Genomic DNA, 173,445 nt, shown 5'->3' on the forward strand with positions numbered 1-173,445 from the left:
ACCCGCTCCAGAGTTGGTCCGCCCCGGTTCCGCCCTGGACGGTGTCCATCCCGCTGTCGCCCATGACGCTGTCCGCGCCGTCGCCGCCGGCGACGGAGTCGTTGCCCCCGCCGCCGATGACCCAGTCGTTGCCTCCCTCGCCGAGGACGCGGTCCTCGCCCTCGCTGCCGTAGACGCTGTCGTTCCCGGTGCCCCCGAACAGGGTGTCGTTCCCGGCGCCCCCGACCATGTCGTCATTGCCCACGCCGCCGAGCAGCGAGTCGTTCCCGCCATTGCCGGTCAGCGTGTCATGGCCTGAGCCACCGCTCAGCGTGTCCGCCCCACCGGCGCCGGCGAGGCCGTTGGCGGCGGCGTTGCCGGTGCCCGCGAAGCTGCCGGGCCCGGTGTAGACAAGCTTCTCGACATTGGCGCCCAGCGTGTAGCTCGACAGCGCCGTCCGCACGGTGTCGATGCCGGCGTTGCTGCCCTCCACCACCACGTCGGCGTTGCTGTCCACGACATAGGTGTCGTGGCCGTTGCCGCCAACCAGGCTGTCCGCGCCGATGCCGCCATCCAGCATGTCGCTGCCCTCGCCGCCGACCAGCGTGTCGTAGGCCGAGCCGCCGAACAGGCTGTCGTTCCCGGCATCGCCCGAGATCCTGTCCTTCGCCTCGCTGCCCGTGACGGTGTCGTTGCCCTCGCCGCCATTGATCGAGATCACGCCGCCCGGGCCCCAGATGTCATTGGCCGAGATTTCGTTGTCGAACTTGTTGCCGTTGAGCGTGATGCCGAGCAGCGCGCCGCCGCTGACCGGCGCCGTGTAGGCGCCGAGCTGCAGGTGCTCGATATGGCCGACATCGCCGATGGTGAGGCTGTAGCTCGCGCCGTCCTCGACGTAGACGCGGACGGTGTCGTTGCCTTCGCCCGCGTTCTCCCAGGCCTGGCCGGTCGCGCCGCCGTCGCGCCAGGAGTAGATGATGTGGGTGTCGTCGCCGGTGCCGCCGAGCAGGTAGGCGCTGCCGGACTGGCTGCTGGCGTAGAGCTTGTCGTTGCCGGCTCCGCCATAGAGCATGTCGCCGGCGGAGGAGCCGGGGTCGAGCGTGTCGTTGCCGCCCCCGCCCTTCAGCGTATCGCTGCCCGCGCCGCCATTGATGTAGTCGCCGAAGACGCTGCCGTAGATCTCGTCGTTGCCGCCGAGGGCGTCCACGCTGATCGCGGTGGCGCTGTTGGTGGCGTTCCAGAAGTCGCTGTACTCCGTCAGCTTCTTAATGATGCCGCTCATGTCAGCCTGTTCCCTTGCACGGGGCGCCGCGGGAGGCGGCGCGATGGCGTCAGGGTGACGGGGCCGGGCGGCGCCGGGCAGTTGACCCGGGATGCCGCGGGTTGCGCCGCCATGCGCCGGGGTTGCGACATGAATGAAACAATCCGCGGCGTTGCGCCGGCGAGGCGCGGGATGCCAAGGTCGGAAACCCGCCGCCCGCATGGACCCGCAGCCGCACATCGCCGTCGTGGAGGACGACCCGGATTTCCGGGACGCCGTCGCGGCCTATCTCGCCGGCCGCGGCTTCCGGGTCACGGCGCTGGCGGATGGGCGCGCGCTCGACGCGACGCTCGCCGCGGGGCTGGACGCGGCGGTGCTCGACCTCAACCTGCCCGGCGAGAGCGGGCTGCAGATCGCGACCAGGCTGCGCGCCGCGCCCTCGCGCCCGGCGATCCTGATGCTGACCGGGGATGGCGGGCTGGCGGATCGCGTGGTCGGGCTCGAGATGGCGGCCGACGACTACATCGCGAAGCCCGTCGAGCTGCGCGAGCTGCTGGCGCGGCTGCGCGCGCAGCTGCGCCGCCGCGGCGAGACCCTGGCGGTGCCCGAGGCACCACGGGACGCCGCGCCGGAGGGGCCGCATGCCGGCCTCGCCGGCCGGCTGCGCCGCGCCGCGCTGCGCGCCAGCCTCAGCCGCGGCCGCATCGCCCAGGCCGTGCAGGCCGACAAGTCGGCGGTCTCCCGCTGGTTCAGCGGCGCCGCGCGGCCGCAGGAGACGAGCCTGGTCGCGCTGACCGGGCTGATCGCGGCGCGCCTTCCCGGCTTCACGCTGGCGGTCTGGGACGCGCCGGAGGCCGAATTCGCCCGGGCGATCGGCGAGGCCGAGCCGGCCGCACCGCCCGCCGACGGGCTGCCGGCGCGCCTGGCCGGGCTCTGGCTCGGCTTCTTCTCCCAGGGCGGGCGCGGCCCCTGGGTCACCTTGCTGCTGGAGCTCGCAAAGGGTACCGGCGCCGCCCGGGTCGGCAGCTCGGTCGATTGGGAGGCGGAGGGCGAGGCGCAGCTGAGCGGGCCGCAGCTCTGGGTGTCGCTGCGCCAGACCCGGCCAAGGCCGGGGCTTGGCCTGTTCGGCGTCTGGGCCGGGGGCGGCGCGACGGCGCTTCTCGATGGGCTGGCGCTGGTGCGGGTGGCCTCGGCGTCGGAAGCGCCGGTGGCGTCCCGGCTGGTCCTCTTTCGCCTGGGAAACGCGCCCGGTCCGGCCTTCGCCGGCTTCGAGGCCGCCCTCGTCCGGCTGCGCGAACGGCCGCTGGATGCATGGCATGGGATGGCGGCCGCGGTGCTGGCGGGCCTGGATGCGGACGACGCCGCGATGACGGGGCGCCTGGCGGTGCCCTCGGAGCGCTCGGTCGCTGTGGACGAGGGCTCGCTCGCGGTAATCGAGCCGCCGGACGGGCCGCGTCGCGCGGCGCTGATCACCCTGCGGGAAGCGTTCGGCGACCTGATCGGCCGGTGACGCGCGGTTGCCCCGCCCTCAGCCGAGATCGCCGAGCGAGGAGAGCACCTCGCCCGCCACGGACACCGCACCTTCCCCCACCACCTTCGCGACCTCGAGCGCGCCGGAGGCGACCACCTCAGACCCAGCTGCGCCGGCCTTGGCACCCTCGAGGCAGGCGCCGAGCACCTGGCTGCCGAGATCGAAGACCGCGCCCGCTACATCGGCAAGATCCAGCGCCCCGTCCACGACATCCGATGGCGGGCCGGATTCCGCGGCCCTGCGCTTCTCCTCCTCACGCGCGGTGGCAAGGGCGGCCTGGTCGAGGGCCTGGTCCGGGGGGATGTCGCTCATGCAACGAAGGCTAGGGGAAGCGGCGTGCCGGCTTCAAGCATCGCGATGTTTCAGCCGATCGTCGCCTCCTTGATCCCCAGCCGCTCGCGCAGGCCGAGCCAGCCCGCCGGCGTGATCTCCAGGGCGCGGCCCGTCGCCTTGCGCCGCACCCAGCCCAGTTCGAAGCAGCGCGCGCAGAGCGCCGCGCCCAGCCTTCCCGCGAGATGCGGCCGCCTCTCCGACCAGTCGAGGCAGGGCCGGCACCAGACCCGGCCGCGCGCCGGCGCGGGGTCGAGCGCGATCCCGAAGCCCGCAAGCCAGGCGGCGCCGGCCTCCGTTACCGCCCCGCCTTCCTCGCCTAGCTCAATCCTGCCCCCCGCCACCAGCGCATCGGCGATGGCCACGCCAAGCCGCCCGGCCAAGTGGTCGTAGCAGGTCCGGGCGCGGCGCAGCGCGGCGTCGCGCGGGCCGGTCGCCACCGGGCGCGGCGCGGCGGAAAGCTCGAGCAGCCCCTCGATCAGCCCCGCCACGACGGGCGAGGCCAGGCGGTGGTAGCGATGGCGCCCCTGCCTCGCGACCGAGACCAGGCCGGCCGCGGACAGGCGGGCGAGATGCGCGCTCGCGGTCTGCGGCGTGATGCCGGCGGCCGCGGCGAGTTCGCCAGCCGACAGCGCACGCCCGTCGAGCAGCGCGGCAAGCATCGCGGCCCGGGCGGGATCGCCGATCAGGGCGGCGGTGGCGGCAAGCGCGTTCGTCGTCATGGCGCGATCCTGCCACGCCCAGGGCGGCGATGCTTCGGCCCTTGCCGAAGCGCATCATGCGTTGAGGCGCGCGCGGCGCGGCGGCTACACTCCGCCCGGCGGCGGCGCCTGGCCGGAGGCTGCGCCCGGGGGAGGGACGCGCCATGGATGCCCGCTATGGCTGGGTCGTCGTCGGCGCGGTGGCGCTGACGCTGGCCGTCGCGATGGGGCAGCTCGTCAACGGGCTGTCCGTCTTCTTCATCCCGCTCGAGCAGGAATTCGGCTGGGCACGGGGCTCGGTCGCGCTGATCAACTCGGCGGGCCTTGTCGGGCTCGCGATCGGCGGGGTCGCGATGGGCGGCCTGGCCGACCGCTTCGGCGCGCCGACGGTGGCGCTGGCGGCGGCGGCGGTGGTCGGCGCCTGCGTGGCGGCGGCGGCCGGGCTCGACCAGCTCTGGCAGTTCTATCTCGTCTTCTTCCTCGCGGGGCTCGCCGGCGCGGGGCTCTTCGCGCCGCCGCTCGCGCTCGTCGGCGCCTGGTTCCCCGCGGGCGCGGGGCTTGCGATCGGCATCGCCTCGGCTGGCCAGGCGGTCGGGCAAGGCGGCGTGCCCTTCGCCACCGCCTTCCTGATCGAGGCGGTGGGCTGGCGCGGCGCCCTGCTGTCGCAGGGCGTGCTCTCCCTGCTGCTGATGGTGCCGGCGACGCTGCTGATGCAGGCCCCGCCGCGGCCCGCGCCCGGTGTCGCCGCGGTGGTGGAGCCGCCGCCGCCGCTGCCGCCGCTGCTCGTCACGGCATGGCTCAGCGCGGCGGTGCTGATGTGCTGCACCTGCATGGCGGTGCCGCTGATGCACCTCGTCCCGCTGATCCAGGGGCACGACATCGCGGCGCCCGACGCGTCGGGCGTGCTGTTCGCGATGCTCATCGCCGCGATCGCCGGGCGCATCGCCTTCGGGAAGCTCGCCGACGTCGTCGGCCCGATGCCGGCCTGGATGATCGCCTCGCTCTGGCAGACGCTCGGCGTGCTTGCCTTCACCGGCATCCACGAGCTCTCGCATTTCTACGTCTTCGCCCCGGTCTACGGCTTCGGCTATGCGGGGGTGATGACGAGCGTCCTGGTGACTGCGCGCGCGCTGACGCCGGCGAGGCGGCGCGCGACGCTGATGGGGGTGATCCTGGGCTGGGCCTGGCTCGGCCACGGGCTCGGCGGCTTCCAGGGCGGCTGGTTCTACGACGTGACCGGCGACTACCTCGTCAGCTTCGCCAATGCCGCCGGCGCGGGGCTGCTCAACCTGCTGCTGGTCGGCACGCTGTTCCTGACGGTGAGGCGGCGCGGCCGCGCGCTGGCCGCCTGACTTCGGCGGCGGCCGAAGCACGGGCTGCGCGATCCGCGCCAGGCTGCGAGGATCGCCACCCGGAAATTGCCAGGGATCGCATGGCCGTCTTCTTCGGCTGGCGCGTCGTCGCCGCCGCCTTCGTCGTCGCGCTGTTCGGCTGGGGCTTCGGCTTCTACGGCCCGCCCGTCTTCCTCCATGCGCTGGAGGGGCGGATGCCACGCTGGCTCGTCTCGCTGGCCGTGACCTGCCATTTCCTCGCGGGCGCCATCGTGGTGGCGCGGATGCCGGCGCTGCAGGCGCGCTTCGGCATCGCGCGGGTGGTGACGGCGGGCGCGGTGGCCACCGCGCTCGGCGTGTTGGGCTGGGCACTGGCGGCGGCGCCGTGGCAGCTCTTCGCGGCGACGCTGCTGTCGGGGGCGGGCTGGGCCTGCACCGGCGGGGCGGCGATCAACGCGATCGTGGCGCCCTGGTTCGCGCGCAAGCGGCCGATGGCGCTGGGGATGGCCTTCAACGGCGCGAGCATGGGCGGCGTCGTGCTCGGCCCGCTCTGGGTCGCGCTGATCGCCTGGCTCGGCTTCCCCGCGGCCGCGGCGCTGCTGGGGTCTGCGATGGTGCTGGCGCTGGCGGCGATCGGCGCGCGCTATCTCGGGCGGACGCCGGCGCAGATGGGGCTCGCGCCGGATGGCGAGGCGCCGCGCGCCGCGCCGCCGCGCCCGCCGGCCGCGCTCGGCCCGCCCTGGCGCGACCGCCGCTTCGCGACGCTGGCGGGGGCGAATGCGCTCTGCCTCTTCGCGCAGCTCGGGCTGGTCGCGCATCTCGTGTCCGTGCTGGCGCCGGCGCTGGGCGGGCAGGGGGCGGGGCTCGCGATGGGGCTGGCGACGGGCTGCGCGGTGGCGGGGCGCGTGCTGGCGGGTTGGCTGCTGCGGCCGGGGCTGTCGCGGCGGCGCGTCTTCGCGGGGAACGCGGCGATGCAGGCGGCGGGCGTCGCGCTGCTCGCCGTCTCCTCGGACCCCGCGCTGCTGCTGGCGGCGGTCGCGGTGTTCGGCTTCGGCATCGGCAACGCCACAACGCTGCCGCCGCTGATCGCGCAGCAGGATTTTCCGGAAGCCGATGTGGGCCGCGTCGTCGCGCTGCTGGTCGCGACGGGGCAGGCGACCTACGCCTTCGCGCCGGCCGCCTTCGGCCTGCTGCGCGAGGTCGGCGAGGCGCCGTTCTTCGCGGGGCTGGTCGCCTGCCAGCTCGCCGCGGCCGCGGTGGCGCTCGCGCGCGTCAGAACCTGACGGCCAGGCTCAGCGAGCCGAACTGCGCAGCCTCGCGTTGCGTCGTGAATTTCTTGGAGCGGATGGTGTAGCTCGCGGCCAGCCGGCCCCAGGGCCGTCGAGCGGGATGTCGCGCAGCACGGCGCGGCCCTCGACGCCGACGAAGCCGTACCAGCCCCAGCGGTCCGATGGCTCGTAGAACACCGATCTGGCCGAGGCCGGGCGGACCCGCGGCGGGCCGAAATCGGCGTCCAGCTCGCTGCCGAGCCGCAGCATGATCCCCGCCCCGGCATAGGTGCTGACATTGCCGAGGCTCGCCGCGAGGGAGGGCACGACGCCGACCGAGATCCCGTCCCCCCCCCGTCGGCGCGTTGAAGCGCCACTGGCGGTTGGCGACGAGGTTCGCGCCGGGCTCGTCCTTGATCTGGTACGCCCAGCCATAGGCCCGGTCGATGTTGAATACGTCCTGGGTGTTGTTCTGCACCTGCTCGCCGAGCGCGGCGGGACCGACGACGCCGAGCTGCAGCTTGAGGCTGCCGAAGGCGGTCGCGGAATAGGAGATCAGCGTGTGAAGGCCAGGACGAGGCAGCTGGGCAGGATCGCGCGCATGCGCCCTTCCACGCCGCGCCGCCGCGGCAGGTCAAGCGCGGCGCCCGGCGCTGCGACGCGGGGCGCGGCGCCGGGACGCCGCGTCAAGCCGCGCCGATCTGCGCCAGCACCGCTTCCGCCGCGGCCTCGCTCGGCGTCATGCCCGGCGGGTGCAGCTGGTCCAGCACGGACCGCATGCCCGCGCGCTGCGCCGCCGCCGCCGCGGGGTCGGTCAGCAGCCCCGCCAGCGCCTCCGCCATTTGCTCCGGCACGGCGAAGCGCTGGAGGAATTCGGGCGCGATGGCGCGGTCAGCGAGCAGGTTCACCAGCGAGGCGAAGCGCACCGTCGCGATCGCCTCGACGATGGCGGCGGTGACCGGGTTCACCCTGTAGGCCACGATGTGCGGCACGCCCGCGACCGCCATCTCGAGGCTCGACGTGCCGGACTTGATGAGCCCTGCCTCGGCGGCGGCGAAGGCGTCGTGCTTGGCCTGCGGCCCTTCGACCAGGATGGGGGCACCGGGCCAGCCGCGCGTGCCGTCCCGCACGGCGGGCGCGACGAGCGGCGAGACGGCGACGACGGGGCGGAGGGCGGGGATGCGGGCGCCGAGCTGCCGCAGCGTCTCGCCGAAAAGCGGCAGCAGGCGCCGGACCTCCGCGCGGCGGCTTCCCGGCATGACGAGCAGGACGCGCTCCGCCGGCGCCAGGCCGTGCGCCGCGCGGAAGCGGGCGGCGTCGCCGGTGTCGGCGCCGGATTCCAGCACGGGATGGCCGACGAAGGTGGCGGGGATGCCGGCGCGGTCGAAGAGCACGGGCTCGAAGGGCAGCAGGCAGAGCACGCGGTCCACGCATCCGCGGATCTTCCTCACGCGGCCCGGCCGCCAGGCCCAGATCTGCGGCGCGACGTAGTGTACGACGGGGATGCCCATCGGCTTCACGCGCGCGGCCACGCGGAGCGCGAAGCCCGGGCTGTCGATGGTGACGAGCACGGCGGGCCTCCGCGCCGCGATGTCGGCGACCGTCTCGTCCAGGCGGCGGGCGAGGTTGCGGATGTTGGGCAGCACCTCGACCAGGCCCATCAGGGCGAGTTCGTGGAAGGGGAAGAGGCTCGGCACACCCTGCGCGGCGAGGCGGTCGCCGCCGATGCCGGCGAAGGTGAGCACGGGATCTCGCGCGCGCAGCGCCGCGACGAGCCGCGCGCCGAGCGCGTCGCCCGAGGCTTCGCCGGCGACGATGTACACCAGGGTCACGTGAACGCCGCGGGCGTCGGCACCGGGAAGGGCGCGCGCGGCCAGTCCCGGAAGTTGCGCACCGCACCGTCCTGCCGCACCGCCTCGATCAGCGCGGGATCGAGGGCCGCGAAGACCCATTCGGCGGCGTCCGGCGTGCCGGCGGCGATGACGCCATCCCAGGGGAAGCCGCGGTCGGCGGGGCCGAAGACCGCGGCCTGCCCGCAATTGACATCGAGCGCGGCGGACCAGGGCGCGAGGCCCACCGTCGGCGTGGTCGCGACGTAGCACTGGTTCTCGATCGCGCGGGCGGCGGCGCAGGCGCGTACCCGCGTCGCGCCATGCGCGCTGTCGGTGCAGGAGGGCGCGAGGATTAGCCAGGCGCCGGCCTCGGCCTGGGCGCGGACGTGCTTCGGGAACTCCACGTCGTAGCAGATCGAGACGCCGATCCGGCCCCAGGGCGTGTCGAAGACGCGCGGCGGCGCGCCGGGGTAGATGCCCCAGCGCTCGGCCTCGAAGCGGGTCATGGTGCGCTTGTCCTGGAAGGCGCAGCGCCCGTCGGGGGCGATCAGCGGCGCGCGGGCGATCACGCGCCCGCTTTCCTGCATCGGCAGCGTGCCCGCGAGCAGCCAGGTGGCGTTGCGGCGTGCGGTCGCTCGCATCTCGGCCAGGATCGCCTCGGCGTTCGCGACCATGGCGGCGAGCTCGGTCGCCTCGTCCGTCCCGTCGCGTCCGACGAGCGCGGCGCCGAGCTCGACGCAGGCATATTCCGGCAGCACCAGCAGATCGGCGCGGTCCTTCGCGCGTGCGATCCAGCGGTCGAGCTTCGCACCCCAGGCCGCGATGCCGGCGGGCTTCTCGACGGGATACTGCAGGAGCCCGACGCGCAGCGTCGTCGCGGGCGGGATCACGCGAGGTCCTTCAGCCAGAAGGACAGGAGATGCGGCGTCTCCTCCGTCGCCCCGACCTCCTTCCAGGAGAAGCCGACGGTCAGGTCCGGCCGCGGCGCGTAGCCGCGCCTGCGCCAGAACCCGTCGAGCGGGACATGGCCCGCCGGCCGGCGGGGATCGGCGGGGTCGCGCAGCACGGCGCAGAAGGCGGTGCGCCGCAGGCCAAGGGAGCGGGCATGCGCCTCCCGCGCTTCGAAGAAGCGCACCCCCGCGCCGCGGCCACGATACGGCCGCAGCAGCACGGATTCCCCAAAGTAGCAGAACCCGGCGGGGTCGAGCCCCGCGGCCCGAAAGGCCGCCTGCACCGGGGCGTGGCCCTGGACCATGGGCTCGCAGGTCGCCGCCCCCACCACCTCCCCGCGGGCGCGGCAGACCACGACGGCCGCCCCCGGCGCGTCGGCATAGGCGCGGAGATAGCCGCGCTCATAGGCCTCGTCGCCCTCGTAGAGGTAGGGCCAGTCTCGGAAGACTACGATGCGCAGCCGCGCGAGGTCCGGCAGCAGCGGGTGCAGCGCGGCGCCGGCCAGCGTCTCGAAGGTCAGGGGCGCGTCGGACATCGCGGGAGATGCATAGGGATCGCGCCGCGACGGGGGAAGGGGCGCCGGTACTGGCCGTCGCGGGCGGTGCGCCGCCCAGGCTGGCCCTCTCTAGCCCGCGGCCTTCACCGCGGCCTCCACGGTGGCGTGGATCGGCAGGATCTTGTCGAAGCCGCTGACCTCCAGGACTTCCTTGACCGAGACCTGCGGCGCGGCCAGGGCGAAGCCGAGGCCGGCGGCCTTCGCCTCCTTCGCGGCCTTCAGCAGCACGCGCAGCCCGGCGGAGGAGACGTAGTGCACGCCGGCGAGGTCGGCGACCACGGGCTGCCCCGCCCCGATCGCGGCCACGATGCGGGCCTCGGCGTCCTGCGCCGTTGCGGTGTCGAGCCGGCCCTTCATCGCGATGACCCGCGCCGCGCCGAGGGCGGTCTCGGTGATCTCCATGGCATCCCTGTCCTTCTAGATCGGCGCGTAGCGGCTGATCCGGGCATAAATCTCCCGGATCGCATCGGTCAACGAGCGGTTCAGCTCCTCGAGGTTCGAGACCTGCTCGATGCGCGGCTGCACGCGCTCGAGCTCGGCCGGCGCGAGGATCAGGGCGAACAGGCCCGCGGCGCGGCAGAGCCCGATCAGCAGGCTGTCGCGGGGATCGGGGATCTCGTCGTCGAAGAGCACGCCGAGGACGCGGGCCTTCACCTCCCGCTCCTCCTTCCCCGACACCGCGGGGTAGCGGCGTTCCGCGAAGACCCAGAGGAAGCGGCCGCTTTCCGCCCGCAGCACGCCCTTGGCGACCAGGCCCTTCAGCAGCGTGTCGCGGAAGCCGTCGGCGTCGGTGCCGAGCGTCTCGATCCAGTAGCGCGTGTCGTGCTCGAAGGCGTCGGCGGCGATGCGCGCCAGCACCTCGTCCTGCAACTCGTCACCCGTCGGGGCGGGGTTGGCGACCCAGACCTTCGCGGGGTCGCTGTCGATCCGCCCGGCGAGCGCGAGTTCCGCCAGCAGGGCGCCGGAGAGGGCATAGTCGCCGGCCAGGCCCGCGCCTTCGCGGAGCACGCCGCGCTCGTCGTCGAGCATGAGCAGCAGAAGCTCCTCCGACATCGAGAGCTTCATGGACGATCGCCTCCGGTCCGGGCAGGGACCGGAGCGTCGCGCGGGGGTGTCGGGGTGTCAACGAAAGGGAGCGCGGCCGCGACCGTGTTTCCCCCACCCCATCCCTTCCCCGTACACGGGGGAGGGGGTTGCCGGTCAGCTCCCGTAGAGCGTCGCCGGATCGACCTCGGGGGCCGCCAGCTCCGCGAGCTCGCCGTCGCGCAGCGCGCGAAAGAAGCAGTTGCGCCGGCCGGTGTGGCAGGCGACGCCCTTCTGGTCCACCAGCGCCAGCAGCGTGTCGCCGTCGCAATCCAGGCGCAGATCCACCAGGCGCTGCACCTGGCCCGAGGTCTCCCCCTTGCGCCAGAGCGCATGGCGGGAGCGCGACCAGTAGCAGACGCGGCCCGTGGCCAGCGTCTCCGCGACCGCGGCGCGGTTCATCCACGCCATCATCAGCACCTCGCCGCTGTCGTGCTGCTGGGCGATGCAGGCGACGAGCCCGTCGCGGTCGAAGCGGACCGCGTCCAGGAACAAGGCGCGGCCAGCGGGGGGCTGGATGGGGTCGGCGGTGGTGTCGGTGGTCATCTCTGGACTTCCGCTGCGGCGCGGCACCATATCGGCGGGACGGCCCCGCGACGGAAGGGGGCCGGCGGGACGGCGGTCCGGGACAGCACCATGGCGACGGCGGATCAGGGGGTCGAGGCGGCGCTCGACCGGGCGGCGGAGGCGTGCGGGGCGCGCGGGGCGCAGCTGACGGCGCTGCGCCGTCAGGTGCTGCGCCTGGTGCTCGCCGCCCGCGCGCCGATCGGGGCCTATGCGCTGCTGGACCGCCTGCGGGCCGACCGGCCCGGCGCGGCGCCGCCCACGGTCTACCGGGCGCTCGACTTCCTGCTCGACCAGGGGCTGATCCACCGGGTGGAGCGGCTGAACGCCTTCGTCCCCTGCGCCGGGCCCGACCCGCACGCGCATTGCGGGCATGGCCATGATCACCCCCATCAGTTCCTGATTTGCGGGGGATGCGGGGCGACGGCGGAGATCTGCGACGAGTCGGTATCCGCCGCAGTGGCAGCCGCTGCCGGCGGCGCCGGGTTCCAGCTGCTGCGCAGCACCGTGGAGGTGGAGGGACTCTGCGCGGAGTGCCGTGCGGAAGGCCGGCAGATTCCGGCACATCGTCACGGCTGACGGGCCGCGTCGCACCGCGCGCGACCAATCGCGATCACGAACGCGCGAGAAGCCGTGAATCTACAACCGCGACGTTATTGTCGGCCAACGTATTCGTGCGATGACGCCGACATGATCGAGAAGTCAGGCGCGCCGGGACGACGGGCGGCCGCCATCGCCGTGCTGCGCGACCTCCGACGCCTGGACGATGCAATCGGCATCCGGCACAGCGGCATCGCCCGCGACGTCGCCCTGCTGCTCTTTGAGGCCGGCGAGGACGGGATGTCGGTCAACCAGATCTCGTCGCGCACGGGCTACAGCGGCCCGACCGTCCGCCTGGTGCTCGACCGGCTGACCGAAGCCTCCGCCATCGCCGCGGCCCAGCGCATCGGCAAGACGCAACTCTACCGCCTGACCCCGCGCGGCATGGCCGGCTGCGACGCCTATGTGGACGCGCTCTTCGCCTTCGCCGAGGCCCAGGCGACGCGACAGCCCGAAGGCCCGCCGCCGCGCGTCCTCAGCCGAGCCGCGCCAGGCCCTGGTCCAGATCGGCCAGAAGGTCGGCTACGTCCTCCAGCCCCACATGCAGCCGCACCGCGGCTTCCGGAAGCCGCGGACTGACGCTGCGCGTGCCCGCCATGGGCAGGGCCAGGCTCTCGTATCCGCCCCAGGATGCACCGATGCCGAACAGCTTCAGGCCGTCCACGAAGCGGACCGCGTCCTCGCGCGTGTAGCGCGGCTGGAAGACCACGCCGAACAGGCTGCACGCCCCGCTGAAGTCGCGCTTCCAGATGGCGTGGCCGGGATCGCCGGGCAGGGCGGGATGCAGCACCCGCGCGACCTGAGGGCGCCCCTGCAGCCAGCGCGCGACCTCGAGCGCCGCTGCTTCCTGCTGCTTCAGCCGCAAGGCCAGGGTGCGCGCACCGCGGATCGCCAGCCAGCAATCATCGGGCGCGGCGTAGTGGCCGAGCGCGCCGTACATCGCGCGGATGGTGCGGTGATGCGCCATGTCGGCGACGGTCACCGAGCCCAGCAGCACGTCGGAATGCCCGCCGAGATACTTGGTCAGGGCCTGGATCGAGACGTCGCAGCCTTTCTCGAATGGCTGGAAATTCGCCAGCCCCCAGGTGTTGTCGATCATGCTGACCGCGCCGCGCGCGCGCGCCAGCGCGGCCAGCGCGGGGACGTCCTGCATCTCGAAGCCGTAGCTGCCGGGGCTCTCGAGGTAGAGCACGCGCGTGTTCGGACGGAACAGCGGGGCCAGCGCCTCGGGCGTGGTGCAGGGATCGTAGAAGCTGGTCTCGACGCCGAAGCCCGGCAGGACCTCCGCGGCGAGGCGCCGTGCCGGGCCGTAGACGCTGTCCGCCATCAGCAGGTGGTCTCCCGCGCGCAGGAAGGCCATCAGGGGCACGGAGATCGCGGCCAGGCCGGTGCCGACCACGGTGCAGGCGACGCCGCCCTCGATGTCGGCGACGATCCTCTCCAGCGCGTGCTGCGTCGGGCCGCCCTGGGTGCCATAGCTCATGGCGCCGGGCTCGAGCCGGCGCTCGTTCGCGGCATCGCGCGCCGCCACGTCGGGCTGCAGGACGGTGGAGCCGCGATGGACGGGCGGATTGACGAAGCCATGCCCGCCGGCGGGCGTGCGCTCCAGTTGGGTCAGGCGCGTCGCCAGCGACGGCGTGCGCGATACGTGATCCATCAAGCCGTCACCTTCGGCGTCTCCGGCCTGCCCGCCCATTCGGTCCAGGACCCGTCATAGACCGCGGGCTCCGGCAGCCCCGCCAGCACGGCGCCGAGCGCGAGGACGGTCGCGGTCACGCCCGACCCGCAGGAGGTCACGACCGGCTTCGACCCGTCGGCGCCGCGCGCGGCGAAGATCGCGCGCAGCGTGGCCGCGTCCTTCATCGTGCCGTCGGCGTTCAGCAATTCGTTGAAGGGCAGCGAGGCCGCGCCCGGCATATGGCCCGAGGGCAGGCCGGCGCGGGGCTCCGGCGCGGTGCCGTCGAAGCGGCCCTTGCTGCGCGCATCGAGAATGAGCGCGCCGCCCTCTGCGACGACGGCCTTCACGTCGCCGATGCCGGCGAGCCGCCGCGCGATCAGGTCGGGCACGAAGGTCGCCGGTACCGCGGGCTTCGGATCGCCGGTCTCGACCGGGCGCCCCTCCGCCTTCCATTTGGGGATGCCGCCATCCAGCACGGCGGCGTCGCCATGGCCGAAGAGGCGCATCATCCACCAGCCCCGCGGCGACGCCCGCAGCCCGTGCTGGTCGTAGAACACGACGCGCGAGGCATTGGATACGCCGAGCGCGCCGATCAGCTTTGCGAAGCGCGCCGGCGTCGGAACCATGTGCGGCAGGTCGGTGTCGGCATCCGCGACCGCGTTGATGTCGAACAGCCGCGCGCCCGGGATGTGCGCGGTCCGAAAGCCCGTGTGGATGTCGCCGGGCTCATTCGGCAGGTAGGTCGTGCAGTCCAGCACGACGAGGTCGGGCTTGCCGAGCTCGGCCGCGAGCCACTCGGTGGAGACGAGGTCGGGGATGCGGGTCATGCGATGGCGGCTCCTGGGGTCCCTGTCCGCCCGCTCTTCTCAAACCCTCTCCCCCCACAGGGGGGAGAGGGCAGGGTGAGGGGGGCGTGGGACGTGTGTTTCAAGCGACGTCCGGGTGTTGCGCGTCAGGCATCGCGGTTCTCGGCGCCGGCGCCCCCCTCACCCATCCCTCTCCCCCCTCTGGGGGGAGAGGGCATGCGCGGGGCGGGGCAGCCAAGCCCTGTGGTCACACGCTCAATCCACCAGCACGAAGTGGATGCGCCGGTTCTGCCGGCCCTTGCTCTCGAGCTTCGTCACCTCGACGCGCCCGATCTCCGACGTCCGCGCGACATGCGTGCCGCCGCAGGGCTGGAGGTCCACCGGCGCGTCCTCCGGCCCGATGCGCACGAGCCGGATGCGCCCCGCGCCGCGCGGCGGCTGCACCGAGAGCGTGCGCACCATCGCGGGGTTGGCGTCGAGCTCCTCCTCCGCGATCCAGCGCGTGCCCGTGGGATGGCCGGCGGCGATCAGCGCGTTGAGCTTCTCCGTCAGCCATTCCTTCGCCGGCGGCTCCGCCAGGTCGAAGTCGAGCCGCGACTTCTCAGCGCCGATCTGGTTGCCGGTGGCGTAGATGCCGGGCAGCACGGCGCAGAGCAGGTGCATGGTGGTGTGCATGCGCATGTGGCGGTGCCGGCGCGTCCAGTCGATGGCGACGGTGACCTCCGCGCCGACCGGCGGCGGCGCGGCGCCGGGGGCGAGCGCGTGGACGATGGCGCCGGCCTCGCCCTTGACGGCCTCCGTGACCACGGCCTCGCCGCCGGCCCAGGTCAGCGTACCCGCGTCGCCGGGCTGGCCGCCGGACCGCGCATACATCACGGTGCGATCCAGGATGACGCCTTTCTCATCCAGCGCGACGACAACGGCGGTGCAGTCGCGGAGATAGGCGTCGTCGGTGAAGAGCGGCGTCGTCGCTGTCATGCCCTCGTCCATTCCTCCCTCAGCCGCGCGCGGTGGCATTGCAGCCAGAGCAGCGCGAGCGCCGTTGGCGCGCCCTGCACGCGGTTCTTCGCGACCATCCCGAAGGCCTCCTCGGCATCCAGCACGACGACGCGGGTGTCCTCGCCCTCATGCGCCAGGCCATGGGTGCCGGCGCGCCGCGCCACGAGGTCCACCTCGGCGCAGAAGTGATGCACGACCTCGTCGCAGCCGCCCGGCATCAGCAGGAAGCCGCCGATCGGGGCCATGCGCTTCGCCTCGAGCCCGGCTTCCTCCAGCAATTCGCGCGCGCCGGCGGCGGCGGGATCCTCGTCGGGTTCCAGCAGGCCGGCCGGCGCCTCGGTCTGGATCGGCGCGCGGCCGGCGGCGACCGCGGGCAGGCGGAACTGCTCGACCAGCGCGACGCGGTCGGCGACGGGATCGTAGGGCAGCACCAGCACGCCGTTGCCCCGGCGCCAGAGCTCCCAGGTCAGCAGGCCGGATTGCCTGCCGTCGAAGCGGGTGTAGCGGAAGCGCACGCGCTGCATCGCGAAGCGGCCGGCCTGCACGACCTCGTCGCTCTCGACGGAGAGGCCTGGCGAAGGCGGGATCGGCGGCGCCTTGGGATGGCGGGGCGGGCTGGCGTCCATGGGTCCTCCTGACTAGCCTTGGGGAAACGCCAGGTCCATGTCCCCGCCCGATCCCGACACCGTCTCGGCCCGTCGCCGCGCCATCCTGCTTGCGCTCGGGGGGGCCGGGGTCTTCACCCTCGCCGCGGCGGGTGTGAAGGGGCTGGAGGGCGGCGTGCCGATGGCGCAGCTGATCCTGTTTCGCAACCTCTTCGCCCTGCCGATCCTGCTGGCGATGCTCTGGCAGGCCGGCGGGATCGCCGCCCTGAAGCCGCGTGCGCCGGCGATGCATGCGCTGCGCGTGATGTTCGGCATGTGCGGGATGGTCGGCGCCTTCGCGGGCTACACCTTTCTGCCGCTGGCGACCGCGACGGTGCTGGGCTTCACGATGCCGCTGTTCCTCACGGCGCTGTCGGTGCTGCTGCTGAAGGAGAGGGTGGGCTGGCGGCGCTGGACGGCGGTGACGGGCGGCTTCGCCGGCGTGGTCATCGTCGCCCGCCCCGGCGCCGGCGAGGCGCTGCCGATCATCCCCGTGCTGCTGGTGCTGCTCGGCGCGCTGGGCTGGGCGCTGGCGATGATGACGATCCGCGCCATGGGGCAGCGCGGCGAGCGCGGCGTGACGATCGTGCTGTGGTTCGCCATCGGATCCTCGCTCCTGGCGGCGGTCGCGACGGTCCCGGTCTGGGTGGACCCGACGCCGCGGCAATGGCTGCTGCTGGCGGGGATCGGCGTCGTCTCGGCGGTCGCGCAACTGCTGATGACGGAGGCCTATCGCCGCGGCGACACCACGCTGCTCGCGCCCTTCGAGTATTCGGCGCTGCTCTGGACCATGCTGATGGGCGGGCTCTTTTGGGGCGAATGGCCGGGGCCGCTCGATCTGCTGGGCTTCGCGGTGCTGGTCGGCGCGGGGCTGTTCATCTGGTGGCGGGAGGCGACGCTGGCCCGGCGCTGATGACCGTCTGGCTCGCAGGACGCGCCAGCATCCGGGTCAGCCGCGCGACGAGTGCATGGCCGGGGTGGAGCTGACGGAGGCGCCCGAGATGGTCCAGCGCCTCCTGCTCGCGGCCCGACCGGTGCGCGGCTTCCGCCATGCGCGCGATCGCCACGGGATGGGTGGGGTCGTTGCGCAGCACGGCGCGCCAAGCGTTGAGCGCGTTCTCCGGCTCGTCCAGCCGCTCGCGCAGCCGGGCGATCTGCGCGTGGAGATGCGCCTCCGACGCCATGCGGGACGCGGTCTCGCGAGCGATCAGCGCGCAGGCCGCCTCCAGCGCGGCGGCGGGATCGGGGGGAGGGGGCGTCGCCGGCGGCAGCATGCCGGGCTCGGCACGAGGCGGGTCGGAGAACAGGCTCGGCCGATCGGGGAACCAGCGCCGGCGCACCGCCTCGTTCACCGCCTCGAAGCGGGCGAGGAAGGCGGCGGCCTCCGCCGGCGGGGGCTTCCAGCCGCGGCCGGGCAGCGCCTCGTCCACCGCCTGGATCATCCGGCACCACAGCGGCGAATCCCCGTCCAGCGCGCCCTGCTCCTGCTCGATCCGGGCGCCGAGGATGCGCACGAGGTCGATCGCCTCCGGCGCGAGCGAGGGGTTGCTGCGGCGGTGCGGGTCGTCGGCCGGCACCTCGAGCGGGATGCCGTACTGGACCAGGAAATCCTCGACGATGTCGCCGCCGCGCAGGCTCTGCGGCTCGTAGAGGCGGGGCTCGACCGCGGCCTCGCCGAATACCGCGGCCCAGAGGCCGAGCGTGCGGGCATAGTCGTACTCCACCAGCACCTCCGGGCCGCCATCGGGAAACCGCGGCGGTCGGAGGTCGCCGACGCGCAGGCGCTGCGCGTAGCTCGATTCGTAGTGCTGATCCTGCCGCCGCAGATACATCGCGACCCGGATCCGCCCGAAGAACGGCGCGACGAGGCTGCGCAGCGCGGCGATCTCCGCCTCCTCCACCAGCATGCCGGCGAGCTGCTCGGCGGAGATGACGACAAGCCGCGTGCCGGTGGGCAGGCCGGCCATCTCCTCGGCGAACTCGGCGCGGAAGCGGGCCAGGCGGGCGGCGGGCTCCATCCCCTCCCAGGTCGCGGGGTGGATGTTCTGCAGCCGCTCCGCCGGCACCAGCGAGGCCGGCAGCAGCTGATGGTTCGCGTGCCCCGGCGAGCGGGGATAGCGCACGCCGAGCGCGGCCAGCTCCTCGCGCCGCGCCCCGAGGATGCGCTGGATCGAGGTCGTCCCGGTCTTCCACTGGCCGATATGCAGGACGAGGTCCGGCCGCGCCGATCCGTCGCCCCCCGTCATGGCGCCTGCCGCGGCGACTTCTGTTCGGCCATCGCCTGCGCCCAGAGATAGCCCGCGATGCGCACGGCCTCGGCCACCGTCAGCCCGGTCCAGGGCGTCCCGGCGGCCTGCGGCTCCCTGGCGGGGAAGAGCTGGCCGTCCTCGCGGCCGAGGTAGCGGCGGGCGACCTCGGCGTTGACCGGCGCGTAGAGCGCCATGATCCGCTCCTGCTCCTCGGCCGGGGCGACGGGCGGGTGGCTGCTGCCGGGCAGCTGCTCGAGCAGCGCGACCAGCCGGTTGCGTGCCGGCAGCGGCTCCTGCCCCGGCGGCGTCGCGACGGCAAGGTTGAGCAGGCGGAGGAACTCGGCGGCGTCGGGCGACAGGCGCGGGTTGCGGTCGGTGACCGGCTTCAGCTGCTCCGCCGGGATGGTGACGCCCGGAAGGACAATCGTCATGAGGTCGTCCACGATGCTGCCGCCGGCCAGCAGGCGGCGGTCGAAGACGCGGCAGACCACGTTCTCCGCGCCGAAGACGCCGGACCAGAGGTTCAGCGGCAGCAGCGGGTTCAGCGTCCAGTGATGCGTGTTGGCCGGCGCCGTGAAGGGGGCGGCGGCGCCGGCCTTGACGTGCATGGAATGCAGGCTCGGCAGCAGCTCGTCCTGGCGGCGGACGTAATGGACGATGGTGTAGCGCGTGCCGGGCCCGCAGGCCTCGTCCAGCAGCGCCTTGATCGCCGCCACCTCCGCCGGCCGGCGCATCCGGCTCGACAGGTGCTCGTTGGAGAGGAGCACGCGGTCGAGGCCGCTGGCGCGGATCTCCTCGGCGAAATCGGCCGGGGCGCTGGCGCGGAAGGCCTCCAGGGCGCCAGGCGCGTGCAGCTTCGCGGGCCGCAGGATGTCGCCGATGCCGGCGGTCCGCGCGGCGTAGCAGGCGAGCCTGGTGTGGTTGAAGCTGCCGAAGAGGCGGGGGTAGAGCAGTCCGGCCCCGGCCAGCGCGGCCCGGTTCGTGCCGCACCAGTGCTGGAGAGTGGTCGTGCCCGTCTTCTGCGCGCCAATGTGAAGGAAGACGTGCATACCCCTGTCCTGCCCGGCCCCGCCGGCGAGGTTACGCCACTATGGTCGAACCGTGGAGGTTTGGTATACCCCGGGCCGGTCAGAGGGCCTTCCTGAACCATAGCCGGGCATGGCCTTCCGGCATGCCGTCGAGCCGGCCGAACTCGGCATAGCCGTTGCGGATCCAGAACTCGGGCGCCTGGAAGCTGAAGGTGTCGGTGTAGGCCCTGGCGCAGCCGCGGTCGCGGGCGATGGCCTCGGCGCGGAGCAGCAGTTCCGATCCCAGCCCCTGGCCGCGCATCTCCCGCGACAGCCAGAGCCAGTCGATGAAGAGCCAGCCCCAGAAGGTCAGCCCGAGCAGGCCGCCGCGCACCGCGCCGTCGGGCGCGCGGGCCAGCAGGGTCACGGGCTCGCGGTCATAGGCGCCGCCCATTTCCTGGTTGTAGGCGTGCAGGCCGCGCTGGATGGCGGCGACGGCGTCGAGTTCGGGATAGGCGTCCTCGACGATCTCGATGTCGCCGGGCTTCTCGGTCATGGGCACTCGCATCCGGGGCCGCGGAGAAGGCCACGGCTTTCAGCGCCGCGCCAGACCCCTGACCGCCGCGGCCAGCGCACGGACCTCGTCGGCCGCCACCGATCGCGGCGCGGCTTCCGTGACGCCAAGGCCGGAGGCGAAGGCGGTCGCATAGCCCGTGCGGTTGCCGAGCGAGGCATCGAGCAGGGTCAGCCCCTGGGCGCGCAGCGCCTCCGCGACCTCCTGCGCGACGCGACCCTGGGCGGGGACACGGTTCAGCGCCAGCGCGACGCGCTTCTTCTCGGCCTTGGCGAGATCGAGCGTCGCCCCCATCGCCCAGAGATCGGCGGCCGAGGGCTGCAGAGGCACCAGCACCAGGTCGGCGGCGCGGATCGCGATGCGCGCATCGGTGTCGTCATGCGGCGGCGTGTCGAGCAGGATCACGTCGTGGCTGCGGCGGTACCTGTCGGCGGCGCCGGGCACGCGCCAGCCCGACGGCGCCTCGAAATCCAGCACGGAAGCGCGCGGCGACCTGCCCCGCGCGGCGTGCCAGTGGCCGAGCGTCTTCTGGGGATCGGTGTCGAGCAGCGCCACGCGCTCCCCCTGACCGGCGAAGGCGGCGGCCAGGTTGGCGGCAAGGGTGGACTTGCCGGCGCCCCCTTTGCGCTGGGCGACGGCGACGACGAAGGCCATGGTCGCGACTCCGCACCGTTTTGTGCGGTGCGGAATCTATCACGGTTCAGCGGCCGGTGGTTGAGGCGTTCGGCCGGACCTGGCGGCCGATGTCCGGCGGCACGCGGTCGCGGGCGCCGCCGAAGCCCTCGGACCGTTCGGGCTGGCGCGCGCCGGGCACGGCGGGCGCCGGCATCACGACATGGCCGGGCGGCGGCGCGGTGCGGGCGTCGTCCGCGCCGGTGCGCGCGTCCCGGTCGCCCGGCGCGGCGTCGGGCGTTCTGCCGCGGTCCGGCGCGGGGGCGGAGGGCGGCACCTGCGCGTTGGCCGCCGGTGGGCCGGAGCCGGACCGCTGATCCTGCGCGGCGGCCAGGCCCGGGATCAGCAGGAGAAGCAGGAGGAGACGTGTCATGTGGCCCAAGCGCGCCGCGCGGGACTAGGTTCGGCGTGATGGAGGAACTGCTCACCCCCGCCGAGATGGCGCGCGCCGACGCCGCGGCGATCGCGGGCGGCATCCCCGGCATCGTGCTGATGGAGGCCGCCGGCCGCGCCGTGGCGCGCGCCGCGATGCGGCGCTTCCGGCCAGTCCGCACGCTGGTGCTGGCCGGGCCCGGCAACAATGGCGGCGACGGCTGGGTGGCGGCGCGGCTGCTCGAGCAGGCGGGCTGGCCGGTCTCGGTCGCGCCGCTTGCGCGCCCAAGGCCAGGCACCGATGCCGCACTCGCGGCCGCGCGCTGGCGCGGGCCTGTGGTGGATTTCTCGCCCGCCGAGGCGGCCCGCGCCGGCCTCGTCATTGACGCCGTCTTCGGCGCGGGGCTGTCGAAGCCGGTCGAGGGGCTGGCGGCCGAGGTGCTGGCAGGGCTGGCGGCGCCGGTGCTGGCGGTGGATGTCCCGTCCGGCCTGGACGGCGCAACGGGGCAGGTGCTGGGCGCCGCACCGCAGGCCGTGCTGACCGTCACCTTCTTCCGCCGCAAGCCAGGCCACCTGCTGCGGCCAGGGCGGGACCTCTGCGGCGAGACGATCCTGGCCGATATCGGCCTGCCGGGCGGGGTGCTGCCGGGGATCGCGCCGCGCGCCTGGCGCAACGGGCCCTGGCTGTTCCGCGTCCCGCGCCCGGGGGCGGCCAGCCACAAATACAGCCGCGGCCATGTCGGCGTCGCGGCGGGGCCGGGGATGACCGGCGCGGCGCGGCTGGTCGCGGCCGGAGCGCGGCGGGCCGGCGCGGGGCTGCTCAGCATCGCCGCACCCGATGCCGCGACGGCGGCCGTGCTCCGCGCCGGCGATCCCGGCGTGATCGTGCGCGAGGACCTCGGCGGGATGCTCGCGGATGGGCGCATCGGCGCCTGGGTGATCGGGCCCGGCCTGCCGCCCGGCGGGGGCACTCGTGACCTGGTCCGGCGCTGCGTCGCGCTCGGCCGCCAGGTCGTCGCCGATGCCGGGGCGCTGCGCGCGGGCGGGCCGGAGGCGCTGGCGGGCTGCGCCATCCTCACCCCGCACGAAGGCGAGTTCGCCGCGCTGTTCGGGCCGCCCGGCGCGGACCGGCTCTCCTCCGTGCGCGCCGCGGCGGCGCGGGTGCGGTCCGTGGTGGTGCTGAAGGGGGCGGATACCGTGATCGCCGCTCCGGACGGCCGCGCCGCGATCAACGACAACGCGCCGCCCTGGCTCGCCACCGGCGGCACCGGCGACGTGCTGGCCGGCATCGCCGGCGCGATGCTCGCCCAGGGGCTGCCTCCCTTCGAGGCCGCCTGCGCCGCGATCCATCTGCACGGCGCCGCCGCCGCGCTGCACGGCCCGGGGCTGCTCGCGGAAGACCTGGCGGCCGCGGTGGCGCGCGTCCTCCCGACGGTTTGGTTCGATTGATCGCGGCGCTTCCGGCACCATCTGCCTGAAACACGCAGAAAGGTTCCGTGATGTCGGACCTCGCCACCGTGATGTCGGACTTCGCCCTTCCGCGCGGGGTGCTGGACCGGGCGCTTCGCCGGGTCACCGCGCTCTGGCGGGCCGCGCCGGAGCCCGAGAACGGCGTCGAGGCCTTCTCCGCCGCGATGCGCGGCTGCCTTGAAGCGCGCGGCGGGGAGGTCTCGGCCCGCGCCCGCGCGGCAGGGCTGGCGCAGGCCTATCTCGAGGCGAACGAGGCCGGGCGGCTCGATTTCCTGCGCGCGCTGGCCGGGTTCGATTCCGACCCCGAGGCGGTGCGCGCGGCCTATGAGCGCGTCGCGGCGGCCACCGGCATCGCCGAGCGCGCCGCGGCGAAGGCCCGGCTGCGCCGCGCGCTGGAGCCGCCGCGGACGCGCCTGCTGACCCAGTTCGCGGCGATCCCCGATGGCGTGAAGTTCGCCGTCGACCTCCGCGCCGACCTGCTCGCCCGCATGGCGGGCGAGCCGATGCTGGAGGCGCTGGAGGCCGACCTGAAGGCGCTGCTCGCGGCCTGGTTCGACGTTGGCTTCCTGGAGCTCAGGCGGATCGACTGGTCGTCCCCGGCTGCGCTGCTGGAGAAGCTCGTGGAATACGAGGCGGTGCACCGCATCCGCACCTGGCGCGACCTGAAGAACCGGCTCGATTCCGACCGCCGCTGCTACGCCTTCTTCCACCCCCGCATGCCGGCCGAGCCGCTGATCTTCGTCGAGGTCGCGCTGACCCAGGGCATGGCGGACAAGGTGCAGCCGCTGCTGGACGAGAAGGCGCCGGTGCTCGACCCCGCCGCCGCCGACACCGCGATCTTCTATTCCATCAACAACTGCCAGCGCGGCCTCGACGGCATCAGCTTCGGCAACTTCCTGATCAAGCGCGTGGTGACGGAGCTCTCGGTGGCGTTCCCGGGGCTAAAGGCCTTCGCCACGCTGTCGCCCATCCCGGGCTTCCGGCGCTGGCTGGACGACCGGATCGCGGCCGAGGACGCGACGCTGCTGACGGATGACGAGGCGCTGGCGCTGCGCGAGGCCGCGCCCGCCGACCCCGCCCTGCCGGCCCCCGGCTCCAACGGCACGGCGAGGGAGGAGACGCCCGCCCAGACCCTCGCGCGGCTGATCGCGCGGCGGTCGCTGGCGCGGCAGGAGGCAGTGGCGCGGCTGCTCGATCCCGTGCTGGCACGGCTCTGCGCGCGCTACCTCCTGGCCGAGAGCAGCCGCAACGGGCGCCGAGCGCGCGACCCCGTCGCGCACTTCCACCTGTCCAACGGCGCGCGGGTGGAGCGGATCAACCCCGGCGGCGACCGCAGCGAGAAGGGCTGGCGGGAGAGCGCGGGGCTGATGGTGAACTACCGCTACGACCCCGCTCGGATCGAGGATTACCACGAGGAGTATGCCGGCGAGGGACGGCGCGCGGCGTCGTCCGGCGTGCGCAGGCTCGCCCGGGGCTTCGTGTAGCGGCCGGTCAGGGCAACCCGCGCGCGGGGTCGCCACGCACGAACCGGTGATCGCGCCGGGTTTCGCGCGGCTTTCGTGACTTCTTCGGTACTTCGCGCCGGGGGTTGGCGCAGCTTCCTCTCGCCGGTGCCGGCCGGCCCGACACGAGGAGGTTGCGATGTCTTGGCTGGTCCGCGCGCGCGCCCTGCTTCCGGCGGCGGCGCTGCTGGTGGGAATGGCGCACGGCGGAGGAGCCGCCCGCGCCGATCTCTTCGAGCGGACGCCGACCGTCCAGGTCTTCTGGCTCCCCGACGAGCAGGGGCGGTACGGCTTCGGGCCGGTCGCGCGAATGGAATTGCCGGTACGCTGGGCCATCGGCGACGCCGCGGCCGTCATCGCGCCGGGCGATTGGCCGGACGGCCTGCGGGAGGCGCTGGCCGAGGCGCTGCTGGCGGCCGGCGCCGCCGTGGTCGAGCTGCCGCGCGGCAACGACAGGGCGGCGCTGCGGCGCGACCTGCGCAACGCCCTGGTCACCCTGCGGGAGATCGAGGGGGCGGGGCTGGTCGTCGCGATCGGGATGGGCGAGGGCGGCGACGCCGCCCTCGCGGTCGCGGCCGATCCGCCGGGTGCCGTCCACGCCTATGCCGCGGCGGTGCGGCTCGGGCCCGGGCAGCCGGTCTTCCAGGGCGGGCCGGTGGATCCCGCGGAGGGATGGGCCATGCGCGGGCCGTTGTTCTGCGCGCTGCTGGCCGGCGTGCAGCCTGCGGCCGCGCCGGGCTTCGCCGGCGACTGCTCGACCGGGCTGGCCGTGCGATGAGCGCGCGAAGGCTGGCCCTGCTCCTGATGCCGTTCCTGTCAGCGACGCCGGCGCTGGGCTGCGGCGTGCCGGCGCTGGCGCCGGTGCCGGTCACGCTCGGCCAGGCGCCGGACGCCGTCGGCACGCTGGTCGCGCCGGTGGGGTGGGAGGCGGGCGATCCCGCGGCGGTGCTGCTCTCCGCGGCATCCTTCCGCGATGGCTGCGCCGAGCCCCGGACGGCGGCATTGCTGGAGGCCGGTGCGATGGTGCTGGCGCTCGATCCCGCGGTGGCGGCGAGGAACCTGCGCGCGCTGGCGGCGGCGACGATCCTGCGGGAGGGCTTCGCGGCGGGCGAGGTTGCGCTGATGTGGCCCGCCGCCGCGTCCTGCGCGGCGCCGGCGGTCCAGGTGACCTGGCCCCCCACGCGGATCTGCGCGCGACGATCGCGTCTGGTGTCGGCGGTTCAGGCCGGCGGTGAGGCCGGCCTGGGTTCCGGCTGAGGTGCCCCCTGGGGCGGGCGCTGGTTCATCATCGCGCCGGTCATCGGGATGAAGTAGACGCCGACGTCCTTGCGGCTGCGCACGCGGCCATCGGCGTCCTTGGAGTAGATGTAGAGGAACTGGCCGCGGCGGAAGGGCTGTCCGATCGGGATCACCAGCTGCCCGCCGGGCTTGAGCTGGTCCAGCAGCGCAGGCGGCACCCATTGCGCGGCGCAGGTCACGATGATTGTGTCGAAGCCGCCTGAGACCTCCGGCCAGCCGAAGAAGCCATCGCCGACGCGCGTCTCGACATTGGTGTAGCCGAGCGGCGCGTAGATCGGCGCGACGGAGCGGCCGAGCGGGGCGATGATCTCGATGGAGTACTGCTTCGCCACGATCCGCGACAGCAGCGCGGACTGGAAGCCCGAGCCCGTGCCGATCTCGAGCACGGTGTGGTCGGGCTTCGGCGCGCAGACCTGCGTCATGTAGGCCTGGCCGAGATAGTCCGACAGCGCGGAGCCGTAGCCGACCGCCCAGGGCTTGGCCTCGGTCTCGTAGGCGTCCGTCGCGGTGGAGCGGCGGCCTTCATGCATGTAGTGAAAGTATTCGCGCGGGACTTCCGCGAAGGCGCGCAGCACCGTGGGATCGGCGGCGCCGAAGCGGGCGGCGAGGTAGCGCTCGATCCGCTGCAACGCGGCGGGGCGGCGGGCCTGTATGGCGTCGAAGCTGGCCTGGCTGATCTCGGTCGGCCGGTTGCCCGCGCGCATCGCATTCAGGAAGGCGTCGCGGTTCCACCCCGGGCGGGCTGGCAGCGAGGCGACGATGGAAGGCGCCGGCGCGGCGCGCGGCGCGGTCGAAGGCGTGTCGCCGACCGGTCCCTCGGCCGGGGGCGCGGCATCCTGCGCGCGGGCGATGGCGGGGGCGGCGAGGAAGGCGGCCGCGCCGAGAAGCGCGCGGCGGCTGAAGGGGGTCAAGATCGGCTCCATGCGGACAGGCGCGGCCAGGAAATCGCAGCGGCAAGGTAACAAGCGAACCCTGCGAGAAACAATGCGGTGATTCCCGCGGCGTGGCCCATGAGGTTCGCAAGTGGCGTGGCGACCACACTGAAGGCGCCGTTCAGCGCCCAGGCCCAGGGCAGCAGCCCCGCACCCTGGCTCTGGAAGCGGTCGAGCCCGAGCGGGAAGGGCAGGCCGAGCGCGAGCGAGAGTGGTGCCACCGCGGCGACCAGCAGCCCGATTCGCGCCGCCATCGGCCAGTCCAGCGCGGCGAGCACCATCGGCCGCGCCAGCAGCGCCGCGGCCAGGCAGCCCACCATCGCGACCGCCGCCGCGACCGCCAGCGCGCGGCCGGGGATGGCGGCGCGTCCGGCAAGCATCGCGCCGAGGCCCGAGAAGACGAGCATCGTCGTCAGCACCAGGGCGAAGGCCGAGGTGCGGTCGCCCAGCAGGAAGGAGGCCTGCTCGATGATCGCGATCTCGATGAGCAGGAAGCCCAGGCCGAGGGCCGGGAAATAGACCAGCGCGCGGCCGAGCACGGCGGGACGGACCGAGAGCGACCGGCGCGCCAGCAGCGGCAGGCCCGCCACGACGAGAGCCAGGAGCGCGGCCTGCGCCAGCACCGCGGCGTTCACTAGCAGCCCGATCTCGGGCTGCGGCAGCAACTCCACGCGGGCGAGCGCGGCGGGCAGCGCCTCGGCACGGACGACCGGCGTCAGCCAGGGGCGGTCGGCGGTGACCGGCGATCGGTCGAAGGCGTCGCGCCGGGGCGTGCCGGCGAGCAGCAGCGCGATCTCCTCGGCGACCGCGTCCGCCGCGCCGCCCGAGGTGTCGAGCGTATCGTCCTCCAGCGCGACGCGGGGCAGGTCGTTCCAGATCTCGCGGCCCGGCGGCAGGCCCGGCGCGTAGGGGAGGTCGAAGGACCGCGCCTCGGCGAAGGCGACGAGTTTCTGGACGCGCGCCGGATCGAGCGCGTCCCGACCGATGATCACGCGCAGGTTCCAGGCGCTGCGGATCACCGCGAGATGCGAAGCGGGGTCGGCGACGCCGGCGATGCGGAGCGCCTCGACCGCGGTGGCGATGACGCGGACCGCATAGGCCGGTAGCTCTCGGATCCCGATCGGGACCGAGACCAGGCCGCCGGGCTCGAGGCGGGCAAGAAGGGCGGCGAGCGCCTCGGCGGCATAGAGCTGGCGGTTCTGGTCGTCGGCGGCAAGGAAGTCGCCGGCGATGTCCACGAGGTCGAAGCGGCCGGCGACGGTCAGCGGATGCGAGGCGGACAGCGTCACGCGGGGATCGCGCGCCAGCGCGGGGGAGGGGCCGAGGCCCTGCTCCATCGCGCGGAACAGCATGGGCTCGGGCTCGACGATGGTGACAGCGCGCGCGCCGAGCGCCAGGGCTTCCGCCGCCCGGAAGCCGCCGGCCCCGCCGAGCGCGAGGACGCGTGGCGCGTCGAGCAGCGCATAGGCGCCGGCATCGAGCGCGGAGGGCGCGTGGGCGGCGGAGATCGCCTCCGGCCGCGGCAGGGCGGCGATGCGCGCGCCGTCGCGATAGAGCCCGAAGCTGCGCGGCGGCGGCGGCGTGTGCAGGCCGCCCGCATTGTTCGAGACGTCGGTGTCCAGCCGCTCGGTGAAGTTGTCGAGCAGGACATAGAGGCCGCGCGGGCTGCGCCATTCGCCGACGACGCGGCTTTCCGGTACGTTGAGCGGCGCGTAGATCGGCTTGTATTCGCTGATCCGCGGCGCGGCGAGGAACAGCACGGCGGCGAGGCCCGCGCCGAGCGCGCCGAGCGCGCCGAGGCGGAAGGCGCCGCCGGCCGCGGATTCCCGCGCCGCAATCCAGGCGGCGATCGCCAGCAGCGGCAGCAGCGCGGGCACCAGGTCGAAGGGGTGCAGCACGAACATCAGGCCGAGCGCGGCGACCGCGCCGAAGCCCGCGCCGAGCAGGTCGTAGCCATAGACGCGCCCGACCTCGGTGGCATGCACCACGAAGTTCAGCGACACCGCGAGGCCCGCGAGGAAGAAGAAGGGGAACAGCGCGGCGTAGTAGCCCGCGATCAGCCAGAGCTGGTCGCCGGCGGTGGCGGGGTTCTGGAGTTCCAGCGGGTTGAAGGGATTGGCCGCGACCGCGATCCAGCCCACCGCCCCGGCCAGCAGCATCGCCACCGGCAGCGCCGGCAGCAGGGCGGAGGCACGCGCGAGGAAGCGCGCACGGCCGAGCACCATGACGACGCCGGAGACGGCGAAGCCGCTCATCGCGATGGAAATGACCCAGTAGCCATACTCCGACCAGCCCGCGAGCGCGAAGAAGCGGGTCAGCGCGATCTCCACCCCGACCGCCGCGGCGGCGATCAGGAAAAGCGGGAGAAGCGCCGAGCGGGGCGCGCCGCGCGACGTGGTCATGCGAAGCGCGCCTTGGTCAGGACGAAGCGCTGCAGGCTCGCGTTGAAGCGCTCGGCCTCGTCGACGAAGAGCGCGTGGCCGGCGTTGTCGTAGACCTCCATCTCCGCGCCCGGGTGCTTCTGCACGAGAAGCTCGCCCTGCTCGCGCCAGCGAGGGCGGACGGCGTAGAGCACGGGGCGCTGGGTCGCGTAGATGGTGTCGCGCCAGAACTCCCGCGGGCGCGGGTAGGAGAGCAGCTTGATGCTGTCCTCGACGGGCATGCGCTGCGCCTCGCGCGCCAGGCGATCGAGATAGTCGGGGCCCGGCGACCGCACAAACATGGAAGCACAGAAGCCGCGCACGGTGCGGTCACGTTGCGTGCGGAGGTTGCGGAAGAACTGGCCGCTGCCGGCCGGCGGCGGCGCGCCCTCGCCGATCGAGTTGTCGATCAGCACCAGGCCCGCGATGCGCCCGTCGCCGGTCGCGTTCACGCAGGACAGCGCGTCGAGCACGCCAAGAGACCAGCCCGCCAGCACCACGCGCGGCGCGCCGATCGTCGCGATCATCTCCGCGACATCGCGGCCGCGCCTGGCGGGGTCGTAGCCCGTGCGGGCGACCTCCGACCGTCCCTGGCCGCGGGGGTCCATGACGACCACGCGCAGGCGCGCGGCCAGCGCCTCGACCTGGCGGTCGAAGATCCAGCCCGGCATGCACCAGCCCGGGACGAAGAGGATGGTGGGCCCGGCGCCCGCGGCGACATAATTCAACCGGACGCCGTCGGAGGTGCGGAAGCTGCGGTTCTCTCCGGCCGCCAGCGCCGGGCGCGCCAGCAGGGCGGCCGCCGCGATCAGCCCACGCCGCGTGATATGACTGCGAATCGGAGAACCCCCAGGAACCGGTACCCGCCGGCGGGGCGCAACCTAGCGCCCGGGGCGGGCGGCTGTGAACACCGGCGCAACGCCCCTATGTTGGCCGTTCGAGGGAGCCGGGGCGGAGGACGCGATGACGGCACAGCAGCCGATCCGGAAGCAGGTGGACCCCGCAGAGCGCGTGCGCCTGCTGCACCAGCTCGAGCGCAAGCTGCTCTGGCTGTCGGCCTGGATGATCCACCACGCCAACCACCTCCGCCCCAACCGCGACGGGCTGAAGGTCGGCGGCCACCAGGCGAGCTGCGCCTCGGCCGTCTCCATCATGGCCGCGCTCTATTTCGAGATCCTCCGCCCGCAGGACCGGGTGGCGGTCAAGCCGCATGCGGGCCCCGTGTTCCACGCCATCAACTACCTCCTCGGCCGGCAGGACCGGGAGAAGCTCTCCACCCTGCGGGCATTCCGCGGCATCCAGCCCTATCCCAGCCGGGTGAAGGACGGGGCGGAGGTGGATTTCTCCACGGGCTCCGTCGGCCTCGGCGTCGCGCTGACGACCTTCGGGGCGCTGGTGCAGGACTATGTCCACCTGCATGGGCTCGGGCGCGCCGACATTCCGCCGGGGCGGCATGTCGCGATCGTCGGCGATGCCGAGCTCGACGAGGGCAACATTTACGAGGCCCTGCTCGAGGGCTGGAAGCACGACATCCGCAACGTCTGGTGGGTGGTGGACTACAACCGCCAGAGCCTCGACAGCGTCGTCCCCGACCGCCTCTTCGGCCGGATCGAAGGGCTGTTCCGCGACATGGGCTGGAACGTCGTCACCCTGAAATACGGCCGCAGGCTGCAGGCCGCCTTCGCCCGCCCCGATGGCGACGCGCTGCGCCGCTGGATCGACGACTGCCCTAACAGCCTCTACGCCGCGCTGACCTTCCAGGGGGGCGCGGCCTGGCGCAACGCGGTGCTGGCCGATCTCGGCCGCGTGGACGGAGTGCGCGCGATCATCGACCCGCTGACCGATGACGAGCTCGCGGAGCTCATGACCAATCTCGGCGGCCACGACATCGAGACGCTGACCGAGGCCTTCCGCGCCCAGGACGCCGCCGGCGACCAGCCGACCTGCTTCATTGCCTACACCATCAAGGGCATGGGCCTGCCTTTCGCCGGGCACAAGGACAACCATGCCGGGCTGATGACGAAGGAGCAGATGGCCGATTTCCGGCGCGCCATGCGCATCCGCGACGGCCATGAATGGGACCCCTTCGAGGGGCTGGATGCGACAGAGGCCGAGCTGCGCGCCTTCCTCGACGCCTGCCCTTTCGCGACGCCGCTGGCGCCGGAAGGCCGGCGGCTGAAGGGGCCGAGCGTGCATGTCCCCGCGACCTTCCCGGCGCCGCGCGTGCCGGCGGGCCGGAAGTTCTCCACCCAGGCCGCCTTCGGCGAGATCCTGGCCGAGATCGGCCGTGGCCATGGCGACGCCGCAGAGCTCGCGAGGCGTATCGTCACCACCAGCCCCGACGTCACGGTCAGCACCAATCTCGGGCCCTGGGTGAACCGGCGCGGCATCTTCGACCGGCACAAGAAGAACGACGTCTTCCGCGACGCGAAACTCGCGAGTGCGCAGCGCTGGGGCATGTCGCCGGAGGGCCAGCATGTCGAGCTCGGCATCGCCGAGCAGAACCTGTTCCTGGTGATGGCCGGGCTCGGGCTGGCGCATGACCTCCATGGCGCGCGGCTGTTGCCGGTGGGGACGGTCTACGATCCCTTCGTCAACCGCGGCCTCGATGCGCTGATCTATGCCTGCTACCAGGATGCGCGCTTCCTGCTGGTCAGCACGCCTTCCGGGCTGACGCTGGCGCCGGAAGGCGGGCAGCACCAATCCGTCAACACTCCCCTCATCGGCATCGCGCAGGATCGCCTCGCCAGCTTCGAGCCCGCCCATGCCGACGAACTCGCGATCCTGATGCGCTACGCCTTCGACCACATGCAGAAGCCCGACGGCTCCGCCGTCTGGCTGCGGCTGTCCACCCGCGGGCTGGCGCAGCCCGAGCGGACGCTCGATCCCGCCGATGTCATTGCCGGCGGCTACTGGGTGACGCCGCCGGCGCCGGGGGCGCGGATTGCCATCGCCTATCAGGGGCCGGTGGCGCCGGAAGCCATGGAGGCCTTCGCGACGCTGAGGGAGGAGGAGCCGGCGGCCGGGCTGCTAGCCATCACCTCGCCCGATCGGCTGCACGCGGAGTGGCTGGCCGCGCGGCGTGCACGGCGCACGGGCCAGGGCAGGGCGGCTTCGACCATCGAGACGCTGCTTTCCCCGCTCGCGCCCGACGCGGCGCTGGTGACGGTTCTGGACGGGCACCCCGCGGCCCATGCCTGGATCGGCGCGGTGCGCGGGCAGCGCGTGGTCCCGCTCGGCGTCGACCGCTTCGGCCAGGCTGGCGACATCCCCGACCTATTCCGCGAATACGGCCTGGACGCCGAGGCCATCCTCGACGCCTGCGCCGAGGCGCTGCTGCCGGCATGAGCCACCCCGGCGAGGCCAGCGGCGGGGCCGGGCCCGGCCCGGCGCCGGCGCGGCCGGCCGACCCGATGGCGGCCCCGGCGAGGCCGCCGGCGGCCCGCGCCTTCTTCCGCCTGCTCTTCGGCCGCGAGCCCGAGGAGCCCGCGGAGATGCGGGCCCTGCTGGCGAAGCGCCCGACGCTGCGCCGGCTGCGCCAGGACCTGCTGCGCGACCCGCGCTTCCACAAGGAGGTCCGGCCCTGGCTGCGCTGGGTGCCGCTGGCGCCCGAGCCGCTGCCGATCGAGACCGAGGCCTCGCCCGCCGACCTCGCCGCCATGATGGGCCATATCGGCGCCTTCTGGGAGCGCATCGGCCAGGAACGGCCGCATCACTCCGTGCTGACGCAGGACCGCTTCCTCCCCGAGAAGATCGGCGGGAACAAGGACGCCTTCCACCAGACCGGCCGGCACGAGGCGGAGATGGTCGCAACCATGCTGCGCCGGCATGGGATCGGGCCGGCGTCGCTGCGCCATGCCGTGGACTATGGCTGCGGCGTCGGCCGGACGACGCTGGCGCTCGCCGCGATGTTCGACCGCGTGACGGGCTGCGACATCTCGGCTTCCCACATGGCGATCGCCGAGGCGGAAGCGGCGGCACGGGGCCTCGAGAACCTGGCCTGGCACCGCGCCACGCCCGCGGCGCCGATGCCGCCTGGGGCGTGGGATCTCTGGCACAGCCGGATCGTGCTGCAGCACAACCCGCCGCCCGTCATGGTCCATCTGCTGCGCCTGGCCTTCGCGGGGCTTGCGCCGGGGGGCGTGGCGATCTTCCAGCTGCCGACCCATGGCGAGGGCTACGGCTTCTCGGTGGCAGCGCATCTGGCCCGGGGGGATGAGAGCCGGATGCAGATGCATGTGCTGCCCCAGGCCAGGGTCTTCGCGCTGGCCGCTGAGGCGGGGCTCGACCTGCTCGAGGTGCGGGAGGACCGGGCGACCGGCCGACCCGACGAATGGCTGTCCAACCTGTTCGTGATGCGGCGGCCCCGGTGACGCCGCCCGCCCCGAAGCCGCCCGCGGCGAAACCGCCCGGCGCGAAGCGGCGCGCCGTTGTCATCGAGGCGCGGCGCCAGGCCGGCCGGGCTGTCGCTGCGCCGTCCCTGACGCGGGACGAGGTGCTCGAGGCCTATCGCTGGATCCTCGGCCGCGCGCCGGAGAACGAGGCCGTGGTCGCGAAGCGCATCGCCTCGGGCGAGACGCCCGCGATGCTGCGGGCGGCGATGCTTTCCTGCACGGAGTTCCGCAACCTCGCGCTGCGGGCGCGGCCCGCGCCCATGCCGCTCGACGCGGCGCCGCCGGCGATCGGGCTGGAGGCCGATGGCGATCAGATCGCGGCCATGCTGGCCCAGGTGAAGCGGGTCTGGACCCGGCTCGCCGAGGTCTCGCCCTTCGCGCTGCCGGACGGGGCGGGCGCGCTGGCGGCGGCGCCGCGCGCGGCCTTCCTGGCCTCGGGGCTCGAGGACCGGGCGATGGTCGAGGCGGCGCTGGCGCGTTGCGGGGTGGACCGGGGCCGGCTGCTGCGCGCGGTGGATCAGGGCTGCGGGGCGGGACGGGCGACGCTGCACCTCGCCGCGATCTGCCCGGAGGTGACTGGGGTGGATGTTTCCGCGCCGCATCTCGCCGCGGCGGCGGCGCTGGCGCGGGAGAAGGGGCTCGCGCATCTGCGCTGGCAGCGCGTCGGGGCGGAGCGCCTGGCGCCGGGCGGCCCCTGCGACCTGTGGTTCAGCCGCGGGGCGCTGCAGCACAGCCCGCCGCCGCTGGCCCGCGCGGTGCTGGCGGAGGGCTTCGCATCGGTCGCGCCGGGCGGGGTGGCGGTGGTGCAGCTGCTGACCTGGGGGGCGGACTACGCCTTCTCGGCCGAGGCCTACCTGGCCTCGCCGCGGCCGCCGCGGCCGGAATGGCACGTGGTGCCGATGGCGGAGGTGCTGGCGCTTGCGGCCACCGCGGGGCTGGTGGCGGCGGAGGTGCTGGAGGACCCGGTGCCGGCGCTGGACCGGGCGCGCTGGCTGTCGCATCTGTTCGTGCTGCGGCGGCCGGGGTAGGGATCGGCCTGCGCGGGCGTGGTGGAACGGTAGACACGCTGGATTTAGGTTCCAGTGGCGCAAGCCATGGGGGTTCAAGTCCCTCCGCCCGCATGCCGGCCCGCCCGATGCGCTGGCCTGACCATGTGGCGCCATCGCCAGGCCTTGGGGCTCGCAAAGCCGACTTCCGGCGGGGCTCGCGCTGCAATCCCCGGTGATTGCCTAGTGGACGTCGGCGGGACGTCGTATTGGGGAACCGCACCGCTGCGCGAGGAGCTTCGCCACGTGCCACAGTATCAATGACGGTAGGCGCGGGTTCAGAACAGGAACGGTTGCGGCGTACGAAGAGCCTTTCCGCCCACCTTGCCGGGCTGGCGCTCGCAATACTTGTCCCGTCGCTTGGTCTCGGCGCCTCGGCTGCATGGCGCATGGCACAGAACTACCGGGAAGCCTTCGAGCTTCGCCTCAGCGACACGGCGCGTGCACTCGCGCTCGCGCTGGACGCCGAGCTTGGATCGGCCTTCGCTGCCGTCGAAACCCTGGCCGCGTCTCCGCTGCTCGACGACAGCTCCGCATACGAGGCGTTCAATGCCCAGGCCAGCCGCGTGGCGGCCAGGTTCGGGACCTATATCGTGGTCTCGAGCCCGGATCCGCCCCGGCAGATCCTGAACACCCGCTTCCCGCCAGGTGCCCCGCTGCCGGCCATGGTCGCGCCCGACACCGTGCGCGAAATGCTGCGCTCCGGCCGGGCGGCCGTGAGCGACCTGCGTTTTCCGCCGGCGCTTGCCGAGCCGGTCGTTGCCGCGATGGCTCCGGTGCTCCGTGACGGCGCCGAGGCGACGCTGGCCGTCGTCCTGCCGTTCCGGCCAACCAGGCTGAGCGATCTGCTGCAGGCGCAGGGCCTGTCGGGCGGTGCCTTCGCGACGCTCGTCGACAGTTCAGGCGCGGTGGTGGCGCGCTCCGCGGAGCAGGAGCGCTTCGTCGGCCGGCGCGTCCCGGCGTGGTACGAGCCGCAGGTGCGCGGGCGCAGCGGGGGCCAGCTCGAAGGCGCCGCCATCGACGGCCAGCCGATGATCTTCAGCTTCCAGCGTCTGCGGACCGCCCCGGGCTGGACGGTGGTCGTTGCCGAGCCTGTCGCGAATTTCCGCATGGCGTGGCTGCCGCCGCTTCTCGGTCTTCTTGGCGGCGCCGCGGCGGCACTCGCCCTCGGCATCGGCCTTTCCGTCCTGGTGGCCCGACGGATCCTTCGCCCGGTCTCGGCGCTTGCGAACCGGGCCGAGGCGACTGCGGCCGGCGGCCTTTCGGTCCCCCTTGCGCCGCTTCCGCCGGCGGGGGTGACCGAGTTCCAGGTGCTGCAGACCGCCGTGGATCGGGCCGAGGTGTCGCTCCGCGAGGCATCGGCGCGCCTCGAGGCAGCCTTGCGCGCCGCACGGCTCGGCGTGTTCGAGCGCCACCTGCCGAGCGATACCGCCCGATGGGATGAACGAGCGACGGAGATGTATGGCGGCCTCTCGCCGCAGGATTGCGCGCCGGGGCTGGAGGCGTGGCGCGCGCGGGTGCACCCGGCGGACCGGGCGGCGCGCGACGCGGCGATCGCGGCCGTGGTCCTGCCGGGCGGGCGCGATATCTACGAAGTCGAGTTCCGCTTCCGCCGCGACGATGGAGGCTGGAACTGGATCGCTGCCCACGGCGCCGTCACGGAACGCGATCCGCTGACCGGCCGCGCGGTGCGCATCGCCGGCGTCGTGCAGGATGTGACCGAGCGCAAGGCGGCCGACGACCGGCAGCAGCTCCTGATGCGGGAGGTGGATCATCGCGCCAAGAATGCGCTCGCCGTGGTGCAGGCGGCGCTGCGGCTGACGCCGAAGGACGACATGCCGAGCTATGCGCGCGCGGTGGAGGGGCGGGTGAACGCCCTGGCCAGGGCGCACGGCTTGCTGGCGGAGAACCGCTGGTCGAGTGCCGATCTCCGCTCCCTGGCCCGCGGCGAGCTGGAGGCTTTCCTGCTCGCCGGCACCGCGCGACCGGGCGCGCGCGGCCCTGCGGTGGAGCTTGACGGTCCGGATCTCCGGCTGCGACCCGAAGCGGCCCAGGCGTTCTCCATGGTGCTGCACGAGCTTGCCACCAACGCGACCAAGCACGGCGCGCTCTCCGTCCGGGATGGGCGGGTGCGCCTGGCCTGGCGGGTCGACGCGGAGGCGGGCGTCGTCAGGCTGGACTGGACGGAGCGCGGTGGGCCGCCCATCGCCGGGCCGCCGGTCCGCCGCGGCTTCGGCACGCGCGTCCTGGAGCGGACGGTGCGGGACCAGCTCCGCGGCCGGGTGGCGGTGTCCTGGGAGGTCGCCGGCCTGGTGTGCCGGGTCGAACTGCCGCTGCACTTCATGCTGGACGGGGATGCTGTTCCGCAGGACAGCACACGCGGCAACGGGGCGGCGCCCGACTGGGCGGCTATGCAGGGCGCCGGGAGCGGCGGAGGGGCGATCACCCCCTGAGGATTGCCCCGGACTGCGGCTGGCGCTAACGGGAGGCACCGTATGTATGGGCGGTGCCCCCGACCGGGGCGCCGCGACAGGGATTCCAGAGGGTATCATGCAGGTCACCGAGCTGCCGGCCGAGGGGCTGAAGAGGGCGTTCCAGGTCGTCGTGCCTGCTGCGAGCCTGGCCGAGCGCCGCGATGCGCGCCTGAAGAAGCTCGGGACCGAGCTCCGCCTGCCTGGTTTCCGCCCGGGCAAGGTGCCGCCCGCCGTCGTCAAGGCGCGCTACGGTGCCGCCGTCCAGGGCGAGGTGCTGGAGGAGAGCGTGAACGAGGCGACGCGCCAGGTCATCACCGACCGCGGCCTGCGCCCGGCCATGCAGCCCAAGATCGAGCTGGTGAACTACAGCGACGGCGCCGACCTCGAATACAAGATCGACCTCGAACTGCTGCCCGAGATCCCGATGCCCGACTTCGCGACCATCGAGCTGGAGCGCGAGAAGGCCACGCCGGGCGACGAGCAGGTCGAGGAGTTCCTCGGCACGATGCGCGAACGCCTGGCCCAGACCGAGGACGCCGAGCCGCGCGCCGCGGCCAAGGGCGAGATCCTGGTCTGCGACTTCGAGGGGCGGCTGAAGAACGAGGACGGCAGCCTCGCCGATCCCTTCCAGGGCGGCACGGCGTCCGACATGCCGATCGAGGTGGGGGGGACGGGCTTCATCCCGGGCTTCACCGAGCAGCTCGAGGGCATGGCGCCGGGCGAGGAGAAATCCATCGAGGTGACCTTCCCCGAGGGCTACGGCTCGGCCGATCTCTCGGGCAAGCCGGCGGTCTTCAAGATCAACGCCAAGGCTCTGAAGGTGAAGCAGCTGCCCGAGCTCGACGACGAGTTCGCGAAGAAGCTCGGCATGGACGATCTGGCCACGCTGAAGGCGCGCGTGAGCGAGAACCTGCAGCGCGAATACGACAGCCTCGCCCGGATGAAGGTGAAGCGCGCGCTGCTGGATGCGCTGGCCGAGAAGGCGAGCTTCACCGTGCCGGAGGGCATGGTGGATAACGAGTTCGCCCAGATCTGGCAGCGCGTGGAGGCCGACCTCAAGGCCGGGCGCCTCGACGAGGACGACAAGGGCAAGGACGAGGACACGCTGAAGTCCGAGTACCGCGCGATCGCCGAGCGCCGCATCCGGCTCGGCCTGCTGCTGTCCGAGATCGGCCGCACGAACAACATCCAGGTCAGCAACGACGAGCTGGCCAACGCGATGCGGACGGAGGCGAGCCGCTACCAGGGCCAGGAAAAGCAGGTTCTCGACTACTTCCGGAACAACCCCCAGGCCGTCGAAGGGCTGCGCGCCCCGATCTTCGAGGAGAAGGTCGTGGACTTCGTGCTCGAGCTCGCGAAGGTGGCCGAGAAGCCGGTGGAGCCGAAGGCGCTGACCGAGGCGGCGGGCTGAATTCGCATCCCCCTCTCCCGCAAGCGGGGGAGAGGGGCGGCAGCGGCAGCGGCGGCGACAACGCCGGCTAGCTCGGTACCTTCGTGACCGGCGGGATCACCCAGCTGCCGTCGATGATCGAGGGATCGGCCTCGCTCGGCCAGTAGAGCCGCATCATCAGGATGAACTTGCCGGTGGGCGCCGGCAGCCAGTTGGATTCGCGGTCCGCGCCGGGCGAGGCATTCTGGATCACGATGTCCACCGACCCGTCCGGGTTGCGCTTGAGGTCCTGCCGCGCGCTGATGGAATAGCGGTTGATCGGGTTCGCCACGAAGAAGTAGCCGGCGTCGTACATGGTGAGGGACCAGAAGCCCTCGGCCGGCGGCAGCTGGCCCGGTGCGAAGCGAATGACGTAGCGGTTGGCGCCGGAATAGTCGTTGCCGTCGGCGTCCTTCAGCGAGGTCGGGTAGACCGCGTCCTGCGGCCGGTTGGCGCCGAGGCCGATCGCGGTGACCAGCGCGCGCATCAGGTAGTCCGTGCCGTAGATCCCGGTGCGCGTGGTGTAGGCCCAGCCGTTGATGTTCTTGACCGCCGAGTTGATGCGGAACTGCAGCATGATGCGATCGAAGCTGACGGACGGGATGCGGCTGGCGAAGTCCGCACGCAGCTTGGACGCGTCGAAATCCTGGCCTGGGACCAGGCCGATGCTGGCGAAGCGGGCGATGTGCGGCGCGTCGGCCCGAGCGGGCGGGTTGCGCTTCATCAGGTCCGCCAGCACCGTGAAATACTGCGCGGCGGTCATCCCGTTCACCTGGTCGCGGACGGCGGCCCGCATGTCGATGGACGGGTTCACCTGCCCCGGCGGCGGCGTGTAGGGCCGGCCGTAGGAACTCAGCGGCACGACGCTGATCTGGTCCTGCAGCGCGTGCACCTCCGCATAGTCTTGCGGCGTGCCGGTGCAGTAGATGCGGCCCAGCAGCCAGACGATGCTGGTGCGCGACTTGTACTCCGTGACGCCGGCCGGCAGCGTGCCGGTCCAGCCGGGGCCGGTGATGGCGTAGGTCTGCGGGCCGGTGCCGGTGGTGCGCTTGCCCGGCACCTGGAACACGGTCGTCCAGCCGTCGAGCATCGGGAACAGGGCGTAACGGCCCTTCATGTCGGGCAGGCTGACGATCCAAGGCTCGTTGCCGACATCCACCCAGGCCGTCGTGTAGAGCGTGTCGGCGTTGGGCGCGGTGACGTCGCGGAAGCTGGCGTCCGGGTAGCTCCGCGCCTTGATGAGCTGGCCCATCGGCGCGCGCAGACCGCCGGCAGAAGCCACATTGGTCATGACGCGCCGCGTCATCTCCATCGTCACCAGGGGGTAGCCGTAGATGTAGGCCTCGGACGCCAGCCAGAAATCCTCGACGCCTTCGAAGAACTGGAGTCCCTGGGCGAGCGCCTGGCCAGGCGGCACGGCGGCGCCAATGCCAAGGCCGAGGCTGGCGAGCGTGGCGGCGCGGCGGGTTATGGTCATCGGGGTCCTTCCTCTCGTGATCTTGGATGGGCTGCGCGGCTAGGCGGCGCATCAGGCGGGCAGGTCATTTCGGAAACGGCGGCGCGACCGCCGAAGACCGGAAGTCTACGGCGAGGCCGAGCGGGACCATCCGTAGCTGGCTGCTCTGCGCCTCCGTGTTCGCCGTAAGATGGGCGAGACGCAGACGTAGGTGCCCGGCGAATCCGGAATGTTGTAGTTGATGATTGGCGGCCCGTCAGCGGGTTGCAGCGCGCCCGGTCGTGGTCGGCGCCTGCACGACCGCGCCGGGGACAGGAAAGAAAGAGCCAGGACGCGTAGGGCAGCGAGGCGGGGCAGGACGGGGGGCTCCGGTTCAGCGGCGTGTGCGCCCAGTATACGCCGGCCCGCGCTGCTTCCAGCGCTGGAACGTTATCCGATTCCGGAGCATGGTCGAGCCGCGCTTCAGCCTGGTTGTGACGGAAGGTCGGTGGTGAAGGCAGAGACGCGCCAGGCCTGGGCGGCGGAGATCACCGACCTCGACGAGCTTGCCGCGGCGCAGGGCGACGCGCGGATGGAGCATAGCCGGACCGCATCCGGGCCGTTCCGTCTGCGCATGCGGGTTGCCGATTTCGGCACGCTCCGGCTCCAGTCGAACGAGGCGAGCAACGGCTACATCGCGCAAGGCGTCCTTCGTGCGGACCGCTTCGGCCTGCTGCTGCCGACCGGCGGTCCGGCCGGCGAATCGCGGTTCAACGGCAGCCTGCTCGGGGCCGACGACATCGTGCTAGCCCGGCCGGGGGCCGAGATCCTGGCTCATGCCCGGGCCGGAGCGGCCTGGGCTGCCCTTCTGCTAGGCGACGGAGAGTTCGGCACGCCGATCGAGGACGCCTGGCCGTCCGGGGCGGGGACCTTTCTCTGTGTCGGCCGGCTGCGCGCCGCGCCGGGCCTTCGGCGCCTGACGGTCGAGGTCGGCGACATGGCCGCCACCAACCCCGCGGCGCTGCGCGCCCCGGCTGTCGCCGGCGCGATCGTCGAGGCCGTCTCGGCCCGTCTGGCGGCCGCGCTCGCCACGGCGCCGGAGCGGCCGGCCAGGGCCAGCGGGCAGCATCTGCGGGTCGTGAGGAGGGCGATGGACTACCTCGACGCCGTCCTCGCGCAGCCCGTCTACAGCGAGGAGGTCGGCCGGGCGCTCGGCGTCAGCCCGCGCGCGCTGAACGAGTCCTTCGGCGTCGCCCTCGGGGTCAGCCTGCAACAGTACCTGCGCATCCGGCGGCTGAACCTGGCCCGCCGGCTGCTGCGGCAGGCGGTCGAGGGGACGCTGGTGAAGACGATCGCCCTCGACCTCGGCTTCTGGCATCTCGGGCGCTTCTCCCTGGCCTATCGGGACCTGTTCGGGGAGACCCCGTCGGAAACGCTGGCCGGCCGCCCCGGCTGAGGCAAGGCGCACACGCGGGAACCGGAACGCCCCCGCCGCGCCGTGACAATTCGCTGACCGGCCGGGGGGTTTGCGCGGGGCGCCGGCTGTCCCACATTGATGCCAGAATTCACGCGCCGGCCCCGCTCCCCCGGGCCGGGGCTGCCCGGCCCGCCGGGCCTGAAAGGACGACCGATGCAGCGCGAGCGCGACCCCGTCGAGATCTACGACAATACCCTCGTCCCCATGGTCGTCGAGCAGACGGCGCGCGGCGAGCGGGCCTTCGATATCTATTCCCGCCTGCTCAAGGAGAGGATCATCTTCCTGACCGGCCCGGTCTACGACCAGGTCGCCAGCCTGCTCTGCGCGCAGCTGCTGTTTCTGGAGAGCGAGAATCCGAACAAGGACATCGCTTTCTACATCAATTCCCCGGGCGGTGTGGTGACGGCGGGCCTCGCGATCTACGACACCATGCAGTACATCCGCTCCCCCGTCTCGACGGTGTGCATGGGCATGGCGGCATCCATGGGCAGCCTGCTGCTGACGGCGGGCGAGAAGGGCAAGCGCTTCTCGCTCCCCAACGGGCGGATCATGGTCCACCAGCCCTCCGGCGGCGCGCAGGGCCAGGCGACCGACATCGAGATCCAGGCGCGCGAGATCCTGAAGACCCGCCAGCGCCTCAACGAGATCTATGTGAAGCACACGGGCCAGCCCATCGAGCAGATCCAGGCCAAGCTCGAGCGCGACACCTATATGTCGGCCGAGGAGGCCCGGGATTTCGGCCTCGTGGACCAGGTGGTCGAGCAGCGGCCACTCACGGTCGCCGAGGCGACGAAAGGCTGAGCTCGGCGCGGCCCCCGGCGGGACCCTTGGGGGTAGCCAAGGGCCCCGCCACAGCTGTTAACCGCACGGCCATCCCGGCCATGCGTCAATCGGGTTATGCTTTCCCCCCGCCCCAGCGGCGACTATGGTGGCCGTTGGCCGACCTTCCTCCCAGGGGGCGGGCGAGAGCTGAGGCCGGGACCCCGTCCGCGGGGCGACGGCTTTTGGAGCAGGCATGAGCAAGTCCGCGGACTCGAAGAACACCCTGTACTGCTCGTTCTGCGGCAAGTCGCAGCACGAGGTCCGCAAGTTGATTGCGGGCCCGACCGTGTTCATCTGCGACGAATGCGTCGAACTCTGCATGGACATCATCCGCGAGGAGCACAAGACGCACCTCGTGAAGTCCCGCGACGGCGTCCCGACGCCGAAGGAGATCTGCAAGGTCCTCGATGATTACGTCATCGGCCAGGACCACGCCAAGCGGGTCCTCTCGGTCGCGGTCCACAACCACTACAAGCGGCTCGCCCATAGCGGGAAGTCGGGCGACATCGAGATCGCGAAGTCGAACATCATGCTGATCGGGCCGACGGGCTCGGGCAAGACGCTGCTCGCGCAGACGCTCGCCCGCATCCTCGACGTCCCCTTCACCATGGCCGATGCGACGACGTTGACCGAGGCCGGCTATGTCGGCGAGGACGTCGAGAACATTATCCTGAAGCTGCTGCAGGCCGCCGACTACAACGTCGAGCGCGCGCAGCGCGGCATCGTCTACATCGACGAGGTCGACAAGATCAGCCGCAAGTCGGACAACCCCTCCATCACCCGCGACGTGTCGGGCGAGGGCGTCCAGCAGGCGCTGCTCAAGATCATGGAGGGCACGGTCGCCTCCGTCCCGCCGCAGGGCGGGCGGAAGCATCCCCAGCAGGAATTCCTGCAGGTGGACACGACCAACATCCTATTCATCTGCGGCGGCGCCTTCGCGGGGCTCGAGCGCATCATCGGCGCCCGCGGCAAGGGTTCCGGCATCGGCTTCGGCGCCGAGGTGAAGTCGCCCGACGATCGCCGCACCGGCGCCATCCTGCGAGAGGTCGAGCCCGAGGACTTGCTGAAGTTTGGCCTGATCCCCGAGTTCATCGGCCGCCTGCCGGTGGTCGCCACCCTCGAGGACCTCGACGAGAAGGCGCTGATCGAGATCCTGACCAAGCCGAAGAACGCCCTGGTCAAGCAGTACCAGCGCCTGTTCGAGATGGAAGGCGCCAAGCTCTCCTTCACCGAGGACGCCCTGCGCTCGGTCGCGACGCGGGCGATCCAGCGCAAGACCGGCGCGCGGGGGCTCCGCTCCATCATGGAGAGCATCCTGCTCGGCACCATGTTCGACCTGCCCGGCCTCGAGGACGTCGAGGAGGTGGTGGTGAACGGCGAGGTGGCCGAGGGCCGCGCGAGCCCGCTCTTCATCTACGGCGAGCGCAAGGCGGAGCAGGCCGCCGGCTGAGCATCCGCTTGGACCCCCACCCCACACCTGCGCACCACGCGCCCCGGCCATGGGCCAGGGCCACGCTTGCAGTGGGGGGGCGGGGGACCCATCTTCCAACAATCCCGTGGTGCCGGGCCGTGCCGAAAAGCGAGGGGACCGAGGATCGGTCCTGTCGTGGGCGGCCCCGCGCCGATCGTCCCGAGCGAGGTCCCGATGGCGGCTGAAGAGAAAGTAGTTGGCCGCGCCGAGCAGCTTCCCGTGCTGCCCCTGCGCGACATCGTCGTATTTCCCCACATGATCGTGCCCCTCTTCGTCGGGCGCGAGAAATCCGTCCGCGCCCTTGAAGCCGTGATGCGCGACGACAAACAGATCCTGCTCGTCGCGCAGAAGAACGCGTCCCAGGACGATCCCGGCGTGGACGACCTGTACAATGTCGGCACGGTCTCCACCGTGCTGCAGCTGCTGAAGCTGCCGGACGGCACGGTCAAGGTGCTGGTCGAGGGCGGCAGGCGCGCGAAGATCGACGCCTACAAGGCTACCGACCCGTATTTCGAGGCCTTCGCCGGCCCGATGGCGGAGGAGAAGCCGGCCGAGGGTCGCGAGACCGAGGCGCTGGCGCGGTCCGTCGTCACGCAGTTCGAGAGCTACATCAAGCTCAACAAGAAGATCGCGCCGGAGGTGCTGGTCTCGATCAACCAGATCGACGACCCGTCCAAGCTGGCGGACACCGTCGCGTCGCACCTGAACCTCAAGATCGCCGAGAAGCAGGAGCTGCTGGAGACCGCGGGCGTCGCCCCGCGTCTCGAGCGCGTCTTCGCCCATATGGAAGGCGAGATCGGCGTCCTGCAGGTGGAAAAGCGCATCCGGAACCGCGTGAAGCGGCAGATGGAGAAGACGCAGCGCGAGTACTACCTGAACGAGCAGCTGAAGGCGATCCAGAAGGAACTGGGCGAGGGCGAGGACGGCAAGGACGAGGCCGCCGAGCTCGAGGCCAAGATCAAGGCCACCAAGTTCACGAAGGAAGCGCGCGAGAAGGCGATCGCGGAGCTGAAGAAGCTCAAGACGATGTCGCCGATGTCGGCCGAGGCGACCGTCGTGCGAAACTACCTCGACTGGATGCTCTCGATTCCCTGGAAGAAGCGCACCCGCATCCGCAACGACATCGTCGCAGCGGAAAAGGTGCTCGAGCACGACCACTATGGCCTCGACAAGGTCAAGGAGCGGATCATCGAGTACCTGGCGGTGCAGTCGCGCAGCCAGAAGATCCGCGGGCCCATCCTGTGCCTGGTCGGGCCGCCCGGCGTCGGCAAGACCTCGCTCGGCAAGTCCATCGCCAAGGCGACGGGGCGCAACTTCGTGCGCATGTCGCTCGGCGGCGTGCGGGACGAGGCCGAGGTGCGCGGCCATCGCCGGACCTATATCGGCTCCATGCCCGGCAAGGTGATCCAGGGCATGAAGAAGGCGAAGTCGTCCAACCCGCTCTTCCTGCTCGATGAGATCGACAAGCTGGGCGCGGATTGGCGGGGCGATCCCTCGGCCGCGTTGCTGGAGGTGCTGGACCCCGAGCAGAACTCGACCTTCAACGACCACTACCTCGAGGTCGACTACGACCTGTCGGACGTGATGTTCATCACCACGGCGAACAGCCTGCGCATGCCGCAGCCGCTGCTCGACCGCATGGAGATCATCCGCATCCCCGGCTACACCGAGGACGAGAAGGTCGAGATCGCCAAGCGCCACCTGCTGCCCAAGGTCGCCGAGGCCAACGGGCTGAAGGCCGGCGAGTGGACGATTAGCGACGAGGCGATCCGCGACATGGTGCGCTACCACACGCGGGAAGCGGGCGTGCGCAACCTCGAGCGCGAGCTCGCGGGCATCGCGCGCAAGGCGGTGCGCGAGATCGTCGCGAAGAAGTCGAAGAAGGTCGCGGTCACCGTCAAGAACCTCGAGAAGTTCGCAGGCGTGCGGAAATTCCGCTACGGGGAGGCCGAGGCCGAGGACATGGTGGGCGTGGTCACCGGCCTGGCCTGGACCGAGGTCGGCGGCGAGATCCTGACGATCGAAGGCGTCATGGTGCCGGGCAAGGGCAACGTGAAGACGACCGGCAAGCTCGGCGACGTCATGCAGGAAAGCGTCAGCGCGGCGATGAGTTATGTCCGCTCGCGTGCGACGAATTTCGGCGTGAAGCCCACGCTGTTCGAGAAGCGCGACATCCATGTGCACGTGCCGGAAGGCGCGACGCCCAAGGATGGACCTTCCGCGGGTGTCGCGATGGCGACCTCCATCGTCTCCGTGCTGACCGGCATCCCGGTCCGCAAGGACATCGCGATGACGGGCGAGGTCACGCTGCGCGGCCGCGTGCTGCCGATTGGCGGCCTGAAGGAGAAGCTTCTCGCCGCGCTCCGCGCGGGCGTCACCACGGTCTTCATCCCGAAGGACAATGAGAAGGATCTCGCGGAGATCCCGGACAACGTGAAGAAGAACCTGAAGATCATCGCCGTCAGCCATGTGGACGAGGTGATCGGCAAGGCTCTCGCGCGTCAGCCCGAGCCGATCACCTGGGAGGAGCCGGCGGAGACGCCGCCGGCGCCGGCCGCGGGAGACGGTGCGGGTGTGCGGCCGCACTGAGCGCGTTCTTCAGACGATGTGAAAGGGCGTCTGCCGAAAGGCAGGCGCCCTTTTCATTTCTGCCCGGCGCGCGCGATGCCGCGGCGCGTGGCGGCATCCCGAGCATCCCTCGCGGAGGCGCGGATTCCTGCGGATATCCGGGGTTGTGCACGTTGACGTGTGCGAAAGGCCGCGCCTAGTGTCCGCCCGCGCCGCGCCGGGGACCGGCGCAGGCCATTCGGTACATGTGTTGGAACCTCCAGGGGGGGCATGATGAACAAGCAGGATCTGGTCGCGATCGTCGCCGATGCCGGCGATCTGCCGAAGTCGAAGGCCGGCGACGTGCTGGATGCGGTGTTCGAGGCGATCACCAAGGCGCTGAAGAAGAAGCAGGACGTGCGCCTGGTCGGCTTCGGCACCTTCTCGACGTCGAAGCGCAAGGCCGGCAAGGGCCGCAACCCCCGCACCGGAGAGGAGATCAAGATCCCGGCGAGCACGACCGTGCGCTTCAAGGCCGGCAAGGGCCTGAAGGACGCCGTGAACTGAGTTCAAGCCGGCAGGGGATTTTGCCGAGGGCCGGTCCGCAAGGACCGGCCCTTCGTGTTTGCGAGGCGTGCAGATGCGACCATCCGCGGGCTACTGGCCGCGCCGCGACTCAGTGCGTCGCGGGTCGCTTCGTGCTCCCTCCGGCGGATTATTCCCTGCCGCTTGCGGCAGGGAAGAATGGGCGCTGACGGGTTCGAACCGCCGACCACCTGTGTGTAAGACAGGCGCTCTACCGCTGAGCTAAGCGCCCCCGCGCTGCCCTACGCCGGGACGCGCCGGCCGCCAAGCCTCCGGTGCATGGCGCGGGCCGCGGGACTGCTCCCCCATGCCGATTTGCCGCACCCGCGCAAAAACTTTGGGGTTGCGCTTCACGCTGTTGCGGCAACCGCTAGAGTTCGGCCGTGCGACCCGTCCTGCTCCTCCTCGCCGCCCTGGCCTGGCCTCTCGCGGCGCGCGCGCAGGCGTCGGTCGAGATGCACGGCGTCACGCTCTACGACCAGGCCGCGCTGCTCTCCTACGCCGACGCCGTCGCGCGGCAGGAAGCCGCGCCCGACCTCGCCGCCACCGCCCGCGTCATCGAGCAGCTCTACCACGAGGATGGCTGGTTCCTGGCCCGCGCCTGGGCCTTCCGCGATCCCGTCTCCGGCCGGCAGGGAATCGCGGTGAACGAGGGCGGCGTGCGCCGGATCGAGGTCACCGGCGTCGAGGAGCGCGCGGGCAACCGCATCGCCGCCTATCTCGCGCCGGTGATGGACGGCACGCCGCTCCGCCTCGATGCCTATGAGCGCGCGCTGATGCTGGCCGGCGACCTCGCGGGGATCTCGCTGCGGTCGGAATTCGTGCCGGATCCCGCGACGGGCGAATACCGCTCCGTCATCCATGCGCAGCAGCGCCGCTACGCCGTCTCTGCGCTGGTGGACAACGTCCCGCGCGCGAGCGCCGTGGACGCGTTCGTCAGCGGCGAGGCCTATTCGCTGCTGACCACCGGCGACCTCGCTCGTGTCGTGGTCGGCGGCACCAGCGCCACCGACGCGACGAAGCCGGGCTTCAACGGCGCGGCCTTCTACCGCGTGCCGATCGGTAATGACGGTCTGTATGCCGAGGCCTTTGCGTCGAACCTCGTCTACACCCGCGACTTCGATGGCACCCAGACCGAACGGCGCAACCAGCGCGGCGAGTTCTACGGCGCGGTGCTCGGCTATCCCGTGCTGCGGCGGATCGACCAGTCGCTCTACCTGATGCTGGAGGCCGACCACCGGGCGATCGACGTGGACGGCGCGGAGTTCACGACGGACCGGTCGAGCGCGCTGCGCGTCTCCGCCTACTACACCTCCAACGATGTGCAGGCGCCGGCCTTCCGGCTGGGGCTGACGCTATCCTTCGGCGACGCCTATTCCGCGTCCAACACCAATGTCAGCCCGACATTCTGGCATCTGCGCGCCGTGGCCGGCGCGGTGTTCCGGCTCGGCGAGCCCGGGCAGGGCTGGGCGCTCCGGCTGGAAGGCTACGCGAAGTATTCGCCGGACACGCTGACGGAGACGGAGCGGATGTATCTCGGCGACCGCGAGCGGATGCGCGGCTACGCGCTCGGTACCGCGACGGGCGACACCGGCGCAATCGGAACGATCGAGCTCAGCCGCTACATCCCGGTGGAGCGCGGCATCCTGCAATCCGTGACACCCTCGGTGTTCCTGGATGCGGGCACGGTGCGGAAGAACAGCCCCTATCCCGCTGCGCCGGGGACGGTGCTGCCGGGGACGCTCGGGGAGAGGACGGTGTCGCTGGCCTCCGTCGGTGTCGCCTGGCGGGCGATCTTGGATCGCGGGTTCGCCCTCTCCGGCTGGGTCGGGCTGCCGCTGAGCGACGACGGGACGGGCGTGCAGTACAGCCCGGCCGCCTATGTCCGGCTGACGAAGGCCTGGTGAGGGAGTCGGCGATGCGGCGGATCCTGCTCGGCACCATCGCTCCCGTGGCGCTGCTTCTGGTGGCAGGCGAGGCGGCGGCGCAGTCGCGCAGCGCCGGCGGCGGGGCCAACGGCAACCGCTTCGGCTGGTGCCAGGGCACGCACAACCCGCACGCCGCGGATTCCTGCGGGTTGGTGGTGCCAGTGAACCCCTTGTCTGTCACGGGGACGCACCAGGACCCGCCGCAGGCCACCCAGTTGCCGCCGCGGCAGCAGCCCGTCGTGGTGACGGCCACGCCGCCCGGGACGCTGGTGATGCCGGGCGGGGCGGTGACGCCCCAGGTCGCGCCGGGCGGGGTGACCATGGTGCCGCAGTCGGTCCCGCCGCGCGTCATCGCGGTGCCGCCGCTGCCAGGGACCGTGGTGCAGGGTCCGGTGGCCGCGCCGCAGGGCGTGCCGGTGGTGGTGACGCCGGTGCCGCAGGTGCCGGTCACGACGCCGGGCGGGCCGGGGCCGATGCAGGCGCCGCCGGGGCTCGGGTCGGTGGTGCTCCAGCAGAGGCCGCCCGACCCGCTGGTCGCGCCGTCGCGGCCGGTCGTCGTGCAGCGGCCGCAGGGGCCGCCGCCGGGGGTGGTGCTGCCGCCGGCGCAGGTGCCGTTGGTTCCGCCGCCCGGCAGGCCGCTGCCGCAGGCCGTGCCGATCGCGGTCCCGCCGGATCCGGCGCGCCTGCCGCTGGTTGACGTGCCGGTTGCCCGGCCGCCGCCGCAGCAGGGACCGGGACAGCAGCCGCCGCTGGTTGCGCAGCCGCAGCCGAGACCGCCACAGGGGCAGGGGCCGATCGCGAGTCCGCCCGACGCGATCAGGCCTCCGCCGCAGCAGATCCCGATCGCGCAGCCGCCCTTGCCGCAGGGGCCGGGGCAGATGCCGGTCATGGTCGCCCGCCCCCAGCCTTTGCCGGTCGGCCAGCGCGTGCCCGTCGCGATCCCGCGGGACCCGACGCGTGGGCCGGCGCAACAGGTGCCGATCGCGCAGCCGCCGCTGCCGCAGGGTTCGACCCAGCAGCCGGCGCTGGTGGTCCAGCCGCAGCCGCGGCCGCCCGTCCAGCAGCGACCGATCGCGGTGCCGCCTGACCCGACGCGCGGCTCGCCGCAGCAGGTGCCGATCGCGGTGCCACCCGAACCGACGCGCCTGCCGCCGCAGCAGGGCCCGATCGCGCAGCCACCACTGCCGCAGGGACCGAACCAGCAGCCGCCCTTGGTGGCGCAGCCTCAGCCGCGGCCGCCGGTCCAGCAGGGGCCGATCGCCGTGCCGCCCAACCCGACGCGCGGCCCGCCGCAGCAGGTGCCGATCGCGGTGCCACCCGAACCGACGCGCTTGCCGCCGCAGCAGGGCCCGATCGCGCAGCCACCACTGCCGCAGGGACCGAACCAGCAGCCGCCCTTGGTGGCGCAGCCTCAGCCGCGGCCGCGCGTCCAGCAGGGGCCGATCGCTGTGCCGCCCGACCCGACGCGCGTGCCGCCGCAGCAGGGGCCGATCGCGCAGCCGGCTTTGCCGCAGGGACCAAACCAGCAGCCGCCCTTGGTGGCGCAGCCTCAGCCGCGGCCGCCCGTCCAGCAGGGGCCGATCGCTGTGCCGCCCGACCCGACGCGCCTGCCGCCGCAGCAAGGCCCGATCGCCCAGCCGCTGCTGCCGCAGGGACCGAACCAGCAGCCGCCCTTGGTGGCGCAGCCTCAGCCGCGGCCACCGATCCAGCAGGGCCCGATCGCGGTGCCGCCGGACCCGACGCGCTTGCCGCCGCAACAGGGGCCCATCGCACAGCCGCTGCTGCCCCAGCAGCCGCCGCTCATCGTGATACCGCCGGCCAGGCCGCCGGCGCAGACAGTTGCCCTCGATATGCCGCCGCTGCCGCCCGGCACGGTCGCGGGACAGTTGGTCAACGGCACGACCCTCGTCACCATCAGCCCGACGCCGACTGCGTCGCCGCTCGCGCCGCAGATGATCACCCGCGCGCCGGGCCGCCAGGCGCTGTTCGACCAGCCGCATTTCGACCCCGGCCCGTCCGGCGGGGCGCTGAACTGCATCGCCAGCGGCCATGCGCTGCGGACCTATATCGACGAGAACGGCGTCCGCCGCGTCGCCGGCGACCTGCCGACCCTTGTCGTGATGTCCATGGCCTTCCGGGACATCCCCGCCACCCACCCCGAGCACGCGGAATGCCTGATCGCCGTCCGCCGGCGCGACTGGCGCGAGATCCCGGTTTTCGTCCCGGCCGACGCACGATAGACGTCTCGCCTCGGGGCGCGCGCTTGACACCACCCCGCGCCCCTCCTATTCCCCGCGGCCTGTCGCACGCGGGTGTAGCTCAGTCGGTTAGAGCGCCGGCCTGTCACGCCGGAGGTCGCGGGTTCGAGCCCCGTCACTCGCGCCAGCGACGGAACATCATGTAAATCGATGCGACTGCGTGCCCTGGACGTTCCGGGGCCGCGCCCGCATCTTAGCTGCCTATCCACATTAACTCGGTCCCTATGGCGGAGCGCGGCGGGCGCGGGTAATGTCCGTTTCGCTGCAATGCGGCATTTCGGGGACCCGGCCCTTGCGGGACGCCCCCGATGGGCGCATCCGGCATCCCAGGGACACAAGATCCCGGGCAAGGTTGCAAGGCTAAGGACGGCACAGGCATGACCCAGCCGCTGCTGGCGGAATACTTCCCGATCCTCGTCTTTCTCGGGATCGCCGCGGGCATCGCCTGCGCGATGGTCGGCGGCGCGCTGCTCGCAGCGAAGCAGAAGCCGGACCCCGAGAAGCTGTCGACCTACGAATGCGGCTTCGAGCCCTTCGACGACACGCGGCGGCGCTTCGACGTGCGGTTCTACCTCGTCGCCATCCTCTTCATCATCTTCGACCTGGAAGTCGCCTTCCTCTTCCCCTGGGCGGTCGCGCTCAACGAGATCGGGTGGTTCGGCTTCCTGTCCATGATGGGTTTCCTCGGCGTGCTCACCGTCGGCTTCGTCTATGAGTGGCGGAAGGGCGCGCTGGACTGGGAATGAACCCGGGCGAGGTGCCCTGACGGGCACCCCCGGAGCTCGGGCGCGGCGGGCGCCAGGGAGATCGGAATGAGTGGTTCAACTGCTGCGTCGCAGGACGGCGCACTCGCATGGAACAAGGAGGCGCTGCCTCCCGGTCCTGCGCAGGATGCGGTGATCAAGGGCATCACCGGAGAGGTCGAGGAAAAGGGCTTCGTCGTCGCCAACCTCGACAAGGTCGTGAACTGGGCCCGCACGGGCAGCCTCTGGCCGATGACCTTCGGCCTGGCCTGCTGCGCGGTCCCGATGATCCACGCCTACATGGCGCGCTACGACCTCGATCGCTTCGGCGTCATCCCGCGGGGATCGCCGCGCCAGTCCGACGTGATGATCGTGGCCGGCACGCTGACCAACAAGATGGCTCCCGCGCTGCGCAAGGTCTACGACCAGATGAGCGAGCCGCGCTGGGTGATCAGCATGGGCAGCTGCGCCAACGGCGGCGGCTACTACCACTACTCCTACAGCGTCGTGCGCGGCTGCGACCGCATCGTGCCGGTGGACGTCTACGTCCCGGGCTGCCCGCCGACGGCAGAGGCGCTGGTCTACGGGATCATGCAGCTTCAGAAGAAGATCCGCCGCACGGGGACGATCCTTCGTGGCTGAGCAGCAGATGAGCCTTGCCGAGCTCGGCGCCGCGATCGCCGAGGCCGCCGGCCCCGCGGTGCAGGAAGCCTATGTCGAGCGCGGGCAGGAGTTGGTGGTCCGCGCGACGCGCCAGGGCCTTCTCCCGCTGCTGCTGCTGCTGCGCGACGACCCGCGGCTCGCCTTCGAGCAGCTGATGGACCTCTGCGGGCTGGATTGGCCGGAGCGGCCTGAGCGCTTCGAGGTCGCCTACAATTTGCTCTCGCTGCAGTACAACCGGCGCATCCGCGTCCTGGTTTCGACCGACGAGGCGACGCCGGTGCCGAGCTGCGTCGGCCTCTGGCCCGCCGCGACCTGGTACGAGCGCGAGGCCTGGGACATGTACGGCATCGTCTTCGAGGGTCAGCCCGACCTGCGGCGCCTGCTGACGGATTACGGCTTTGAAGGCCACCCCCTGCGCAAGGACTTTCCGCTGACCGGCTTCGTCGAGGTCCGCTACGACGAGACCCGCAAGGCCGTGGTCTATGAGCCCGTCGCGCTGACCCAGGACTTCCGGAATTTCGACTTCCTCAGCCCGTGGGAGGGCATGACGACGCTCCCGGGCGACGAGAAGGTGCATCTCACGCGCGAGGAACGCGGCCAGATCGAAGGCCCGATGACATGAGCAGCGACGTGTCCATCCAGGTGGTCCCTCCCGCCGTCGAGGAACCCGCGACCCGCACCATCGAGGTCGACAGCCACCACATCAATTTCGGCCCGCAGCACCCCGCAGCGCATGGCGTGCTGCGCCTGATCTTGGAGATGAAGGGCGAGGTGGTGGAGCGTGCCGATCCGCATATCGGCCTGCTGCATCGCGGCACCGAGAAGTTGATGGAATACAAGACGTATCTTCAGGCGATGCCCTACATGGATCGCCTGGACTACGTCTCGCCGATGTGCATGGAGCACACCTGGGTGCTCGCGGTGGAGAAGCTGCTCGGCGTCGAGAAGGACGTGCCGGAGCGCGCGCGCTGGATCCGCACGATGTTCGCGGAGCTGACCCGCATCGCGAACCACCTGCTGAACATCACGACCTATGCGCTCGACGTCGGCGCCATCACGCCGAGCCTCTGGGGCTTCGAGCAGCGGGAGTATCTGCTGGAGTTCTACGAGGCCGTGGGCGGCAGCCACTACCACGTCAACTACTTCCGCGCGGGCGGCGTGAGCCGCGACCTGCCGGCGGGTCTCGAGGACAAGATCAGGCTCTGGGCGGCGCAGTTCCCGGCCTTCCTCGATGAGCTCGAGGGGCTGCTGTCGGGCAACCGCATCTTCAAGCAGCGTACCGTCGATATCGGCGTCATGACGGCCGAGCAGGCGATGTCCTGGGGCTTCAGCGGGCCCTGCCTTCGGGCTTCCGGCTGCGCGTGGGATCTGCGCAAGTCGCAGCCCTACGACATGTATGGCGAGCTCGACTTCGACGTGCCGGTCGGCGTGCATGGCGACTGCTACGACCGCTACCTCGTCCGCATGCTGGAGATGCGGGAGAGCCTTCGCATCGTCCACCAGTGCCTGGAGCGGATGAAGCCCGGCCCGGTGAAGATTGCGGACAACAAGATCACGCCGCCGATGCGCGGCGAGATGAAGCGTTCGATGGAGAGCCTGATCCACCACTTCAAGCTCTACACCGAGGGGTACCACGTGCCCGCCGGCGCGACCTACACCGCGACCGAGGCGCCGAAGGGCGAGTTCGGCGTCTACATGGTGGCCGACGGCACCAACCGCCCGTATCGCGTGAAGATCCGCGCGCCTGGCTTCGCGCATCTCCAGGCGATGGAGGCGCTCTCCAAGGGGCACATGCTGGCGGATGCGGTGTCCGTCATCGGCAGCCTCGACATCGTCTTCGGGGAGATCGACCGGTGAGTCCCGTCGAGCCGACGAGCTTCGCATTCGACGAACAGAGCGAGGCGCAGATCGGGAAGATCCTCGCGCGCTATCCCCAGGGCAAGCAGGCGAGTGCCACCATCCCGCTGCTCTATGTCGTGCAGCGCCAGATGGGGCGGCTGACCGGCAGCGCCTGGGTGCCGCGCGTGGCGATGGATGTCATCGCCGACCGTCTCGGCATCGCGCCGATCCGCGTCTACGAGGTCGCAACCTTCTACTTCATGTTCAACATGAAGCCGATCGGCCGCTTCCACCTGCAGCTCTGCGGCACGACGCCCTGCATGCTGCGTGGGTCGGACGACGTGATGCGCGCGTGCCATGACGCAGCCCACGTGAAGGTCGGCGAGACCAGCGGTGACGGGCTGTTCACGCTGACCGAGGTCGAGTGCCTCGGCGCCTGCGTGAACGCGCCGGTGCTGCAGGTCGACGACGACTACTACGAGGACCTGGATTACGACCGCACGGTCCAGCTGATCGAGGCGCTGAAGCGCGGCGAGCGGCCGAAGCCGGGCAGCACCATCGGGCGCCAGACCAGCGCGCCCGAAGGCGGCCCGCTGACGCTGACCGACGTGGCGGGGGAATAGGCAATGGCGCTCTCCGACAAGGATCGCATCTTCACCAACCTATACGGCGTGCAGGACTGGCGCCTGCCGGCGGCGCAGAAGCGAGGCAACTGGGACGGCACCAAGGCCATCCTGGAGAAGGGCCGCGACGCCATCATCGAGGAGGTGAAGAACTCGGGGCTCCGCGGCCGCGGCGGCGCGGGCTTCCCGACCGGCATGAAGTGGTCCTTCATGCCGAAGCAGGCGAGCGAACGGCCGCACTACCTCGTCGTCAACGCCGACGAATCCGAGCCCGGCACCTGCAAGGACCGCGACATCATCCGCCACGATCCGCATACGCTGATCGAGGGCTGCCTGATCGCGGGCTTCGCGATGGGCGCGCATTCCGGCTACATCTACATCCGCGGCGAGTACTACAACGAGAGCGTCGTGCTCGAGGCCGCGATCGCCGAAGCCTATGACGCGGGCCTGCTGGGCAAGGATGCCTGCGGGTCGGGCTGGGACTTCGACCTGTATGTCCATCGCGGGGCAGGGGCCTATATCTGCGGCGAAGAGACCGCGCTGATCGAGAGCCTCGAGGGCAAGAAGGGCATGCCGCGGCTGAAGCCGCCATTCCCGGCCGCCGTCGGTCTCTATGGCGCGCCGACGACGGTCAACAACGTCGAAACCATCGCCGTGGTGCCGGAGATCATGCGCCGCGGCGGCGCCTGGTTCTCGCAGTTCGGGCGGCCGAAGAACTCCGGCACGAAGATCTTCTGCATCCAGGGCCATGTGAACAAGCCCTGCAACGTGGAGGAGGAGATGAGCATCCCGATGCGGGAGCTCATCGACCGCCACGCTGGCGGCGTGCGCGGGGGCTGGGACAATCTGCTCTGCGTGATCCCGGGCGGGTCGTCCACGCCGCTGCTGCCGAAGCACATCTGCGACGACGTGCTGATGGATTTCGACGCGCTGCGCGAGCACAAATCGGGCCTCGGCACCGCGGGCGTGATCGTGATGGACAAGTCCACCGACATCATCCGCGCGATCTCGCGGCTGTCGCGCTTCTACAAGCATGAGAGCTGCGGCCAGTGCACGCCCTGCCGCGAAGGCATGGGCTGGGTGAGCCGCATGATGGACCGCATGGTCGAAGGCCGGGCAGAAGTCGAGGAAATCGACCTGCTGGAAGAGGTCACGCGCAAGATCGAGGGCCACACGATCTGCGCGCTGGCCGATGGCGGCGTCTGGCCGGTGCAGGGGCTGATCCGGCACTACCGGCCGCTGATGGAAGAGCGCATCGCCGCCTACAAGGCCGCGCATGCCAGGCCCGCGGCGCTGCCGCTGGCGGCGGAGTAGGGCTGATGGCGAAAGTCACCGTTGACGGGATCGAGGTGGAGGTCCCGAACGGGGCCACCGTGCTGCAGGCCTGCGAGGCCGCGGGGAAGGAGATCCCGCGCTTCTGCTACCACGAACGACTTTCCATCGCCGGCAATTGCCGGATGTGCTTGGTGGAGGTCGAGAAGGCGCCGAAGCCCGTGGCGTCCTGCGCCTATCCCGTGGCCGATGGGATGGTGGTGAAGACCGACAGCCCCATGGTGCGCAACGCGCGTCGCGGCGTGATGGAATTCCTGCTGATCAACCACCCGCTGGACTGCCCGATCTGCGACCAGGGCGGCGAGTGCGACCTGCAGGACCAGGCGGTCGCGTACGGCATGGACCACTCTCGCTACCGCGAAGCCAAGCGCGTGGTGAAGGACAAGTACATGGGGCCGCTGGTCAAGACGATCATGACCCGCTGCATCCAGTGCACGCGCTGCGTCCGCTTCTCCGCCGAGGTGGCGGGGACGTCGGACCTCGGCGGCACAAACCGCGGCGAGAACCTCGAGATCGGCACCTATGTCGAGAAGGCGCTGACGAGCGAGCTCAGCGGCAACCTGATCGACATCTGCCCGGTCGGCGCGCTCACCAGCCGCCCCTATGCCTTCGTGTCGCGGCCGTGGGAGCTGCGGAAGACCGACAGCATCGACGTGCAGGACGCGACCGGCACCAACATCCGCATCGACAACCGCGGGCCGGAAGTCCTGCGTATCCTGCCGCGCGTGAATGACGACGTGAACGAGGAGTGGATGGCCGACCGCGGCCGCTTCTCCTTCGACGGTCTCAAGCGCAGGCGGCTGGACCGGCCCTGGGTGAAGGTGGACGGCAAGCTGAAGCCGGCGAGCTGGGCGGAGGCGCTGGGCGCGGTCGCGGCAAAGCTGAAGGCGACGGCGCCTGACCGCATCGGCGCGGTGGCGGGCGAGTTGGTGGATGTCGAATCCGCCTTCGCGCTGCGGTCGCTGATGGTCTCGCTCGGCGTGCAGAACCTGGATTGCCGCACAGACGGCGCCGCGATCGACGCAACGCGGCGTGACTTCTACCTGTTCAACACGACGATCGCCGGCATCGACCAGGCGGATGCGCTGTTGATCGTCGGCAGCGATCCCCGCAAGGAAGCGCCGGTGATCAACGCGCGCATCCGCAAGCGGACGCTGGCGGCGCGCTTCCCGATCGGCCGCATCGGGCCGAAGGGCGTGGATTTGACCTACCGCCACGAGCATCTCGGCGGGGGCCCGGCCGCGCTACGCGCGCTGCTGGATGGCTCGCATCCCTTCATGGAGGTGCTGAAGGCCGCGAAGAATCCGATGGTGATCGTCGGGCGTGGCGCGTTGGCGCGGGCGGACGGGCTTCATGTGCTGGCGGCGGCCTGGCAGGTCGCTCGGGAGGCGAATGCGCTGCGGCCGGACTGGCACGGCTTCAATGTCCTCCATCTCTTCGGCGGCCAGGTCGGCGCGCTGGAGGCGAACTTCCTGCCGGGCCCGAGCGGCAAGTCGCTGGGGCAGATGCTGGCCGGCGGCGTCGATGTGCTGTGGCTGCTTGGCGCGGACGGCTTCGATCCCGCAGGGATCGCGCCGGGCACCTTCGTGATCTACCAGGGCCATCACGGCGACCGCGCGGCCGCGCGGGCCGACGTGATCCTGCCCGGCGCGGCCTACACCGAGAAGGACGCGACCTACGTCAACACCGAGGGCCGCTGGCAGCGGGCCTGGCTTTCGGTGCACGCACCGGGCGAGGCACGCGAAGATTGGCGCATCGCGCGCGCGCTGTCGGAAGGGATCGGCCAGAAGCTGCCATTCGATACTCTCGACCAGCTTCGCCTCGCCATCGCGGGCGCGCTGCCGGCGCTCGCCGAGCCGTTCGCGAAGCGCGGCTGCGACGACACCAGCGGCCCCGCCGGCAATCCCGCTGAGATGTCCGACGCGCCCTTCGCGCCGGCAATCACGCAGTACCACCTGGCCGATGCGATTGCGCGGGCGTCCGACGTGATGGCGGAATGCGCGGAGATCTACGGCGAGCAGCCGGCCTTGCAGGCTGCGGAGTGACGTGACGATGGAAGGCTTCCTCGCCACCCCGGTCGGGCATCTCGCGCTGACCGTTGCGCAGGCGCTGGCGCTGCTGGTGCCGCTGCTGCTCGGCGTCGCCTACCTCACCTGGGCGGAGCGCAAGGTCCTGGCCGCGATGCAGCTGCGCAAGGGGCCGAACGTCGTTGGCCCCTTCGGCCTGCTGCAGCCCTTCGCCGACGCCATCAAGATGCTGATGAAGGAGACGATCATCCCCGCCGGGGCCAGCCGCGTGCTGTTCATCCTGGCGCCGATGATCACCTTCATGCTGGCGATGATCGCCTGGGCCGTGATCCCCGTGAACGACGGCTGGGCGATCGCCGACATCAATGTCGGCATCCTTTATCTGTTCGCGATCAGCTCGCTCGGCGTCTACGGCATCATCATCGCGGGCTGGGCGTCCAATTCGAAATACGCCTTCCTCGGCGCGCTGCGCAGCGCGGCACAGATGGTCAGCTACGAGGTCAGCATGGGCTTCGTCATCGTGACCGTGCTGCTCTGCGTGGGGTCGCTGAACCTGACGGAGATCGTCCGCGCGCAGTCCACCGTGTGGTTCGCCATCCCGCTCTTCCCGATGTTCGTGATCTTCTTCATCTCGACCCTGGCCGAGACGAACCGAGCGCCTTTCGACCTGCCGGAAGGCGAGTCCGAGCTCGTGGCCGGCTTCTTCGTGGAATACAGCTCGATGTCCTTCGCGCTGTTCTTCCTCGGGGAATACGCGAACATGATCCTGATGTCGGCGCTGACGACGATCCTGTTCCTCGGGGGATGGCTGCCGCCGGTGGACGTCGCGCCCTTCAACTGGATCCCCGGGCCGCTCTGGTTCGTGTTCAAGATCTGCTTCTGCCTCTTCGTCTTCATCTGGGTGCGCGCGACCTTTCCGCGCTACCGCTACGACCAGCTCATGCGACTGGGCTGGAAGGTGTTTCTTCCGTTCAGCCTCGTCTGGCTCGTGCTGACCGCAGCAGCGCTAAAGCTGTTCGGCTGGCTGCCCGCGGCCTGAGGAACCGACAATGGCCATGACCCTTGACCGCGTCGCACGCAGCTTCCTCCTGGCGGAACTCGCCGGGGGGATGTGGCTGACGCTCAAGACCTTCTTCAAGCCGAAGGCGACGATCTCCTACCCCTACGAGAAAACGCCGCTGAGCCCGCGCTTCAAGGGCGAGCACGCACTGCGCCGATACCCGAACGGGGAGGAACGCTGCATCGCCTGCAAGCTGTGCGAGGCGATCTGTCCTGCCCAGGCCATCACCATCGAGGCCGAGCCGCGCGAGGACGGCTCCCGCCGCACCACGCGCTACGACATCGACATGGTGAAGTGCATCTACTGCGGCATGTGCGAGGAAGCCTGCCCGGTGGACGCAATCGTCGAGGGGCCGAACATGGAGTTCGCGACCGAGACGCGCGAGGAACTGCTCTACAACAAGGAGCGCCTGCTGGATAACGGCGACCGCTGGGAAGCGGTGCTGGCCAAGCGGCTCGAGCTGGACGCACCCTACCGATGATCGCGGCTCTCGCCTTCTACCTCTTCGCCGCGGTGCTGATCGCCTCGGCGGTGATGGTGGTGACAAGCCGGAATCCCGTGCATTCCGTGCTGTTCCTGATCCTCTGCTTCTTCAACGCCGCCGCGCTGTTCCTGATCGCGGGTGCCGAGTTCCTGGCGATGACCCTGGTCATCGTCTATGTCGGCGCAGTCGCGGTGCTCTTCCTCTTTGTCGTGATGATGCTCGACGTCGACTTCTCGGCATTGCGGGAGGGCTTCCAGCGCTATGCGCCGGTCGGCGCGGTGGTCGGCGCGATCCTGTTCCTGGAACTGGTGCTGGCCTTCGGGACCTGGAGCTTTGCGACGGATGCGGCGGCGCTGCGGCTGAACCCGATGCCGGGCGACGCGGACAACACGCGCGCGCTGGGCCGGATCCTCTACACGGACTACGTCTTCCTCTTCCAGGCGGCGGGGCTGATCCTGCTGGTCGCAATGATCGGCGCGATCGTGCTGACGCTTCGCGGGAAGACCACGACGAAGCGGCAGGACATCGGCAAGCAGGTTGCGCGTGCCGGCAGCGTCAATCTGCGCCAGCCGCCGCTCGGCGCGGGCCTCGGCACCATTGGGATCGAGCGGCCGCCAGTGGAGCCGCCGCCGGAGGCGGAGCCGAAGCAAGTCGAACACGCCGGGGGGCACCACTGATGATGGCCGTCGGCCTGGCGCACTATCTCACGGTGGGCGCGATCCTGTTCACGCTCGGTGTCCTCGGCATCTTCCTCAACCGGAAGAACGTCATCGTTATCCTGATGTCGGTCGAACTCATCCTGCTCTCGGTCAGCCTCAACCTCGTCGCCTTCAGCGCCAGGCTGATGGACCTAACGGGGCAGGTCTTCGCGATGCTGATCCTGACCGTCGCCGCGGCGGAAGCCGCGATCGGGCTCGCCATCGTCGTCATCTACTTCCGCAACCGCGGAACGATCGAGGTGGAGGACATCTCCACCCTGAAGGGCTAGCGCCATGTATGTCGGGGCCATCTTCTTCCCGCTGCTCGGCGCCTGCCTCGCCGGGTTCTTCGGTCGCTGGCTGGGCGACAAGGCGTCGCAATGGGTGACCGTCGCCTTCATGGCGCTCGCCGCGGCCTGCGGGATCGGCGCCTTCGTCGAGGTCGCGCTGGGCGGTGCCGCGGGCGTGGTGCCGATCGCCTCCTTCCTCGATGTCGGCGGCTTCGAGGCGGAATGGGCGCTGCGCTACGACACGCTGAGCGTCGTGATGGTGATGATGGTCACCTTCATCTCGACGCTGATCCACCTCTATTCCGTGGGCTACATGTCGCACGACGCGACGATCCCGCGCTTCTTCGCCTATCTCAGCCTTTTCACCTTCATGATGCTGATGCTTGTGACGGCGGACAACCTGGTTCAGCTCTTCTTCGGCTGGGAAGGCGTGGGTCTCGCGAGCTACCTGCTGATCGGCTACTGGTACGAGCGCGAGAGCGCGAACCGCGCGGCGATGAAAGCCTTCATCGTCAACCGCGTCGGCGACCTCTTCTTCATGCTCGGCCTGGCGCTCACCTTCTGGACCTTCCAGTCCGTCGAGTTCGAGACGATCTTCTCCGGCGTCGCGCAGGCCCAGCAGAGGACGTTCCTCGGGATGCCGTCACTCGAGGTGATCAGCGTGCTGCTGTTCCTCGGCGCCTGCGGCAAGTCGGCGCAGCTTGGCCTGCACACCTGGCTGCCGGACGCGATGGAAGGCCCGACGCCGGTCTCCGCGCTGATCCATGCCGCGACGATGGTGACCGCCGGCGTCTTCATGATGGCGCGGATGTCGCCGGTGGTGGAATACGCCCCGACGGCGCTGGCCATCGTGACGATCGTCGGCGCCTCGACCGCGATCTTTGCCGCGACGATCGGCTGCGTGCAGAACGACATCAAGCGGATCATCGCGTATTCGACGTGTTCGCAGCTCGGCTACATGTTCTTCGCGATCGGCGTCGGCGTGTACCAGGCCGCGATCTTCCATCTGTTCACGCATGCCTTCTTCAAGGCGCTGCTCTTCCTCGGCGCGGGCTCCGTGATCCACGCCATGTCGGACGAGCAGGACATCCGGAAGATGGGGGGGATTTGGAAGAAGATCCCGGTCACCTACGCCGTCATGTGGATCGGCAGCCTAGCGCTGGCCGGCGTGCCTTTCTTCGCGGGCTACTACTCGAAGGACGCGCTGGTGGAGGTGGCCTGGGCCGCGCATAGCGGCACCGGCACCTATGCCTTCCTCATAGCGCTGGCGGCGGCCTTCCTGACCGCCTTCTACTCGTGGCGGCTGATCATCCTGACCTTCCACGGCACGCCGCGCGCCGACCATCACACGATGGAGCATGTGCACGAGAGCCCGATGGTGATGCTGGTGCCGCTGCTGGTGCTGGCGACCGGCGCCGTGCTGACCGGCTACCTGTTCGCCGACCTCTTCATCGGGGAGCACCAGGAAGCCTTCTGGCGCGAGTCCATCCACAACGCCGCCCACAACCAGGTGCTGGAGCATGCGCACCACGCGCCGGCCTGGGTGAAGCTGGCGCCGACCGTGGTCGGCCTGGCGGGCATCGCGCTGGCCTATGTGATGTACATGCTGCGGCCGGAGCTGCCCGGCATGCTCGCCGCGCGTTTCCAGGGGCTGTACCGGTTCCTGCTGAACAAGTGGTACTTCGACGAGCTCTATGACGCGATCTTCGTCCGGCCCGCGCAGTTCCTGGCGCGCGCCTTCTGGAAGACCGGCGATGCCAGGCTGATCGACGGCGTCCCGAACGGTGCCGCTGACCTCGCGGTCCAGGCGGCGCGCGGGGCGGTGCGCATCCAGACCGGACGGGTCGCGAACTACGCCTTCGCGATGATCATTGGCCTTGTCCTCTTCGTCACCCTGCTGCTCTACGGTGCCCGATGAACGCCGCCGGCTTCCCCATCCTCAGCCTGGTGACCTTCCTGCCGCTGGCAGGTGCGTTCATCATCCTCATGGTGCGTGGCGACGAGGAGACCGTCGCCTCCAACGCCCGCTGGACCGCGCTCTGGACCAGCCTGATCACGCTGGCGCTGTCGCTGATCCTCTGGGCGCGTTTCGACACGTCCACCGCCGAGTTCCAGTTCGTGGAGCGGTTGGAGTGGCTGCCGGATTACGGCGTCGCCTACCACATGGGCGTGGACGGCATCTCCGTGCTTTTCGTGCTGCTGTCCACGCTGCTGACACCAATCTGCATCCTGGCGTCGTGGGACACCGTGAAGGTCCGCGTGCGGGACTACATGGTCGCCTTCCTTGTGCTCGAGACGATGATGGTCGGCATGTTCTGCGCGCTCGACTTCATCGTCTTCTACATCTTCTTCGAAGCCGTCCTGATCCCGATGTTCCTGATCATCGGCGTCTGGGGCGGGGCGCGGCGCGTCTATGCCGCCTTCAAGTTCTTCCTCTACACGCTCGCGGGCAGCCTGCTGATGCTGCTGGCTCTGCTGGCCATGTGGTACCAGGCCGGCACCACCGACATCCCGACGCTGATGCAGACCGCCTTCCCGCGGGGGATGCAGATGTGGCTGTTTGCCGCCTTCATGGTGTCCTTCGCGGTCAAGGTGCCGATGTGGCCGGTGCACACCTGGCTGCCTGACGCCCACGTCGAGGCACCGACCGCGGGCTCCGTCATCCTGGCCGGCGTGCTGCTGAAGATGGGCGCCTATGGCTTCATCCGCTTCAGCGTGCCGATGCTGCCCGAGGCGTCGCAGGCCTTCGCGCCCTTCGTCTTCAGCCTCTCCGTCATCGCGGTGGTCTACACCTCCCTCGTCGCGCTCGCGCAGGAGGACATGAAGAAGCTGATCGCCTATTCCTCGGTCGCGCATATGGGCATCGTGACGCTCGGCATCTTCACCTTCACGGTGCAGGGCCTCTCGGGCGCGCTGTTCACGATGCTGGCGCACGGCATCGTCTCCGGCGCGCTCTTCCTCTGCGTGGGCGTGCTCTACGACCGGGTGCACTCCCGCGAGATCGCGCGCTATGGCGGGGTCGCGAAGATCATGCCCTCCTACGCGCTGGTCTTCATGCTGTTCACCATGGCCTCCGTGGCGCTTCCCGGCACCGCTAACTTCCCGGGCGAGCTGCTGGTCATCGTCGGCGCCTTCAGGGTCAACCCCTGGGTCGCATTCGGCGCGGCAACCGGCATGATCCTGGGCGCGGCCTACATGCTTTATCTCTACCGCCGCGTGATCTTCGGGAAGATCACCCGCGACGACCTGAAGCTGCTGCTGGATCTCAGCCCGCGCGAATACGCGGTCTTCGCGCCACTGGTCCTGCTGACGCTGTGGATGGGGGTCTATCCCTCCTCCTTCCTGACCTTCTTCGAGGCCAGCGTGACGGCGCTCGTCGAGCGGCATGAAGCCGCGCTCGGCGCGGCGCGCCTGGCCGGGATGTGACGCCGATGAACTGGACCCTCGCCCTGCCGGAGATCGTGCTCGCGGTTTCCGGCCTGATGATCCTGCTGATCGGCGTCGTCCCCAGGCGGGACATGTTCTTCCCGGTCTCCATGGCGGTGATCGGCGCCTTCGTCGTGACCGCGGCGCTGGTGCTGGGGCAGGGCGAGGGCACGGCCTTCGCCGGCCAGTATGTCGGCGACGGCTTCGCGCGCTTCGCCAAGGTGCTGATCCTGCTCGGCGCGGCTCTCGCGCTTGTCCTTGCGCTCGACTTCGACGAGCGGAGCAACCTGCGCCGCTTCGAGTTTCCCGTGCTGATGCTCTTCGCGACCGTCGGCATGATGATCATGGTCTCGGCCAACGACCTGATGGCGCTCTACATCGGGCTCGAACTGCTCTCGCTCCCGCTCTACGTCCTTGCCGCCTTCGACCGCGACAATGCGCGCAGCGCCGAGGCGGGCCTCAAGTACTTCGTGCTCGGCGCGCTGGCCTCGGGCCTGCTGCTGTACGGGTCGTCGCTGGTCTATGGCTTCGCGGGCACGACGAACTTCGACCGGCTGGCGGATGCGCTGTCGTCGCAGGCCTCGACCGGCGTGGTGGTGGGGCTGGTCTTCGTCCTCGCCGGGCTCTGCTTCAAGGTCTCGGCGGTGCCCTTCCACATGTGGACGCCCGACGTCTACGAAGGCGCGCCGACACCGGTGACCGCTTTCTTCGCGACCGCGCCCAAGGTCGCCGCGATCTGCCTGATGATGCATGTGCTGATCGGTCCCTTCGGGGACATGGCGGCGCAGTGGAAGCAGGTGATCTGGGTGGTCTCGGCGGCGTCGATGATCCTCGGCGGCTTCGCCGCGATCGGGCAGCGCAACATCAAGCGGCTGATGGCCTATTCCTCCATCGGCCATGTCGGGTACGCGCTGATGGGCCTGGCCGTCGCGAGCGACACGGGCTACCGCGGCGTGCTGGTCTACCTCGCGATCTACGTCGTGATGAACCTCGGCACCTTCGCGGTGATCGTGTCCATGCGTCGCAACGGCCGCGCAATCGAGGAGATCGACCAGCTCGCCGGCCTCGGCCGCAGCGATCCCGCCATGGCGCTGTGGATGGCGGTCTTCATGTTCTCCATGGCGGGCATCCCGCCGCTCGCCGGCTTCTTCGGCAAGCTCTACGTCTTCCTCGCCGCCGTGCAGGCGGGGTTCTGGACGCTGGCCATCATCGGCATCCTGACCTCCGTGGTCGCCAGCTACTATTACCTGCGCATCGTGAAGGTCATGTATTTCGACGCGCCGGCCGAGGGGTTCGACGCGCGGCAGGCCGGCATCTCGGTCGTGATGGCGGGGACGGGTCTGCTGACGCTGTTCTTCTTCCTCTTTCCCGCGGCGCTGATCGGCGCGGCTCAGGTCGCCATCGCGGCGCTGGCGGGCTGAGATGGAGGCGCTGCCGCCGGGCTGGCGGCTGCGCTTCGAGGAGACGCTGCCCTCCACCAGCGATCTCCTGCTGCGGCTTGCCGCGGCGGGAGAGCCGGAGGGCCTCGCGGTCATGGCGCGCCGCCAGACTGGCGGGCGAGGGCGTGACGGGCGCGTCTGGGAAAGCCCGGCCGGCAATCTCTACATCTCGCTGCTGCTGCGGCCCGGGACGCCGGCGCGCGACGCCGCGCGCTGGTCGCTGGCCGGCGCCATCGCGATGGCGGAGGCGGTGGAGCCGGACCTGCCCGACCCCGCGGCGCTTCGGGTGAAGTGGCCGAACGATCTGCTTCTGGACGGGGCGAAACTCGCCGGCGTGCTCTGCGAATCCGGCGCGACGCCCGGCGGCCGGCTCGACTGGGTGATCCTGGGCTGCGGGATCAACCTCGCCGTCGCGCCCGAGGTGCCGGGCCGCGCGACGACGCGCCTGCCGGGCGACGCGCCACCGGAGCAGGTGGCGGTCCGGCTGATCCGCTCTGTCGTGTCCTGGCGGGACCGGCCGATGCCGGACCTGATCGCGGCATGGCTTCGGCGCGGGCCGGCCCTGGGCGAGAGGTTGACGCTGCGCACCGGGACGGGCGAAACGACCGGCAGCTTCGCGGGGCTGGCCGAGGACGGGGCCCTGCTGCTCGACACCGGCGCCGGCCCGCGGCGTTTCGGCTCGGGCGAAGTGGACGGAGCCTGACGCGCCATGCTGCTGGCCGTGGATGCGGGCAACACGAACATCGTCTTCGCCGTGCATGACGGCACGGAATGGCGCGGCACCTGGCGCGTGCGGACGGACGCCGAGCGGACGTCCGACGAATACGCGGTCTGGCTGCTGGCGTTGCTGGGCCATGCCGGGCTGAAGCCGACCGACATCACGCGCTGCGCGATCGGCACGGTGGTGCCGGCCGCGCTCTACAACCTGCGCCGGCTCTGCCGTGACTGGTTCGACTGCGAACCGCTGATCGCCCGCGCCTCGCTCGACTGGGGCTTCGAGATCCGGGTGGACGCTCCGCATGAGGTCGGCGCCGACCGCCTGCTGAATGCGCTCGCCGCCCACCAGCGCTACCGCGGGCCGCTGGTCGTGATCGACTTCGGCACGGCGACCACGTTCGACGTGGTGCATGGCGACGGCGCTTATCTCGGCGGCGTGATCGCGCCGGGCATCAACCTCTCGATCGAGGCGCTGCACCGCGCCGCGGCGCGACTGCCGCGGATCGGCATCGGCCGCCCGCAGGCCGCCATCGGGCGGAACACCGTCGCCGCCATGCAGTCCGGCATCTACTGGGGCTATGTCGGCCTGATCGAGGGCATCGTCGCCCGCATCCGGGCCGAATTCGACGAGGCCGAGAACGGCCGGCTCAAGGTCATCGCGACGGGCGGCCTGGCGCCGCTCTTCGCGGAAGGCACGACGATCATCGAGACGACCGACCCGGATACGACGCTCGACGGGCTGCGCCTGTTGGCGGAGCGCAATCCCGCCCCCACATTGGTCAGGCATTCCCGACGCGACGAAACCCTGCCCTGACGGGAAGGGGGCCGGCGCGAGACCCACCTGATTCGAAACGCGACACTGGAAGAACAATGACCGGAGACCTGGCCTTCATCCCGCTCGGCGGGACGGGGGAGATCGGACTCAACCTCAATGTCTACCGATGCGACGGGCAGCTCCTCGCGGTGGATTGCGGCCTGGGCTTCGGCGGGCCCGAACACCCGGAGGTGGACGTCATGGTCCCCGACGCGACCTGGCTCGCGGCCCGGAAGGACCGGCTGGCAGCGCTGGTGATCACGCATGCGCATGAGGACCATGTGGGCGCGGTGGCGCACCTGTGGCCGTCCCTGCGCTGCCCGATCCATGCAGGGCCCTTCGTCTCCGCCGTGCTGCGGCGGAAGCTGGGGGAGGCCGGGCTGCTCGGCCAGGTGGAGATCATCACCCAGGCGCCTGGCAGCCGCTGGACGATCGGGAATTTCGACCTGGAATTCCTGCGCGTCGCCCATTCCGTGCCTGAGGCCCAGGCGCTGGCGATCCGCACGAAACACGGCACGGTGCTGCACACCGGCGACTGGAAGCTCGACCCCAACCCGCTGATCGGGCCCCCGACAGATGAGGCCGCCTTCCAGCGCCTGGGCGAGGAAGGCGTGCTCGCCATGGTCTGCGACAGCACCAACGCGCTGGTCGAGGGTCATTCGGGCAGCGAGGCCGAGGTCCGCCGCAACCTGACCGCGCTGATCAAGCGCCTGAAGGGCCGCGTCGCGGTAACCTGCTTCGCGACCAATATCGCGCGCGTCGAATCCATCGTGCTCGCCGCCCGCGCCGCGGGCCGGGAGGTCGCTCTGTTCGGGCGAAGCCTGCGCAACGCCGACGCCGCGGCGCGGGAATGCGGATATCTCCGCGACCTCCCGCCTTTCCTGTCCGAGGACGAATCGGGCGACGTGCCGGACGACCGGCTGGTCGTGATCTGCACCGGCAGCCAGGGCGAGCCGCGCAGCGCCATGGCCAAGATCGCCAACGACCAGCACCCCCATATCTCGCTCGGCGAGGGCGACACCGTCATCTTCTCCTCCCGCATGATTCCGGGGAACGAACGGGCGATCCTTCGCATCCAGGACGAGCTGTCGCGCGCCGGCGTTGAGGTCATGACCGCCGATGACCACATGGTGCATGTCTCGGGCCACCCGGCGCGGGACGAGCTGAAGCGGCTCTATCAGCTCGTGAAGCCGAAGTATTCGGTGCCCGTGCACGGCGAATGGCGCCACATGAACGAGCACGCGAACCTAGCGGAGAGCCTGGGCGCCGAGGCCTATGTCATCGAGGACGGGGACGTTCTGAAGCTCGCCCCGGGCAAGCCGGACATCGTGGAATCCGTCCCCGTCGGGCGGCTCGCGGTGGATGGCGACCGGCTGCTGCCGCTGGACGGCGACGTGCTCGCCGCGCGGAAGAAGATGCTCTTCAACGGCGTGGTGATCGCGTCCATCGCGGTGGACGGGGCAGGGCGGGTGCTGGGGAAGCCGCAGATCTCCGCGCCGGGCCTCTTCGACGGGACCGAGGACGAGACGCAGCAGATTGCTGCCGACCTGGCCCGTGCCGTGGTCGAGCTGCCCGCGCCGGTGAAGCGCGAGGACGGCCCGCTGCGGGAGGCTGCGCGGACCGCGGTCCGTCGTGCCGTCGGCCGGCGGCTGCGCAAGCGGCCGAGCGTCGAGGTCCATCTCCTCCGGGTCTGACGGGCATGGACTGGTTCACCGGTGTCATCGTCTACCTGCTGATCTGGTGGCTCGCGCTGTTCGCGGTGCTGCCGATCGGCACGAAGCCGGTGGAGGATGCCGATCCGGATGCGGGGGGCTGGCGCGGCGCGCCGGCCGCGCCGCAGCTTCTCCGCAAGGCGATCCTGACGACGGTGGTCGCGGGCGTGCTGTGGCTCGGCGCCTATGCGCTGATCACCTCGGAATGGCTGAGTTTCAGGGACGGGTGGCTCAGCTATCAGGGACCCGGCGCTGCACAAAATTGAGGCGGCAATCCCGCCTCCCCAGCGAGTGCCGCCCTTGCATTGCGCAGTTCGGTTCTGGAAGCCCGTTTTTTGGCTTTCCGCGGCGGCGTTTCTTGTTGTGCCGCCTTAGCTCCCCACGCCACTATCGGTCCCAGGGAGAGGTTGGTCCTCTCTCTGCCGTGTGACTGGCGTTTCCTCCCTAAACTCGGGTCGCGCTCTGAGGCGCGACCCGTTTTTTTTGTAGCGACCTCCTTAGGAAAAGCAAGGTAATTTTCGGCGCGAGTGCTTCATTTCACGGGGGTTTTCGCCTTACAGCCAGTGCCGAGACGTGATTTTATTGCGTCGCAGCAGCTTGACACTTGGGTCGGTCTGGTTGTTTCCGACGCGCACGATGGCTTCGAAGTGCCTGGAATCGCAGGCTTCCGACTGGCGTCCCCGGCTTGGTTCCGCTCCGCCCTCGGTTGGGCTAGGTTCCGCGGCCTTCCACTCCCTCCGGAGCCCCGCCTTGCGCCTCTCCCGCGCCTTCCTGCCGACGCTGAAGGAAACGCCTGCCGAGGCGCAGATCGTCTCCCATCGCTTGATGCTGCGCGCCGGCATGATCCGCCAGACCGCGGCGGGCATCTATGCCTGGCTGCCGCTGGGCTGGCGCGCGCTGCAGAAGGTCGAGCAGATCGTGCGCGAGGAGCAGGACCGCGCCGGCGCGCAGGAGATCCTGATGCCGACCATCCAGTCGGCCGATCTCTGGCGCCAGTCCGGCCGCTACGACGCCTATGGGCCGGAGATGCTGCGCATCAGGGACCGGCATGACCGCGAGATGCTGTTCGGCCCGACCAACGAGGAAGTGGTCACCGAGATCTTCCGGCAATTCGCCAAGTCCTACCGCGACCTGCCGCGCAACCTGTACCACATCCAGTGGAAGTTCCGGGACGAGGTGCGGCCGCGCTTCGGCGTGATGCGCGGGCGCGAGTTCCTGATGAAGGACGCCTATTCCTTCGATCTGACGAAGGAAGGGGCGGAGCATTCCTACCGCCAGATGTTCCTGGCCTATCTCCGCACCTTCGCGCGGATGGGGCTGAAGGCGATCCCGATGCGCGCCGACACCGGGCCGATCGGTGGCGACCTCTCGCACGAGTTCATCATTCTGGCCGAGACCGGCGAATCGCAGGTCTTCGTCAGCCAGGACCTGCTGGACATGGACCCGCTGGCCGAGGCGCCGGACTACGATGCCGACCTCGCAGCGGCGGTGGGGCGCTGGACCAGCCACTACGCCGCGACCGACGAGATGCACGACCCCGTCGCCTGGGAGAAGCTGGAGGCGTCCAAGCGCGTCTCCGCGCGCGGGATTGAGGTCGGGCACATCTTCTACTTCGGCACCAAGTACTCGAAGCCGATGGAACTGACGGTGCAGGCAGCGGACGGATCCACCGTGCACCCGGAGATGGGTAGCTACGGCATCGGCGTCTCCCGCCTGGTCGGCGCGATCATCGAGGCCAACCACGACGAGGCCGGGATCAAGTGGCCGGACGCGGTCGCGCCCTTTCGGGCGGCGGTGCTGAACCTGAAGAACGGCGACGCGGCATGCGATGCTTTGTGCGACACTATCTACCGTGCGTTGGGCGACGAGGCAGTCTATGACGACCGGGCCGATCGTGCCGGCGTGAAGTTCGCAGACGCCGACCTGATGGGGCATCCCTGGCAGGTCATCGTCGGCCCCCGCGGCGCGGCGGCGAACAGGGTCGAGCTCAAGCGCCGCATGACCGGCGAGCGGCACGAGGTCTCGCCCGAGGACGCGCTGGCGAAGATCAAGGGCTGACATGCGGAACATGGTGTTTGCGATGCTGCTGCTGGCCGTCGCGCTGGCCGGCGCGACCGCGCTCGAGCGGCTGGGCGTGGAGCATTCGCTCGCGCTGCTCGCGCTGGTCGGCGGGGCAGGGGGCCTGGCGGGCGGGATCGCCATGGAATTGCTGCGTGAGGGCTCGCGCGGCTGATGTTCGACGCATCCGATCGCGGAGCGACGAAGCGCAACGAGGCGCGGAGCGTGAATCGGATGCGCTCGCATGTTTAACGCCTTCGAGCGCGCCGTCGCCTTCCGCTACCTGCGCGCCCGCAAGGGGGAGCGATTCGTCTCGGTCATCGCGATCTTCTCGCTGGTCGGCATCGCGCTCGGCGTGGCGACGCTGATCATCGTGATGTCGGTGATGGGCGGTTTCCGGCAGGAACTGCTGGGCCGGATCCTCGGGCTGAACGGGCACATGGCGGTCTACGGGATGGACCGCACGATCGCCGACTATGGCGCGGTGACGGACCGCATCCGCGCCGTGCCCGGCGTTGTCGGCGCGACCCCGATCGTCGAGGGCCAGGTGCTGCTGACGAGCGAGCAGGGCGGCGCCTCCGGCGGCCTCGCGCGCGGCGTGCGGCCGGAAGACATGCGCGCGCGCGGCATCGTCGCGAACAACATCGTCTCGGGATCGCTCGACGGCTTCCAGGGCGACGACGCCATCCTGATCGGATCGCGGCTCGCGCAGCGCCTGCGCATCGGGGTCGGCGACAAGATCACGCTGGTCTCTCCGCAGGGACGCACCACGGTCTTCGGCACGGTGCCGCGGGTGCGCGCCTATACCGTCGTCGCGCTGTTCCAGATCGGGATGAACGAATACGACAGCAGCTTCGTCTTCCTGCCGATGGGCGCCGCGCAGACCTTCTTCCAGACCGGCGACAACGCGACCCAGATCGAGGTCTTCGTCCGCGACCCCACCGAGGTCCGCGCCGTCAACCGCGCGATCCGCGCAGCGATGGGCTCGACGCCGATCCGCATCCTGGACTGGCAGGACGCCAATTCCAGCTTCTTCGCTGCCGTGCAGGTCGAGCGGAACGTGATGTTCCTCATCCTGACCCTGATCATCCTGGTCGCCGCCTTTAACATCGTCTCCTCCCTCATCATGCTCGTGAAGGACAAGGGGCGCGACATTGCGATCCTGCGGACGATGGGTGCCACGAGCGGGTCGATCCTGCGGATCTTCCTGCTGTGCGGCGCCTCGGTCGGCGTGGTCGGCACGCTGACGGGCTTCGTCATCGGCATCGCCTTCTGCGCCAACATCGAGAGCATCCGCCAGGCGATCCAGGCGCTGTCCGGGACGGAACTGTTCAGCCCCGAGGTCTATTTCCTCTCGCGCCTGCCGGCGGTGGTGGATTGGAAGGAAGTCTCCCAGGTCGTCGGCATGGGGCTCGGCCTGTCGCTGCTGGCCACGGTCTACCCGTCCTGGCGTGCGGCGAAGACCGATCCTGTTGAGGCGCTTCGCAATGAGTGACGCGGCACCGCTACAGCTGCGGTCGGTCGAGCGCCGCTTCCGCACGGAAGCCGGCGAGCTTCCCGTGCTGACCGGCGCCGACCTCTCGCTGCATCCCGGGGAGATCGTGGCGCTGGTGGCGCCGTCGGGCACCGGCAAGTCCACCCTGCTGCACCTCGCGGGCCTGCTGGAGAAGCCCGATGCTGGCGAGGTGCTGGTGGACGGCAAGGAAGCGGGGTCGCTGTCCGACGACGCGCGCACGGCGATCCGGCGAACTACCATCGGCTTCGTCTACCAGTTCCATCACCTGCTGCCCGAATTCACTGCAATCGAGAACATCGCCCTCCCGCAGATGTCTGCGGGCATCGCCCGCGCTGCGGCCAACGCCCGCGCGACGGACCTGCTGCACGCCTTCGGGCTGCAGGGGCGGGAGCAGCACCGGCCGGGCAAGCTTTCGGGCGGGGAGCAGCAGCGGGTCGCGATCGCGCGTGCGCTGGCGAACAAGCCCCGCGTCCTGCTGGCGGACGAGCCTACCGGCAATCTCGACCTCGGCACGGCCGACCGTGTCTTCAACGAATTGCTGCACGCCGTGCGCGGGCAGGGCGTGGCGGCGCTGATCGCGACTCACAACCCCGACCTGGCCGCGCGGATGGACCGCGTCGTCACGCTGCGCGACGGCAAGGTCGTTGCGGCGTGAATCTTGCTGATCGGCGCCCCATGATGCGCGCAGGATCGGCCCCATGACTGACAACCCGCATCGCATTGTGGTGGTGGGCGGCGGCGCCGGTGGGCTTGAGCTCGCGACGCGGCTTGGCGACAGCCTCGGCCGGCGCGGCCAGGCGCGCGTGACGCTGGTCGACCGCTCCCGCAGCCATCTCTGGAAGCCGCTGCTGCACGAGGTCGCGGCCGGCAGCCTTGATGTGGACGACCACGAGCTGGACTACCTGGCCCAGGCGCACTGGCACCACTTCACCTACCGCTATGGCGAGCTGATCGGGCTGGATCGCGCCGCGAGGATCGTGAAGCTCGGCCCGACCTTCGACGAGGACGGCCGCCAGGTCACGCCGGGGCGGGAGGAGCCCTATGACACGCTGGTCGTCGCTATCGGCAGCACGACCAATGATTTCGGCACGCCTGGGGTGCGGGAACACGCCATCCCGCTCGAGACCACGGACCAGGCCAGGCGATTCAACCGCCGCCTGCTGAACGCCTGCATCCGCGCCCAGACCCAGAACGGGCCGATCGGCCCGGGCCAGCTGCATGTCGCCATCATCGGCGCCGGCGCGACGGGGACGGAACTCGCGGCGGAACTGCACAACGCCGCACGCCAGCTCGTCGCCTATGGGATGGACCGGATCGACGCGGAGCGCGACATCCGCATCAGCCTGATCGAGGCCGCGCCGCGCATCCTCCCCGCCCTGCCGGAGCGCCTGTCGGACGCCGCGAAGGGGCTGCTGGAAGGCCTCGGCGTGACCGTGCTGGCGGGCACGCGAGTCAGTGCGGTCACGGCGGAAGGCGTTCAGCTCGCCGACGGCCGCTTCCTGGAATCGGAGCTCGTGGTCTGGTCGGCGGGCGTGAAGGGCCCGCCGGTGCTGGCGGAGCTCGACGGGCTCGAGCTTGCGCGGATGCAGCAGCTCGCGGTCCTGCCGACGCTGCAGACGACGCGCGATCCCGACATCTTCGCGATCGGCGATTGCGCGGCCTGCCCGGGCCCCGGTCCCGGCGGCTACCTGCCGCCGCGCGCCCAGGCCGCGCATCAGCAGGCGTCGCATGTCCTCGCGCAGATCCGCCGCAAGCTGCGCGGCGAGGAATTGCGCGACTTCAAATATCGCGACTTCGGCAGCCTGGTCTCGCTCGGCCACTACTCCACCGTCGGCAGCCTGATGGGCGTGCTGGTCGGCAAGAGCCTGATGGTCGAGGGGTATTTCGCGCGGCTGATGTACCGCTCGCTCTACAAGATGCACCAGCGCGCGCTGCATGGGGTGGGGAAGACGGCGTTGGCCTCAATGGGGCGGCTGATCGCGCGGCGGACGGAGCCGCGCGTCAAGCTGCACTGACGGGACGCGGGATCACCAGAAGCCGAGGTGCGGGACCGCGGCCTCCTCCTCAAGCAGCGGGCCTGCCACGGCAATCGCGCGCTGGCCGGCGGCGAAGACGTCCCGGCAGGGCAGGGCCATGGTCAGGTTCTCGGGGTGCGGGCCGATCATGGCCTTCAGCCGCGACTCGGACAGGCTGTAGACCACGCGGCCGATCCCCGCCCAGTAGATCGCGCCCGAGCACATCGCGCAGGGCTCGGCGCTGGAATAGAGCGTAGCGGTCGCGCGGTCCTCGGGCGGCAGTTCGATGCAGGCGCGGGTCGCCAGCAGCCTTTCCGCATGCGCGGTGCCGTCGCCATGAGGGTGGAAGCCGTTGGTCGCCTCCAGCAGCACGCGGCCCTGGCCGTCGGCCAGCAACGCGCCTAAGGGGCGCTGGCCGGCGGCGCGGCTCTCGGCGGAGAGGGCGATGGCCCGGCGCAGCAGCTTCAGGTCGTCGGGCATCGCGAATCCCCCGGGGCTTCGTGGTAGGAAGGGGGCGATGACTGCCCCCTCCTTCGTGCATCTGCATGTCCATTCCGCCTACTCGCTCTCGGAAGGGGCGATCAAGGCGGAGAAGCTGCCGGCGCTGGCCAAGGCGGACGGTATGCCGGCCGTCGCGCTGACCGACAGCGCGAACCTCTTCGGCGCGCTGGAATTCTCCCAGGCCTGCGGCGGCAAGGGCATCCAGCCCATCATGGGCTGCCAGCTCTTTCTCGGCCGCGGCGCGACGGAGGAAGGCGGGCGCGCCACCGACCCGTCGCGCAACCGGCCCGACCCGATCGTCGCGCTGGCGAAGGACAAGGCGGGGCTCGAGAACCTGCAGCGGCTGTCCTCCGCCAGCTATCTCGGCAGCGATCCCTCGGGCGAGCCCTGCGTCTCGCTCGACACGCTGGGCGCGCACAGCCAGGGGCTGATCCTGCTGACGGGCGGCACGACGGGGCCGCTCGGGCGGCTGCTGGGGGAAGGGCGGCGCGCGGCGGCGCAGGCGCTGCTCGCGAAGCTGAAGGAGATCTTCGGGCCAGACGACCTCGTCGTGGAACTGCAGCGCCACGGCCTGGCGATCGAGCGCGCGGTCGTGCCGGGCCTGCTGCGCCTGGCCGACGAGGCCGGCCTGCCGATTGTTGCCGCCAACGACGTCTATTTCGCCGAGGCCTCGATGCACGAGGCGCATGACGCGCTGCTCTGCATCGCCGAGGGCCGCGTGCTGGCCGAGCAGGATCGCCGCCGCGTGACGCGGGAGCACTGGTTCAAGCCGGCGGCGGCGATGCGGGAGCTTTTCGCCGACCTGCCGGAGGCCTGCGACAACACGCTGGCGATCGCCAGGCGCTGCGCGGTGATGGCGGAAAGCCGCAAGCCAGAGCTGCCGATCTGCCCGAAGGTCCGCCCCGGCATGACGGAGGCCGAGACCGTCGCCGCCATGGCGAAGGAAGGGCTCGAGCAGCGGTTGGAGGCGCAGGCGACGCCCGCGGACCAGCGGGACACCTACCGCAAGCGGCTGGCCTACGAGCTCTCCGTCATCGAGAAGATGGGCTTCTCCGGCTACTTCCTGATCGTCGCTGACTTCATCCAATGGGCGAAGCAGCAGGGCATTCCCGTGGGACCGGGGCGCGGTTCGGGCGCGGGGTCGGTCGCGGCCTGGGCGCTGCTGATCACCGACCTCGACCCCCTGCGCTTCGGGCTGCTCTTCGAGCGCTTCCTCAACCCGGAACGCGTATCCATGCCGGACTTCGACATCGATTTCTGCCAGGACCGGCGCGACGAGGTGATCCGCTACGTCGTGAACGAATACGGCGCCGACCGCGTCGCGCAGATCATCACCTTCGGCAAGCTGCAGGCGAAGGCCGCGGTTCGCGACGTCGGGCGCGTGATGGGCATGCCCTATGGCCAGGTGGACAAGATCGCGGCGTTGATCCCGTTCAACCCCGCGAAGCCCGTGACGCTGGCCCAGGCGATCGAGGGCGAGCCCAGGCTGCAGGAGATGCGCGACAACGACGAGCAGGTCGCGCGGCTACTGGAGGTCGCGCTGCAGCTGGAAGGGCTGTACCGCAACGCCTCGACCCACGCGGCCGGCGTCGTCATCGGGCGCAAGCCGCTGGTCGAGATCGTGCCGCTCTACAAGGACCCGCGGTCCGAGATGCTCATCACGCAGTATTCGATGAAGCATGTGGAGCAGGCGTCGCTGGTGAAGTTCGACTTCCTCGGCCTGAAGACGCTGACCGTGCTGGAGCGCGCGGTCGAATTGCTGAAGACACAAGGGATCGAGCTCGACCTCGCCACGCTGCCGCTGGACGACGCCAGGACCTACGCGATGCTGGCGAAGGGCGACGCGGCCGGGGTGTTCCAGTTCGAAGGCCAGGGCATGCGGGACTGCCTGCGCATGATGCGGCCCGACCGGTTCGAGGATCTGATCGCGGCGGTCTCGCTCTACCGCCCGGGTCCGATGGCGAACATCCCGGCCTATTGCCAGCGCAAGCATGGCGAGCCCTGGGAACCCCCGCACCCCGCCATCATGAACATCGTCGGCGAGACCTATGGCATCCTGGTCTACCAGGAACAGGTCATGCAGATCAGCCAGGATCTCGCGGGCTATTCGCTGGGCGGCGCGGACCTGCTGCGGCGCGCCATGGGCAAGAAGATCCGCTCGGAGATGGAGGCGCAGCGCAGGATCTTCGTCGAAGGCGCGGTCAAGAACGGCGTGCCGGAAGCGAAGGCCGGCGAGATCTTCGACCTCATGGAGAAGTTCGCGGAATACGGCTTCAACAAGTCGCACGCCGCGGCCTATGCGCTCGTCGCCTATCACACGGCCTATCTCAAGGCGAACCACCCGACGGCGTTCCTGGCGGCGTCCATGTCGCTCGACCTCGACAAGACGGAGAAGCTGGCGGGGCACATGCAGGAGGCGTCACGGCTCGGCATCGCGGTGCTGCCGCCGGACCTCAACCGGTCGGGCGCGGAGTTCACGCTGGAGACGCAGGCCGACGGCAAGGTCGCGATACGCTTCGCGCTGGGCGCGATCAAGCGGGTCGGCGTCGCCGCGATGCAGGACCTGGTCAAGGCGCGCGATGCCGGCGGGCCCTTCGCCTCGCTGTCGGAATTCGCGGGGCGCGTCGATCCCAGGCTCCTGAACAAGATGCAGCTGGAGAACCTGGCCAAGGCCGGCGCCTTCGACGCGCTGGAGAAGAACCGCGCGAAGGTCGTGCAGGGCGCGGAGTTCATCCTGCGCGCCGCGCAGGAGGCCGCGGAGCGCCGCGCCAACCCCACGCGCGACATGTTCGGCGCGGAAAGCGCGCCGCCGCCGCTGCGCCTGCCGGAGGCAGGGGATTGGCCGATGCTGGAGAGGCTGTCCTTCGAGGCGGAGGCCGTGGGCTTCCATCTCTCCGCGCATCCGTTGGACACCTACAGGAAGGCCTTGCAGAAACTCGGCGTCGTGCCGTCTTCGCAGATCGCCGAACGCGCGCGCGGTGGCAACGCGCGGCTCAAGCTCGCGGGCACGGTCGTCGCGGTGAAGAACGGACGGACCAAGACGGGCAACCGCATGGCCTGGATCCGCTTCTCCGACCAGGCCGGCAGCTACGAGGCGACCTTCTTCAGCGAAAGCCTGGTCCGCGCCGGCGAGAACCTGGCCGAGGGCAACGCCGTCCTGCTGACCGCCGAGGTGCGGATGGATGGCGAGGCGCTGCGCATCACCGCGCAGGACGCCGAGCCGCTGGAGAAGGCCGCGCAGGGCATCGCCGGCGGGATGAAGCTCTGGCTGGAGCAGACCGCCGCCGTCGCGCCGATCCGCACGCTGCTCGACCGCGAAGGCAAGGGACGCGGCCGCGTCGTGCTGGTCTCCGTCACCGGGCCGGGGCAGGAAGTCGAGATCGCGCTGCCCGGCGGCTTCAACGTCTCGCCGCGGCTGATGCAGGCGATGAAGGTCGTGGCCGGCGTCGCCGAGGTGCAGGAATTGTGAACGAGGTTCCGCTCGACCGGCCGGCGGATGTCGCGGCGCTGCGGTGCCGCGCGGCGGAGATGCCGCCGCATCCCGCGCCCCCGACGCGCGAGGAGCGGATGCGCCGCGACCCGCTGCCCTTCATCCCCGAGGCGCGTCGCGCGGCGGCGCGTGCCCCGGCGCGGGAGCCCGAGGCCGGGGCCTTCGAGCTATCCGCCGACGATCCGGCCTGGCGCGGGCAGGGCTGGTGGCCGCTGGAGCGGACGCAATCGGGCCCGCTGCGCTGGACCGGGCCGGCATCCTGCGCGGCGGTGCTGCTCCCGGCGCTCGGCGGCGGGGCGCTGCGGGTCACGCTGAATGTCCGCGCGCCCTTCGGCATCCCGCTGGATATCGCGCGCTACGAACTCGAACTGGACGGCGCGCCGCTGTCCTTCGGAACGCTGGCCAATGACGGCGTGACCGGCCGCTTCTCGGCTCTCGTGACGATTGCGCCGATGCCGCCGCTGACGCGCGTCGCGCTGCTGATCGCGGGCGCTTGGCACGAGGATCCCGACACCGGGCCAAGGCGCGAGTTGCGCAAGCTGGGACTGGGCCTCATGCGGGTGCGGCTGGAACGCGCGTGATGCGGCGAATCGTCCTGACCGGCGACCTGCTGCGCCCGCAGGACGAGGCGTTCAAGCCCGCCCAGACCGGCAACATCCTCTGGCTGCACCGCCTGCTGCGACGCCCGATCGCGGCGGCGACAGCGCTGGAGGTACAGGTCCTGGCCTGGGCGCCGAACCCGGGCTCCGGCGCCATTCCCTTCGACACGCCGCGCTTCTACGGCGCCGCGGGCGCGACGGCCGACATACCGGGCTGGATCGCGCTGTTCGACGCGGCGGTCCTGCCCACGGATGCTGCCGCGCTGCTGGCGCAGGCGCTGGACGGCGCCGCGCTCGTCATCGGCTTCGAACTGCCGAACCTGCTGAAGCGCGCGCTGACGGCCTTCGGCATCCCCTGGGTCGACCTCAACATCCATCCGTACCGGTTCTGCGCCGACCTTCTCTTCGCCGTGCAGACCACCCATCCCGACATCGTCGCGGCGCTGCGCGCGCATCACGCGGAGGACGCGGCCTTCGCGCCGCAGGCCGACCTGCTGGCCGCGATGACGGTCAAGGTGCCGATAGACCCGCCCATCGAGGAGGAGACGCTGGTCGTCGGCCAGACCCGCGTGGACCGCTCGCTCATCGCGGAAGGGCGGCTGCTCGACCTTCGCGACTTCGCGGCGCCCTTCCACGCCGCGATCGGCGAGGGCCGCATCCTCTTCAAGTCGCATCCCTACAACCCCGACGGCTTCGGCCTGCACGACATTGGCCTGCCGCTGCGCCGCATCCGTGAAAGCGGCGAGAACGCCTACGTCCTGATGGCGCAGGACAGCGTCCGGCGCGTCGTCGGCGTCTCCTCCTCCCTGGTCGCGGAGGCCGCCTTCTTCGGCAAGGAGGGCATCTTCCTCGGCCACCCGCCCTTCCGCATCCCGGCCTCCCGCGCGGGGTTCGAGCCGGGGATGCACGCCTCGGTCGTGGATGCCTGGCTGTCGGCCGATTTCTGGCGCGACCTGCTCGCGCCCGTCGTCGCGGTCACGCCGCGCGACGGCGTGCGTCCCGCCCTGCCGCCGAACTCGCTGCGCAACGCGCTGCGCCAGTTCTGGGGCTGGGAGGAGATGGTGCTACAGCTGCCGGTGGAGCTTGCGGTGACGCGGGCCGCCGAGCGCCGCGCGCTACAGGGCCCGTAGCATCGCGGCCAGGCGTTGCGCGGCCTCGGCGATCGCGGCCTCGCCGTGGTGGCGTTCGACATGGCGGCGCGCCGCCGCGCCCATCACGCGCCGCAGCGTCTCGTCCTCCAGCAGCAGGCGCACGGCATGCGGCAGGCCGGCCTCGCCCACCAGCAGGCCCGCCTCGGGCGGGATCCCGCCGGGCAGGGTGTCGCGGAAGGCGATGACGGGCAGGCCGCAGGCCATTGCCTCGATGGCAGCGCGCGGCAGCCCGTCGCCGCGGGAGGTGTGCACCATCAGCCGCGACCGGCGCAGCACCTCGAAGACGCGGGCATGCTCGACATGGCCGAAGAAGCGGACCTGGCCGGCATGGCGCGCGGCGCGCACGGCCTCGCGCAGCGCCGGCAGCCGCTTGCCTCCGCCGACAAGGGCGATGCGGCGCTTCGCGGCGAAGGGCAGCAGCGCGGCCTGGTTCTTCCGCTCGTCCGCGAAGGTGCCGACATTTACGATGTCGAAATCAGGCGCCTCGGCTGGCGTGCCGTCGCCGGCCAGCGTCCAGTCTACCCATTTCGGCAGCACCATCGCGCCGCCTTCGGCGAGATGGCGCGGGAAGTGGCGCGCCAGCTGTTCCTCATACTCGGCGAGTACGAGTGCGGCGCTGTCCAGGATCGCGTCGCGCACGCTGCCGCCGACGATGAAGCCGTGGCGCGTCTCGCCGAGGGCGGCCTGGGTATCCGCCGCGACGCGGTAGCCCAGCCCCTTGTAGAGCACGAAATCAGGCCGCCAGGCCGCCAGCGACCGGCGCAGCGCCGCCGAGACCATCGCGGGGCGCTTCAGGGCGGGATCGTCGGCAGGGCAATAGGTCACGGGCACGCCCGTCTCCGGCTCCTCCTCGACCTGCTCGCCGGCATGCATGCGCCAGATCCGCGCCTCGATCCCGGCCTCGGCCAATGCGCGGCACAGTGCGATCTCGCGCGTGCCGCCGCGCATGGAGCGGTTCGCGCTGCACATCACCAGCGCCAGGCGCATCGGGCTACTCCGCCGCGCGGGCGTCGGGCTGCGGCGGGGCGAAGGCCCGGTCCAGGGCGCGGAGAAACGTCTCGCGCCCCGTCGTGTCGCGCAGGCTGGTCGCCAGCGCGGCGCGGCGCGCGGGATCGGCGGCCTCGGCCATGGCGCGCGCCAGATCCACCGGCGACGCCCTCCGGAAATGCAGCCCGTCCACGCCGTTCTCGACCTTCTCCGCCATGCCGCCGATGTCGGCGACGATCAGCGGCGTGCCGGCCCGCTTCGCCTCCTGGATCACGACGGGCGAGTTCTCCCACCAGATCGAGGGCACGACGACCCAGCCGACGTCGCGCATCAGGGCGATCGCGTCCGCAGAATCGTAGCGGCCGGCGAAAGTCAGGGACGGCCCGGCCTCGGCGATCAGGGGCTCGAGCTCGGGAAACATCTTGATCGTGTCGGAAGCCTCGGCGCCGAAGACGGTGACGGTGATGGCGGGGTTCGCGCGGCGCGCCAGCGGCAGGGCGCGTAGCAGGATGTCGAGCCCCTTGTAGGGCGTGGCCGTGCCGAAATAGCCGAAGCGCTGCGCCAGCACCGCGGCATCACCGGCGGCGCGCGGCTCGGCCATCGCGGCCTCGCCGAGGTAGTTCTCGATCACGCTGGCGGGGCGCCCGGCAAGTCCCCAGGCCTCGTAGCGTCCACGGATGAAGGCGCTGGGATAGACCAGGTGATCGAAGCGCCGCAGGACGGACAGCATCGCGGCCTTGCGGAAGGCCAGCCGTTCCAGCGTCTCCTGCGGGAAGCAGGCCAGGCATTCCAGCGGGCTTTCCTGCCGGCAGAGCTCACGCCCCCGCGTCTTCAGCATCTGGCCGTCGCGGATGCAGATCGCGAGCATCTCGTGCAGCGACATCACGAAGCGCGCGTCCGGCCGCGCCTCCATGAGGTCGGCGATCAGATCGAGACCGACGCGCCAGTAGTGATGCAGGTGATAGACCCCGACATCGAGCCCGGCGAGAAAGTCCACGACCTGCCGGCGCTGCCAGGCGTCGTCCCAGCCCAGCAGGTCCTTCGCCATGCCGGCGAAGCTGTAGACCCATTCGTCGGTGGCGAACCGCATCACCGTCTCGATCGGGCGCTGCGCGGCATAGGCCGTCCCGACCTCGTTCGCGGCGACGAAGATCGCGCGGCGGCCGGTGCTCCGCAGCGCCTCGGTCTGGCGGTGCGCGGCGAGTTCGCCGCCGCCCTTGGAGAAGGCGGGATGCGAGTGCGAGAGGATGCAGATGGCGGGCTCAGCCATGCGCGGCCTCCCTCGGCGCCGATGTCGCGGTCCAGAGCCGCTCGAGATGCGCGTTCACCATCTCCCCGGCATGGCGGTTCGCCCAGTCGCGCTGGATCGGCGCGAAGCGGCCGCCCCGCCGCGCGATCAGCAGGCGGTGCAGGCTGTCCGTGAGTTCCGGCGCGCAGCCCGCCGCGGCGTGCAGGGCGAGCAGCCGCGCCGTCTCGCCGGCCTGCAGCGGGCGGGCGAAGGCCGTGCCGGGATCGCCGGCGATGACCGCGGCGGCATAGGCGGCGGCGTCGATGGCGTGCACGCCGGCGCGCCCCGCGGCATCCCGCAGGGCCGCGGCGGCCTCCACGCCGACCAGGACCTCGACGCGGCCGCGGCGGGCGAAGACCTGGGCGGTGTCGTCGGCGGCGGCGCCGATCACGACGACGCGGTCGCAGCGCTGCTCGATGGCCTCGGCCGTGACGTGGAACAGGCGGGCCGCAGCGGAGTCGTCGGCGCCGAGTATTAACGCCAGGCGCGGCAGCGCCGCGCTGTCGCCCGCCGGCCCGGCCAGCGCGTCCAGCACCGGCAGGAAGGCGGCCTCGCGACGCGCAACGAGGCGGCGCAGCCACTCCAGCCCGGCCGAGGCGATCGCCTCCACCGGGACGACGACCGAGGCCGCCGTGGTCCGGCAGGCGAGGTCGAGGACGACCGGCACCGTGGCCTCGGCGGGCTGGCAGCGTATGCAGACCGCCTGGCCCGGCGCGGTCTCGGCCCGCAGCACGATCTCCAGCACATGCAGCCGGTCCACCGCGGCCGGGTCGATCCGGCCGTAGAAGCCGAGCGCGGCGGGCAGGCGCGCGGCCTCGGCGTCGGCGAAGGGCAGGGGGACAGGCTCGGCGATGCCGTTCGCGGCGCGGAGCCAGCCGATCGCGACCGCTTCCACCGTGGCGTCGGCCGGCAGCACGCCGGGGAAGCGCAGCATGGCCACGACCTCGCCGGCGGCGGTGGCGAGCGCCTCGGCCTCCGCGACGGGGCCGAGCGCCTCGGCGCGGCCGCGCAGCGCGGGCAGGCCGGCCAGCCAGTCCGCGAAGGCGCCGAAGGGCCGGCCGAGATGGCTCAGCAGCGAGTGCAGGGCGGGCACGTCGCGCGCGGTCCGCAGCAGGCCGAAGCCGATGCCGGCGCGTTCGTCCGCGATGGGGGCGAGGAGATCGGTCCCGACCCGCTCGTCCAGCAGGTCGGCCGCGACCTGGAGCGGCCCGGCGGCGAGCGTCAGCGCCAGCGCCGCGGGGTTCGGCGGCACCTCCGCGAGCAGCGCGAAGCCGCGCGCGCCCGCAAGGCGGGGTTCGGAGGGGCGCACATCGGGGCGGTCGTGGTGGCTGCAGTGAAGCAGCCTGCATTCGCCGGCGGCGCCGGCGACCGAAAGCTCGGTCTCCACCCCGCGCGGCGTGACCATCCAGCCGAGGACGATCATCCGCCCGGGCGAGAGCATCGCGACGGCGTCCAGGCCGAGTTGCAGCGTGTCATCGAGATGGACGTGCACCGGCTTCCCCGACATGGCCTCCGAATTGGCGCGCGACGCCGCCGACAGGATGCGCCGGGGCCGGCCTTGTCAACCGCGGCGTGGGCCGCAGCTCTTCATTCCGCTCCCCAGGCGATGAAGGGACCGTTGCGGAAGGTCGGCGCCTTGCCATAGGCGAAGGGCGCGCCCTCCGGCGTCTCGACCTTGCCGCCGGCGGCTTCCAGCACGGCCTGGCCGGCGGCGGTGTCCCATTCGAAGGTCTCGCCGAAGCGTGGATAGACGTCCGCCAGCCCCTCTGCGACGAGGCAGAACTTGATGGAGGAGCCCATCGAGCGCCGCTCCGACACGCCGAGGCGCATCAGGAACGTCTCCGTGGTGGCGTCGGAATGCGACCGGCTGGCGACGGCGACGAGGCCCTGGCTCGGGCGCGGCCGCGCGCGAATCGGCCGCCAGGCGATGGCGGCGGGATCCTGGCCCGGCGTCAGCTCGCCCGTCGCGGCGCCGGTGCCCTTCACGCCCGTCCAGATCCGCCCGATCGCCGGGGCATACACCACGCCGCAGGCCGGGCGGTTGCCGATGAGCAGGGCGATGTTGACGGTGAACTCGCCCGTTGCGCCCAGGAACTCCCGCGTCCCGTCCAGCGGATCCACCAGCACGAAGGGCACGCCCGGCGGCGGCGGTGGCTTCGACAGGTCTTCCTCGGACACCACCGCGACGTCGGGAGCGACCCGGGCGAGGCCGGCGGCGATCACCTGCTCCGAGGCGATGTCCGCCTCGGTGAGCGGGCTGCCGTCGTCCTTCGTCCCCGTTACATGCGGGCGGGAGCGGACCTCCATCACGCGCGCCCCGGCCGCGGCGGCGATCTCCACCAGGCGGGGCAGCAGGGCGGCGGGGTCGGGCATCGCGGTCCTTGGCAGGGCGGGCAGCCGCCGGACGGGCCGTATCTTGCGGCCCGCGGCTCGGCCGTGGGATAGCCGAACTCGGCTGCGCTTGCACCCGGCCGCGCCGAATTTTCCGGACCCGGGCAGCGATTCCTCAAGGGATCGCGTGCCCCGATCGCGACGGCCGACAGAGGATGGCGACGACGATGGACATGCATCCGCCCGGCGCGGTGTCGCAGGGGCTGCTACGCTTTCTCACATGCGGGTCGGTGGATGACGGCAAGTCCACCCTGATCGGCCGGCTTCTCTTCGAGTCGCGGCAGATCATGGAAGACACGCTGGCCACCATCGAGAAGGACAGCCGAAAGCACGGCACGCTGGGCGAGGAGGTCGACCTCGCCCTGCTGGTGGACGGGCTGGAGGCCGAGCGGCAGCAGGGCATCACCATCGACGTCGCCTACCGCTTCTTCGCGACCCCGAGGCGCAGCTTCATCGTTGCCGACACGCCGGGGCACGAGCAGTACACCCGCAACATGGCGACCGGTGCGTCGAATTCCGACCTCGCCATCATCCTCTGCGACGCGCGCAAGGGCGTGCTGACGCAGACGCGCCGCCACACCTTCATCTGCTCGCTGCTCGGCATCCGCCATGTCGTGCTGGCCGTGAACAAGATGGACCTGGTGAACTGGGACGAGGCGACTTTCGACCGGATCGTCGGCGACTGGGCGACCTTCGCGGCCGGCCTCGGCTTCCAGACGCTGACGCCCATTCCGGTCTCCGCCCGCTTCGGCGACAACGTGACGGAGCGCAGCGGCAACGCGCCGTGGTATCGCGGCCCGACGCTGCTGCAGCACCTGGAAGCCGTGGATGTCGAGCACGAGGCCGCCGGCAAGCCCTTCCGCTTTCCCGTGCAATGGGTGAACCGGCCGGACCTGGATTTCCGCGGCGTCGCAGGCACCGTCGCCTCCGGGCGGATCGCGGTGGGCGACGGCGTGGTTGTCGCGGCGTCGGGCCGGCAGAGCCGTGTCGCGCGCATCCTTGGCCCGGATGGCGACCAGCAGGCCGCCGGCGCCGGCGAGGCGGTGACGATCTGCCTCGCCGACGAGGTGGATGTCGCGCGCGGCGACGTCCTCGCTCCGCTCGCCGACCGGCCTGAGGTCGCGGACCAGCTTGCCGCGCATGTCCTCTGGATGGACGAAGAGGCGATGCTGCCGGGCCGGCAGTACCTCGCGCGCTTCGGGACGACGTGGACCCAGGCCTCGGTCACCGCGATCAAGCACCGCGTGGACGTCAACACGCTGGAGCAGCAACCGGCCAAGCGCCTCGAGCTGAACGAAATCGCGGTGTGCAACCTCTCGCTGGCCGGCCGCGTGCCGCTCGACGCCTATGCCGACAACCGCGCGACGGGCGGCTTCATCCTGGTGGACCGCTACACCAACCGCACGGCCGCGGCGGGGATGGTGCAGTTCGCGCTGCGACGCGCGACAAACATCCATGCCGAGCACTTCCTGGTGGACAAGGCTGCGCGCGCGGCGCTGGACCACCAGAAGCCGCTGGTGCTGTGGTTCACGGGCCTGTCGGGCTCCGGCAAGTCAACCATCGCCAAGCTGGTGGAGCAGGCGCTGCATGCGGATGGGCGGCACACCTATTCGCTCGACGGCGACAATCTGCGCGGCGGGCTGAACCGCGACCTCGGCTTCACCGACCAGGACCGCGTGGAGAACATCCGCCGGGTGGGCGAGGTTGCGAAGCTCTTCGTGGATGCCGGGCTCATCGTGCTCTGCAGCTTCATCTCGCCCTTCCGCGCGGAGCGGCGGATGGTGCGCGAGCTCATGCAGCAGGGCGAGTTCATCGAGGTCTTCGTGGATACGCCGATCGAGGAATGCATCAGGCGCGATCCCAAGGGGCTCTACGCGAAGGCGATGCGCGGCGCGATCCAGAACTTCACCGGCGTGTCCTCGTCCTACGAGCCGCCGGAGGCGCCGGAGCTGCGCCTCGACACCGTCGGCCGCACGCCGGAACAGGCGGCCGAGCTCGTGCTGGCGCATGTCCGCGGGCTGATCGAGGGCTGAACGATGGACGCCGCGCGCCGCCCCATGGAACTGCTGCTGGCCGGCCGCTTCGACGCGTACTTCAGCGCCGCGGCGCTCGGCGACGGTGCGCTGATCTTCGTCCATGTCCCGAAGACCGCGGGATCGTCGCTGCGGGGCGAGCTGGTGCGGCGCCTAGCGCCGGCCGTGGACATCGTCGTGGACTACACAGACATGACGCGTCTGTTCCGCGACAAGATGGACGACGCCGTCAAGGCCTTCCTTGCAGGGCCCGCCGCGGCCGCGCGCTTCGCGACCGGGCACCTGATGGGCCGACACGTCGCCGAGATGCGCACCATGCTGCCGCAGGCGCGCTTCTTCACCTTCCTGCGCGACCCCGTGGAGCGCGTGCTGTCGGACTACCGCTACCAGCGCTCGCCCAAGCATCCGCCGCATGAGCAGTTCAAGGCGAAGTACCCGGACCTGCCAGCCTATCTCGACTTCAAGGGGGACCGGAACAAGGCGGCGCAGCACCTGATCGCGCCCGCGGTTCTCGCGGGCCGGGACCCCGAGGAATGCGCGGACTACCTGCTGCGCACCTACGCCTTCGTCGGCCTGCAGGAGATGTACGCGCTGTCCTTCCGCGCGCTGACCGCGCTGATCGGCGAGGCGTCGGATCCCACGCTGCGGGAGAACGTCAATCGCGATGCGCCGGACGAGGCGCTGACACCGGAGATCGTCACCCGCATTCGCGCGGACAACGCGATCGACGCCGCGCTGTACGATGCCGTCGCGCCGGGCTGGCGGGCGATCGGGAGGGATCTCGCGGCCTTCCTGGCCTGAGCGCGGTGGTCCCGGCGCATGCCCGGATCGTTGCTGCGGTGCAGAAACCCGCCTCCCCGTGGCGGCGTTGGCGCGCCATGCCGAGCAGCGTCGAACCCATTGTTTCCGTCGTCATCCCCGCCCGCGACGCCGCCGGTTTCCTGCCGGCGGCGCTGCGCTCGGCGCAGGACCAGACGCTGCAGGATCTCGAGATCCTGGTCGTGGACGACGGCTCCCGGGATTCCACCTGGCCGCTGCTGACCGGCTTCGCGGCGGAGGACCGGCGCATCCGGCCGCTGCGGCGTGCCGTCGCGGGCGGGCCGGCGGCGGCGCGCAACCTCGCCTTCCGCCAGGCGCGCGGGCGCTGGATTGCGCTGCTCGACGCCGACGACCTCTTCCTGCCGGACCGGCTGGGGCGGCTGGTGCCGCTGGCGGAACGGCTCAACGCCGACCTGCTGGCGGACGACCTCTTGCGCGTTGATTTCGACACGGGCCTGCCGCTCGGCCGGCACTTCGGCGCGGCCGCCGCCTCCATGAAGCCGATCGGCTTGGCCGAAATCCTGCGCCGCGACCGGCCGGGTGCGCCGGACGCACCGCCGCGCGCGATCGGCTATGCACAGCCGCTGATCAGGCGCGACCTGCTGCGCCGCCACGCCATTGGCTACGACGAGAACCTTCCGGCGAGCGAGGATCTCGCCTTCCTGTTCGACTGCGTGGCGGCCGGGGCGCGCTTCATGCTCGCGGCCGAGGCCTACTACGTCTATCGGCTGCGCACCGGCAGCGTGTCCCGCAGGCCGGGCCTCGCGGCCGCCCAGGCCGCCGCCAACCGGCGGATCGCCCATGTCGCAATCTCCCTCGGCGACCGGGAGGCCGCGTCGCTGGCGGCCGAGCGGCAGGACGTGCTGGACGGGATGGCGGTCGCCGAGGCCGCGCTGGACGGGCGATGGCTCGGTGCGCTGTCCCAGGCGCGCTGGCGCTGGCCGCGGCGGCTGGCGACCGACCTGCGTGTCGTGGCCGGGGCGGCCCGGCGGCGCATCGTGGCTTGAGGCCCGGCGCCTCTCTCGACCCCGCCGGCCCGTGGGTGCATAGGGCGGGGAGCAGAGCGGAGTGACCCCGAGATGACACCCACCGACATTGCCCGCGTGCAGGCCTATCTGCGCCGCATCCTCGGCTCGGACCGCGTCACGCTGGTGCCGCCGGCGCGGAAGGGGATGTCGGTCGAGCTGTCGGTGAACGACGAGGTCATCGGCACGGTGCACCGCGACGACGAGGAGGGCGAGGTCTCCTACGCCGTGCACATCACGGTGTTGGAGGAGGACCTGCCGGCAGCGAGGAAGTAGACGCTTTCCTCCCCCCTGGCGGGGGAGGGTCAGGCCATCCCGCCCCGCTTGCGCGGGGAGGGACGGCCTGGGCCGGGCCTATACCGGCCCGCGCCCCTCCGGCCCCGACTTCGCGGGCGGCACGCCGGTGGCAGACCCGCCTTGCGCTGTCCCCGCCGATGACGCCGCGCCGGTGACCTGCTCGGCAGTCCGCGCGACCGCCTCCTTCAGCCCGCCCGCGACCTCGCCGAGACTTTCGCGCGCCTGGCCATAGGCGTCCTCCGCGAGGTCGGAGACGCGATCGGCCACCTGGTCGCGCGTCTCGCCCATCAGCCGGTTCTCCGCCTCCGTCGGCGGGAAGATCGCACCCAGCGTTGCGCCGACCGCGAGCCCCAGCGCCCCGAACAGAAGGGGCTGCCGCTCGAAGGCGTCCATCAAGCCGCGGCCGTAGTCATCCGCGGTGTCGCCGAGACGCGCGGCGCGATAGCCGGTGCTCCGCCCGGTCGCGCCGATCGCCTCGCCCGCGCGTTGCGCCGCGCCGGTGACGGCCGAGGCCGCGTCCTGCGCGGCGGAGGTCACGGAGCCCGTCGCGGAACGCACCGTCTCCTTCGCGGACTCCCAGGCCGATCCCGCGGTCTCTCGCACCGAGGACGCGACCTCGCCTGCGCGGGCCGAGAGCGATGGGCCGTCGTCCATGTCCTCCCCGCCATAGGCGCCGCGCCAGCGCGTGCTGCCGCCGTCGCTCCAGCCGCGCGAATCCGACCGTCCGCTCATCGCCAGCCAGGCGATGCCGCCTGCGATCAGCAGGACCGGCATGGGGTTGTCGCGCAGCGTCGTACCGAGATTGCTCATGAATTGCGTTCCTCCCGACCCTCTCAGCCATTCCATCGCCTGGTCCGCCACGTTGCCCGGCGAGACACGCTGTTTCAGTTCCTCCGCGGTGCCGACCAGGCGGGCGCGGCTGCGCTCGACGTCGCGCTCGATCTCGTCGGCCGAACGGTCGCCGGGATTGGTGCTGCTGCTCATGTCACCTGGTCCTTCGCGGCCTGGGCATCGCGCGAGAGCTGCTCGGCGGTGCGGGTTGGCGTTAGATTGGTCGCCTTCAGCTTCGACATCCCGCCACGGATCAGCCCATAGCCCGCCAACGCGGCGACGAGGCCGACGATTAGCAGCCCCCAGCCCGCTGGAAGATCGAGCAGACGGGAGACCAGCGCAGCGAGCGCCATGAGCAGCAGGATCAGCCCGCCGAAGGCGAGCGCGGCGCCGCCAGCCATGCCGGGGATGGCCCCGGTGGCCTCGCTGATGTTCTCGCCCATCTCAGCGCGGGCCAGCTGGATTTCCTTGCGGAAGAGGTTGGACAGCTCGGTGACCATGTCACCGATGAGCTGCGGCACGCTCCGCGCGTCGTCGTTGACGGGACGTGCAGGCTCGTAGCGGTTCGGGTCGTATTGCGAGGACATCGCCGCGCCTCCTCAGCCCGTGCTGCCGGGGCCGCCCGCGACGCCGCCGGTGCCGCCGGTCGTTCCCGACGGGCGCTGCGCCGCGGCGCCGCCGAGGCTCGCCGCAGCCATGGTGGCGGGGCGGGGCGTTCCGCTCTCATCCGCGACCCAGCCCGGCGCGCCGGTCGCGCCGCCGACCTCGTGCCCCGCGCTCGGCGCGCCGGGCATGGCGCCTACGCGACCATGGCCCATGCCCTGTGAGCCGCCGCCGTAGCCCTGCGTGCGGTAGGAGCCGGCCTGGCTCGCGGAGGACCGCGCAAAGCGCGCCAGCGCGAAGCCGGCGAGCGCCGCGACGCCGAAGAAGACATAGGGCTGGCGACGCGCCCATTGCTCGGCGCCGCGCATCATCTCGCCGGGGCTCTGCTCGCGCAGCGCGCGGGCCATGCCGTCGATGGACCCCGCGGCATCGTGCAGCATACGCGCGACCGTCGGGCTGTCGCGGTCGAGTTCGTCGGCGGCGCGATGCACGGCGCGCGCGATGCCCTGCGCCTGCTCGGCGCCGGCGCGACGGCCTTCCTCTGCGACGCCGGCCGCGCGTTCCTTCGCGGTGTCGAGCAGCCCCGTGGCTTCATGCTTCGCTTGTTCCGCAGCAGACTTCGCCTGTTCCGCCGCGGAGGACGCGGCGTCGCGCACCTGGCGCGCACCTTCGCGCAGCGTCTCTCCGGCGCTGGCCGAGGTGCTGCCCGTGCTGCTGCGCGTGCCGCTGCCGGTCGTGCCGGTGCCCTGGCGTTCGGACGCGAAGGGGTTGGTCGGGTCGCTCATGGCTGCCGCTCCGTGCTGGCTCGATACGCACCGGGCCGACTGCCGTCGGCCCGGTGCGGATCCGCTGTTTCCTGGCCCGGCGATTCACGGCCCGACGTGCCCCTTTCGGTGAGCACATCCGGGCCGATCGCGGGCTCGCGCCGCATGGCGCATCGCGGGCACAACGGCGGGACCACGCCTCGGGTTCGATACGGCATGCGCCATTCCGGCGCCGCTACGTCAGCCTTCGCTGGTGGCGACTGCGGCGGCCAGGCGCCGGGCGCGCGCGACCCAGGCCTCGGCGTCGGCGGTGCCGAGCCCGGCTTCCGCGGCGGCGCGCAGGGCGACGCCGGGCAGCACTTCCAGCACGGCCGCCACGAAGGCGCGGTCGCGCCCGGGGGCAAGCGCGCGGAGCGAGGCCGATATGTCCTCCGTTTCCACGCGCCAGAAGCGGCCGTACTGGTCGCGGCCGCCCTCGGGCCAGATCCCGAACATGGCGGGCCAGCCCGCGGCCTCACGGAATTCCAGGCCGACCACGCCGCGCCGGTCGAACAGCTTGAAGCGCGCGCGCCGCCAGAGCGCGTCGCCCGCGGACAGCGCGACGAGCCCGATGTCGAGATGGCGATAGGCCCCGTTGGCGCCGAGGAGATGCTGGTGCACGCGCAATGCGGTGTAGCCGGCCGGCGCGGCGATCCGCATCGGCGCGGCGGAGCGCGGCGGCGCCGGCGGCAGGGCCGGGAGGATGCCGGGTCGCGGCGCCGCGGCCGCGGGCGGTGCGACGGGCAGGCGCTGCGGCTCGCCGGCAGCACCGGCCTGCAGCGCCAGGGCGGTGATCTCCACTGCCGCGGGCCGCGTGCAAGGGTTGCGCAGCACCAGCGTGATGCTGACCATCGCGGCCGGCGGCAAGGGCAGGGCGACCTCGTCCTCGGCGGCGAGCGCGCGCGGGAGGGTCGAGCGATCCGCCACCGCCAGCGCGGCTTCGACGCCCTCACCCCGGCGCAACGCGAGGCGCGCGCGCAGCAGGTCGGCCGGGCCCGGCGCGACCGGAGGGAAGGCGACCGTGGCGTCGGCACCGGGCGCGAGGTCCAGCAGCAGGCGCGGCGCTTCCTCGCCGAGGCCGACAAGGCTCGCCACGGCGCCCTGCACCTCGGCAGCCTGCAGCACGGCGGCGGGCAGCGGCATCGGCAGCGCGGGCAGGCGGGCGCCGCGGGACGCCCAGTCGAAATGCTGCGGCAGCAGCGACCAGCCGGCTGGCGCTGTCAGCGCGCGCAGGGCAGGGGCCTCGGCGGCGAGCGACAGGCGCGGCGGGTCGGGGCCCTCGGCCAGGATGTCGATGCGCGCCTCGGCGGGGCCGGGCGGCGCGGGTTCCGGCAGGTCGAGCGCCAGCCAGCCCGGGGCGGTCGCGCCCTCCGGCACGAGCCAGCGGCCGAGCAGGGTCTCGCCGGCGAGGAGCCGCACCAGCAGGCCGCCGCGCCCGGGATGGGCGACGTGAAGCGCGATGCCGCAAAGGCCCTCGGCGGCGCGGCCGAGCGCCACAGCCAGGGGCGGCTCGGCGTTGCCGAGATCGGGCGGCCGGTCCAGCACGCTGGTCGCGCATGGCTCGGCATCGCCGAGAGCTCGGCGCAGCAGGTCGCGCTCTGCTTCAGCGGCAAGCGCTGCTTTCCGGACCTGGCCAAGCGCGGCGGCCAAGATCCCGGCGAGCGAGGCGGCATCGCCTGCGACGGGAAGCCCGGCCGGCAGCAGCGGCAGCAGCGCCGCGGCGTCGTCCGGCGTGGCGAGGAGCGCCTGCGGCCGTGCCCGGTCCGGCAGCGGCAATTGCCGCGCGGTGGATCCGCCCGGCCGCGCCAGCACGCCATCGCGCAGCTCGAGCGAGAGGATCGGTGCGGGCGGCGCGGGCATGCCGGGGCCGAGCACGATGGCGGGAGCGCCGGCCTCGATCTCGGCCAGCGCGTCGGCCGTGATGCGCAGCCCGATCATGCCGCCGCGGCTCCGCCGTCGGCGAGCATGGCGGCGCGCAGCAGGCCGAGCGCCTGCGCCGCCGTGCGGTCCCAGTCCTGGCGCGCGGCGAAGGCGGCGGCTTCCTCCACGCGTGCGGCGGTGCCGTCGGGGTCGTCCAGCGCGGCGCGGATCGCCTCCGCCATGCCCGACGCGGTGTCGGCGGCGGCGATGCGGGCAAGCCGCGGCGCGTCCTCGCCGAGGGCTTCCAGCGCGGCGGTGGTTGCGACGACGGGAAGGCGATACGCGGCGGCTTCCAGGAAGACCAGCGGCGCGCCTTCCAGGCGGGACGGCATCAGCAGCAGGTCCGCCGCGCGAAACCAGGGCGAGGGATCGGCGAGCGGCCCGAGCATCCGAATCAGCCCCTGCGGATCGCCGGCCGCGACGGCGTCGAGCTCGGCGCGCATCGGCCCGTCGCCGCCGATCGCGATGGTCAGCGGCAGGCGGTCGCAGATGTCGGGCAGCATGTCGGCGCCCTTCGCTTCCTCGAGCCGGCCGACGAAGAGCAGCAGCGGCTGGTCGGGCGCGAGGCCGAGCCCGCCCCGTAGCGTCGCCCGGGCGATGCCGCGGTCATGCGGGCGTGGGCGCGGCGCGGGGTTGGGCAGCACGACGGCGGATCCGGACGCGAGACCCCACGCCCGCTCTGCACGGCGCGCAACGGGGGCGGAGACGGCGGCGACGACCGCGCCGTCCAGTGCCAGCGCGGGCGGTGTCTCGGGCGCCGGCGCCTCCGGGGCGAGATGCAGCAGCACCGTCCGCGGCAGGCCGGCGAGCGCGGGCAGGATGCCGTCCGCCGCGTCGGGCCAGGGCAGGGCGGCATAGGCGGCGTCGGGGCGCAGCGTTGCCAGAAGACGCCTGGTTTCCGCGTCCTGCCGCGCGCGATCGCCGAGCGCGGCCTCGTGCAGCGCGACGCCGCCCGGCAGCAGGCGCGACAGCGCCTCGTGCAGCGCGGGCTCGGCCGCGAGGTCCACCGCCATGCCGGTGCGCGCGGCAATGCGGGCGCAAAGCTCGGCGGTGTGGCGCTCGGTCCCGCCCATCCGCGTCGAGGGCAGCAGGGCCAGCAGGCGCGAAAGGCGCTGCGCCCTCATGCCGGCGTCGCGCGGGCCAGCGCGGCGATGGCGCGCATCGCGGGATCGAGCGCATCGGCGCCGAAGTGCCGCCGTGCGAAGGCCTGCGCGGCGGTGCCGATCCGCGCACGCATGTCGCCGTCGCGCAGCAGCGCGGCGAGATGGCGGACGAAAGCGTCGCGGTTCTCCGCCAGCAGATAGGCCTCGTCCGTGCCGCCTGTGACGCCGAACAGCGCTTCCGCGGTCAGCACGCTGGGCAGGCCGTGGGCGAGGTATTCCACCGTCTTGATCTTGAGCCCGCCACCGAAGAAGACGGGGTTCACCGCGATGTCGAGCGTGCCGAGGAAGGCGTGCTGGTCGGTGACCTCGCCATCCAGCACAAGGCCCGGCGCCGGCGCGACCGACGCGCAGATCCCGCCCGCGACATGGAGTTCGGCGCCGAGCGGGGCGATCTCCGGCCAGACCTGCTCCAGCAGCCAGTGCAGCCCGTCGCGGTTCATCGGGCTGTCGCCCCCGAGGAAGCCGATGCGCGCCCCGCCCGAACCGGTCGCGCGCGGCAGCGCCAGCAGCGCATGCGGCGCCAGTAGGACCTTGCCGGGCAGCAGCGCGTCGAGCCAGCGCGCCTCCTCCGGCTGGATCGCCAACACCAGGTCGAAGCCGTCGAGGATCCGCAGTTCCTCGGAGGTCGTGATCTCGAGGAAATGCTCGCGCCCGAAATGCCGGAAATTGGCGGCGCGAAGCGACATCACGTCATGCGTGTCAAGGATCGCCGGCGTCGTCCCGTCCGCCGCGCGACGCAGCCAGGACAGGCGGACGTATTCGATCAGGACGGCGCGCGGCGGATGCGCGGCCAGGTGGCGCCGCAGCGCTGCGAAGACCGCGCCGTCGAAGCGCGCACGCTCGAAGGGCGTCAGGCCGTGCGGCGGATCGGCGGGCTCCTCCGGCGTCGCGGCGGAGATCCGCGCGCGGGGGCCGAGCACGGCCTGGGCGGCGGCCCTTTCGTCCTCCGTCAGCGGCGCGCAAAAGAAGAGGTCGAGGTCCATCGCGCGCCGCGCGGCGCGGGCCAGCGACGCGATCCGCTGGTGGTTGCCGAGGCGCGCCTCCCAGAACGGCACGTCGGTGACGAGCAGCAGCCGCGGCGGGTCCAGCAGCCGTGCCAGCGCCGAAGGCGAGCCGAGGGCCGCGCGCTGCGACGACACCTCGGCACGATAGCGGGCGGCGAGCGCGCCGGAAGCCGCTTCCACCGCCGTCCGCCGCGACGGGTCCGCGATGCAGTCCTGCGCGACGCGGGCGACCTCCGCCGCGTCGGCACAGCGGTGGAAGGGCGCCTCGGCGGGCAGGCCGGCAAAGGCCTCCGCCGTGCCGATCACCGGCCGGCCGCGGGTCAGCGCCTCGACCGTCTTGATCTTCAAACCCGTGCCGCCCTCGTGCGGGTTGGCGACGATGTCGCATTCCGCATAGAGCGCGTCGGCGTCCGCGACCGGGCCCAGCAGCCGCAGGCCCGGCTGTTCCGTCAGCCCCCGCCCGGCCGCCCCGGCGACCGCGACCTCGCCTCCATCCGCGTCGAGGCGGCCGAGGTCCAGCGCCCCCAGGAAGCGGCCAAGCGCGCGGGTGTTGAGGGGATTGGCGCTGCCGAGATAGCCGATCGTCACCGGCCAGGGGGCGATCCGGGACGCCAGGGGCGGGCGGTCGTCCCAGGGCAGGTGGCCGAGCGTCGTCACCACCGCCCTCGTCCGCGCCCGGAACGCCTCAGCCTCCTCCGCCTGGATCGCCAGCACCAGGTCGGCGCGGTCGAGGCCCCGCGTCTCCTCGGCCTCTATCGTCGCGAAGAAGCGGTTCTCGAGGCCGAGCACGGCCAGCCGCTCTGCCCGCCCGGCGAAAAGATCATGGGTGTCGAGCACCTTCACCGCACCGGGGAAGAAGTCGAAGGCGCGGGAGAGGAAGACATATTCCACCAGCACCAGGTCGAAGCCGGGCTGCCGCGCGGCGAGCACGGCAAAGGCTGCCTCAGTTTCCGGCAGGATCCAGTCATCCAGGGCATTGACCTCGCCGAGGCTGCGGGCCTCCTTCGCGCGGTCGTGCGGGACCTCGAACACCTGGTCCCAGGCCGCGCGCATGGCGGCCAGCGCCTCCGCCGAGGGGTTCTCCCGCATCAGGAGGCAGAGATGGATGGAATGGCCGGCCGCCTTGAGCGCCGACAGCACGGCATGGATCCGCGCCCGGTTGCCGGCGTCCTGCGGGTGAGTCGGGGTGGGGGAGACGACCAGGACGCGCATCCGGCCGACAGGATAAACCCTGGCCGGGGTTGCGATAAGCTTGCCATTCCGCCCGCGTAGGCCCATAAGCCGCCCGCCGGCGCCGGGGAGACCTTGCGCCGGTAAATCCGCACGCGGTGCACCCTTCCAGCCTCTCGGGGTCGAAAGGGTCCGGTCCTCCTCCCGCACTTCAAGGTCGGGGATGGCGCCGCGGAGGCTCAACCGGACCACTCTGGAAGCGAGGAACTTCGCCCATGGCGATGCCCGACGTCACGCTGCGCGGCCTGCTCGAGGCCGGCGTCCATTTCGGCCACCACACGCGCCGCTGGAACCCCCGGATGGCGCCCTACATCTTCGGCGTCCGCAACCAGGTCCACATCCTGGACCTGCAGCAGACCGTGCCGATGATGGACCGCGCGCTGCGCGCCATCCGCGACGTCGTCGCGGGCGGCGGCCGCGTGCTGATGGTCGGCACCAAGAAGGCCGCGGCCGAATACGTCGCGGAGACCGCGGCGCGCTGCGGCCAGTACTACGTGAACCACCGCTGGCTCGGCGGCATGCTGACGAACTGGAAGACCATCCAGGGCAGCATCAAGCGCCTGAAGCAGATGGAGGAGCGCCTCGGCGGCGACGTGCAGGGCCTGACCAAGAAGGAGGTCCTGATGCTGACGCGCGAGAAGGAGAAGCTCGACCGCGCGCTCGGCGGCATCAAGGACATGGGCGGCCTGCCGGACATCATCTTCGTCATCGACACGGTGAAGGAGAAGCTGGCGATCGAGGAAGCCAACAAGCTCGGCATCCCGGTCGTGGCCGTGGTGGACAGCAACGCCGACCCCAAGGGCATCGCCTACCCGATCCCGGGCAACGACGACGCGATCCGCGCCATCCACCTCTACTGCGACATGGTCTCCGGCGCGGTGCTGGACGGCCTGGCGGGCGCGATGTCGTCCTCGGGCGCCGATATCGGCGCGCTGGAGGAACTCCCGGCCGAGGCGCTGCCGGACGTGGCCGCCGAGGTGGCGCCTGTCGAGGCGCCGGCGGAGCAGCCGGCCGCGGAGTGACGGCGACGGGGCCAAAGGGCCCCGCCTGCGCGACCTTCACGGGCCGGGGCATGGCGCCTCGGCCCGACTGCATTGGACCGACCTGATCGGGAGTGACGAAGATGGCCGAGATCACCGCGGGCATGGTGCGCGAACTGCGCGAGCGCACCGGTGCGGGCATGATGGACTGCAAGAAGGCGCTGGTTGAGTCGGGCGGGGACATGGAAGCCGCGATTGACTGGCTGCGGAAGAAGGGCCTCTCCGCCGCGGCGAAGAAGTCCGGGCGCGTGGCCTCCGAGGGCCTGATCGGCGTCGCATCCGGTCCGAACGTGGCTGCGATGGTCGAGGTGAATGCCGAGACCGACTTCGTCGCGCGCAACGAGCTGTTCCAGGCCTTCGTCGCGGAAGTCGCAGGCCTCGCGCTGTCCGTCGGCGAGGACGTGGAGAAGCTGAAATCCGCGAAGTTCCCGGGCAAGATGCACACCACCCAGGATGAGCTGACGCAGCTGATCGCCACCATCGGCGAGAACATGACGATCCGCCGCGCCAAGGTGCTGCACGTCCCGTCGGGCGTGGTCGCGACCTATGTTCACAACGCGGTGAAGCCGGGTCTGGGCAAGATCGGCGTGCTGGTCGCGCTGGAAGCCGCGAACGAGTTCGAGGCGATGGAAGCGCTCGGCCGCCAGGTCGGCATGCATGTCGCGGCGACCAGCCCGACGGCGCTCGACATCACGGGCGTCGAGCCGTCGGAGCTCGAGCGCGAGAAGAACGTGCTGCGCGAGCAGGCCGCCGCGTCGGGCAAGCCGCCCGCCATCATCGAGAAGATGATCGAGGGCCGGATCCGCAAGTACTACGAGGAAGTGGTGCTGCTCGAGCAGGTCTGGGTGCATGACGGCGAGAGCCGCGTGAAGCAGATCGTGTCCAAGGCCGGCGGCAAGCTGACGGGCTTCGGTCGCTTCAAGCTCGGCGAGGGCATCGAGAAGGAGACCACCGATTTCGCGGCCGAGGTGGCCGCGATGTCGAAGGGGTGAGCCTCACTCCCTCCCCCGCACGCGGGGGAGGGCCGGGGAGGGGGTCAGCGGCCCCTTCGCCCCGAGTCGCGCGATACGGGCCGATGCGCCGCTGACCCCCACCCTGACCCTCCCCCGCTCGCGGCGGAGGGAAATCGCGCAGCGGGACGGGGCAAGCTTCGTGCTCGTGGGCGCTTCAAGTCGTTGATTCCGGGCCGGTGCCCGTGCGCCCCCGTCGTGCCCGCGTGCCTTGCCGTTGCCACAACCCCGCGCCTATGTTCCGCGCCGTCCGGAAGCGCGTCCGGCCGTCCCCTCTGGAGCCCCGATGACCGAGACCCCCCGCTACAGGCGCGTGCTGCTCAAGGTCTCCGGCGAGGCGTTGATGGGTGCGCGCGACTATGGTCTCGACCTCAAGACGCTGAACCAGATCGCGACCGACATCCGCGACGTCGTGAACCTCGGGGTGCAGGTCTGCCTGGTGATCGGCGGCGGCAACATCTTCCGCGGCATCGCCGGCGCCTCCGCCGGGATGGACCGCGCCCAGGCCGACGGCATGGGCATGCTGGCGACGGTGATGAACGCGCTGGCGATGCAGAACATGCTGGAGAAGGTCGGCGTGCACACCCGCGTGCAGTCCGCGATCAACATGGCGAGCCTCTGCGAGCCCTTCATCCGCCGCCGCGCCATCCGGCACATGGAGAAGAACCGCGTCGTGATCTTCGCGGCCGGCACGGGCAACCCGTTCTTCACCACCGACACCGCGGCGGCGCTGCGCGCGGCCGAGATGGGCTGCGATGCGCTGCTGAAGGGCACGCAGGTGGATGGCGTCTATTCCGCCGACCCGCGCAAGAACCCGAAGGCCGAGCGCTATGTCACGCTCACCTACCTAGACATGCTCGCGCGCGATCTCGCGGTGATGGACGCCGCCGCGATCAGCCTGGCGCGTGAGAACAAGCTTCCCATCGTCGTGTTCAACATCCACGAGCCCGGCAGCTTCACCGCCGTGATGAAGGGCGAGGGGAAGTTCACAACCGTGATCGACCCATGAGAAGAACGGGGGAAAGAACGGCATGCCCGCCGATTTTCCGACGCTGAAGGCCGACCTGCAGCGCCGCATGGATGGCGCGATGGAGACGCTGAGGAAGGAGTTCGCGGGCCTGCGCACCGGCCGTGCGAGCCCCGCGCTGCTCGAGCCGATCCGCGTCGAGGCCTATGGCACCAACCAGCCGCTGAACCAGGTCGCGAACATCTCCGTCGCCGGGCCGGGACTGCTGTCGGTGCAGGTCTTCGACCGCTCCATCACCAAGCAGGTGGAGGTCGCAATCCGCGATTCAGGCCTCGGGCTGAACCCGATGGCGGAGGGCCAGGTCATCCGCGTGCCGCTGCCGCCGCTGACCCAGGAACGCCGCAACGAGCTCGCCAAGACCGCCGCGAAATACGCCGAGGCCGCGCGCGTGGCGACGCGCGGCGTGCGCCGCGACGGGATGGAGACCGTGAAGGGCTGGGAAAAGGACAAGAAGTCCGAGGCCAGCCAGGACGACGTGAAGCGCTGGAGCGACGAGGTGCAGAAAATGACCGACGCGCACATCAAGCAGATCGACGCTGCGCTGGCCGAGAAGGAAAAGGACATCAAGACGAGCTGATCGTCCGGATCGCAGCCATGGACGGGATGGGCGCAGCCGCGAACCCGGCGCTCGCGGCCGGCGGGGCCACTGCCGTGCCGCGTCATGTCGGCATCATCATGGACGGCAACGGCCGCTGGGCCGCCGCCCGGGGCCTGCCGCGCGCGCTCGGCCACAAGGCCGGCGCCGAGGCCGCGCGGCGTGCCATCGAGGCCGCGGCCGAAGCCGGCATCGGCTGGCTGACGCTCTTCGCCTTCTCCTCGGAGAACTGGCGCCGGCCGCCGGACGAGGTGCAGGACCTGACCCTGCTGATGCGCCACTACCTCAACACGGAGGTCGCGCGTCTGGTGCGGGAAGGCGTGCGGCTCCGCGTCATCGGAGAGCGCGAGCGATTCGGGCCGGAGCTCGTGCGCGCCATCGAGCGGGCGGAGGCCGCGACGGCGTCGGGCACGCGGCTCAACCTGAACGTCGCGCTGTCCTATGGCGGCCGCGCGGAGATTGCGAGTGCGGCGCGGGAGATTGCGCGGCGCGTGGCGGCCGGCGAACTCGATGCCGACGCTGTGGACGAGCGGATGTTCGGCGGCTTCCTCGGCACGGCGGGGATGCCAGATCCCGACCTGATCATCCGCACCTCCGGCGAGCAGCGGATCTCCAACTTCCTGCTCTGGCAGGCCGCCTATGCGGAGTTCGTCTTCCAGGACGTGCTCTGGCCGGACTATGGCGCGGCGCACCTGGCCGATGCGGTCACCGAATTCTCCCGCCGCGACCGGCGTTTCGGGGCGCGCGCAGCCTGATGGGCCGGACGCGAATGCCCTCTCCACCCGCAGGGGGGAGAGGGTTGGGTGCGGAGGGCGACGACGATGAGCAACGCCCTCTTCGTCACGCGCTTCCCCCTCACCCAACCCTCTCCCCCATGATTGGTGGAGAGGGCTTTTCGCTGCCTGGCGATGTCTGACGCCGCCGCCCTAGCTGCCGCGAAAGCGAAACGCTGGGGCGACCTGCGCAAGCGGGCGATCTCGGCAGCCATCCTCGGCCCCGCCGCCGTCGCCTGCATCTGGCTCGGCGCCGAGGCCTTCGCCGGCATGCTCGCCATCGGCATCGCGCTGTTGGCCTGGGAATGGGTCCATATGTGCGGCCGGCGCGTGCGGGTCATGCCCGGCATGGCCGTGCCTCTCGCGGTCTTCGCGGCCGGCTCGCTTGCCGTCTCCGACCACGTGCGCTGGGCGCTGTTCGTGCTGCTGGTCGGCTTCGCCCTAACCTGGTGGTTCGCCCAGTCCATGGCGGAGACGCTGACCCAGCCCGCGGCGCGGCTCGCGGCCGGCGTGCTCTATATCGGGCTGGCTGGCATCGCGCTGATCGAGCTCCGCCACGACACCGAGGCCGGGCGAGCCAATGTCCTGTTCCTGTTCGTGGTGGTCTGGGCGTCCGACATCGGCGCCTACATGGCCGGGCGCGTCCTCGGCGGGCCGAAGCTCTGGCCCGCGGTCTCGCCCAACAAGACCTGGTCGGGGGCGGCCGGCGGGCTGCTGGCGGCGGTGCTGGTCGGGCTGGTCTGCGCGACCTCGTTCACTCCGGGGGCGCGCTTGCTCGCCGTGGTGGCGGTCGCCGTGCTTCTCGGCGTAGCCTCACAGGCAGGCGATCTCCTGGAAAGCGCGATCAAGCGGCATTTCGACGTGAAGGACAGCTCCCACCTCATTCCCGGCCATGGCGGCCTGCTGGACCGGATGGACGGCGTGCTCGCCGCGGCGCCGGTCGCCGCGCTGCTGTCCTTCAGCCTCGGCTATGGTCGGGTGCTCTGGGGCTGGTGATGCGCAGCCTGACGATCCTCGGCGCGACCGGGTCGATCGGCCGCTCCACCATGACGCTGGTGGAGGCCGCGGCGCCCGGCGAGTTCCGCATCGAGGCGCTGGTCGCCAACCGCGACGTCGAGACGCTCGCCGCCCAGGCCCGCCGCTTCCGAGCGCGGCTCGCGGTCGTCGCCGACCCCGGCAGCTTCGCCGCGCTCAAGGACGCGCTGGCCGGCAGCGGGACCGAGGTCGCCGCCGGCGCGGAGGCCGTGGTGGAAGCCGCGGCGCGGCCGGCGGACTGGACCATGGCCGCGATCGTTGGCGCGGTCGGGCTGCGCTCCACACTCGCGGCACTCGCCCGCGGCGGGACGCTGGCGCTGGCCAACAAGGAAAGCCTGGTCTGCGCGGCCGAGTTGGTGCTCGACGCCGCGAAGCGGGGTGGGGCGACCCTGCTGCCGGTGGATTCCGAGCACAACGCGGTCTTCCAGTGCCTGGCGGGCTGCGACGGGAAGGGCATAGAGAAGATCGTACTGACGGCATCCGGCGGCCCCTTCCGGGACTGGCCGCTGGAGCGCATGGCCCGCGTAACTCCGGACCAGGCACTGAAGCACCCCGTCTGGTCCATGGGGGCCAAGATCTCGGTCGACAGCGCCACCATGATGAACAAGGGGCTCGAGGTGATCGAGGCGGCGCGGCTCTTCGGCCTTGCCCCGGAGCGGATCGAGGTCCTGGTGCACCCGCAATCCGCCGTTCACGGCATGGTGCAGTATGCCGACGGCTCGATCCTGGCCCAGCTCGGCAGCCCCGACATGCGGACCCCGATCGCGCATGCGCTCGCCTGGCCGCGGCGCATGATGGCGGAGATACCCCGCCTGGACCTGGCGGCCCTGGCCCGGCTGGATTTCTTCGCCCCCGACCCCATCCGCTTCCCCGCGCTGCGCCTGGCGCGCGAAGCGCTGTTGGCGGGCGGGGGCGCGCCCACCATATTGAATGCCGCGAATGAGACGGCGGTCGGCCTCTTCCTCGACCGGCGCATCGGCTTCCTCGACATCGCCGCGGTGGTGGAGGAGACGATGGCCGGGCTGCCGGCGGCCTCGCCGGCGGGGCTCGACGGGCTCATCGCCCTCGATGCCGCCGCCCGCGCCGAGGCTGCCCGCAGGGCGGAGGCGAGGGCGGCGCTCGCCTGAAGATCTGGAGGAGGGGCTGTCGCCGCCAGGCGACCCGCTCCAAGACCGGGCCGGGAGGCCCACGGAGACAAGCGTTGGACTTCCTGCCCGACCCGATCCGCACCGTCCTCGCCTTCGTCGTGGTGCTTGGCGTGCTCGTCTTCATCCACGAGCTCGGCCACTACCTCGCCGCCCGCTGGCGGGGCATCCATGTCGAGCGCTTCGCCGTGGGCTTCGGCCGGCCGATCACCTCCTGGATGGATGTGCGCGGGACGGAATGGCGGATCGGCTGGATCCCGCTCGGCGGCTACGTGAAGCTGCACGGGCAGGAACAGCCGGGCGACGTCAGCGAGGAGGTCAAGGCGAGCTGGCGCGCGGGCGAGACCTTCCATGACAAGCCGGTGCGGGACCGCGCTATCGTGGTGGCCGCCGGGCCGATCGCGAACTTCCTGCTCGCCGCGGTGCTGTTCGGCCTGGTCTACGGCACGGTCGGCATCCCGCGCGCCACCACCGCGATCGGGACGGTGATGGAGAACTCGGCGGCCGAGCGCGCCGGGCTGCTGCCGGGCGATCGCATCGTCGCCCTGGACGGCCAGCCCATCAGCCGCTTCGACCAGGTGCAGCGCCACATCCAGCCCCGCGCGGGGCAGGAGGTTGCCGTCACCGTCGAGCGGGAGGGCCGGGAGCGCAGCCTGCGTATCACGCCCGAGGCCCGGACGAACGGGGAGCGGAGCGTCGGCGTGCTCGGCGTGACCGCCGGCGCCGCGCAGTTCGAGCGGCTCGACCCCTTCAGCGCGCTATGGGCCGGCGCCGTCCAGACCTGGGAAGTGTCCACCCAGACGCTGCACGCGGTCGGGCAGATGATCACGGGCAGCCGCGGCACGGACGACCTCGGCGGGCCGCTCGGTATCGGCAAGATCGCGGGCGAGGCCGCGAAGCTCGGCTTCGCCAGCCTGATCACGTTCATGGCGGTGCTGTCGGTGAACCTGGCCCTGATCAACCTGTTCCCCATCCCGATCCTGGATGGCGGCCACCTGCTGTTCTACGCGGCGGAGGCGATCCGCGGCCGGCCCCTGCCGCCCAGGGCGCAGGAACTCGGCTTCCGCGCGGGGTTCGCGGTGCTGATGGCGCTCTTCGTCTTCGCGACCTGGAACGACCTCGCGAATCTGGGCGTGGTGCGCTGGGCGGCCGGCCTGTTCGGCTGAGCCGCGCCTCCGGCGGCGAGTCGCCGGAGTCGCGACGCTCTGCAGGGCGCTGAAATCCCGCGAAACGCGGCGTGCGGGCGTCCGAGGGTGGCGGGGCGGGGTGGCTTCGGCTAGGAACAAGCCTGCTCCTCACGCCCCAGGGAAGTCCGCCTTGGCCGCCATCCGGCTCATTCTCCTCGTCGCGAGCCTCTTCCTGCCGGTCGTTGCCTCGCTGCCCGCCGAGGCGCAGCAGCCGCCGCGACCGCGCAGCCCGACCGCCGCGCCCGCGGCCAGGCCGGCCGCTGTGACCCCAGCGCCCCAAGCCCGCCCCGCCGTCCCGGCCGGCGAGGCCGTGCGCGGGATCGACGTCACCGGCAACCAGCGCATCGAAGCAGACACCATCCGCTCCTACATGCTGCTGCAGCCGGGCGACCGCTTCGACGCGGACCGGCTCGACCGCAGCCTGAGGACGCTGTTCGCCACCGGTCTCTTCCGCGACGTCACCGTCACGCGCAACGGCGACCGCATCGCCGTGAACGTCGAGGAGAACCCGATCGTCAACCGCGTCGCGCTCGAGGGCAACAGCAAGGTCTCCGACGACAACATCCTGCCCCTGCTGACGCTGAAGCCGCGCGCCGTCTTCACGCCGCAGGCCGCACAGTACGACCGCGGCCTGATCACCGAGCTCTACGCCCGCCGCGGCCGCTTCGCCGCGACGGTGGAGCCGAAGATCATCCAGCTCGACCAGAACCGGGTGGACGTCGTCTTCGAGATCAACGAAGGCCCCGCCGCGCTGATCAGCCGCATCAGCTTCGTCGGTAACACCGCCTATTCCGACCGCACGTTGCGCGACGTCATCCAGACGCGCGAGGAGGCGTGGTACCGCCTGTTCTCCTCCTCCGACATCTACGACCCGGAGAGGCTGAACTTCGACAAGGAGCTGATCCGCCGCTACTACCTCCGCCGCGGCTACGCCGACGTCGAGGTGTCCAACGCCACGGCCGAACTCGCGCCCGACCGCAGCGGCTTCTTCGTGACCTTCACGATCAACGAAGGCACCCGCTACCGCGTCGGCACGGTCGAGGTGACGACCACGCTGCGCAACGTGGACACCGACCGCATCCGCGGCTCCCTGCCGATCTCGACCGGCGACTGGTATGACGGCGAGGCGGTGGAACGCGCCGTGGATTCCATCACGGAAAGCCCGGCGCTGCAGGGCCAGCCCTTCGTGGAGGTGCGCCCGCGTATCAACCGCGACCGCGCGGCGCAGAGCGTCAACATCGTCTTCGAGATCGGCGAGGGTCCGCGGACCTATGTCGAGCGCATCGAGATCAGCGGCAACACCCGCACCGAGGACCGCGTCATCCGCCGCGAGTTCCGCGTCGCGGAAGGCGACCCGCTGAATGCGGCGCTGCTGCGCCGGTCGCGCCAGCGCCTGCGTGACCTCGGCTTCTTCAGCAACGTGGACGTCCAGCCGAGCCCCGGCTCGCGCCCCGACCGCGTAATGCTCAACACCTCCGTCGCGGAGCGCCCGACGGGCGAGGTTTCGCTGGGCGGCGGCTTCTCGACCGACGCCGGCTTCCTCGCGGATTTCGGCATCCGCGAGCGAAACTTCCTCGGCACCGGCGTGGATGCACGCCTCCAGGCGGTGCTGGCGCAGCGGCGCAGCCAGGTGGATTTCGGCATCACCGACCCGGCCTTCCTCGGCCGCAACCTGGCGGCGGGCGCGGACATCTTCTACCTCAACCGCAACCTCCAGACGGTCGCGGGCTACAACGAGCGCCGCTACGGCTTCGTGGCGCGGGCGGGTTACGAGTTCAACGAGTTCCTGCGGCAGGGCTGGTCGTACAGCCTGGTGCAGCGGAACATCTACGACCTCACCACATCGGCCAGCCCCTTCATCATCGCCCAGCAGGGCGAGACGCTGCTGTCGCAGATCAGCACGACGATGGCCTACGACCGCCGCGACAACCGCGTGGAGCCGAAGTCGGGCTACATCGTGCGCCTCGGCGGCGACTTCGCGGGCATCGGCGGCGACGTGAACTACCTGCGCGGCCGCCTCGACGTCGCCTACTACATCCCGTTTGAGAGGCTGCTCGGCGACCCCGACTACGTGCTCGTCTTCAATGCCGGCACCGGCATCCTGAGCCCCTGGGGCGGGGTGCAGGAGCGCATCATCGACCGCTTCTTCCTTGGCGGCGACAACCTCCGCGGCTTCCAGCTCGCGGGCGCCGGCCCGCGCGACCTGTCCGCGGGCAACAACGGCGCGCTCGGCGGCCGCTTCATCTGGACGGGCTCCTCGGAGTTCCGCTTCCCGCTGCCGCTGCCGCAGGAACTCGGGCTGCTCGGCCGCGCCTTTGTCGATGTCGGCAGCCTGACCAACCCCGGCGTGTCGGGCCCGACGGTGGCGGACAGCCAGCTCATCCGCGTCGGCGCCGGCGTCGGCCTGTCCTGGCGCACGCCGGCGGGGCTGATCAACGTCGACGTCGCCCAGGCGCTGGTGAAGGAAAGCTACGACGTGACCCAGCTCGTGCGCTTCGGCTTCGGCACGCGCTTCTGACTATCCACGGGAAACCATACTTCATGCGTCTGCGCCCCCTTCTTCCCGGCCTCCTGCTCGCGCTGCCCCTGGCGGCCTGGCTGGCGCCCGGACCCGCCCTCGGCCAGCAGCAGGGCCAGGACTGGTTCATTCCGGGCCAGCAGCGGCCCCAGGGCCAGGGCCAGGCGCAGCCGGCCCAGCAGCGGCCGGGCCAGCCCGGCCAGGCACAGCCGCCGGGGCAGCGCCCCGCGGCCGGCCAGCGCCCCCCAGCGCCGGTCATCGCCATGCTGGACGTGCAGGAGGTCAACCGCCTCTCCGCTGCCTTCAACCAGGTGCGCGAGGAGATCGAGCGCCGCCGCGCCCGGCTGAACGACGACCTGCAGCGCGAGCAGGGCCGCTGGCGCGAGGAGCAGCAGGCCCTCGCCGGCGCCCGCGCCACCCTGCCGCCCGAGGTGCTGCGCGACCGCGAGCGCCAGCTGCAGGACCGCATCACCGACAGCCAGCGCATCTTCCGCGACCGCCAGCGCGCGATCGAGGCCTCGACCCAGGTCGGCCTCCAGCAGATCGAGCAGGCGCTCGGCGCGGTGATCCGGCAGGTCGCGTCCTCGCGCGGGGTGAACCTCGTGCTGCCGCGGCCGCTCATCATCTTCAACGACGCCGGCTTCGACATCACGGAGGAGGTCACGGCGCAGCTCAACCGCGTGCTGCGGACGGTGAACCTGCCCGCCGAGGGGCAGATGCCGCCGGAAGCCGCCGCGGCCGAGGCGCCGGCCCCCGCCCCGGCTCCCGCCCCGCGCCCGGCCAATGCCCCGGCGCCCGCCCCGGCCCGCCCGCCGGCGCCGCAGCCCTCGCGCTGAGCCGCGCGCGGTGGCGGCCGACCCGCGCTTCCATGCCGCCGGCCCGGCGCTGAGCCTGTCCGAGGCTGCGGCGATCGCCGGCGGCGAGTTGCGCGGCGGCGATCCCGGCGCGCGCGTCGCCGGCGTGGGACCGCTCGACGGTGCGGGACCGCAGGAGGTCTCCTTCCTCGACAACCGGCGCTATGCGGCGCAACTCGCCGGCACGCGGGCGGCGGCAGTGGTCCTGTCGGCCGATTTCGTGGAAAAGCTGCCGGCCGGCGTCGCCGCGATCGTGACCGCGCAGCCCTATCTCGGCTTCGCCCGCATCGCGGCCCGGCTGCATCCGCGCCCGTCGCCACGGGCGGGAATCCACCCGACGGCAGTGGTGGACCCCGACGCGACCGTCGGCCCGGGCTGCGAGATCGGCGCCTACGCGGTGGTCGAGGCCGGCGCGCAGGTCGGCGCGCACTGCATCCTCTCGGCCCATGCCTATGTCGGGCCGGGCGTCGTGCTTGGGGATGGGTGCCGGATCGGCCCGCATGCTTCCATCACCCATGCCCTGGCCGGGCGCGGCGTGGTGCTGCATCCCGGCGCGCGGGTCGGGCAGGAAGGCTTCGGCTTCGCCGTGACACCCGACGGCCGCTTCGAGACGATGCCCCAGCTCGGCCGCGTGGTGCTGGGCGACGGGGTCGAGATCGGCGCCAATTCCTGCGTGGACCGCGGCAGCCAGGGCGACACGGTGATCGGCGCCGGCACCAGGCTCGATAACCTCGTGCAGGTCGCGCACAACGTGAAGACGGGCCAGGCCTGCGTGATCGTCGCGCAGGTCGGGATCTCCGGGTCGGCGACGCTCGGCAACGGCGTGGTGCTGGGCGGGCAGGCCGGGGTGACCGGGCATCTCACGCTCGGCGACCGCGTGCGCGCCGGCGCGCAGTCCGGCGTGATGAACGACATCCCCGCCGGAACCGACGTCGTCGGCAGCCCCGCCTGGCCCGCGAGGGAGACGCTCAGGGCCGTTGCGGCGCTCCGCAAGCTCGGGCAGAAGCCCGCGCGCGGATAGGGGAAGAAGCAGCACCATGGACGCGACCGCCAGCGCCGGCACCGAAGGAAGCGTCGGCACCTACGACATCGCCCGCATCATGCAGGCGATCCCGCACCGCTATCCCTTCCTGCTGGTGGACCGGGTCGTGGAGATCGTCGCCGACAAGAGCGCGGTCGGCATCAAGAACGTCTCGATCAACGAGAACTTCTTCCAGGGCCACTTCCCCGCCCACCCCGTCCTCCCCGGCGTGCTCATCATCGAGAGCATGGCCCAGACCGCCGCCGTGCTGGTGGTGGAGACGCTCGGCCCCTCGGCCGAAGGCAAGCTCGTGTATTTCATGACCGTCGAGGGCGCGAAGTTCCGCAAGCCCGTCGTGCCCGGCGACCAGATGCGGGTGCATGTCGTCAAGCAGAAGCAGCGCGGCAACATCTGGAAGTTCGAGGCGGAGGCGAAGGTGGACGGCAAGGTCGTCGCCGAGGCCACCTATTCCGCGATGATCCTGGACCGGTAGCCGCCCCTTGGACCTTCCCACCCCGGGCATCGCCAGCGATGCCGTCATCTCGCCCGGCGCCTTCGTGGCTGACGGCGCGCGCATCGGACCTGGCAGCCGCATCGGCCCGGGCTGCGTCGTCGGCCCGGACTGCGTGCTCGGTGCCGGTGTCGAACTCGTTGCCCATGTCGTGCTCGACGGCCGGGTGACGCTCGGCGATGGCGTGCGCGTGTCACCGTTTGCGACCATCGGCCTGCCGCCCCAGGACCTGAAGTACAAGGGCGAGCCGACGGGCGTGATGATCGGCGCGCGGACCCATGTGCGGGAACACGCGACCATCCATCGCGGCAGCGTCGGCGGCGACGGCATGACGCGCATCGGCAGCGATTGCCTGATCATGTGCGTCGCCCATGTCGGCCATGACTGCCGCGTCGGGAACGGCGTCGTGCTGGTCAACAACGTGATGCTCGCGGGCCATGTCGAGATCGGTGACTACGCCGTGCTGCAGGGCGCCGCGGGCGTGCAGCAATTCGTCCGCATCGGGCGCATGGCTCTCGTAACCGGCATGGCGGGCGTCGAGCGCAACGTGCTGCCCTTCGGCCGGGTGAAGGGCTACCGCGCGAAGTTCGCAGGGCTCAACACCATCGCGCTGCGCCGCCGCGTCGGCCTGTCCAAGGAGCAGGTCATCGTGATCGCGCGCGCCGTGCACGACCTCTACCGCGGCGGCCGCCCGGAGGAGAGCGCGGACGCCGTCGAAGCCGCCCATCCCGGCAATGCTCAGGTCGCCGAGATCGCGTCCTTCGCGCGCGACCGCGGCCGTCACGGCCTCTGCCCCTTCGGCCGCGCGGCCGAGGACGAAGACGCGGAAGCCTGACGTGAGCGATGCCGGGCCGCTCGGCCTGATCGCCGGCGCCGGCGTCATGCCGCAGCGCATCGCCGATGCCGGGCTGAAGTCGGGCCGCGAGGTGTTCTGCATCCTGGTCCAGGGCTTCGCGAAGCCCGCGGACTATGCGCGCGTCCCGCACGAGGTCGTCCCCCTCGGCCAGGTCGGGCAGATGCTGTCGCTGCTGCGGGCGCGCGGCGTGAAGGAACTCGTTCTTGCAGGGCGCGTGGCGCGGCCCTCGCTGCTGTCCTTCCGCTTCGACGCGGAGGGCCTGCGCATGGTCGGGCGGCTCGGCAAGCGCGCGATCTTCGGTGGCGACGACGGGCTGCTCTCCGCGATCCTGAAGCTGATCGAGGAGGAAGGCTTTGTCGCCCGCGGCGCCCAGGAAGTGCTGGCCGACCTCACGGTTGAGCCCGGCCTGCTGACGACGCATGCCCCGGACGACCAGGCCCGCGCGGACATCCTGCGCGGCATCGAGGTCGCGCTCGCGCTGGGCAGCGCCGATGTCGGGCAGTGCTGCGTGGTGCAGCAGGGGCTGGTCCTCGCGATCGAGGCGATCGAGGGAACCGACGGGATGCTGGCGCGCTGCGCCGGCGTCAGGCGGGAAGGCCCAGGCGGCGTGCTGGTGAAGCTGGTCAAGCCGCGCCAGGACATCCGCGCCGACCTGCCGGTGATCGGGCCCGAGACGATCGCCGGCGCCGTCGCAGCGGGGCTGCGCGGAATCGCGATCGAGGCTCGCGCCGGCGTCGCCGGCACGCTCGTCGTCGACCGCGAGGAGACCATCGCGGCGGCGGAGGCCGCCGGCCTCTTCCTGATCGCCATCAGACCGCACCACTACCTCGCCGAGGAGAAGACGCCATGAGCGGCAAGTTCCTGCACACCATGATCCGGGTCGGCGATCTCGACCGGAGCGTGAAGTTCTACACCGAGCTCCTCGGCATGAAGGAGCTGCGCCGGCGCGACGTGCCGGACGGCAAATACACCCTGGCCTTCCTGGGCTACGGCACCGGCAATGCCGAGGGGCAGGGCGAGATCGAGCTGACCTACAATTACGGCGTCGAGAAATACGAGCACGGCAACGCCTTCGGCCATCTCGCGGTCGGCGTGCCGGACGTCGCCGCGGCCTGCGAGGCCGTGCGCAAGGGCGGCGGCAAGGTGACGCGCGAGGCGGGTCCCGTGAAGTTCGGCACCACGATCATCGCCTTCGTCGAGGACCCCGACGGCTACAAGATCGAGCTGATCCAGCGCTGAGGATCCGTTTCGCGGGACGCGGGGCACGGAAACCGATACGTCCCGCTGCTTGATCGCGCGGCTGCGGGCGCGCGATGGTTCCCCCAGCGGCTCGCGCGCCGACCCGGCGCGCCCCGCGGGAGGGACAAGCATGCGGTTCATCGCGATCGCGGCGCTGGCGGCGGGGCTCTGCCTGCCGGCGCTGCCCGGCCGCGCCCAGGTCACGGGCGACAATTTCGGCGGGGGGAAGACGTCCGACCTCGCGGCGCTGTGCGGCGCGACGCAGACCGACCAGTACGTGGTCTCGGCCGTCAATTTCTGCCACGGCTTCCTGATGGGCGTGGGGCAGCTGCATTCCGCCCTGACGCAGCCCGGCGTCGGCGTCAGGCCCTATTTCTGCCTGCCGAACCCCCGCCCCTCGCTTGATCAGGTGCGTGGCGCCTTCGTCGGCTGGGTCGCGGCGAACCCGCAATACGGCGCCACCCCCGCGGTCGAAGGCGTGACGCGCTTCGGCGAGGCCACCTATCCCTGCCCGCCTAGCCAGACCCGCGCCTCTCGGCGCGGCGCGACCCAATAAAGGAGAGCGACGATGCGCAAGATCCTCGTCCTGCCCGTCATCGCGGCCCTGACGCTCGGCGGCTGCGCCAACATGAACGAGACGCAGCGCTCCACCGCCACCGGCGCCGCGATCGGCGCGGTCGGCGGCGCGGCGCTCGGCTCGCTCTCGGGCAATGCGGGCTGGGGCGCCCTGATCGGCGCCGGCACCGGGGCGGCCGGCGGCTACTTCGTGGGCCGGTCGCGCTGACCGGCTGAGGCCGGGGAGACGCGGGGCGGTCCGGTATCGCCCTCGCATCCCCCCGGCCGGCGGCACCGCCACCCCCGGATGGCGGCGCCGCGTCTCGTCTTCAGGCGCTGCGCGCCGCCGGATCGGTCGTGCCGGCAAGCTCCGCCTGCAGGCGGCGCAGGCGGACCGCGAGCTGAAGCTGGCGCTCCGCCTCCTCCTCGCGCTTGGCGGCCCACCAGAGGTGATGCGCGCGGGAGGTCGCGCTGGCGTCCAGAGCGCGGGCCCCCCGGGCATTGCGGGTGGCCGCGTCCCTGGCGACCGCCGCGGCCTGCGTGGCACTGCGCACCCCGGCGCGCGCGGACGCGGCCAGGGTGGGCTTCGCGCCCTCCGTCCTGGCCCAGTACGCAACCAGGCGGGCGATCCGGCCGGGTTCGGCATCGTAGATCGGCTCTCCGCCCACGCCGGCGGAGAAGGGGATCTCGGCGAAGAGTGTGGTCGGGCTGCGCCACTCCAGGCGCCGGATCTCGAGCTCCGCGACCTCGCCGCCACGGAAATCGAGGCGCAGCTGGCCCGCGAAGCAGGTGCGCGCGCCGATGCCGGGCAGGGTGGACGCATCGAGCTGGAAGCTGGCGAGCAGCGCGCCGCGGGATGCGGAGTCGCCGCCGAGGCCGCCGAGCAGCAGGGGCATTGCTGCGCCCTCGGCCTCGATGAGCGCGAGGTTGTCCTTTTCCAGACCCCAGCCCGCCGCGTCCTGCGCGAAAGGGTGGACCGGCGGCAATGCAGTCGCGGGCCGCGTGGTCATTCGATGGTCTCCCGTTCCTCGCCGCGCGGGCGGCTTCGATGCGGGAAGGAACACCGGAACGGCCCATGGGCGTGACGCATGGCTGTGCAGGGGCGGTTTCGATGCGGTGCAAGACCGGCGTCTTGCGGGATCGGAGGGGCTGGGCTCTTGCTGTCCCAACGCCGCGCCGGAGGCCCGACCTGCCCACCCCCTCGCTTCTCGTCCCCTTCGAGGACGCGCTGGCCGGCGCCGGCGACCTGATGCGCGCGCTGGCGGGGCGCGATCGGGTGCGGCTGGCCGTGACCGGCCTGTCGCGCGCGGGCAAGACGGTGTTCCTGACCTCGCTGGTGGCGAACCTCCTCGCAGCGGGGCAGGGGGCGCGGACCCTGCCGGCGCTGGAGGCCGCGGCGGGCGGGCGGCTGCGCCGGGTGCGCCTTGTGCCGGCCGAGACGCAGGCGACGCCGCGCTTCGATGCGACGGGCCATCTGCTGGCGCTGGCCGCCGACCCGCCGCGCTGGCCGGCGCGCACGGACGACCTTTCCACGCTGGAACTCGCGCTGGAGCTGGAACCGCGAACCATGCTGGGCCAGGCGCGGGCCGCCTTCGCGGGGCCGCGGCGCGTCACGCTGGAACTGCTCGACTATCCCGGGGAGTGGCTGCTGGACCTGCCGATGCTCGGCCAGTCCTGGCCGGACTGGTCGCGCGCGACGCTGGCCCGGCTGCGCCGCGGCAAGCGGGCCGAGGCGGCGGCCGGGTTCCTCGGCTTCGTCGATGCCCTGCCCGCCAAGGCGCCGGCCGAGGAGGCGATCGCGCGCCAGGGCTTCGCGCTGTACCGCGAGGCGCTGCTGACCTGCCGCGACCGGCTGGGCTTCCGCTTCCTCCAGCCCGGGCGCGTGCTGAACCCCGGGCCGCGCGGGGACGCACCGCTGCTCTGGTTCTTCCCCCTGCCGCATCCCGAGGGTGGGCCGCTGGCCGACCTGATGGCGCGGCGCCATGCGGCCTATCTCGAGGATGCGCGCGCCGGTTTCTTCGACCCCTTCTTCCGCCGCTTCCACCGCCAGGCCGTGCTGGTGGATGCGCTGGGGGCGCTGCATGCCGGGGAGGAAGCCTTCGACGACACGGCCGAGGCGCTTGCCGCCGTGTCTGGCAGCCTGCGCGGCGGGCTCGGCCTGCTCGACCTGCTGACGGGGCAGGGGGTGCGCCGCGTCGGCTTCGCCGCGACCAAGGCGGACCACGTGCCGGCGCGCGCGCGGGAATCGCTGGTCGGGCTGCTCGGTGACCTTGTGGGCCGCGATCCCGCAGGGCCGCTTGATGCCGCGACGTCGGTGCACGCCATCGCTGCGATCCGCTGCACGGAGGATGCGGTGGCCACGCTGGAGGGCCGGCCCTTCGCGGCCGTGCGCGGCGTGCTGCTCGATGGCGGCCGCAGCGCCACAGTCTATGCCGGCGAGGTCCCGCCGCGCCGGCCCGCGCCCGATTTCTGGGAGCACGCCTTCTTCGAGATGCCGGTCTTCCAGCCCCCGCGCCTCGTGGGTGACGGCGCCGCCGGCATTCCCCATCTGGGTCTAGACGCGCTGCTGGCGGCGTTGATCGGAGACCTGCTGTGAGCGAAGGCGCCCCGCGGGGTCCGCGCGTGATCCTCGAGGAGTCCGCGGCGCCCGCGCCGAGGCTGGATTTCGGCTGGGAGCAGGCGGTAGCCCCCGTCGCCGCGCCGCGGCCGCCACGGCGCTGGTCGGCGCTGTCGCTCGCCGCCTCCGGCGTCTCGGTGCTTCTGGTCGGGCTTTCGCTGCTCGACGTCGCGAACTTCGTCCAGGACCAGTTCGCACGCGGCGCGTGGCAGGGCTGGATCACGCTCACCGTCGCGGTGCTGGGCTATGGGCTGATCGCCTGGGCCTTCCTGCGCGAACTGCGCGGCCTGTGGTCCCTGCACGCCGTGGACCGCGCGCGGGAAGCCTTTGCGCGGCGCGACTACGTGGCGGCGCGGGACGCGACGCTCGCCTGGGCGGCGCGCACGCCGGCCGCGCAGGGCATGCGCGAAGCGCTGCGCGGGGCCAACGACCTCGATAGCTTCGCCGCGCTGCTGGAAGCCGGGCCGCTCGCGGAGCTCGACCGCGCCTCGGCCGCGGCGGGCCGGGCCGCGGCGACGCAGGCCTTCGCGGCCACCGCGGTGGTGCCCTCGCCGGCGCTGGACGCCGTCTTCTTCGCCTGGCGCGGCGTGCGCCTGGTGCGCGAAGTCGCGGCGATCCATGGGTTGCGGCCGGGCCTTGCGGGTACGGTGTCGCTGCTGCGCCGCGCGATCTTCGAGGCCGGCGCGGTCGCCGCCGCGGATGTCGCGATCGACGCTGCGACGCGCGCCGTGGTCACAAACCCGCTGGTGGAGAAGCTGGCCGGCGAGGCCGGCAAGGGCGCGGTCGCGGCGCGCCGGATGCTGATGCTGGCGCGCGCCGCCGCCCGGGCCTGCCGGATCCTGCCGCCGGAGCGGGGCTAGCCGCGATGGAGACGCCGCGGAGGATCGGACGATGCGTCCTCGATCCCGCCCGCGGCGCGCTCCGCGACGAGGCGGGTCTGGAGATCGCGCTGCGGCCGAAATCCTGGGACATGCTGCTGGTGCTGGCGCGCCACGCCGGGCGCGTGCTGTCCAAGGACGAGCTGCTCGACGCCGTCTGGCCCGGCATCCATGTCACCGAGGACAGCCTGGTGCAGGCCGTGCGCGACATCCGCCGCGCCATCGGCGATGCCGAGGGGCGCGTGCTGCGCACCGTCGCGAAGCGTGGCTATCTCCTCGACATCGCGGAAGCCGCGGCGGCGCCCGACCGGCCCTCCGTCGTCGTGCTGCCTTTCGCCCATCTCGGCGCCGATCCCAGCCAGGCCTGGATCGCCGATGCGGTGGCGGACGACCTGACGAGCGTGCTCGCGCGCGTGCGCTGGCTCTTCGTGGTGGCGCGCAGCACGGCCTTCACCTTCCGCGATACGGCGACGGAGGTGCGGGAAATCGGGCGACGCCTCGGCGTGCGCTACGCGCTGGAGGGCAGCCTGCGCAGCGACGGCGATCGCCTTCGCGTCTCCTGCCGCCTGGTCGGGACCGAAGCCGGGCATCACCTTTGGTCGGGCACCAGCGAAGGCAGCGCCGCCGACATCTTCGCCTTCCAGGACGAGGTCACGCGCCGCGTCCTGGCGGCGATCGAGCCCGCGCTGCTTGAATCCGAAGCCAGCCGCGCCGTGCTGGCGCGCCGTGGCGATCCCTCCGCGCTCGAACTGGTGCGCCAGGGCATTTGGCACTTCCACAAGGTCACGCGCGAGGGCCACGCGACCGCGCGCGCGCTGTTCGTGGACGCGACGCGACGCGATCCAGCGCTGTGCGAGGGCTGGACCTGGCTGGCGCGCGTCTCGGCGGGCCGCATCGCCTATGGCTGGGCCGAGGACAGGGCGGCCGAAGGCGCGGCCGCGATCGCGGCGGGGCTGCGCGCCGTCGAACTCGACGACCGCGATCCTTACGCCCATTACGCCTACGCCATCGCCAGCGCCTATGCCGGCGAGCCGCAGGACACCGTGCGCGCGGGCGAGACGGTGGTCGCGATGCTGCCCTTCTTCGCGCTGGGGCATCTCGTGCGCGGCATGGGGCTGCTCTTCGCCGGCGATGCGGCGCCCGCGGCAGAGTCGCTGGCGCAGGGTCTCGCGCTCAATCCCGACGATCCCCAGAACTTCGTCTGGCAGGTGCTGCGCGCCGTCGCGCTGCTGGTCGACGGCCGGCCGAGGGAGGCGCGCGAGGCCGCGATGCAGGCGGCGCGCATCCGCCCGGGCTGGCGGCCCGCCTTTGAAGTCGCGGCCTGCTGCGCGATGGCGGACGGCGACCGCGCCGGCGCGGCGTCCTTCGCGGCCAAGGCGGCAGCGCTGCCGCTGCCCTCGGGCGACGTGCTGGCGCCGTTCCGCGCGCGCAACCCAGGGCTTGCCACGCGGCTCGACGCCTCGCTCGCGGAGGAGCGTTCTCAGCCAGGCTGACGCCAGGCCGCGTGCTGGCGCGCCAGCCCGCCCAGCATCAGCACGTCGAAGCCATGCACCGGCAGCCGGTAGCCGCGCGCGAGGATCTCGCGCGTCTGCTGTTCCGTCATAGCGACGCCGCCGAGCGGGATGCCGGCGCCGAGGATGACGCGCTCAAGCCTCGTCACGGCCTCGCGGAACTCCGGCGCGTCGAAGCGGCCGGAGACGCCGAGTTCGGTCGAGAGGTCGAAGGGCGCGATAACCATGCAGTCGATGCCCTCGACCCCGCAGATCGCCTCGATGTTCTCGACCGCTGCGACCGTCTCGATCAGCAGCATGACCACGGTCTCATCGCCGCGCTGCGCGAGATGCTCAAAGAGCGGCGTGCCCCAGCGCGCATGCGCGACGAAGGGCCCCCAGCCGCGGCGGCCGCGCGGCGGATAGCGCGTCAGCGACACCGCCTCCGCCGCTTCCTCCGCCGTGCCGACCAGCGGGAAGCAGATGCCCTCCGCGCCGAGGTCGAGCGCGGGCTTCACCCAGGCGGCCTCGCGCGCGGGGACGCGGACCAGCGGCGCGCAGTGCGTGCCCTGGGTCGCCGCGATCATGGCGTGCAGGCTCTCCGGGCCCACGGCGCCATGCTCCTGGTCCAGGATGACGCAATCCGCGCCGGCCGCGGCCATGGCCTGCACGGCGACCGCCGAGGGGATCACGTTGACATAGGTGCCGATCGTCTTGCCGGCGCCGAGGCGCCGCTTCAGTCCCTGGCTCATCGCATTCCTCCGCCCGGGCTGGTGCCCGGTGGGGCGATGCTGCCTCCTGGCGCGGGGGACGTCCTGATAGCCTGCCGAAATCCTGCCGAAGGAACGCCGTCACGGGATATCGCGGCACCTGACGCGCGCCGCCCGCGGCGTCAGCTGTCCAGCCGCACATCCGCCGCGCGCGCGACCTCGCGCCACTTCGCGATCTCGGCGGCGATGAAACGGCCGTATTCCTCGGGCGTGCCGGGATCGGGGAAGCCCCCCATCTCCACCATGCGCGCGGCGACCTGCGGGTCGCGCAGGATGGCCACCGCGTCGGCATTGACCTTGCGGATCACCGCGTCGGGCGTGCCGGCGGGCGCGACCAGGCCGGACCAGCCCGCGGCCTCGAAGCCCGGCGATACCGTCTCCGCCACGGTCGGCACGTCAGGCAGTTGCGGCACTCGGGCGCGGCTGGTCACGGCCAGCGCGCGGATGCGGCCGCCCTGGATGTTCGGCAGCGCGGAGGCGAGGCTGTCCACCATCACCTTCACATTGCCCGCGATCAGGTCCGCCATGGCCGGGCCGCTGCCGCGATAGGGCACATGGACCATCTGCAGGCGCAGCCTGAAGGCCAGCATCTCCGCCGTCAGGTGCTGCGCGGTGCCCGGCCCTGCCGACGCGTATTGCACGCGCCCCGGCGCGCTGCGCGCCAGCGCCACGAAGGCCGCCATGTCCGCGGCCTCGAAGGACGGGTGGGCCACGAAGACCAGCGGCAGGGTGAAGATGTTGCTGATCGCGGCATAGTCGCGTTCCGCGTCGTAGGGCAGGCGTGCCATCACGGAGGGGTTGATCCCGAGCGTGCCGGAGGTGCCGACGCCGAGCGTGTAGCCGTCGGGCGGCGCGGTCTTCACCGCCTCCATCCCGATGGCGCCGGCGCCGCCCGCGCGGTTCTCCACGACGACGCGCTGCGGCCAGCGCTTCGAGAGCTCGTCGGCCATCAGCCGCCCGAACAGGTCGGCCGCCTGGCCCGGCGGGAAGGGCACGATGAAGCGCACGGGGCGCGCGGGATAATCGGCCTGCGCGGCGGCGGGGCGCAGCGCCGGCAGGACGAGCGGCGCGGCGAGCAGCACGCGACGGGCGATGCGATGTGTCATGGTGCCGTTTCCTTCCCGCGCGACCTGCTGGCCGTCCCGCCCAGGATGCGGCGGCGGGCAGGGGCGCGCAACGCCGCCCGGCTCACGGTTCCTGGCGGTGGCCGAAGCCGCGCCGCAGCCATTCCACCAGCTGGAAGGTCCTGCGGCGCCGGGCGGCGCGCGAGGCGCGGCCATGCGGCAGGCCGGTCGCCTTGGCCAGCACCAGCTTCGCCTCCAGGCCCAGCGCGCCATGGTCGGCGGCGAGCAGGATCGCCCCGGGCAGCGCGAGGCCGACGAGGCCGACCAGGCGCTGCATCTCCTCTTCGCCCAGCACGCCGACGAGGTCGTCGAGCAGCACGAGCGCGGGCCGCGCCAGCAGCAGCCGCGCGAAGGCCAGCCGCAGCCGGTCGGCCTCGTCCAGCGCGCTGTCCCAGTCCTGCGCCGCGTCAAGCCGGTGCGCGAGCGCGCCGAGGCCGACGCCGGCGAGCACGGCCGCCATCGCCTCCCGCGGGGCGCCGCCGGTCGGGGCGAGCAGCAGGGCAGGCGCGATCGGCGGCAGCCAGGGACGCCGCGGCAGCGCCGCGACACTGCGAGGCCGCGCGATGCGGCCCTGGCCCCAGGGCCAGAGCCCAGCCAGCGCCAGGAACAGCGCGCGCATCGCACGGGGATCGCCGACGACCTCGGCCTGCGCGCCCGGCCCGAGGCGCGCATCGAGGGGCGCGGTCAGCGGCGTCCCGTCCGGCAGCGTCAGCCGCAGCGATTGCAGCACCAGGGCGCCGTCCTCCTCGTCGGCCAGCAACATGCCGGGCTGGGCATCGCTGGATTCGACGGCGTCGGCCAGCGCCAGGATGCGCTCGGCCGAGGCAGCCCATTCCGCCAGCCGTGCCGCGTTGTCCACCGGCCAGGACAGCGCGCCGACGACCTGCTGGAAGCCCTGTGCCAGCTGCATCAGCCCGCCCAGCGTCAGCGTGCCGTTCAGATAGCGCGGCGCCGCGACCAGCAGCGGCAGGATCGGCGACAGCGTCGCGAAGGCCGACTGGAAGGCCGTGAGATTGCGCAGCCCGAGCGTCTGGCGGAACCAGGCGAGGGACAGTGCCCCGAAGCGCCGGCGGGCTTCCGCGCGCGCCACGGCCTCGCCCTGCGCCAGCGCCAGCCCCTCGTCATGCTCGCGCGCGCCGGCCAAGCCGAAGCGGAAATCGGCCTCCGCACGCTGGCGCTGCAGCGTCGCCGAGGTCAGCTTCTGGCCGAGCGTGAAGGCCGCCACGGCGCCGCCCATCGCATAGAGCATCGCGAGCCAGACCATGTGCCCGGGCACGGGGATGCCGAACAGCTCGACCCTGCCGGAGAGCGACCAGAGGATCCCGACGAAGGTCGCGAGCACGCCGACAGCGAAGAAGAGCGAGGCCGAGAGCTCCACCCCCTGCTCGGTCGCGATGCGGATGTCCTCCGCGATGCGCCCGTCGGGGTTGTCCGGGCTGCCCGGCAGCTGCGCGAGGCGCCAGTGCCGCCCCTGGTCGAGCCAGGTGGCGAGCAGCCGTTCCGTGAGCGAGCGTCGCCAGGACAGCGCCACGCCACGCTTGGCCTGGAGCTGCGCGGCGTTGGAGGTAACGATGGCGGCGAGCAGCAGCGCGAACTGCCAGACCGCGCTCCAGAGCGACGCGGTATCTCGGCGTTCCAGCGCGTCGAACAGCCGCGCGCTCCAGAGGTTGTAGGCGACGGCGAGGGCGACCTGCAGCGCGGTCAGCATCGCCAGCAGCAGGATCGCGGCGCGCACCCGCCAGCGCGACAGCCAGGGACCGGACAGCGCGGCGAAGCCGTGCAGGGTGGAGGCGTGCGCGCGCGGGTCCACGCCGCGTCCCGCCGCGCCGCTCATCGCAGGGCGCTCCGTTGCGGCATGGCGGGCAGCCTGCGCCGCGAGGCGCACGCTGTCGAGCGAAGGTCAGGAGAAGACGAGGTCGGAGGCGGTCAGGGCCGCGGTGAAGCCTGCGAGCGTGATGGAGCCGAAGCGGCCGGCGGTGATCACGGTGTCGGTCGCGCCGACCACGATGGAAAGGTCATCCAAGCCGGTGATGCCGCGCAGGTCGAAGGCCAGGCGGTCCTCGCCCTGGTGGAAGTCGGCGACGGTGTCACGGCCGAAGCGGCCTTCGAATACGAAGAGATCGGCGCCGCGCGTGACGTCAGGCGCGATGCTCGCGGCGTCGCCATGGAGCAGGTCGTTGCCTGCGCCACCCCGGATCGTGTCCGCGCCGCAGACGGCATTTCCGTTCACGGTGGCCGCGTCGCCATAAATGGTGTCGGCGTCGCCGCCGCCGGCCAGGGAATCGTTGCCAAGGGGAAGGTACCTGAAGCTTGTCGCCGCCTGGAAGTCGCCGAACAGGACGTCCCGGCCTCGGCCGCCGAGCAGCAGATCATCGGCCGGGCGCTCGTCGCCGATAGCCATGTAGGACGCATCGCCGACAAGCGTGTCGCCACCGGCCCCGCCGTGCAGGGTGTCCTTGCCGCCCGACGCGCTGAGCGCGAGACCGCTGGCATCGCCGTAGAGGAGATCGTCGCCGCCGCCGCCATCCAGCGAGTCGGCACCCCCGTTCGTGCCGTAGTCCATGACCATTGCGTCGCCGAAGAGCGTATCGCCGCCACGGCCGCCGGCCAGGATGTCGTCGCCACCCGTCGTGGCCATCAGCTCGGAGCGCGAGTCGCCGTACATAAGGTCGCCGTCGGCGCCGCCGTCGAGCGTATCCGCGCCCATCCGGCCCTCCCGGTCGGCCGGGGAATCGCCCACCAGCGTGTCGGCCCCGTCGCCGCCATCGAGCAGGTCGTTGCCCGCACGCACTCCCCCATGGCCGAGCGGGAGACCATCGCCGTGGATCCAATCGTCTCCCGCGCCGCCATGCAGCGTGTCGTTTCCGCCACGCGCGATGTAGAAGACGCCGCCCATGACCGAGGCGTCTCCGTACAGCGTATCATTGCCCGCGCCGCCATCCAGAAGGTCGTCGCCCCCGCCGGAGCTGCCACTCAGGCTGATCGCATCGCCAGCGATCCAGTCGTCGCCCTCGCCCCCGGACAGCACGTCCGCGCCACCCCGCGCCTCCGTACCGTCGGCGCGCAGCGCGTCGCCAACGAGCGTATCGGCACCACGCGAGCCGTGGATGGTGTCGGCGCCGGCCAGCCCGGTGAGGTCCCCGAGGTCGCCCGGCGTCGCGGGATCGCTGGCATAGGGGTCGCCAACGATGAACTCGGCACGGGGTGTTCCGAGCAGGCTGTCGTCGCCGGTGGTGCCGAGCCTCGCGGTCATGCCGATCTGCCTTCCCCCCATGATCCCGGCGCCGGCCAGACCCGGATCGGCCCGGCGCGGCGCTGCGGGAAGAGAATGCAGTATGCTATTTCCGCTTGCGCCACGACCGCATGACACGATCGCCGGACTTGATGTCATCTCGCATTGAAGTGACGTGTGGAACGAGCGGCCCTAGGCCGGGCGCAGCACGCGCAGCCGCGTGCCGTCGGGGTCTTGCGCGACGAAACTGCGGCCGAACTCCTGGTCGGAGAGCGGCTCCGCGACCGGGATGCCGCGCGCGGTCCAGTCGGCGTGGACGGCGTCCGCGTCGTCGACGATGAAGTCGATCTCCATCCCGCGCGGCGGGCCTCCGGCGCGTGCCCAGAGGCCGATCGACAGGCCCGAGGGCAGCCTGAACATCGCGAAGCCCGGCGAAGCCTCCTCCGGCGCCCGCTGCAGCAGGGTCTCGTAGAAGCGAGCGCTCGCCGCGACGTCGGCGACGTAGAGGATCAGCAGAGATGGCGTCATGGCGGTGTCTCCTTGCGACCCCGCGGAGACTGCGCGCCGGCCCTGACAGATCCTGTCAGGAGCCGTCGTCGAGATCCTGGCTCAGCCGCCACTGCCTCAGCAGCACGCGGCGGCGCGTCGGCATGCGGTCGGGCAGCGCCTCGGCGCTGACGATCCGGTCGAGACGAAAATGCCGGAAGTCGTCGCGCTCCTCGCACCAGGCTGCGAGCATCTCGACGGCGTCGAAGAAGCCGACGGCGAGCGGCCAGACCACGCGGTCGCTCGGCCTGCCCCTGCGGTCGGTGTACGCCAGCCGCAGCCTGCGCTCGGCCCGCATCGCCCCGCGGATCGTGCCGAGATGGGGCGCGTCCTTCGCGCCCGGCCCGGCGATGAGGCCGTCATCGGGCTCGACGCTGTCGGGCAGCACGGCGCCGACCTTCGCCGCGGCGCTGCGGGCGGCGGCGGCCAGCGCCGCATCGCCGCGGCTCTCGACCAGGCGCAGCCCGAGCAGCACGGCGTCCGCCTCGTCCGCGCCGAGCATGAGCGGCGGCAGGAAGAGGCCTGGGCGGAGCACGTAGCCGAGCCCCGCCTCGCCCTCGATCGGTGCGCCGGCGGCCATCAGCGTCGCCACGTCGCGGTAGATCGTTCGGGGCGTGACGCCGAGTTCGCCTGCCAGCGCCGCGGCCGTCACCGGACGCCGCCTTCCGCGCAGCGCCTGGATCAGGTCCAGCAGTCGCGCCGACCTGGCCAGGGCGTCACTCCCCCGCGGCGGCGAGCATGCGGGAGACGGCCTCCGCGCGGCCGAGCACGAAGAGCACCGCGTCGATCGGCGGCGAGGAGGTGCTACCTGTCAGCGCGACGCGCAGCGGCTGGGCGACGGCGCCCATCTTCACGCCCTTCACGTCGGCGTAGTCGCGCAGCCACTGCTCGAGGTCCTTGCGCTCCCACGGCGCGTCCGTCAGGAAGACCGCGAGGTCCTTCAGCCGCTCCTTCGCCTCGGGCGTCAGGAGCGCGGCCGCCTTCGGGTCCATCTCGGGCGGGCCGTCCTGCGCGACGAAGACGGCGGCGCCGGCGAGTTCCTCGAGGGTCTTTGCCCGCTCCTTCAGGTCCGGCATCAGCGCGGCGACGCGGTCGCCGCCCTCGGTGCCGAACAGCACGCCGCGCTTCGCGAAGCGGGCCAGCACCTCCTTCGTCAGACGGGCATCGTCGGCGGCCCGGAGCCAGACGCCGTTGAAGTGCGTGAGCTTGGCATAGTCCATCCGCGCCGCGGCGCGGCCGACATCGGCAATGTCGAAGATCCTGATCGCGTCCTCGCGGCCGATGATCTCGGTGTCGCCATGGCCCCAACCCAGGCGGAGCAGGTAGTTGCAGACGGCCTCGGGCAAGTAGCCCTGCTCGCGGAACTCCAGCGCGCCGACCGCGCCGTGGCGCTTCGACAGCTTCGCGCCGTCCGCCCCATGGATCAGCGGCACATGCGCGAAGTGGGGCCGGTGCCAGCCCATGGCGTCGTACACCATGCACTGGCGGAAGGTGTTGGTGAGGTGGTCATCGCCGCGGATCACGTGCGTGATCTGCATGTCGTGGTCGTCCACGACGACCGCGTGCAGGTAGGTCGGCGTGCTGTCCGAGCGCAGGATGATCATGTCGTCGAGCTCGGTGTTGGCGACCTTCACCTCGCCCTGCACCAGGTCCTTCACCACGGTCTCGCCGCCGCGCGGGGCGATGATCCGGATGGCGGGCGCGACCGATGGCGCCTTGGACGCGTCCATCCCGATCCACTTCGAGCCGTCGTACTTGAACGGGCGCTTCGCCGCCTCGGCCTCGGCGCGCATCGCCGCCAACTCGTCCGGCGTGTCGTAGGCGAGGTAGGCCTTGCCCTTGGCGAGCAGCTCCCTCGCGACCTCGGCGTGGCGTGGCTCCCGCGTGGACTGGAAGACCGGGGTCTCGTCCGGGCCGAGGCCGAGCCAGTCCAGGCTCTCGATGATCTGCTGCACGGCCTCGGGCGTGGAGCGCGCCTTGTCCGTGTCCTCGATCCGCAGGAGGTACTGGCCGCCATGGCGGCGGGCGAAGAGGTAGTTGAACAGCGCCGTGCGGGCGCCGCCGATATGCAGGTAGCCCGTGGGCGAGGGGGCGAAGCGGGTGCGGACCGACATGGGGTTCCAGCCGAGGATCAGGGGCGCTCTTCCTAGCGCCTGATCCGCGAAGGCGGAATCGGCGAAGCTGTGAATCAGCCGCGCAAACAAGGACTGGACCGCTAGCTACGACCGTGGATCACGGTCCAGCGCGGACGGGAGCCCGGCAAACGCTCGCGCCGCGCGGCGGATGAAAACGCCTCCACGTGGTTGCGTTGCGCCCGCGGCACGACAACTGTGGCGCGTGAGCCTTTCCCTGGCGCGTGCCGAACGGCCGGGCGTCGCCGCGTCGCTACGCGGGGCGGCGGAGGCGATGCTCGCCCGGCAGCATGGCCGCTTCGCGCCCTGGCTCGCGGTGGCGCTTGGCGCTGGGGTGCTCTGCTATTTCGAGCGGGCGACGGAGCCGGGCTGGCAGGCCCTGTGGCTGGTGCCTGGGCTGATTGCGCTGGCGCTGTGGCTGGGTCGGCGGGTGCCGCTGGTGGGCTGGGCGGTCGGCATGGCTACGGCGGGGCTGCTGGGCTTCGGCGTCGCGTCTTGGCAGGCGGCGGGGCTGCCCGCCCCGCTTGACCTGCCGCGCGGCGCGGTCGGGCTCTCCGGCACGGTCACGGCGGTGGAGGCGCTGCCAGAGAGCCGGCGCGTGACGCTGGAGGGCGTGCGGCTCAACGGTGGCGATGCGCTGCCGCGCGCGATCCGGCTGCGGCTGCGCGCGAGCGATGCGGCCCGGCCGGAACCTGGCGACACGATCGCCGTCCGCGCCCTGCTGCGCGAACCGCCGCCGCCCGTCGCGCCAGGCGCCTGGGACTTCCAGCGTGCCGCCTTCTTCAGCGGGCTCGGCGGGTCGGGCACGGCGATCGCGCCGGTGGTCGTGACGCAGGGCGAGGAGCGGCCCTTCTTCGCCTGGCTGCGCACGATTCTGGAGACGCGGATCGAGGCGGCGATCCCCGGCGGCGCCGGCGCGGTGGCCGCGGCGCTGCTGACGGGATCCCAGGCCGCGATACCGCCGGCCGAGATCGCGGCGATGCGCGACAGCGGACTCGCGCATCTGCTCTCGGTCTCCGGGCTGCACATGGCGATCGTCATCGGCGTGGTCTTCGCGGTGCTGCGGCTGGCCATCGCGCTGGTGCCTTGGGTCGCGCTCCGCATCCCGGGCAAGGCGATCGCCGCGGTCGGCGGGCTGGCCGCGGGAATCGGCTACACGCTGCTGACGGGATCGCAGGTGCCGATGCAGCGCTGCCTGGTGATGGCCGGGCTGGTGACGCTGGCCCTCGTCGCGGGGCGGCGGGCGCTGACCCTGCGGTCCATTGCGCTGGCGGCGGCGGTGGTGCTGCTGGCCGCCCCCGCCGAACTGCTCGGACCCTCCTTCCAGATGAGCTTCGCGGCTGTGCTGGCGCTGATCGCGGGGCATGAGGCGCTGAAGGACCGCTTGTCGGCCCTGCGGCTTGGAGGCGGGTGGCGACGCCGGGTGGCGCTGGCGGTGATCGGGCTCGCCCTGACCTCGGCGCTGGCCGGCGCGGCGACGGCGCCTTTTGGCCTGCACCATTTCGGGCGGCTCCAGATCTATGGCGTTGCGGCCAATGCGGTCGCGGTGCCGCTGACCTCCTTCCTGGTCATGCCGGCGGGGATGGTCGCGCTCGCGCTGATGCCGTTCGGGCTGGAGGCGCCGGCGCTCTGGGCCATGGGGCAGGGGGTGGAGGCGATGCTGGCGGTGGCACGCGTCGTCGCGGCCTGGCCCGAGGCCTCGCCGGTGCTGCCGCCGATCCCGGGGCCGGCGCTCGCGGTCGCGGCCTTCGGCTTCTGCTGGCTCGCCCTGTGGCGGGGAGGGCTGCGCCTGGCAGGCGTGCCGGTCCTGGCCGGCGCGCTCGCGGCGGGCCTGGCGCAGGCGCCGCCCGACCTCCTGGTTAGCCCGGATGCGCGGCTGGTGGCGCTGCGCACCTCGGATGGCGTGTTCGTGCAGGAGCTGGCCGGCGCAAGCGCCTTCGCGAAGGAGGCGATGCTGCGCCGGATGAGCGCGGGGACATCCAGGCCCCTGCCGCTTTCGGGCGAGGTTGCGGGGGGCGCCTTGGCCTGCACCGACACGGCCTGCCGCTTCCGCCCGCGGGACGGCGCGGAGGCGGTGCTGCTGCGGACTGCGCCGGTCCCGCGTGGCCAGCGCGCGGCACCGCCGGAGCCGGAGGCGCTGCGCGCGGCTTGCGGCACGGCGGGGCTGATCATCTCGGCCGAGCCGATCCGACCGCGCTGCGGATCGGGCGAGAGCATCGACCGCTTCACGGTCTGGCGCGGCGGGGCACAGGCCGCCTGGCTCGGGCAGGCGGTGCGGGTGGTCGCCGACCGCGACTGGCGCGGCGATCGGCCCTGGGTGCCGGCGCGACCGCTGCCGGGGCAGCCGGATTCGCTGCCGGTCGCACCCCGCGACGGCGGGTAATACTCTGTCAACCTGGGTTGTGCCTATCCTTGGGCCTGCAACCAAGGAGGGGTGCCATGGCCCTGGGCTACACCATGCTGCTGACGGATGCCGGCTGGATGGCGGCCGGCGCCTTCGTCTCGCTCGGCGTGCTCGCGCTGGCGCAGCGCTGGCACAGCTGGCGCGCGGAGCGGGCAACGGGCGAGTGGGATCCGTACTGAGGGGTGTTGCCTGGCGGCAGCCGGGGCGCCCGGTCCGCGAGGGGCTCCTTGCCCAGCTCTCCCCCGCGAGCAGGGGAGGGCTGGAGAGGTAGGTCAGTACTTCCTGAGAAGCCCGACCAGGCGGCCCTGAACCCGGACCCGGTCGGGGCCGAAGATGCGGGTCTCGTAGGCGCGGTTGGCGGGCTCCAGCGCGACCGAGTTGCCGCGCTTGCGCAGGCGCTTGAGGGTGACCTCGGCCTCATCCACCAGCGCAACCACGATCGCGCCGTTCTCCGCGATGTCGCCGCGGCGGATGATGACGGTATCGCCGTCCAGGATCCCGGCCTCCATCATCGAATCGCCCGCGACTTCAAGAGCGTAGTGCTCGCCGCCGGCAAGCATCGCGGCCGGGACCTCGACGCTCGAGCCGTTGTCGCGCAGCGCCTCGATCGGTAGGCCGGCAGCGATCCGGCCATAGAGTGGCAGGTGGACGGCCGGGGCCTCGTTGGCGGGCTTCGGCACGCCGGACAAATTCGCCGCGAAGTTCCCGCGGATGACGTTCGGGGCAAAGGCCGGGGCCGCGGCGGGCGCCGGCGGGGCAGCGGCAGCCTGGGCCATGCGGGGCGCGACGTTATCGGGCAGCCGGATGACCTCCAGCGCGCGGGCCCGGTGAGCGCGGCGCTTGAGGAAGCCGCGCTCCTCCAGAGCCGTGATCAGCCGGTGAATGCCGGACTTGGACTTGAGGCGCAGGGCCTCCTTCATCTCCTCGAAGGAGGGAGAGAAACCGGTATCTCGGAGATGCCGGTCGATGAACATCAGCAGCTCGTGCTGCTTCCGCGTGAGCATGAAGCCTCCCGTCCTCGCACCCCGGCTCGCCCCGGCCACCGGCCTCGGCGAACAAACGGGGAATCAGCGTGGATGTTCTAGGTAGGTTCTCCGCGTCGCGTCAAATCTTTTCCACAGGAGTTTTTCCGCAGCCGGTCAGATTCCGAGCTGGCCGAGGGAAATCGCCTCGACCTCGGCGCCTTCCGGGGCGGCGGGCGCATGAGGCGGGCGCAGGATCAGCGCCTCGGCCCGCGCCAGGGTCTTCAACATGGAACTGTCCTGGACGGGGAAGGGCGTCGCGACGGGACGGCCGTCGCGGTCGGTGCCGAGCGAGGCCCGCAGATGGTCGAAACGCCTGTCGTTCTCGGGCAGTGGCGCGCCGGCGCGGACCAGCAGCGTCGCCGGCGGGGCGGCGGGCAGGCCCGACAGCATCGCGACGGACGGCAAGAGGAACTGCACCGCGCAGACCAGCGCCGAGACCGGGTTCCCCGGCAGCCCCAGAACCGGCGTGCGGCCGAGCCGCCCCCAGATCAGCGGCTTGCCCGGCCGCATCGCGATCTTCCAGAAATCGAGCGCGAAGCCTTCCGGCCCGAGCGCCTTCTGCACGAGGTCGTGCTCGCCGACGCTCGCGCCGCCCGTGGTGACCAGCATGTCGCAGGACCGGGCGGAGGCGGCGGCGGCCGCGATGGCGTCGCGGTCGTCCGGGGCGATCGGCAGCACGATGGGGTCGCCGCCGGCGGCCCGGATCACGGCCGCCAGCGCATGGGCGTTGGAGCTGACGATGCCGCCGGGGGGGATCGGCTCGCCGGGCAGTGCGATCTCGTCGCCGGTGGCCAGGATGCCGATGCGCGGCTTGCGGTGGACCGTGACCCAGGGATGGTTCGCCGCCGCGGCCAAGCCGACGTCGCGGGCCGTCAGGCGCCGCCCGGCCGGCAGCAATTCCTCGCCCTCGGCGAAGTCGAGCCCGCGCCGGCGGATCCAGCGGTTCGGCTTCACCGCTTCCTTCACCAGGACGGTGCCGGCGGTCTCCTCGGCATCCTCCTGCAGCAGGATGCCGTCGGCGCCGGCGGGGACGAAGCCGCCGGTGAAGATGCGTACGGCCTGGCCGGGGCCAACCTCTCCCGCGAAGGGGTGGCCGGCCGGCGCGGCGCCGATGAGCTTGAGCCTCGCGCCCTCGGTCGCCTCCGCGGCGCGCATGGCGTAGCCGTCCATCGCCGAGACATCGGCCGGCGGCTGTGTCAGCCGGGCGGGCACCGGCCTGGCCAGCACCCGGTTCCAGGCCTCGGGCAGCGGGACGGTCTCGGCGGTGGTGGGGGTCAGGGCCTCCAGGATGCGGCCGCGGGCCTCTTCCAGCGAGATCATCACGCCGCCTCGTAAACGCCCGATTTTCCGCCGGATTTGTGCACCAGCCGGACGTCCTCGATGCGCATGGCGCGGTCGGCGGCCTTGCACATGTCGTAGACCGTGAGCGCGGCGACGGTGACGGCGGTCAGCGCCTCCATCTCGACGCCGGTCTGGCCGGTGACCTTGACAGTCGCCTCGATCTCGACCGCGTCCGGGGCGGCCGGCGTCAGGTCCACGCTGACCTTGGCCAGCATCAGCGGATGGCAGAGCGGGATGAGGTCCGAGGTCCGCTTCGCCGCCATGATCCCGGCGAGGCGCGCGACGCCGAGCACGTCGCCCTTGCCGACCTGGCCGGAGGTGATGAGGGCGAGCGTATCCGGCGCCATGACGATGCGGCCGCGGGCTATGGCGGTGCGGGCCGTCTCGGCCTTGGCGGAGACATCCACCATGGCGGCCCGGCCGGCTTCGTCGAAATGGGTGAGCTTGGTGGTCATGCCCCGCAGCTTAGGCCCTCCCCCGCTTGCGGGGGAGGGAAGGTTTGGGACAGGGAAGGTCCGCGCTCAGTTCGGGATGGCGTGGATCAGCTCGCCCGCGGCCGCGGTCACGTCGGGCTGGCGCAGCAGGTGCTCGCCGATCAGCAGGCAGCGCGCGCCGGCCTTGCACATGCGGCGCACATCCCCGGGGGTGCGGATGCCGCTCTCGGCCACCGGGATGCGGTCGGCGGGGATCAGCGGGACCAGTTCCTCCGACGTCGAAAGGTCGGTCGCCAGGGTCTTGAGGTTGCGGTTGTTCACGCCGATCAGCCGCGTCTCCAGCCCCAGCGCGCGATCCAGCTCCCGCCGGTCATGCACCTCGGCCAGCACCGCCATGTCGAGCGAGCGGGCGATGTCCTCCAGCTCCTCGGCCTGGGCGTCGGACAGCGCGGCCATGATCAGCAGGATGCAATCGGCGCCCATCGCCCGCGCCTCGAAGACCTGCCAGGGATGGACCATGAAGTCCTTGCGCAGCACCGGCAGCGCGCAGGCCGCGCGCGCGGCGACGAGGTCGTCGATCGAGCCGCCGAAATAGGGTCCGTCGGTCAGCACCGACAGGCAGGCCGCGCCGGCTTCCTCATAGGCCTTCGCGATCTCGACGGGTTTGAAGGGGTCGCGGATCAGCCCGCCGGAGGGGCTGGCGCGCTTGATCTCGGCAATCAGCCCGACCCGGCCATCGGCGACCGCGGCACAGAGCGCGCCGGTGAAGTCGCGGGTCGCCGGGGCGTAGCGCGCCTTGCGCTCGATCTCGCCGATCGAGGTGTTCGCGGAACGCTCCCGCACCTCCTCGTACTTGTCGGCGAGGATGCGGGAGAGGGTGTCGGAGACCAGGGTGGCGGGGGCGTTCATGCGGCGGCTCCGGGAAGCGGAGGCTCGGGAGGGGGTGGCGTGGCGGCGGCGCGCAGCTTGCGCAGCACGTCCAACGCGGCGCCCCCATCCAGGCTCCGCGCGGCCAGCGCAACCCCGTCCCGCAGCGTGGCAGCCTTGCCCGCGACGACGAGCGCCGCGGCGGCATTCAGCAGCACGCAGTCGCGATAGGCGCCGGGCGCGCCGTCCAGCAGGGCCTGCAGCGCGGCCGCGTTCTCCGCGGGGTCGCCGCCCTTCAGCGCCTCGGCCGGGGCGCGGGCAAGGCCGGCTTCCTCCGGCGTGACCTCGAAGGACCGCAGCGCGCCGTTCTTCAGTTCGACCACCTGGGAGGGGCCGGCGAGCGTCAGTTCATCGAGGCCCTGGCCATGCACCAGCCAGGCGCGCTCGGTTCCGAGGCGGGCCAGTGTCTCGGCCATCGGGCGCAGCCACTCCGCGCTGAAGGCGCCGGTCATCTGGCGCTTCACCCGGGCGGGATTCGCGAGCGGGCCCAGCAGATTGAAGATCGTCCTGGTGCCGAGTTCCATCCGCGGGCCGGCCGCATGGCGAAGCGCCGAGTGATGCCGCGGCGCCATCAGGAAGCACATGCCGGCTTCCTCCAGGATCGCCGGCAGCCGGTCGAGCGGCGTCTCCATCACGGGGATTCCGAGGGCGGAGAGCGCATCGGCGGCGCCGGATCTGGACGAGAGCGCGCGGTTGCCGTGTTTGGCGACCTTCACCCCGGCGCCGGCGGTGACCAACGCGGCGGCGGTGGAGATGTTGAGCGTCCCGGCGGCATCGCCGCCGGTCCCCACGATGTCCATAGCGTCCGGGGGCGCCTCCACCGCGATCATCCGGGCGCGCATGGCGCGGACGGCGCCGGTCATCTCCGGCACGGTCTCGCCGCGCACGCGCATGGCCATGAGAAGGCCGGCGATCTGCGCCGGCGTCGCCTCGCCAGCCATGATCATGCCGAAGGCGGCCTCCGCCTCGCTCTCCGCGAGGCGTTCGCCGGCGGCGAGCCGCGCGAGGACGGATTTCATGTCAGGCGGCGGCGTCGCGCGGGAGGCGCGCGGGATCGGCGTCGCGCCGGAGGCGCGCGGAATCATCGTTCCGCCCAGCGCGCACGCCGGCGAGCGAGAGGAAGTTCCGCAGCATGTCGTGGCCGTGCTCGGACGCGATGCTTTCGGGGTGGAACTGCACGCCCCAGACCGGGAGGTCGCGATGCGCCATCCCCATGACCAGGCCGTCCGACGTCCGGGCGGTCGGGACCAGCACCTCCGGCAGGTCAGCCACCACCAGGGAATGGTAGCGCGTGGCCCGGAAGGGCGAGGGCAGCCCGGCGAAGATGTCCGTCCCGGAATGCGTGACGTCCCAGACCTTGCCATGCACCGGGACCGGCGCGCGCACGACCTTGCCGCCGAACGCCTGGCCGATAGCCTGGTGGCCGAGGCAGACGCCGAGCAGCGGCAGGCGGCGCGCCGCTGCGGCGGCGATCAGGCCCAGGCAGATGCCGGCCTCATTCGGCGTGCAGGGGCCGGGCGAGAGCACCACGGCCTCGGGCTCGAGGGCGAGGGCCTGCTCCACGCTCAGCGCGTCGTTGCGCCGCACTTCCACCACCGCCCCAAGATCGCCGAGGAAGTGATAGAGATTGAACGTGAAGCTGTCGTAGTTGTCGATCAGAAGGATCATGCGGCGGGATCGTCGTCCCGCCGGTGACGGGAATCAAGGGTATCGGCGGGGACGCGCCCGTTGCCCGGCCCTGGTCAGGGCGACTTGCCGAGGACCACAGGGCTGTCGGCGTTGCCGGCCTCGAAGGCAACCCAGACCGTGTCGCCGATGCGGTAGCCGCTGCCGATCGTGTTGCCCGGTGGCAGGCTCGCCATGGCCCAACTCTGGGCCATGCCGACCGTCGGCACGTTGACCATGACGCGCCCGCGCCCGCCGGGATCGGCGGTGTTCACGACGGTGCCGCGATAGACGCCGGGAAAGGTTGGCATGGTGAGCCCTCTGGCTGGTCCGGCCGGCACAGGAAAGCATGGCGGCCCGGCGGACGTCCAATCCGGGGTGGCGGACTCCCGGGGCATGGCGTGGCGTGCAAGGCTCCGGCTTCACATCGCCCGAGGATCCACAGCATGACCGACGGCCTGCCGCGTCCATCCACCCTGTCGCCGCGTGTCGCCGCGGCTCTGGCCGGCGTGTCCGGCATCGTGGTCACGCCCTTCGACGCCGAGGACCGGCCGGCGCCGGACCGCCTGGCGCCGATCGTCGCGCGCGCGCTGGCGGCCGGAATCGGGGCTTTGACGGTGAACGGCAACACCTCGGAGTTCTACGGGCTGTCGCTGGAGGAGGCGCGGCGGATGCAGGCCGCGGTGCCGGCGATGGTCGGCGGCCGCGCCGTGGTGGTGGCCGGCGTCGGCCGTTCGGTCGGAGAGGCCGCGGCGCTGGCGCAGGCGGCGAAGGCGGATGGCTGCGACGCCATCATGATCCACCAGCCGCCTGATCCCTTCCGCGCGCCGCGCGGCGTCGCGGCCTATGTCGCGCGGGTGGCGGACGCCGCGGGCGGGCTGCCGGTGCTGCTGTATCTCCGCGACGACGGCGGCGGGCCCGACGCCATCGCCGCATTGTGCGCCGTGCCCGGCGTGGTCGGCGTGAAATGGGCGACGCCGAACCTGATGAACTTGGCCGCGGCGCGGCGGGCGCATCCGCACCTCCATTGGATCTGCGGCCTGGCGGAACCCTGGGCGCCGCCGATGACGGCGCTCGGCGCGCGGGGCTTCACCTCCGGCGTCATCAATGTCGCGCCGCACCTTTCGATGCGCGTTCTGCGAGCGCTTCAGGCGGGCGACATGGAGGCGGCAGGCGCGGCCATTGCGGTGATCGAGCCCTTCGAGAAGCTGCGCGCGGCGGAGGGCAACGGCGCGAACGTGTCGGTGGTGAAGGCCGCGCTGGCGCTGATCGGCGACGAGGTCGGCGCGGCCCGCCCGCCGGCGGCCTGGCCGCTCGGCGACGCCGCGGTGGCGGCGCTGAAGGACGTGATCGCGACCTGGCCGAAGGCATAGCGGAGCTGCCGGGCCTCTTCTCCCTCCCCGTCGTTGCAGGGGAGGGTGGGGAGGGGGCCAGACACCCGTCGAAGTAAGGAAGGAACCGTCCCGATGCGAAGGCTCTCCCTCATCCTCGTCGCGCTGGCGCTGACGGTGCCGGCGCTCGCCGCCGACCTGCCCGACCGCCCGATTCGCCTGATCATCCCCGCCCCGCCCGGCGGCACGAGCGACATCATGGCGCGCGTGCTGTCCGAGGCCGCTGCGCCCTTCCTGCCGCGCGGCGCGGTGGTCGAGAACCGCGCCGGCGCCGGCGGCAACATCGCCGCCGCCGAAGTCGCCCGCGCGCCTGCGGACGGCACGGTCCTGCTGCAATGCTCTTTTGGCCCCTGCGGCGCGAACCCCGCGCTCTACGCGAACCCGGGCTACGACATCCTGCGCGACTTCGCGCCCGTGATCCTGACGGGCGCGGTCCGTAACGTGATGTCGGTTCGGACCAACCTGCCCGCGCGCAACGTGCAGGAACTGCTGCAACTCGCCCGCAGTACGCCCGGCGGGCTGACCTATGGCTCCTCGGGTGTCGGCGCGTCGAACCACCTGGGGCCGGAGCTTCTGCGGTCGCTCACGGGCGTCGAGATGCAGCACGTGCCCTATCGCGGCAGCGGGCCGGCGACCACCGACCTGATCGCCGGGCGCATCGACGTCTTCTTCGATAACCTCCCGTCCATCCTGCCGCATATCCGCGCCGGCGCGGTGCGGCCGATGGCCGCCGTCAGCGAACAGCGCCTGCCGGAGCTGCCGGATCTCCCGACCTTCGCCGAGCAGGGCGTGCCTGGGATGGCGATCGACAGCTGGTTCGGCTTCCTCGCGCCCGCGCGGACGCCGCAGCCCGCCATCGCCGCGCTGAACGCCGCCTTCAACCGCGCGCTGGCCGAGCCCGCGGTGCGCGTGCGCCTGGTCGAGCTCGGCGTCGCCCCGCTCGGCGGCACGCCGGACGAGATGAACACCTACATGCGCGCCGAGGTCGCCCGCTGGGGCGAGGTGGTGCGCCGCCAAGGGATCCGTGCGGAATGAGCGCCTCGAAGATCATCGCGGTCCGCACGCTGCGCGTGCCGGAACGCGCGAATCTCTGCTGGGTCGAGATCGAGACCGCCGAGGGCCTGACCGGCCTCGGCGAGGCCTTCCGGGGTGCGGCGGCCGTCGAGGGGCAGATCCACGAGCTCGTCGCCCCATATCTGCTCGGCAAGGACGCCCGCGACATCGAGCGGCACCATCGTTGGCTGATGACGCCCTATGTCGGCTTCGGGTCTTCCTCGGCCGAGATGCGCGCGGCGTCCGCCGTTGATATCGCGCTGTGGGACCTCGCGGGGCAGCGGCTTGGCGTGCCGGTGCATGAGGCGCTGGGCGGGCTCTCGCGCGATCGAATCCGCGCCTACAACACCTGCGCGGGCTACGACTACAACTCGCGCCCGATCCGGCGCGAGGTGGGTGGGGCCGAGAATTCCGCCGGCCCCTATGACGACCAGATCGCCTTTATGCGCTCGGCCGACGAGCTCGCGCAGTCGCTGCTCGAGGAAGGCTACACCGCGATGAAGATCTGGCCCTTCGACGTCCATGCCGCGGCGTCGGGCGGGCAGGTCATCAACCTCGATGAGCTCAGGAAGGGGATGGAGCCCTTCGAGAAGATCCGCGCCGCCGTCGGCGACCGGATGGAGGTGATGGCTGAGCTCCATTCCATGTGGTCGCTGCCGGCGGCCGCGCGGATCTGCAACGCGCTGGCGCCGATCAGGCCCTTCTGGGTCGAGGACCCCATCCTGAAGATGGACGACGCGCTGAGCCTGGCGGAGCTGCGCCGCGCCGCGCCCGGCGTGCCGATCTGCGCGAGCGAGACGCTGGGCGGCAAGGTCGCCTTCCGCGACCTGCTCGTCGCCGGCGGAACGGACGTGGTGATGCTGGACCTCACGTGGTGCGGGGGCCTGACCGAGGCGCGCAAGATCGCCGCGATGGCGGAGGCCTGGGCGCGCCCGGTCGCGCCGCATGACTGCACGGGTCCGGTGACCCTGGTTGCGAGCTTGCATTTCGCCCTGCATGCGGCGACGGGGATCTTCCAGGAGGTGGTGCGCGCGACACTCGCGACCTGGTACCGCGACCTCGTCACCGTGCTGCCGACCCTCGAGAAGGGCTTCGTGCTGCCGATGGAAGGGCCTGGGCTAGGCACGGCTCTGCTGCCGGATGTGCGGAAGCGGGCGGCGGTGCGGGAGAGCCGGGCCTAGCAACCGTCGTCGGCACGCCGGCGTTCCTCCCCCTCCGGGAGGAAAGCTTTCGCGTGCGGCGACTGGATCTCGACGCGGTGCTCGGCCGCGTCGCGCCGGATCGCTTGTCGGTCCTGGCGCTTGGCTACCTGCTGTTGCCGCTGCTGGTCTTTCTCGGCGGCTTCCTGCGCTGGCCGTTGGGCGTCGGCATGGTCGCGCTGGCGTTGCTCGGTGCGGCCGCCAGCACGGGCTGGCGGGCTGCCTGGCCGCTCGGCACGCGAGCGACGCTGGCCTGCCTCCTGGGTGGCCTTTTCTGGGCCTTCGGGGCGACCGGGACGCACCACTTGCTCTATGCCGCGGTGGACTGGCAGATCCGGGACTCCGTCCTGGAAGACCTGGCCCGAGGCGGATGGCCGGTTTCCTACGTCATCGGCGACCTCGCCTGGCTGCTGCGCGCACCGCTCGGCTACTATCTCGTGCCCGCGCTGGCGGGGCCGTTGCTGGCGCGCGCGGCGCTCTTCGCCTGGACGGCGGCAGGGCTTGCGGTCGTGCTGCTGCTGCTCGCCGCGACCGCGCGCGATGCCGGCCTGACGCGGCGCGGCGCCGTGTGGCTGACGGCGATCTTCGTGTCCTTCGGCGGGCTCGACCTTCTTCCCAATCTTTGGCTCGACGCGCATGGCGCGGGGATCGCCAGCTACCTCGGCCGCGGCGGCGAGTGGTGGGCGCGGGACTTCCAGTATTCCGGCCATGCCACGCTGCTGCTCTGGGTGCCGAACCATGCGCTGCCCGGCTGGATCCCGGCGCTGCTGGCGGCGCGGCATGGGCGCACGCCGGGTTATGCGCGCCGGGCCGGGCTGGTCCTGGTGGCGGCGGCGAGCTGGGGGCCGCTGTCGGCCGTGGGCGCTGCCGTGGTCGCGGCGGCGGCAATCCTGGGCCGCGGCGGCGCCGGGCCGCCCGCCGCGCTGGGGGGATTACCGAACTGGTGCGCCGCGATCCTGGCGGTGCCGCTTGCGATGTTCCTGACCGCGGGTTCCGCCGCCATCCCGCATGGCTGGCTGGTGGCGCGGGAGGGCTGGGGGGCGATCGGCACCGTCGCGCTCTTCCTGCTGGTCGAGCTTGCCGTCGCGATCCCGCTGCTGCGGCTGATCCGGTGGTGGCTGCTGGTGCCGTCGCTGGTCCTTCTCGCCATCCTGCCGCTCTACGAGTTCGGGCCGGGCAACGAGATGACGATGCGCGGCGGGATCGCGCCGCTGACCTTGCTGGCGCTGGCGGCCGGCATCGCCTGGGCCAGCGTGCCGCGGGGAGGTTGGCGGTGGCTGCTCGGCGGCATCCTGCTGGTCGGCGCGCTCGGCCAGGCGATGGAGGCGTCCATCCTGATCAACCGCCCTTGGCCGGCGACCCAGGGCTGCACCCTGCCCGAGGCCGCGGCGCAATCCGTCTTCACCGACACCGACTGGTCGCACTACGTCGTGCCCTGGCCCGATGCGCGCCTCGTCCCGATCCTGGCCGAGCCCGCGGCGCGCGAGGTCGGCCCGGAGACCGTCTCCCGCTGCTGGCCGGATCAGCGCTGACCGGCTTGCCGGCGCCGCGCGGCGCGACCACGCTTCGCGCGATGAGCTTCCCGACCGTCTTCTCGCCCATCACCCTTGCCGGGCGCATCCTGCCGAACCGCATCGGCTTCGCCGCGCTGTCCACCCGCTTCAACGCGCCGGGCCGCGTGAGCGACCGGCTGATCGCGCATCTCGAGGCCCGCGCCCGGGGCGGCGCGGCGCTGGTGATCACGGAGGCGATGTCGGCCGCGCCCTCCGCCGCCACGCCCGTCCGCGTCGCCGCCTTCGAGGAGGATGCGCTGCCGGGCCTCTTGCGCCTGGCCGAGGCCGTCTCCCGCCACGGCTCGCTCCCCATCGGGCAGCTCTGGCACGGCGGATCGGCGCATCACGGGCCGCGCGGGCTCGATTCCGTCGGGGCCTCGGCCGTGCCGGACGGGATGTCCTGGACCGTCCCGCGCGTGCTCAGCCATGCCGAGATCGGGGGCCTGATCGAGGACTATGCCGACAGCGCGCGCCGGCTGCAGCGCGCGGGCTTCGCGGGTGTCGAGGTCTCAGCCGCGCATGGCTTCCTGCCGCTGCAGTTCCTCTCGCCCGTGACGAACCGCCGCGACGACCAGTGGGGCGGCGACGTCGCGGGTCGGAGCCGCTTCCTCCGCAACATCCTGCACGCGATCCGTGGGCGCTGCGGCGCCGGCTTCATCATCGGGCTGAAGCTGCCGGCCGACGACTACGTGCCGGGCTCGATCGGGCCGGAGGAGGCGGCGCGCCTGACCCGCGCCATCGTCGCCGACGCGGCGCCGGACTGGCTCTGCTTCAGCCAGGGCAGCCACGCCAATGGATGGGCGCTGCATCGCCACGCGCCGGACATGCACGAGCCCACCATGCCCTATCGCCACCTCTGGCGCGCGATGCGCGACGCCGCGGGCGGCGTGCCCATCGCCGCGATCGGCCGCATCCAGGCGCCGGAGCTGGCGGAAGAGGCGCTGGCCGCCGGCGATGCCGACCTGGTGATGCTGGCCCGGCCGCTGCTGGCGGATCCGAACTGGCCGGTCAAGGCGAAAGCCGGGAAGGCAGCGAGGATCGTGCCCTGCATCGGCTGCTCGGCCTGCTGGGGAGAGATCCACAAGGGGTCGCCGACGGGGTGCAGCGTGAACCCGCATGTCGGCACGCCACGCGACGGGATCCCGGCGACACGCGGCGCGACGCCGAAGCACATCGTCGTCATCGGCGCGGGCGTGGCGGGGCTGCAGGCCGCGGTCGGGGCCGCGGAGCGCGGGCATCGCGTGACGCTGTTGGGCCGGAGCCTGGGTGGCGGCGCGGCGCTGCATGCGAGGCTGCCGGGCTGCGGCGACATCGCGCGCGCGGTCGCGCAGCTCACCATGCGGGCGGATGAAGCGGGTGTCGCGATGCATCTCGGCCTGGACGCCACGGCCGAGGGGGTGATCGCCATGGCGGCCGACGCGGTCGTGGTCGCGACCGGCGCCGCCATGCCGCCGCCGGAGGGCCTGGACGATCCGACCGGCGCGGCGCTGGACGCCCGCAGCGCCGCGGCCATGCTGCTGGCGGGGCCGGCGCCCGGCGCGGGGCTTGCGCTGCTCCTGGACCTCGACGCCACGCCGGCGACCTACGACCTCGCGGAGTTGCTGGCGGCGCGTTACGAAAGGGTGCTGCTGGCGACCCCGCGCGACGCGATCGCACGCGACACGCCGCTGCTGGTCGCGCAGGGCATCCAGCGCCGCCTCGCAGCGTTGAGGGTCGAGATCATGCCATGCCGCGAGGTGACGGGCTTCGCGAATCGCCGCGCAACCCTGCGCCACGCGCTGACCGGCACGATCGAGACGGTCCAGGGCGTCGATCTCCTCGCCCATGCCTCGGCGCGCGTGCCGCGCGACTCGATGGTCGCGCCGCTGCGCGCGGCGGGGATCGAGTTGCGCGTCGTCGGCGATGCGCTGGCGCCGCGGCTGATGCTCTCGGCGCTTCGCGAAGGCCAGGCGGCCGTCGAGTCGCTGTGAGATTCCGGCAGCATCGCTGACTTTGTCGTCGTCGCGGAAAGCAACGAAGCGCCCGGATTCGGCCGCGATGATGACGCGCTCCCGGCACAGGAAAGCAGCAGTCTTCGTCAATGACTGGCGAAAGTCTGTGCGTGACGTCGTGGCGGCGTAACGCAACGCACCGAAACATGACGTGCCAAAGCATGACGCCGCATTTCGTGGCATGGCGTTGGCACAGAGTGCTACCATCTGGTCAAGAGGACGGCCGGGCAGGGGGACACGGAGGCGTGACCGGGCGCGGAAATCCCGCTGGTCATGCGACACGTTCCGTCGCCGCTCGCCTGGCTCTTAGGAGCGGCCGATGACGATGCTTGACGACGTCTTTTCCGGCTACGCACGCGACTACGACCGGCGCCGCGACGCCGAGATGTCTCTTCAAGAGTATCTGGAGGCCTGTCGGCGCGACGCCACGATGTTCGCCTCGGCGCCCGAGCGGATCCTCGCCGCGATCGGCGAGCCCGAGCTCGTGGACACGGCCAAGGATTCGCGGCTCGGGCGCATCTTCCTCAACCGCACGATCCGGCGCTATCCCGCCTTCGCCGAGTTCTACGGCATGGAGGAGACGATCGAGCGGATCGTCGGCTTCTTCCGCCACGCCGCGCAGGGGCTCGAGGAGCGCAAGCAGATCCTCTACCTGCTCGGCCCCGTCGGCGGCGGCAAGTCGTCCATGGCGGAGCGGCTGAAGGCGCTGATGGAGGTGATGCCGATCTATGTGCTGAAGGCGGGCGACGCGATCAGCCCGGTCTTCGAAAGCCCGCTCGGCCTGTTCGACCCCGAGAAGCACGGGGCGGTGATGGAGGATCGCTACGGCATCCCGCGCCGGCGGCTCGGCGGCTTCATGAGCCCCTGGGCGCTGAAGCGGCTAGACGAGTATCGCGGCGACATCTCGCGCTTCAGCGTGATCCGGCTGAACCCGTCGCGGCTTCGCCAGATCGCGATCGCGAAAACCGAGCCCGGCGACGAGAACAACCAGGACATCTCCTCCCTCGTCGGCAAGGTAGACATCCGCAAGCTCGAGATGCACGCGCAGAACGACCCGGACGCCTACAGCTTCTCCGGCGGGCTCAACCGCGCGAACCAGGGCATGCTCGAGTTCGTCGAGATGTTCAAGGCGCCGATCAAGATGCTGCACCCCCTGCTGACCGCGACGCAGGAAGGCAGCTACATCGGCACGGAGAACATCGGCGCCATCCCCTTCCAGGGGATCATCATGGCGCATTCCAACGAGGCGGAGTGGCAGACCTTCCGGAACAACCGGAACAACGAGGCCTTCATCGACCGGATCTACGTCATCAAGGTGCCGTACTGCCTGCGCGTGACCGAGGAACAGAAGATCTACGAGAAGCTGGTGCGCGGGTCGGAGCTCGCCGCGGCGCCCATGGCGCCGGGCACGCTCGAGATGATGGCGCGCTTCTCCGTGCTGTCGCGGCTGAAGAAGCACGAGAACAGCAACCTCTTCTCCAAGCTGCGCGTCTACGACGGCGAGAGCCTGAAGGAGACCGACCCCCGCGCGCGGTCCTTGCAGGAATACCGCGACAACGCGGGCAACGACGAGGGCATGGACGGCATCTCGACGCGCTTCGCCTTCAAGGTGTTGGCGGCGACCTACAACCACGACACGTCGGAGGTCGCGGCCGATCCGGTCCACCTGATGTACGTCCTGGAACAGGCGATCCGGCGGGAGCAGTTCGGTGACGACACGGAGAAGCGCTACCTCGAATTCATCAAGGGGGAGCTAGCGCCGCGCTATGCCGAGTTCATCGGCAACGAGATCCAGAAGGCGTACCTCGAAAGCTACAGCGACTACGGCCAGAATCTCTTCGACCGCTACGTCGCCTATGCCGATGCCTGGATCGAGGACCTGGACTTCAAGGACCCCGACACCGGCCAGCTGCTGAACCGCGAGGCGCTGAACCAGGAGCTGACCAAGATCGAGAAGCCCGCGGGGATCGCCAACCCCAAGGACTTCCGCAACGAGGTCGTGAAGTTCTCGCTCCGGGCGCGGGCGGCCAATTCGGGGCGCAACCCCGCCTGGACCAGCTACGAGAAGATCCGCGACGTGATCGAAAAGCGGATGTTCAGCCAGGTCGAGGACCTGCTGCCCGTGATCTCCTTCGGCTCCAAGAAGGATCAGGACAGCGAGCGCAAGCACGACGAGTTCGTGCGGCGCATGACGAGCCGCGGCTACACCGAGCGGCAGGTGCGACGCCTTGTGGAGTGGTACATGCGCGTGAAGCAGTCGGGCTGAGGGGCGGCGGCCGGATGAAAGCAGGAGCCTGATGCAGATCGTCGATCGTCGGCTCAACCCCGGCGGCAAGTCCCTGGCGAACCGGCAACGCTTCCTCCGACGCGCGAAGGACATGGTGCGGGACGCCGTCCGCAACGCCGCGGGCGAGCGCAGCATGAAGGATATCGAGCGCGGCGGGGAGGTTTCGATCCCGGCGTCCGGGGTGAAGGAACCCCATTTCCGCCGCGCCCAGGGCGGCTTCCGTGAGCATGTGCTGCCCGGCAACAAGGAGTACCTGGAAGGCGACACCATTCCCCGTCCGCGCGGCGGCGGCGGTGGCGGCGGCAGCGAGGGCAGCCCGGACGGCGAGGGCGAGGACGCCTTCCGCTTCGCGCTGAGCCAGGAGGAATTCCTGGATCTCTTCCTGGAAGATCTCGAGCTGCCTGAACTCGCGAAGAAGCGCGTGGTGGAGGGCGACAGCTCCGGCGTGAAGCGTGCGGGTTATGCGACGCAGGGCTCGCCGGCAAACCTGGCGCTCGGGCGCACCATGCGCAACGCGCTGTCGCGGCGCCTGGCGCTGCGACGGCCGAAGCCCGAGGACATGGAGGATCTGGAGGAGCAGCTCCGCCACGCCGACCCGGACGAGGAGCAGGAGCTTCGCACGCGGATCGACCGCATGCGCGCGAAGACCGTCCGCATCCCCTACATCGACCCCATCGACGTCCGCTACCGCCAGTTCGAACCCTCGCCCAAGCCTATCGCGCGTGCCGTGATGTTCTGCCTGATGGACGTCTCGGGCTCCATGACGGAAGGCATGAAGGACCTGGCGAAGCGCTTCTATCTGCTGCTGCACCTCTTCCTTAAGCGCCGGTACAAGCATGTGGAGGTCGTATTCATCCGCCACACGCATGAGGCGAAGGAGGTGGACGAGGAGACCTTCTTCCGTTCCCCCGAGACCGGTGGCACCGTCGTCTCCACCGCCTTCGAGGAGATGCTGAAGGTGATGGAGGCCCGCTATTCGCCAGCGGACTGGAACATCTACGTCGCCCAGGCCTCGGACGGCGACAACACGACCGCGGACAACGACCGCACCGCGCATCTCGTGCTCGATCGCGTGCTGCCGAACTGCCAGTACTTCGCCTATCTCGAAGTGGGGCGGGAGGACGAGGGCGGACCGATCGGCTTCATGCCGCGCGAAACCGAGCTCTGGCGCACCTACGGCAAGCTGCGCGCGGCGGAGCCGCGGCTGGCGATGCGCAAGGTCAGGCACCGCAAGGACATCTACCCAGTCTTCCGCGACCTGTTCCGCAAGGGCGCGGTGGAAGCTGGAACGTCGTGAACGTCCTCCGCCGCCCAGCGCCTGGCCTGCTGTTCGAAGGCGCCGACTGGGACTTCGACACGCTGCGGCGCATCCATGATGCCTGCGGCGAGATCGCGACCGGCGAGCTCGGCCTGTCCACCTATCCCACCCGCATCGAGGTTATCAGCGCGGAGCAGATGCTCGACGCCTATGCCGCCAACGGCATGCCCGTGCTGTATCGCCACTGGTCCTTCGGCAAGCGCTTCGCGCGGCACGAGTCGCTGTACCGCAAGGGCTACCAGGGCCTGGCCTATGAGATCGTCATCAACTCCTCCCCCTGCCTCTGCTACGTCATGGAGGAGAACACCGCGACGATGCAGGCGCTGGTGATCGCGCATGCCGCCTACGGTCACAACCACTTCTTCAGGAACAACCACCTGTTCCTGGAATGGACCGACGCGCACGGGATCCTGGACTACCTGGAATTCGCGCGCAGCTACGTCATGCAGTGCGAGGACCGCTACGGGGAGGCCGCCGTGGAGCGCGTGCTCGATGCCGCGCACGCGCTGTCGCAGCAGGCGGTCTTTCGCGTCCCGCGGCGGCGCATGCCCGACCTCGCGAGCGAGGAGCGGCGGGAGCGCGAGCGGCGCCAGCACGAGGAACGTATCTACGACGACCTCTGGCGTACCATTCCCGGCCCGAAGAACGCGCCGGCCGCGAAGGCCGAGGAGGCGCGCCGCCGCGCGCTGTTGCAGCTCCCGCAGGAGAACATCCTTTATTTCCTTGAGAAATCGGCGCCGAAGCTGCGGTCCTGGCAGCGGGAGATCCTCCGCATCGTCCGCCACACCGAGCAGTACTTCTACCCGCAGCGCCAGACCAAGGTCATGAACGAGGGCTGCGCGACCTGGGTGCACCACCGCATCATGACGCGCCTGCACGACCAGGGGCGGCTGTCGGACGGGCAGTACCTGGAGTTCCTGCACAGCCACACCAACGTGGTGTTCCAGCCTGAATACGACGACCGGCGCTATTCCGGCATCAACCCCTATGCGCTGGGTTTCGCGATGATGGAGGACATCGCCCGCATCGCGACCGCGCCCGATGCCGAGGACCGCGAATGGTTCCCCGACATCGCCGGCGCCGGCGACGCCGAGGCCGTGCTGCGTGAGGCCTGGGCCAACCACCGCGACGACAGCTTCATCGCGCAATACCTCTCGCCGCGGCTGATGCGGAAGCTGCGCCTGTTCCACCTCGTCGACGACGAGCAGGAGGAGGAGCTGCAGGTCGGCGCCATCCATGACGAGCGCGGCTACCGCCGCGTCCGTCGCGCGCTGGCGCGGCAATACGATGTCGGCCACATCGACCCCGACATCCAGGTCGAGGACGTGGACCTCATGGGCGACCGGCGCCTGGTGCTGCACCACCGCGTGCTGGACCGGCAGCTGCTCGAGCCTGACGAGGCACGCGCCGTGCTGCAGCACCTGGCCGATCTCTGGGGCTATGGCGTTCTGATGCGGGAAGTGGACGCGGCGTCGGGCGCCGTGCTGCGGGAGCACCACGCCAGCGCACGGCCGGGGATCGTGGAGTAGTCCGCGCTACCGCCGCCAGACGCGGTCCAGCGGCATCAGGCGGTTGATCAGCAGCAGCAGCGCGATGGTCATCGCGATGAAGATGGTGCTGATCGCGTTGACCGTGTTCTCCAGGCTGAAGCTCGCCTCGGCATAGATCCGCACCGGCAGGGTCTGCATCCGCGCCGTCGTCAGGAAGGCCGTGACGGTGACCTCGCCGAAGGAATTCAGGAAGCCAATGACGCACGCCACGCCGATGCCGGGGCCGAGCTGGGGCAGGATCACGCGACGGAAGACACGCGCGGGCGGCGCGCCAAGACCACCGGCCGCTTCCTCCAGCGACCGGTCGAGCTGCGCGACGGAGGCCCTCAGCAGCATCAGCATGAAGGGCGCGATCAGCACGACATGCACCGCGAGAATGCCGAGGAAGGGCGGCACCAGGTTGAACCATTGCAGCAGCCGCAGCATGCCGAGACCGATCGCGATCCCCGGCAGGGCGAGCGGAAGCACATACAGCGCGCCCAGCGCCTCGCGGCCCCGGAAGGTGCCGCGCACCAGGGCGAAGGCGGCGGGCAGCGTGATCGACAGGGCGATCGCGACCGCGCAGAGCGCGAGCTGCAGGCTGGTCCAGGCATCTTCGAGGTAGCGGGGATTCTCGAAGACCATCGCGTACCATTTCAACGTGAAGCCCACGAATTGCGCCACGGTCGCCTGCGGGCTGTCGTTCACGCTGGCGCCGATGACGAGCAGCAGGGGGAAGATCAGCAGCGCGATCGCGATCCCGAGCAGCAAGCGCGACACGACCGGCGCCAGCGCCTCCGCCACTGCGACCAGGACGCGGCGTGGGGCAGGGGGCAGGCTGAAAGTGACCAGCGGCGCACGTCCCGCGATCCAGGGCGTCAGGGCGGCGATGACGCGGCCGATCAGGAAGGTCGCGAGCACACCCGCGCCCAGCATCAGCATCGCGAGCGCCGAGGCGATGGGGTAGTTCATGACCTCGATGCCTTCCTTCAGCACGATCATGCCGCTGACCAGTACCTTTCGCCCGCCAACGAGGGCCGCCGACACGTAGGATTCCGAGGCCAGCAGGAAGGTGATCACCAGGCCCGCGCGCAGGCCGGGCAGCGACAGCGGCAGCGTCACGCGCCAGAAGCGTGTCGCCGCGCCGGCGCCAAGGCTGGTCGCGGCTTCCTCGAGCCGCTTCTCCTGCCCTTCCAGCACGTCATAGAGCGCCAGCACCATGAAGGGCAGGAAGACCTGGGTCAGGGCGAGCCCCACGGCGAACCAGCCGAACAGCAGGTCCGGCCGCGGCAAGCCGAGTTCCACCGCCAGGGACGCGACAATGCCGCGTGGCGCCAGCAGCAGGATGATGCCGAGCGAGCGCACGACTACATTGGTCAGCAGTGGCACCAGTACGATCGCGAAGCCCAGCGGCTTCCAGCGCGGCGGCAGGCGCGTGAGCCAGAGCGCAAGCGGGTAGCCCAGCACCGCGCAGACCGTCGCGACGCAGACGCCGAGCAACAGCGTGTTGAAGAAGATGCGGCGGTAGAAATAGTCCGTGGCGAGCTCGGTGTACTGCTCGGCCGAGGGCACGAGCGAGATCGGGTCGAACATGCCCCCTGTCTGCTGGACCGACAGCAGTGCCACCGCGCCGAGCGGCGCAGCGAAGGCGGCGAGCAGCCAGAGGCCGTAGGGGAGGGCGAGGAGACCGGAGCGTTGGATCATTGCGCGCTTTTCCCTCATCCGCTGGCGGGGGAGGGACGGGGTGGGGTGCGGAAGATGAGGGCGCGCTGAACGAAGCACCCCCTCCCTGACCCTCCCCCGCTTGGGGGGAGGGGATGAGATCAGTCGGAGAGCTTTATCCCGCGATCTCGCGCGTGAAGCGGGACGACCAGCGCGGCTCGTTCTGCGCAACCACGGCCCAGTCGAAATCCACGAGCTTGCGCACCTGCTCCTCGCCCATCACCAGCTTGGCCGCGAGGTCGGGCGGCAGGGTCACGTTGTTGACCGTCGGGCTGTAGTAGATGCGCTCGGCATAGGCCTTCATGCATTCCGGCGACAGGTGCAGGTTCACCCAGGCCTCGGCCAGCGCCTGGTTGCGCGTGCCAGCCGTGATGCAGGCGACGTTCATCGCGACGACCTGGCCTTCGGCGGGATCGGCGATGACGATGTTGGGGTTGCGGCTTTCGGCGTACATGCGCGTGAAGCTGCCGAATTCGATGCTGGCGGCGCCGACGCCGCTGTCGAACATGCCATAGAGCTGGTCCTGGCTGCCCTGGATGGCGGCGAAGGGCTTGAGGCGCGCGATGTTGGCGAAGCCCGGATCGATGTTGGTCTCGCTGCCGCCGAAGATCTTGGCTGCCATCAGCAGCGCCGCGGTCCCCTGCGCGCCGGGATAGGTCGGCCAGATCACCTTGCCGCGAAGATCGTCGCGCCAGAAGTCCCGCCAGGACGTCATGGGCGCCGCCACGGCGCGCCGGTCGTAGACGATCGTGACGGGGTTGAAGGCAACGCCGTAGCCGCCCTGCCGCGCCAGCGCATAGAGGTTGGCGAAGTTCGGCACATTCGCGCTCGGCGCCTGCGTCACACCGTCGCGCACAGCCTGGCGGCTTTCGCTGATGTTGAGGTAGAGCACGTCGAAGGAAGGCCGGCCGCGCTCGGCATAGGCGCGGGCGCGGCGTTCCGGCGTGCCGCCCAGGACGTAGTTGACCTTCACGCCGTGCTGGCGCTCCAGCGGGTCGCCGCAGAACTCGCGCACGATGCGCTCCTGCGCGCCGCCCCAGACGCCGACGGTGAGCTCGTCGCCGCGCCTGATCTGCGCGACGGCATCCTTGCCCCAGATCGCCGGCGCGGCCAGCGCGGCGCCAAGCAGGGTGCGGCGGGTGGTGGTCATGCGGCTTCTCCTGGAGCGGTCTCGAATTCCTCGATCCAGCTTATCGCATCCGGCGGCGCGGCGAGGGTGACCTCGGCGCCGGGGGCGAAGGCGGGTTCGGCGGTCGGGCGGCGGACGCGCAGCCGGTGCGGGCCGAGCGCGACCTCGTAGTGGCAGGCATCGTCCAGCCGCGTCGCGGCCTCGACAAGGGCGGGGACCGCGAGCGGCATGTCGGTCGCGGTCCCGGCGGGGAGCAGGACCAGCCGCGCGGCGCGCAGGACCAGGTGCGTCGGGCGAGCCTCGCCCGCCAGCGGGATCGGAGGCAGCCCCGCGGCATGGAAGGCGCCGGATTCGGCGCGGCCCTCCAGCACGCTGCGCGCGCCGAGGAAGCGGGCGGTGAAGAGGTGGCGCGGCCGTTCCGTCAGCTCCGCCGGCGTCGCGCATTCCACGATCCGGCCGCGGTCCATCACCGCTACGCGGTCGGCCAGCGCCAGCGCTTCCTCCTGGTCATGGGTCACGAACAGCGTGGTGATGCCGGCGGCCGTGCGCAGGCGCGCGATCTCCTCGCGCATCTCGACGCGGAGTCCGGCATCGAGGTTGGACAGCGGCTCGTCCAGCAGCAGCAGTTCCGGCCGGATGACCAGGGCGCGCGCCAGCGCAACGCGCTGCTGCTGCCCACCCGACATGCGCGCGGGGTAGCGATCGGTCAGCGCGGCAAGCCCGACCATGGCCAGCGCGTCGGCGACGCGCTGCTCCCGCTCGGCGCGGGAGACGTTGCGCATCTCGAGCCCGAAGGCGACGTTGCCGGCGGCCGTCAGGTGCGGAAACAGCGCGTAGTTCTGGAACACCATGCCGATCTGGCGGCGGTGCGGCGGGTCGCGCTCCACCGCGCGGCCGCCGACCAGGATGCGGCCCTCATCGGGCGTGATGAAGCCCGCCACGAGCCTCAGCGTGGTCGTCTTGCCGCAGCCCGACGGGCCGAGCAGTGCGATGCATTCGCCGCGCGCGACGTCGAGAGAGACGCCGTCCACGGCAGCCTGGCCGCCATAGCGCTTGACCAGCGCGTCGATTCGAAGATGCGGATCCCGGGTCACCACGTCCCCTCACGCAAGCGGGATGCCAGAGCGGGATGGCCGGGAACCCCGGCCTCCGCGGGGCGAGATCCTGCCTCATGCCCAAAGTTTTCGCGACTGCCCGCTTTCGCAGCGATGGGGGGACAGGCTATGTCCGGTGCCCATGGCCCGGCGCGGGTCCGGCCGGCAGGGGACTGGCACACGCCTTGCAGAAACCGCGCGCGCGCCGCGCCGGGCGGCGCAACTGACGATGGGATGGAGGCAACAGACCCCATGGCCGACCACAGCGCCCCCAACCGCACGCGCTACGGGATCCAGCGGCGTGCGTTTCTCGCCGGCGGGGCCGGCTTCGTGCTCGCGGCCGTGCCCGGTGCCCGGGTCCCCGTCGCGCAGAACCTCGACCGCGTGTCCTTCCACACGAACTGGCGCGCCCAGGCCGAGCATGGCGGCTACTACCAGGCGGTCGCCGCCGGGATTTATCGCCGCTACGGCATCGAGGCCGAGATCCGCATGGGCGGCCCGCAGCAGAACATCACGCAGCTGCTGATGGCCGGACGGGTGGACATGACGATGTCCAACTCCTTCCAGGCGCTGAACTTCGTGCGGGAGAACCTGCCCTTCCTCTGCATCACGTCGATCATGCAGAAGGATCCGCAGATCCTGATGACGCATGAGGGCAACGGCATCAACTCCTTCGAGGATATGCGCGGCCGCCCGATCATGATCGGCGCGGGCGGGCGCACCTCCTACTGGCCCTTTCTGCGCCGGCGCTTCGGCTTCACAGACGAGCAGATCCGCCCCTACACCTTCAACGTGGGTCCCTTCATGGCGGACCGCATGGCGATCCAGCAGGGCTTTCTCTCATCCGAGCCGCTCGTGGCAATGGAGCAGGGTGCGCGGCCGAAGGTCTTCCTGCTCGCCGACGGCGGTTTCGATGCCTACCAGACCACGATCGACATCTCCCAGCGGATGGTGAACGAGAAGCGCGACGTGGTGCAGCGCTTCGTCAATGCCACGATGGAAGGCTGGACGCAGTACATGACCGGCCAGAACATCGAGGCCGCGAACGCCCTGATCAAGCGCGACAACCCCGAGATGACCGACGCCAAGATCGCCTACGCGATCCGCGTGATGAACGAGCAGGGCATCGTCATGTCGGGCGACGCGCAGCGCCTCGGCGTCGGCGCGATGACGCATGAGCGCTGGCAGTCCTTCTACGAAGGCATGCGCGATTCCGGCGTCTATCCCCCCGGCCTCGACTTCCGGAAGGCCTATACGCTGGACTTCGTGAACAAGCGCGTCGGGCTGTCCTGAGCCCTTGGCGCCGGCGGCGGCAACCATGGACGGCGTTATGACGGCGACGCTCGCCGCGGTGTCGCCGGTCGTCTCGCTGACGGGGGTCGAGAAGCGCTTCGCGAACGGCACGCTCGCCGTGCAGGACGTGAACCTCGCGATCGAGCGCAGCGACTTCGTGTCCCTGCTCGGGCCGTCCGGCTGCGGCAAGTCCACGGTGCTGCGTATGATGGCGGGGCTGATCGAGCCAACCCGCGGCCGCGTCGAGATGAGCGCCGGGCGCAGCGGGCCGGGCGACATCGGCTTCGTCTTCCAGGAGCCGACGCTGATGCCCTGGTCGAATGCGCTGAAGAACGTGATGCTGCCGCTGCGCCTGGAGGGGATGAACCGCGGAGAGGCGGCCGACCGCGCGGCGGCGGCGCTGGAATCCGTGGGCCTCAAGGGCTTCGAGAAGTCCTATCCCCGCGCGCTGTCGGGGGGCATGAAGATGCGCGTGTCCATCGCGCGCGCGCTGGTCACCAAGCCGCGCCTGCTGCTGATGGACGAGCCCTTCGCGGCGCTCGACGAGATCACACGGCATCGCCTGAACAACGACCTGCTGACGCTGTGGCAGGAGGAACGCTTCACCGCGGTTTTCGTGACGCATTCCGTGTTCGAGAGCGTCTACCTCTCGCGCCGGATCGTGGTGATGGCGGCGCGGCCCGGCCGCGTCGTGCAGGACATCACGGTGGACGCGCCCTATCCCCGTGGAGAGGTCTTCCGCACCTCCGCCGACTACGCCGCGCATTGCCGCGAGGTATCGGGGTCCCTGCACAAGGCGATGGGCGAATGAACGCGATGGACAAGGCCGCCGAGGCGCACGCGCATGTCTCGGTCTCCGCGACCGAACTGGCCGACGCGCCGGCCGCGTCGCGCGACAGGACCTTCCTCGGCCTGACCGCCGAGGGCTGGCTGCGGATCATCGCACCGCTGGTCGTCGGTCTCGTCTCGCTGGGTGCCTGGCAGTGGGTGGTAACGGCCAGGGGCATCCCGAGCTACATCCTGCCGGGCCCGATCGAGATCGCGCAGGCCCTGGTGAACAGCTGGGACACGATGCAGGTCTCGCTCTGGATCACGCTGCAGATCACCTTCTCCGCACTGGTCGTGGCCGCGGTGCTGGGCCTGGCGCTGGCGGTGCTGTTTGCGCAGTCCCGCGTGATCGAGCTGTCGCTGTTCCCCTATGCCGTCATCCTGCAGGTCACGCCGATCGTCGCGATCGCGCCGCTGATCATCATCTGGGTGGACGATGTCCGCTTCGCGCTGCTGATCTGCGCCTGGATCGTCGCCTTCTTCCCGATCCTGTCGAACACCACGCTCGGGTTGAACAGCGCCGACCACAACCTCCAGGACCTGTTCCGGCTATACCGCGCGAGCCGCTGGCAGGTCCTGATGCGCCTCCGGCTGCCGACGGCGATGCCCTATTTCCTTGGCGGGTTGCGCATTTCCGGCGGCCTCGCGCTGATCGGCGCGATCGTAGCGGAGTTCGTGGCTGGGACGGGCGGCCGGGCCTCGGGCCTGGCCTACCGCATCCTGGAGGCGGGCTACCAGCTGCAGATCCCGAAGATGTTCGCGGCGCTGGTGCTGATCTCCATGACCGGCATCGCGATCTTCCTGGCGATGACGCTGATCAGCCACCTCGCGCTGCGCCACTGGCACGAGAGTGCCATGAAGGAACGGAAATAGGCTTGCGATGAGGGATGCGTTGAAGGCGGCGGGCGGCCGCTTCTGGCTGCGCAATGCGCGCACGCCCGGCGTGCTGATCCCGGGCTTCGAGGCGGAGCGGGACGCCGACGGGCTGGTGCGGCTAGACATCCGGATCGAGGACGGCAAGATCGCGGGCGTCGCGCCTGTAGGTTCCGCGAGGGACGGCGTGGACATGCAGGGTGGCCAGGTCTGGCCGGCGCCGCTGGACGCGCACACCCATCTCGACAAAGGCCATATCTGGCCGCGCGCGCGCAACCCGCGCGGCGATTTCGGCGGCGCGATCGAGGCGGTGATGGCCGACCGCTCCGCCGCCTGGTCGGAAAAGGATGTGGAAGCGCGCGCCGACTTCGCGATCCGCTGCGCCCATGCCCACGGCACCGTCGCAATCCGCACCCATGTCGACACTTACCTGCCGATGGCGCGCGGGTCCTGGCGGGCAATGGTGCGGCTGCGCGACCGCTGGGCCGGCAAGGTCGCGATCCAGATGAGCTCCATCGCCCCGCTTGATCGCTTCGCCGGCCCGGACGGTGCGCCGATCGCCAACATGGTGGCGGAGGCCGGCGGCGTGCTGGGCATGGTCACGCGTCATGTGGGCGAGCTGCATGCCGACCTGCCCGTCGGCTTCCAGGAGGAGCTCGACACCTTCTTCGCCCTGGCGGAATCGCGCGGGTTGGATATCGACCTGCACGTCGACGAATCCGGCGAGAGCGGCGCGCGCGCGCTCCGCGAGATCGCACTCACCGCGCTGCGCCGGAAGTTCAAGGGCCGTATCCAGTGCGGCCATTGCTGCAGCCTCTCGGTCCAGCCCGAGGACTTCGCACGCGACACCATCGCCCGCGTCGCCGAGGCCGGCATCAGCATCGTCGTGCTGCCGATGTGCAACATGTACCTGCAGGACCGCGTCGCGGGCCGTACCCCGCGCTGGCGCGGCGTAACGCTGGTGCACGAGATGCGGGCGGCCGGGATCCGCGTCTCCGTCGCGTCGGACAACACGCGCGATCCCTTCTACGCCTATGGCGACCTCGACATGACCGAGGTCTTCCGGGAGGCGACGCGCATCCTGCATTTCGACCACCCCTTCGGCGACTGGTACCGCGCCGCGACGGCGAACCCCGCGGAGGCCATGGGAATCGCCGGCCGCGGCCTGATCGCGGCGGGGCAGCCGGCCGACCTGGTGCTCTATTCCGCGCGCTTCATGACGGAGCTGCTGTCGCGTCCGCAATCCGATCGCGCCGTGCTGCGCGACGGCCGCCTGCTGGAGGCGACCGCGCCGCACTGGCGGGAACTGGACGAGATCGTGGGCGTGACGGGCTGACGCTACTCGAGCTCTCTCCCCCGCTTATGGGGGAGAGGGTTGGGTGAGGGGGACGCTCAGGAAAGCTGGCGTGTCTCCAATGCTCGCCGCCCCCCTCACCCCACCCTCTCCCTCCTCTGGTGGAGACGGCTTTCACCACCGCGCGAAATGCGCCCGCACCCGCGCGACGAAGGCCTCACATTCCTCGCGCCGGCGCGTATCCAGCCGCGTCAGCGACAGCCACTCCACCTTGCAGCCCTTGGCGCAGAGCACGGCGATGCCGCGCTTCACCAGTTTCCGGTCGATCCGCCCGACCCACCAGATCACCCACCAGGGCGAGCCATAGGTCGTCACCACCGCGATCTTCCTGATGTTGGTCAGCATCCCCTCGATTCCCCTCGGCGCGACGCGGAATGCCACGCCATGCGACCAGACGCGGTCGAGCCAGCCCTTCAGGATGGCGGGCATGCCGAACCACCAGGTCGGGTGAACCAGCACCAGCGCATCGGCGCGGCGCAGCGCTTCGGTGTGCGCGCGGACGTCGTCGAGGTCTCCGCCGCGGTCGCGGAAAATAGTGGATTCCTCGGCGGTCAGCGCGGCGCGGAATCCCTCGGCATGCAGATCGAGCAGTTCCACGCTGTGCCCCGCAGCCTCAAGAGACCCCTTGGCGGCGTCGCGCAGAGCGGCGGACAGGCTGTCGGCGCGCGGATGCGCGTAGACCATCAGGACGTTCATGCCCGGCTCCTTCTGGCATCGCATGTGCTATGCCCGGACCGGGATCGCAACCGCCTCGGAGGCCGTGGCCCATGATGACCGCGCCGGTGATCGGCAAGCGCGCGAAGGAGTTGCGGGGCTTCCGCATCGCGCCGAACGACACGAACTACTTCGCCTGCCTCTTCGACCCGCTCGAGGACGGCGTGTCGTTCACCCTCGTCGTCGAGATCTTCGAGCCAGGCGGACGCACGCCGCCGAACTCCCATGCCGAGGCCGAGGAATGCTTCTTCGTCCTCGCGGGTTCCGGCAAGGCCCATGCGAACGGCAGGGAGATGCCGATCGGCCCCGGCGATTGCTTCGTCCTCAAGCCCGGCGTCGAGCATGTCGTGGTCAATGACACCGCGGAGAAGCTGTACTGCCTGACGCTGATGACGCCGAACGAGGGCTTCGCCGAGCTCATCCGAAACGGCACGCCGGTGGACCTGGCGCCGGAGGATATCACGGTGCTGACGGGGCGCGGTCCCGGCTGATGCGCGTCCTCTATCTCTATGCCCACCCATTGCCGGAAAGCTTCCACTTCGCGATCCGCGAGGAAGTGCGTGCCGGCCTGGCCGAGGCCGGGCACGACGTGGACCTCTGCGATCTCTACGCCGAGGACTTCGACCCCGTGCTGAGCGCGGCCGAGCGGCGCGGCTACCACGCGCTGCGCGACAACCGCGCGCCTTGCGAGTCCTACATCAGGCGCGTCGAGGCGGCCGAGGCGCTGGTGCTGTCCTTCCCGACCTGGAGCTTCGGCCTGCCCGCGATCCTCAAGGGCTTCTTCGACCGCGTCTTCATCCCCGGCGTGTCCTTCACGCTGCAGGACGGCATCGCCAGGCCGAACCTGACGAATATCCGCAAGATCGCGGGAATCAGCACCTATGGCAGGCCGCGCTGGAACGCGATCTGGGTCGCGGATCCTCCGCGCATGGCGGTGACGCGCTACCTGAAGGCGCTGACGGGCTGGCGGGCGCAGGTGGAGTATCACGCCCTCTACAACATGAACCAGGTGACGGAGCAACGCGGCCGCGCCTTCCTGCACCGGGTGCGCCGGCGCATGGCGCAGTTCTGATCCCGTCTTGCAACGGGCCTCCCGCGGCGCGATTCTGCGCGGCGGGAGGATACCGTCATGCATCGCGTCACCCGCCGGGCGTCGCTCGGCCTCGCCGCGGCACTCGCCCTGCCGTCGCTGGCGTCCGCGCAGGGCACTTCCATCCGCATCATCGTGCCCTTCGCGCCGGGCGGGTCCACCGATGCGGTGGCGCGGCTGCTCTCGCCGGGGCTGACGCAGCGGCTCGGGGCACCTGTGGTCGTGGAGAACCGCTCCGGCGCCGCGGGATCGATCGGCGCCGACGTCGTGGCAAAGGCGCGGCCGGACGGGACGACCTGGCTGCTGACCTTCGACAGCCACGCGACGCTCGCCGCGCTGCTGCGGAACCTGCCGTTCGACCTGATGCGGGACCTCGATCCCGTGATGCTGATCGGCGGCTCGCCCTATGCGCTCGCGACCAAGGCGGACAGGCCGTTCCGGACCATCGCCGACGTCGTGGCGGCCGCGAAGGCGCGTCCGGACGCCGTCTCCTACGGCTCCACCGGCAACGGCACGATCGGGCATCTCACCATGATCATGCTGGGGGAGCGGGCGGGCGCGCGAATGACGCACATCCCCTATCGCAGCGGCGGCCTGGCGGTGAACGACACCGTCGCCGGGACGGTGGACATGATGATCGGCAGTTCCGCGCTGCTGCTGCCGCACATCGCCGGCGGCACGCTGCGGCCGCTGCTGCAGTTCGGCCCGTCCCGCCTGGCCGGCCTGCCCGACACCGAGACCGCGGTCGAAGCCGGCTTCCCGGGGCTCGAGGCCGAGGCCTGGTGGGGCCTCTTCGGCCCCAGGGGCAGCACGGAGGAGCAGATCGGCCGCATGCACGCCGCGCTGCGCGACACGCTGGCGGAGGAGCGCGTCCGGCGTACGATGATCGAGACGCAGCAGGCCAGACTGGTGGTCTCCTCGCCCGACGAGTTCCGCCGCTTCTTCGTCGCCCAGGTCGAGACCTGGGCCAAGGTCGTGCGCGAGAACAACATCCAGCCGGATTGACCGCTCCGGCGTTGACCGGGGCCGCGCCGCAGCGCATCGCTTGGCCATGACGACCCGCACCGTCACTGGCCTGCACCGCGCACTGCGCGACGACATCGGCGATCTCGTGACCCGCCGGCCGCTGCCGGGGCCGGGGCTCGAGCAGGTGGACCCCTTCCTCTTCGTCAACCACCACGGGCCGCAGGTCTATCCGCCAGGCAACACGGGACTGCCCTTCGGCCCGCACCCCCATCGCGGCTTCGAAACCGTGACCTTCATCCTCGATGGCGAACTCGCGCATCTCGACAGCGGCGGCGGTGAAAGCATCATCCGCGCCGGCGGCGTGCAATGGATGACCGCGGGCAGCGGCCTCGTGCATGCCGAGATCTCGCCGGAGGATTTCAAGCGCGACGGCGGCCCGATGGAGATCCTCCAGCTCTGGGTCAACCTGCCCTCGCGGCTCAAGATGACGCGGCCGGCTTACGCCGGGCTGCAGGCCGCCGACATCCCGAAATTCGCGACCGAGGACGGCGCCGTCACGGTGGAGCTGATCGCTGGCGACTGGGACGGCCAGCGCGGCGCGCTCTCGACCCTGACCGGCGTGATGATGTCGGTGCTGCGCATGAAGGCCGAGGGCGGCATCGCCGCGCCGGCGCCGCGCGGGCGCAACGTGTTCCTCTATGTCGTCAGCGGCGCCGTAGAGGTTGGCGGCCGCAACGCCGACGCCTCCACCCTGGTCACGCTGGCGGACGATGCCGAGGAGGTCGAGCTCTTTGCGATGCAGGACAGCGTCGTTCTCTTCGGCCATGCCGAGCCCTGCGACGAGCCCGTGGTCTCGCACGGGCCCTTCGTGATGAACACGCGCGAGGAAATTCTCGATGCGATCCGCGACTACCAGGCCGGCCGCTTCGGCGGGCTGGGCTGATCGCTACGTCGCGCGCGAGAGGCTCGGCGAAAGCGGCGTTGCAGCGCGGAGCGCGGCTTCGATCGGCAGCGCGGCGCGGAACAGCGCGGCGTCCTCGCCGGGGCGGCCGATCAATTGCAGGCCGATGGGCAGCCCGTCCGGCGTCAGCGCCGCGGGGACCGAGATGGCGGGCAAGCCAAGGAAGCTTGCGGGCTGCGTGGCATGCGCGAGCAGCGTCACCCTGCGCCATGCCTCGGGGTCCGCGGCGTCCGCGATCTCGGCATAGAGCGGCGGCAGGACCGGCACGGTCGGCGTCAGCAGCACGTCGACCCGCGCGAAGGTGGTCGCCAACGCCTGGCGCAGCATCGCGCCGCGCGCGCGCAGCGCATCGAGGTAGTCGGTCGCGAGCGTCGCCTCGCCCGAAGCGAGGAAGCGACGGACCGACAGCGGGTAGTTGCCGGGATCGGCGGCGATCAGCGGGCGGTGCAGCGCCGCCGCCTCGGCGCGCATGACGAGGCGCATGAGGGAGCGGATCGCCGGCGTCTCCACGACGGGAACGTCCAGCACGCGGTGCCCCGCGTGTTCCAGCCTGCGGCGGCCCTGGTCCCAGGCGCCCGCGACGTCGCGGTGGAGATGGTCGGTGTAGTAGCCTGCAGGGATTCCGATCCGCAGCGCCGGGTTCTGGATCGGCGCATCCGGGGTCGCCTCGCCGCGGGCGGCCGCGAGCAGGATCGCGGCGTCGTCCAGCCCGCGCGCGAGCATGCCGACGGCGTCCAGCGACCAGGACATCGGGAAGACGCCGTCGGTCGGGACGGCGCCGGGGCTCGGCTTCACGCCGACCACGCCGCAGAAGCTCGCCGGCAGGCGGCAGGACGCGCCGGAGTCCGTGCCAAGCGAGGCGAAGACCAGCCCCGCCGCGACGGCGACGGCGGAGCCCGAGGACGACGCGCCGCTGCAGCGTCCGATCGCCCAGGGATTGCCGGCATCGCCATGCACGGCATTGGTGCCGGTGGTTCCCAGTGCGAATTCCGCCATGGTCAGCACGCCGGTTTCCGCCGCGCCGGTCGCCTGCACGGCCGCCAGCGCGGGCGAGGGCGGCAGGGGCGGGCCGGCGAAGGGGCGCGCCGCGCCGCAAAGCGGCTGGCGGTGCGGACGCGCGAAGATGTCCTTGTGCGCGACGGGCAGCCCGGCGAGGAGGTGCCCGCCGCCGGGCCGCGCCTCGGCGTCGGGCCAGATCTCGGCGAAGGCGCGCAGCGTCCCGTTCAGCGCCGCGCTGCGCCCGAGCGCGGCGGCGACCAGCGCCCTCGCCGTCACCTCGCCGCGTGCGATCGCCGCGGCGGCGTCGCGCACGCCTCCCTGCAGCAGGCGCTCAGCGGGGATCACGGGGGAGCGCCGGCGTGTCGCCGGGGCCGAGCGGCGGACGCGCTGCCTCGGCTTCCGTGGCGAGGCGGGCGGCTTCGACGAGCGTGGTTTGCGCAAGGGCTGGATCGCCGCCGACGGCGTCCGCCACGCGGCGCTCGATCAGGCGGAGCAGGTCCGGCGACACGCGCCTAAAGCCCCTCGAACAATTCCGTGGACAAGTAGCGTTCGGCGAAGGACGCCGCGATGGCAACGACGAGGCGGCCCTGCATCGCCGGCGGGCGAGCCACCTCCATCGCGGCGTGCAGCGCGGCGCCGGAGGAGATGCCGATCGGCAGCCCTTCCTCCCGCGCGCAACGCCGCGCCGCAGCGATCGCCTCGTCCTCGGACACGCGCATCACCGCGTCGAGCCGTTCCAGTTCCAGCACCGCCGGCCTGAAGCCGGCGCCGATTCCCTGGATGCGATGCGGGCCCGGCTCGTCGCCGGACAGCACCGCGCTTTCGGCGGGCTCGACCCCGATGACGCGCAGCCCCGGCCGGCGAGGCTTCAGCGCGCGTGCGACGCCGGTCAGCGTGCCGCCGGTGCCGATCCCGCCGACGACGGCATCCACCGTGCCTTCCGTGTCGGCCCAGATCTCCTCCGCGGTCGTGGCGGCGTGGATGGCGGGGTTGGCCGGATTGTCGAACTGGCGCGGCATCCAGGCGCCGGGCGTGGTGCGCAGCATCTCCTCCGCCCGCTCGATGGCGCCCGTCATTCCCTTCTTCGCGGGCGTCAACTCCAGCTCCGCGCCCATGATCCGCATCATGCGCCGCCGCTCGATGCTCGCGCCGTCGGGCATCACGACGATCAGCCGGTAGCCCTTCGCCGCCGCGACGAAGGCCAGCGCGATTCCCGTGTTGCCCGAGGTCGGTTCCACAAGGATGGAACGATCCGGCGCGATCAGCCCCTCGCGTTCCGCCGCCTCCACCATCGCGAGCCCGATCCGGTCCTTCACCGACCCCAGCGGGTTGAAGAACTCCAGCTTGAGCGCCAGGCGCGCGGCGAGCCCCGCCGAGGCCGCGAGCCGCGGCAGCAGCACGAGCGGCGTGGCACCCACGGTTTCCAGCACGCTGCCGAAGAGCCGGCCGCGCGCGGCGGTCGGGGACGAGGGGGCGTTCCGGGCGCCGCGGCGCCTGGGGGTGCTTCCTTCCGGCATGCCGATCCCATATCACGCTTCTGGATCGGAGAAACGGGGCGTTCTCCCATCGTCCCGACCGGGAGAAGGACCTGCCATGCTGCTTCGCCGCGACCGTGCCCTCATGGCAATCGACATCGTGCTGGACGTGGCGTTCCATGCCGGCCGCGGGGCAGAGGCTACCGGCGCTGCCGGGATCGCCGAACGGCTCGGCGCGCAGCGGCGCGGGATCGAGCCCGTGCTGCAGGCGCTGAGCCGCGCGGCGATCCTGGAGGGCATGCGGGGCCCGAAGGGCGGCTACCGCCTGGCCCGCGCGCCGCGCGGCATTGCGCTGATGGAGATCGTCGAGGCGGTGGTGGAGTCCGACGACGCCTTCGTGGTCCCGAACGGCCGCCTGGCGGAGGTGGTGACCGCGCCGCTCTGGGGCGAGCTGGACGGCGCGCTGCGTGAAAAGCTGGCGCAGTTGACCGTCGGCGACCTGCTGCGCCGCGCCGCGCAGGCCGGCCTCCGACGCCCGCAGACCGAGCCGCTGGACTTCGCGATCTAGCCATAGACGGCAGCGCGTTCGGCCAGCGGCACGGCCCGGGCACTGGTGCCGTCCGCGCCGAAGACCTGCGCGCCGCGCAGGTGCAGCCGGCAGGGCGCGCCGCGACGGGCCCAGGGGCCGAGGGGATGCACCACCGCGTCGAGGTTCGCATCGCCGGCCTCCACGATCGCGCGGGCCTCGCCGTGGCCGGCACGAAGGCCGCGCAGGACCGCGCTGTCGCCGGGACTGGCGACGAGGTCGTGCGGACGGACGAAGGCCTCGGCGGAGCCGTCCGGCAGCATGACCCGCAGCGGCGGCAGGGGCAGGGGATCGAAATGCACGACGCCCTGGCGGACGGCGCAGGCGATCCGGGCGGCCTCGCCGACGAAGCCGGCGACGAAGGGCGTGGCGGGAGCGGCGAGCAGCGTGGCCGGCGGGGCGAACTGCACGATGCGGCCGTTCTCCATGACGGCGACGCGGTCGGCCATCTCCATCGCCTCATCCTGATCATGGGTGACCAGGATGGTCGTCAGGCCCAGTTCCTCGTGCAGGCGGCGCACCCAGCGCCGCACGTCCTTGCGGACGAGCGCGTCGAGCGCACCGAAGGGCTCATCGAGGAGCAGCAGCCGCGGCTCGATCGCAAGCGCGCGGGCGAGCGCGACGCGCTGCCGCTGTCCGCCGGAGATCTGGTCGGGATAGCGCGATTCCAGTTCGGGGATCTGCACCAGCGCGAGCAGGTCGCGCACCCGCTTCGCGATGTCGGCGCGTGCCGGGCGACGGTCCGGCGGCCGCACGCGCAGGCCGAAGGCAACGTTCTCGAAGACCGTCATGTGGCGGAACAGCGCGTAGTGCTGGAACACGACGCCGACGCCACGGTCGCGGGCCGGCACGCTGGTCATGTCCCGCGCGTCGATCTGGACGCTGCCGGCATCGGTGCCCTCGAGGCCGGCGAGCACGCGCAGCAGCGTCGTCTTGCCGGAGCCCGAGGGGCCGAGCAGCGCCACGAACTCGCCGCGCTCGACCTGCAGCGAGACGCCGTCGAGCGCCCGCGCGTCGCCGAAATGGCGGGAGACGGAACGGACGATCACGCTCATGCCGCGGCCTCCGCGCGCCGGGCCGTCAGGCGTTCCAGTACGGCCTTGGCGGCCAGCGTCACCAGGCCGAGAAGGGCCAGCAGCCCAGCCACCGCGAAGGCGCCGGCGAACTGGTACTCGTTATAGAGGATCTCGACCTGCAGCGGCATGGTGTTGGTCTCTCCCCGGACATGGCCCGACACCACGGAGACGGCGCCGAATTCGCCCATCGCGCGCGCATTGCAGAGCAGCACGCCCGCGAGCAGCGCCCACTTCACGTTCGGGAGGGTGACGCGGCGGAATGTCTGGAAGCCGGAAGCACCGAGCGTCGCAGCGGCTTCCTCCTCGTCGCGGCCCTGCTCGAGCATCAGCGGGATCAGCGTGCGGGCGACGAAGGGGAAGGTGACGAAGACGGTCGCCAGCACCAGGCCGGGCAGGGCGAAGATCACCTGGATGTCGTGCGCCTTCAGCCAGGGCCCGAGCCAGCCCTGCAGGCCGAAGATCAGCACGAAGACCAGGCCTGAGATGACGGGCGAGACGCTGAAGGGCAGCTCGATCAGCGTGACCAGCAGGCGCTTGCCCGGGAAGTCGTGCTTGGCGACGCACCAGGCCGCGGCGACGCCGCCGACGGTGTTCAACGGCACGGAGATCGCGGCGACGATCAGCGTCAGGCGGACGGCGGCCAGCGTGTCCTCGTCCTGCAAGGCGCGCAGCGCGGGATCAACACCGCGGCGCAGCGCCTCGGTGAAGACGGCCGCGAGCGGGAGGCCGAGCATCGCCGCCCCGACCAGGACGGCCGCCGATCCGATCAGCCAGCGCGCCCAGGCCGGGTCCTGGCTGGCGGGGCGGAAGGGGCTCATCGGCTCCGCCGCAGGCGTCGCTGGACCAGGTTCAGCGTCAGCAGGATCGCGAAGGACAGCGTCAGCATCGCCAGTCCCACCGCCGCGGCGCCGGCATAGTCGTACTGCTCGAGCCGGATGACGATGAGCAGCGGCGCGATTTCGCTGACCATCGGCATGTTGCCCGCGATGAAGATGACGCTGCCGTATTCCCCGACCGAACGCGCGAAGGCGAGGCCGAAGCCGGTGACGATCGCGGGCGCAAGGGCCGGCAGGACGACCAGCCGAAGCGTCTGCGGCCGGCTGGCGCCGAGCGTCGCGGCGGCTTCCTCGGCATCGCGCGAGAGGTCGCGCAGCACGGGCTCCACCGTGCGCACGATGAAGGGCAGGCCGACGAAGGCGAGCGCGACGACGACGCCCGCCGGCGTGTAGGCGACCTTCCAGTCGAACCAGGCCTGCAGTGGCGCGCCGAGCCAGCCATTCGGGGCGAAGATCGCGGTCAGCGCGATGCCGGCGACGGCTGTCGGCAGCGCGAAGGGCAGGTCCACCGCGCCGTCCAGGATGGCGCGTCCCGGAAACCGCAGCCGCACGATGGCCCAGGCCAGCAGCAGGCCGAGCGGCACGTCCACCAGCGCCGCGAGCAGCGCCGCGCCGAAGGAGAGTTTCAGCGCGGCGGCGACGCGGGCGTCCGAGATCGACTGCCACATGCCGGGGATGCCGAGCTCCCAGGGCCGGATTGCCAGCGCGGCCAGCGGGATCAGCACGATCGCGGTCAGCCAGATCGCCGTGACCGCCAGGGACAGCCGGAACCCCGGCACAGCGCGCACGGTCGCGCGCGCCGGCAGCGGCAGGCCGAGGACGCCGGTCGCGCTCATCGTCGCGGCCGGTAGATGCGGTCGAAGACGCCGCCATCGGCGAAATGCGTCTGCTGCGCGCGCTGCCAACCCCCGAAGACCGGATCGTCGATCGCGACGAGGTCGAGCCGGGGGAAGCGTTGGGCGTTGGCGGCCAGCAACTCCGGGTCGCGCGGCCGGTAGAAATGCTTGGTCACCAGCGCCTGTCCCTCGGGCGTGTACAGCCCGCGGAGATAGGCCTCGGCGATCGCGCGCGTTCCCCGCCGGTCCACATTCGCATCCACCACCGCGACGGAGGGCTCCGCGAGGATCGAGAAGCCGGGATAGACGATGTCGAGATTGCCGCTGCCGAATTCCTGCAGGGCGAGCCAGGCGTCGTTCTCCCAGGTCAGCAGCACGTCGCCCAGGCCGCGCTGGGAGAAGGTCGTGGTCGAGCCGCGCGCCCCGCTGTCCAGCACAGGCACCTGGCGGAACAACTGTCCCGCCGCGTCCTCGGCCGTCGCCGTGCTGGCGCCGGGCTGGCGCAGCGCCCAGGCCCAGAACGCGAGGTAATTCCACCGCGCGCCGCCCGAGGTCTTGGGGTTCGGCGTGATGACCGCGACACCCGGCTTCAGCAGGTCGCCCCAGTCGCGGATCTCTTTCGGGTTCCCCTTCCGCACCAGGAACACGATCGTGCTGGTATAGGGCGCGCTGTTGTGGGGCAGGCGGCCGATCCAGTCGCGCGCGATCAGCCCGCGCTCCGCGATCGCATCAACGTCATAGGCCAGCGCGAGCGTCACCACGTCGGCCTGCAGGCCATCGATGACGCCGCGCGCCTGGCTGCCGGAACCGCCATGGGACGCGTTGACGCGGATCGCCTGGCCGCTGCGCTGCTGCCAGTCGCGCGCGAAGGTCGCGTTGTACTCGCGGTAGAGTTCCCGGGTAGGATCGTAGGACACGTTCAGCAGCGTCACCTGCTGGGCGGCCGCCGGCAGCGCCGGCATCGTAAGGCTGGCGGCGAGCAGGCCGCGTCGCGTCAGTCGCATGGTCGTTCTCCGTCGAGGCATCGTTGTCGGAGCGGCGGAGGGCGAGGAGCGCGGTCAGTGGTTCGTCGCGGTGTCCCCCGCCGGCAGACATCGCGGTTGCAGCCACGACGTGCCATCGAGATGCGCGCGGACGGCGCGGATGACCTCGGCCGGCGGATCGCCCGCCGCGCGGCGGCGGGCGCGAAGCGCTGCGACCTCCGCCAGCCGGCCGGCCCACTCCTCGCCGAAGCTGTCCTGGAGCCAGGCGCGTAGCGCGGCGGACAGCGCCGGCGCAGCGCCGCCAGTCGAGACGGTGAGCAGCAGATCGCCGCGTCGGACCAGCGCGGGGACATGCACGTCGCAGAGATGCGGCACGTCCTCGATGTTGACGGTGACGCCGCGTGCGCGGGCGGCGGCGGCAAGCCACTCGGATTCCTCCGGCTCGAGCCCGGCGCCGAAGACGAGGCGCTGGCGGCGGAGCGCGGCTTCCGGCGGCACGCCCTCATGGACGGCGATGCGCGTCAGCCCCGCGCCCTCAAGCAGGGCCCGGCGCCTGGCGAAGGCGCCGCCGCGTCCCGCGAGCAGCACGGGCGTGTCGGGGAGGAAGACGAGCGGGAGCATCTCAGGCGACCGCGACGCGGCGTCGCAACGGGCCGAGCGCGTCGCCGTCGCCGGCGACGGCCGCCTGGTAGGCGATAGGGATGAACTGCAGCGCACGGGCCCAGACCGCGGCGTCGGTGCCGTCCGGCACCTCCACCGTCGTGACCCCGCAGCGCAGCAGGAAGGCGTACTGGTCGGGCAGCACATGGCCCGTCGCGCGGATCTCGCCGGCGAAGCCGTGGCGTTCCCGAAGCGCGCGGGCCTGGGTGAAGGCGCGGCCGTCGCGCGCCTTGGGAAAGCGCAGCGCGACGAGCGACAGGCGATCGAGCAGCGGCTCGAGTACCGCGGGATCGGCGTCGCTCGGCAGCACGACGCCGAGCGGCGCGTTCCGCGCGGCGAGCGCGGGGGCGTCGCGAAGCAGCCGCTCGAGGCTGACGAGCGACGGCCCGTCGGGCAGCGCCTCATCGTCGGCGACGGAGCGGAATTCGTCCGGGCGCAGCGCGCCGGCTTCAAGCAGCGGCATAGAGCGCCTCCTTGAACGGCGTCGGGCCGATCCGGCGATAGGTGTCCTTGAAGAGCTCGCCAGCCTCGCGATGCGCGACATAGGTTCGCACGAGCGTCTCCACGGCGTCCACGACCTCGTCATAGGAGAAGGCAGGGCCGATCAGTTCGCCGATGGCGGCATCGTTCCCGGCGCTGCCGCCGAGGGTGATCTGGTAAACCTCCTCGCCGCGCTTATCGACGCCGAGCAGGCCGATATGGCCGACGTGGTGATGTCCGCAGGCGTTGATGCAACCCGAGATGTTGACGTGCAGCGTGCCGATGCCGAGTTGCGCGTCGAGGCTGGCGAAACGTTCCGAGATGCGCTGCGCGACGGGGATGCTGCGGGCGGTGGCAAGCGCGCAGTAGTCCATGCCCGGGCAAGCGATGATGTCGCTGATCAGCCCGATGTTCGGCGTTGCCAAGCCATGCGGCTTCAGCGCGGCGAACAGCGCCGGCAGGTCTTCCTGCCGGACATGCGGCAGCACCAAGTTCTGCACGTGGCTGACGCGGATCTCGCCGAAAGAGAAGCGCTCCGCGATTTCGGCGACCGCGTCCATCTGGTCGGCCGAGGCGTCGCCCGGTATGCCGCCGATCGGCTTGAGCGAGATGACGACGGACCGGTAGCCAGGCTGGCGGTGCGGATGGGTGCATTGCTGCAGCCATGTCGCGAAGGTCTTGTCGGCGTCTCGCGCGCGCTGCAGGGCAGGGGGATCGTCCGACAGCCGCGCGAAGGGCGGCGGGGCGAAATGGGTGGCGATCGCCTGCACGACCTCAGGCTCCAGGCGGTAGCGGCCGCGCGGCATCTCGGCGAATTCGCGCTCTACCAACTCCCGGAACTCGTCGCCGAGGTCGCGGACCAGGATCTTGATGCGCGCCTTGTAGATGTTCTCGCGCTGCCCGAGCGCGTTGTAGACGCGCAGCACGGCCTCGAGATAGGCGAGGAAATCGGGCTCCGGCACGAAGTCGGCGATCCTGGTGCCGATGATCGGCGTCCGGCCGAGCCCGCCGCCGACCCAGACCTCGAAGCCGATGGCACCTTCCGCGTTGCGCTTCGCGATCACGCCGACATCGTGGATCCTGGCGGCCACGCGGTCGTTCGGCGCGCCGGTGATGGCGATCTTGAACTTGCGCGGCAGGAAGGTGAATTCGGGGTGCAGCGTGGACCACTGCCGCAGGATCTCCGCGTAGATCCGCGGATCCACCAGTTCGTCGGCCGCGGCGCCGGCGAATTCGTCGGTGGTGACGTTGCGGACGCAGTTGCCGCTGGTCTGGATGGCGTGCATGTCCACCTCGGCCAGCGCAGCGAGCATGTCCGGCGCGTCCTCGAGCTTCGTCCAGTTGAACTGGATGTTCTGCCGGGTCGTGAAATGCCCGAAGCCGCGGTCCCAGCGGCGCGCGATGTGAGCGAGCTGGCGCAGCTGGCGGCTGTCGAGCACGCCATAAGGGATCGCGACGCGCAGCATGTAGGCGTGGAGCTGAAGGTAGAGCCCGTTCATCAGGCGAAGCGGCTTGAACTCGTCCTCGGTCAGCTCGCCTGCAATGCGGCGGGCGACCTGGTCTCGGAACTGGGCGATCCGACCCTGCAGGAAGTCGCGGTCCACCTCGTCATAGCGGTAGCGGCGGGCATGCGGCGGGACGGCGGGGGCCAAGGTGTCCATGGGGCCTGCCTTCAGCTGGCCAGTGACAGGGCGGGGTGGGGCTCGGCGTCCACCGAAGGGCCGGTGACACGCAGGCGTTCGCGGAAGCGCCGCGGGACGGGGATGCCGCCGCCCAACTCGACTTCGACGGTGTAGGCGCCAACGACAAGGCGCGCCTTCTCGGCGGCCTGGCCGAGCGCGAGCGCTTCCTCGGCGGCACCGGGCGCGAAGACCCGGGCTTCCACGATGCGCGGCGTCCAGTGCCCGCCGGCGGCGAGCCAGGCGACGCGGCCATCAGCGAGCCCGTTCGCCGTGAGCACCACGGGGGCGGTGGCGGGTCGAAGCTTGGCGGGTGCCGACATCCGATGCTCCTCGCTAGGCCCGGCGAGAATTAACGTCGCGACACCGCGTTCGCAATGGGCGCGGCGATGAAATCCACGCAGAATCACGAGTACGGGACAAAAATCTCATTCGTAACCGCTTGCATTGGTATTGATGGGGGTGTTTCTTCTCCTTTCAGCGGCTATTGAAGGACCGTATGCCGTGGTGAAATGGCGCTCCGCCCTGGCTTCCGGCATCGGCCCAGCCCCGGGGGAGGTCTGGCTGGTCGGCGCCGGGCCGGGCGATCCCGGCCTGCTGACCCTCCGCGCTGCCGACGCCCTGCGCAACGCTGACATCGTCTTCCACGACGCCCTGCCGGGTCGGGCCGTGCTGCGCCTGGTCAGCACCGGCGCGGAGATCGTGCCGGTCGGCAAGCGCAAGGGCGCCGCGCCGGTCCCGCAAGCCGGCATCAACGCGCTGCTTGTCGCCGCCGCCCGGGCGGGCAAGCGCGTGGTGCGACTGAAGGGCGGCGACCCCTTCGTCTTCGGCCGCGGCGGCGAGGAAGCGGCAGCGCTGGACGCCGCCGGCATCCCCTGGCGCGTGGTGCCCGGCGTCTCCGCCGGCACCGCGGCGCCCGCTGCGGCCGGCATTCCCCTGACGCATCGTGGAACGGCGAGCGCCGTGACCTTCGTCACCGGCCACGACGAGGCTGGCGGCCTGCCCGGCAGCGTGGACTGGGCCTCCCTCGCGCAGGCCGGCGGCACGATTGCCGCCTTCATGGCAATGACGCGCCTCGACGAGATCGCGGTGCGGCTGCTCGCCGCGGGACGCGCACCGGCGACGCCCGTTGCGGTGATCGCGCAGGCCTCGCTGGAGGGCGAGGCGGTGCTGCGCACCACGCTCGGGGCCTGCACGCTCGCGGTGCGCCGCGCGGACCTGCCGATGCCGGCGTTGGTCGTGATCGGCGAGGTCGCCGCCCTCGGCGCCGAGGCGGGCGCGGCGGCCGAGGCCCCCGCGCGCGCCGCGACCGGCTGAACTTAGCCGGCGGATACCCAGGGCATCGAGACCGCGGCCGGTCCGACCGGCGCCTCGCCGCGAACCATCGTGCGATGCAGGCGCCCGGCCGCCGCGCGACGCGTGCGGTGCAGCAGCGCGGCATTGTCCCACAGCAACAGATCGCCCGCTGTCCAGCGATGCCGCCAGACCAGGGCGGGATGCGTCGCCGCCGCGTGCAGCCGGTGCAGCAGGTCGTCGCTCTCGGCCGCCGGCAGGCCGCGGATGCGCCCCGCGCTTGAGGGATCGAGCAGCAGCGCGCGCCGCCCCGTCCCGGAATCGAGCCGCACCAGGGGATGCGCCACGGCCGGCAGGCCGGTGGCCGCACGACGGGGATGGTCATGCTCCGCCTCGAGGAACTCGATGCGGTCGCGCAGCCACGGATCGAGACGCTCATAGGCGCCGACCTGGGTGGCGAATTCCGTGGTAAGCCCGTCCGCCTCGTGAGCGGCCACCGCGGAGACGCTGGCAGGCGTCGCCGACCAGGCGAGATCGGCGTGCCAGCGGGATTCGCGGTCATCGCCGCCGGAATCCTCGACCACGACCTCCGGGCTCCCGGGCAACGAAAGCGCTGCCAGGGGATGCCGCGCCACGGGGCCGAGCAGGGCGGTGACGGCGACCTGCTGCACCGGCGTGAGCGATTGCCCGCGCAGCACCAGCACGAGATGCGAGGCCAGCGCCCGCCGCAGCGCCGGGATCACCGCGCCGTCCCGCGAGAGGTCGATGTCCTCGACCTCCGCGCCGAACAGCGGATGCAGCGGCCGCAGGCGCAGTGCGCCGGAGGGATGCGACAGGTCGCGCGACGGTTCGGCCGCCGGCCGCAGCGAGACGGTCACGACGCCAGCCTCAGCGGCGTCGGGCGAACGAAGCGCGCCCGGTTCAGCGCCTGGCGCGCGACGCGGGCCATCTCCTCGGGCGAGGGGAAATGCACCCCGTCGAGGTCGTCGAGCAGCGGATCGACGGCGACGAAGTGCCAGTCCGCAGAGGCGTTGACCGCGACGCCGACGAAGCGGCCGTCAATCTCGATGGGGCGGGACTGGATCATGGGAAGCGGACCTCGGGGCGGTGGAGAGCGGGAAGGCGATGTCGTCTCGGCGGCATCGCATTCGACACGGATGGGCCCGGCCGACGGTCGCGCGATGCTTGGCGAGGGACATGGGCGGGTCGCTCCACACCGCCGGGACCAGCCCCGGCGCGGGCGTATTTCCACGCCCGCCGACGTAAATAGTCAATCAATCCACGATCGTGAGTGACATTTTATCCTGTGTGATCGTGGTCTGGTCGCGGTTGGCGCGTCGCCGCTGAGCGGGAGGAGGTTTTTCGCCGCACGCCGCGGTCCGGCCAGGCGGCGATTGACGCGCGCGCGCCGCCTCCGTCAGTTTCGCCCTGCAACCCTGCCGGGAGAATCATGGATGCGACGGCTCGTGCTGACGGCGCTCTGCGCCCTGATGCTTGCGTGGCCGGCCGCCGCGCAGCAGATCCGGCCCGCCATCGTCTTCGACATGGGCGGCCGCTTCGACCGCTCCTTCAACGAGGCCGTGCATCGGGGCGGGCAGGAATTCCAGCGCACTACCGGCATCCAGGTCGCGGAGTTCGAGGTCACGCAAGAGCCGCAGCGGGAGCAGGCGCTGCGCAACTTCGCCCGTCGCGGCCAGGATCCGATCGTCGCCGTTGGGTTCGCCCAGCGCGGCGCGGTGCAGGCCGTCGCCGCCGAGTTCCCGCAGACGCGCTTCATCCTGATCGACAGCGTGGTGAACCTTCCGAATGTGCAGTCCGTCACCTTCCGGGAGGAACAGGGCAGCTACCTCGCCGGACTGATGGCGGCGATGGCGAGCCGTTCGGGGCGCATCGGCTTCGTCGGCGGCATGGACATCCCACTGATCCGGAAATTCGCCTGCGGCTACGTCCAGGGCGCGCGCGCGGCCAACCCGCAGATCCAGGTGCTGCAGAACATGACGGGCTCGACGCCGGCGGCCTGGCGCGACCCCGTGCGCGGTGCGGAACTCGCGCGCAGCCAGATCGAGCGCGGCGCCGACGTGATCTTCCACGCCGCGGGCGGCACGGGCGTGGGCGTGCTGCAGGCCGCGGCCGATGCCGGCCGTCTCGGCATCGGCGTGGACAGCAACCAGAACCACCTGCATCCCGGCCGCGTGCTGACGAGCATGCTGAAGCGCGTGGACGTCGCGACGCGGCTCGGCTTCGAGCAGGCGCAGGCCGGCACCTGGCGCGCGGGCCCGCGCGTGCTGGGCCTGGCGGAAGACGGCGTCGGCGTCGCGATCGACGACGACAATGCCGCGCTGGTCACGCCGGAGATGCGCGCGCGGCTCGACCAGGCGCGGGCGGAGGTGGTGGCCGGCCGCATTACCGTGCACGACTTCATGGCCGACAATTCCTGCCCGGTTCAGTAGCCGCGCCTTGTCGGGCGCGGCGCCCCTCGCCATCGAGTGCCGCGGCGTCACCAAGCGCTTCGGCACGGTGCTGGCCAACGACGCGGTGGATCTCTCGGTCCGCCGGGGCTCCATCCACGGCGTGATCGGCGAGAACGGCGCCGGCAAGTCCACGCTGATGGCGATCCTGCACGGGTTCTACCCCATGGATGACGGCGCGATCCTGGTCGGCGGCAGGCCCGTCGCGATCCGCGACAGCGCCGACGCCATCGCGCTCGGCATCGAGATGGTCCATCAGCATTTCATGCTGGTGGAGCCCTTCACGGTGCTGGAGAACGTGATGCTCGGCGCCGAGGGCGGCCCGTTGCTGGCTCCGGGCGCGGCCGCCGCGCGGGCCTCGCTCGCGCGGCTCGCGCGCGACTACGGCCTGGCGGTGGACGCGGATGCGCGCGTCGCGGACCTGCCGGTCGGCGCGCGGCAGCGGGTGGAGATCCTGAAGGCGCTTCATCGCGGCGCCGAGGTCCTGATCCTCGACGAGCCCACCGCCGTTCTGACCCCGCAGGAGGCCGACGACCTGTTCCGCGTCCTGCGCGCCCTGCGAGACGAGGGGAAGGCGGTGATCCTGATCACGCATAAGCTGCGCGAGGTGATGGCGGTGACCGACCGCGTCTCCGTCATGCGCGGCGGGCGGATGGTCGCGCATCGCGACACCGCCGCGACCTCGGCGGCGGAACTCGGCGAGCTCATGATCGGCCGCCGCCCCGCCGCGTCGCGGCGCCCGGCCCCGGCGACGCGAGGCGCGGTGATGCTCGGCGTCGAGGGGCTGCGCGCGCATGACGATGCCGGGATCGAGCGGCTGCGCGGCGTCAGCTTCGACCTGTATGCCGGCGAGATCCTCGGCATCGCCGGCGTCGCCGGCAACGGCCAGACCGAGCTGCTGGAGACGCTGTCCGGCATGCGGGCCGCTGCTTCCGGCACCATCCGCCTGCGTGGCCAGCAACTACCGCCTTGCGACGCAGCGGCGATGCGCGGCCTCGGCGTCGCGCATGTGCCGGAGGACCGGCTGCGCCATGGCCTGGTCGCGCCCTTCGAGGCGCAGGAGACCGCGATCCTCGGCCATCAGCGCGACAGCCGCTGGCGCCGCGCCCTCGGCCTGATCTCGCGCCGCGCGGTCGGCGAGCACGCGCAGGCGCTGATGGCCGCGCATGACGTGCGGCCGCCGATCCCGGCGCTGCGCTCCTCGCTGTTCTCCGGCGGCAACCAGCAGAAGCTGATCATGGGCCGGGAGCTCGACCGAGCGCCGGACATCCTGCTCGTCGGCCAACCCACGCGCGGCGTGGATATCGGTGGGATCGAGGCGATCCATGCGCGCCTGCGCGCCTGGCGCGACGCGGGCAAGGCGGTGCTGCTGGTCTCGGTCGAACTCGACGAGATCCTGGCGCTGTCCGACCGCATCCTGGTCATGTTCGACGGAAGGCTGGTCGGCGAGGTGCCGGCCGGCGCCGACGAACGCCAGCTCGGCCTGCTGATGGCCGGGGCCGCGGCGTGAGGCGCGCCGCCGCGCTGCTGCTGCCGCCCGCGCTGAACGTCGCGCTGGCGCTCGCCCTCTCCGCACTCGTCGTCGTCGCCGCCGGGCAATCGCCGGCGGAGGCGCTGCAGGCGCTGATCAACGGAAGCGTCGGATCCTGGGACGCCGTGGGCTACACGCTGTTCTACGCGACCGACATGGCCTTCGCGGGGCTCGCCGTCGCGATCGCCTTCAAGGGCGGGCTGTTCAACATCGGCGTCGAGGGCCAGGCAGCCCTGGGCGGCCTCGGCATCGCGCTGGCCTGCCTTGGGCTTGATGCGGCGCTGCCGTCCTGGCTGCTGGTAGTCGTGGCGCTCGCAGCGGGGGCGGGCTTCGGCGCGGCCTGGGGCGCGGTGCCGGGCTGGCTGCAGGCGCGCCGCGGCAGCCACATCGTCATCACGACAATCATGTTCAATTTCATCGCGGCCTCGCTGATGGTCTACCTGCTGGTCAACATGCTGATCGCGCCGGGCCAGATGGCGCCGGAAACGCGGCGCTTCGCGACCGCGCTGCCGACGCTGTCGGCCTTCGGCTTCCCCGGCCGGTCGCCGGTGAATGTCGCGCTGCTGCTGGCGCTGCTGGCGGCCTTCCTGGTCTGGCTGCTGGTCTGGCGCACGGCCTGGGGCTACGGGCTGCGCGTCGTCGGCGCCAATCCCGACGCGGCGACCTATGCCGGAATCGACCAGCGCAGGCGCATCGTCGTGGTGATGGCGATCTCCGGCGCGCTGGCGGCCGGGATCGCGGCGAACGAGGTGCTCGGCGCCAACCAGCGCCTGATGCTGAACTTCACCGGCGGCGCCGGCTTCACGGGCATCGCGGTTGCGCTGATGGGGCGCAACCATCCGCTGGGTGTGCTGCTCGCCGCGCTTCTCTTCGGCGCGCTGGCGCAGGGCGGGGCGGAGCTCGCGTTCGAGATGCCGGACCTCCCGCGCGAGACCGTGGTCGTCGTGCAGGGGCTGGTAATCCTGTTCGCCGGCGCGCTTGGCGCGCTGTTCCGCGCGCCTGTCGCGCGCATGCTCGCGGCGCGGGCGTGATGGACGACGCGCTCGGACAGGTCGTGCCGATCCTGGCGGCGACGCTCCGCCTGGCGACGCCGCTGATCCTGGCCGCGCTGGCAGGGCTTTTCGCGGAACGTTCAGGCGTCGTGGATGTCGGGCTCGAGGGCAAGATGCTGGCCGGCGCCTTCGCCGCGGCCGCGACCGCCGCGGTGACCGGCAGCGCCTGGCTCGGGCTTGTCGCCGCGGTCGTCGCATCCTCGGCGCTCGCGCTGCTGCACGGCCTGGCCTGCGTGACGCTGCGCGGCAGCCAGGTGGTCTCAGGCATGGCGATCAACGTGCTGGCCTCGGGCCTGACGGCGACGCTGGCGCTCGCCTGGTTCCGCCAGGGCGGGCAGACGCCGGCGCTGCCGGCTTCCGCGCGCTTTCCCGCGCTGTCGCTGCCGGGCTTCGATGTCGCGGTGATCGGCGGGCATACCGCGCCCGTCTACATCGCGCTGCTGCTTGTTCCCGCCGCGTCCTTCGTGCTGTGGCGCACGCGCTTTGGGCTGCGGCTGCGCGCGGCGGGCGAGGCGCCGGGCGCGGTGGACGCGGCGGGCGTTCCGGTCGTGCGGCTGCGCTATGGCGGGGTGATGATCGCGGGCGTGCTCTGCGGGATCTCGGGCGCGGCGATCTCCACGGCGCAGGGCGCCGCTTTCGCGACTGACATGACGGCCGGGCGCGGCTTCATCGCGCTGGCGGCGTTGATCCTGGCGAACTGGCGGCCGGGCGGTGTGCTTCTGACCTGCCTGCTCTTCGGCCTGCTCGATGCCGTTGCGATCCGGCTGCAGGGCGTGATGGTCCCCGGCCTCGGCGTCGCCTTCCCCGTGCAGGCCGTGCAGGCGCTGCCCTATGTGCTGACGGTCATCCTCCTCGCGGGGTTCGTCGGCCGCGCGACGCCGCCGCGCGCGGCCGGTCTGCCCTACGTCAAGGAACGCTGAACCCTAACGCCGAGCCCGCGCCCCGCGCCGCCGGCGAACCGCCGGCGGCGAGCGCTTCAGTGTCCGCCCATGACGAGAGTGGTGAAGGGCAGCATGGCGACCTGGATGCGGAGCAGGATCGCATGCACCAGGCCGACCGCGTCGATCGCGTGCAGCGCGAAGCGCCGGCCGGAGCCGAGGGAGGGGTCCTGCAGCGCGTCGTGGTTG

The 173,445-nt window shown here is 71.6% G+C and carries 163 protein-coding genes, 3 tRNA genes and 1 pseudogene; 98 read left to right on the forward strand and 69 right to left on the reverse strand.

Annotated features, from left to right (window positions below):
- Window positions 1-1,261, reverse strand: a 1,261-nt coding sequence (locus ACLF3M_RS19195) for a calcium-binding protein (RefSeq protein WP_430658583.1), incomplete at its 3' end; no start/stop codon positions are given.
- A 199-nt stretch (window positions 1,262-1,460) separates the two neighbouring features.
- On the opposite strand from ACLF3M_RS19195, the gene ACLF3M_RS19200 reads away from it, so the two are divergent.
- Complete coding sequence (locus ACLF3M_RS19200; protein WP_430658584.1) at window positions 1,461-2,750, forward strand: response regulator transcription factor; 1,290 nt, start codon at window positions 1,461-1,463, stop codon at window positions 2,748-2,750.
- Between the two features lie 18 nt (window positions 2,751-2,768).
- On the opposite strand, the gene ACLF3M_RS19205 is transcribed toward ACLF3M_RS19200, so the two are convergent.
- Together ACLF3M_RS19205 and ACLF3M_RS19210 are read right to left on the reverse strand one after the other, a co-directional pair.
- Window positions 2,769-3,083 (reverse strand): hypothetical protein, encoded by a 315-nt coding sequence (locus ACLF3M_RS19205; RefSeq protein ID WP_430658585.1) that lies wholly within the window; start codon window positions 3,081-3,083, stop codon window positions 2,769-2,771.
- Between the two features lie 50 nt (window positions 3,084-3,133).
- Window positions 3,134-3,823, reverse strand: coding sequence for an ArsR/SmtB family transcription factor (locus ACLF3M_RS19210; protein ID WP_430658586.1), 690 nt, complete (start codon window positions 3,821-3,823; stop codon window positions 3,134-3,136).
- A gap of 143 nt (window positions 3,824-3,966) precedes the next feature.
- Here ACLF3M_RS19210 and ACLF3M_RS19215 point away from each other — a divergent pair, with 143 nt between their 5' ends.
- Both ACLF3M_RS19215 and ACLF3M_RS19220 read left to right on the forward strand, forming a co-directional pair.
- Window positions 3,967-5,154 carry an MFS transporter gene (locus ACLF3M_RS19215; RefSeq protein ID WP_430658587.1) on the forward strand — a complete coding sequence of 396 codons (1,188 nt, stop codon included), beginning with the start codon at window positions 3,967-3,969 and terminating at the stop codon, window positions 5,152-5,154.
- Window positions 5,155-5,234: 80 nt separating this feature from the next.
- Entirely contained in the window at window positions 5,235-6,416 is a 1,182-nt protein-coding gene (locus tag ACLF3M_RS19220) for an MFS transporter (protein WP_430658588.1), read from the forward strand.
- Window positions 6,417-6,425: 9 nt separating this feature from the next.
- Here the strand turns inward: ACLF3M_RS19220 and ACLF3M_RS19225 are convergent, their stop codons facing one another.
- From ACLF3M_RS19225 to hisI, 9 genes and pseudogenes are all read right to left on the reverse strand, one after another.
- A complete protein-coding gene (locus ACLF3M_RS19225; RefSeq protein WP_430658589.1) occupies window positions 6,426-6,836 on the reverse strand; it encodes a lipid A-modifier LpxR family protein in 411 nt (136 codons plus the stop codon).
- Window positions 6,823-6,984, reverse strand: a pseudogene (locus ACLF3M_RS19230) (lipid A-modifier LpxR family protein); the annotation flags it as partial. The gene ACLF3M_RS19225 and the pseudogene ACLF3M_RS19230, both read right to left, overlap by 14 nt.
- Window positions 6,957-7,091: a hypothetical protein gene (locus tag ACLF3M_RS19235; protein ID WP_430658590.1), complete on the reverse strand. Its 135-nt coding sequence runs from the start codon at window positions 7,089-7,091 to the stop codon at window positions 6,957-6,959. The pseudogene ACLF3M_RS19230 and the gene ACLF3M_RS19235, both read right to left, overlap by 28 nt.
- Complete coding sequence (gene lpxB, locus ACLF3M_RS19240; protein ID WP_430658591.1) at window positions 7,088-8,233, reverse strand: lipid-A-disaccharide synthase; 1,146 nt, start codon at window positions 8,231-8,233, stop codon at window positions 7,088-7,090. Before lpxB ends, ACLF3M_RS19235 begins: the two co-directional genes overlap by 4 nt.
- The gene (locus ACLF3M_RS19245) at window positions 8,230-9,120 is read right to left on the reverse strand and encodes a carbon-nitrogen hydrolase family protein (protein ID WP_430658738.1); all 891 of its coding nucleotides are present in this window, start codon (window positions 9,118-9,120) and stop codon (window positions 8,230-8,232) included. The genes lpxB and ACLF3M_RS19245 overlap by 4 nt, the downstream gene beginning before the upstream one ends.
- A complete protein-coding gene (locus ACLF3M_RS19250) occupies window positions 9,120-9,719 on the reverse strand; it encodes a GNAT family N-acetyltransferase (protein ID WP_430658592.1) in 600 nt (199 codons plus the stop codon). Before ACLF3M_RS19250 ends, ACLF3M_RS19245 begins: the two co-directional genes overlap by 1 nt.
- Window positions 9,720-9,809: 90 nt before the next feature.
- On the reverse strand, window positions 9,810-10,142 hold the full coding sequence (locus tag ACLF3M_RS19255) for an STAS domain-containing protein (protein ID WP_430658593.1): 333 nt from the start codon (window positions 10,140-10,142) through the stop codon (window positions 9,810-9,812).
- Window positions 10,143-10,157: 15 nt separating this feature from the next.
- On the reverse strand, window positions 10,158-10,805 hold the full coding sequence (locus ACLF3M_RS19260) for a GOLPH3/VPS74 family protein (protein ID WP_430658594.1): 648 nt from the start codon (window positions 10,803-10,805) through the stop codon (window positions 10,158-10,160).
- A 135-nt stretch (window positions 10,806-10,940) separates the two neighbouring features.
- Window positions 10,941-11,369, reverse strand: a complete 429-nt coding sequence (hisI, locus tag ACLF3M_RS19265) for a phosphoribosyl-AMP cyclohydrolase (RefSeq protein WP_430658595.1) — start codon at window positions 11,367-11,369, stop codon at window positions 10,941-10,943.
- Between the two features lie 90 nt (window positions 11,370-11,459).
- On the opposite strand from hisI, the gene ACLF3M_RS19270 reads away from it, so the two are divergent.
- Complete coding sequence (locus tag ACLF3M_RS19270; RefSeq protein ID WP_430658596.1) at window positions 11,460-11,966, forward strand: Fur family transcriptional regulator; 507 nt, start codon at window positions 11,460-11,462, stop codon at window positions 11,964-11,966.
- A 111-nt stretch (window positions 11,967-12,077) separates the two neighbouring features.
- A complete protein-coding gene (locus ACLF3M_RS19275; protein ID WP_430658597.1) occupies window positions 12,078-12,566 on the forward strand; it encodes a hypothetical protein in 489 nt (162 codons plus the stop codon).
- Here ACLF3M_RS19275 and metC read toward each other — a convergent pair.
- The 4 genes from metC to ACLF3M_RS19295 all read right to left on the reverse strand — a co-directional run bounded on the left by metC (window position 12,463) and on the right by ACLF3M_RS19295 (window position 16,096).
- Complete coding sequence (metC, locus tag ACLF3M_RS19280; protein ID WP_430658598.1) at window positions 12,463-13,644, reverse strand: cystathionine beta-lyase; 1,182 nt, start codon at window positions 13,642-13,644, stop codon at window positions 12,463-12,465. The genes ACLF3M_RS19275 and metC overlap by 104 nt on opposite strands.
- Window positions 13,644-14,492, reverse strand: a complete 849-nt coding sequence (locus ACLF3M_RS19285) for a sulfurtransferase (RefSeq protein WP_430658599.1) — start codon at window positions 14,490-14,492, stop codon at window positions 13,644-13,646. Before ACLF3M_RS19285 ends, metC begins: the two co-directional genes overlap by 1 nt.
- A 234-nt stretch (window positions 14,493-14,726) precedes the next feature.
- Window positions 14,727-15,449 (reverse strand): alanyl-tRNA editing protein, encoded by a 723-nt coding sequence (locus tag ACLF3M_RS19290; protein WP_430658600.1) that lies wholly within the window; start codon window positions 15,447-15,449, stop codon window positions 14,727-14,729.
- Window positions 15,446-16,096 carry an NUDIX domain-containing protein gene (locus ACLF3M_RS19295; RefSeq protein ID WP_430658601.1) on the reverse strand — a complete coding sequence of 217 codons (651 nt, stop codon included), beginning with the start codon at window positions 16,094-16,096 and terminating at the stop codon, window positions 15,446-15,448. Before ACLF3M_RS19295 ends, ACLF3M_RS19290 begins: the two co-directional genes overlap by 4 nt.
- A 37-nt stretch (window positions 16,097-16,133) precedes the next feature.
- Between ACLF3M_RS19295 and ACLF3M_RS19300 the strand changes: the two genes are divergently transcribed.
- The gene (locus tag ACLF3M_RS19300) at window positions 16,134-17,027 is read left to right on the forward strand and encodes a DMT family transporter (protein WP_430658602.1); all 894 of its coding nucleotides are present in this window, start codon (window positions 16,134-16,136) and stop codon (window positions 17,025-17,027) included.
- On the opposite strand, the gene ACLF3M_RS19305 is transcribed toward ACLF3M_RS19300, so the two are convergent.
- The 5 genes from ACLF3M_RS19305 to ACLF3M_RS19325 all read right to left on the reverse strand — a co-directional run bounded on the left by ACLF3M_RS19305 (window position 16,990) and on the right by ACLF3M_RS19325 (window position 20,989).
- Window positions 16,990-18,360 carry a tetratricopeptide repeat protein gene (locus ACLF3M_RS19305; RefSeq protein ID WP_430658603.1) on the reverse strand — a complete coding sequence of 457 codons (1,371 nt, stop codon included), beginning with the start codon at window positions 18,358-18,360 and terminating at the stop codon, window positions 16,990-16,992. The genes ACLF3M_RS19300 and ACLF3M_RS19305 overlap by 38 nt on opposite strands.
- Window positions 18,357-19,412: a hypothetical protein gene (locus ACLF3M_RS19310; protein WP_430658604.1), complete on the reverse strand. Its 1,056-nt coding sequence runs from the start codon at window positions 19,410-19,412 to the stop codon at window positions 18,357-18,359. Before ACLF3M_RS19310 ends, ACLF3M_RS19305 begins: the two co-directional genes overlap by 4 nt.
- A 79-nt stretch (window positions 19,413-19,491) precedes the next feature.
- Window positions 19,492-19,926: a GNAT family N-acetyltransferase gene (locus tag ACLF3M_RS19315; RefSeq protein WP_430658605.1), complete on the reverse strand. Its 435-nt coding sequence runs from the start codon at window positions 19,924-19,926 to the stop codon at window positions 19,492-19,494.
- Window positions 19,927-19,965: 39 nt separating this feature from the next.
- Window positions 19,966-20,598 carry a ParA family partition ATPase gene (gene parA, locus ACLF3M_RS19320; protein ID WP_430658606.1) on the reverse strand — a complete coding sequence of 211 codons (633 nt, stop codon included), beginning with the start codon at window positions 20,596-20,598 and terminating at the stop codon, window positions 19,966-19,968.
- A 46-nt stretch (window positions 20,599-20,644) separates the two neighbouring features.
- Window positions 20,645-20,989 carry a hypothetical protein gene (locus ACLF3M_RS19325; protein WP_430658607.1) on the reverse strand — a complete coding sequence of 115 codons (345 nt, stop codon included), beginning with the start codon at window positions 20,987-20,989 and terminating at the stop codon, window positions 20,645-20,647.
- Window positions 20,990-21,027: 38 nt separating this feature from the next.
- Here ACLF3M_RS19325 and ACLF3M_RS19330 point away from each other — a divergent pair, with 38 nt between their 5' ends.
- The 4 genes from ACLF3M_RS19330 (at window position 21,028) to ACLF3M_RS19345 (ending at window position 25,217) form a co-directional block, all read left to right on the forward strand.
- The gene (locus tag ACLF3M_RS19330; protein WP_430658608.1) at window positions 21,028-22,437 is read left to right on the forward strand and encodes an NAD(P)H-hydrate dehydratase; all 1,410 of its coding nucleotides are present in this window, start codon (window positions 21,028-21,030) and stop codon (window positions 22,435-22,437) included.
- A gap of 50 nt (window positions 22,438-22,487) precedes the next feature.
- On the forward strand, window positions 22,488-23,942 hold the full coding sequence (locus tag ACLF3M_RS19335) for a malonyl-CoA decarboxylase (RefSeq protein WP_430658609.1): 1,455 nt from the start codon (window positions 22,488-22,490) through the stop codon (window positions 23,940-23,942).
- Between the two features lie 157 nt (window positions 23,943-24,099).
- On the forward strand, window positions 24,100-24,738 hold the full coding sequence (locus ACLF3M_RS19340) for a hypothetical protein (protein ID WP_430658610.1): 639 nt from the start codon (window positions 24,100-24,102) through the stop codon (window positions 24,736-24,738).
- 26 nt (window positions 24,739-24,764) lie between these two features.
- Entirely contained in the window at window positions 24,765-25,217 is a 453-nt protein-coding gene (locus ACLF3M_RS19345) for a hypothetical protein (RefSeq protein ID WP_430658611.1), read from the forward strand.
- On the opposite strand, the gene ACLF3M_RS19350 is transcribed toward ACLF3M_RS19345, so the two are convergent.
- The 3 genes from ACLF3M_RS19350 to ACLF3M_RS19360 are packed head-to-tail and all read right to left on the reverse strand — an operon-like array spanning window position 25,181 to window position 29,339.
- Window positions 25,181-26,170, reverse strand: coding sequence for a protein-L-isoaspartate O-methyltransferase family protein (locus tag ACLF3M_RS19350; protein WP_430658612.1), 990 nt, complete (start codon window positions 26,168-26,170; stop codon window positions 25,181-25,183). The genes ACLF3M_RS19345 and ACLF3M_RS19350 overlap by 37 nt on opposite strands.
- Window positions 26,167-28,593 carry a hypothetical protein gene (locus tag ACLF3M_RS19355; protein ID WP_430658613.1) on the reverse strand — a complete coding sequence of 809 codons (2,427 nt, stop codon included), beginning with the start codon at window positions 28,591-28,593 and terminating at the stop codon, window positions 26,167-26,169. Before ACLF3M_RS19355 ends, ACLF3M_RS19350 begins: the two co-directional genes overlap by 4 nt.
- Complete coding sequence (locus ACLF3M_RS19360) at window positions 28,590-29,339, reverse strand: alpha/beta fold hydrolase (RefSeq protein ID WP_430658614.1); 750 nt, start codon at window positions 29,337-29,339, stop codon at window positions 28,590-28,592. The genes ACLF3M_RS19355 and ACLF3M_RS19360 overlap by 4 nt, the downstream gene beginning before the upstream one ends.
- A 235-nt stretch (window positions 29,340-29,574) precedes the next feature.
- On the opposite strand from ACLF3M_RS19360, the gene ACLF3M_RS19365 reads away from it, so the two are divergent.
- The 6 genes from ACLF3M_RS19365 (at window position 29,575) to tig (ending at window position 37,936) form a co-directional block, all read left to right on the forward strand.
- On the forward strand, window positions 29,575-31,959 hold the full coding sequence (locus ACLF3M_RS19365) for a 1-deoxy-D-xylulose-5-phosphate synthase N-terminal domain-containing protein (RefSeq protein WP_430658615.1): 2,385 nt from the start codon (window positions 29,575-29,577) through the stop codon (window positions 31,957-31,959).
- A complete protein-coding gene (locus tag ACLF3M_RS19370) occupies window positions 31,956-32,984 on the forward strand; it encodes a methyltransferase domain-containing protein (protein ID WP_430658616.1) in 1,029 nt (342 codons plus the stop codon). The genes ACLF3M_RS19365 and ACLF3M_RS19370 overlap by 4 nt, the downstream gene beginning before the upstream one ends.
- Entirely contained in the window at window positions 32,981-34,033 is a 1,053-nt protein-coding gene (locus tag ACLF3M_RS19375) for a class I SAM-dependent methyltransferase (protein ID WP_430658617.1), read from the forward strand. Before ACLF3M_RS19370 ends, ACLF3M_RS19375 begins: the two co-directional genes overlap by 4 nt.
- A 12-nt stretch (window positions 34,034-34,045) precedes the next feature.
- Window positions 34,046-34,126, forward strand: a tRNA-Leu gene (locus ACLF3M_RS19380).
- Between the two features lie 314 nt (window positions 34,127-34,440).
- A complete protein-coding gene (locus ACLF3M_RS19385; protein ID WP_430658618.1) occupies window positions 34,441-36,504 on the forward strand; it encodes an HWE histidine kinase domain-containing protein in 2,064 nt (687 codons plus the stop codon).
- Between the two features lie 97 nt (window positions 36,505-36,601).
- Window positions 36,602-37,936 (forward strand): trigger factor, encoded by a 1,335-nt coding sequence (gene tig / locus ACLF3M_RS19390; RefSeq protein WP_430658619.1) that lies wholly within the window; start codon window positions 36,602-36,604, stop codon window positions 37,934-37,936.
- A 67-nt stretch (window positions 37,937-38,003) separates the two neighbouring features.
- Here tig and ACLF3M_RS19395 read toward each other — a convergent pair whose 3' ends face one another.
- Window positions 38,004-39,431 carry a DUF1254 domain-containing protein gene (locus ACLF3M_RS19395; protein WP_430658620.1) on the reverse strand — a complete coding sequence of 476 codons (1,428 nt, stop codon included), beginning with the start codon at window positions 39,429-39,431 and terminating at the stop codon, window positions 38,004-38,006.
- 469 nt (window positions 39,432-39,900) lie between these two features.
- Here ACLF3M_RS19395 and ACLF3M_RS19400 point away from each other — a divergent pair, with 469 nt between their 5' ends.
- The 5 genes from ACLF3M_RS19400 (at window position 39,901) to ACLF3M_RS19420 (ending at window position 46,273) form a co-directional block, all read left to right on the forward strand.
- On the forward strand, window positions 39,901-40,845 hold the full coding sequence (locus ACLF3M_RS19400; RefSeq protein WP_430658621.1) for a helix-turn-helix domain-containing protein: 945 nt from the start codon (window positions 39,901-39,903) through the stop codon (window positions 40,843-40,845).
- A gap of 174 nt (window positions 40,846-41,019) precedes the next feature.
- Window positions 41,020-41,667, forward strand: a complete 648-nt coding sequence (clpP, locus tag ACLF3M_RS19405) for an ATP-dependent Clp endopeptidase proteolytic subunit ClpP (RefSeq protein ID WP_430658622.1) — start codon at window positions 41,020-41,022, stop codon at window positions 41,665-41,667.
- A 214-nt stretch (window positions 41,668-41,881) separates the two neighbouring features.
- Window positions 41,882-43,138: an ATP-dependent Clp protease ATP-binding subunit ClpX gene (gene clpX / locus ACLF3M_RS19410; RefSeq protein ID WP_430658623.1), complete on the forward strand. Its 1,257-nt coding sequence runs from the start codon at window positions 41,882-41,884 to the stop codon at window positions 43,136-43,138.
- 195 nt (window positions 43,139-43,333) lie between these two features.
- Window positions 43,334-45,748, forward strand: coding sequence for an endopeptidase La (gene lon / locus ACLF3M_RS19415; protein ID WP_430658739.1), 2,415 nt, complete (start codon window positions 43,334-43,336; stop codon window positions 45,746-45,748).
- Between the two features lie 252 nt (window positions 45,749-46,000).
- On the forward strand, window positions 46,001-46,273 hold the full coding sequence (locus ACLF3M_RS19420) for an HU family DNA-binding protein (RefSeq protein WP_430658624.1): 273 nt from the start codon (window positions 46,001-46,003) through the stop codon (window positions 46,271-46,273).
- A 178-nt stretch (window positions 46,274-46,451) separates the two neighbouring features.
- Here ACLF3M_RS19420 and ACLF3M_RS19425 read toward each other — a convergent pair.
- A tRNA-Val gene (locus ACLF3M_RS19425) sits at window positions 46,452-46,523 on the reverse strand.
- A 151-nt stretch (window positions 46,524-46,674) separates the two neighbouring features.
- On the opposite strand from ACLF3M_RS19425, the gene ACLF3M_RS19430 reads away from it, so the two are divergent.
- From ACLF3M_RS19430 to ACLF3M_RS19555, 26 genes are all read left to right on the forward strand, one after another.
- A complete protein-coding gene (locus ACLF3M_RS19430; protein ID WP_430658625.1) occupies window positions 46,675-48,198 on the forward strand; it encodes a ShlB/FhaC/HecB family hemolysin secretion/activation protein in 1,524 nt (507 codons plus the stop codon).
- Window positions 48,199-48,209: 11 nt separating this feature from the next.
- Window positions 48,210-50,459, forward strand: a complete 2,250-nt coding sequence (locus tag ACLF3M_RS19435) for a hypothetical protein (RefSeq protein WP_430658626.1) — start codon at window positions 48,210-48,212, stop codon at window positions 50,457-50,459.
- 68 nt (window positions 50,460-50,527) lie between these two features.
- A tRNA-Asp gene (locus tag ACLF3M_RS19440) sits at window positions 50,528-50,604 on the forward strand.
- A 250-nt stretch (window positions 50,605-50,854) separates the two neighbouring features.
- A complete protein-coding gene (locus ACLF3M_RS19445; RefSeq protein ID WP_430658627.1) occupies window positions 50,855-51,223 on the forward strand; it encodes an NADH-quinone oxidoreductase subunit A in 369 nt (122 codons plus the stop codon).
- A gap of 66 nt (window positions 51,224-51,289) precedes the next feature.
- Window positions 51,290-51,862 carry a NuoB/complex I 20 kDa subunit family protein gene (locus ACLF3M_RS19450; RefSeq protein ID WP_430658628.1) on the forward strand — a complete coding sequence of 191 codons (573 nt, stop codon included), beginning with the start codon at window positions 51,290-51,292 and terminating at the stop codon, window positions 51,860-51,862.
- A 7-nt stretch (window positions 51,863-51,869) separates the two neighbouring features.
- On the forward strand, window positions 51,870-52,505 hold the full coding sequence (locus ACLF3M_RS19455) for an NADH-quinone oxidoreductase subunit C (RefSeq protein WP_430658740.1): 636 nt from the start codon (window positions 51,870-51,872) through the stop codon (window positions 52,503-52,505).
- Window positions 52,502-53,740: an NADH-quinone oxidoreductase subunit D gene (locus tag ACLF3M_RS19460; protein WP_430658629.1), complete on the forward strand. Its 1,239-nt coding sequence runs from the start codon at window positions 52,502-52,504 to the stop codon at window positions 53,738-53,740. Before ACLF3M_RS19455 ends, ACLF3M_RS19460 begins: the two co-directional genes overlap by 4 nt.
- A complete protein-coding gene (locus ACLF3M_RS19465) occupies window positions 53,737-54,345 on the forward strand; it encodes a complex I 24 kDa subunit family protein (protein WP_430658630.1) in 609 nt (202 codons plus the stop codon). Before ACLF3M_RS19460 ends, ACLF3M_RS19465 begins: the two co-directional genes overlap by 4 nt.
- Window positions 54,346-54,348: 3 nt before the next feature.
- Window positions 54,349-55,659 carry an NADH-quinone oxidoreductase subunit NuoF gene (gene nuoF / locus ACLF3M_RS19470; protein ID WP_430658631.1) on the forward strand — a complete coding sequence of 437 codons (1,311 nt, stop codon included), beginning with the start codon at window positions 54,349-54,351 and terminating at the stop codon, window positions 55,657-55,659.
- Window positions 55,660-55,664: 5 nt separating this feature from the next.
- On the forward strand, window positions 55,665-57,722 hold the full coding sequence (gene nuoG / locus ACLF3M_RS19475; RefSeq protein ID WP_430658632.1) for an NADH-quinone oxidoreductase subunit NuoG: 2,058 nt from the start codon (window positions 55,665-55,667) through the stop codon (window positions 57,720-57,722).
- 7 nt (window positions 57,723-57,729) lie between these two features.
- Window positions 57,730-58,743, forward strand: a complete 1,014-nt coding sequence (gene nuoH, locus ACLF3M_RS19480; protein WP_430658741.1) for an NADH-quinone oxidoreductase subunit NuoH — start codon at window positions 57,730-57,732, stop codon at window positions 58,741-58,743.
- A 16-nt stretch (window positions 58,744-58,759) separates the two neighbouring features.
- A complete protein-coding gene (nuoI, locus tag ACLF3M_RS19485; protein ID WP_430658742.1) occupies window positions 58,760-59,245 on the forward strand; it encodes an NADH-quinone oxidoreductase subunit NuoI in 486 nt (161 codons plus the stop codon).
- Window positions 59,242-59,925 carry an NADH-quinone oxidoreductase subunit J gene (locus ACLF3M_RS19490; RefSeq protein ID WP_430658633.1) on the forward strand — a complete coding sequence of 228 codons (684 nt, stop codon included), beginning with the start codon at window positions 59,242-59,244 and terminating at the stop codon, window positions 59,923-59,925. The genes nuoI and ACLF3M_RS19490 overlap by 4 nt, the downstream gene beginning before the upstream one ends.
- Window positions 59,925-60,236, forward strand: coding sequence for an NADH-quinone oxidoreductase subunit NuoK (gene nuoK / locus ACLF3M_RS19495; protein ID WP_430658634.1), 312 nt, complete (start codon window positions 59,925-59,927; stop codon window positions 60,234-60,236). Before ACLF3M_RS19490 ends, nuoK begins: the two co-directional genes overlap by 1 nt.
- Before the next feature lie 4 nt (window positions 60,237-60,240).
- Window positions 60,241-62,154 carry an NADH-quinone oxidoreductase subunit L gene (gene nuoL / locus ACLF3M_RS19500; RefSeq protein WP_430658635.1) on the forward strand — a complete coding sequence of 638 codons (1,914 nt, stop codon included), beginning with the start codon at window positions 60,241-60,243 and terminating at the stop codon, window positions 62,152-62,154.
- Window positions 62,151-63,662 (forward strand): NADH-quinone oxidoreductase subunit M, encoded by a 1,512-nt coding sequence (locus ACLF3M_RS19505; protein ID WP_430658636.1) that lies wholly within the window; start codon window positions 62,151-62,153, stop codon window positions 63,660-63,662. The genes nuoL and ACLF3M_RS19505 overlap by 4 nt, the downstream gene beginning before the upstream one ends.
- Window positions 63,663-63,667: 5 nt before the next feature.
- On the forward strand, window positions 63,668-65,083 hold the full coding sequence (gene nuoN, locus ACLF3M_RS19510; protein ID WP_430658637.1) for an NADH-quinone oxidoreductase subunit NuoN: 1,416 nt from the start codon (window positions 63,668-63,670) through the stop codon (window positions 65,081-65,083).
- Between the two features lies 1 nt (window position 65,084).
- Window positions 65,085-65,804 carry a biotin--[acetyl-CoA-carboxylase] ligase gene (locus ACLF3M_RS19515; RefSeq protein ID WP_430658638.1) on the forward strand — a complete coding sequence of 240 codons (720 nt, stop codon included), beginning with the start codon at window positions 65,085-65,087 and terminating at the stop codon, window positions 65,802-65,804.
- A gap of 6 nt (window positions 65,805-65,810) precedes the next feature.
- On the forward strand, window positions 65,811-66,632 hold the full coding sequence (locus tag ACLF3M_RS19520; RefSeq protein ID WP_430658639.1) for a type III pantothenate kinase: 822 nt from the start codon (window positions 65,811-65,813) through the stop codon (window positions 66,630-66,632).
- Between the two features lie 56 nt (window positions 66,633-66,688).
- Complete coding sequence (locus tag ACLF3M_RS19525; RefSeq protein WP_430658640.1) at window positions 66,689-68,326, forward strand: ribonuclease J; 1,638 nt, start codon at window positions 66,689-66,691, stop codon at window positions 68,324-68,326.
- 5 nt (window positions 68,327-68,331) lie between these two features.
- Entirely contained in the window at window positions 68,332-68,610 is a 279-nt protein-coding gene (locus ACLF3M_RS19530) for a DUF1467 family protein (protein ID WP_430658641.1), read from the forward strand.
- A gap of 484 nt (window positions 68,611-69,094) precedes the next feature.
- Complete coding sequence (proS, locus tag ACLF3M_RS19535) at window positions 69,095-70,402, forward strand: proline--tRNA ligase (protein ID WP_430658642.1); 1,308 nt, start codon at window positions 69,095-69,097, stop codon at window positions 70,400-70,402.
- 1 nt (window position 70,403) lies between these two features.
- Window positions 70,404-70,577 (forward strand): hypothetical protein, encoded by a 174-nt coding sequence (locus ACLF3M_RS19540; RefSeq protein ID WP_430658643.1) that lies wholly within the window; start codon window positions 70,404-70,406, stop codon window positions 70,575-70,577.
- A 69-nt stretch (window positions 70,578-70,646) separates the two neighbouring features.
- Entirely contained in the window at window positions 70,647-71,897 is a 1,251-nt protein-coding gene (locus tag ACLF3M_RS19545; protein ID WP_430658644.1) for a lipoprotein-releasing ABC transporter permease subunit, read from the forward strand.
- On the forward strand, window positions 71,890-72,573 hold the full coding sequence (locus tag ACLF3M_RS19550) for an ABC transporter ATP-binding protein (protein WP_430658645.1): 684 nt from the start codon (window positions 71,890-71,892) through the stop codon (window positions 72,571-72,573). The genes ACLF3M_RS19545 and ACLF3M_RS19550 overlap by 8 nt, the downstream gene beginning before the upstream one ends.
- A gap of 43 nt (window positions 72,574-72,616) precedes the next feature.
- Window positions 72,617-73,933, forward strand: coding sequence for an NAD(P)/FAD-dependent oxidoreductase (locus ACLF3M_RS19555; RefSeq protein WP_430658646.1), 1,317 nt, complete (start codon window positions 72,617-72,619; stop codon window positions 73,931-73,933).
- Between the two features lie 12 nt (window positions 73,934-73,945).
- On the opposite strand, the gene ACLF3M_RS19560 is transcribed toward ACLF3M_RS19555, so the two are convergent.
- Window positions 73,946-74,413, reverse strand: a complete 468-nt coding sequence (locus ACLF3M_RS19560) for a nucleoside deaminase (RefSeq protein ID WP_430658647.1) — start codon at window positions 74,411-74,413, stop codon at window positions 73,946-73,948.
- A gap of 37 nt (window positions 74,414-74,450) precedes the next feature.
- On the opposite strand from ACLF3M_RS19560, the gene dnaE reads away from it, so the two are divergent.
- The 3 genes from dnaE to ACLF3M_RS19575 are packed head-to-tail and all read left to right on the forward strand — an operon-like array spanning window position 74,451 to window position 79,653.
- Window positions 74,451-77,903, forward strand: coding sequence for a DNA polymerase III subunit alpha (gene dnaE, locus ACLF3M_RS19565; RefSeq protein ID WP_430658648.1), 3,453 nt, complete (start codon window positions 74,451-74,453; stop codon window positions 77,901-77,903).
- A complete protein-coding gene (locus tag ACLF3M_RS19570; RefSeq protein WP_430658649.1) occupies window positions 77,900-78,505 on the forward strand; it encodes a hypothetical protein in 606 nt (201 codons plus the stop codon). The genes dnaE and ACLF3M_RS19570 overlap by 4 nt, the downstream gene beginning before the upstream one ends.
- Window positions 78,505-79,653, forward strand: coding sequence for a hypothetical protein (locus ACLF3M_RS19575; RefSeq protein ID WP_430658650.1), 1,149 nt, complete (start codon window positions 78,505-78,507; stop codon window positions 79,651-79,653). The genes ACLF3M_RS19570 and ACLF3M_RS19575 overlap by 1 nt, the downstream gene beginning before the upstream one ends.
- Here the strand turns inward: ACLF3M_RS19575 and ACLF3M_RS19580 are convergent.
- The 4 genes from ACLF3M_RS19580 to cysQ all read right to left on the reverse strand — a co-directional run bounded on the left by ACLF3M_RS19580 (window position 79,639) and on the right by cysQ (window position 84,322).
- Complete coding sequence (locus ACLF3M_RS19580; protein ID WP_430658651.1) at window positions 79,639-80,661, reverse strand: glycosyltransferase family 4 protein; 1,023 nt, start codon at window positions 80,659-80,661, stop codon at window positions 79,639-79,641. The two genes, ACLF3M_RS19575 and ACLF3M_RS19580, sit on opposite strands and share 15 nt — an antisense overlap.
- Before the next feature lie 4 nt (window positions 80,662-80,665).
- Window positions 80,666-81,931: a glycosyltransferase gene (locus ACLF3M_RS19585; protein WP_430658652.1), complete on the reverse strand. Its 1,266-nt coding sequence runs from the start codon at window positions 81,929-81,931 to the stop codon at window positions 80,666-80,668.
- Window positions 81,924-83,456 carry a hypothetical protein gene (locus ACLF3M_RS19590; RefSeq protein ID WP_430658653.1) on the reverse strand — a complete coding sequence of 511 codons (1,533 nt, stop codon included), beginning with the start codon at window positions 83,454-83,456 and terminating at the stop codon, window positions 81,924-81,926. Before ACLF3M_RS19590 ends, ACLF3M_RS19585 begins: the two co-directional genes overlap by 8 nt.
- A gap of 80 nt (window positions 83,457-83,536) precedes the next feature.
- The gene (gene cysQ / locus ACLF3M_RS19595) at window positions 83,537-84,322 is read right to left on the reverse strand and encodes a 3'(2'),5'-bisphosphate nucleotidase CysQ (RefSeq protein WP_430658654.1); all 786 of its coding nucleotides are present in this window, start codon (window positions 84,320-84,322) and stop codon (window positions 83,537-83,539) included.
- 185 nt (window positions 84,323-84,507) lie between these two features.
- On the opposite strand from cysQ, the gene cysN reads away from it, so the two are divergent.
- The 4 genes from cysN (at window position 84,508) to ACLF3M_RS19615 (ending at window position 88,493) form a co-directional block, all read left to right on the forward strand.
- Entirely contained in the window at window positions 84,508-86,373 is a 1,866-nt protein-coding gene (gene cysN, locus ACLF3M_RS19600; protein ID WP_430658655.1) for a sulfate adenylyltransferase subunit CysN, read from the forward strand.
- A 3-nt stretch (window positions 86,374-86,376) separates the two neighbouring features.
- Window positions 86,377-87,174 carry a hypothetical protein gene (locus ACLF3M_RS19605; protein ID WP_430658656.1) on the forward strand — a complete coding sequence of 266 codons (798 nt, stop codon included), beginning with the start codon at window positions 86,377-86,379 and terminating at the stop codon, window positions 87,172-87,174.
- A 77-nt stretch (window positions 87,175-87,251) separates the two neighbouring features.
- Window positions 87,252-88,199, forward strand: coding sequence for a glycosyltransferase family 2 protein (locus ACLF3M_RS19610; RefSeq protein WP_430658657.1), 948 nt, complete (start codon window positions 87,252-87,254; stop codon window positions 88,197-88,199).
- Between the two features lie 72 nt (window positions 88,200-88,271).
- Window positions 88,272-88,493, forward strand: a complete 222-nt coding sequence (locus ACLF3M_RS19615) for a DUF3126 family protein (RefSeq protein WP_430658658.1) — start codon at window positions 88,272-88,274, stop codon at window positions 88,491-88,493.
- Between the two features lie 78 nt (window positions 88,494-88,571).
- Here ACLF3M_RS19615 and ACLF3M_RS19620 read toward each other — a convergent pair whose 3' ends face one another.
- From ACLF3M_RS19620 to ACLF3M_RS19645, 6 genes are all read right to left on the reverse strand, one after another.
- Entirely contained in the window at window positions 88,572-89,498 is a 927-nt protein-coding gene (locus ACLF3M_RS19620; RefSeq protein WP_430658659.1) for a DUF3618 domain-containing protein, read from the reverse strand.
- Window positions 89,495-89,932 (reverse strand): phage holin family protein, encoded by a 438-nt coding sequence (locus tag ACLF3M_RS19625; RefSeq protein WP_430658660.1) that lies wholly within the window; start codon window positions 89,930-89,932, stop codon window positions 89,495-89,497. Before ACLF3M_RS19625 ends, ACLF3M_RS19620 begins: the two co-directional genes overlap by 4 nt.
- Window positions 89,933-89,944: 12 nt before the next feature.
- Window positions 89,945-90,733, reverse strand: a complete 789-nt coding sequence (locus ACLF3M_RS19630; RefSeq protein WP_430658661.1) for a hypothetical protein — start codon at window positions 90,731-90,733, stop codon at window positions 89,945-89,947.
- A gap of 219 nt (window positions 90,734-90,952) precedes the next feature.
- On the reverse strand, window positions 90,953-92,689 hold the full coding sequence (locus ACLF3M_RS19635; protein ID WP_430658662.1) for a DUF6212 domain-containing protein: 1,737 nt from the start codon (window positions 92,687-92,689) through the stop codon (window positions 90,953-90,955).
- Window positions 92,686-93,795 (reverse strand): glycosyltransferase family 4 protein, encoded by a 1,110-nt coding sequence (locus ACLF3M_RS19640; RefSeq protein WP_430658663.1) that lies wholly within the window; start codon window positions 93,793-93,795, stop codon window positions 92,686-92,688. Before ACLF3M_RS19640 ends, ACLF3M_RS19635 begins: the two co-directional genes overlap by 4 nt.
- Window positions 93,792-96,050 carry a glycosyltransferase gene (locus ACLF3M_RS19645; protein ID WP_430658664.1) on the reverse strand — a complete coding sequence of 753 codons (2,259 nt, stop codon included), beginning with the start codon at window positions 96,048-96,050 and terminating at the stop codon, window positions 93,792-93,794. The genes ACLF3M_RS19640 and ACLF3M_RS19645 overlap by 4 nt, the downstream gene beginning before the upstream one ends.
- A gap of 233 nt (window positions 96,051-96,283) precedes the next feature.
- Between ACLF3M_RS19645 and rpsB the strand changes: the two genes are divergently transcribed.
- The 17 genes from rpsB (at window position 96,284) to ACLF3M_RS19730 (ending at window position 111,663) form a co-directional block, all read left to right on the forward strand.
- On the forward strand, window positions 96,284-97,090 hold the full coding sequence (gene rpsB / locus ACLF3M_RS19650; protein ID WP_430658665.1) for a 30S ribosomal protein S2: 807 nt from the start codon (window positions 96,284-96,286) through the stop codon (window positions 97,088-97,090).
- Between the two features lie 101 nt (window positions 97,091-97,191).
- Window positions 97,192-98,100 (forward strand): translation elongation factor Ts, encoded by a 909-nt coding sequence (gene tsf, locus ACLF3M_RS19655; protein ID WP_430658666.1) that lies wholly within the window; start codon window positions 97,192-97,194, stop codon window positions 98,098-98,100.
- A gap of 304 nt (window positions 98,101-98,404) precedes the next feature.
- Entirely contained in the window at window positions 98,405-99,127 is a 723-nt protein-coding gene (gene pyrH, locus ACLF3M_RS19660) for a UMP kinase (protein WP_430658667.1), read from the forward strand.
- Between the two features lie 22 nt (window positions 99,128-99,149).
- The gene (frr, locus tag ACLF3M_RS19665) at window positions 99,150-99,722 is read left to right on the forward strand and encodes a ribosome recycling factor (protein ID WP_430658668.1); all 573 of its coding nucleotides are present in this window, start codon (window positions 99,150-99,152) and stop codon (window positions 99,720-99,722) included.
- Between the two features lie 26 nt (window positions 99,723-99,748).
- On the forward strand, window positions 99,749-100,495 hold the full coding sequence (gene uppS, locus ACLF3M_RS19670; RefSeq protein WP_430658743.1) for a polyprenyl diphosphate synthase: 747 nt from the start codon (window positions 99,749-99,751) through the stop codon (window positions 100,493-100,495).
- Window positions 100,496-100,648: 153 nt separating this feature from the next.
- The gene (locus tag ACLF3M_RS19675) at window positions 100,649-101,509 is read left to right on the forward strand and encodes a phosphatidate cytidylyltransferase (protein WP_430658669.1); all 861 of its coding nucleotides are present in this window, start codon (window positions 100,649-100,651) and stop codon (window positions 101,507-101,509) included.
- Entirely contained in the window at window positions 101,509-102,675 is a 1,167-nt protein-coding gene (gene dxr / locus ACLF3M_RS19680) for a 1-deoxy-D-xylulose-5-phosphate reductoisomerase (RefSeq protein ID WP_430658670.1), read from the forward strand. Before ACLF3M_RS19675 ends, dxr begins: the two co-directional genes overlap by 1 nt.
- 74 nt (window positions 102,676-102,749) lie before the next feature.
- A complete protein-coding gene (gene rseP, locus ACLF3M_RS19685) occupies window positions 102,750-103,859 on the forward strand; it encodes an RIP metalloprotease RseP (protein ID WP_430658671.1) in 1,110 nt (369 codons plus the stop codon).
- A 151-nt stretch (window positions 103,860-104,010) separates the two neighbouring features.
- Window positions 104,011-106,398, forward strand: a complete 2,388-nt coding sequence (gene bamA, locus ACLF3M_RS19690; protein WP_430658672.1) for an outer membrane protein assembly factor BamA — start codon at window positions 104,011-104,013, stop codon at window positions 106,396-106,398.
- 23 nt (window positions 106,399-106,421) lie between these two features.
- On the forward strand, window positions 106,422-107,234 hold the full coding sequence (locus ACLF3M_RS19695; protein WP_430658673.1) for an OmpH family outer membrane protein: 813 nt from the start codon (window positions 106,422-106,424) through the stop codon (window positions 107,232-107,234).
- 10 nt (window positions 107,235-107,244) lie between these two features.
- The gene (gene lpxD, locus ACLF3M_RS19700) at window positions 107,245-108,273 is read left to right on the forward strand and encodes a UDP-3-O-(3-hydroxymyristoyl)glucosamine N-acyltransferase (protein WP_430658674.1); all 1,029 of its coding nucleotides are present in this window, start codon (window positions 107,245-107,247) and stop codon (window positions 108,271-108,273) included.
- A gap of 16 nt (window positions 108,274-108,289) precedes the next feature.
- Window positions 108,290-108,766, forward strand: coding sequence for a 3-hydroxyacyl-ACP dehydratase FabZ (gene fabZ / locus ACLF3M_RS19705; RefSeq protein WP_430658675.1), 477 nt, complete (start codon window positions 108,290-108,292; stop codon window positions 108,764-108,766).
- A gap of 7 nt (window positions 108,767-108,773) precedes the next feature.
- Window positions 108,774-109,619, forward strand: coding sequence for an acyl-ACP--UDP-N-acetylglucosamine O-acyltransferase (gene lpxA, locus ACLF3M_RS19710; protein WP_430658676.1), 846 nt, complete (start codon window positions 108,774-108,776; stop codon window positions 109,617-109,619).
- Window position 109,620: 1 nt separating this feature from the next.
- The gene (locus ACLF3M_RS19715; RefSeq protein WP_430658677.1) at window positions 109,621-110,490 is read left to right on the forward strand and encodes an LpxI family protein; all 870 of its coding nucleotides are present in this window, start codon (window positions 109,621-109,623) and stop codon (window positions 110,488-110,490) included.
- A complete protein-coding gene (gene gloA, locus ACLF3M_RS19720; RefSeq protein ID WP_430658678.1) occupies window positions 110,487-110,879 on the forward strand; it encodes a lactoylglutathione lyase in 393 nt (130 codons plus the stop codon). Before ACLF3M_RS19715 ends, gloA begins: the two co-directional genes overlap by 4 nt.
- A 130-nt stretch (window positions 110,880-111,009) precedes the next feature.
- Complete coding sequence (locus ACLF3M_RS19725) at window positions 111,010-111,435, forward strand: Rap1a/Tai family immunity protein (protein WP_430658679.1); 426 nt, start codon at window positions 111,010-111,012, stop codon at window positions 111,433-111,435.
- 12 nt (window positions 111,436-111,447) lie between these two features.
- Window positions 111,448-111,663 (forward strand): glycine zipper family protein, encoded by a 216-nt coding sequence (locus tag ACLF3M_RS19730; protein WP_430658680.1) that lies wholly within the window; start codon window positions 111,448-111,450, stop codon window positions 111,661-111,663.
- A 100-nt stretch (window positions 111,664-111,763) separates the two neighbouring features.
- Here the strand turns inward: ACLF3M_RS19730 and ACLF3M_RS19735 are convergent, their stop codons facing one another.
- Window positions 111,764-112,444 (reverse strand): hypothetical protein, encoded by a 681-nt coding sequence (locus tag ACLF3M_RS19735; RefSeq protein WP_430658681.1) that lies wholly within the window; start codon window positions 112,442-112,444, stop codon window positions 111,764-111,766.
- Between the two features lie 122 nt (window positions 112,445-112,566).
- Between ACLF3M_RS19735 and ACLF3M_RS19740 the strand changes: the two genes are divergently transcribed.
- Genes ACLF3M_RS19740 through ACLF3M_RS19750 form a run of 3 tightly spaced genes read left to right on the forward strand, consistent with a single transcriptional unit; the run spans window position 112,567 to window position 116,422 of the window.
- Complete coding sequence (locus ACLF3M_RS19740) at window positions 112,567-114,030, forward strand: YcjX family protein (RefSeq protein WP_430658682.1); 1,464 nt, start codon at window positions 112,567-112,569, stop codon at window positions 114,028-114,030.
- Entirely contained in the window at window positions 114,027-114,911 is an 885-nt protein-coding gene (locus ACLF3M_RS19745; RefSeq protein WP_430658683.1) for a DUF697 domain-containing protein, read from the forward strand. Before ACLF3M_RS19740 ends, ACLF3M_RS19745 begins: the two co-directional genes overlap by 4 nt.
- 5 nt (window positions 114,912-114,916) lie before the next feature.
- Window positions 114,917-116,422, forward strand: coding sequence for a winged helix-turn-helix domain-containing protein (locus ACLF3M_RS19750; RefSeq protein WP_430658684.1), 1,506 nt, complete (start codon window positions 114,917-114,919; stop codon window positions 116,420-116,422).
- Here the strand turns inward: ACLF3M_RS19750 and ACLF3M_RS19755 are convergent.
- From ACLF3M_RS19755 to gltX, 7 genes are all read right to left on the reverse strand, one after another.
- The gene (locus ACLF3M_RS19755; RefSeq protein WP_430658685.1) at window positions 116,410-117,171 is read right to left on the reverse strand and encodes an HpcH/HpaI aldolase family protein; all 762 of its coding nucleotides are present in this window, start codon (window positions 117,169-117,171) and stop codon (window positions 116,410-116,412) included. The two genes, ACLF3M_RS19750 and ACLF3M_RS19755, sit on opposite strands and share 13 nt — an antisense overlap.
- Window positions 117,172-117,311: 140 nt before the next feature.
- On the reverse strand, window positions 117,312-118,295 hold the full coding sequence (locus tag ACLF3M_RS19760) for a Bug family tripartite tricarboxylate transporter substrate binding protein (protein ID WP_430658686.1): 984 nt from the start codon (window positions 118,293-118,295) through the stop codon (window positions 117,312-117,314).
- Window positions 118,296-118,377: 82 nt separating this feature from the next.
- Window positions 118,378-120,147 carry an ABC transporter ATP-binding protein/permease gene (locus ACLF3M_RS19765; RefSeq protein ID WP_430658687.1) on the reverse strand — a complete coding sequence of 590 codons (1,770 nt, stop codon included), beginning with the start codon at window positions 120,145-120,147 and terminating at the stop codon, window positions 118,378-118,380.
- Window positions 120,148-120,213: 66 nt separating this feature from the next.
- A complete protein-coding gene (locus tag ACLF3M_RS19770) occupies window positions 120,214-121,566 on the reverse strand; it encodes a calcium-binding protein (protein WP_430658688.1) in 1,353 nt (450 codons plus the stop codon).
- A 171-nt stretch (window positions 121,567-121,737) separates the two neighbouring features.
- A complete protein-coding gene (locus ACLF3M_RS19775) occupies window positions 121,738-122,073 on the reverse strand; it encodes a VOC family protein (RefSeq protein WP_430658689.1) in 336 nt (111 codons plus the stop codon).
- A gap of 55 nt (window positions 122,074-122,128) precedes the next feature.
- Window positions 122,129-122,803, reverse strand: a complete 675-nt coding sequence (locus ACLF3M_RS19780) for a helix-turn-helix transcriptional regulator (protein ID WP_430658744.1) — start codon at window positions 122,801-122,803, stop codon at window positions 122,129-122,131.
- Between the two features lie 4 nt (window positions 122,804-122,807).
- Window positions 122,808-124,205, reverse strand: coding sequence for a glutamate--tRNA ligase (gene gltX / locus ACLF3M_RS19785; RefSeq protein WP_430658690.1), 1,398 nt, complete (start codon window positions 124,203-124,205; stop codon window positions 122,808-122,810).
- Between the two features lie 223 nt (window positions 124,206-124,428).
- Here gltX and ACLF3M_RS19790 point away from each other — a divergent pair, with 223 nt between their 5' ends.
- Together ACLF3M_RS19790 and ACLF3M_RS19795 are read left to right on the forward strand one after the other, a co-directional pair.
- Window positions 124,429-126,606 (forward strand): ComEC/Rec2 family competence protein, encoded by a 2,178-nt coding sequence (locus ACLF3M_RS19790; protein ID WP_430658691.1) that lies wholly within the window; start codon window positions 124,429-124,431, stop codon window positions 126,604-126,606.
- Between the two features lie 56 nt (window positions 126,607-126,662).
- Window positions 126,663-126,806 carry a hypothetical protein gene (locus tag ACLF3M_RS19795; RefSeq protein WP_430658692.1) on the forward strand — a complete coding sequence of 48 codons (144 nt, stop codon included), beginning with the start codon at window positions 126,663-126,665 and terminating at the stop codon, window positions 126,804-126,806.
- A 93-nt stretch (window positions 126,807-126,899) separates the two neighbouring features.
- Here ACLF3M_RS19795 and lexA read toward each other — a convergent pair whose 3' ends face one another.
- The 7 genes from lexA to ACLF3M_RS19830 form a co-directional block, all read right to left on the reverse strand.
- Window positions 126,900-127,631 carry a transcriptional repressor LexA gene (lexA, locus tag ACLF3M_RS19800; RefSeq protein WP_430658693.1) on the reverse strand — a complete coding sequence of 244 codons (732 nt, stop codon included), beginning with the start codon at window positions 127,629-127,631 and terminating at the stop codon, window positions 126,900-126,902.
- Between the two features lie 135 nt (window positions 127,632-127,766).
- On the reverse strand, window positions 127,767-128,972 hold the full coding sequence (locus ACLF3M_RS19805; protein WP_430658694.1) for a molybdopterin molybdotransferase MoeA: 1,206 nt from the start codon (window positions 128,970-128,972) through the stop codon (window positions 127,767-127,769).
- A complete protein-coding gene (gene moaC / locus ACLF3M_RS19810; RefSeq protein WP_430658695.1) occupies window positions 128,972-129,448 on the reverse strand; it encodes a cyclic pyranopterin monophosphate synthase MoaC in 477 nt (158 codons plus the stop codon). The genes ACLF3M_RS19805 and moaC overlap by 1 nt, the downstream gene beginning before the upstream one ends.
- A 66-nt stretch (window positions 129,449-129,514) precedes the next feature.
- Entirely contained in the window at window positions 129,515-130,336 is an 822-nt protein-coding gene (gene trpC / locus ACLF3M_RS19815; protein ID WP_430658696.1) for an indole-3-glycerol phosphate synthase TrpC, read from the reverse strand.
- Window positions 130,333-131,373: an anthranilate phosphoribosyltransferase gene (gene trpD / locus ACLF3M_RS19820; protein ID WP_430658745.1), complete on the reverse strand. Its 1,041-nt coding sequence runs from the start codon at window positions 131,371-131,373 to the stop codon at window positions 130,333-130,335. Before trpD ends, trpC begins: the two co-directional genes overlap by 4 nt.
- Before the next feature lies 1 nt (window position 131,374).
- The gene (locus tag ACLF3M_RS19825; RefSeq protein ID WP_430658697.1) at window positions 131,375-132,022 is read right to left on the reverse strand and encodes an anthranilate synthase component II; all 648 of its coding nucleotides are present in this window, start codon (window positions 132,020-132,022) and stop codon (window positions 131,375-131,377) included.
- 74 nt (window positions 132,023-132,096) lie between these two features.
- Window positions 132,097-132,330, reverse strand: a complete 234-nt coding sequence (locus tag ACLF3M_RS19830) for a phage baseplate assembly protein V (RefSeq protein ID WP_430658698.1) — start codon at window positions 132,328-132,330, stop codon at window positions 132,097-132,099.
- A 135-nt stretch (window positions 132,331-132,465) separates the two neighbouring features.
- On the opposite strand from ACLF3M_RS19830, the gene ACLF3M_RS19835 reads away from it, so the two are divergent.
- From ACLF3M_RS19835 to ACLF3M_RS19870, 8 genes are all read left to right on the forward strand, one after another.
- On the forward strand, window positions 132,466-133,392 hold the full coding sequence (locus tag ACLF3M_RS19835) for a dihydrodipicolinate synthase family protein (protein WP_430658699.1): 927 nt from the start codon (window positions 132,466-132,468) through the stop codon (window positions 133,390-133,392).
- Window positions 133,393-133,485: 93 nt separating this feature from the next.
- Window positions 133,486-134,445: a Bug family tripartite tricarboxylate transporter substrate binding protein gene (locus ACLF3M_RS19840; RefSeq protein WP_430658700.1), complete on the forward strand. Its 960-nt coding sequence runs from the start codon at window positions 133,486-133,488 to the stop codon at window positions 134,443-134,445.
- Window positions 134,442-135,644, forward strand: a complete 1,203-nt coding sequence (locus ACLF3M_RS19845; RefSeq protein WP_430658701.1) for a mandelate racemase/muconate lactonizing enzyme family protein — start codon at window positions 134,442-134,444, stop codon at window positions 135,642-135,644. The genes ACLF3M_RS19840 and ACLF3M_RS19845 overlap by 4 nt, the downstream gene beginning before the upstream one ends.
- A gap of 53 nt (window positions 135,645-135,697) precedes the next feature.
- On the forward strand, window positions 135,698-137,194 hold the full coding sequence (locus ACLF3M_RS19850) for a hypothetical protein (RefSeq protein ID WP_430658702.1): 1,497 nt from the start codon (window positions 135,698-135,700) through the stop codon (window positions 137,192-137,194).
- Between the two features lie 41 nt (window positions 137,195-137,235).
- Complete coding sequence (locus tag ACLF3M_RS19855) at window positions 137,236-139,185, forward strand: FAD-dependent oxidoreductase (RefSeq protein ID WP_430658703.1); 1,950 nt, start codon at window positions 137,236-137,238, stop codon at window positions 139,183-139,185.
- Window positions 139,186-139,525: 340 nt separating this feature from the next.
- Window positions 139,526-141,472 carry a PrkA family serine protein kinase gene (locus ACLF3M_RS19860; protein ID WP_430658704.1) on the forward strand — a complete coding sequence of 649 codons (1,947 nt, stop codon included), beginning with the start codon at window positions 139,526-139,528 and terminating at the stop codon, window positions 141,470-141,472.
- A 31-nt stretch (window positions 141,473-141,503) separates the two neighbouring features.
- Window positions 141,504-142,790: a YeaH/YhbH family protein gene (locus tag ACLF3M_RS19865; protein ID WP_430658705.1), complete on the forward strand. Its 1,287-nt coding sequence runs from the start codon at window positions 141,504-141,506 to the stop codon at window positions 142,788-142,790.
- Window positions 142,787-144,340, forward strand: coding sequence for a SpoVR family protein (locus ACLF3M_RS19870; RefSeq protein WP_430658706.1), 1,554 nt, complete (start codon window positions 142,787-142,789; stop codon window positions 144,338-144,340). The genes ACLF3M_RS19865 and ACLF3M_RS19870 overlap by 4 nt, the downstream gene beginning before the upstream one ends.
- A gap of 6 nt (window positions 144,341-144,346) precedes the next feature.
- Here the strand turns inward: ACLF3M_RS19870 and ACLF3M_RS19875 are convergent, their stop codons facing one another.
- The 3 genes from ACLF3M_RS19875 to ACLF3M_RS19885 form a co-directional block, all read right to left on the reverse strand.
- Complete coding sequence (locus ACLF3M_RS19875; RefSeq protein WP_430658707.1) at window positions 144,347-146,044, reverse strand: ABC transporter permease; 1,698 nt, start codon at window positions 146,042-146,044, stop codon at window positions 144,347-144,349.
- A 133-nt stretch (window positions 146,045-146,177) separates the two neighbouring features.
- Window positions 146,178-147,212, reverse strand: a complete 1,035-nt coding sequence (locus tag ACLF3M_RS19880; RefSeq protein WP_430658708.1) for an extracellular solute-binding protein — start codon at window positions 147,210-147,212, stop codon at window positions 146,178-146,180.
- Window positions 147,209-148,285: an ABC transporter ATP-binding protein gene (locus tag ACLF3M_RS19885; RefSeq protein WP_430658709.1), complete on the reverse strand. Its 1,077-nt coding sequence runs from the start codon at window positions 148,283-148,285 to the stop codon at window positions 147,209-147,211. The genes ACLF3M_RS19880 and ACLF3M_RS19885 overlap by 4 nt, the downstream gene beginning before the upstream one ends.
- A 252-nt stretch (window positions 148,286-148,537) precedes the next feature.
- On the opposite strand from ACLF3M_RS19885, the gene ACLF3M_RS19890 reads away from it, so the two are divergent.
- From ACLF3M_RS19890 to ACLF3M_RS19905, 4 genes are read left to right on the forward strand one after another with little or no spacing between them, the layout of a single operon-like run.
- Window positions 148,538-149,578 (forward strand): ABC transporter substrate-binding protein, encoded by a 1,041-nt coding sequence (locus ACLF3M_RS19890; RefSeq protein ID WP_430658710.1) that lies wholly within the window; start codon window positions 148,538-148,540, stop codon window positions 149,576-149,578.
- Window positions 149,579-149,603: 25 nt separating this feature from the next.
- Entirely contained in the window at window positions 149,604-150,389 is a 786-nt protein-coding gene (locus tag ACLF3M_RS19895; protein ID WP_430658711.1) for an ABC transporter ATP-binding protein, read from the forward strand.
- Entirely contained in the window at window positions 150,386-151,279 is an 894-nt protein-coding gene (locus ACLF3M_RS19900) for an ABC transporter permease (protein ID WP_430658712.1), read from the forward strand. The genes ACLF3M_RS19895 and ACLF3M_RS19900 overlap by 4 nt, the downstream gene beginning before the upstream one ends.
- A gap of 7 nt (window positions 151,280-151,286) precedes the next feature.
- On the forward strand, window positions 151,287-152,615 hold the full coding sequence (locus ACLF3M_RS19905; RefSeq protein WP_430658713.1) for a cytosine deaminase: 1,329 nt from the start codon (window positions 151,287-151,289) through the stop codon (window positions 152,613-152,615).
- A gap of 132 nt (window positions 152,616-152,747) precedes the next feature.
- Here the strand turns inward: ACLF3M_RS19905 and ACLF3M_RS19910 are convergent, their stop codons facing one another.
- On the reverse strand, window positions 152,748-153,329 hold the full coding sequence (locus ACLF3M_RS19910) for an NAD(P)H-dependent oxidoreductase (RefSeq protein WP_430658714.1): 582 nt from the start codon (window positions 153,327-153,329) through the stop codon (window positions 152,748-152,750).
- A 71-nt stretch (window positions 153,330-153,400) separates the two neighbouring features.
- On the opposite strand from ACLF3M_RS19910, the gene ACLF3M_RS19915 reads away from it, so the two are divergent.
- From ACLF3M_RS19915 to ACLF3M_RS19930, 4 genes are read left to right on the forward strand one after another with little or no spacing between them, the layout of a single operon-like run.
- Window positions 153,401-153,838 (forward strand): cupin domain-containing protein, encoded by a 438-nt coding sequence (locus ACLF3M_RS19915; protein WP_430658715.1) that lies wholly within the window; start codon window positions 153,401-153,403, stop codon window positions 153,836-153,838.
- Window positions 153,838-154,419: an NAD(P)H-dependent oxidoreductase gene (locus ACLF3M_RS19920; protein WP_430658716.1), complete on the forward strand. Its 582-nt coding sequence runs from the start codon at window positions 153,838-153,840 to the stop codon at window positions 154,417-154,419. The genes ACLF3M_RS19915 and ACLF3M_RS19920 overlap by 1 nt, the downstream gene beginning before the upstream one ends.
- Window positions 154,420-154,476: 57 nt before the next feature.
- Entirely contained in the window at window positions 154,477-155,442 is a 966-nt protein-coding gene (locus tag ACLF3M_RS19925; RefSeq protein WP_430658717.1) for a tripartite tricarboxylate transporter substrate binding protein, read from the forward strand.
- Window positions 155,443-155,488: 46 nt separating this feature from the next.
- Window positions 155,489-156,346, forward strand: a complete 858-nt coding sequence (locus ACLF3M_RS19930; protein ID WP_430658718.1) for a pirin family protein — start codon at window positions 155,489-155,491, stop codon at window positions 156,344-156,346.
- A 3-nt stretch (window positions 156,347-156,349) separates the two neighbouring features.
- Here ACLF3M_RS19930 and ACLF3M_RS19935 read toward each other — a convergent pair whose 3' ends face one another.
- Genes ACLF3M_RS19935 through cysK form a run of 3 tightly spaced genes read right to left on the reverse strand, consistent with a single transcriptional unit; the run spans window position 156,350 to window position 158,880 of the window.
- Window positions 156,350-157,708 (reverse strand): amidase, encoded by a 1,359-nt coding sequence (locus ACLF3M_RS19935; protein ID WP_430658719.1) that lies wholly within the window; start codon window positions 157,706-157,708, stop codon window positions 156,350-156,352.
- Window positions 157,695-157,871, reverse strand: a complete 177-nt coding sequence (locus ACLF3M_RS19940; RefSeq protein ID WP_430658720.1) for a hypothetical protein — start codon at window positions 157,869-157,871, stop codon at window positions 157,695-157,697. The genes ACLF3M_RS19935 and ACLF3M_RS19940 overlap by 14 nt, the downstream gene beginning before the upstream one ends.
- Window positions 157,872-157,875: 4 nt before the next feature.
- Window positions 157,876-158,880, reverse strand: coding sequence for a cysteine synthase A (gene cysK / locus ACLF3M_RS19945; protein WP_430658721.1), 1,005 nt, complete (start codon window positions 158,878-158,880; stop codon window positions 157,876-157,878).
- A gap of 76 nt (window positions 158,881-158,956) precedes the next feature.
- On the opposite strand from cysK, the gene ACLF3M_RS19950 reads away from it, so the two are divergent.
- Window positions 158,957-159,406, forward strand: coding sequence for an RrF2 family transcriptional regulator (locus tag ACLF3M_RS19950; RefSeq protein ID WP_430658722.1), 450 nt, complete (start codon window positions 158,957-158,959; stop codon window positions 159,404-159,406).
- On the opposite strand, the gene ACLF3M_RS19955 is transcribed toward ACLF3M_RS19950, so the two are convergent.
- Genes ACLF3M_RS19955 through ACLF3M_RS19990 form a run of 8 tightly spaced genes read right to left on the reverse strand, consistent with a single transcriptional unit; the run spans window position 159,403 to window position 166,297 of the window.
- A complete protein-coding gene (locus ACLF3M_RS19955; RefSeq protein WP_430658723.1) occupies window positions 159,403-160,479 on the reverse strand; it encodes a sulfate/molybdate ABC transporter ATP-binding protein in 1,077 nt (358 codons plus the stop codon). The two genes, ACLF3M_RS19950 and ACLF3M_RS19955, sit on opposite strands and share 4 nt — an antisense overlap.
- On the reverse strand, window positions 160,476-161,318 hold the full coding sequence (gene cysW, locus ACLF3M_RS19960) for a sulfate ABC transporter permease subunit CysW (protein ID WP_430658724.1): 843 nt from the start codon (window positions 161,316-161,318) through the stop codon (window positions 160,476-160,478). Before cysW ends, ACLF3M_RS19955 begins: the two co-directional genes overlap by 4 nt.
- On the reverse strand, window positions 161,315-162,172 hold the full coding sequence (cysT, locus tag ACLF3M_RS19965) for a sulfate ABC transporter permease subunit CysT (RefSeq protein ID WP_430658725.1): 858 nt from the start codon (window positions 162,170-162,172) through the stop codon (window positions 161,315-161,317). Before cysT ends, cysW begins: the two co-directional genes overlap by 4 nt.
- The gene (locus ACLF3M_RS19970; protein ID WP_430658726.1) at window positions 162,169-163,176 is read right to left on the reverse strand and encodes a sulfate ABC transporter substrate-binding protein; all 1,008 of its coding nucleotides are present in this window, start codon (window positions 163,174-163,176) and stop codon (window positions 162,169-162,171) included. Before ACLF3M_RS19970 ends, cysT begins: the two co-directional genes overlap by 4 nt.
- A gap of 54 nt (window positions 163,177-163,230) precedes the next feature.
- A complete protein-coding gene (locus ACLF3M_RS19975) occupies window positions 163,231-163,776 on the reverse strand; it encodes a precorrin-2 dehydrogenase/sirohydrochlorin ferrochelatase family protein (protein WP_430658727.1) in 546 nt (181 codons plus the stop codon).
- A gap of 1 nt (window position 163,777) precedes the next feature.
- On the reverse strand, window positions 163,778-164,278 hold the full coding sequence (locus tag ACLF3M_RS19980) for a DUF934 domain-containing protein (RefSeq protein ID WP_430658728.1): 501 nt from the start codon (window positions 164,276-164,278) through the stop codon (window positions 163,778-163,780).
- Entirely contained in the window at window positions 164,265-165,956 is a 1,692-nt protein-coding gene (locus ACLF3M_RS19985; RefSeq protein ID WP_430658729.1) for a nitrite/sulfite reductase, read from the reverse strand. The genes ACLF3M_RS19980 and ACLF3M_RS19985 overlap by 14 nt, the downstream gene beginning before the upstream one ends.
- A gap of 11 nt (window positions 165,957-165,967) precedes the next feature.
- Window positions 165,968-166,297 (reverse strand): DUF2849 domain-containing protein, encoded by a 330-nt coding sequence (locus tag ACLF3M_RS19990; RefSeq protein ID WP_430658730.1) that lies wholly within the window; start codon window positions 166,295-166,297, stop codon window positions 165,968-165,970.
- Window positions 166,298-166,481: 184 nt separating this feature from the next.
- Between ACLF3M_RS19990 and cobA the strand changes: the two genes are divergently transcribed.
- Window positions 166,482-167,291: a uroporphyrinogen-III C-methyltransferase gene (gene cobA / locus ACLF3M_RS19995; RefSeq protein ID WP_430658731.1), complete on the forward strand. Its 810-nt coding sequence runs from the start codon at window positions 166,482-166,484 to the stop codon at window positions 167,289-167,291.
- Between the two features lie 2 nt (window positions 167,292-167,293).
- On the opposite strand, the gene ACLF3M_RS20000 is transcribed toward cobA, so the two are convergent.
- Window positions 167,294-168,145 (reverse strand): TauD/TfdA dioxygenase family protein, encoded by an 852-nt coding sequence (locus ACLF3M_RS20000; RefSeq protein WP_430658732.1) that lies wholly within the window; start codon window positions 168,143-168,145, stop codon window positions 167,294-167,296.
- Window positions 168,142-168,354 (reverse strand): hypothetical protein, encoded by a 213-nt coding sequence (locus ACLF3M_RS20005; protein WP_430658733.1) that lies wholly within the window; start codon window positions 168,352-168,354, stop codon window positions 168,142-168,144. Before ACLF3M_RS20005 ends, ACLF3M_RS20000 begins: the two co-directional genes overlap by 4 nt.
- 367 nt (window positions 168,355-168,721) lie before the next feature.
- Between ACLF3M_RS20005 and ACLF3M_RS20010 the strand changes: the two genes are divergently transcribed.
- Genes ACLF3M_RS20010 through ACLF3M_RS20025 form a run of 4 tightly spaced genes read left to right on the forward strand, consistent with a single transcriptional unit; the run spans window position 168,722 to window position 173,238 of the window.
- Window positions 168,722-169,717, forward strand: a complete 996-nt coding sequence (locus ACLF3M_RS20010; RefSeq protein WP_430658734.1) for a BMP family lipoprotein — start codon at window positions 168,722-168,724, stop codon at window positions 169,715-169,717.
- 7 nt (window positions 169,718-169,724) lie between these two features.
- Window positions 169,725-171,245, forward strand: a complete 1,521-nt coding sequence (locus ACLF3M_RS20015; protein WP_430658735.1) for an ABC transporter ATP-binding protein — start codon at window positions 169,725-169,727, stop codon at window positions 171,243-171,245.
- Entirely contained in the window at window positions 171,242-172,297 is a 1,056-nt protein-coding gene (locus ACLF3M_RS20020; RefSeq protein ID WP_430658736.1) for an ABC transporter permease, read from the forward strand. Before ACLF3M_RS20015 ends, ACLF3M_RS20020 begins: the two co-directional genes overlap by 4 nt.
- Window positions 172,297-173,238 (forward strand): ABC transporter permease, encoded by a 942-nt coding sequence (locus ACLF3M_RS20025; RefSeq protein WP_430658737.1) that lies wholly within the window; start codon window positions 172,297-172,299, stop codon window positions 173,236-173,238. The genes ACLF3M_RS20020 and ACLF3M_RS20025 overlap by 1 nt, the downstream gene beginning before the upstream one ends.
- The last annotated feature ends 207 nt before the right edge of the window (window positions 173,239-173,445 follow it).

The sequence above is a fragment of the Falsiroseomonas sp. HW251 genome, from assembly GCF_050563545.1.
Lineage (GTDB): Bacteria > Pseudomonadota > Alphaproteobacteria > Acetobacterales > Acetobacteraceae > Falsiroseomonas.

Excerpts from the sequence above, each read along its gene's own strand:
- cysW (WP_430658724.1), bottom strand. The coding sequence starts at position 161,318 with ATGAGCCCCTTCCGCCCCGCCAGCCAGGACCCGGCCTGGGCGCGCTGG.
- ACLF3M_RS19325 (WP_430658607.1), bottom strand. The coding sequence starts at position 20,989 with ATGACACGTCTCCTCCTGCTTCTCCTGCTGATCCCGGGCCTGGCCGCC.
- ACLF3M_RS19755 (WP_430658685.1), bottom strand. The coding sequence starts at position 117,171 with ATGAGCCAGGGACTGAAGCGGCGCCTCGGCGCCGGCAAGACGATCGGC.
- trpC (WP_430658696.1), bottom strand. The coding sequence starts at position 130,336 with ATGAACGCCCCCGCCACCCTGGTCTCCGACACCCTCTCCCGCATCCTC.
- ACLF3M_RS19620 (WP_430658659.1), bottom strand. The coding sequence starts at position 89,498 with ATGAGCAGCAGCACCAATCCCGGCGACCGTTCGGCCGACGAGATCGAG.
- dnaE (WP_430658648.1), top strand. The coding sequence starts at position 74,451 with ATGACTGCCCCCTCCTTCGTGCATCTGCATGTCCATTCCGCCTACTCG.
- ACLF3M_RS19840 (WP_430658700.1), top strand. The coding sequence starts at position 133,486 with ATGCGAAGGCTCTCCCTCATCCTCGTCGCGCTGGCGCTGACGGTGCCG.
- ACLF3M_RS19865 (WP_430658705.1), top strand. The coding sequence starts at position 141,504 with ATGCAGATCGTCGATCGTCGGCTCAACCCCGGCGGCAAGTCCCTGGCG.
- ACLF3M_RS19555 (WP_430658646.1), top strand. The coding sequence starts at position 72,617 with ATGACTGACAACCCGCATCGCATTGTGGTGGTGGGCGGCGGCGCCGGT.
- clpP (WP_430658622.1), top strand. The coding sequence starts at position 41,020 with ATGCAGCGCGAGCGCGACCCCGTCGAGATCTACGACAATACCCTCGTC.
- metC (WP_430658598.1), bottom strand. The coding sequence starts at position 13,644 with ATGGATCACGTATCGCGCACGCCGTCGCTGGCGACGCGCCTGACCCAA.
- trpD (WP_430658745.1), bottom strand. The coding sequence starts at position 131,373 with ATGAAATCCGTCCTCGCGCGGCTCGCCGCCGGCGAACGCCTCGCGGAG.
- uppS (WP_430658743.1), top strand. The coding sequence starts at position 99,749 with ATGGGCGCAGCCGCGAACCCGGCGCTCGCGGCCGGCGGGGCCACTGCC.
- ACLF3M_RS19860 (WP_430658704.1), top strand. The coding sequence starts at position 139,526 with ATGACGATGCTTGACGACGTCTTTTCCGGCTACGCACGCGACTACGAC.
- ACLF3M_RS19420 (WP_430658624.1), top strand. The coding sequence starts at position 46,001 with ATGAACAAGCAGGATCTGGTCGCGATCGTCGCCGATGCCGGCGATCTG.
- nuoN (WP_430658637.1), top strand. The coding sequence starts at position 63,668 with ATGAACTGGACCCTCGCCCTGCCGGAGATCGTGCTCGCGGTTTCCGGC.
- ACLF3M_RS19930 (WP_430658718.1), top strand. The coding sequence starts at position 155,489 with ATGACGACCCGCACCGTCACTGGCCTGCACCGCGCACTGCGCGACGAC.
- nuoK (WP_430658634.1), top strand. The coding sequence starts at position 59,925 with ATGATGGCCGTCGGCCTGGCGCACTATCTCACGGTGGGCGCGATCCTG.
- ACLF3M_RS19395 (WP_430658620.1), bottom strand. The coding sequence starts at position 39,431 with ATGACCATAACCCGCCGCGCCGCCACGCTCGCCAGCCTCGGCCTTGGC.
- ACLF3M_RS19980 (WP_430658728.1), bottom strand. The coding sequence starts at position 164,278 with ATGCCGCTGCTTGAAGCCGGCGCGCTGCGCCCGGACGAATTCCGCTCC.
- ACLF3M_RS20005 (WP_430658733.1), bottom strand. The coding sequence starts at position 168,354 with ATGATCCAGTCCCGCCCCATCGAGATTGACGGCCGCTTCGTCGGCGTC.
- gloA (WP_430658678.1), top strand. The coding sequence starts at position 110,487 with ATGAGCGGCAAGTTCCTGCACACCATGATCCGGGTCGGCGATCTCGAC.
- ACLF3M_RS19530 (WP_430658641.1), top strand. The coding sequence starts at position 68,332 with ATGGACTGGTTCACCGGTGTCATCGTCTACCTGCTGATCTGGTGGCTC.
- ACLF3M_RS19900 (WP_430658712.1), top strand. The coding sequence starts at position 150,386 with ATGAACGCGATGGACAAGGCCGCCGAGGCGCACGCGCATGTCTCGGTC.
- ACLF3M_RS19730 (WP_430658680.1), top strand. The coding sequence starts at position 111,448 with ATGCGCAAGATCCTCGTCCTGCCCGTCATCGCGGCCCTGACGCTCGGC.
- ACLF3M_RS19345 (WP_430658611.1), top strand. The coding sequence starts at position 24,765 with ATGCCGTTCCTGTCAGCGACGCCGGCGCTGGGCTGCGGCGTGCCGGCG.
- moaC (WP_430658695.1), bottom strand. The coding sequence starts at position 129,448 with ATGACCACCAAGCTCACCCATTTCGACGAAGCCGGCCGGGCCGCCATG.
- ACLF3M_RS19605 (WP_430658656.1), top strand. The coding sequence starts at position 86,377 with ATGGACGCCGCGCGCCGCCCCATGGAACTGCTGCTGGCCGGCCGCTTC.
- ACLF3M_RS19985 (WP_430658729.1), bottom strand. The coding sequence starts at position 165,956 with ATGGACACCTTGGCCCCCGCCGTCCCGCCGCATGCCCGCCGCTACCGC.
- ACLF3M_RS19920 (WP_430658716.1), top strand. The coding sequence starts at position 153,838 with ATGCGCGTCCTCTATCTCTATGCCCACCCATTGCCGGAAAGCTTCCAC.
- ACLF3M_RS19490 (WP_430658633.1), top strand. The coding sequence starts at position 59,242 with ATGATCGCGGCTCTCGCCTTCTACCTCTTCGCCGCGGTGCTGATCGCC.
- ACLF3M_RS19615 (WP_430658658.1), top strand. The coding sequence starts at position 88,272 with ATGACACCCACCGACATTGCCCGCGTGCAGGCCTATCTGCGCCGCATC.
- ACLF3M_RS19335 (WP_430658609.1), top strand. The coding sequence starts at position 22,488 with ATGTCGGACCTCGCCACCGTGATGTCGGACTTCGCCCTTCCGCGCGGG.
- pyrH (WP_430658667.1), top strand. The coding sequence starts at position 98,405 with ATGACCGAGACCCCCCGCTACAGGCGCGTGCTGCTCAAGGTCTCCGGC.
- ACLF3M_RS19805 (WP_430658694.1), bottom strand. The coding sequence starts at position 128,972 with ATGATCTCGCTGGAAGAGGCCCGCGGCCGCATCCTGGAGGCCCTGACC.
- ACLF3M_RS19370 (WP_430658616.1), top strand. The coding sequence starts at position 31,956 with ATGAGCCACCCCGGCGAGGCCAGCGGCGGGGCCGGGCCCGGCCCGGCG.
- ACLF3M_RS19450 (WP_430658628.1), top strand. The coding sequence starts at position 51,290 with ATGAGTGGTTCAACTGCTGCGTCGCAGGACGGCGCACTCGCATGGAAC.
- ACLF3M_RS19610 (WP_430658657.1), top strand. The coding sequence starts at position 87,252 with ATGCCGAGCAGCGTCGAACCCATTGTTTCCGTCGTCATCCCCGCCCGC.
- ACLF3M_RS19525 (WP_430658640.1), top strand. The coding sequence starts at position 66,689 with ATGACCGGAGACCTGGCCTTCATCCCGCTCGGCGGGACGGGGGAGATC.
- ACLF3M_RS19580 (WP_430658651.1), bottom strand. The coding sequence starts at position 80,661 with ATGCGCCTGGCGCTGGTGATGTGCAGCGCGAACCGCTCCATGCGCGGC.
- ACLF3M_RS19765 (WP_430658687.1), bottom strand. The coding sequence starts at position 120,147 with ATGAGCGGCGCGGCGGGACGCGGCGTGGACCCGCGCGCGCACGCCTCC.
- ACLF3M_RS19520 (WP_430658639.1), top strand. The coding sequence starts at position 65,811 with ATGCTGCTGGCCGTGGATGCGGGCAACACGAACATCGTCTTCGCCGTG.
- ACLF3M_RS19640 (WP_430658663.1), bottom strand. The coding sequence starts at position 93,795 with ATGAGGGCGCAGCGCCTTTCGCGCCTGCTGGCCCTGCTGCCCTCGACG.
- ACLF3M_RS19455 (WP_430658740.1), top strand. The coding sequence starts at position 51,870 with ATGAGCCTTGCCGAGCTCGGCGCCGCGATCGCCGAGGCCGCCGGCCCC.
- ACLF3M_RS19275 (WP_430658597.1), top strand. The coding sequence starts at position 12,078 with ATGATCGAGAAGTCAGGCGCGCCGGGACGACGGGCGGCCGCCATCGCC.
- ACLF3M_RS19675 (WP_430658669.1), top strand. The coding sequence starts at position 100,649 with ATGTCTGACGCCGCCGCCCTAGCTGCCGCGAAAGCGAAACGCTGGGGC.
- ACLF3M_RS19825 (WP_430658697.1), bottom strand. The coding sequence starts at position 132,022 with ATGATCCTTCTGATCGACAACTACGACAGCTTCACGTTCAATCTCTAT.
- ACLF3M_RS19385 (WP_430658618.1), top strand. The coding sequence starts at position 34,441 with ATGGCACAGAACTACCGGGAAGCCTTCGAGCTTCGCCTCAGCGACACG.
- ACLF3M_RS19365 (WP_430658615.1), top strand. The coding sequence starts at position 29,575 with ATGACGGCACAGCAGCCGATCCGGAAGCAGGTGGACCCCGCAGAGCGC.
- ACLF3M_RS19770 (WP_430658688.1), bottom strand. The coding sequence starts at position 121,566 with ATGACCGCGAGGCTCGGCACCACCGGCGACGACAGCCTGCTCGGAACA.
- ACLF3M_RS19955 (WP_430658723.1), bottom strand. The coding sequence starts at position 160,479 with ATGAGCGTGATCGTCCGTTCCGTCTCCCGCCATTTCGGCGACGCGCGG.
- ACLF3M_RS19970 (WP_430658726.1), bottom strand. The coding sequence starts at position 163,176 with ATGCGACTGACGCGACGCGGCCTGCTCGCCGCCAGCCTTACGATGCCG.
- ACLF3M_RS20010 (WP_430658734.1), top strand. The coding sequence starts at position 168,722 with ATGCGACGGCTCGTGCTGACGGCGCTCTGCGCCCTGATGCTTGCGTGG.
- ACLF3M_RS19515 (WP_430658638.1), top strand. The coding sequence starts at position 65,085 with ATGGAGGCGCTGCCGCCGGGCTGGCGGCTGCGCTTCGAGGAGACGCTG.
- lexA (WP_430658693.1), bottom strand. The coding sequence starts at position 127,631 with ATGCTCACGCGGAAGCAGCACGAGCTGCTGATGTTCATCGACCGGCAT.
- ACLF3M_RS19590 (WP_430658653.1), bottom strand. The coding sequence starts at position 83,456 with ATGTCGGGGAAGCCGGTGCACGTCCATCTCGATGACACGCTGCAACTC.
- cysQ (WP_430658654.1), bottom strand. The coding sequence starts at position 84,322 with ATGCCCGACCCCGCCGCCCTGCTGCCCCGCCTGGTGGAGATCGCCGCC.
- nuoI (WP_430658742.1), top strand. The coding sequence starts at position 58,760 with ATGACCCTTGACCGCGTCGCACGCAGCTTCCTCCTGGCGGAACTCGCC.
- cysT (WP_430658725.1), bottom strand. The coding sequence starts at position 162,172 with ATGAGCGCGACCGGCGTCCTCGGCCTGCCGCTGCCGGCGCGCGCGACC.
- rpsB (WP_430658665.1), top strand. The coding sequence starts at position 96,284 with ATGGCGATGCCCGACGTCACGCTGCGCGGCCTGCTCGAGGCCGGCGTC.
- ACLF3M_RS19255 (WP_430658593.1), bottom strand. The coding sequence starts at position 10,142 with ATGGAGATCACCGAGACCGCCCTCGGCGCGGCGCGGGTCATCGCGATG.
- ACLF3M_RS19895 (WP_430658711.1), top strand. The coding sequence starts at position 149,604 with ATGGACGGCGTTATGACGGCGACGCTCGCCGCGGTGTCGCCGGTCGTC.
- ACLF3M_RS19435 (WP_430658626.1), top strand. The coding sequence starts at position 48,210 with ATGCGGCGGATCCTGCTCGGCACCATCGCTCCCGTGGCGCTGCTTCTG.
- nuoG (WP_430658632.1), top strand. The coding sequence starts at position 55,665 with ATGGCGAAAGTCACCGTTGACGGGATCGAGGTGGAGGTCCCGAACGGG.
- ACLF3M_RS19200 (WP_430658584.1), top strand. The coding sequence starts at position 1,461 with ATGGACCCGCAGCCGCACATCGCCGTCGTGGAGGACGACCCGGATTTC.
- ACLF3M_RS20025 (WP_430658737.1), top strand. The coding sequence starts at position 172,297 with ATGGACGACGCGCTCGGACAGGTCGTGCCGATCCTGGCGGCGACGCTC.
- nuoH (WP_430658741.1), top strand. The coding sequence starts at position 57,730 with ATGGAAGGCTTCCTCGCCACCCCGGTCGGGCATCTCGCGCTGACCGTT.
- ACLF3M_RS19695 (WP_430658673.1), top strand. The coding sequence starts at position 106,422 with ATGCGTCTGCGCCCCCTTCTTCCCGGCCTCCTGCTCGCGCTGCCCCTG.
- clpX (WP_430658623.1), top strand. The coding sequence starts at position 41,882 with ATGAGCAAGTCCGCGGACTCGAAGAACACCCTGTACTGCTCGTTCTGC.
- ACLF3M_RS19295 (WP_430658601.1), bottom strand. The coding sequence starts at position 16,096 with ATGGACGCCAGCCCGCCCCGCCATCCCAAGGCGCCGCCGATCCCGCCT.
- ACLF3M_RS19315 (WP_430658605.1), bottom strand. The coding sequence starts at position 19,926 with ATGACCGAGAAGCCCGGCGACATCGAGATCGTCGAGGACGCCTATCCC.
- ACLF3M_RS19875 (WP_430658707.1), bottom strand. The coding sequence starts at position 146,044 with ATGATCCAACGCTCCGGTCTCCTCGCCCTCCCCTACGGCCTCTGGCTG.
- nuoL (WP_430658635.1), top strand. The coding sequence starts at position 60,241 with ATGTATGTCGGGGCCATCTTCTTCCCGCTGCTCGGCGCCTGCCTCGCC.
- ACLF3M_RS19910 (WP_430658714.1), bottom strand. The coding sequence starts at position 153,329 with ATGAACGTCCTGATGGTCTACGCGCATCCGCGCGCCGACAGCCTGTCC.
- ACLF3M_RS19285 (WP_430658599.1), bottom strand. The coding sequence starts at position 14,492 with ATGACCCGCATCCCCGACCTCGTCTCCACCGAGTGGCTCGCGGCCGAG.
- ACLF3M_RS19835 (WP_430658699.1), top strand. The coding sequence starts at position 132,466 with ATGACCGACGGCCTGCCGCGTCCATCCACCCTGTCGCCGCGTGTCGCC.
- ACLF3M_RS19300 (WP_430658602.1), top strand. The coding sequence starts at position 16,134 with ATGTCCCCGCCCGATCCCGACACCGTCTCGGCCCGTCGCCGCGCCATC.
- cysN (WP_430658655.1), top strand. The coding sequence starts at position 84,508 with ATGGACATGCATCCGCCCGGCGCGGTGTCGCAGGGGCTGCTACGCTTT.
- ACLF3M_RS19950 (WP_430658722.1), top strand. The coding sequence starts at position 158,957 with ATGCTGCTTCGCCGCGACCGTGCCCTCATGGCAATCGACATCGTGCTG.
- ACLF3M_RS19905 (WP_430658713.1), top strand. The coding sequence starts at position 151,287 with ATGAGGGATGCGTTGAAGGCGGCGGGCGGCCGCTTCTGGCTGCGCAAT.
- ACLF3M_RS19550 (WP_430658645.1), top strand. The coding sequence starts at position 71,890 with ATGAGTGACGCGGCACCGCTACAGCTGCGGTCGGTCGAGCGCCGCTTC.
- ACLF3M_RS19355 (WP_430658613.1), bottom strand. The coding sequence starts at position 28,593 with ATGACCACGTCGCGCGGCGCGCCCCGCTCGGCGCTTCTCCCGCTTTTC.
- ACLF3M_RS19575 (WP_430658650.1), top strand. The coding sequence starts at position 78,505 with ATGCGGCGAATCGTCCTGACCGGCGACCTGCTGCGCCCGCAGGACGAG.
- gltX (WP_430658690.1), bottom strand. The coding sequence starts at position 124,205 with ATGTCGGTCCGCACCCGCTTCGCCCCCTCGCCCACGGGCTACCTGCAT.
- ACLF3M_RS19560 (WP_430658647.1), bottom strand. The coding sequence starts at position 74,413 with ATGCCCGACGACCTGAAGCTGCTGCGCCGGGCCATCGCCCTCTCCGCC.
- ACLF3M_RS19305 (WP_430658603.1), bottom strand. The coding sequence starts at position 18,360 with ATGACGGGGGGCGACGGATCGGCGCGGCCGGACCTCGTCCTGCATATC.
- ACLF3M_RS19290 (WP_430658600.1), bottom strand. The coding sequence starts at position 15,449 with ATGACAGCGACGACGCCGCTCTTCACCGACGACGCCTATCTCCGCGAC.
- ACLF3M_RS19625 (WP_430658660.1), bottom strand. The coding sequence starts at position 89,932 with ATGTCCTCGCAATACGACCCGAACCGCTACGAGCCTGCACGTCCCGTC.
- ACLF3M_RS19975 (WP_430658727.1), bottom strand. The coding sequence starts at position 163,776 with ATGCTCCCGCTCGTCTTCCTCCCCGACACGCCCGTGCTGCTCGCGGGA.
- ACLF3M_RS19540 (WP_430658643.1), top strand. The coding sequence starts at position 70,404 with ATGCGGAACATGGTGTTTGCGATGCTGCTGCTGGCCGTCGCGCTGGCC.
- ACLF3M_RS19880 (WP_430658708.1), bottom strand. The coding sequence starts at position 147,212 with ATGACCACCACCCGCCGCACCCTGCTTGGCGCCGCGCTGGCCGCGCCG.
- ACLF3M_RS19225 (WP_430658589.1), bottom strand. The coding sequence starts at position 6,836 with ATGGCTGGGCGTACCAGATCAAGGACGAGCCCGGCGCGAACCTCGTCG.
- ACLF3M_RS19445 (WP_430658627.1), top strand. The coding sequence starts at position 50,855 with ATGACCCAGCCGCTGCTGGCGGAATACTTCCCGATCCTCGTCTTTCTC.
- tsf (WP_430658666.1), top strand. The coding sequence starts at position 97,192 with ATGGCCGAGATCACCGCGGGCATGGTGCGCGAACTGCGCGAGCGCACC.
- ACLF3M_RS19795 (WP_430658692.1), top strand. The coding sequence starts at position 126,663 with ATGGCCCTGGGCTACACCATGCTGCTGACGGATGCCGGCTGGATGGCG.
- ACLF3M_RS19760 (WP_430658686.1), bottom strand. The coding sequence starts at position 118,295 with ATGACACATCGCATCGCCCGTCGCGTGCTGCTCGCCGCGCCGCTCGTC.
- ACLF3M_RS19205 (WP_430658585.1), bottom strand. The coding sequence starts at position 3,083 with ATGAGCGACATCCCCCCGGACCAGGCCCTCGACCAGGCCGCCCTTGCC.
- ACLF3M_RS19775 (WP_430658689.1), bottom strand. The coding sequence starts at position 122,073 with ATGACGCCATCTCTGCTGATCCTCTACGTCGCCGACGTCGCGGCGAGC.
- ACLF3M_RS19220 (WP_430658588.1), top strand. The coding sequence starts at position 5,235 with ATGGCCGTCTTCTTCGGCTGGCGCGTCGTCGCCGCCGCCTTCGTCGTC.
- ACLF3M_RS19460 (WP_430658629.1), top strand. The coding sequence starts at position 52,502 with ATGAGCAGCGACGTGTCCATCCAGGTGGTCCCTCCCGCCGTCGAGGAA.
- fabZ (WP_430658675.1), top strand. The coding sequence starts at position 108,290 with ATGGACGCGACCGCCAGCGCCGGCACCGAAGGAAGCGTCGGCACCTAC.
- ACLF3M_RS19270 (WP_430658596.1), top strand. The coding sequence starts at position 11,460 with ATGGCGACGGCGGATCAGGGGGTCGAGGCGGCGCTCGACCGGGCGGCG.
- ACLF3M_RS19630 (WP_430658661.1), bottom strand. The coding sequence starts at position 90,733 with ATGAGCGACCCGACCAACCCCTTCGCGTCCGAACGCCAGGGCACCGGC.
- ACLF3M_RS19215 (WP_430658587.1), top strand. The coding sequence starts at position 3,967 with ATGGATGCCCGCTATGGCTGGGTCGTCGTCGGCGCGGTGGCGCTGACG.
- frr (WP_430658668.1), top strand. The coding sequence starts at position 99,150 with ATGCCCGCCGATTTTCCGACGCTGAAGGCCGACCTGCAGCGCCGCATG.
- ACLF3M_RS19250 (WP_430658592.1), bottom strand. The coding sequence starts at position 9,719 with ATGTCCGACGCGCCCCTGACCTTCGAGACGCTGGCCGGCGCCGCGCTG.
- tig (WP_430658619.1), top strand. The coding sequence starts at position 36,602 with ATGCAGGTCACCGAGCTGCCGGCCGAGGGGCTGAAGAGGGCGTTCCAG.
- ACLF3M_RS19505 (WP_430658636.1), top strand. The coding sequence starts at position 62,151 with ATGAACGCCGCCGGCTTCCCCATCCTCAGCCTGGTGACCTTCCTGCCG.
- ACLF3M_RS19310 (WP_430658604.1), bottom strand. The coding sequence starts at position 19,412 with ATGCACGTCTTCCTTCACATTGGCGCGCAGAAGACGGGCACGACCACT.
- ACLF3M_RS19735 (WP_430658681.1), bottom strand. The coding sequence starts at position 112,444 with ATGACCACGCGGCCCGCGACTGCATTGCCGCCGGTCCACCCTTTCGCG.
- ACLF3M_RS19635 (WP_430658662.1), bottom strand. The coding sequence starts at position 92,689 with ATGATCGGGCTGCGCATCACGGCCGACGCGCTGGCCGAGATCGAGGCC.
- ACLF3M_RS19340 (WP_430658610.1), top strand. The coding sequence starts at position 24,100 with ATGTCTTGGCTGGTCCGCGCGCGCGCCCTGCTTCCGGCGGCGGCGCTG.
- lon (WP_430658739.1), top strand. The coding sequence starts at position 43,334 with ATGGCGGCTGAAGAGAAAGTAGTTGGCCGCGCCGAGCAGCTTCCCGTG.
- ACLF3M_RS19260 (WP_430658594.1), bottom strand. The coding sequence starts at position 10,805 with ATGAAGCTCTCGATGTCGGAGGAGCTTCTGCTGCTCATGCTCGACGAC.
- ACLF3M_RS19645 (WP_430658664.1), bottom strand. The coding sequence starts at position 96,050 with ATGCGCGTCCTGGTCGTCTCCCCCACCCCGACTCACCCGCAGGACGCC.
- cysK (WP_430658721.1), bottom strand. The coding sequence starts at position 158,880 with ATGCCGGAAGGAAGCACCCCCAGGCGCCGCGGCGCCCGGAACGCCCCC.
- ACLF3M_RS19725 (WP_430658679.1), top strand. The coding sequence starts at position 111,010 with ATGCGGTTCATCGCGATCGCGGCGCTGGCGGCGGGGCTCTGCCTGCCG.
- ACLF3M_RS19750 (WP_430658684.1), top strand. The coding sequence starts at position 114,917 with ATGGAGACGCCGCGGAGGATCGGACGATGCGTCCTCGATCCCGCCCGC.
- ACLF3M_RS19330 (WP_430658608.1), top strand. The coding sequence starts at position 21,028 with ATGGAGGAACTGCTCACCCCCGCCGAGATGGCGCGCGCCGACGCCGCG.
- hisI (WP_430658595.1), bottom strand. The coding sequence starts at position 11,369 with ATGACCACCGACACCACCGCCGACCCCATCCAGCCCCCCGCTGGCCGC.
- ACLF3M_RS19845 (WP_430658701.1), top strand. The coding sequence starts at position 134,442 with ATGAGCGCCTCGAAGATCATCGCGGTCCGCACGCTGCGCGTGCCGGAA.
- parA (WP_430658606.1), bottom strand. The coding sequence starts at position 20,598 with ATGGCCTTCGTCGTCGCCGTCGCCCAGCGCAAAGGGGGCGCCGGCAAG.
- dxr (WP_430658670.1), top strand. The coding sequence starts at position 101,509 with ATGCGCAGCCTGACGATCCTCGGCGCGACCGGGTCGATCGGCCGCTCC.
- ACLF3M_RS19990 (WP_430658730.1), bottom strand. The coding sequence starts at position 166,297 with ATGTCGGCACCCGCCAAGCTTCGACCCGCCACCGCCCCCGTGGTGCTC.
- ACLF3M_RS19210 (WP_430658586.1), bottom strand. The coding sequence starts at position 3,823 with ATGACGACGAACGCGCTTGCCGCCACCGCCGCCCTGATCGGCGATCCC.
- ACLF3M_RS19545 (WP_430658644.1), top strand. The coding sequence starts at position 70,647 with ATGTTTAACGCCTTCGAGCGCGCCGTCGCCTTCCGCTACCTGCGCGCC.
- ACLF3M_RS19855 (WP_430658703.1), top strand. The coding sequence starts at position 137,236 with ATGAGCTTCCCGACCGTCTTCTCGCCCATCACCCTTGCCGGGCGCATC.
- ACLF3M_RS19585 (WP_430658652.1), bottom strand. The coding sequence starts at position 81,931 with ATGGCTGAGCCCGCCATCTGCATCCTCTCGCACTCGCATCCCGCCTTC.
- ACLF3M_RS19830 (WP_430658698.1), bottom strand. The coding sequence starts at position 132,330 with ATGCCAACCTTTCCCGGCGTCTATCGCGGCACCGTCGTGAACACCGCC.
- nuoF (WP_430658631.1), top strand. The coding sequence starts at position 54,349 with ATGGCGCTCTCCGACAAGGATCGCATCTTCACCAACCTATACGGCGTG.
- ACLF3M_RS19925 (WP_430658717.1), top strand. The coding sequence starts at position 154,477 with ATGCATCGCGTCACCCGCCGGGCGTCGCTCGGCCTCGCCGCGGCACTC.
- ACLF3M_RS19890 (WP_430658710.1), top strand. The coding sequence starts at position 148,538 with ATGGCCGACCACAGCGCCCCCAACCGCACGCGCTACGGGATCCAGCGG.
- ACLF3M_RS19915 (WP_430658715.1), top strand. The coding sequence starts at position 153,401 with ATGATGACCGCGCCGGTGATCGGCAAGCGCGCGAAGGAGTTGCGGGGC.